We start from the raw sequence: 177,709 nt of genomic DNA on the forward strand, positions 1-177,709 counted from the left end.
ATCAATTTTATATAATGGATAATGACGCATAACTTCCCTTTAATGACTGTTTTTAGTTAATATGGGGACAATAAAGACGTAAATCAACTAAATGATAATTAAGTGATTAATGAGCTCTTTGTAATACGCAATAACGGTTGGTCTATGCATCTAGCAGCAACATATAAAATGCCTGAAAGATTATATTTATTATCTTGCTATCGGCCTTATTCACTCCTATAGTCTGCAAATTATCACTCCTTAATTTTGAATTACTTTGTCTATTAAATCCCGCGTTCCTGTCAGTCAGTTTGGTGAATTATTAGGTTATGCGCCTGGTAATGTTGCTGTTTATTCGTCTGATTACGATACAGCTGACGAAACAATTTATCCTAACCGTAGCGCCTATCGTAGTTACCTCGATGGTATTTACATGGGCTATAAATGGCAATGTGTTGAATTTGCGCGACGCTGGATGTATCTCAATCATGGCTATATTTTTGATGATGTTGCAATGGCTTACGATATTTTTGAGCTACGCTCAGTGCGTGACATAAACAATCAAACCAGGTTGCCTTTACAAGCATTTCGTAATGGTGCAAAACACCACCCAGTGGTAGGAAGTTTACTCATTTGGGAAGAAGGCGGTGAATTTGAAGAAACTGGCCATGTTGCGGTGGTGGTTGAAGTACATCAGGATAAAATTCGTCTTGCTGAACAAAACGTGGCCCATCAGCTATGGCCGCAAGATCAACAGTGGTGTCGCGAACTCAAAGCGAAAGTCACAAAAGAAGGTGACTACTGGATTGAGTGCTCTTACAGTGACGCCACTATTTTAGGCTGGATGACACAAACTGAGTACAGCGAATTTAGTGAACCTACGCCTGAAATAAACACTGATCTGTTTGCCATAAAAGCCCAATATGCAACTGATTATGGGCAAGCCACTAAGTCATGGCTTAACATTGCCAATGACGATGAAGCAGCCTACGTAGAAATGATGCAAGGGCATAAATTGACTTCAGTTAATGCTGATCAACATCATTATTTTACAATTTCAAAAACCGCTCAACAAACTATTGAACATGCTACCAATGAATTACATGGCTTGTTTATGCATGCAACAGACTATGTACTGCAGCATCCTGAGCTATTAAAAAAGTTTAATTTACCCGATGCGGTGCTCAATAAGATTCGCCAATCATGGGATAATCGCTTAAATCAACTGATCACCAGTCGATTTGATTTTGCATTAACTCCCGCAGGCTTGAAAGTCTATGAATACAACTGCGATTCAGCATCGTGCTATATGGAAAGTGGCAAAGTACAAGGTAAATGGGCCAAACACTTTGGTGTTAAAACGGGTATTGATGCCGGCCATGATTTATTTAAAGATTTAGTAAGGGCATGGCGAAAAAGTGAAGTAAACGGCCTTGTCCATATATTGCAAGATGATGAGCCAGAAGAACATTACCATGCATTGTTTATGAAAGAAGCTATTGAAGCCGCTGGTTTTGAGTGCAAAGTAATCATTGGTTTGACTGATTTACACTGGGACGCAGCGGGTAATATTGTTGACGCTGATGGCGAAAAACTCAGTTACGTTTGGAAAACATGGTCATGGGAAACCGCTCTTGATCAAATAAGACTAGAGTGTGAGGCTGATCAATCCCAAAGCGATGATTTTGAGCCGCACTGGCAATCTGGTAAAACCCCACGTTTGGTCGATGTATTACTTCGTAAAAATGTGATGGTTTTTGAGCCGCTGTGGACATTAATACCCAGTAATAAAGCAATTTTGCCAGTACTGTGGAGTTTATTTCCAAATCATCCGTTTTTACTCAATACTGCATTTGATTTAAATGATGAACTATTGCAAACAGGCTATGTCGTTAAACCGATTGTTGGTCGATGCGGTGCAAATATTCAACTCGTTGATGAACAACAACACGTAATAGAAAAAACAACGGGTCATTTTGCCTCTCAAGAGCAAATATACCAGCAGTTATTTGCCCTTCCTAAAGTAGCTGATTACTTTGTGCAAATATGTAGTTTTACCGCAGCAGGTAAATACGCTGGTGCTGGCGTACGCGTTGATAAAAGCATGATTATAAACGGCCACAGCGATTGTATGGCACTGCGTATCAGCGATGATAGTTACTTTTAATTAAACGTGCTTTAACCTCAATTTTGAGCGCATATCAAACCCAACAAGTAGCCTGTTTACTGCTACTTGTTGGGTAAATAAAGTGACATAAACCACCAAGCAAGGACTCAGCATAAAATTAAAAGTGGCATCGCACCGTTGGCGCTAGCATTTACGCCCGCTCATCTTTTGGTGAGTCCATCACTACATGCGAAGTGATCGTTCGTACCTGTGGGATTGATCCTAAAACATCAGCATGGAATGCTTTATAAGACTTAATATCAGCGGTTTCTACTCTAAGTAAATATTCAAATGCTCCTGTGACATTATGGCACTCTTTAACTTCATCAATAAACTCAAGTGCTTGTTCAAAAGCTCGTTGTGATTTCGTAGAGTGCTCATTTAAACCCACCCCCACATACGCGACAAAACCAAGTCCAAACGCTTGATTATTAATAACTGCTCGGTAGCCTTTGATCACACCTGCTTTTTCTAACTCTTGTACACGGCGCAAGCATGCTGATGGGGATAAACCAACCAAATCAGCAAGTTCAGCGTTGGCAATTCGACCACTGCGCTTTAATTCTTGCAATATCCTGTCGTTAATTCGATCTTTTTTCATATTAAGTTGCTAAAGTAAATTTATAATAGATTAATAAGCGCAAAAATTGCGAGCCATACAAAATATAATTGCACAATCATTATCAACTGAGCAACTATAAATGAATATTGAATTGGTATCAGCATTAGCATTATTTGCACTTGTATCTTCCATCACCCCAGGTCCTAACAACCTGATGTTAATGAACTCAGGCGCTAACTTTGGTTTTAAACGTTCATTGCCACATTTACTCGGCGTAACAATTGGCTTTGTGATCATGCTCGTATTGGTTGGTTTAGGTGTCATGCAATTGTTTGACTTTTTTCCATGGAGTTACCAGCTATTAAAAGTGCTTTGCATGGCTTATTTGCTTTATCTTGCTTATAAAATTGCCAGTAATAAAACTCCTATCGGTGCTAAAAATAGCGATACTAGACCTTTTTCTTTTATACAAGCATCTTTATTTCAATGGGTTAACCCGAAAGCCTGGACTATGGCATTAAGTGCAGTAAGTGTTTATGCCCCATCCAAAGGAATTGGCGCAGTGGTACTTGTAGGCCTTATTTTCGGTATAATTAATTTACCCTGTGTCTGCTCATGGACGTTAGTCGGACAAAGGCTACAAGTATGGCTAAAAGATCGCAAGCGCCTACGAGCATTCAATATTTTTATGGCTGTATTGTTAGTCGCCTCGGTACTTTTTAGCATGCTGTGAGTAATAAAACAAATAAACGCCTTAATAATGGCAACTTGGTTAAGTTGCCATTGTTAACCTCAATTTCGGATAACAAATCAATTTCCAGCAGCTAACTTATAAACCCCTCGCGAACTAAAACTTTGATCTACTGCAACATGACTATGCTTGCCTCGTGCAATTATGGAGAGACTTGCAAACAGTACTGACACTTATCTATATTCATGAAAAGGGATGGCTAATGACGAATAAAGCAATAGCGAAGTTTAATATTTCTGCAACCGCAGCAAGTAATTTCCAACATGAAGCTGACGCAACGGCTGATTTTTGGAGCAATAAACCACTTAATACCTTGCCCCCTCATGATTTTATTGCTCCTTATGCACGTCATAAAACGCTGCCTACACCCGGTATAGAAAAACGTAATGCTTGGATCATTGGTGGAGGTATTGGTGGCCTAGCAGCGGCATTTTATCTTATTCGTGATGGCCATATGAGCGCTGAAAATATTACCATTTTGGAAGCAATGGATATTGAAGGCGGTTCAATGGATGGCGCGGGTAACCCTGATGACGGCTATATTATTCGTGGTGGCCGTGAAATGAACTGGAATTACGACACCTTGTGGGATCTGTTTCAAGACGTTCCCGCTGTTGAACTGCCCGAAGGCTATTCTGTGCTTGATGAGTACCGTTTAATTAATGATAACGACGCTAATTACTCACAAGCCCGTTTAATAAATAAATGCGGTGAGATACTCGATGCAAGTGACTTTGGCCTGAATAAAGCCCAGCAATGGGAGCTGATCCGTTTAATGCTCAAGCGCAAAGAAGAGCTTGACGATCTCAGCATTGAAGACTATTTCAGCAAAGGTTTTTTACAAAGCAATTTTTGGTTTTTATTTCGTACTATGTTTGCCTTTAAAAATTGTCATAGCTTGTTAGAAACTAAACTGTATTTGCATCGCTTTCTTGATTCTATCGATGGCTTTGCCGACATGTCTGTTTTACTTTTTCCTAAATATAATCAATACGATACCTTTATTAAACCGCTTGCTAATTTATTACGAGACAAAGGCGTAAATTTTCAATTTGCAAGCCGTGTAAACGATCTGGATATAACATTTACTGGTAATAAAAAAACCGTAACGGGGATCCATGCCACTGTAAAAGGTGAAGCACAGCATATTAACGTTGCTTCAGACGATTTAGTTTATGCACTAACGGGTTCAATGACAGAGCATACAGCTTATGGCGACATGCAAAATGTACCCGAACTGAACTGTGAAAAACATGATCCCTGCGAAAATAGCGGGTGGAATTTATGGAAAAACCTCGCGAAGAAATCAGCTGTTTTTGGTAAACCCGAAAAATTTTATGGCGATATTGATAAGTCTATGTGGGAGTCAGCCACACTGACTTGCAAGCCATCCCCACTTATAGATAAGCTAAAGACATTATCAGTAAACGATCCTTACTCTGGTCGCACGGTAACTGGCGGCATTATTACTTTTACAGACTCTAACTGGCTATTGAGTGTAACGTGTAACCGCCAACCTCATTTTCCAGATCAACCCGATGATACGTTAGTACTTTGGGTCTATGGTTTATTAATGGACAAACAAGGTAATCGTATCGTTAAAACAATGCCACAATGTAGCGGTGAAGAAATAATTACGGAGCTTTGCTACCATTTGGGCATTGAACAGCAGCTTGATGAAATCATTGCCAATACCAAGATACGTACAGCGCTAATGCCTTATATCACAGCTCAATTTATGACTCGTGCAGCTGGTGACAGACCCACCTCAGTTCCTGAAGGTTGTACAAACTTAGGTTTGATTGGTCAATTTGTTGAAACCCACAACGATATTATATTCACGATGGAAGCCTCTATTCGTACAGCACGTATTGGGGTATATAAGTTACTTAATATCCCTAAACAAGTGCCCGACATTAGCCCAACCCAATATGATATTCGTAACCTAATTAAAGGAGCTAGAGCGCTCAACAGCGGCAAGCCCTTTATTGGCGAGCGGTTATTACACCGCCTGCTTGATAAAACCTACTTTGCTCATATTTTACCGCCATTACCAGAGCCAAGTAGTAAAGAACAAACCCATTTTGAAGCAGAAATGCATGAGCTACTGGGCAAAGGCAACTCGGCGATACATAAATTTTCAAACTGGGTTGGTACACTAAGGGATAATTTTTCGCATAAAGATAAATAATCTGAGCTTCGGAGAGTAAATATATCTCCAGTGGCTATAAATCTAAACCAGCTGATGACCAAGCTAAAAACTATTCCTATACAAAAAACCAAAGCCTTGATCTTGATAAAGTGCAATAAGAAAAAATAAGGCTAGAATGATTAATAATATGAGCTCTGGATAATCCATCTATCTCCAGTAGCTATTTTAGTAAACCTTTTAACCAAAGTTCTAGTTAGTGATTTCACGGGAGCCAAAATGAGCCAAACAGTTGCAGATTTAATGACATCAGATCCATTTGCCGTAAGTGCAGAAAACACCCTACACGACGCACATAATCTAATGAAGGAAAAAAATATCCGCCATATTCCGGTAATTGATAACAATGGCGAACTAGTGGGTATGTTGACACAAAAAATCATGATTGCCCAAGTGATGAATATTATGGCTAATTACAGTCCTAGCGCACTTGAACGAAAGGAAAAACAAACGAAAATACACACTATTATGGCAACCGATTTTGCCACTGTACTAGCAACCCAACCACTGCAAGATGTTGCTCGGTTTTTTGTTGATAACCGCCATGGTTGCATGCCTGTGATCACTGAAAAAAATAAACTCGTGGGTATACTTACCTCGTCCGACTTTGTGCGCCTAGCGGCCGCTTTATTATCTTAATGCAAGGTGATAATAAGACCGCTATCCGTATAAAATGAATATAAACTCGTATAATAGTGTATGCCAAGTAGTCATTGGCACACACTACAGCCAGCCTTTGTGTTTAAAAAATAAATAAGGGGCAAAGCCCGATAGCAACATAATGCCAATTGCAAATGGGTAACCCCATTCCCATTGCAGCTCAGGCATTATATTAAAGTTCATCCCATATACACTGGCTACTACGGTAGGTGGTAAAAAAACCACCGAAGCAATAGAGAAGGTTTTGATAATTTGATTTTGTTCAATGTTAATAAAACCTTGTGTTGAATCCATCAAAAAGTTCACCTTATCAAACAAAAAGGTACAGTGAGACATTAGCGTATCTATATCAAGTACAATTTCTCGTAGTGATTCGCGATCCTCATTTTGTACACCTAAACGACGTATTAAAAACGAAATATTGCGCCGCGTATCCATTAAACACAAACGCACTTTCCCATTCGCATCCTCTAAACGCGCGATACGACTAACCGCTTCTTCTAGATCAGAGTCATCTTCTTCTAGTACATATGCACTGAGCTTCTCTAACTGATGATGCATATCCTCGAGCATATCAGCATGGTTTTCGACTTTTTGATCGAATAATGTAACCAATAACTGTTTTGGCGTATCACACATTACTTGACCTTTACGTGCTCTTAAGCGTAACAATCGAAAGTCAGCCAGCTCGTCATCGCGAATGGTCAGCAAACAGTTATCCTGTAGTAAACAGGCAACTGTTACCGTATTAAAACGTCCTTCATTGGGCGACATAAACAATGCATGCACATGCAAGCCTTCATTGTCGATAAAACATCGCGATGAAGCTTCAATCTCTTGCACATCCCCTGACTCAGGAAAAGTTATATTGAGCGTTTTTGCAAGCGTATTTCGCTCATCTTCCGTTGGGTTGATTGTGTCAATCCAGTGTGCATTTCTGATTGATACTTCAAGAGAGGTATCGGATGAAGGCTCTAACTCTTTGATCACCCCCTGCTCGATAGAAAAAAATCTCAACATGCACTTCTCCTTTAATAACAAGATGAGTTGAGTATATGTAAGTGATGATTAATCAACAATGACAATACACTCCTGCATCTCAGTTATTATTAATAGTAAGCAATTCGCTAACACGTAACAGCACCTTTTGTTTTGCAGATTTTACAAAAAAGTGCATATTTTTCATGGCATATCAAAGAAAGCTTTCATCCCCCTCCTTTGAAAAAAATACAAAACATTAAATATCAGCAACTTAAAAAATAATTTTTATCGGCACAACCATTGCTTTATATAAACTAACGCATGTTCATAGACTTTATTAGACGCTGTGAACATTCCTTATAAATCAGGAGGAATAATGAGTAACAATAACGAAACAAACAAAATCGCTGAATTTACTGCCCCAGGTATGAATGAAGAATCTGCAAAAAATACCATTGCTACACTTGATAACCGCATGGTCGCACTGATCGATTTACAATTGACTCTAAAACATATTCATTGGAATGTAGTTGGCCCAAATTTTATTGGCGTGCATGAAATGCTCGACCCTCAGGTTGAAGTGATCAGAGCAATGACCGACACCATCGCCGAGCGAATCGCTACGTTGGGCGGAGTTCCAGTTGGTACTCCAAAATCGATAGTTGATCGTCGTTCATGGCAAGATTACGCAATTGGTAAGGGCTTGGTAAAAGATCACTTAGTTGCGCTTGATAAAGTATATAATGGGATTAATGGCGATCACCGAAGTGCGATTGGCAAGCTATCAGAGCTCGATCCGGTATCTGAGGATATGCTAATTAGCCAACTTGCCGATTTAGAACAGTTTCAATGGTTTGTGCGTGCACACTTAGAGTCGTCAACGGGCAAACTCAGCAGCTAATCTAGCGGTTTTGTGTTCAGTTTAAACTGACTAATTTATATTTAAAGTCAAAGATCGGGCTATTTAAAGCCTGATCTTTATTTATTACTGATCAACAATAATATCGCCACTTTTTGTTTATATTAGATCTTAAACTGACCTACTAAATTGCCTAAACTCTCCCCTCGACCAGCTAAGTGATGACTAACTGATGAGGTTGTTTTAATTGAACGTGTTAGCTCATTAACGATTTCTTGAATCGCAAAAACGTTACGGTTAATTTCCTCAGTTACACTACTTTGCTCTGTGGCAGCTGTAGCTATTTGCGTGCTCATATCGTTAATTGTGGTAACCGAGCTGGTTACCGCCCCTAAACTTTCAGAAATTGCGCGAGATGACTCAACTGAGCGATTGCAGCTTTGCTGGCTTGCCAACATTGCCTTTACCGCTGCTGTGACTAGCGTATGTAACTCATTAAGCATTTCATTAATCTCTAACGTGCTCTCTTGTGTACGACTGGCTAAACTTCTCACTTCATCAGCTACAACCGCAAAACCACGGCCTTGCTCGCCAGCCCTTGCAGCTTCAATAGCCGCATTAAGGGCCAATAAGTTAGTTTGCTCAGCAATGCCACCGATAACACTTAATACACTGTTAATTTTTTTAGATTGTTCACTTAATGAATTAACCTGTTCAGCAGCTTGATTAATCTCACTCATTAAATTTGAAACTTCTTCTAAAGAAACATCTACACATTTTTGAGCATTGGCAACATCTTGCGTGGCTGACTGGGTTGATACCGCCACTTGTGTGGTATTTTGCGCGACTTCCTGAGATGTTGCTGACATTTCGGTGATCGCCGTTGCTACCAGCTCAGTTTCATGATTATGGTTTACTAACTGATTTTCAATTAACTGTGTTTGTGTATTGATATCATTTGATGAATCTTTTACATCACGAGTTACATCTGCCACATTGGTGATAATGCTATGTAGTTTACTAACAAACACATTAAATGAATTACCCAATTGACCAATTTCATCATTACTATGCACTTCTAAGCGCTTAGTCAGATCACCTTCGCCTTTTGCTATATCATCTAAGTTTTGCACCATATTTTGGATAGGCTTTACCATATTGTTTGCCGCAATTAAGGCAAAAAACACCGTCAACATCACCCAAAATAATGCAATTAATAACAGGGTCGTTACTTTTTCATTCATATGAGCTTGTATTGTTGCTTGGTACTTTGTTAGCTCAGCTTCAATATCATCCATATAAGCGCCCGTTCCTAGCATCCAATCTGTACCAGGAACCATCGCTGCATAACCCATTTTTTCAACTAACCCCGTTGTATTAGGCTTTTGAAAATCATAATAAAAAGCACCGCCACCTTGTCTTGCTTGCTCAAGTAATCCAACAATTATTTTTTTACCATTGGGATCGGTCATGGCTATTTTATTTTGCCCTTCAATTGCATCACCCAATAGAGCATGGAAAATACTAACGCCTTTTGTATCATAGATAAAAAAGTAACCATCTTTGCCAAAAGTGAGATCTCGCAATGCATTTTTTGCATCTTCTTTAGTCCCCTTGGCTAGTTCGTAATTAATTATTTGGCGGCCTATCTCAACCTCAGTTGCTAATAAACTTTCTTTGTCAGCAATTAATTTTGTTTTAAACGATACAAAATTTTGCTGCTGATTTTGATACTCTAAATAATATGAGCTGGCCATTAAACTAATTAAAAGCAGCGTGAGCGGCAAAATAGCTAATAGCAACAGCTTGTTTTTCAGACTTAGATTACTCATTTTTCCTCACGTGTAACAATGTAAAGCTCCATGGTATTGATACATCGAGAGCTTATAAAAACTGTAATTATACTGCCAATTACAATTAAGTGTTTATTTGAAATCAGAAGCTATTAAAATACCATATTCACATATATATAGATTCTGGATATAAGACAAACGTATAGTAGCTGCAAGTTACCATAATAAATTTTTACTAGTACAGTAAACGTAAAAATTGCAAGCCAACAAAAACACAATTGCACAATAATTACACAACAAGCAACTATAAATGAATATTGAACTGATTTTGGCCTCGCCATTAGTTTGATGAACTGACGTTTAATATTTTTAATGGCTATGTTATTTGTGATCTCCATGCTATCTATCAATATTAAGCTTTTCATCCACCACGTTTTCACATAGTCTGAAAGCAGACTCAATGTAAAACAATACAAATTATAACAAGGTAGTTTTATGAGCAATCAATTAAATGTATTAGGTACGCGCTTGCATTTGTGCTGCGGGAATACAGGCTACACTCGAGAAGGGTTTTGCTATGTCCCTGCATCTGATTTTGGTAACCACAGTGTATGTGCCATCATGACTGAAGAATTCTTACAGTTTTCAAAAGCACAAGGCAATGACTTGATAACGCCTAATCCAATGTACGATTTTGCAGGCCTAAAGGCTGGTGATAAATGGTGTTTATGTGCCGTGCGCTGGCACCATGCGGTTGCTGAAAACGTAGCTCCGCCGGTTATACTTGAGGCCACCCATGAAAAATCGTTACAAGTAGTCTCTCTTGAAGTATTAAAGGCTCACCAATACTCTGCACGTTAAAAGTTTCCAATAGGCATTTACACACTCTAAGATAAAGCCATTGCGCTGGTTTTATCTTATTCACCATCTAGTATGATATTAGCAATGTGATAACACCAACCAGCTAATATCGCTCAACCTTAAACTTTTTCATCAGACTTAACACTCAATCAAAAGCAGTCCTAAGCCTAAGTATCTGCTATTTATTAAAAAAATCCTCACCCCTGAGCTATACTTGTTAATATATTAAATTTACTATCCAAGTGTGCTTACGATTAAATAAGGAAACTTTAGTGCTGTCGCGTTTGTATGATTTTATGCCGGGTTTAAACACTTTACTTCATTATGAACGAAAGTGGTTTGCTGATGATGTGAGGGCTGCATTATCCGTTGCCGCCGTTGCTCTACCTGTTGCTATCGCGTATGCACAACTTACCGGGGTTAACGCCGCTGTTGGGCTATATTCATGCATATTACCCATGATTTTATATGCCTTGTTTGGTACTTCCAAACAATTGATTGTCGGACCCGATGCTGCAACATGTGCGGTTATTGCTGCGGTGGTGACACCACTTGCAGCTGGAGACAGTGTTAAACACTGGCAACTCGTTGTAACTATGACCGCGATGACCGGCTTTTGGTGCTTTATTGCTAGCCGATTTAAATTAGGGGTATTAGCAGACTTCTTATCTAAGCCTATTTTAATGGGCTTATTAAACGGTGTTGCAATTACGATTATTGTCAGCCAATTTTCTAAAGTATTCGGTTTTACCTTCGATGACAGATATTTACTTGAACGATTAGGAGGTGTGCCTACTTATTTATCACAAACCCACATCCCTACTCTATTAATGGCCCTGTTTACCCTCGGTGTTTTTTTTGCCATGAAGCGACTAAAACCGACTTGGCCAGCATCTATGTTTGCTATCGCATTTGGTGCCCTATTAGTGTGGGTTTTTAATTTAAAGCAGTTAGATATCAACACAATTGGCACTGTAACCGGTGGCCTTCCAGTGTTTAACACCCCTATTTATGATATTGGTATTATTCGTGAACTTGTCGTGCCTGCACTTAACTTAGCAATAGTTAGCTTTGTCAGTATGATGCTAACCGCTCGCAGTTTTGCAGCTAAAAATGGTTACGACATAGATGCTGACAAAGAGTTTAGAGCGTTAGGTATTGCGAACATTGGATCTGCTTTATCACAAGGTTTTGCTGTCAGTGGTGCAGACTCTCGTACAGCTGTTAACGATGATTCCGGTGGTAAAACGCAATTAGTGTCGATTATCTCAGCGGGAATTATTGCTGTTATCGCCCTATTTTTAACCGCTCCCCTAGAATTTATTCCCAGTGCAGCATTAGGTGTTGTGCTTATTATTGCTTCAATCCATTTATTAGACTTAAAAGCCATTTGGCTATTAAAGCGTAAAGACAAACAAGCATTTTACCTTGCGCTAGCCACCTTATTCGCAGTGTTATTTATTGGCGTAATACCAGGCATCACTCTCGCTGTACTATTGGGGTTATTCCAGTTTATTCGCACCGTAATGCGCCCTACCGACAATATATTAGGTGTTGATATTAAGGGCGTTGTTAGGAGCCTTGATGCCACAGATAAAGCAAAGTCAGTACAAGGAGTCTTTATTTATCGTTTTAATTCTCCTTTAACTTACTTTAATGCCGGTTACTTTAAACGGCGTTTGCTAGAACAATATGCGCGGCAAAAAGACGACACGCAATGCGTTATTATCGACGCAGTCCCCTGCTTCACCCATTTAGATTTAAGTGTCATGGCCATGCTCGCAGATTTAGACGTGATATTTAAAAAACGTGGTATTCGATTAGAACTAGCTGGCAGAAAGCGGCAATTACTATCATGGTTTGAAATTGCTGGTATGACATCCGGTAAAGACGGCATCTACGTGCATTCAGATCTCTATATTGCCTTACAAAAAAACAGCGTCAGCCAACCAAGTGCACAAGTGAATTTATTTACAACACATCCAAATGAGGGTACTGCAGAACAGTTATAAACATGCGTATGTAATTATGATTGTTGCAAGCAACTAAGGCGATAGTCCTTGCTTCCCCTAATTTAGTAAGGACTTTATACAAACCACGTTTTTTCGTAAATCACTCAGTGCAAAACCTGTTCAGGCTTTTTTAACAAATTTAGCAGTCACTATCATTTCGCCTACGCCATCGACCTTACAATCGAGCTGATGATCTTTAGCATCTTTTATCCAGCGTATAACCGCTTTACTGCCAATTTTTATCACTTGTGAGCTACCTTTGATTTTTAAATCTTTTACTACAGCCACTTTATCGCCTTCGCACAAAAGCGTGCCATTGGCATCTTTTACGCTAATCACATCATTTAACAGTATCGCATCTGGATCCCACTCATAAGCGCACTCAGGGCAGATCAACAAGGTTTGATCTTGGTATACAAAGTCAGATTGGCATTTAGGACAGGAAGGTAAAGACATAAATTAGCGTGCGTAAGTAAATTTATAACAATGGTAATGGCTAATAATGATTTTGTCTATTTGTGGAGTTATTACGATATAAAGTTAATAAATGCATTGCTAAAGCATACCAATGAAGACTTTAAACTACTTGGAAAACATCCCTAGTTATTCTAGTATCTATTGGTCAAAGCTTATTATTTGCATTTAAATGAAATCATTTCCGTCACTATATTTTGCTAATCTATTTTTAATTATTGGCACCGGTTTACTCACCACCTATTTAGCCCTCTATTTAGGGAAAAATGGCATCTCGACCTTTTGGATTGGGTTAATGACCTCGTGTTATTACATGGGTTTGTTGCTTGGCTCAAAGCTTGGTTATCACCTTATTAAATCGGTCGGCCATATTAGAACCTTTGCAGCCAGTACCGCCGCTGTTTTAGCGTGCGTTGCAGCACATGGCGTTAGCGATAATATTTATTTATGGTTAGCCCTGCGGCTATTTGTAGGCCTTGGTATGATGTGTAATTACATGGTGCTCGAAAGCTGGCTCAACGAACAAGCTGCACCAGAGTCTCGCGGGCGAGTGTTTTCGTTTTATATGATCACCTCTTATCTGGGTATGATTTTAGGTCAATTTGCATTAGCCGAATTCCCAGAGCTTGGCTATGCACCACTATTTTTAGTGTGCATGGCGCTGGCAATTGGCATTATTCCTATTTCAATCACTCGTAGGATTCACCCCAAGCCATTAAAACCAATTCAAGTCAGTCTGTTTGACTACTTTAAAAAAGTACCGCAATCACTTACAGCTGTTCACTTTGCGGGTATTATAAATGGCAGCTTTTACGGCCTTGCACCAACATTTGCCAAGTCATCTGGGTTTAATTCGTCAGAAATTGCCATTTTTATGTCTGCCACTATTTTTGCAGGTCTGATCGCGCAATGGCCAATGGGGATATTGTCGGATAAAATACGTCGTAGCGTGTTGATCCGCACCAATGCGGTTGCGATTGGTGTAGTTAGCTTGGCTTTATTTTTGCTACCTATTACGCAAACACTCGCCTTTGCACTCACTTTTATGTTTGGGTTGTTCGCCTTTACTTTATATCCATTATCCTCAGCCTTAGCTAATTCACGCGTTGAAGATGAAGAGCGCGTTGGCGTGTCATCTGCGTTATTAGTTGTTTTTGGAGCCGGTGCAGCACTTGGATCAACTGCCAATGCACAAGTTATGACCTATTTTGGTCACCAAGCCCTTTATGCCTCCATCGCATTATTAACGGTGATAATGTACTTATTACTCACTTACATTAATTCGAAACAAAAAGTAGAACAACCGGAGTCGAGTGATTACGTTGTAGGCACATCAGACGTTACCAACTCGCCTCTGGCTGCGACCATGGATCCACGAATAGAAGAAACGACTGCCCACGAGCAAATGTTGGTGGTCGATGAAATTGATGATGAATATGAAGAAAACAATGCAGTCTTTGATACCGATGATCCGCAGGGTGACCTGTTTAAAGACTTTCAAACGCAAGACGAAACCGCAGAACTAAAAAAATAGCGATTCATTTTCGATATAATAAAAGCAGGTAACAGCCTCTATTTAGCTGCTTTTATTTAGCTTTATAGAGCAGCTATCGTCATCTACGTAAGCTTTAGACTCGGTACTTAGTTACGAGTCTATTGCGTAGCAAAAACCTTCCATGTACCCTTATCAAACGTCCCAAATCAGTAAACCACTATGTATAAGCGCAAACTTTTTTATTTTGGCCTGACAACTGCTTTTATTTTATTTTTGGCACTACTGAGCACCGCAATTTCCGCTCATTTAACTCGCGAAAACCTGCTACAAAGTAATATTGCTCAGTCATTATTAGTTGAGCATGAAAAGCTATCGAGTATCTCTTACCGACTTTTTAAACAGCTAACCGATGAAATCATTTTTGGTCAAAATGCCAACCAAGCCTATGTACGAAAAAAACAAAACCTGATCCAGCAATCAATTAACCAAATCAAAAAACTGGAGATTGAGCAACGCAATGCATTAGGCCTATCCTTCACTAAAGGCAGCGTTGAAGACACCGATGAACTTGTAAGGCTCATTGATGAAATAACTGTTGAATTTAGAGCCGTAGTAAGCAGTGATAACAAAGCGCCTTTAAATCAGCAAGCACAGCTAAAACGCTTACTTGAAGTAACCATAGACGATCAATTTAGAGAGGCAATCAACTCGGCAGTAGCGCGTCAGGCACGTGTTGTGGCGGCGATCAATGCAAAAATTGAGATGCTTAATACCACTATTTTATGGTTTGCGATTGGCCTAGGTGCCCTCTCAATTCCGCTAATATTATATGGCTGCTATTGGCTGTTTAATCAACTTTATCAACCACTGATATTAATCGCTAATGCAACTAACTCGATTGCGTTAGGACACTATCAAAAGCCAATCTCAGTAAAACTAGATGATGAGTTTGAAGAGCTTGCAACATCGATAAACCAGCTTGCACTGCGCCTGCAAGAACACGAAAAAAACGCAATAAAATCAAGAAAACAATTAGAACTTGAAGTAAAACAGCGCACCAGTGAGCTCACTGAAGCCAACCTGCTGCTCACAAAAACTGACTCTCGGCGCCGCCAGTTTATCGCTGATGTATCACATGAACTGCGCACACCACTGACGATTATCAGAGGTGAAGCGCAAGTTACACTAAGAATGCAATCGGTATCGGTTGATGACTTTAACCAAACCCTCACATCAATACTTGAGCAAGCTGTAAGCCTAAGCCGCTTAGTTGATGATTTATTACTATTAACACGGGCAGAGATGAATCAAATAAATCTCGAAGTTATACCGACCAAAATCATGTCGTTGATCGCATCAGAAGTTGCTAAATGGCAAAAGCTCAATCCAAGTCGTGCTATAACCTTCGAAGCCAGCACAGAACTAAATGAGCAACTGGTCACCATAGATATACGACGGATCCAGCAAGTACTGGCTATTTTATGCGATAACGCGATCAAATATTCAAAGTCAGATCAACCTATTGATATTAGCCTACATAGAACAGATTTATTGATCACTATTGCTATAAAAGATTATGGCGAAGGGATCTCAGCAGCTGAAGTCGATAATATTTTTGAGCGCTTTGTGCGCTTTAGTAAACACAGTGAAGGGCTTGGGCTTGGGTTGCCAATTGCAAAAGCCATTATCGAAGCTCATGACGGCAGTATTAGCGTTACCTCAACCCAAGGGCAAGGATCTATATTTTCAATCTCTTTACCGGTAGGACACAAATGATGAATATTCTTCTCGCAGATGACGAACTACCACTGTTAAACTTTCTATCACGGGGATTACGCAGTGAAGGCTATGAATGTACAAGCATCAATGAATTACATGAAGTCCTGCCGTTTATTAAAAAAAACTCACCGCAAATAGTGATACTCGATAGATTATTTGGTTCACAAGATAGTTTATCAATATTGGAAGCGGTCAAAGCCCTCCCCAACCCACCTATGGTGCTAATGCTAACTGCCTTAGACGAAGTCCCTGAACGCGTCAAAGGATTAGAAATGGGAGCGGATGATTATCTATGCAAACCTTTTGATTTTGACGAACTATTAGCCCGTGTATTAGCATTAAAACGCCGTATGACGGCACCGCAACAGCAAGACCAAACAACGCTTAATATTGGCTCATTAGCATTACTCATTCAGCAACGTATTGCATTACTAAATGGTGAAGAATTAGTACTGACAAAAATTGAATTTGAGTTACTGCTGTACTTTGTAGAAAATCAAGACAAGGTGCTGTCTCGTGAGCGGATACTTAGCCGTGTATGGCAAACTTACAGCGAACCCAATACTAATATTATTGACGTGTATGTCAGCCGATTAAGAAAAAAAATAGAAACAGAGCCTAATTTAACTATTCAAACGTTGCGCGGAAATGGTTATAGGATGAATCTAAAATAGTGCGAGTTGACTACTCGCACTTTAAATACAGGATTAAATCACTGAGAAATAGGTGATAACAACTTAGGGTTTTGCACTAAATTACGCACCCCATGGGCATGATCTTCGTTAAATACATTCTCATCACACCACTTACCAACGCTGTTGATATCGACTACGGCAACGTGTGGTCTAACACTCCAACTAACTTGTAATGGCGATGCTTTTTCATTATATGCAGGGCCCGTTGTTGAGCCTAAATACTCAATAGGGATGCCGGTATTAGTAGGAATATTAGGTGCTTGGTAATAACCATTAACTTGCTCAACATTTGCAAGCTGTGCAAAATTAATAGCATCTTTGTCATTGGCTAGCACGATTACTTGTCCTTCAACTCTAAGAGCTGGATTCATTGTGCTTTGAGCTAAACAAGCACCCAATGTCGGGCCAGGTGTAACTTGTGCTGATGAATAAACAAAGTGTACTTCTAGAGTATCACCCACCTTTAACGACTCACCTTTTGCCGCACAAATTTTACTTTTTACAGGCTGTAATTGAGCAGCTGATAATTTGCGCTCAGAAAGGTAACCTGTATGATGACCTTTGCCATCTCCATTGCCAGCATAAGTGGTAAACTCCCCGCCTTTATGCTCCGCATTTTTATGAAAATGAATGTTGCATAAATTAAGCTCACTACGGCTTGGCGCCATCCCAAAGCTACGTAAGTTAGTACCATAATTTTGGTCTATATCGCGAGGTGATTGTGGCCCAAAACCTTTACCCTGAGTGTTTTTATCAAGTGCTTCACGTTGCTCGGCCACAATACTATCACTAACATTCTTTGCGCTCACAACCGCACTAGTAACTGCCAATGTAGACAAACCAATGACACATGCACATTTTACAAAAACTGCTGCTTTAATCATTTTCACTTTTATTTATGCCCTTTATAAAGTTAATAAGGCCATGTTATTGAAAGTATCTAAAAAAGACTTAACTGGAACATTAAAATAAGATTAAAACCCAGCGAATAATAATCAATGTATTTGAAGAGCCTAAAGCCTTCCCTTTAAATATATACTAGCTGCTTATTTTATTGCTCGACAAACAAACAATTAAAGTTAAAAATAAGTCTTTCATAAGAGGGACTTTATGTATGGTAAACCGTGTTTTATACCTTTTTTTGCTTATTTTTATCTCATGCGGTGTATACGCAAAGACTGAGAGCCTTCAATCACCTAATGTTAATATCAAGACCGCTAATGTTAATTTAACTCAATTTCCTATGGGTTACTTTATTGATACAAGTCTAGAAATGCCTTTCGAACAAATACAACAGCAACAATTCACCCCAAGTAAAAGTGAAGTAACCTTAGGGCCAAACGCAAAAATAACCTGGTCTAAAATAATCATTAACAATGAGTCTCCACAACAACTGCGGCTATTTTTGCATAACTCAGATGCGTATCACCTACAAGACGTTGATTTTTATGAGACAAAAAATGGAGAGCTATTAAAACAAATCAACATTCAATTAGATAAGCCAGGACCACATCCCAATATATTTGGCGGTAGTGCCATATTTTCATTTCATCTTGCAGCAGGTGAAAATAAGACAATTTTTGTTAGAAGCGTCACTTTTTCTCACCAGTGGTATGCCCTCGCTCTTTTCGATGAGGAGTACTCAAAACGCGCATTAGTTGGCAGTAGTAGCTACATTGCTTTGCTTGTGGGAATGATGCTGGCATTAATGCTTTATAACTTTTTCTTATATTTATCGGCAAGAAAAATTGAAAACATTGTTTATGCCTTTTATTTAATTTCCGGCATCATTTGGGTATCACTTTCCTATGGTTTAGGCGCTAACTTTTTTGGGATTTTTAGTGCCGACCTTCTGCAATTTAACTCGACTTTGTATAGCATGCCTAGTTTTTTAATCCTATTTATGATGCTTATATTTGAAACCAAAAAGCGCTACCCCAAAGAGCATATTGCACTGTGTATTATTTTAACTATATTAGTAGCCGAATTTTTTTATAGTCTATTCGACTTGGTTAGCGCATTAAAACCTGCGAGCAGTTTAGCTGCACTAATGATGACTGTGACTTTAGGAGTATCGATATCTTTATGGCGAAAGCGAGACCCCCTCGCTAAGTACTTCTTTTTGGGTCATGCAATGTTTATTATTTTTAATATGTTGGCGGTGCTTTATTACAAAGGCATAACCGAATCAAATCAAATTAATAGTCATGGCGTGGGTATAGGTATTGTACTTGAAGCGCTAATGATGGCATTTATTTTGTCATACCGGATCAGAACATTAGAAAAAATAAAATCAGCACAATCTGAATTAAAGCGCCTCGCAGATACCGACCCTTTAACCAAACTATATAACCGCCGCTACTTTGACAAAGCCTGTTCGCAATTGCTAGCAAAAAGCAAAACTGCAAAAAAAGAGCTGTCGATAGTTATTGCCGATCTCGACTTTTTTAAAGGCATAAATGACACTTACGGCCACGATATTGGCGATCGCGTTATTATCGAGTTTGCAAATATTTTAACAAAGCAACAAAAAGTAGATGATATTGCATGTCGATTTGGTGGCGAAGAATTTATATTATTACTGAACTGTGATGCTGACAATGCCAAGATTATCGCACAACGTATTCGCAGTACCGCTGAAAAGTGTATTGTGAAAACAGAAAATAACCAAGAAGTTCGCTTTACTGTCAGTATTGGTATCAATCAGGTATCGCAAACGGCTAACAATATAAAAGAAAGTATATCATTGGCCGATCAAGCTCTTTATAAAGCAAAAAAACAAGGCCGAAATTGTGTTGTTGTCATTAAAGAGTAAGTCTATTAATAACTTTTACCACAAAAGGTTACGGCTGATTTTCAATTGCCTTTGCAAGATTAATGTAACTTTTTAGGCCCACTACGAACAAGCTCTTTACCGTTTTCAAACACATCTTGTGTTACCCAGCGACCTAACAACAACTTGTGGTTATCATCAAGTACTGCTACAAACGGGCGACCATTGGTATTATTGGTCGCCAGTGCCACACCGGCTACATTTTTTAAGCCCAATCCACCGTTATCAATCAATAACAAAAAAGCCTCTAGCTCTGCGAGGGTGTCAATTACATCGTTATCATTAATCATGCTGTTTACTCAATTACAACTTAATAAGTGAAGGATAGCAGTTTATGAAAATAGGCTCTAGAGGCTGATTAAAAGTTAAAGATGAGAGTTAAAGCCCTAATCAACGTATTTATTTGCGCTTACTCGCTCTAAATCAGATAGTAGCCTTTGCATTCAAACTATTAAAACAGCTTATATAGGAAAACCATGATCAAACGACTTTTAGCCGCGAGCTTAATCCTCTCTTCCGGCTCTGTTTTTAGTGCTAACCCAACAGTTGAAGAGCTACGTATTAAGCAAGCCACAACCGCTATGCCACAAGTTTTAGATATCTTTTCTGAGGATATAGCGCTATTTGAACAAAGCTGGAAAAGCCTAAGAAACTTTAAACAGGCAACTGACTTACTACATGATTACTCAACCCAACTCTGGCTCAACGCCAAACAACACATTACCGTCACTAAAAGCTACGATGACAGAGCACTTTACTGGGCTCGCCTACTTTCAAGTAAAATAATCCGTACAACAAAACCTGAATTTGCATTAACAACTGCCGAGCAAAGCACATTGTTAACAATGCTAGAAAATGGCAGTCGCGGTCGCACCGACCTTGCCTACTCTAAAAACACCACCAAAAAGATTTTACTAACAGGCTTTGACCCATTTTTGTTGGATAGTAACATCAATCAAAGTAATCCATCCGGTGTGGCCGCATTATTACTCGACGGCCAAGTAATTACTTATCAAGGCATCAGCGCTGAAATAAATACTGTAATGGTGCCTGTTCGCTATGAAGACTTTGATCAAGGTATTATTGAAGAATTACTCGCCCCCTATTACGCACTGAACAACGTAGATATGATAGTTACCGTTAGCATGGGTAGTAAAGACTTTGACCTTGAACGCTTTCCAGGTAAGCGGCGCAGCGTAACCGCCCCCGACAACGCAAATATTGTCTATGGCGGCACAGCAAAAGCGCCACTTATTCCAAACCTAAACGATCGTCCATTGCCTGGCAGCGAATTTGTGCAGTTTAGTTTGCCCATTACGCAAATGCAGCAAGCCAAAGGGCCCTTTCCGATAAATGACAATCACAAAGTTGTTACACTGGAAAAAGCCTTTGAGCCTAAAATTTTAGCTGAACTAAAAGGTGCGATTGCAGTAAAAGGCGGCGGTGGCGGTTACCTGTCTAACGAAATTTCGTACCGCAGTATTCGCCTGCGTGATCAACTCAATTCAGATATTCCTACTGGGCATATCCATACACCGCGCATAGCGCAGTTTGAACCAGAAACAGAAGCTAAAATAGTCAAACAAATTCAAGCAATGTTAGAGCAAAGCTTAGTGGCTTTATAAACCAATTTATAAGAAGATATGACTTCAGGCTTCCTCCTCTAAAGAGGGAAGTCTGAAGTGGGTGGACTATGTCACGCCTGTTACAAGTGGTAATACTCTAAACTAATTACTTATTTCATTTAGCCGCAGCACTTTTACACATTGAATTAAACAAATCAATGATATCACTCCATGTTCGTTTGTTCCCTATAAAGGCGAAAATACCTATAAAAACAAACTGATTTAAACTATCCTTCGTATAGATAATACAATCATCAAAAGTTGAGTAGCATGGAACGTATTTTTCAAAACAGTCGGTTTTTAGTTATAATCGCCGTCATCACCGCAGCAATATCATCATTACTTGTTTACGTTTCATGTATCAACATCGTTATTCATATAGTAAAAAGCACTATTATGAGCCTCCCTGATTCAGCAAAGGATGGCAAAGAATTAATAGTGGAACTTTTAAAAATTCTTGACTTACTGCTAATTGGCATCACGCTACAAGTAATTGCTATTAGTTTATATCGTCTATTTATCTCGACCACAAAACCTAATGAGAGCCAGTTCTTAGCTGCATTTAACATAGAAGATTTTCATGATTTAAAAATAACTTTAGTACAAGTTACCTCAGTTGTATTAGTGATTTTATTTTTAGAACATGCTGTGGAATTTGGCGGAACTATAGAAACGCTTTACTTAGGTATTGCAATTGCTATCGTCATTGCAGCATCAACATTTGCTTGGCGATCGATGAAGTGACGATGCTAAATAAATATGTTTATTGCACCTAATTAACCTGTTCTTCGGGAATAAATCTATCTCCAGCGGGTATTTTCAACGCTAACCATGTTAAATTTACTGACAATAAACTCGATATTAACACCTCAACTCGCCTTGTGATCCCTGTAAACATCTTAACCAAAGCTCAAACTGATAAAAGTAAGTGTAATGGGCTGTTAGAGTAAATAATTTTCTAAATAGTATAAACACGTCCTAGCGAGTAACCAGCTAAGCCTTGCCTTTATAGTTTGTTATTTAGTTATTCTACTGTGTATATTACCGGCTAGCACTTATCAAAAAGCAAAGTAATTTTCCGTAAACATATCGCTTGGGATTAGCTAATTTCAATCTTGATAAACCTATTATTGGCAAAAATGAAGAACCTTATCAAAACGCGAATTTAATAACCATGGCTGCAATACTTGATTGAATTATTATTAATGAATAAAAATGTTAATAAGGTGTTTATTTTGTGTATTAATTGATATATTGTTGTATCTGAAAAACAAACAAACATAAGGACGAAAAAATGAAAAAGGTATTAACAATAGCAACTTTACTAGCCGCTAGCGTATTTTCTGTTCAAGCAAGTGCAAGTTCAATGGAATGCTATGTAGACACTCAAGCATATGATCAATACACACCAAATAGATGTATGGCACTCATCTATGGTCAAAATAAGGCAACAGCAGTATTTCGTGTTATCGGCAATGGGTCTGCTATCGATAGTGTAATTTGGTCCAATGCAGCCCAATCTTGTGGCACCTCAGGTACTTCTTGCTCATTTGAAATAAGGTCTTTTAAACCTTATAAAGCGGAAGCAACAATCCTTTATACAAATGGCAGCTGGAGCAAAGTTTCTGCAATTGCATCATTTGAAGATGGTCGCTAAAAGTTGATAAGTAATTATTAATCATGTGAATTTAGGGCTTTTTAACACCATTTAATAAAGCCCTATAAGATGCAAAAAAACTCATATTTAACCCTTTCACACTATCAAACCTCGCGCTTTACAATTACCTAAAAATCAAGCTTACTTTAACAAGCAATCAAATCATCAAACATAGCAGCTCAGTCTATGTCACTGTTGACGTTGTCACTCATAACGACAGCCTATAAATTATCGTTTTTGGGTAAAAAGCGTTGAACTGATAAAAAAATGGCAAACTAACTAAGCAAAGCCTATTCCCTGATTGATGTCTGATCTAGAGGTTTTATTTATCAAAAAAAAACATAAACCACTGATTATAAATAACAAAGTAAAAACTTATAATTAAACAGATTATTTTACTTATTCAGCTCTCGACATTGCAAAAAAAACAACGTCATACTATCACCTAATGAAACACATGAATTTACACTCATTCAGACACAATAAAACACTATTAAAATATTTAATGGTGCTTTTACTGCTGATCAGTGTTTTTTCACAGTGGCACTCAACTGTTCACGCAGTACAAAGCAGCACAGAGTGCCAACTCTGCATAAGTTCGTTTGATTTTGACGATTTAATATCCCCTACCACCAGCATATTTGAACCTGAAAGTAACCGCTACGGCGCTGTTTTAGCTTTACACTCCCCGCAATTTAGCGCAACCGTTGCGTTTTCAGGTAACCGTGATCCACCGAATACTCTTTAAAGTTCACTGCTAAAAAACCGTTTTATAAAGACTGTTTACCATTGGGTAAGCAGCCAGTTTTAGTGCAAATTTTAGAGATTAAACAATGAAAATTAAGTATTCACCATTAGTTTTGGCGGTATTAACTGCTATCAGTACACACGCAATGGCAGCAGAGAAACAAATACAAAAAGATGAAAGCGATTTAGAAAAAATTGTTATTACAGCTTCACCACTTAAACGTACCGTACTTGAATCAAGTACACCTGTATCTATTTTGAGTGGCGAAGAGCTTGATCAGCACCAAGCAGCAACCCTTGGCGAAACCTTAAAAAATGTGCCGGGTGTACACAGCTCTTATTTTGGACCCGTTGCCAGTAGTCCAATTATCCGAGGATTAGATGGACCTCGAATCAAAGTTGTACAAAACGGATTAGGCGCATCTGATGCATCACGCGTTGGCCCCGATCACCAAGTATCAACCGAAACCTCTACGGCCACACAAATTGAAGTATTACGCGGCCCTGCTACTTTGCTTTATGGTAGTGGTGCAATTGGCGGCGTTGTTAATGTGGTTGATAACCGCCTTCCCATTGAAAGACAACAAGGTATTACTGGAGAAGTATTTGCTCAGTACGATAACGTAGCAGATTCAAAAACAACATCTACTGATTTAAATGCCGGAACGGGCGACTTTGCTGTTCATATTGATGCTTACAACCGTAATACCGGTGACTATAAAATACCTGTTCCCGCTGATATTAATGAACATGGTGGCAGTACTAAACTCTCAAACTCAGCAATCGATGCACACGGTTATAACTTAGGAGCTGGCTGGATCACTGACGATACTCGGGTTGCTTTTGCCTATGGCTCAATGGACTCAGAATATGGTTTACCGGGTGAAGATGGTGTATTTATTAAGTTAAAACAAGACCGCTATCAAGGTGTTGTTGATTGGAATAATCTTGACGGTTTTATAAAATCGGTGCATTGGCAAAATGCATATACTGATTACCTACACTCAGAAATTGAAGGGACTGAAATAGGCACTACTTTTAAAAATAAAAGTATCGAGTCTAGACTATGGGCAGAGCACAGCGCGGTTTATGGTTGGCACGGCATAATGGGCTTACATTATAACAAAAGTGATTTTGAAGCGATTGGCGAAGAAGCATTCACACCACCAACAAAAACCGATAGTTTAGCCGCATTTTTAATGGAAGAAAAACAAACAGGTGCTTTATTGTGGCAGCTTGGTACACGCGTGGAGCAACTAACCCATAAAGTGAATAACCAATTTTTTGATGAGCTATCAACCGATAATAGTATCTCATTTGCAGATGAAGATTACACGGCGGTTTCAGGCTCTGCAGGAGTAGTTTGGAGCATTAACGACAAGCACTCATTAGCATTTAATTATGCATATTCAGAACGCGCCCCCTCTTCATCTGAAATTTTTGCATACGGCCCACACATTGGCTCTGGCACTTACGAAGTAGGTGGTGGTTTTAATCTTACTAACGATAACGGTAATTATTCGGTGGTGCAAAACGGCCAAAGCATGAATAAAGAAGTGTCTAATAATATAGATGCAACCTATCGTTATAATACTGACAACTGGAATGCAAGCTTAAGCCTGTTCCAAAACCAAGTGAATGATTACATATACGAAGACGTTAGTAACCTTGTTCTCAGTGATGGTGAGTTTATTACGGCGCAAGATTACCAACAACTACAAAGTAGCGGCGCAGGATCAGAGGAAGAAACCGATGGTTTACCTGTTGTACTCTTTGCCCAGCAAGATGCACAGCTGTATGGTTTTGAAGCACAAGTTGACTGGCACTTAAACGAACAATGGCGTCTGGATGTGTTTTCGGATTATACCCGCGCTAAACTAGATAAAGGCGGTAACGTTCCAAGGATCCCACCATTACGTGTTGGTTCTTCAATACATTATGAATACGGTAATTGGCACACTGAAGTAGAAGTCACTCGCAACAGTAAGCAAGATAAAATTGCTGCAAACGAAACCACCACCGACGGCTATACCATGCTATCAGCCGCTGCTAACTACTACCTTGATTTAGGTAACGTTGACATGACATTGTATTTAAAAGCCGACAATCTAACCGATCAAGAAGCGCGCGTGCACTCATCTTACTTAAAAGACGAAGCACCACTTCCTGGCCGCTCAGTTAGCCTTGGCGTAAGAGCGCGTTTTTAAAAAAGACGCCTAGCCACAAATTAAATTAACAACACAAAATCCCCCAGCATGTAAATGTATGCGGGGGATTTTTTAATAAGTAATGTGATTGTTTAGTAGAACAACTCAAGTATGAAAGCAGGATGCTGCTTCATACGATCTGGTCTCTCAATTTCATCCCACCAGCAGAGTAAGTAAAGTGACCAAGAAACATTTAAAATGCAATTTAATCTGATATTTAATTTAAGTCACTGCCAAAGTTGTTACCCATCTACAAGCTCGGTTATAATCGGTTTTTATGGCTACATTTTTAGCCTCTAATTGGATTAAAACGATGAAAAAACTCTCTGCGGTGCAAATAAAACAACAAGCACTGGTACTTAAAGTTGCTGATGCAATTGAAGAGCAAGGCCGTAATGAACTCTCTGGCATGCTGCAATGCTGGTTTGACGTGGAATATCACTTATTTCCGGGCTCTTTACTAATGTGTTTTCAGTTTGAGAATCAGCAGGCGTTAACAGCAGCAGAGCCTGATTTATTGAAGTGGCAGAAACGTTTAAGTGGTGCAATGCTTAAAAAAGGCGTTATTTTAAAAGATATGCGCAAGCATTTAGTTTTCACCCTGAAAGGGCCTGATGATTAAGTCAGATATTAGCCATCAATCAAGCCGTTTTTATTATGATGCGGCCTTTTTGGGTCAGAATTTATTCCATCAAAAGCTAATTATCAATATCGCATCATTTTAAGCTAAAGCCTGACCTACATTTAAAAGTTTCCACACTAGCATCGTGAGCTCCTTCAATATCTCGTTGATTTACATACTTAATCAATTCCGGGAAAAACGCTAAGAATATGGCATCTAATTCAGTGTAATGAAGGGCTATATCCGCAGCAGCGTCAGAAAAAGAATTAGTAAAGCGAATGCGCTTGGCAATATTATCAAGTGCAACCCCGACCCCTTCGACGGTTTCGTATTCTTTAAACCAATCATTCTGCGTCATATGTTTTACAACACTTTGCATTCTTGGCGGCATAACTGCAATACGGTTATTCAAAAGCTGATAGCTGGCTTGCTTAAAGTCACTTAGAGGTTGGTCGTTAAATCGTTGCCAATGCTGAATTAAAAAATGATCGAACACTACATCAATAGCTACAGCCGCAAAGCGCTTACGCTGAGACGAAAAATATTGTTTAGCTTCCTTTACTAGAGGGTGAGCATCTGTAAATTTGTCGACTAAATAGTGGTTCTCTAGTGCATTTTTTACCGTGATTGGCAATTGCTCTACATGCCTATTACCGCCAAAATCACCAAGCAAGTTGCCAAAGTGTGAATCTGCTGTAGGCTGCGCCAAATAAAGATGAGCTAAGTAGTTCACACTGTTCTCGGTTATTGTTATTACAATGCAGATAATACTCTAAGTTTGACTAAATTACTCATTCACTATAGCTATCTAATATTCTTGATTAACTATAAAAACAAACCTATAACTCGCTAATCAACAAGCTCCCGTATACCTTCATTATAGTAGTCACCGTTTTGTTTTCGATATTCATTAGGAATGTCACCCACAATACTTTTAAACACCCGGTTAAAAGTCGCAAGAGAAGAAAAGCCACTCTCAAGTGCTATGCTTAAAATACTCCACTCTTTGGCCTGATCGCATATCAATAACTTTTTTGCATACTTAACGCGGTATTGGTTAATAAATAAATTAAAGTTAGCTACTTTATAGTGATAGCGAATGGCTCGGCTAACTTTGTACTCAGGCACCGTTAGCGCTTGTGCAAAATCTGAAATTTTGAGGCTGGCTTGTAAGTAAAGCTGCTGCTCATTGATAAGCTTTGTAATGCTAACTATCAATTCAGGCTCTACATCTTGATTGCCGCTTTCATTTAGATGACTCGTGTCATTGTTAATAGTGCCAATATCATCTTCTTGCTTTAGCGCTCGGTCATTTTTCACTCTTGCTTGAAGGGCCATGACTGCTTGCATCGCTAATACAATTAAAAGCGCAGATGAAGTAATAATTATGGGATTGTAAAGCTCAATTTCAGCCGCACTAAATATGAACTTTGGCAGAATGCTGGCATTAAACACAGCTAAAAAGAATGCACTAGCAAAGAGTATTGATTGCAGTTGTTGTGATTGTGTTTTACCGCTGTAGCCCCTTATCGCTTCCCAAAAAGACAGCGCAAGGATACTTGATGAAAGCAATATGGTGACCTCATTCACCCCTTGCTTTAAGCGCCACATTATATCGCTAGTAGGTAAAGGCTGAGGATCAAGGCTCACTAAGTAATGCCATGTTTGATTAAACATGATCAAGCCAGCAATGGTTACTGCAAAAGCCACATGCCTGCGGGAAATTGGCGAGTGCTCACGAAATAACGTTCTTGCAATCAGCCATGAAACATTACATGTTGCGCAAGTAAACAACCCAATTAGATATTGATACGCGCCAACACTTTGCGCACTGAGCTTTTGTGCTGCCACCATACAAAGCGAGCCACAAAATATCACAAATAAATAATGAACCAGCTGCTTATCTTTTTTCAACGCATTTAAAAACATTAACCCCAAACAAAAAGAAGAAGATAATAAGGGGAATAATTTTGCATAATAGCGTGCTCTTAAAGTGACGTTTAAACCAACAACGTTGTCTAAATCACATAGTACAAAGTAACGCTCATATTAGCAAAAAGACTTTGTTAGAGAATGTGTCTATAACTAATTAGCTAAAGCGCAAAAATTATCAATATATCGTTGCTCAAGTTTCGAATTTGATAAGCATTTGCCATGTAAGTCTTTATATTTGGGTTATTGAAAGGTTTGATGGAAAAATATATGTTGATGCAAAAAATGAAAATAACCCCCAAAAAGCTCCTCGATAACAGTAAAAAATTGTGGTTTATTTGCTTGCTCATAGCACAAGGCTGCTTTGTAACTTACCTTATATTGGGATATGGCCTGACCAGTGTCACCACAGGTTTGTCAGGGTGGAGTCGTCTTAACAATACAGCATATGCTGCGAGTGACCCCACCGGTAATATACTGTATGCGACGCATGTGTTACTGGCCATAGTGATGATAATTGGCGGTAGTTTACAGCTAATACCCGCATTAAGAACGAAGTATAACAAATTCCACCGCTACAACGGACGCGTATTCGTTTTGTTAGCATGTACTATCTCAATGGCTGGCATGTATCTCATTATTGTTAGAGGAACAGTGGGTAACACATTAATGCATAGCCTTACTATATTTGCTGGTTGCGTGGTCATTTTATCGAGTATATTAGCAGTACAAGCCGCCAGAGGGCGTAATATCAATACTCATCAAATATGGGCGATCCGTTTATACCTTGCAGCAAATGGTGTGTTATTTTTTAGGCTGATGATTTTTGCCTGGTTTTTAACATTCGGCTCACTTGGAATTGATACCGCAACGTTCACAGGCCCAACGGTATTAACTATTAGCATATGTTCTTATGTGATGCCGCTGCTCATAGCTGAGCTAGTAAGGTACGCAGGTAGAACAACGAATAAAGTGATAACAACCGTCACAGCAGGCTTGATGGTGTTGATATCCTTTGTATTTTTAGTAGGCTTATTTGGTGTAGTGTTAGCAAATTGGTACCCGGCGATAATTGGCTAATAGCCACATAATTAGTTAGCAGTAATACCTGCAGAGTGAAAATATAACGCAGCTGGGTCGGTCAACAACCCAGCTTTATTTATATCAATGAAGTGAGCTTCGCCTTGGTAACTTTTTATTGCTCAAGTAGAACAGAGTGCTCTTACTTAGTTATCGTGTATTGCTGAATGGCGCCTTGCTAAAACGGTTTTCCTCATCTTGCCTTTAAAAATTTAAGGCCTAAGCAACCGTCTATTTCAGGGAGATGTAGGCTATTTTTCGGTAGTTTCTAAATTAACATTTGGGTTAGTAATGCGGGCAAAAATGAGTCCAAGCTTCTCTAGTGGAAATCGATTGCTGAGTTGTTGATAAGGGCCAGGGATCAACTGCTGATCTTTTTGCTGTGCAACCACAAATGAAAATACATAATAACCTTCAAGACCCATTCTTAAATCACTCATAATTACTTGCTCATCTTGTTGATAAACACCATAAAGGCCTTTAGTAAATGCTTGCAGTAGCTTGATCTGTTTGGCATCTTTAAGCTGTGTTAGCAGCGCATTTTCGGTTGGGTAAAATTGCATATCAACGTTTTCAACATCATCAAACACCGACGTATAAACCTCATAATGGCCCTGCTCAGTAACGACTACCGCCCGCCACAGCAAAGTATTAAAAGGAGTTGGCGTACTTTCAAAGTCTGTAAATGTGATATTTTGCGTATTCAACGCCTTATAAACCTTATCATTAATGTGCCATTTAGCCGCTAAACCCCACGTTAAATATAGCGAACTGATAATTAATGCACTAGTAATAATACGCTGTGCATAAGGGCGCATGCTTACAAATAAAAGCACTATACAAGAGAGCAACAATGGCAAAGTATACGCAGGATCAATAATAAATATGCTCGATATACCAAAGGGGTAAGTCGTCAGTGGCCACAGCAACTGTGTACCATAGACGGTAAAACTATCGAGCAATGAATGGGTACTCAAAATTAAAAACATGGCAACCGACCAACGCGTCAGGGACACACCCTTAGCCCAATTCATTTTAAGTAAAAGCCACGCAAACAAAGGGCTCACTAGCAGCTGTATAAGCAAAGAATGACTAAAACTGCGGTGATAGACAAAGTTTTCGACATCGCCACCAAAATTAATTAGCACATCTAAATCAGGTAACGTGCCAAACCCCGCGCCGACCAATAGCGATTTTCGGCCAAGCTTATTGCCTAAGACTGAATAAGCAACTGCGCTACCAAGTACAACTTGTGTCAGTGAATCCAATGAAACCCCCTTTATAACTATGTAAGTACTGACCATATGATACGGCCTTATCACGACAGTCGATCGCTATAAGTATTTAACTTAAAAAATTAGCAAAGCTAAACCAGCAACTTAACAACAAGCCAAGTTTACCTGTTCAATTACAATTGTATTTTGTTAATTCAGTAACCAGTCAGCCCTATTTTGTTATCACTATTAGCATGTTTTTTCGGTACTGCATGAACCATAAAACGTTTTGCTTAACCTATTGCTCAATTTAATTGTAACTAGCTTATAGAGGCCCCCATCACATTATGACCACGAATTTTCTAAGTAAACCACAACAAGTCGCACTGCAACAAGCGCTTATCAAGAGCAAGCTGCTAAATGGTTACACAATAAATAGTGATAACACGCCCTCTGCTGAGCAGCAAATATATAGCCATATCGCCGTCACACTTTACCGCTTTAATTTACAAAAAATAAAATGGTCATCTTTTTTCAAAACAGCAATCAGCATAGCAAGTAATGAATGCCAATGGTTATCGAGCGAACTTGCCAGATGCCAACAAGACTACAAAACCCAGCCTAATGACAGCGTAATACTAGAACAAAGTGCATTTTTTAGTGGTATTTTTAGCGAAGAACTCTCCTACATTGATGCTTTACTTGGGACAGCAGCGCAAGCTGAATAAAGGACCTAGGTTTTAGGTGCTGGAGTGATTTGCAGTATGGTAGTTGTGTCGTTTGTGAGTGTTTTAATTTGCACAGAAAGGGTAAGAGTCACTGCGCTACATCGAGGGGAAAAGCTCAATGACCATGCTGTTTTGAAATATGGGCGTCCTTAGGGTTTAGCTGATTGGATGTTGCCTAACGTTAAAAATTAATACGGTTATTGCCCTAAATAAAGCCTTAGGCAGTAATAGTATTTCTACCACTTCTTTTTGCTGCATATAAATTAATATCAGCACGTTTTGCAGCTTGTTCAGGCGTTTCATCTGGTGCAACTTCCACAACTCCCATACTCACCGTAGCCTTAATGTTTTTTGCTGTATGAGTTTGTTGCTCAATAGAGCTTCTAATTCTTTCTGCGACTTCTAAAGCATGTTGCAGTGATTGTTGCTCAAGTACAATTAAAAACTCTTCTCCGCCAACCCGACCAACGTTATCTGACGAGCGTACTCCTTGTGAAAGTGTATTAACCACTGACTTTATCAGTTCGTCACCAATATCGTGTCCGTACTGATCATTAACCGCTTTAAAGTGATCAATATCAATCGATATAAGTGAGTTAGCAGTGCCTGTACTTTTGCTCTTACTAATTGCCCTTTTCTTCATGTCTAAAATAGCCCGGCGATTGGCAACACCGGTTAACTCATCTTTTAATGCCAATACTTTATAATGTTGCTTATGTTGAACTTGCTTATAGGCATACACAGCCAACATTAAAAGCATCACACAAGCAAAGGCTAAAGTCAGTCGCTGCCAAAACGCCTTATCTACAGCTACAGCCAGTAACTTTTCTTTAATATCAGCAACTTCTTCGAGCCGAGCTATTTCTCGGTTTTGCTGATTTAAATTAAACATTAACCGTTCAGAAAGTAACGCCCTATCAGCCACATTATTCACTTGGGTATTTGCAATTGTTAGCAACTGCTTTTGTACAGCTGCTTGTGTTTGGTAATCACCTTGTCGCATAGCTAAAGCAGCATAAAACTGCAAATATCGCTCTGTAAAACTTGCAGGCCAATTTTGTTGGTCTAATTGAGCTAGCACATTATTTTCACGTACTGCATTGGATATCTGATCTGTTGCTAAAAACCACTGAGCAAGTGCCATTGTATGCAATTGCTTTATCCAATCACTCGTAATATCAAGCGTTTGTACTTGACTAAAATATTGCTGTGCTTTTTCAAACTCATTCAACTGAGTATAAAGCTGGGCAACTTTTATTACCAAGTACCCAAAACCATCATCATTTTCATATTGACGCACCGCAGCAAAGATCGATAAATATAGCTCAAGAGCTTTGCTAACTTCACCCTTTAGTTCATACACGTAAGCAATTTCGTCAGTCACTTTATAATGTTCTTGCACATTAAATGTTGCTAACTCAGACTTTGCACGAAGTAACTGTTCAATCGCTAAATCATAGTTAAAAAGAGCTAAATGTATAGCTGCTATTTCTCTAAGAGTTAAAGCTCGTTCGTAATAGTTTTCAGCCAGTTCGTAAGCTTGGTAAGATTTTTGTGCAGTATCGAAAGCCAACTTATATTGGCCTTTCGCTAAATAAACGCGGTTCAAGACAAAATTAGCAAAACCAATAGCAGAGGTTTGTGATTTATCATCAAGCTCGGGATTTAAAGCAACTTCAGCGATTGGCTGCAAAATCATTTTTGCGCGTTCATATAAACCTTGGCTATAAAGGTGGAAGGCCTCACAGACACTAAGATCTTGCGAAAGCACTGCATCCCCTGAAGAGCTTGTAACCTGCTTAGCCTCAGCTAAAAACACTTTAAATGCTTGGCGCTTATCTAGCGTATCGGTATCAAGAAAAAGGCACTTAAACGCCATAACCCTAGCATCGTCTAAGTTATCACTGTATGGCATACCAGCTTCAAGGGAAGCTAATAAAGCCATAGATTCAGGCGTGGTGGTATACCCTTGATAAACGCGATCGATACTGTTTTTTACATCACTGGCAAAAAGACTGGTTGAAAAGAAAAAAAGTAACAACATCCTGTACATACTCTACAATCCCTTGGTCCACAGCGCGATATTTATTATTTTTGTTATCGCCATTAAAATCCAAACGATTATTGCACTAAATTGAATTTGATAACAGATTGAAATAACAAATTTAATCAACCAGTCCTTCGAATAACCATTTACCTCAACGGCACCTTTATTAATCATTACTTATATATGGTTATTTCAGCTAACTAGTTGGTCGCTGTTTACTGAATGATTAGTACATTATTACCCATTCGCATGTAAAAATACGGAAGGTGTTGTGCCATGACAAAACTACAGTCATACATTTAACACTATTATCCCGTTATCTCGTCCTGAAATAAGCAATAGATGAGTAATTCTTTTCAAGAAGGGTTTTGTTCGCGACAAACTCTAAATACCTAAACCCATGAAGGTAATGACTTTACCAGAAGTAAAAAGTACAGCTTTAAACGAGAGGCCATGGCGCGATGCACCTATGTGTTCTCCGTGGTGACATTCATTTTCTCGCTCTAAAGCTAGATCTATAAGTGAAATCAAAATCCACTGGGGTTCGTTAAACTATTCCCAACCTACAAATTCAGTAATTATTTTAAAATACTCAACCCTTTAGACTTGCATTTACCTAATAAGTAAACTTAATTTGAAGAAGTAATGGAACTCCAATTAAAAGGAATTTGCAATGGCTAAATTAATAATCATCGTTAGTTTACTTTTTTGTTTGCACGCTTACGCGACAAATATTTTTCAGCTTAACTCTGAAGCTAACAATATAAATTTAACCGATACTCAACCCAACCATCAACCATGGAATGCCGACTCTGTCTATGTAGTCGGTGATGTCGTCACTCATAACGATAGTTTATTTATCGCCGCTTTTTGGGTAAAGGGCGTCGAACCAATAGAAAATAAACCCCATTGGGATGGTTGGATTTGGCTGCAAAATACCGTGATAGAAAAGTGGCAAACAAACAAAGTGTATCAAGCCGGCAGCCTTGTAAAACACGGACCCGACTACTACCTTGCCCGCTACTGGAATGAGAATAACGAACCCGCCCCCCACAGTAGTTGGCAAAAAATTAAAGATTTATTTTATCTAACCCCAGATTTACCGCTTGAACACCCTGACGACTATAAAACGCTGGACGGTGTTGATCAAAATGACAACGGTATCCGCGACGATTATGAGCGCTATGTGTATGAAAAGTTTGATTCTCCACAGCTCATCACCTTTAGTTTAGGTGCAGCTTCAACATTACAACTGGTTATTGATATTGAGCAAGGGCGCATACCAAATTTAGATGCTGAGATTGGTAAGCAGATTATTTTGGATATGATCAACATAAGCTACTGTGTTCGATATTTACAAAATTCACACCCACACTTTAAAGAACCCGAAGTTTTATACTTTAATACGATAGATAGAGCTTACGCTAACCGGAAAAGCCAAAATAAAATTAGTGACTATATTGCTTGGGATGACGACTTTCATTACGGCGCTGATAGAGACTGCAAAATCCTTAAGTTGTAAGAAATACTTAGGCTCAGGTCCTGAGAGAGCCTCATGGTTTGCCGTCATTACTAGGTGCGTATGTAGTGGTCAATAAAATTGAGTTTAAAAAATAAGAATACTTGGTTTTTTGAATTAAAAGTTCAAGCACAGCTGCCTGCTTGACCGGAACTTTCTAATGGGTGACCACTTTGCTCTACATCGCTAGACGCTTAATTTTTAATTAATAAGGCAAATCAGCAATAAAAAAGGGCTCTGTGAGCCCTTTAAATCAGTTTTATGGATATAAATTATTGCGGGATATATTGATATATGGCTTTACCATAATAATTGGTATAAGCGCCACCAACCGACAGCAGAGTATTACCATAGGCAACCGTTTTAAAATCACGTAAATAATAGCTAGTCGTATCTTGCACCTCAACCGCAAACGGATTAGCGGTAAGCGTTTTCCATTGCATTAAATCAAAATCAAATTGCACAAAGTTTTTTGCACTTAACAGGTATAACGTATTACCTGTAAGTGTAGTGTCATAATAAACACCGGCTGCAAAATCAGGAATTAACTCTGAATTTAAAACACTTTGTGTTGCAACATCAAATTGACTTAACAGTAATTGCTCGTATTGACGTTGGATAACAAAAAGCGCATCACCTTTGCTAAAACAATGCTGTATTTCATTCAAACTCTCAGGTAATTCTGTTGCTTGCCAGCTGTTGTCCACTGTATTTAAACGATTAAGGCGTTGCTGTTGACCATTTTTAGAAAACGCAATGACCTCACCATTAAATGAACAACTCGCTTGTAGTGGATTAATAAACGGCGCAAAGATCGGTGCTGCAAACGCCTGCCAGGTTTTTTCTTGTGTATCATACACTTCCATATTAGCTTGTGCATTTGCCTCACTTGAACATGCCTCGGTGCCACCAAAGAGATAAAGCTTTTTATCAACAAGCTCTGATTGATAATAATAACGACTCGATTGCGGTGAGCTCAGTTTTTGCCAGCTATTTTGTGCAATATCCCAATGTGACAACCTCGGAGCGCTCGGTTCGGCACTTGCACATATAGAAGCAGCAGCAATCGCAAAGTTATGTGTCACTGCATACAGATCATCACTGGTTGACTGGACATTTAAATGCGCACCTTCAAAACCCGGTAAATCACCGAGTTTAGCCCAAGATACTGCAATCACTTCAATATCAAATGCAGGTAAAGCAGCTTCAAATTCACCATCTGAGACACGAATAACAATACCACTGGTTGTACCTGCATGCTGATTTGAAGGCATACCACTTAATACTCCCGTTACGGTATCAAACGTCGCCCAATCAGGTTTATTGTCAATACTAAAACTCAATTGCTGCGAATCAATATCTGAAGCAGCGGAAGCAAAATGATACGTTTCATTCGCTTGCACAGCAGCAGCTGGAGTTCCTGTAATTACTGGCGCATCGTTAACAGCCGCAAGGGTAATATTAACTTTTACCGTACTACTTTCTTTAGTGCCTTTTTTTAGTTTAAAGCTAAAGGTATCGTCACCAAATTGGTCTGCCACCGGCACATAGCTTAAATTTGGGTATGTGCCCGCTATTTCACCAAGCGTAGGTTGATCTACTAATTCTAAAACTATGGCCTCAGCGCCATCAGGGACTTTATTGGCATTAATGACTATAGCTGATGGGCTATCTTCCTTGCCCGTAACCGTCATTAATGGCTGGATCTCAAACACACTTTGGACTTCGGTCGGTGTGCTTTTTTTATCAGAACCCCCACAGCCGGTTAACAATACAGCCGATATAGCTAAACTTAAAATTTTGATCTTCATAATATAAAACCACTTCCGATGTGAAAAGTAATCTAATGGGCCTTCCGTTCCTCATCTTTGCCATACCATTGACGAGCAATGAGCAACAAAAGGATAGAACTTCATTAAATACTAAAGTTTTTTTAGGTACAAGAATTCATGTCAATTCATTGTAAATAAATGTATAAAAAAACTGCAAAAATCACGAAAACCAAATGGGTGACTCCTTGGGTTTCTTGGTTTTTTGAATAAAAAGATCAAGAAAACACAGCTGCCTGCTTGACCGGAAATTTCTAGTGGGTGACCCTGACGAATCTTTGTACTTGTGTTTTTTAATCTACACACCCTAATTATAGCCAATTAAGTATTTGGTGTAATAATGTGTAATAGATATCCCAGATCAAACAACCTAACATTTTATAAACAACACATTTTATGTTGTTTAATCATGAAATAGTTATTAACAATGGAGAAATAAATTATGAGTACCGATACTAATTTTAATATTGATGTTAATCAGCTGATTTCTAGTGTTTTTGGTAGCAATAAAGATCGTAACGATTTGGCTGTGGGTGTAAGGAATGCAACAAAATCAACAATAAGTGTAGATTATTATATTGATCATGGTAGTTTACGAGATGTTGATGGTGGCAACAAAATTAGCCCGGGAGATCTTTGGGAAGCAGGAGTTCATGCTAAAGGTGCTGGTTCAAATATTACTATAAGCATTGAAATTTCTGATAATCAATCAGGTTGGGCAATTATGTCCGCAACACCAGCAAATAAAGAGAATTACTTTAAAGTACAGCATAGTAGAACTCCTTATAGTAGCTCTAAAGATGCATATAAAGCGGCTGATAAAACAAAAAAGCACTACTCTGATGATGGCATTTACGATGAGAGTCATAACGGTTATACGGCAGTGATAAGTATGACTGGTGAAAGTCCTGCAGCCTGTACTATTGTTATCGAAGATAGCTAATTTTAAATCTCCTTTTTGAAACCTATCGAGCGGTAGGTTTTTTATTTATATTAAAGATTTAGAATGAACGAAATGACGAAGAGTCAAATCTTAACTTCAGATATCAAACCATCTCGAAGTTTTTCGTATTGTAATTTAACCTTTTTATCTTCAACCATTAATGTATTCAACCTACCGACAGCTTTCGATATCGCCGAATAAACCCAAGGAAACCCACAAGGAAACCCAAAGGGGTCAAATCTTGACTTCAGACATCAAACAATCTCGAAGTTTTTCATATTATAATTTAACCTTTTTATCTTCAACCATTAATGTATTCAACCTACCCACCGTTTTAGATATTGCAGAATAATGCTGAACATTATAAATATCTGCTAATACCTGCAAATTTAACCCCGATAAGTCTTGCCATAATTTAATAGCAAACCAACGTGGTAAGTTTTTCTCTTTTCGCCCCTTTTTAACCGTTATAATCTCATCAACTTCAACATTAAAATGTTGAACTAAGTAAGCAATTACATCATCTGCTGAGTGCTTTTTTGCTACAAGCTTTCTTTCGCTATCTGACTTGGCAATATAGTCTTTTATGTTTTCAATAAAGTCCTCACAACCCAAAACCGACAATAACTTTTTAGCACTATAAAAAGCGCTTATTTCTTTATTATTTTCAAATTCAACAAACTGTTTATAAGCAGCATATTTACGCTTTTTGCTTTGCAGCGAAAATATAAAATCTCGAACGAGCCATTTAGGCGTCGCTACCCTTCTAATGAAGGTTGAATAGCTAGACCACTTATATTTAACAAGTTCTTCTACCAACGGTGTACTCGTTTCAATTGGGTTACGATGAATATATCGACTAACATGCAATAAGTAGTTATCAGCATCCACAAGCACAGCTTTGTACCGCCCCCTAAACAGCGCACCATCTGTATTATGCGCTCTATTAAAGTATTGAGTATAAAGGCCATTAATATGCTTCATGGCTCGACCTAAATTTGCATCTGGGGTTTTGATTAGCAGGTGGTAATGATTGGCCATTAAACAATATGAATGCACTTCAATATTAAAGCGAAGGCTTGCTTGCTCAATGCAATGTAAAAAATACTCAAAGTCGTTATCATTTAAAAAGATATTTTCGCGCCCTCTTCCACGATTCATTACATGATAAAACGCATTTTCATACTCTATTCGCAGCGGCCTAGACATAGTAATTCACTCAATGAGTAGTAAACTATAAATCTAAACCTTTGATGTCTGAAGTCAAGATTTGACCCCTTTCGTTTCTTGGTTTTTGAATAAAAGATCAAGTAAATAAAGCTGTCTTCTTGACTGGAACTTACTAATGAGTGATCCCTTTGGTTTTCACCTCATCCTTACATGGGTATAGGTTTTTCTGATTCATTAGCTTGATTAAATAGTATCTGCCTCGCATGCTCAGCTAGAATCCAAGTCATTGGGTGCAGATCTTTATCAACCTGATGAGTATCAAAGCCAGTCAAATGATCTTTTTTAACTTGTAACTTTTTTGTACACAACGCAAGCAATATTTCAGGTAGCCCTTTAGATTCCTCAGCTTCCGGTAATTTGAGCATCCTTTCAATCAAAGAGCCAACAATTCTACTCTTATCATCTGCTGCACTATAATCAAGCTCTCTTGATTTTGCAGTCCTTAGAATACTTGCTTGGATAATCCCTTCATTGAACCTATCAAATAGTAAAGGATCAAGTTGTCGAATTATGTACCCCTTACCTAATGGAACTGCTCCACTATCTTTTGCTACAGTTCTTAACCGTTGCAAAACAGAAGATATAGTGAAATATACTGTGGCCTGGTGTTTAAAGTAGTGGTCATTGTCACCTTTATTCCAAAAAGCAAATGTCGGCCCCAACACTAGTGGTTGATTTTGAGGCGACTTAAGAAATAGCTCTTCTCCTAACCCTTGATTATGAAAAGATGCAGCACTTCTTAATAGCTTGTCCCTTGCATTAAGCTCACTCAATAAATTCCCATCGCTCGAATGTTTGGCTTTAAGCAGCTTCAAAAGCTCTAGTTCTTTTTCCCAGCTATTTTCTTTATGTTCATTTATTGGTAAAAGCATCTTTTCAATAACATGAAACTGGTGAAAACCACATGGACCTTCAGAAAACTTTAAGTCCATTTGAAGTTTTTTAAACTCAGGTTCACTATTATATTTTGCGAATCCGACAATATAAGTAATAGGTAACTCATTATATTTACGCAGAGCCCTACTAATGTTAAGTAGAGATTTTCCTGACTCTAACGAACCAGCTACAACCACAATGCCTTTGCTTGGAGTTACTGTTTCTGGGATTTCACCATCGTAAACATTAACGTCTAAATGTAACTCTGATACATTGCTTTTAATAAGCTCTGCTAACTCTTTTGCACCTTCATCTTTACAATGGATTACGCAATCAGTGTTTAAGGGAAAGAAACGATGGATATTATTTTTAACTTTTGCCTTAAATTTATCTTGTTCAATAACCTTACTAACGTCGATAAAATATTCTGGCGTAGGTGTTTTGGTACCGTTTACACCATCATATAGACACCTAAATGCATCAAGGTCTTTATATTGATGAATAAGCTCCCGTAGATCTTTGTCTGAATCAACAGCCAAAGGTAAATAACTCTCTGTATGTGGTGCTTCAAAGACAAATCGACTTTTATTAAGTGCAATAGGAATAGAATGCTCCTTTAAACACATCGGGCATTCATTTTCATCATAAGATTCAAAATGTTGAAAGTAAGATTTACAGAACTTATTTTTATATTGCTCAAACTCCACAAGAACTTTTTGTTCACCATCATTAACCTGTGTCATGATTACCGAAACCAGCGAAGCTTGTTCTAATGAGATATTTTTCTTCAATTTTTCAAATAAGTTATTGCTGGTAGAAGCTGAAATTAAAACTAGCGTGTTTGCATCTGAGCTAAATTCGTATCCATCAATACCACCATAACTCCCAAAAGAATCTATCAATATGGTGTCCGTAGTATTTTTAAAAGCTCTAATGATGTTGCCTAACTCATATGCTAGCGGAAAAATACCAGAGGTATCCACATAAATTTTATTGATATTAGCAGGTATCATTTTTAATAAACTAACAGCAATAAAGGTAATTTCAGCTGAAGATTCCAGTAAATTTTTTACATCAATAAATTTATTTGTATGCTTTCCGGAAGGCTTAATGAAGTGAATATTTGAATGAGCTTCAATTATCAAATTACGGCTAATAATAATGTTATACATACCAAATTCTATCAAGCGTTCAATATTGGCATTAGATAATGGCGGCTTGGTTTCATTAAAAATAGATATATCACAGCTACCATCGCGCTTTATAAAGCAGGTATGAAAATTTAATTCTTGAAAGCTATTGATTCTCTCTTTTAGTATTGATTGAGCATCATCATTTAACAACTGACTAGAAACATCTAGTTTATTAAACTCAGGTGCAATAAAAACAATATCTCGTGTAAAAATTGATGATTTAAATTGAGTTACCATTTCATCGCAAAATGCTTCGAAATTGAATGCTCCTCCCGCATAAAAACAAACCATAACATTGGGCTTATTTGAACTAAGATCCGTTTTGTAAAAATAAAAGTTTTTCATCGTAGAGGCACCAAGATACTGCAAGCTAAACCTTCAACTGAAGCAAGCTTATAAAAGTTGTTTTCTGATTTGTTGTTTTCGTCAAATAGCGAAAGAGGCTCTGACTCAGCTTCTCTCAAAGGCTGCAAATTAAAGTCACGGTAAACGCCAATTCGGCCAGTCCGAAATGAAATAAAACCATGTCTTTGTGCCAATACATTCTTCACGTTATTTAAACCACGCCCAACTCCACGAGAGTCAGATTTGGACGTAATACCTTTAGCAAAAGACTTTTTAACCACACCGACTTCATCTTCAACACTAACGTTTTCATTATTCGTTGATTGAAGGGTTTTAAAAATTCCTTCTCCGCTGTCAAAGACTGATATCTCTAACATATGTACAGTTCTATCATCCGTTCTAATGCCCTCTAAGTAATCTGTAATCGCAGTGTTCTCTCCGCCAATACTTTCTGAAGGTTGTTCTTTGGTAATAAGCTTGTAATCAATGATCAGGCCTCTAACTGATTTGCTCACCTTACCTGTATTAATCTCTAGCTTTCCGTGCTGTTCTGTGTTTTCTATTAGTTCATAAATAGCGTGTCCCAAATCACTAAGTTGACGTTCAGTCACATTAGACTTTATTGGGCTAAGCTCAACAATACGCTCAAGCAATTTCGTATAGAACTCGCTTTGCTTTAAAGAGTTGCTCCCTACAGATGAATAAAAACAACTTGGAAAAGCGTATTTTTTTATCGAGTGATCAACGGCAAATAGTTGAACTCTTTGCCCTGTTCTATATATGGATTCATTTAACCGAGCTTGTAAATCAGCATTAATTCTAGATTTAAGTTCTACTGGATTTTTTTGTTCATTTAAAACAATATCTTTTTCATACACCTCATCAGACATTAACGTCGAAGTTAAACAATGAGGCGAACTTAGTAAATCAGCGACTGCACTTTCTTTTGATGATTCAAATTGAAAAAACTTAACTTTTTTATTTGGGTTGTGTTTAAGTGCCGTAATAAATAGCTGACAAATTCGAGGTAATAAACCTAAACGCAACGTTTTAAATTGCTGAGGAAGGTTTATTACATCATCGCCAATTTTTTCATACAGCTGTTCTATTTCATCATTTGTAATTATTGATGGTACCTTCATCAATTCACTCCATTCAATGCTTTTTTACCATAGCTTCAGTGGGTAGCAATCCATAGGGTTTAGCCGTGAATTTTATCAAGACCGATATCAGTCTAACACCACTATCACGTCATCACACCCTCAGAATAAGCAATTGTTGAGTAATTCATTCATGGATGAAATGAAAGCCATGCTTGCACATGGATGTGCTTTCATGGCGTTTACGTTCTCATCAATTGTGGTTTGAAGGAAATAGCGTGATGCTCAGGTGGCGCTGGGAGAGTCCAGAGAGGGGTCAGCGACAGCCCCTCTTTGGCTGCCGTCGTCAGCGCGACAAAACCTTGAATAAGGTTTCTATTCTCTAAAAAAACCAAACGTATTAATTTTATCTGTAATAGTAATCTCAAATATCTATTCGATCTTGCGCCCGCACGTCTGCAAGCTTAACGCCTACAATAAATAACACATACTCTTGGTTTTTTAGCGAATAAGTATATTTGTGATTTGTTGGGTTTCGTTTCACCCAATCCAATCTACGCTTATACAATTAACGTTAATCAACACGCATAAAAAAGCCGTTGCATTGCTGCAACGGCTTTTATAGCTTTGATGTCACTTTCGAATTAAGTTTGAAACTAAAAACACTGATTTTAAAGGGGTTTATCACAACCTGAAATTTAAAACAAAACGTTTAAAGTTATACTTTTGACCGTTACGCAATCAATAAAGTTTGAAACTCATATTTGCAGATAAGTTCTAATTAATTTCAACCTAATAACGCTGAATTCAGGAGAGCTAATAATGACTTTTAGTTAAGTGCCAACCAGCACCATATTTGCACTTATAAACCCTTAAATTTATCCCTTGCTCATTAAATATAATATTTGCTCTGGTATTCGCTTCTTTCTTTGTTCGATAAGTATCCTTATAACTACCATCCCCGGCAGTACACCTTTGGCATTTTTCGCTAGGAGTAACCCTAAATTTAGGTGATAAATGCCAAAAATCACATTTATTACACTTATAAGGAGATAACTCATTATTATAGATTTCTTTTGAATATTCAGCAGCGCTTTGTGCCTCCTCTTCATCAAAATATACACTCAATGGTTCACCAGACATCTTTCCAAAACAAGTATCGCTTTTCATTATGCCGCTCCTTCATTTTCAACGATTGATATTCCTTCAACGGGAAAGTACCTTGCAATGAAAACAGCATGATTGAAGTTAATTTGTTCTAACGCTTTGCCAGCCCCTACGTCATTAATGCATTCACTATATTTATAACCAGAACCACCTGATGAGTTTTGGTAAAACCGACCTTTCGGGTCAATCATAAGGTATGACTCAGTCATTGCTGAATTAGACTCAGCATAAACAGGTAAGTCACGACCAAGATGTTTATCAACGAAACTATTAAACTGCCCATTTGAGATAAGAAGATCATCATCACCATATGGCATTACATGCAATACCTTCCACTTATATGGCTTTATTTCTGAGATTAGGCTAGAGAAATCTTCTTGCCAATTATACTGATTCACTACGGTATTAATTTTGGTTTTAATACCTTTTTGTGTTTTTTCTATTTTTGATAATGCAAGCTTCAGTTCGTCGGAGCTTAAAGAATTACCTTTTCTATCTACACGCCCAATTCTCTGCCTAATATCATAATCCTGACTATCAAAACTTATTCCCACCATGTCTAACGTATTTTTCGGTATATCGAATTTTTCATTTAGTAAATAGCTACCGTTCGTAATAATTGAAGTCTGGAAACCCTTTTGTTTTGCTAGCATTAATACGATTGAAAATGTACTTCCTAGCATCATTGGTTCTCCACCAGCAATATTGAGACGAACACTTTCATAACCCAATTTTTCTTTAAAGGATGAGCTACCTTTAATAAAGTGAGAGGCCAGTTCATCTAGCAACTTTTCGATACTCTCAAGTGACCGATGCAGCTCATTTGGTTTCCCCCACTTTGCAAAACAATATGTGCAGTTGTAATTGCACGCCTCTGTAATGTGCCAATTAATTACTAGTTCATTTATGTAAGGTTTATTGGTAGTATCATTTTTCATTTTTTAGCTCCTCTGTTAAAGGCTGCTAGTATCAAAATTATCAATAATTTAAAAAATGAAAAGAGATGTCCCCCCCCTAAAGAATTTAATAAATTCATTTAAATCACGTCCATTTAAAAGGAATTACAATGGCTGCTTTTCCAACGTTCGAATCAGTATTAATTAAAATATCAAATGCTGTAGGAGCTTCAAAAAAGCTGACTTCAAAATCAAAAACCAAATTCAAGAATACTGAAATGAACATTGATAATATGTTCGACACATGGAAAAAAGTATTAGATAGTATTTTTGATGCATTAGAACTGGATAAAGCTGAACGAGATGATCTCGTAGCTAATATTGAACATGATTACTATATTCATAAAGCAATTGAAACAAATGTGTTCACTTTTAAAGCATCCTCCCAGAAAATCATTTGGCAGTATTTAGCCAGAGTTCTTATCCCTGCTTTAGCAAGACATACTGTATTCTGGCAGATTGAATCTAAAATTGATGAAGGCATGCCTGGAGGTCGATTCTGGTATTTACCATTTTTAAACCCCGAGAAACAATCTGAACAAATAGAGCTACCTCTTCAACAAGTTTTGAACTGGTTACTAGACCTAATTGAGGAACCCAAAAGTAATATTGCAAATAATTTAGAGTCTGAACTTCGCATTTATGAAGAAACAGGCACTATTTTGAAAAACTTATATAACTGGCAATCAGGTAAAGTTACACCTGAAATATCGAGTATTAAAACAACGTTCCCAGATGATGTATTAATTAAGTTTAAGGGTTGTTTTCAGCCAAGCGAGAATAGTTGCGCATTTGAACAGTCTTTAACCTTCATAAATAATAAAGGCCATAATGCTCATACTTTACAACATGAAATCAACATTAGTTATCAAGACTTAGTGACGATATTAAGTGGAAACTGTAGCCAGAAACAGAAAATAGAATTTGTTAATAAAATAGATGAGCGATACCAGCAACCTAGTACGAAGACAATTCGACAACGGCTTATTGTTGCAAGAGCCATCCAAGACGGATATGAGCAATTAGTAAAGTTTTTAACTCCTAATACTGAAAAATTTTGTACCGACTTAAAGCAAAATAAAGTAATGCAACTGGTAAGGATTTATGAGGCTACATATAACCATACAATGCAAGCTCATCTAGCGTGTTCAAAAATCAGTGAGTTAACTAGAGATAGAAAACTTCGTGAACAACATGAAAATAAACTATTTACCGAAAGCCTCCCTCCCTTCCTAAGATTCGACCTATTACTTTGTGTAGCTACAGAAAAATTTAATACTGTTGATATGGTTGCGCCTCGCTTAACTGATATATTTTCAGAAGCTGAAAGAGAAACTTTTCTTGATGATATATTTCCTATTAACAAAGAAAGTATGGAACAAATTAGCAAAAACTTTATTAATTATATTCAGTACACTCAAACCTTAAATGAAAACATTGAAAGTTACGGCACAAAGCTAAAGCAGAATAAAGCCCCGTTTAAGCTATTAAAATGCATTAATGATTTTAAATTAGTCTACGAGTTAGCTAAAGGTGACTACCCTAACCCCAAGGTCACTCAACTAGTTTTTGCAAGATTGAAAGAGTTAGCAAAATCAAATGATGACAAAATTAAAAGTGCAATACTCGAACTAAACTGGTTATTAAACCAAGATAAATTTGATAGAAAAACAGAAACACAAATAGAAGAACTTTTAAAGCTAGCTTGGAGTAACCCTGAACATCAATATTGGTTGCCATTACTACTTAAATTAAACGCTTATCATTGCATAGGTCAAAACAAGCTAAAGGAAGCTGAAAAGCTACTAAAAAAGGCTATAGATGAGTGTAAGGTTCGTAGCTTTGGAGCTTTACGTGGAAAGTTAGCTCGTGATGCTTTTGCATTAGCTATTTCTAATCAAAAACTAATACCTACCAATCATGAAACTTACTTTAGAGATATTATGTTTTTTGGTGGTTGGGAGCCTAAAGGCGACTTTAGTTCTACAAATATCTTCGATGTGTCCCGCCAACTTCACGAGTACTTTTGGACCCGTCTATATAAAGAATACCCTGCTTATGAGCCCCTATATTCAGCATCTAAAAAAGATTTTGAGGCATTCATAAAGGACTTTATGCCTTGCATACAAAACAATGAATCAATTAAACATGTGCTTAATAAACACAATAACTTAAAAAATAAGCAACTAAAGTCACCGCAGTCCGATAGCATTATCTTATTATTACTCAAAATTTCATATGAGATGTTAACAAAAAGTTCAGTATTGAATGGCTCACCATATTACTCAGAGTCAATTAAAGAAATGAAGTCTATATGGCATAATCAACTTTCAAGGTTAAGGGAAGTCATTTTTGAGTGGCCAAAAATTGTTGACCTTTCTGACTTCAAGCAGCAAACACCACTAATGATAGCTGTACATAACAAAGATTATGAGACGGCTGAAGCGCTATTAAAATCTGGTGCTAATCCTAACTTACAAGATATTAAAGGCAGAACAGCACTGCACTCAGCCTGTGCTAGTCGCACATTAGAGTGTGTAAAATTACTTATTAGATACAAAATTGATGAGCGTATTACTTCCATTGAGGGCGCTACAGCGCTTCATACTGCTGTAAGAATGGGGGAAATAAAAATAGCTGAGTTACTTATGAATAACTTCCCGCATTTACTAGATGAAAAAGAATTTAACTATAGAACTCCATTAATGCTTGCGGAAGAACTAGCTAACAATGATGATCGTTACATTTTTTTATCTATGCAGTTGCAAGCTGAGCAAAGGCAGGTAGTTAGTCATGATAACTATAAAAGATTATTTGCGCATTTACTTACTAATTCACAAGTAAATGGGCATGAATTAAGTTAGAGCTCAAGGTAGCTAGGCACGTAGAACTAAAGTGGCCAAAATTAGTTGACCACTACATAGCCATTTCTATTGACAAAATAGCAAAGGAGTTAGTTTCAGAAAGCTTTAAGTCAGCTGCGGAAGTAGCTATTACTGAGAAATCGAGAGAGATACTAAAGCTAGCACTTGAGGACTCAGGTGAAGATATAAGGATAATGCTCAGCTTTGTTTCTGATGATGAAGCTAATTCAAAAGAAAATCAAATAAAAGCAATTGAATCAAAAATAGAAAAAGTTGAAGCCCTCAAATCTATTTGCGATATGTTTATAGAAAAATACCAATACGATATTACTCAAATAGATAAAAAACCCAAATGGGGTCAAATCTTGACTTCAGACATCAAACCATCTCGAAGTTTTTCGTATTGTAATTTAACCTTTTTATCTTCAACCATTAATGTATTCAACCTACCCACCGTTTTAGATATTGCAGAATAATGCTGAACATTAAAAATATCAGCAAACCCAAAGGGGTCAAAATGCAGAGGGTCAGGTCTTGCTTCTTGCCAAGACCAAACACCAATCTCACGTTTAACACCCCTCCCCCGTCATCACGCCCTGAAAATAAGCAATTGATGAGTAATTCATTTCATGGATGAAATGAAAGCCGTGACTTCGCCATGGATGGCGATTACACGGCGCTTACGTTCACATCAATTAATTATTTGAGGGAAATAGCGTGATGCTCGGGTGGAAAACATTCGCGGCTAAAGCCAGCTCCTACAGAGTGTCCAGAGAGGGGTCAGCGGCAGCCCCTCTTTGGCTGCCGTCGCCAGCGCGACAAAACCTTGAATAAGGTTTCTAATGTAGGTCGCGGATTTATCCCGACACATTCAAATAAAATACTTTAAGGCTAAAGCCTGACCTAAAAAAAACATTATGCGAGAAAAAATTTTACGCTTAAATAGATTCCAGTACAGTTAACTTTTTCTCGAAAACTCTTTCATTCATTAGTTTTGGGTAGTTCTTTAACAAGAATTGAGTGATTTCTGCTTGGTTATCAATAACATTATTTTCAGCGCTGATACTCATAAACCCATAGTCTATGATAGTTTTTAAATCACCAATGTAAGTAACAGTATCTTCTTTGACTTCAAAGCCTTCATTTTTGTCTAATAGGAAGTAATGGTTACCAAATATAATTTTCCACCATTTATAGTGACCAACAGGAAGTTTGAATATATTATGATCGCCATTTTTATCAGGTGTAAACTCTACCTTTTTTGAAATACCTGCATCATTATTTTCTCCTTGGTAAACCGCTATATATTTTAAATGAGGAACAAATATATTACCAACTTCATCTGTATTTGAAATTAAATTTGTAACAATTATTCCTTCAGAATTACTTATGCTCTGTCCATCTACATGTTTTTCTTGAATCATAGAGCACGCCGATAAAAGAAGCATAGTAATAACAAATGTTGTACTTTTTAGAAATCCCATAATATTTTACATTTTTAATTATTTGTAAGTTAATTGTACCCAATACACAACATCAATAAAATATTTAAATTAAGAATTGCATAGCTACTTTCATAGGTTGGATCTTAAGAAAACTTGAATTTGAAATCTGTTAATGATCAAATAGTTATGCCAATAAAAACATGACCAAAAACAGAGTTCACATGCAGATTAACCAAGTTTCAAATCAATTAAAAGCCCTTATCTCAGAAAAACACCTCATTGAGCTTGCAAAAGCCTCTGGATTTCAAGTTCGACACCGTTGCCTGTCGATCGCTTCTCTACTCAAAGCTCTATTCAAAAGCCTATCCTGCCTGCAAGACGCTAACTTGTCAGATATCCATCAGAACCTGCGAACCGAGGCTAATTGCACAATCAGTTATAAACCTTTTCATAATCAAATCCGAAAACCAGCCTTGACTGAGCTCGTCCGCGAGCTCGTTATTCAAGCGATGTCTAAATTGACTGAAAACACGCTGGATAAAACCTTTTTTACCCAGCGAGGAATACAGCGAGTGTTATTGCAAGATGGCTCTTCATTTGCTCTACATGATGAATTAGCGCAGGTTTTTGCTGGTCGCTTTACTGCTATAAGTCCTGCCGCAATTGAGTTGCATGTTACCTATGACCTATTTAATGAGCAGCCCTGCGAAATAGATATTCGTCCTGACGTTGAAACTGAGCGAGCCTTTTTACCAGGTAGTCACACACTTGAAGATACGTTATTACTCGCTGATGCTGGGTATTTTGATTTAGATTACTTTGAGCAAGTGCCTGAAGATGGCGGCTATTTTTTGGTCAGAGCAAATAAAGAAATGCTGAGGGTCAGGTCTTGTTTCTTGCCAAGACCAAACACCAATCTCACGTTTAACACCCTCCCCCGTCATCACGCCCTGAAAATAAGCAATTGATGAGTAATATCTCGCATAGCATGATTTTGTTCCCAACAAATCCTAAGTACCTACATCCATGTTGGCAGTGCGCGATAAGACGAAACTTGGCCATGGATGAAAAGCATAACTTTGAACGAGAGGCCATGGATGGCTGAACTGAGGGAGCGTGAAAGTCTGGACTATCTTCGCGTTTGCGTTAACTGCTTATAAACAGAAAGCCCCATAGCCTTAAAGAATTGTTCGTTTACATTACAAAAAAAAAGTGAGAATATCGACTTTCAGCACAGGTCAAAAAAGGAACAAGGAAAGTTATGAGCTCATCAAAAGAAATGAGTGTTGTGAAAAAAGCAGGTATTGCCGGTAGAATCGCTTCAGTAGGCCATTTCGTATATCGCCAGTTCATCGGTAATCATAAAGATGCAAATGAAGCATATACTAGAGTTTACCCTACCATAAAACTTACGATTCAAACTTATGGCCGCAGCTCAAATGAATCTACCAATTTATTAAAAATACTAGCAAACCTTGCGCCAGCAGGCGCGATAAGAAGAAACTTTACTAAACGATACATAGATGACAGTGAAGGTTGGTCAAAGCTACCAAAAAATCCGAACGATATACCTTATGGTTATTGGTATTGATACTATGAAAAGCAATATATTTTGGTACTTGTTTCTCCTATTGCTTTTACTTACCACAGGCTATGACATCTATAACTCCTTTTTCAATATAAGTTTGCAAACAATTCATCCAGTATGGCTGAGTTATCTTACATTTACGTTTGATACTCTTACTATCGGCGCATGTTTAGGTATTATATATAAACGTTATATTTTACATCATATCATTTGGTTACTCATTATATACGCTCAAATAACAGCTGTTCTTTTGACGCTTTATTATGAGTTTGCTGCTGGAGGTTATACTACAAGTGAAATGTTGTTATTTTCTAACATCATTTTTTTTGTTGCTTTAATCTTCTTATATCCACTTATTAAATATTATCAATTAGTTAAAAAACACTCAAAACAATGTAATTCTTAATTAGGTGCATAAAGGCAGTGTGCATTTCTATGACTGGAAACCGCGGGGCTAGGTCTTGCATATTGCCAAGACCAAAAACCAATCTGGCGTTTAACACCCTTCCCCCGTCATCACGCCCTGAAAATAAGCAATTGATGAGTAATATCTCGCATAGCATGATTTTGTTCCCAACAAATCCTAAGTACCTACATCCATGTTGGCAGTGCGCGATAAGGCGAAACTAGACCATGGGTGAAAAAAAGCGCAGCTTTGAACGAGAGGCCATGGATGGCCGAACTGGGGAGCGTACAGGAATGTGAAAGTTGGCCTATCTTTGGCGTTTACGTTCACATTAATTATGGTTTGCAGGAAATAGCGAGATTGCTCGGATGGAAAAAATTCGCGGCTAAAGCCAGCTCCTACAGAGAGTCCAGAAAGGGGTCAGCGGCAGCCCCTCTTTGGCTACGGTCGCCAGCGCGACAATATATGCAAAGATTACACACGCGTCAGCAAGCTCAACGCCTACGGTGATTAACTCTGTCACTAGTGTTAAATCATTCGTGGCTGAAGCCATCTCCTACAAAAATACTTAACCTATATGTAGCGAAGCGCATTTGAGTTCTCGGTGGTGAAATTCACTTATCGCCCTAAGAACGACCCCACACCAGAAGGGTTTCGTTGCACTCAATCCAACCTACGCCACTTGCGTTGTAAGGCGAAAGTTAAGTGCTTTTATCACTTGGAAAAAAGTTTCGCAACGAGTTTTGGTTTTACCATTCACCGCCTTATACGAGCCTTCACGATTTAATCCTGCTGCCTTAGCAATATCACTCACGCCATTTTTCACCAAAGATCTGAAAGGGGTCACCCATAAGAAGCTTCCGATCATGCTGACGACTGTGTTTTCTTGATCTCTGTATTCAAAAACCAAGTATTGCTACTTTTCAAACTCATTAATGATTTTGAAATATTTAATCCTCCCACCTTGCATTTACCTAAAAAGTGAACTTAATTAAAAAAGTAATGGAACTTCATCAAAAGGAATTTGCAATGACTAAACTCATCATTATTGCTTGGTTACTTTTTTGTTCGCATGCTTACGCGACAAATATTTTTAAGCTTAACTCACAATCTAAAAATACAGATTTAGCTGATATTCAACCAAACCACCCACAATGGAATGCCAGCTCAATTTATGTAGCCGGTGATGTTGTTACTCACAAAGACAGCTTATTTATAGCCGCTTTTTGGGTTAAAGGTATTGAACCAATAGAAAACCAGCCCCATTGGGATGGCTGGATTTGGCTGCAAGATACCGTGATAGAAAAGTGGCAAGCAAACAAAGTGTATCAAGGAGGTAACCTTGTAAAACATGGACCCGACTATTACCTTGCCCGCTACTGGAATGAGAATAACGAACCTAAACCTCACAGTAGCTGGCAACGCATTAAAGATTTATTTTACCTAACCCCAGAGCTACCACCTGAACACCCTGATGACTATAAAACGTTGGACGGGGTTGATCAAAATGACAACGGTATCCGCGACGATTATGAGCGCTATGTGTATGAAAAGTTTGATTCTCCACAGCTCATCACCTTTAGTTTAGGTGCCGCTTCAACATTACAACTGGTTATTGATATTGAGCAAGGGCGCATACCAAATTTAGATACTGAGATTGGTAAACAGATTATTTTAGATTTTATAAATATTAGTATGTGTACAAGACAACTTCAAACTAAGCACCCACACTTTAGAAACCCAAAACTTATGTACTTCAATACAATAGACAGAGCCTACGCAAACCGTAAAAGCCAAAATAAAATTAGTGACTATATTGCTTGGGATGACGATTTTCATTATGCAGCAGATAAAGACTGTAACCCCTTAGAAGGAGCAATCAAATGACTAAATATCTAATAGTATTTGCTTTCATTCTCACAAATTATGCTTCTGCAAGTTATCAACCTCTAGATAGATACTGTACCAAACAAATTGATCAACTAAGATTATTTTATATAAATGGTATGTTTACAACAGAAGATGATTTTCGTGAAAATTTGTTTTGGTTAGATAATTTTCAAGATACTAAATTAGGTAACTACCTTAAAGGTAGAAAGCCAACGGGCAGCTATAACAAAGATGAAGACCTTCATATGCAAATATATGAAGTGGCAAAACAAAAATATGGCGATTTATCCCCTTTTTCAAATAAGTACCACCTCATAACTGCAATACTCGGTGGTACCGTCGACTCTCTTTCTCAGGAAAATATAGCCCATGTTGAATCTGTAATTGAAGAAGTATTTTCAAATGTAACTTATTCAAAGTTAAACGATACTGATTATAGAAATGCCTATCAAAAGCTGCTGTTTCAAATGCACTCTTGCAACCGTATTATTCTTATTGGTCACTCACAAGGTAATTTCTATACTAATGCACTTTTTGAAGACATTATTTCGAATTATCAATACACTGATGGCTATTACGCGTCAGATTACTCCTTAGTTGGTTTAGCTTCTATAGCAACACCAACCAGCTCTCTAGGCGGTAATTTAGGAGAAGAGTACGCACACCTGATATCACACCTCACATTAGATCAAGATGAAATAATGCGAGCTGTAAGAGTTTTATTCGGGAGCTTACCATCAAACTTTTCAATGTCTTCTTTATTTGATAATACAGGACATGGTTTGATCGATTCTTATATACGCAATGATAATGTGGCAACAAAGATCGGCGAAGGGATTGAGGAGTCAGTCCAAAACCAAACCCCTTTCCCCTTATTTGAACAGCACCCTGTAAATTCAGATGCTTTTTCGCATATAGGCTATTCAACAATCAATAAAGTCCTTGATCTGAAATTTGAATCAGGAAGCGTTTATCGTTATTACAATATCCCAATTTTAGTATGGGATGAGTTGTATTACTCAACATCAATGGGGAAGTTTTTTAATGATAATATTCGAGGTCAATACCCTTTTGATAAATTGGACATAGAAAGTATGACTTACCTAAAAATGACAACACTCGAGCCAGTAGCAAAACATTGAAGTGAGCTTAAAACGGATACTACTTCTGCAAATAAGTATGAAAGTTAGCAGCATAAATCCAAACTAGACAACTTTTGTCCAAAGCCCGACCTACTTGCTAATATAAACAGTTATAGCCGCAGTACTAAGAAACTGCGGCTATATGGACGTTCTAGAATAAATTAAAAACTATATTTCAAGCTCAGCTTATAATTTACCGGCTCACCGGGTTGAGTCCAAATTGCAGAGTAAGAGTTTGAGTAATAGGTTTTATCCAGTACGTTATTAACGTTCAACTGGATACTCACATCATCATTAACATTGTAATTTGCGAACAAATTCACCAACGTATACGAAAGTAAATAATACGTAGGATCAATGGTTTCACCTAAACGCTCACCTTCATATTGAACAGCTATCCCAATGCTCGCATTTAAATTGAATAAGTCATTTAAATCTCTTTTAAGGCGCGCATTTGCACTGTGCTTAGGAATGCCTAGTAATGGGCTACCTTTTGGCAGCTTTACCCACCAATCTGTATTAACGGTGTCGTTTGCCGTTTTGGCATCAGTGTAGGTATATGCAAAATCAAACGAAGTAGTGTCAGTAATATTACCATGTAAATCAAACTCAACCCCTTCGCTAGTTACTTCACCTAACGCAGTCGACACACCTGCTTGCAGGTCTGTGGTTAGCATATTACTTTTTTCCGCGCTAAATATGGTAAAGCTGCCACTAACAGCATCTGTACTAAATTTAATACCCGCCTCAAAAGAGGTTGTTGCTTCCGGCTCAAATGCATCACCATTTATATCGTAGCCGCTGTTAGGCCTAAAACCTTCCGAATAACTGGTGTAATATTGTATGTCGTCTGAGTAGGCGTACACTAAACCAACCCGAGGGCTAAATGTACTTTGGTCACTCTTAGACTGGCTTTGATTGATGTGGTTATCTATTTGCTGATCAAACCAATCATAGCGACCACCCACTTGTACTTTCCATTGCTCAGTGATGTCTATTTGATCTTGAATATAAACTCCGTAACTATGCTGTACTTCTGTGCTGTTATATAAAAGAGTGCCCTCTGGTGCTGTTTGCCCATACACAGGGTTATACATATTGATTGCATAGCGCGTATCTTCAAGGGTAGGGCGGTATCTGTACCAGAGTTTATCAAAATCAAACTTGCTGGCGTCGGCACCAATTAATAAGTGGTGGGTAAACCCAGCGGCTATTACGCTACCACTAAGCTCTGTACGCGCAGAGATATTTTTAGTTTGAAAATCACGCTCGTTATGTTGCCGACTCAATGTTTCACCATCAGTAAAATAAACTTGCCTGCTAGGTGCTAGTTCTGCATCGCTCGATTCACTTATAAATTTAGAATCACTATAACTAAAACCATTTAAAAGCGACCATTGCCCAATTTGATGTTCAAAAGTTAATTGATGAGAAATCGCATCAACTTCTGTTGGTTTATCATTTGGTTCACCTAAAAAAGTCTCAATAGGTAATGCATCTATATCCCCATTGTACCACTACAATCCTCGATTCATTAATTCCGGACTGATATTGGAACTAAACGGTGAGACCGAGGCGAAAGCCAAGGGCCTTAATTATCAATAAGCTTAACTGCCTAAAATTCATATGGCACTCTTTATCCAAACCAAGGTGCATATTCACACCAAACGACATCATTTCTGGGTGTATAGCCATATTTAAATTGAGTTTAAAAAGTAACAACACTTAGTTTTTTATCATAGGTTGGATCTTAAGAAAACTTGAAGTTGAACTCTGTTAATGATCAAATAGTTACGCCAATAAAAACATGACCAAAAACAGAGTTCACATGCAGATTAACCAAGTTTCAAATCAATTAAAAGCCCTTATCTCAGAAAAACACCTCATTGAGCTTGCAAAAACCTCCGGATTTCAAGTTCGACACCGTTGCCTGTCGATCGTTTCTCTGCTCAAAGCTGTGTTCAAAAGCTTATCTTGCCTGCAAGACGCTAACTTGTCAGATATCCATCAGAACCTGCGAACGCAGGCCAATTGCACGATAAGTTATAAACCTTTTCATAATCAAATTCGAAAACCTGCATTGACTGAGCTAGTCCGTGAACTCGTTATTCAAGCGATGTCTAAATTGACTGTAAACACGCTGGATAAAACCTTTTTTACCCAGCGAGGAATATTGCGAGTGTTATTGCAAGATGGCTCTTCATTTGCTCTACATGATGAATTAGCGCAGGTTTTTGCTGGTCGCTTTACTGCGATAAGTCCTGCCGCAATTGAGTTACATCTTACTTATGACCTATTTAACGAACAGCCTTGTGAAATAGATATCCGTCCTGATGTTGAAACTGAGCGAGCCTTTTTACCGGGTAGTCACACACTTGAAGATACGTTATTACTTGCTGATGCAGGGTATTTTGACTTAGATTACTTTGAGCAAGTATCTCAAGGTGGCGGCTACTTTTTGGTCAGAGCGAATAAAGAAATGCTGAGGGTCAGGTCTTGCTTCTTGCCAAGACCAAACACCAATCTCACGGTTAACACCCTCCCCCGTCATCACGCCCTGAAAATAAGCAATTGATGAGTAATATCGCGCATGGATGCGCGGTAAGGCGAAACTCGGTCATGGACGACCTATCTTCGCCGTTTACGTTCACATCAATTAATTATTTGAAGGATTAAGCGTGATGCTCGGGGCGCCGTGGGGTTCCAAGGGGCGGTCGGCGGCAGCCGCCCCTTGGTTGCCGCCAGCAATCTGGCAAAAAACCTTGAACAAGGTTTTTAATGTAGGTCGCGGATTTATCCCGACAAAAGTTAGCAGTAAGAACCATCAGCCAAGGTGATACAAATTTTTGGGCTAAAGCCCAACCTACAAACCACTCGCGCCAGCAAGCTCAGCGCCTACGGTGGTTAACTCTATCATTGGTGTTAAACCATTCGCAGCTAAAGCCGACTCCTACAACAATATTTAACCTCGGTGCAGCGAAGCGCCTCTGTGATCTCTGTGGTGAAGTTTTTTTTCTCGCTTTTTTCGCCTTAAAGGACGACCTACAAACAATCTATATTTATACACTGGGAGCTGGTAATAATAATGGAGAATCGTTGGGTTTCGTTTCACTCAACCCCAACCTACCCCACTTGTGTTGTAAGGCGAAAATTAAGTGCTTTCATCACTTTAAAAACAGTTTCCCAACGAGGTTTGGTTTTACCATTCACCGCCTTATACAAGCTTTCACGGTTTAACCCTGTCGCTTTAGCAATGTCACTCACACCATGCTTTTTAATCAATAAGCCGAGTGCTTCAATAAACGTGTTGGGATCATCATCAGCCAAACATTCTTCAAGGAAAGTATTAATTTCTTGTTGGGTTTCCATATAATCAAATGGGTTAAAATCTGATGTGTGTAAGGTCATAATAGTTACTCCAATTCACTTAAAAGGGCTTTAGCTTTGCTAATGTCTTTACTCTGTGTGCCTTTATGTCCGCCATTAAGTAGTAAAATAATCTCATTACCTTTAATTATGTAATAAACACGATAGCCTTTACCTACGAAAATACGCATTTCAGATATACCACCACCAACGGGTTCGCTATCGCCAAAATTACCATTAATGGCACGTGTAATACGTTTAGCTATTGCCATAAAAGCTTGACGATCTTTGAGCTTCTTAAGCCATTTATCGAACTCGTCGGTTTTCTTAATACGATATTTCATAAAACAAGTGTAGCCCAAAGGCTACAAACGCGCAATATTATTTAAATGACAGATGAGTTAATACCAATAGTTAATCTCTGTGTAGCGCGAAGCGCCTCTTTGCCATCTGTGGTTAACTCTGTCACTAGTGTTAAACCATTCGTGGCTAAAGCCGACTCCTACAACAATATTTAACCTCGGTGCAGCGCGAAGCTGCCTCAGTGTTCTCGCTGGTGAAATTCACTTATCTGCTTAAAGCCGATCAATCACACGCACCAGCTAACTTAACGCCTAAGGTGGTTAACTCTATCATTGGTGTTAAATAATTCGTGGCTAAAGCCATCTCCTATAACCCTGCCCTCACAAAAACTATGCACCTGGAATTAAATCACCACACACAAAAAAGCCGCTACATTGCTGCAACGGCTTTTTTAATTATTTGAGTTTAATCAAAAAATTAATCTCTGTATGTCTCTACCGCTGGGCATGAACACACTAGATTACGGTCGCCGTATACGTCATCGATACGCGTTACTGTAGGCCAGAATTTGTTTTTAGCCACTGCTGGTACTGGGAACGCAGCGTAGAAGCGGTCGTATGCTCTGTCCCACTCGTTACCAAGTACGTCGCCTTGTGTATGCGGTGCAAACACAAGTGGGTTGTTTTCGATAGACCATTCGCCAGAGATCACTTTGTCGATTTCGCCTTTGATTGACACCATAGCTTCGATGAAGCGGTCGATCTCAACTTTAGACTCAGACTCAGTAGGCTCAATCATCAAGGTGCCCGCTACTGGGAACGACATAGTTGGTGAATGGAAGCCGTAATCTTGTAAGCGCTTAGCCACGTCCATTTCAGTGATGCCTGAAAGCTCTTTAAGTGGGCGTAAGTCAACAATACATTCGTGAGCAACACGGTTGTTGCGACCACGGTATAAAATTGGGAAGTGCTGGCTTAACTCGTGAGTTAAGTAGTTTGCACTTACAATTGCCATTTCAGTGGCTTGTTTAAGGCCTTCGCTACCCATCATGGTGATGTAAGCCCATGAGATAGGTAAAATAGCTGCTGAGCCGTATGGCGCTGCTGATACTGCTCCGTTGCCGATACTCGTACCAGGTACGTTAATTACGCTGTGGTTAGGCATAAATGGCGCTAGGTGTGATTTAACACCGATTGGGCCAACACCTGGGCCACCGCCGCCATGTGGGATACAGAACGTTTTATGCAAGTTTAAGTGCGATACGTCTGAACCGATAAAGCCTGGGCTTGTTACACCTACTTGTGCATTCATGTTCGCGCCGTCCATGTAAACTTGGCCGCCGTGTTGATGAATGATGTCACAAATTTCACGAATTGTTTCTTCGTATACACCGTGCGTAGACGGGTATGTGATCATGATACACGATAGGTTTTCTGCGACTTCTTCAGCTTTCGCTTTAAGGTCTGCCATATCTACATTACCGTTTTTGTCACAATCAACAACTACAATTTTCATGCTCGCCATTTGTGCAGACGCTGGGTTAGTACCGTGCGCTGAACTTGGGATCAAACAAATATTACGGTGCGCATCGCCACGAGACTCGTGGTATTTACGAATCGCGATTAAGCCTGCGTATTCACCTTGTGCGCCAGAGTTTGGCTGTAATGAAACGGCGTCGTAACCGGTGATGTTAACTAACCAATCATGTAGTTCGCCCATCATGATTTGGTAACCTTCTGCTTGGTCTAGCGGGCAGAATGGGTGAAGATTAGCAAACTCAGGCCAAGTGATTGGGATCATCTCTGCGGTCGCGTTTAGTTTCATAGTACATGAACCTAACGAGATCATTGAGTGGTTAAGTGCTAAATCTTTGTTTTCAAGACGTTTGATATAACGCAGCATTTCAGTTTCGCTGTGATACGAATTGAAGTTAGGGTGCGTTAAGATTTCATCATCGCGTTCAAGGTTTGCAGGGATTGAATCGCTACCGTTTGCTTCGATGTCTGCTGCGATTGCATCAACACTTAAGCCGTGGTCTTCGCCAAGAATGATATCGAACAACTGTGCTACGTCTGCGCGCGTTGTGGTCTCAGATACTGAGATTGAGTATTCGCCATCATGGTTAGTAGCAAAGTTTACGCCGTTTGCTACAGCACGTGCTGTTACGTCTTCTTTGTTATCGCTAACAACTGTTAGGGTATCAAACCAGGTGCTGTGCTTAAGGTTTACACCTTTAGCTTTAAGGCCTGCGGCTAAAATATCAGCAAAGCGATGAATACGCTGTGCAATAGTTTTTAAGCCTTGTGGGCCATGGTACACCGCATAAAACGCAGCCATGTTAGCTAGCAATACTTGCGCTGTACAAATGTTTGAGTTGGCTTTGTCGCGGCGAATGTGTTGCTCGCGGGTTTGCATTGCCATACGTAGTGCATCGTTACCCAAACGGTCTTTAGACACACCAATGATACGACCTGGTAATGAACGTTTGTATGCATCACGTGTTGCGAAAAATGCAGCGTGAGGACCGCCGTAACCCATTGGTACACCAAAACGCTGGGCAGAACCAAGTACTACGTCTGCGCCAAGTTTACCTGGTGCTTTTAATAATAATAAGCTCATGATGTCAGCAGCAACACAGGCAATCGCTTTTTTGCTTTGTACGCCAGCGATTAAATCTGTGATATCGACTACTTCACCTGATGTTGATGGGTATTGAAATAACGCACCAAAAATTTCGTGATTTACAGCATCAGCAGCAGGACCTACAACAACTTCAAAACCAAATTGGTCGGCACGGGTTGCCACAACGTCAATAGTTTGTGTGTGTACGTCATCAGCGATGAAGAAGATGTTGGCTTTTTTAGCTTTAGATACACGCTTTGCAAGGCCCATGGCCTCGGCAGCCGCAGTTGATTCATCAAGTAATGATGCACTTGCTAAATCAAGACCGGTAAGGTCTAAGGTCATAGTTTGGAAATTAAGTAATGACTCTAAACGCCCCTGAGCAATCTCTGGTTGGTATGGAGTGTACGCTGTATACCAGCCTGGGTTCTCAAGCACGTTACGTAAAATCACGTGTGGTACATGAGTTGGGTGGTAGCCTTGACCGATGTAAGATTTAAACACTTTATTTTTGCTTGCTACTGATTTTAAGTAGCTTAGTGTTTCAACTTCAGTGCGGCTTTCGCCCACTGTTAGGCCTTGCTCTAAGCGGATGCTTGCAGGTACAGTTTGACCGATCAGCTCTTCAACACTCGATACTCCAAGAGCACTTAGCATATCGCTTACTTGTGCTGGGCTTGGCCCAATATGGCGGCGAATAAAATCTTGCGTTTGCTCTAATTGTTCAAGAGATTTGGCGTTTGACATTTGTCCAGATTCCTATGATCCAAAAAATAAATGGTTATTACTAATGGGTAACCAGTAATAACTTAAAAGCTTTTGATTTAATGACTTACAATGTATGGAAAGTAAGCAGTAAAATCATAAAAGCCCCAATTATGTTAGGTATAATGGGGCTTTTAGTACGGCGATAAACTAATTGTTAGTCTTCGTCGATGGTGTTTGCATAGCCTTCAGCGTCAAGCAAGTTTTCTAGCTCAGACTCGTCAGATGCTTTAATGCGGAATAACCAACCGTCGCCGTAAGCGTCGTTGTTAACTGTTTCAGGTGCATCTTCAAGGTCTTCGTTGATTGCAACGATTTCACCGCTGATTGGTGCATAGATGTCTGATGCCGCTTTTACTGACTCCGCTACTGCACAGTCTTCGCCTGCATCTACTTCATCGCCTACTTCTGGTAATTCAACAAATACCATGTCGCCAAGTAGTTCTTGTGCGTGCTCAGAAATACCTACAGTGAAAGTACCGTCACCTTCGTTGCGAACCCACTCGTGTGAAGAGGCATACTTTAACTCGCTAGGGATATTGCTCATTTTATTCATCCTTTGGTTTATATTGGGTGATAACACCAAATCTTTTAATTGATACTTAAAGTACAGACTTACCGTTACGTACAAAGCTTGGTTTAACTACTTTTACGTTAACTAATTTTTTACGCATTTCTACTTGAGCAGTTTCGCCAGTTGAACGTGGTACACGTGCAAGGGCAACACTAAAACCAAGTGTAGGTGAGAAAGTACCAGAGGTAATGACGCCTTCGCCACCATCAACAATTACTTTAGAACCACTACGCAATACGCCTTTTTCTTCCAGTACTAGGCCAACAAGTTTATCAGTGCTTTTGTCAGCGCGTTGCTGTACTAGTACGTCACGACCGATAAAGTCACGATCTTCAGGTTCCCATGCAATGGTCCACGCCATGTTAGCAGCAAGTGGTGATACGCTCTCGTCCATATCTAGGCCGTAAAGGTTCATACCCGCTTCTAAACGTAGTGTGTCACGTGCGCCAAGGCCCGCAGGCGCAACACCAGCATCTAGCAGTTGTTGCCAAAGATCCGCAGCTTGCTCGTTCGGTACAACAATTTCGTAACCGTCTTCGCCAGTATAGCCTGTTGTAGCAATAAATAAATCACCAGTTTGCACACCAAAAAACGGCTTCATATCTGCAACAGCTGCTTGTTGATCAGCCGTTAAGATAGTAGCAGTTTTTGCTTTAGCATTAGGGCCTTGTACTGCAATCATGGCAAACTCTGGGCGCTCTGTTACTGCAACGGCAAAATCAGCTGAAACTTTAGCCATGTGCGCTAAATCTTTTTCACGAGTTGCAGAATTAACCACTAAGCGATAATCAGTATTTGAGAAGAAGTAAATGATAAGGTCGTCAATTACGCCACCTTGCTCATTCAGCATGCCAGTGTAAAGCGCTTTACCAGGAACGGTTAATTTAGCAACATCGTTAGCGACTAGTTTACGAAGGAATGCTTGTGCTTGCTCGCCTTTGACATCAACAATAGTCATGTGTGAAACGTCAAACATGCCTGCATCGGTGCGCACTGCGTTGTGCTCTTCGATTTGCGAACCATAGTTGATTGGCATTTCCCAGCCATGAAAATCAACCATTTTTGCTTTTGATTCTAGGTGTTTTGCATGTAAAACTGTTTTAGAAGTCATAATATTCCTTCACTTTATAATTAACCCAAGATTGGGCGTGGCCTCAATTTAATGAGGGGGAATAACATGGGCGGCGATTATACATAAGTTGTAATGCACCTAACACCCAAATTGCGATTTGTTCTTACAAATAAATTACAAAAAGCTGGCAACTAAAAAATACGCTAGCCAGCTTATCTATTTATGTTCAAGCAACGTCTGGTAGTGACATATCAAAACCGCGTTGCTGTAAATATATTTGCCATTTAGTCAGCTCTGGCGCTTTGGCCACCAGCTGAAAATACTGTATTGATTGTTTATCAATAGCGGTAATAAATACCTCACCACTTTGCGTACCATAACAGCAGTTAGTGTCTGACAAGCGCAGTCCAGGGGTGAGTTTAAATGCTTCGACTAAGGCGTCAAATGCTTGCTCACCAGATAAAGTTAAGGTCGCTAAATCAGTGCGTGTAACAAACTCAATATCGTAGCGCAGTTGCTGTTCACTGATCAGTGCTTGTAATTGAGCCGCTGCATCTGTGAGCAACACGAATCTAAACGCTGTTGCACTAAAGTAATATAACGCAAAGCTATAATTGCTATTTAGGTCGCCATCTAAGGTGCCTTTCACACCTAAACCACTGGCGGTTAGTTTGTTTAAATCTAACCCTAATATAGTGGTTAAAAACGGGATTGCTTCAGTACCGCTAAAATCGATCACTACGGTGTTTGTATTGACCTGTAGCATATTGCTATTAGCTGCTTCAATCTGGCTATGACGAGCAAACATTATCGGGCTAAAAGTCATTATCGACACCTATCAATCTTTAATGGCAAAAGTATATTGTGCAAGTCTAGCAACAACAAATTGTAATTATTAATCAATTGATAAATAATACTTATCAATCTACCCCCATAAATTGTAATTTTTAATATGAAAAATATCTCAACAGACAGCTTACGCACGTTAGTTACTGTGGTTGAAGTAGCAGGTTTTGCTAAAGCAGGTGATTTACTTGGCTTATCGCAACCCGCTGTAAGTTTACAAATAAAGCGGTTAGAAGAAATGCTCGGCCATAAGCTATTTAAAAAACAAGGTCAGCGCCAAGTGCTCAATCAATACGGTGAACTGCTGCTGCCGATGGCAAAGCAAATGCTGCTGCAAAACGACACCATTTTGCAATTATTTACTAAAGAGAATGTGACCGGTAAGGTGCGTTTGGGAATACCCAGCGAATTTGCAGCTCGGATCTTACCCGCTATTATCGGTGACTTTGTGGCACTTTACCCTGAAGTGTCGTTAGAGGTTAAATCGCGTTTAAGTAAGCATTTATTGTCGGTTTCACGAGAAGACCAGTTTGATTTAGTACTGGCGTTAAATGAAGATTTAAACTCTGAAAAATTCCCTGTTTTTATGCAAGACCAACTGGTCTGGGTTGGTGATTTATCAATAGCACAAAATGACGTTGTTACGCTTGTGACTGCACCGGAAGGTTGTATTTATCGACGCCGCGCCATCGAGGCATTGCAACTTGCGGGTATTAAGTACCGCATAAGTTATAGTAACGCTGATTTAACAGGCCTTACTGCGGCTTTAAAAGAAGGATTAGGGATCACCGTTTTGGCTAGAAGCACAGTACCTAATGAACTTAATTATGAGTTAAACACCGCTATTTTACCGAGCCTAGGTAAAATAGGTATTAGCTTAACAAAGCATGCAGAACAAGCCGAGCATGCGGTAGATAAACTTGCCGAGTTTATTGCATTACGCTTGACCTAATAGCTAACAAAAATCCGCCTTTAGTTACCTTTTGATAATTTAAATTAACGCAATTAATATAGTAATACAATATTAATAAAGTTGGATTTTCATTTTTGTATTCAAAAATTTACTTAACGATCGAGATTGTTACAAATAGGATTGATTCGTATTATTTTACATGTTTAAATTGCGCCAGTTTAAATTAGACATATACAGGATCAACAATGACCCCTAAGTTTATTGTTTCAACACTTTCGATGGCTGTTGCTTTATCACTAAGCGCTAATGCTGTTGCAAAGGATGCAACAAATAAAGAAAAGAACTTTGAGCAAATTACCGTAATTGGCTCGCAAGCTGCTATTAACGATATTCCGGGCTCTGCTACATTTATCTCAGACGAACAATTACAAAAATTCGAATTTACCGATATTTCTCGTGTTTTAGCATCTGTACCAGGTGTTTACGTGCAAGAAGAAGATGGTTATGGCCTGCGCCCTAACATTGGTATGCGCGGAACAGGCACTGGCCGTAACGATAAAATATCTGTAATGGAAGATGGCGTTCTCGTAGCACCCGCTCCTTACTCAGCGCCATCGGCTTACTACTTCCCTACTATGGGCCGTATGGAGTCTATTGAAGTATTAAAAGGCGCAGCCTCTGTTAAGTATGGCCCACGCACTACCGGTGGTGTTTTAAACTTACTTTCGCGCAGCTTACCGACCGAAGGTTCAACGGGTTTAGTAAACGCCGAACTCGGTAGCGATGGTTTTTATAAGGGCCATGCTTACTTCGGTAAAGAAAAAAACAACGCAGCCGGCCTTATTGAAGTTTTCAGCTATGGCGCAGATGGCTTTAAAGAATTACCTGTAGGTAGCGACAACACAGGCTTTGAAAAGAACGACGTTCTACTTAAATTTGGTTATAAGTTTGGTGAAAACAACGCGCATAACCTAGAGATGAAAATTAAGTACTCTGATGAACAATCTGATGAAACTTACATGGGTTTAACAGAAGAAGATTATAAAGCGTCACCAAACCGTCGTTATGCCGCATCACAAAAAGACCAAATGAACACGCAACATAATGCATACCAATTAAATTATGCTTATCGTTTTGGTGATGGTTATGAGTTATTAGCGACAGCTTACCTCAATGATTTTCATCGTAATTGGTACAAAGCGAGCAAAGTAAGTGAAAGCTATTTAGCACAGTACAGTGAATTTGAAGCGGCACCAACAGCTGAAGGTATTGAAGGCATTGGTATTAAAGCAAATAACCGCGACTACCAAGCCAAAGGAGTGCAATCAGAGTTGCACATTCCTGCGGGAGATCACTATGTGACTGTTGGCGTGCGCTACCACGAAGACGAAATGGATCGTTTTCAGTGGGAAGACAAATACACACTTAATCAAGATTTAAGTATGACCTTAACGTCTCAGGGCGTTCCGGGTTCTGACAGCAATCGTGTAGATAGTGCAAAAGCAACAACGTTATTCATTCAAGACCAGTGGTCAATCGATGCATTAGTGATTAATGCAGGCCTTCGTTATGAAGACATCACAATTACCCGCGTAGAGTGGTCAAAGTCTGATCCTAAACGTGAAAATGGCTTAACTAAAGACGTTTCAAACGATACACAAATCTTAGTGCCATCACTGGGTGCAACTTACACCGTAAGCGACAGCCTAACGCTACTTGCAGGTATTCAGCAAGGTTACGCTCCTGCTGCACCAGGTAATGCTGACCAAGAAGAAGAGGAAAGCGTAAACATTGAGTTTGGTGGCCGTTATAACGTTGCTGGTTTTAATGGTGAAATCATTGCATTCTTCTCTGATTACAGCAATATGCATGGAAATTGTACTGCATCTGTAGGCTGTAGTGATGAGAACATTGGCGACCAATACAACTACGGCGAAGTAGAAGTATCGGGCTTTGAGTTCTCTGCAGGTCGTATTTTCGAAACTAATAGCGCAACATTCCCTGTACGCTTAACTTACACTTATACGGATTCACAGTTTAAAAATGATTTTGCATCTGATATCTGGGGGCAAGTAAATAAAGGCGATGCAATGCCTTACGTTCCAGAGAATCAAATCGCTCTTTCATTTGGTGCCGTGCTTTCAAGCTTTGCATTTGATACGCAAGTGCGTTATGTATCTGACGCACATGCTGATTTAAGTGCTGACGGCTTGAATGCAATCGACAGCCGTGTTGTGTGGGATTTAGCCGCTAAATATTTAATTGATGACAATCAAAAAGTATATCTAACGGTTGATAACTTGTTTGATAACACTTACATCGCTAACCGCGCAAACGGTAGTATTCAACCAGGTAACCCAGGCACAATTCAAATGGGTTACAGCTACGCCTTTTAAGCTAAAGGCTAAAGGCTAAAAGCTAAAGGCTAAGGGCTAAAATTATAAAAGTCGTGTTTGTTAAATCAAGCACGGCTTTTTGCTTTGTATTCATTACAGTTCAATTAATACTAGTATTCACACATCAATTTAATTTCAAAATCTAATAGCAAACAACTACCAACTACCAACTACCAGAAATGGGACGATAAATGGCAGCCTGGTAGGCATGCAATTAAAATAAAAGAAAATAAAAAACGTGCTAATGAATACAGAAAAGCTTATGAAAGGGCTGTAAAACACAGGGAAGTAAAAAAATAAATATCAAAACCAAAGAGAAAAAGAAAAGTCGCAATGTAAAGGTTCAGGTAGAGGAATCGCAAAAGTAATAACAGGCATCGTCTGTAGAATAAAATAACTATATTTTCATGAGCTGCATATTGCAGCTCATTTTCTAGGAGTAGATTTGATGGAAACTGAATTAGACCTTGAGGCTTTATGGGATGAATGCATCACCATGCCCGACGCTTCACCTGACGTAAAGTATGCCAAACAAGACTTTTTTAATCGTACGGAGCAACAGATATTCGTAACGTTTGATATGAGTGTTATTGAGAGCGCCAGTGAGCTAAGGAAAATCACTCCACCACTTTTTAATCTTTATTTTCCATACTTTCAAAATTATATTTTAAAATGTAAACACAATGCTATGGAGGCGAATGATATAGCAAGCTGTTACATTCGTCTTTTAGTAGAGAAGCTGCAGCAAGGAATAGTGAGTAATAAAGAGATTATTGAGAAAGCAGTGCTTGTTAATAAACACTTTAGAGAAAACCTCTGCTTTTACAACGACTGTCCAGAAGTATATGGCGACTTGAAGCTTAAATTAGATGAAGTCGATAAGTTGTTGGCTCAGTATGAAATTAAATAAACACTGATTAAAAAAGAAAAAGCGCGATGTGTTATAAATCGCGCTTTTGCTCACTTACAAACTTTCTTAACGAGCTAACTTTACTCTCGCCAACTTTAATCTACTTCCAACTTCTCATTTTATGGCCTTTAAGCGCATAGAATAAGATGAATAAGTAACTTGGGATCATCAAGGCGTAAGCACCTTGCGCACCTAAGCCTGCTACGTTACCTAAACCAATCAGTAATGGGCCTAATGCACCACCTGCAATACCCATAATAAGTAAACCGGATGCAGTGCCAGTTAAACGACCTAAGCCAGTTAATGCTAACGGCCATATTGCCGGCCACACCATGGCATTGGCAAAACCAAGTAGGGCAATACATAACAATGGATCTGGCAGCTCAGGGCCACCAAATGGTACTAATAATATGTTAGCAAGAATAAATGAGTCGTTACTTCCCATTATTACTGCAAGTACAGTTACAATACCTGCAAGCCCAGACATAACGAGCGCATTTTGCTGCGACATAAAACGGGGAATAAGTGCAATACCAATGGCATAACCAACCAACATGCACGCCATGGTGTATGAGGTCATCACTGAGTAATCGGCAATCCCAATCTGTAATGCGTAAGAGCCAATGGTATCTGCGGCAATCACTTCAACAGCAACATATAAGGCAATACCAATTACACCCAGCACTAGGTGAGGATGTTTTAGTGCTTCTTTTACTTCGCCTTTACCATTACCTTCAGACTCTTCAAAAACCAAATCAGGTAGCGATGAAAATTTAGCAAATGCTGCAAACGCAAAGATCAAACCTGCAATTGCCATATAAGGTAAAATAAGACTATTCGCCATCGCATCTTTTTGCTGTTGTGATAATTGCTCACCATCAGCGACTACACCGCTGACAACAACGGCAGCAAAAATAACAGGCACGATAACCCCAGCAAATTTATTCAGTAAGCCCATAATACATACACGAACTGCCGCTGATTTTTCAGATCCCATTTTAACAACATACGGATTTACCGCTGTTTGTAGGATTGTTTGCCCAACACCTATCATTAGCTGTGCGAATAAAAATATTTCAATCATCTGCATTTTAGCGGCAGGAATATACATCAAGGCTGACGCAGCCATTACTGCACAGCCAATTGCCATACCATTTTTGTAACCTACACGCTTAATAAGCATTGCAGATGGGATGCCAGCGACTGTTACGGCAATATAAAATGAGGAAATAATAAACGAGGCTTGCAGTGGCGATAACACCAACATTTGCTGTAAAAACGGTGTAATAGCGCCATTTAGCCAGGTTATACAACCTAGAATGAAAAACATTGATCCTGCCAATGTCATTGGCAGCCAAATACTATGTTTAGTGTTTGCTTCACACTCGACAGTTGCTTCCATAAATTTATCTCAACAGTTTATTTTAATTAATTATTTTAGCATTACGCCGTGAAAGCTCTATAAACCAAGGCGCTGCAATCCTAAAATCATTTTTATTACATTAAATTAATCATACACCAACAAAAATGACAGCGCTATCATTTTTAAAAAGCAAAAAATCGACCCTGTTTGTTATAAGGCTTTATAATAAGCAACGCTTAAAAGGCTTTTATTTCACCGCCAATGATCGCCCTTTACGGATACCTCTTTGAGAAAGCGTACGAACTTGCTTTACATTAGTGGCTTTATTTTCATCATCATAAATGAGCCAATTGCCAAGACTATTTTGATATTCGATGACAATCCCCGGATACAAAGTAAATGCATCTAAGCCTTCACTTTGTTGTTGTGCAGCTACGCTAGGTAAACGATAAAAACGCCCTGCTTGCTCTAGCTTTGCAAATTCTTTAAAGCCAACTAACGCCGCAAAACGCTGCCAATCAGCTGCTTTTTGTTGCTTAAGCGTTGTATTAAAATGGCCTGTATTTTGATCATACTTAGCGCCTTGCCCGTTATAATCTAATTCCCATGGCGCTTTATGCCAAGCTCGCTCTGCAAGCGCTAATAACCGCGGATATAACATGTACTCAGCTTGCCTGTCACTGCGAATGAGCTCTGACCATAAATGCCCTTGCAAACCAATAAAAGGTTTTGTGCGCATCGTTTTACGATCATCAGCACTGTAATGATGATTGTTTACCGAACGCCAAATTTCAGCATGCGCAGGCAAATTATCCGGCATAAACTCAAACACTTTTTTACTGTCAATCGCGCGACTCGCCCAGTGATTCCCCGGCTCTTGCGGATGCGACTGATATGGGAAGTCAAAATAAGTTACATCCGGGCTTGATAACACCACATCCCAGCCTTGGTTAGCATGACGATGCGCAACCTCATGCCCACCATCGCTCAGCGTTGCCCACGCATTTGACTGCACATTTGCTGGCATGCTCTTTAGCGTAACGTCGTTCATACCGTCGCTCCATCCGGCCACTTTAAAGCCTTTTTTAGCGACCATGGCACTGACTTTTTCAATAAAATAGCCATTAAATGAATGCAGCGCCGGTTGTTGGTTTTGCAAACGCCGACAGCTTGGAGAGTCAACCCACGCACCAGCCGTCTCATCGGCGCCAATATGGTAAGTTTTAAGAGGCACACCGGCTTGCACATGTAATGCGTTTACTTCATCGAGCACTTTATCGATAAATTGATAAGTCGATTCTAAACAAACATTTAAGGTGTTATCTTGATAATGCTGGATTGAACTGTACTGAGTTTTATCAGCGGGTTCGACTAAACGATACTGAAGCGCCTGTTCGCTTTTGCCTTGGCCTATTAAACGGTTAAACCTTGCCTCCATTGCAACAATTGCCGCGCGCGAATGCCCTGGCATATCAAGTGATGGGATCACTTCAATAAAGTGCGCTTGAGCATATTTTAATATTTCAATATAGTCATTCTGGCTGTAGTAACCATTTACCGCTGATTGACTATCAAGTCCTGCGCCTAGCTGTGGTAACAAACAACGCTGTTCGGTTAAATCTAAGCAACGCTTGGCACCGACTTCCGTAAGCTCTGGTAAGTCGTTAATAGCCAATCGCCAGCCTTCATCATCCGCTAAATGTAAGTGTAATTTATTAAGCTTATAGGCGGCCATTTGCTCTATGGTATTTAAAATAAATGTTTTTGAACGAAAATTGCGTGCTACATCAATGTGCATGCCTCTAAATTCATAACGCGGCGCATCAGTAATATTAAGTGCTGGGATAGTTAAATTATCAAGGCTGACTAACCCTGCGATGCTCTGCAACGCATAAAATATCCCTGCAGAACTCGTTGCGCTAATCGTTATTTGCTCATGTTGAATTTTTAACGTGTAAGCCTCTGGGTTATCAGCTGCTAAATCTAAATTGAGCGTGGTTTTAATCCCTTGGCTATGCTGCTTAATACCAAAACGTGCTAAGCGTGCTATTGCCGCTGTAAGTTGTACTTGATCAATATCATTCGCTAGCTGTAGATTTAGGCCTTGGCTTAAATCTACAGCCTCACCTGATAATAAAGTTAAAGCGACCGGCTTTGGGATCAAGCTCAGCGGTGGCGTATTTAATATAGGCCGAGACTCACTTTCATATAAATACTCCGCATCCATCCATGGTGTCGCATCGTCGTTACTCGTTTGTAGTTGTTCATAGGTTAAAAATGGTGCTAAATATGGTTGTAACTCTAGCTTAGTGTCAGGATCAATCGCGGTTTTAGTACTGTTAATAACCCGGCTTGTTAAACCCGCACTTGCCAATATGTAATTAGGCATAAACTCAGCGCGAGTAATTTGCGATTCTTGACTATAAAACTCTATACTTATCGGCGTATTTTGTTTAAATCCGGCAAATGCCGAGGAGGGCTTTATTTGGTGTAAATCGCCATTGATATGCGTAATGGTAAACTGCGACGAGTCAGTGCTATAAATTGGCATTAGCTGACTAAAATAAATTGACCACTGTTGACTGTTTGCATCAAAAGGTGTGCTGAACGTCAAACGCGATAAGTAACACTGCTTTTGATGAGGTGCAGGGCAAGTATCGGGCTTTGCCGAAAGTAACTCATATTTTACCAATAACTGCTGCGCGAGGGTATCTAACTCAGTCTGCGATGGTGCTTTAGCAAAAACTGCAGCCGAACATATGGCAAGCACCAATAATATAATTCTACGCATAGCTAGCTCCCAACGATTGCTCATAAGCCATGTCGTTTATAAATAACGCATGGCTGCCAAATAATGGAGCATCGTCGCCAAGCTCACTAATACGAATATCTAACGACTGCAAAATAACTGGGTTAACTAACTTAGCTAACTGAATATGCAAACTAGGTAAAAAGCACGCTGATGATTGTGCAACAGAGCCACCTAGTACAATAACGTCAGGGTCAAACGCGAGTATCACATGGTTTATTGCATGAGCGAGATGCTTGCCAAACTCATCAAATAAACGTTGTGCGTGTGCGTCATTTGCCAATGCCTCTTGGTAAGCTTGCTTGCCCGTTGTACCTTGATTAATAAAAAACTGCCCAGAGGTAAAGTGCTCAATAATCCCTTGTAAATAACTAAAACTGCCAAACTCTCCTGCGGCTGAGTGCTTACCCGTATATAATCGACCATTAAGCACCAGCCCGGCGCCAAGTCCAGTGCCTAGGCAAATGCCAATTAAATTCGTATCTGATTTAAAATTACCTTGAGTAAATTCTCCCATAGCAAAACAATTTGCATCATTATGCACCCGTACGGGCAGTTTAAAATGTGTGCTTAATAGCTGCTTTAACTGCACATTTTTCCAATTGGGGATATTAACCGTTTCGATCACTTCGCCAGTTTCCATCAGCACCATGCTAGGTACACCTACGACGATACCAATGCAAGTATTATCAACCACTTGCTTGATGATTCGACATAAAAAGTCGTTTGTTTGCTGCTTACTTGCTGAGCCGTCCACATCAAAATAGCGTTTTTCTATTACACCTGTTGCGGTTACTTTTGCGACCAGCGCTTTGGTGCCACCAAGGTCAACACATAATAAAGTTTGTGACATTACAACCTCTTTTGTCATTAGTTACTTTCAGCAAGCTTTGCTGTCTGTGGATTACTTTTAAGCGTGTGATTAGCAACCAGTGGGTTAGCCCAAATACCGACACTAAAAATATAACCAAGCGGCATTAACAGCAGTAATAGTGATATTTGTAAGCTACCTGTAAGCTCACTCACCGCACCAATAATAGGCGAGGCAAATGCACCGCCGACAATCCCTGTGCATAAAATACCAGATACAGTGCCATGCCCTTTTGCAACTGAGTTTAATGCCAACGAAAATATCACCGACCACATAATTGATAAGAAAAACCCAACCGCAGGAAACGCCCATAATGCCAGCTCAGTATGTGCAAATAATGCGGTAAATAGACTAACCGCCGCACCAACACTAAAAGTAAGTAACACATGTTTAGCATCAAAGAGTTTTAACAGCACGATGCCCAATAAGCAGCCTAATGTCAGTGATAGCCAAAACTGACTCACTATCTGTGCTCCGCCTGTATTTGGGTCAAGTTGGTGATAGGTTTGTAAAAATACTGAAATTGAATTAGCCACTCCTTGCTCAAGCGCCACATAAGCCACGATGGCAAAAAAGAACTTGATCACGGTGGGGTCTTTAAATAATTGTAAGCTTTGTTTGATACTGCCTTGTTGCGGATTTTCTGCTTGGGTGTTGTGTTTTATCGGTAACACGCTAATAACCACCAACATCACTGTGCATAACAGTGCAAATAATAAGTACATACTTAGCCAAGTCATATCGGCGGGTACTAATTGCAATAACCAGTTTTGGCTCTGTGCTTGTGAATCTGCTTTAACAAGCGCGCTATATACCAGCGGTGATAAGGTCGCTGCACCACCAAACATTAACTGGGCTGCGACCGAAAAAACCGCAAAATGTTTAGAGCCACCACTGGCTCTAAGTAACGGATTAATTGCCACTTGCAATAGAGCCATGGCGGTACCGATCAAAAATAATGCTGACATTGCAACAGCAAAAATCGGCAAGCTAACAAATAACACACTGCCAAATAATGCCAGTGAGAATGCTATGAGCATGACCTTTTTTTCACCTAAGCTTTGCACTAACAACCCTGCGGGGATCGACATCACTCCATACGCGATAAAAAATGCAAATGGGAAAAAACCAGCAAGGGTTAAACCTATATTATAGCTTTGGATCAGAGCCGGAAATATCGGCGCTAATAAGTTCGTTATAAATGAAATAACAAAAAAGGTAACCAGTACTAGTAGCACTATCAAATAATTTCTTTTCATAATTGTTCTACCTGAAAGTCTCATTCTAAAAATAAATAGAGTGGTGATAGCCATCTGTTCGTGGGCATACAAACAAAATGATTCAAGGGAATAATTAATCACCACTCTTAATTAGCTAAGTCTGCCATCATAAAATGAGTTATGCGGCACTACTCTACGGCTTGTTGATACTTTTCAACTCACTTTATGCAGTCTTCATTGCACGTAGTTGCTCTGCATGTGGTTTACAGTGCTTATTACACAGTTCATGCAAATACATTTTTGCGCCATTACAAATTGCAGCGCAAGCGGGTTCAAATGACTGCTGGCACCGCGAGCTTTGGTAGTCCATGCCACCAAGTAAGCAATACCAACTAGGTCTAAAATAAACTTGCTGTTGGGTAAGCTTTGACAAATACGCATCAAAATCATCGCCATTAAGCCATGCTTTTAGTAAAGACTTTAAAGCACTAGAGCTGTGATTCAGTTGCTTGGCTGTAAGCCAGTATTCACTGTCGGTGCGTAAGCTAGTTGCATAATGCGCAACCACATAATCTTTAATGCCATACACTAATTGATGGAGTTGTTGATTGACGTGTTCAGCTACTTTTAATGACTGCTCGTTGTTTTTTAGCTTTGTTAAGGCTTGGCTAAATAACTTAATACTATGTTGAGTAACCATCAAAGATGTCGCTTCGATGGGCTCAATAAAGCTCTGCGCCAACCCTATAGCCATGACATTGCTTTGCCATGCAGACTGCATACAGCCGACTTTCATTTTTAAATGCCGAAACGCGCTATTTTGTGGATTTATGTTTAATTGCAGGGCAAGCTCATACTGGGCTTGCTCATCAGTGATATGTTTTGAGCTATATACATAGCCGTTACCAATACGGCTAGTGAGCGGAATTTGCCAACACCAACCGGCACTTAACGCCGTAGATTGAGTGGCACATGGCATCACAGCATCGCTAGAAATTGGCGTCGCCACGGCTACAGCACGGTCGTTAAGTAGTTCATCAGCAAATGAATTAAAAGGTGTACCCAGTGTTTGCTCAATTAACAGTGCATTAAAACCACTGGCATCGATAAACATGTCGCCATTAATTTGTCGTCCATCAAACAGCGTAATATCAGCTATATTGCCATTGTTGTTTATATGCGCGTGGCTAAACTCACCATCAATGTGTTCAACCCCATTCTCTTGTGCATAGGCTTTTAGCACACCCGCTAATTTTATGGCATCAAAATGATAACCATAAGTTTGCTCTTTGAGCATAGGTGTATGCACTTTTGGACTTAAATTTTGTTTTGCGATATGGCCTGTTAAAAAATACTCATCTGGGGCTTGCCAATCGCCATTACCGCGCCTTCGGGCATTAGCGTTTACAAAATAAACTTCGGCAGTTTTTTCATCCATGTCGCTATAAAATGGATGGAAATAACAACGTTCATCGCCATTCCAATTATTAAAGTAAATGCCTGCTTTGTAGCTTGCATCGCACTTGGGCATCCATTGTTGTTCACTAATACCGAGTGAATCCATAAAGTTTTTTAAGTGTGGTGTTGAACCTTCACCAACGCCAATACTGCCAATTTTACTCGATTCAATAACACTAATAGCTAATTCAGGATGCTGCTTTGATAAATACGCAGCGCACATCCAACCCGCACTACCACCGCCTAAAATTACTAATTTATTTATGATAGCCATAACTAAAAAAGGCCGCCAAGTGGCGGCCTATCTCCATTAGAATTTATAACTTACACCAAGGTAATAACGTGAACCAAACTCGATAGTATTTTGCGTTAAAGCAAAGTTAGTATCGTACGATTGCACCACTTCGTTGGTTAAGTTAACGCCTTCAAGGCTAACATCTAAGTTTTCCATGGCATGCCAGATGATTGACGCATCAATTTGTTGATAGTTATCGTTTTTAACTGCTTGGGCTGCACCAACACCAATCCATTCACTGCGCCAGTTATATGCTAAACGAGTGCTGATAATATCGTTCTCAAAGAACACTGATGCATTAAAACTGTTTTCAGAAACACCTGGTACCATTTCTTTTGAGCCATCTGGCGTGGTTGTTTCACTGTCTACGTACGTATAGTTAGTCACCACCCCAAAACCGTTAGCAAAGCTATGCTGTAGTTGCAGTTCAATACCATTTACAGAGCCTTCGCCGTTACTACGAGGACGAGTAACACGGCATTGCTCATATAGATCTGGACTGGCGCCACAGCCATCTACAAATTCAACCGCTTCAGTCGAAAAAACAACGTTATCAATTTGTTTGCTGAAAAATCCTGCTGATGCCATAGAAGCGCTTGTAAAGTAATACTCTATAGCAATATCGCCCTGGTTAGCTTCATAGGGTTTTAGATCAGGATTTCCCCCTGTGGCGCTACCAAAATTGGCATTAATTGCTAAGCCGGGTTTTAAATCACTGTAGTTTGCGCGAGACATAACTTGTGATGCTGCCGCGCGAATAATAATGTCATCCGATAAATCATAAGCAAAGTTTACGCTAGGGAGTAAGTTATTATAATCGACCGTCTCTTTGAAAACCGCGCCGTCGGCGTAGCCGCTCGATGTTTGCTCAGTCTCAACGTAACGTAAACCAATATTACCTCGGTAGTTTTCGCCACTAAAATCAGCCTTCGCGTAAATGGCGATCATATCTTCATCCACTGAAAAAGTATTACCTAAGTTAGCGACTTCGGTCAGTTCGCCAGCTGCATATTTACCGCTAATGAAATCCCACCATTTATCTGTATCAAGTGAGGCATATGCATCAAGCGTATGACCAGAGCTTTGTGAATGCAGCCCAGTTAATACGCCATCACTCCAATTTGATAAATTACCATCGGGAACAAAACCAAGTACTTCGTCTGGATTACGGTTAAATGCAATGCGCGAAAATTCGCTACTATTAAATTTAATGCCGGTCTTGATTGCAGTAAAGAAATTACCATCTAACTCAAATTTAACATCAGCTTGAGCATAACTCACATCATGCTCTTGCACTGTGGTATCAAAATTTGCTTCTTGCGCATGTTTAAATTGCGTTGCATCGGTAGCATCTAGCGAAGTTAGCCAAACTTGATAAGGACCAGTAGCATCATAAGTAAAACCACCATCAGTGCTGTTTTGTCCATTAGGAAATGCAGGATCACCTATTTTACCTCCTTCATCTGAGGCTGGGATCCACCATGAAGATGCGCCAAATTGCGTGCCGCCATCTGATGTTGATTTTCCAATTACACCACTGAGTTCAAAGCCATCACCTTGAAACTTACCAGTTAGGTTTAGTACATCAGCTTTCATATTAACGGCATTACGCACTACTGGATTATAAATAATAGAAGCATATGCAGGTAATATAGTTGCTTGCTCGGTACCGCCTAATGCATTGTTGGTTACATTAGTAGAACCCGCACCACGGGCGCCAACCGTCAGAAAGTTATGGTTTACATGCGGGTTATCAAATTCAAAACGAAAATAATCAAGCACAAACTCCATATTATCGGTTGGTGCAAACTGCGCGGTTAATTGCGCGCTGGTCCGCTCACGCTCAGACTTAAATGCTTGCGAACCTAAACTCCATGCACCGACTGTCGATTCTTGTCCTGTTGCTTGGTTTTCTGCAAAGTACTCATAGTAGCCGCCAATAGACTCAAGTACATGGCGCCCTGAAGTTAATTGTTCATAAGAGTACGCAGCTAAAATACCAAATTTTTCATCTTCATTTTTCCAACTAGCAAGAATTGATGCACCAGGATCCGTCTCATCATACAATGAACTTTGTGCCAACTCTGCAGAGAGCAGTAACGTATTTGCATCTAACTCCAGAGGTTTACGAGTCGTTAAGTTAACGGTTCCTCCCAGTGCTCCTTCTTCGATATCTGCCTCCGGTGTTTTATACACTTGCACACCCGACACTTGCTCTGCTGATAACAATTCCATATTAAAAGTACGTGTCGCTGGGCCTAAATCGTACCATGAGGTGCTTGCTACTGTTTGACCATTGAGTAATATTCTTGATTGCTCTGGTGCAGTACCACGAATAGTTACGCCATTTACCTCACCATATTGGCGGTCAACCGTCACTCCTGAAATACGTTGTAGTGCATCACCAATGTTTTTATCCGGAAATTTACCAATATCTTCTGCGGTAATGGCATCTACCACTCCATCTGCAAAACGCTTAGTGTTCATTGACGCTTCTAAAGAGCGACGAATGCCACGCACTTCAATGGTTTCTATATCACTGTCAGCTTGAGTTTGAGCTGCAGCTAATGCCATTGGACTGACGTATAGTGCTGAGATACATATCGCCAATGTCGATAGTTTAAGCGATGCTTTGTTGATGTTTTTCATTCCTAGTCCCCTATTTATTGTTATTGAAAGCGTTACTAGGGTATCGCGCCGCATTCGTGTTAAGCAGTACAATTGACACTTTATCCGGTACTTTCCTATCAAAGGAATGTTAATTTTGATGGCAAAATGTTCAATGTCCTGTTAGCAAAGAATCGCGTGCAATAGATTAATACTAAAAGTGAATTGAAAAGTATTACTTAGACTGCTAAAAATTGTTCAATATAGGGACTAAAATAAATAAGGAGGTCGTCATGCGGGCAATGTGTGAAAAAGTCATTCCTAATACCAATTCATCGTGGCGCTATTGTAAATATACGCTTGATTACATTCCATTTAATTGGCATTACCATCCAGACTTTGAGATTTGCCTTACTTTAAACAGTCAAGGGGTATGCCATATTGGCGATTACATTGCTCCTTATGGCGAACTTGATCTAGTGATCCTTGGTGCTGATTTGCCCCATACTTGGCAATCGTCACCGAATATAGATAACAGTGTACAAGTTGTTCACGTTGCACAAATTCCAAAAAAATGGCTTAGTCAGCAAATTACTAGTCACCCTGAATTTGCCATACTTGAAGAGTTATTAATCGCTGCGCGACAAGGCCTTAAATTCTCGACTAAAACAGCGATGATAGCGAAATCATATTTTGAAAAAATCGAGGTCAGTAACCCTTTTGAGCAATATTTAGGTTTATTTAAATTACTGTATTTAATGAGCCAAGAAGCAGTCCCTCAGCAGCTTTCTAGCGCGAGTTTTTGCTACACTAATAAAACTGATCCCGCAAAAGATAAATTTGATAAAGTGATTGATTATATTTATCGCCATTACACTGAGGGCTTAAGCGCAGAACAATTAGCTAACATGGCGCATATGAGCACTAACCACTTTCACCGCTTTTTTAAAAAGCGCATGGAACGCACTTTAACAGAATTTATTAACCAGTTAAGAATTGGTCAAGCTTGTAAGCTATTGATCAATACTAACCGCGCTATTACGGCTATCAGCGATCAATGTGGGTTTAAAAATACCTCTAACTTTAATCGCCGCTTTTTAACACTAAAAGGGACAACACCAAGCCAATTTAGAAAGCGCTTAAAACAAAAATCATTAGTGTGAAAGAGTAAAAAGGTAGGGCTACCTACCTTTTATAAATACCGTTATTTTTCAAGTAACCACAATGCAGGCGTGTTTGAAGGCTGCCAATTACTTTGGGAATAATGTGCTTGTAACACAGAATAAATTTTATCTTGATAACTTACAAAATTAGTAGCTTCGTATTGCCTGTTTTGTTGCCATTGAGGCGCATAATTATCAAGTGTATCAAATCGATAACCTTCTGCTCTTGCGTGCTCAACAAAGCTTTTAATTTTGGGCAAGTTAATCGTCGCACCTAGCCCGCGCGGACCATCTTCAAACAAAAAGTCATGGGTGAGTATCACTACTTTATTCGCTGCTAATCCATCGCTGCAATCTAAGTTTTGCGTGCGGCTATTGACAGGGTCCATTGTTTTGCCAGGGCAAGTATTGACGATTTGATTAATGCTTTCGACCATTTGAATACCATCTGCCATTGTTTCTGCAGGGTAATCAACGCCCCAGTTCACTGGGCCCCAATCAAAATCCCAACCATAAACCTTATAGTCTTCGCTTGCTAATTTATCAGATATTTTTACTGCGACTTGTGAGCTATTGGTAGAAACCTGTGGATCACAAGAAAAAGCTGGATCCCAAGGTGGTAAATTATCAGATGTTGCGCATAAACCATCACCTTTAAAAGTTTTCGTAACACGCCACGCATTTGTATACGGCAAGCGTGCCATTGTTCTCATTTTAAAGTTTGGGAAGCTTTCTGCATTAGGTAATAACGCCAAGACCTTTTGAGTATTAAGCTCAAAGTAATCATAATCGATACTTACATCTTGGTAGGATTTAACTGGCCATAAACCAACTTCGTTACAATAAACAGCACCAGAGCGCTCTCCATCCGTGCAATTATGCAACATATGGTCATAACTATGGTTAGCTAAAAGGTGACCGCTATTTAAAAGCTTAGCTAATGCTAATTGTGAGTGTTGTTCATTTTCATCGCCTTCACCATACATGTGAAAAGCATTGATAAAAAATGTCGCTTTTATTTGTGCCTCATCTAAAGCATCAATTAGCCCTGAGGTGGCATTAATCGGGCCATCATCAAACGTTAAATAGATAACCTTGTCGTCATCTGCAAAGCTGTAAGTTGAGCATAAACTTGCACACAATAGCGTTACTGCCGTTTTATTTTTCATTTTGTTCTCCATTAATTAACACCTAATTAATATTGCATGCTATTTAGCCATCGACTGATACGAAGCAATGCAATTTAGGTATTAATCAAACAAAATGAATCTCTGCTACTTCCCTATCGCTTGCTTGGCAAACAGGTGCTTAATTGGGCCTAAGTTATCAACCAAGCTTAAACCCACACCACGTACCAGTTTTTTAAGTGGGTTAGCGCCTGCAAATAATTCTTTTAAGCCTTGCATCATGGCAATATGCTTTTGTGCATCAAGCTTGCGGGTACGCTCGTAATCACGCAATAGTCGATTACTGGCAAACTCTTTATTGTCAGCAGTTAACAGCTCAATAAGGTAAGCGGCATCTTTAAGGCCTAAGTTCATACCAAGTCCTGCTAACGGATGAATGGTATGTGCGGCATCGCCCATTAATACCACTTTACCTGTCACCCATTGCTGCGCGTAACGCATTTTCAAAGGGAACGCTGTGCGCGCACTTTGTACCTCACATAAACCGCATTGGCCATCAAGGGCTGCCATAACTGCTTTATTAAAATCGCTATCATCCATGGCTAGTAACGTTTGGCAATGCGCAGGACTGGTTGACCATACAATTGAGTGCGTATTGGCATCTGGCAGCGGTAAAAACGCCAGTGGTCCAGTAGGTAAAAATACTTGGCGCGCAGTATTATTATGTGGCTCAGTGGTTCTTACCGTCGCAACGATGGCGTTATGATCATAATCTTTAAACGTAATGGGCAAATTAAACTGTTTCCGAATCGCTGAATTTGCGCCATCGGCTGCCACTAATAACTTGGCTATAACTGGCTCACCAGAGTCTAAGGTTATAAAGACGTCATTGTCACTTTGGTGTATTTGTTGATAGCGTGTATCAAACATAAGCGTTGCTTGGCTGTATTGTTCTAATTCATTGATCAGTGCATAACGAATGATGTCGTTTTCAACAATATGACCTAAATGAGGAAGGTCCAGTTCATCGCTGTTAAAAGCAATTTTGCCAAAGCTATCTTGGTCGCGCACATCCATATGGGTATAGGCGCGTGCTCTTTGAGCAATGATCTCAGGCCACACTTGCAAAGATTCAAACAAGTGTTGGCTGGCAAGGCTCAGTGCACTTACGCGCAAAGCGTATTCATCGCCTGGCAATACTTGTTTTGCTGCAGCATCAATTACTACTACACTGATATTGGCTTTAACAAGCCCCAGCGCGAGGGTTAAGCCAACACAGCCGCCCCCCACAACACATACTTGTGTCTGTTTCATAGTCGTTTACCTTGTTTAACCTGACCCATTAATTGCTTAGCTAAAGGTGTTTTTAAAGAAGCACACAAATCCATGGAGAATAGACCACAGCTGCGACCAAATGCGAGTATTCGTGATGAGTTTGAAAATAACCGCACTAAAGAATCTGTTAACGTCATTACAGTGGTTATATCTTGGTTACGTTGTTTGGCATATTCACGGGTAAATAGGTAACTGCCAATTGCCAATTCGCTATTTACTAATTCACATAGAAGTTGCACATCGCGCAGGCCTAAATTAAAGCCCTGCCCTGCAATAGGATGAATCGCATGCCCTGCATTGCCAATTAGTACCGTACGGTGAGCACTTAATGACTCTGCACGACCATACACCAGTGGATACTTTGCACGCATGCCGACTTTAGTAAATTGCCCGCCACGATAACCAAATGCAGTTTGCAAAGCACTTACAAAAGCGCTGTCGTCAAGCTGCATATGCGCGTCAATATCGGCTTTATCCATACACCATACTAACGAGTAACGGTTATTACTCATCGGGAGTAATGCCATTGGTCCATGCTCAGTAAAGCGCTCAAAAGCATGGTTATGATGACCACCTGCCACTTCAATATTGGCAATGATCGCCCCTTGTGAATAAGGCTCAGGAGTAAAATTGATCTTTGCCAGCTGGCGAGTAGCCGATTGCGCACCGTCGGCAATCACCACTAATTGGCCATTAAGTTGAGCACCAGACTGCAAAGTAATACTTGCAAAGTCATGATGATAGGTAATATCTGCAACACTGTCAGGGCAATACATGACCACTTGGGTAGCTGCAAGTTGTTGATGTAAAGCACGACCAAACGGATTTACCTCAACAACATAACCTAGAGCTGACTGTGAAAACTGCGCACAATCGATCTGCGTTTTACCAAAGTGACCGCGATCCGACACGGTCACTTTTTTAATTGCCGCAGCAAATGAGGCATCAATATCAAAGGCATTAATGGTCTGTAAAAATTGCACCGATTGTTGTGCTAAGGCGATACTTCGGTCGTCAAAACTAGGATGGTGTTCAGTGCTTGGTTGATTTGCTTCAACCACCGCAATCGTTAATTGCGGCGCATGTTTCGCAAGACTCAGCGCACAACTGGCACCCGCTAAGCCACCACCGATAATAACAACATCAAACTGCTCTGCCACGTTATGCTCCTAGCGGTTAATTGCTTGCTTTTGCATTAACGCTTCAATCTCGCTGATACTTTTTGGCACACTCAAGGTAAGATTTTCGTGGCCTTGCTCGGTCACTAACAGGTTATCTTCAATACGAATACCAATGCCCTTATATTGCTCAGGTGCTTGCGCATCTAGGCTAACATACAAGCCAGGTTCAATAGTGAGTACCATACCAGCTTCAAATGGGCGTTCTTTTTCGTCTTTTTTATAGTCGCCTACATCATGCACATCAAGGCCAAGCCAATGACCAAGGCCGTGCATATAAAATGCTTTACATGCTTGGTTATCAAGTAACTCTTGTAACTCACCTTGCAAAATACCTAAATCAACTAAGCCTTGGGTGAGCACTGTCATCGCTAATTTATTAGCCTTTGATAAGCTACCACCGGGCTTTACTTCAGTAAACGCTGCTGCTTGCGCCGCTAGAACAATGTTATAAAGCTCAGCTTGAGGTTGACTAAATTGCCCATTAATAGGGAAAGTACGCGTAATATCTGCCGCGTAACCTTGCAGTTCAGCGCCAGAATCAATCAGCACTAAATCACCGTCGGTCAGCACATCACTGTTAGCAGTGTAATGCAATATATTGGCGTTATCGCCACCGCCGACAATGGTGCCATAGGCGGGATGACGCGCACCATGCATAGCGTAATGATGATGAAGCTCGGCTTCTAGCTGATATTCGGTAGCGCCTGGCTTTGCAAACTGCATAGCACGAATATGTCCTTGGGCACTTATTTCACACGCTTGGCGCATAATATTCACCTCAGCAGGTGATTTAAATAAACGCATTTCGTGCACTAAACCACGAATATCTTTAATCGTATGTGGCGCTTTATAACCTTTTTTAGGCGCGCCACGCAGCGTATTTAATAACGCCCACACTTTATCGTCAAACTGTGGATAAGTACCTTGTGCATAAAATAAAATCTGCTGGCCGTTCACCAAATTCAATAATTGTTCAGTTAGTTCACTCAGTGCACATGTTTGGTCGAATAAATAATCTTTTTTAGCTTTTTCAAAACCAATACGACGACCATGCCAAATTTCCGCCAGCTTATCTTTGTTCAAACAAAACAGCGTACTCGGTGTATCGCTGCTTGGGCAAAGCACTAACACTGCATCGGGTTCATTAAAGCCAGTTAGGTAGAAGAAGTCGCTATCTTGGCGAAACGCATATTCAGTATCACGGCTGCGGGTTACTTCACTTGCCGCTGGAATGATAGCCACACTGTTTGGTTCCATCATGGCAAGTAAACGATCTCTGCGTGCTTTAAACTCTGCTTTTTCTATTTTAACTGTTGGCATTATAAACCCTGTTTATACTGTTAATTTTAACTTAGTGAAGTGTTTTTTTAGTGCTTTTTGGCGCTTGCTCTTGACCAAGTTCAGCAAAACACAACAGCGCAGAAACTCGCACATATTCAATTACTTCGTGCAATGCTTGGCTGTCTTCTTCGGTTTCATCAAACATGGTATCTAAACGCGTAATTTCACTAAAATCACTGATCACTTCTTTTACATCAGCTGATAACTTGCCATAATCTTTTTGCTTTAAGCCAAAACCAAGCATAAACCCAGCAACCCATGACACTAAACCATTCGCTTGATCTACTAAGGTTTCGTCATCACTTGGTAAAAATAAATCAAATTGAAACTCTTCGTTGTTAAAGCTTTCTACAACTTGCTTATAAATAATGGCAAAAAATTCTTTCAGATCATGGCTAAATGCTTGGCCATCATTAAATACATCGCTTAATAAGCCTAAGTATTCTTTGGCTTCAATACTCAAGCCGCAGGCTAATAATCCACTGATCACGCCGTGTGCTTCTGAAGGAGTGACAAATATTTCGTTTTTTTCCAATAGTAATTGGGCTTGTTGGTAATCTGGTAATTCGTTCATGCTGAGATCTTCGCTTGGCTAATTAAGTCAATGCTACCACTCGATAAATAGCAACTCCAATGAAAAGTATGATTGAGGTCAAAAAGCAATCCGAAAAGTAAATAGCCAGTTACCAGTGCTGGAAAATCACCCGAACAGTATAATTATTTTGAATTTGGGGTGTAAGGATTGGCTTATGTCTTATATACTGAATTTGTTCCCTAGGGTGTTGGAGCTTGGTTAAGTCCCTGAGCCGATAAATTTTATGTTAGGGTTTCTGTTCGTCTGCTATTGTGCAAGCTCGGCATGTACCGAGAAGCCTACGGCAAACCGCAGATTCCCGCCCTGAGACCTTATGGTTTCAGGACTGACACCGAGTGCCGCATACTTGGGGAACACCTTTCTTACCTTCTTTTATACTATCTGCTGTTGTGCTTTAAACCATTGATAATAATATGAGCCAAATGTATTTAATAGCGTCGCAAATGTTAGTAGTTCTTCAAGTTAGATCATCTATCTTAAAAGAATCAGTTACTGTTAATTTTTAACTCTCAGCGCACCCAATACAATACAGACAACACCACCGACCATTCCAGCCCATGCCTCGATGGGTGTATCACCACTAAAAGTTCGCGTAATTTGCGCACTTGCAGAGTCATAAACGTCATAACCCCAAAAAGCCAGTGCAGCTCCAATACAGATCAGCACAATACCAATTACTTTATTCATTTTAATTCCTATTAAAGCTAAGAGAGGTAATCTCTAAAAATACGCTAAGATATTGATTTAAGCAAAAACTAAAAATAATCTTCACACCGCTATTTAAAAATTACTCATGGTATTTACGGATCACCGCAATCTTACCGTTTTCAATTTCCAGAACATCCATTAACGTTTGGGTGTATTCAATCAGTTGCTTGTTTTGCGGGTGCACACCTTTCGCGTGTTGCGTGTAACGAATCGCAATCGCGGTATTATTAAATATGAAAGTATCAAGTAACTTTGCTTCATATTCAGTGTGGGCACCTAGATAAAAAGTCATACCTTTGCGCATCATGGCCTTACCGTCAGGTGAACGAGAATCATCGCTTTGATAAGGTAGGTGTTGATTAGCAACATCGTCAGTGAGTAACGCTAAAAAAGCTTCTAGTTCTTTACTGCTAGCTTTAGGCGCCTGAGTTGCCGTCATGGTGGAAAAATATTGCTGGGCGAGTCCTTCTAGTTCGTTATTTTCGTCTTTTGCATGTAAGTTAAAAGTTGCGATAACAGCTAACAATAAAAAAGTAACGTATTTCATTATGCTCTCTTGCATTGTGTTTAATTATCACTCTATCAAAACAGCAACAAACTAAAATGTATAGTCTTTTTATAATAAATCACGCTTCGCCGGATGGTTTTATAAAATACTCTTATAAAATATCATCTAAAAGGCTGGCTTGTTCTGGACAATCTCAGTAAGCATGTAGCGAATCTTCTACAACTTAAGACCCATACCTTTTTAATTAAATTATTTTAATGTTCACCGGCACTTTCAATGCATAATAAAATTAACACACTCAATAACTTATTTAAATAAAAAGTCATTAGACTAACAACCAGCCTATAATTTACTTTAAAATAAATATAAAACTTAATGACCATTTAATATAAAAAAGTGATTGATTTAGGGAGAGGATAAATAATAGGGGTATTACGACTGCTAAGCAGCCGTAATAGAAATGCGTTGAAATAGATAGTAACGAGTTATAGGTGTGAAGAACTACCTGCTGATTCATTGAATGATAAACCTGATACAATGCCTTTAGCATTAAAACGGATTGTTACATTCTTTGTCTCATTTTGAGAACCACCGACATGGCCTGCGTATGGAATAAAGCCTACACCACCGCCTTGACCTTCGCTGTAGCTGTATGTCCATACAACTTCGTCATTACCTATATCATTAACGCCCATAGGGTCGCCAATCGCTTCTTTGACTTGCTCTTGAGTTGTTTCGCCTTTTTTGAAGCCTTTTACAACTTCCATATCAAAATCACGGCCTTGTGAGGTGCTATTACATGCGGCCAAAACAAACGCCATTGCAATTGTTAATAATATCTTTTTCATGTCATTCCTTAATAATTATCTTTTAAATTCCATTTCAACGCGATTAAGCGCGTTAATTATGAACAAAAAAAATAAAATATCAACCCCAAATGGAAACATATTAAAGATAAAAAATTAATCAGTAAAAATGTATAATAAAATAAAAAACAAATACTATAATTATAAATATTTCAATCCCACTTATGATTAGATATTACTTTCCAACCCACTATAGCAACCATTTTATACCATGATTTCATTTGGATAACTTACTCACTAGTAGAGCACAACAATCCACAACTAAAGTAAATTAATGCAACATCAGCAACAATAAATGTCATTATCATTATTTTATTTTTGTAAACTCCAATTTTTAATAATTATTTTATATTTTTTATTTCGTTAAAAAATACAGCTGTAGTAATAATAGGTTAATTCACTGGATAAAATAACCAATCACTTGCCATTGCTCAGCAGATTTTTTTAATGTCACGGTTTCAATCGACTGTGCTTTATTTTCAAAATCAGTTTGAAACTCTAAAATCACATAATCACCGTCGGGCAGTTGCGGTATTGAGGTTAACACTTGACGACTGATACCTTCGCGAGATGTAACAGCACCTAGCGGCGTACGAACTTGCTCTAACTTAGATACCCAAAGCGCTTGCGGTACATTTTTTTGAAAAAACGCCCCAGCCTGCTGCCAACTGTTTGCGTATTTACCACTATCAACAACTTCTAACCAGCTAGTCGCAGGGGCGATTTCTGTTGATACATCAACAACCCTTAGCGTCTGAGACCACGTTAATGTGCTTATAAATAAACATAAAACAACAATTATATTTTTCATGGTGAGTCCTTTTTTCTATCAAGTTATTTTGCCTCAAGCACAAAATCACTGTTCAACTTTGCCATAAATGATTTTCAAAAAACAATCTGCACTGTCGAAGCATCGCTCACTATGTTCTGCTTAAAGCTGGCTTTTATTACAATATGTTGCCTTTTCAAAGTCACTGACATTCATTGCAATATTGTCGATATGTGGGAACATCTGAGTAAGTTTAGTCACTATCGCTTTTGATAATTCAGCTTTTTGCTCAGTCGTTCGCCCCTCCATTATATATCCAAAAACATGAATAAATTCGTGCTGTTTATTACCCACTAAATAACGATTATACGGGTTTACTCTGACTTTAATTTCATGCTCAGCGAACAAATCCGATGCGTTTGCAGTGTGATGAATTTGTTCATTAATGGTATCTTCATCATGATGAGTCAAGATACTCTGCGAGCAATCTATAATAAAGTGTGGCATTAAATAACTCCTTATTTATGCAGTCAATAAGTATTTAACTTACCTTTTTTTAAACTATAAAACACTGCTTAATAGTCAATTTTACTCTTGCTAACTTTGTCCTTGCTAACTCCTTCACATCTTACTTTTAACTTTACTCGTAGCCGCACTGGTGGCGGGGTTATCAGGCCAAAAGTGTTTTGGATAACGACCTTTCATTTCTTTTTGCACCTCCCGATAGCTGGTTTGCCAAAAGCCAGCAAGATCTTGTGTTAGTTGTAAAGGTCGTCTTGCTGGTGAGAGTAGTTCCATTAATAAGGGTAACTTGCCTTGCGCTAATATTGGCGTACTGGTCATGCCGTACACTTCTTGCATACGAACACTGAGTTTTGCAGGGCCGTCGAGTTGATATTCAATACGAATATTTGAGCCACTTGGAACTGACACTCTCAGCGGGAATAAATCATTTAACGCATTTTGTTGTTGCCAATTAAAACAACTTTGCAAGGCATTAAAGTAGTTAAACTTTTTCAATTGTTCGAGGGTTTTTATATCTTCCAGAAAAGTACCTAACCAAAGCTGTGCGTCATCGATTAAGCTTTGTTTAGTGACGACAGGAAATTGCTCCGGCACTAAATTACTGGCTAAACACATACGAATAAGTAACTGCTCACTGTCGCTTTGCTCATTAAATAATTCAAAGCCTTGTTTTTGAAATAAAGCTAACCACGCTTTCGCCCGCTCACTTTTATCAAGCGGATGTTTACTCGGTTGGCTAGTAACTGTAATTGCCCCTAGTTTGACTTCATCTTGATGAATAAAGCGCCCTGTTTTTTCGTCAAATTCACAGCGCGTTTGTGCAGTAAATAAATGTGTCAGTTCATCCTCAATCTCTGCAGGAGTAAACGCAACAGCTGCAAAAATACGACTGCCTTTTTGGCCTCCCATTGAAGCAATTGCAAGGTAGTCCTCGTTATGCCAATGCTCGTTGTTTAGCTCAGCACCTGCGCCATTGGCAAGCAAGTAACCATTGCCACGCTTTTTAGCTAATCGATCAGGAAAAGCAAACGCCACCAGCAAAGCCAAATAAGTGGTTTGTAGTTCGCGTACTTCAGTTAGCTTTAATCGCTTTAACCAAAATTTCAGTTGCTGTTTAAATACCGGATGTGGCCGAGCATGTTGGCTGTGTAATGCTAAGCTTAAATCTGCGGCATGGCTAATCCGACTCTCTAATAACGCAATTAAATACGCCGCTAATGTATAAATACCTGGCATCTGAGGTTCGAGTTGCTGCGCTTTAATTAGCATGTGCGCTAGGCGAATATCCGCGCCAAAACTTAGCATACGTGTACCGAGGGGGGTCAATTTATTGTTATTATCGAGCGCCTCTAACATTTGCAGTAATTTTGTTGCTTGCTGTATTTGTTGTGCTGTTGGACTATCTAACAAGCTTAGATCAGTTAACTCCGCGCCCCAGAATTTTGCCTCCAATAATAATTGGCTAATATCAGCACTTAAAATTTCTGGCGCATCATGGCTATTACGCCGCTCAAAGGTTTGTTTTGAACCAAGCCTATAAACTACACCGGGCTCAATACGCCCAGCCCGCCCAGCTCGTTGAATTGCCGATGAGCGAGAAATACTTTGTGTGGTGAGTTCAGTAACGCCAGTTTTTAAATTAAAACTAGCAGCGCGGCGCTTGCCACTATCAACCACAATACGAATACCTTCAATGGTTAAGCTAGTTTCGGCAACATTGGTGGTCAGCACCACTTTACGAGTACCTTTGGCCGCAGGGGCAATTGCAGCTTGTTGAGATGCTTTATCTTGTTCACCAAACAGAGTAACTACATGGCAATTTGCAGGCAAATCTGACAGCGCTTGTTGTACGCGGTTGATCTCATATTGACCGGGCAAAAAAACTAACGCACTGCCTGTTTGTTCAACTAAAGCTTGTTTGATAATACTGGCCATAGCGTCAAGCCAGTGGCTTTCATCTTTAATGGGTATGTAAATTTCATCGATGGGAAAGCTACGCCCGTGGGAACTAATAATTGAACAATCAAAAAACTGCTGATAGCGTTCGCTATCAAGGGTTGCCGACATCAATAAAATCGTTAAATCATCACGCAGTGCAGCTTGAGATTCTAATGCAAACGCTAATGCGGTATCGGCCGCAATAGAGCGCTCATGAAATTCATCAAATATCAGTAGGTCAACGCCACTGAGCTCTGGGTCGTTTTGTAGCATACGCGTGAGCATGCCCTCAGTAACAATTTCAAGGCGGGTATTAACACTGACTTTGGTTTCCTGCCTGATACGTAAACCAACGCTTTGCCCTACGGTTTCGTTTTGGCACTGTGCTAAATAGTTGGCAATATTACGTGCAGCTAAGCGACGCGGCTCAAGCATGACAATGTGCTTAAAGTGCCCGTCGCGCATCAACTGCAATGGTAACCATGTTGACTTACCCGCACCCGGCGGCGCTTGCAGTAAGGTAATCGGATCACTTTGTAATGTAGTAACGAGTTGTTGATATATGTCTTGAACCGGCAGCACAGCTATTTATCCTAAATTGCTTTGTTAGCATTGTAACAAAAAACAATTGTGTGGCAGCGATTGATACTATTAATATTTAATACACATCGGCGTTTTGTGTTATCAAATTAAATATTATTGAAACAGTAAACCGACTGAGCGCAACTACCTTTATTTATGAAAGACTTAAAAAAACTTACAACAACATTTCAAAAAATAGAGCCGCGAGCTCATGCCTGCCAGTTACATCAGCCTTTTTATAAATAGCAGACGATTGATTACTAATGGTTTTTTCTGATTTATTTCGAATGCTAGCAATCTCTGATGTTGATAATCCCTTTACTAAAAATAGTGCAATCTCTTTTTCAGCAGCCGTTAATCCCCACTTTTGGAACTGCCCTTCAATTTCATTAAAAAATGCGACTTTAGAGTCTTCTAATTGCTGATTAAGAAGCCTTATATTTTCTTTCGAGACCTTTAACTGCGCCAAGTTTAACTTTTCATTAATAGTGCGCTTATGAATATCAATCACTAAATAAACGAACAATGCTAACGATAAAGCAATTAGCGTGATTTCTTGCCAAATATGCTTAGGTTCTATATTGCTTGAAATATCAGTTGATAAATCAATCAACTTAAAAATAACGATCATAATCAATGTGAATGAAATTAACTTATCTTTATGCATCATTTTTACCTAGCCATAAAAAAAGCCACAATAATGTGGCTTTATTTATTGTAATACGTTTCTTTACTTTAGCTCAGCTTCAGAAACAAGGATATATTTATTTTCCACCCATTGACCTTCAACTTCAATGGTACGACCCACGGCTAATGCCTCCATAAAAGTTATCAAATTTACATCTCGATCATTTAGCTCTAATTCTGCATTTTCCGATAACTGCACTTCGTAACCATTTAGCATAAAGCTCTTATTTGTTAAAAGCTGAGTAATGGTTCCTTCTAATTCAACATAGCCGACATGCTTATCATCGTTGCCATTGTCATCATCACCATCGTCACCTCGGTCTGCATCGCCTCCATCATCGTCGCTGCCATCATTATCATTGCGGCCAAGTTCAACCTTACCAAGAATAAATAAGTTATTAGTGTCGTATTGCCCTTCGACTTCAACACGATCTCCAACAATTAGTTGACTTAAAAACGTTGTAAAAGAAACTAATGCATCATCTATGATGTATTTTGCATCAGTAACTAACACTATTTCAGCACCGTTAACCGTAATTATATTGTTTGAAATTGCAGTTACTTGCCCTTTCATTTCCCATTCTTGTTGATATTCGTGTTGATCTTCTTTTTCAATTTTTAAAACACTAGGCAGTGGTGATGTTTGCAGGTAGGCAATTTCAACATAATCATTAATATTTAAAGTGGCAAAACTAAAGTACTGCTCATCATCATCTTCAAAACGGCTAAATTCATTAATTACATATACCACAGCATTAACGGTGATAGTTTTGTTTTCACGGTCTATATCTTCTATAACGCCTTTTACTTTACCGTCTGATGAATAAGAAGACTGTTTAAATTCGATAGAAGTGACTAAATTGTTATTAACATAAACCTCAACAAACATACCCACAGTTAAATCATTCAGTGCAGCCCCTTCAATCTCAACATCATTTGCATAGTCAAATATTTGCCCATTAACCCCAATAGATGTTGCGCTTACTTGGGTAATTAACCCCTCTATTTGGTAACGTAATACGCTATCATCATCAATATCAAGTGACTCTTTAACGGTTCTAGCATCAACCTTATTGGCAACCATTACCCCGTCAACTAAATTGCCTTCAACTTTAACATAGGTATTGTTTGCTAATACGCCATCAATTACAGCCGAGCTATAATCAATAACAACGCCATTAATAGTAAACTGTAATGTTGCCTCGTCTAAATTAGATACAATCCCAGCAGTATATTCATGCCCATCATTACTTTCATCGGTGTCGGCTTTAATGTATGACGCTAAAAAAGTACCGTCTGCTTGCGGGTAGCCGCTTATCTCGACCCTTTGCCCAACACCAATCAGTGTCTCTGAAGTATCAATAAAGTGCGTTAAATCATTATAAAAAACAACTGTATTCGCAATCAGTATTTGACTATTGTTACGATCAATACTTTGAATTACACCTTCAACTTCAGTGTCGTATGCCACGTCTTGCGCAACCCATTCGTCTGAGTCATTTTGTTGCGCTGAAAAACTAATTTTCATACCAACACTAAGCGCGCTTAATTGAGTGTTTAAGCCATTTTTCCTAATATTACTCGTATCAGTATTATATTTAATACCATCAACATAAATACTCCCAAAGCCAGTGATCGTACCTTGTGTTACAACAAGCTTAGGAGAAATTGAAACGGGAGGGGTTATCGGATTAACAACTATAGAGTCTGGTTGTTCACTTTGATTAGAGCCACCGCAAGCGGTCAATATGGTAAGTGCGCTTAAAGTGAATATATGTTTACTCATTTTTTTCATACTAATAATCCTAGGGTTAATTGTATTTACTGAATACATACTTCAACAACACTATTGACCTAGCTATTGCTTTAGTAAATAGGTAATTTTACCTACGTTTTTAACATACTGTTTTTTATAAAAGAAAAAGCAAGCTAGGGGTATTAGGATTAAGGTAACCACAATAATGAATAAAAACATCTGCTGTTATGTAATTAACAAAAAACTGAAAACATCGAGTTATGCATAGCAACTATTTAGAAAAAGGGAAGCCAAACTCAAAGTTCGAATAGGTTACTAATTATTCTCAGGCAACTTACATAAGTAATAATATGTAATAGACAACAATATTTGCCACCGGTAGCATTGGTATGTAGAATCAACTCAACGTTAACAAAATTGGTAGAGTCAAATGAAAATCGCATTAATGAACGAATTCAGTCAAGCGGCAAAAAACCCTACAGTACTTGAACAGCTTAACACTGTGGCTAATGCCCAAAATCACCAAGTATTTAATGTAGGTATGGATGGCGATAACGATCATCGATTAACCTATATTCACCTTGGGATCATTGCAAGCCTACTGCTCAACTCAAAAGCGGTAGACTTTGTAGTTACCGGTTGTGGTACTGGCCAAGGCGCGTTAATGGCGAGCAATGCATTTCCTGGTGTAACATGTGGCTACTGCATTGACCCATCTGATGCCTACCTGTTTGCGCAAATAAACAATGGCAATGCACTCGCTTTACCCTATGCCAAAGGCTTTGGCTGGGGCGCTGAGCTTAATATTAAATACATATTCGAAAAAGCATTTACCGGCGAAAAAGGCCAAGGGTATCCTGCAGAGCGTAAAGAATCTCAAGTAACAAATGCAGGTATTTTAAATCAACTAAAAGCAGATGTAGCTAAAGATTACTTAAGCGCACTTGAAGCCATTGATCCTGAGCTGATTAAACAAGCCATTGGCGGCCCACGTTTTCAAGAGTGTTTTTTCACACATTGCCAAGACGACGCAATTGCTGCATTTGTTAAAGCGCGTATTTAAATATATCCAGTATTCGTACTGACTCTAATTAATACGCACACGCCAATGTAATATATAAATTTCATTGGCTTTTTTATATGAAATAGTTAAAGGAAAATTCTAAAAAGTGAATTTCCCACACAAATATTAATAATCAATCCCTACTTTTCAAGGTCGTAATAATTACACACATTAACGTAATAATTAAACACACAATCTAATAGCTACCGAGAGAATAGATCGTAAAGCAATGATTTAAAATGAAATAAAATAAATATCTAGCATGGTATAGAGTTTGCTCTTTAATAACTGAACACGACAAGAAAATCACTTATCTATACAAGGAGTAAATTATGAATAGCGATCGTATTGAAGGTAATTGGAAAGAACTTAAAGGTAAAGCGCAACGTAAATGGGGCGACCTTACCAACGATGATTTAGATAAAATTGAAGGTAGTCGTAAAGAGCTTGTTGGTAAAATTCAACAAGCATACGGTAAATCGAAAGAGGAAGCTGAGCGCGAAGTTGATGAGTTTGAGAAAGGCCATTAACCTAAAGCATAGCAACTGCTTTTATGAAAAAACCGCCACTTGGCGGTTTTTTATCTATAGTAAGTTATTTACTATAAATTTGTCGGCGTCTACCAAGAAGAGAAAACGATAGCAATGCAATTAGATAATAGATGCCACCACCTGAGCTTGAACTAGACTCAGATGAAGGCGCACCTTGCTTACCTTCAACATTCACGGTGACAGTTTGAGTCGCAGAGCTAGCAAACTTATCTTTAGCGATATAGCTAAAAGTAATCGTATGACTTTCTTCTTCTGTTGGAGTTAATTTAAACAACCCAGTATCAGCTTCAAAGCTAAAACTCCCTGAATTAGGCTCAGTAACTAGCTCATATTCAATCGTATCATCGTCATTATCTAGTGCTGAAAAACGGCCATTTACTTCGCTATTATAAGACGTTTTATAGGTTAAATTTTGAGCTTGTGGAGTCGTATTTTTAAACTCGATAACTACATTATGTATTTTAGTTTCTATTAAAGAATCTCTGACTGTATAGCTTACTGACACTGGCTCAAGTGACTCCCCACTTGGCGAAAATGTAACACTCCCAGATGCAGCATCGATTAACTGAATCTGCCCATGCGCAGGCGTATTTTTAATATCAAATACCAGATTTTCTTCATCTTCATCTAGCCCCTCAAGGTTAAAATTAAGTGGCGTATTCCAATGTGTTTGCAGTGTCATGTTATTTGCAACCGGAGCCGTATTTGTCAAATCTAATGTTAAACTTGCTACAGCCGAACGCGCACGCCCTTTAACGGTGTAGTAGTTAAGCACATCAGTACCGGTTGTAACTCCAGAAGGAACATAAGTCAACAATCCCGCTTTCCTATCACTGAACTCTACTTTGCCTAAGGTTGGTCTTTGATCCAATACAACATAATCAATATCATCAGCAACAGGTAAATCTATTTGAATACTTGATAACACGTGACCTGAATAGCTAATATTATCTGGTTTAGTTAAAGGTACAGCCGTTTGGTTAGAAAACACTTCTAATGACTTACCTGACAACAGTGTATAGTCAACATTATTGAACGTCGTACTTGCTAACCAACTAGCTTCGTTAGCTCTGTCGATCCTATATGAAATCGTATTATTATCTAAATCGTACTCACCAAATTGATCTGAACACGAATATTGCACAAATCCCGCTCTTACTGATACCAAGTTATTTAAAGTGCCTTGGCACACTTCAGCGATTAATGTTTCTTGACCGTTTAAAGCTACCTTATACAGCGACCCACTAGAGCTAGACGCTACTAAAGATTGTTCTCCGTTAGCAATAACATTAACTAAACCGTTAAAGCTTTGGCTTAGGGTAACCTTCATAATGGTATTGTTAGAATAATCATAACCAACTAGAGAACCATCCACTAAACTAACAATGTCGATATTGTCATTGTTAATAAAGCTTCCAGTTACTATTGAGCTCATTCCACGCCAAGAAAAACCCAAACTAGGCGATATTTTTAACACTTCCCCTGTTTGTCCATTTAAGACCTTGAAAAAATTCCCTTCACTGCCGGTATGTTCAGCACCATTGCCTACAATTATTTCTAGCTTGCCATCATTGTTGATATCAAACGCAGTTAACGCACTGACATAATCACCGCTACCAAGCTTTGTTTGAAATATCTCCTCACCACTATCAGGAGAAAAAACCTGAACATTTGCATCATATATTGCAGAACTACCAGAAATTATATAATTCTTACCGTCATTGAATAAATCAGCGGTAGTAATCAAAGTATTACTATCCCAGTCATTTTTCAGCTCAATATTTGTAAGAATTCTAGTTTTTGTTTTTGTATCAACAACATATAGAGAATTACTATCAGTTAGTGTGTAAAGTACATCTAAACTTCCATTATTATTGATATCAGCAAGCGCTAAAGATTTATTAGAATATTGCTTAATTTTTTTAGACCATTGCTTAGTTTTATCATCCACATTATGGATCTGAAACTCATCTTCACCTGAAGATGAATAACCCGCTCCCCAAGCAATATCCTGTTTGCCGTCACCGTTAAAATCGTCAACGACAATACCTGACACACCATGTCCAGGATTTTTTATACTCCAAAACTCAATACCAGTTGTAAGTGAAAGCGCGTACAACTGACCCCACTGGCCGTCACCGTAAACTAAATCATCGATGCCGTCTTTATTGATGTCTGCAACAATAACTTTATCAATATCTTGGCCACTCTGAGCTGTCCACAAAACTTTTTCTGTACTTGGGCTCAACATCTCTATGCTTTTCCAACTCTGCCCATTAATTACTTCGTCTAAGCCATCGTTATTTATATCCACTGCTATCAGGTGTTCGCCACTAGCATTTAAATTAAGTTGTTTATGCAGCACAAACGTATCATTTTCAAACCGAAAAACCGCACCATCACTAAATAGGATTTCTTTAACGTTAGCTTGAGTAAATGATCCCAGAACAAATTTTTGCTGTGCATTTTTAAGTGCTGCTAACTCAGACAGATCAAGAGCATTGAGCACTAACAGCTCATTGTTTCTATAAACAATAATCTCATCTTTGCCATCATTATTTATATCAAAAGCATCGACTGAATCAGCATTATAATAATCAAAAGTTAGCTCCGTGCTTAGTTCAACCTTTTGAGTGACTAAATTAACCTTTTTTAAAAATTTGCCTTCTAATACATATAAATAATAGGTATCAGTCACATTATCCTTTAACAGTGCTGTATCTTGAATACTGCTGTCAAAATCATAACGAGCTGTTACCTGATACTCATCCTTCGTATATTCAATGATATTAAAGCTGCTCTGTTGGGCAGATATAATATGCATACTATTCAACCCTGTTAGCGCTGTAACATATAAGCCTTTTTGACCCATAGAGTTGTCTAATGAGAAATCACGAAATACACTTGTAAGTTCAATATTTTGGTTGTTAGTAGCAGTTTGAAAAGATGTATTATTTTTTGAAGGTGTAGATAATTTAGCTTTTGTAGTTAAGCTATCGAAGTGTGACTTATCAAAATTTATTTTTTGACCGTTAACTAAAACAGCATCACCATAGGTATTTTCTTGAGTATTTTGTAAGTGTTCTGCATCAGTAGCATTTACTGAATAAGCACTCATCATGAGTAAAGTAAAGCAAGATAATTTAATCAATTCCCTAATCCTTTGTATTTTATTTTTAATTATAATGATCCATTAGCACCAGCATTATATAATCAAACATTTAAAAATAAAGAACCTATTAACAAAATTTAACAAAGGTTAACAAAGTTAAAAAGTGGCTAGCACCGAGTAATGCATAACCATAACTTCGCAAATTTAAAACCAAACTCAATGGCCAATAGGTAACGAACTATTCATATGTATCTTAAATCAACTAAAAGCAGATGTAGCTAAAGATTACTTAAGCGCACTTGAAGCCATTGACCCTGAGCTGATTAAACAAGCCATTGGCGGTGCTCGTTTTCAAGAGTGTTTTTTCACACATTGCCAAGACGATGCAATTGCGGCATTTGTTAAAGCGCGTATTTAATAAAATAGCGCCCTATATTTAAGGGAAGCACACTCCCCTTTTTTGCATCTAAGATAATTAACTTTTAACTTCCAGTGTTTATAATATCCTGAGACAAAATACGCTTATCGTCTTTGTATACTTCAAGCCAACCTGGTGGCGAGGTATCACAGCCGATCACTGTAACTTGTAATACATAGCTGTAACGGCCATTGTTAAATGTGTAGCTATGGTTACCACCGCTACCGTCAAACTTTATATCGCCATTAACTAAAACAATATCTGGTTTATCACTGAGTTTTTTATCAATACTCCACGATACATAGCGGAAGTTTCCATCCCCTAAGTCATCGATACGAATACGGAATTTAGCAGTTTGCCAATCTAAAATAGGCTCTGCAAAAGTATTAACACTTGGGGGCAGCGCTTGTTTATCAGCTGCTATTAAACGTTTCGCTAGCAACTGCTCTTTGGCTGTTTGGTAATTTATACCGATAATTTTACCGTTGCTATCAACCCAAACGATGCCACTATTTAGCATAATGCCGCGCCAGCCCACCTTATCCCAGTCAGTATCGATATTTGAATTGGCAATCTGTGCAGTCAGCTGCGGATCAAATACCTGCTCGAAACGTTCGACTAACTCAGCTTGATTATTAATAGCAGGCACTGGATAGCTGCGCTTTAACGGATAACTAACCAGCGCAGCAACCGCCGCTTTATCATCATCTTTAAACGCGGCAATAATAGATGAAATATTTTGATGATACTGCTGCTCAAGCGCAAACGTATTTGATGCGAAAAGTAGAGATAAGCACAGTAAAGTGAGATTTAGAAACTTCATGTGTAGCCCTTTAGTTAAAATATTGATTAATAAGGAGACGTAAAGAAACTAGGCGTTAGGTAAAAGTCAAAAACAATCCCCTTATACCTACAGTTATAATTACAGTTTTTAAGTCGTTGCGAATCATTATAAGTTTACGCCTAGATAAACTCATAATGCTATTTTGGTGACTTATCCCCTACCAACATGACTTAAATTGCATCATTGAATAACTCCACCAAACAAAGGTAATAAATCACCAGCTTATACAATTATTATTCATAAAAAAACGAGCCTAATTTGACTCGTTTTTACTTATCACTTACCGCTTAAAGCTGCCCTATTCCGGCTCATACCCCAAATTAGGCGACAGCCACCTTTCGGCCTCTTCCAGCGTCATGTTGGTACGTTTAGCGTAGTCTTCAACCTGATCCTTTTGTACTGCCGCTACGGCGTAGTATTTAGCCTCAGGGTGAGAGAAGTACCAGCCTGATACCGCAGCACCGGGCCACATGGCGTATGAGCTGGTGAGCTGCATGCCAATGCGCTTTTCAGTGTCGAGTAGTTGCCAGATTTTCTTCTTCTCAGTGTGCTCTGGACACGCTGGGTAACCGGGTGCTGGGCGAATACCTTGATAGTTTTCACGAATAAGATCTTCATTCGCAAGGTTTTCGTCTGGGGCAAAACCCCAATATTCTTTACGCACTTGTTCGTGTAAGTACTCAGCAAAGGCTTCGGCGAGTCTATCTGCCACCGCTTTTACCATTATTTTGTTGTAGTCATCTTGCTGTGCATCGAACGCATCAGCTAAGTCGTCTTCTTCAAGACCGCCTGTTACCGCAAATGCACCAAAGTAATCAGGCGTGCCTTTCGGGGCGATATAATCAGCTAAGCAGTAGTTAGCAAAGTCGGTTTTTTCTGTTTGCTGACGTAAATGGCACGATGTGGTTAATAGTTCAGCGCGAGTTTCGTCTGTGTATATTTCAATATCGTCACCCACGCGATTAGCTGGGAATAAACCAATTACGCCAAGCGGTTGCAAACTGCCAGACTTTTCAAGATCGTCTAACATGTCGTTAGCGTCTTTAAATAAGCTTTGCGCCTGCTCGCCAACCACTTCATCGGTCATGATACGTGGGTATTTACCAGCGATTGACCAGGTCATAAAGTACGGCGTCCAGTCTATGTATTGTCGTAAAGTGGCTATCGAGACATTTTTAAACTCTGTCACGCCCAGCTTTTTCGGCACCGGTGGAGTGTAATTATCCCAATCAAGCTTGGCGGCGTTGTCGCGGGCACGTTGAATAGTAACCGGTTTTGAACGTGGTTTTTTGCGTGCTTGCTGCTCGCGTACTTTGACATATTCAGCGCTGGTTTTTGCTAAAAATTCAGCTTTATGCTCTTTCGACAATAAGTTAGAAACCACGCCTACAGCGCGACTGGCGTTATTTACATACACCACGCCTTTGTCATATTGTGGCTCGATTTTAACGGCAGTATGCGCTTTTGAGGTAGTCGCGCCACCAATCAATAGCGGTAGTTCAAAACCACGGCGCTTCATTTCTTTGGCAACATGCACCATTTCATCAAGCGATGGTGTAATCAGCCCTGATAAACCAATAATATCGGCTTTTTCATCAATCGCGGTTTGCAGTATTTTATCTGCAGGCACCATTACGCCTAAATCGATAACTTCATAGTTATTACATTGCAGTACTACGCCAACAATATTTTTACCAATATCATGTACGTCACCTTTAACGGTGGCCATCACGATTTTACCGTTAGTAGCCCCTTCTTCTTTTTCTGCTTCAATGTAAGGGTCTAGGTAGGCCACTGCGCGCTTCATCACTCGCGCTGATTTAACGACTTGCGGTAAGAACATTTTACCTGCGCCAAATAAATCGCCTACCACATTCATGCCGTCCATTAACGGCCCTTCAATCACATGAATAGGTTTATCGGCAGCAGCACGGCATTCTTCGGTGTCTTCATCTATAAAGGTAGTAATGCCTTTAACAAGAGCATGTTCAAGGCGCTTTTCGACCGGCCAAGTACGCCATTCTAAATCCTCTACGCGTTCGGCTTGTGCCATGCCTGAGTATTTAGGTGCCAACTCAACTAAACGTTCACCTGCACCTGGATCGGTATTTAAAATAACGTCTTCAACGGCTTTTCGCAGCTCCGCTGGAATATCATCATACACAGCGAGTTGCCCTGCATTAACAATTCCCATATCCATACCCGCTTGAATTGCGTGATATAAAAATACTGAGTGAATAGCCTCTCGCACGGGGTTATTCCCACGAAACGAGAACGATACATTCGACACCCCACCCGACACTTTACAGTGTGGCAAGTTTTGCTTAATGCGACGTGTACCTTCAATAAATTCAACTGCGTAGTTGTCGTGCTCTTCAATACCGGTTGCTACCGCAAAGATGTTGGGATCGAAAATAATATCTTCTGGCGCAAAGCCAATTTCATCCACCAAAATGCGGTAACTACGCTGACAAATTTCAAACTTGCGATCGGCTGTATCTGCTTGGCCGTCGGTATCAAACGCCATAACCACTGCAGCGGCGCCAAAACGTTTAATAATTTTAGCTTGGCGAATAAATGGCTCTTCACCTTCTTTTAGCGAGATTGAGTTTACAATTGCCTTGCCTTGAATACACTTTAAGCCCGCTTCAATGACTTCCCATTTAGAAGAGTCAACCATAATTGGCACGCGAGAAATATCAGGCTCGGAGGCAATCAAATTTAAAAATTTCACCATGGCGGCTTTTGAGTCCAGCATGGCTTCATCCATGTTGATATCAATAACCTGTGCGCCGTTTTCTACTTGCTCGCGGGCAACATTAAGCGCGGTCTCGTAATCTTCTTCCATGATCAAACGTTTGAACATGGCTGAGCCGGTCACATTGGTACGTTCGCCAACGTTGGTAAATACTGCTATTTTTTGTGTCATCTCGGCTACCTTAGTTTAAATTACACGCTTCAAGGCCTGATAAGCGCATACGCACTTCAAGCTCTGGCAATAGGCGAGGTTTAACACCTTCAAGCCCTTTCGCAAATGCCCTGATGTGTGCAGGTGTGGTACCACAACAACCGCCAACAATATTGATAAAGCCAGACTTGCCCCAATCGATAATTTCTTGAGCCATTTCAGGTGCTTCTAAATCATATTCCCCAAACTCGTTCGGTAAACCAGCATTGGGGTGAACAGAGACAAAGGTTTCGCAAACACGCGATAGTTCTTCTACATATTGGCGCAATAAATCTGGACCTAGCGCGCAGTTCAAGCCAATTGAAATTGGCTTTATATGACGAATAGAATTATAAAATGCTTCGGTGGTTTGCCCTGACAGCGTACGGCCCGAGGCATCGGTTATGGTGCCAGAGATCATCACAGGCAACTTGCGCCCTGCTTGTTCAAACGCTTCTTCAACCGCGAATGAAGCCGCTTTTGCATTAAGCGTATCAAAAATTGTTTCTATCAAAATTAAATCAACACCACCTTCCATTAAAGCAAGGGTTGATTCAACATACGCGGTGACTAACTTATCAAACGTGACATTGCGATAACCGGGGTCGTTCACATCCGGTGAGATTGAACAGGTTTTTGAGGTTGGCCCTAAAACACCCGCTACATAGCGTGGTTTTGCTGGATTTTTAGCAGTAAACTCATCACAAATACTGCGTGCTAATTTAGCTGACTCTAAGTTTACTTCACGGCTGATGCTGGCCATATCGTAATCTTCCATCGAAATTGTAGTCGAATTAAAGGTGTTGGTTTCGATAATATCGGCACCTGCACTTAAAAAGCCACGATGAATATCAGCAATAATTTTTGGTTGTGTAATGCTTAATAAATCATTATTACCTTTAATTAGCACATGCCAGTCTTTAAAGCGCTCGCCACGGTAATCGTGTTCTTCTAATTTGTGTTCTTGGATCATGGTACCCATAGCACCATCAAGAATTAAAATACGCTGTTTTAACGCTTCAATTAACTCGGCGCTTTTGTTTTCTAAATTATTCGGCATAGTTGTTAGTCCTTACGGCTTGGCTAACTAAATTAATATCATAGGGTGTGGTTTGGTACACATAATAATTTAACCAATTCGAAAACAGTAAAAAGGCATGGCTTTGCCAAGTTTTCGACGGTTCGTTATCTGGGTTGTTCTCTGGAAAGTAATTTTCAGGCAATGGCGCATCAGGGCCTTTTTCTAAATCGCGCTGATATTCGCCTTTTAAAGTGTCTGCATCATACTCAGGATGCCCGGTAATATACACTTGGCTGCCGGATTTATTTTTTATTAAGTAAGCGCCCACTTGCTCTGAACCTGCCAGCACAACTAAGTCATCACAAGCGTTAATTTTTTCAATATCAATATGACCATAACGCGAGTGCGGCACTACAAAGGTATCGTCAAAACCACGCGTTAAGGCTCCATGTTCAAAGTAACACTTATGGGTAAACACGCCACAGAGCTTATTTTCTTTTAGTTCACGCTTTAGATTATAATGATGAAATAAACCCGCGTGAGCCGCCCAACACGAAAATAATGTTGAGGTTACATGCTGCTCCGCCCAATCTAAAATTACTTTTAGTTCATCCCAGTAGGCTACATCGTCATATTCTAAATGTGCCAATGGTGCGCCGGTAATGAGTAATGCATCGTAATTGTTGTCTTTCACTTCAGAGAAATAACGATAAAAAGTGTCTAAATGCTGCTCTGAATTGCTACTGCTGCGATGAGTGTCTAAACGTAGAAGCTCTACATTCACTTGTAAGGGTGAATTAGCGAGCAAACGAATAAATTGCACCTCGGTTTCTACCTTATTAGGCATTAAGTTTAAAATCGCCAAGCGCATCGGACGGATCTCTTGGGTTTTAGCGCGGCTTTTTGGCATTACGAATACGTTTTCTTGACGTAACTTCGCAATTGCGGGCAATTCATCTTTAACGGTAATAGGCATACTCATCTCCAAGGCATAATTAACCAATGGCTAATTATGAACGGATAGCTGGAAATTTCAACCTCTAGATGTTTAGATGTCCAAATGAATTTATTTTAGCTATTCTTTTGCATTCTAAAAACCGCTCGCCATAATGCGCCTGTTGATTTTATTTTAAGGTGGTAAACGTGATTGATTGGCTAGGCTTAGGAGAACTTTTTGCTATATTAGCAGCTATTGTTTGGGCGCTTTCGACCATTTTATATAAAGGTTTTAGCCATCACTTAACGCCTATGCAGCTAAACATCAGTAAAGGCGTGTTAGCAAGTGCCATGATGTTAGCGACTATTGCGATTACTCAAGACGCTGCACTACCACATCATCTGACAAGCTGGCTTTGGCTAATTGCTGGCGGGGTGATTGGGATTGCGATTGGCGATAGCGCCTATTTTACTGCGCTGCGAAATATTGGCCCTGCTCGCACGTTAGTTATTGAGTCCCTTGCTCCAGCCCTTGTGGGGGTTTTTAATATCCTGCTATTAAATCATTATTTATCGCCATTTGCATGGTGCGGTATTGTACTTACAACCATTGGCGTAGTAATAGCAATCAAGCCTGAAAAAACATTGCCACAGGTTGATCATCAACATTATCGCAAAGGTGTTTTATGTGCCCTTGCAGCTGCTATCTGCCAAGCGCTCGGTATGGTGATGTCTAAAGGCGCACTCAATAATGAGCATATGAGTAGCTTATGGGCGGCATTAATTAGATTAGCAGCAGGTACGATGACTGTGGCCTTAGTTGTTGCAGTATTTAAAAGCAGTGAATTTAAACAAGCACTAACTCTGAGGGGAATTAGCGGCAAACAATGGTTTTTTGCGGCTGTGTTTTTAGGCACTTTCCTTGGTTTATGGCTTCAACTTGGCGCAGTTAAATATACCGATCCAGCCATTGCACAAACGATTTTCGCAACCGCGCCATTAATTGTAATGAGCATTGGTTTTATAAAGCGCGAGCCCGTTACCAATAAAATGTTAATAGGCGGCTTGCTTGCTTTAATCGGTGTAGGAGTATTGCTCGCGAATTAGCACATTGTTATTTGGTTGATTCGTTGACTGTTTCACCTGTGAGCCACTACAATACAACATTGAAATTTTTATTATTATTTGAAGGCTCCTTCCATGGTTTTACCTGATAAGTTTATTTTCTCGATGAGTCGAGTATCTAAGGTTGTGCCACCTAAGCGCACTATCTTAAAAGATATTTCTTTGCATTTTTTCCCGGGCGCAAAAATTGGTGTACTTGGTTTAAACGGTTCTGGTAAATCAACGTTGCTACGTATTATGGCCGGCCTTGATCAAGAGTTTGAAGGTGAGGCATATCCTCAACCGGGCACTAAAATTGGTTACTTACCGCAAGAGCCTATTCTAGATGAAAGCAAAACGGTTCGTGAAACTGTGGAAGAAGCAGTCAGCGAAGTTAAAAACGCGCTTAACCGTCTTGATGAAGTATATAACGAATACGCGATGGAAGATGCTGACTTTGACGCACTAGCCAAAGAGCAAGGTGAGCTTGAAGCAATTATTCAAGCCCACGATGGTCATAACATCGACAACGTATTAGAGCGCGCCGCAGATGCCCTGCGCTTACCTGAGTGGGATGCTAAAATTGAATTCTTGTCAGGTGGTGAGCGTCGCCGAGTGGCTATCTGCCGCTTATTGCTTGAAAAACCAGATATGCTTATCCTCGATGAGCCGACTAACCACTTAGATGCAGAATCTGTAGCATGGCTTGAGCGCTTCTTGCATGATTACGAAGGCACTGTTGTGGCGGTAACCCATGACCGTTACTTCCTCGATAATGTAGCTGGCTGGATCTTAGAGCTTGACCGTGGTGAAGGTATTCCATGGGAAGGTAATTATTCTTCTTGGCTTGAGCAAAAAGATGCGCGCCTGCAGCAAGAGCAAAAGTCTGAAAAAGCCCGTCAAAAATCAATTGCACAAGAACTTGAGTGGGTACGTTCAAACCAAAAAGGTCGTCAAGCTAAGTCAAAAGCGCGTATGTCGCAATTTACTGAAATGCAGCAGTCTGATTACCAAAAACGTAATGAAACCAACGAGCTATTTATTCCACCTGGACCACGTTTAGGTGATCAAGTTATTGAAGTTAAAAACTTGAAGAAAAGCTTTGGCGATCGCGTGTTAATTGATGATCTAAGCTTTACTGTGCCTAAAGGCGCAATTGTTGGCATTATCGGTGCCAATGGCGCAGGTAAATCAACGCTGTTTAAAATGCTCAGCGGTGAAGACAAACAAGACAGCGGTGAAATTAACCTAGGTGAAACGGTTGAACTGGCAACCGTTGATCAGTTCCGTGGCAATATGGATGACAGCAATACTGTTTTCCAAGAAATTTCAAACGGCCAAGACGTACTAAAAATTGGTAACTTTGAATTCCAAAGCCGTGCCTATGTTAGTCGCTTTAACTTCAAAGGTAACGATCAGCAAAAATTTGTTAAGGACTTGTCAGGTGGTGAACGCAACCGCTTACACTTAGCTAAGTTATTAAAAGCCGGTGGCAACGTTATCCTGCTGGATGAGCCAACCAATGATTTGGACGTTGAAACATTACGTGCCCTTGAGAACGCTATTTTAGAATTCCCAGGCTGCGTTATGTGTATCTCGCATGACCGTTGGTTCTTAGACCGTATTGCAACACATATTCTTGATTACCGTGACGAAGGCCAAATTAACTTCTTCGATGGTAACTACACTGAATATGAAGAATGGCTTAAAAAGACCTTAGGCACTGCGGCTACGCAACCTAAGCGTATTAAGTACAAAAAGATAGGTTAAGTTCTAGGTTCTAAACATTTTTTAAGCCCCATATTTATGTGGGGCTTTTTTTATTAACCTGGAATATAGATCAGAGATTCACGATCCAGAGTTCAGCTTATACCAATCGTGTTAAGTTACTGACCATTTATAGCGACAGATAAATGGAGTGATAACAAGACATAAATTTTGACATGTAGTTGTTCTACATGAAAAATTTATAACGCAGTTAGCGCTTTATTTAGCTCGCTAGAATGGTTAAATATTTAAGTCGATTGGTATTAATTACACATGCTGACTAAAAAACAGGCTACACTTAATCCTAATACTCCTAAAAGGAATAATGATGGAAAACCGCCGACATTACACGCGCATTTTATTTTCAACTCCCGCGCATTTAACCAATAATACCCATAGTTACCCCTGCCAGTTGCTCGATATATCATTAAATGGCGCTCTAGTTAGTCGCAATAATGACTTTAACTTTACAAAAAACAGTAGTGCTATTCTTGCCTTTAAACTCCCGCAAAGTGAAGTAATCATCGCGATGACTGTCACTATTTGCCATATCGAACAACAACATATAGGTTTAAAATGTACCCATATTGATATAGATAGTATTACCCATTTAAAGCGTTTAATTGAGTTAAACCTCGCTGACGATACACTACTGCACCGTGAACTTGAGAGTTTGATCCACAGTGCGTAAAGCAAGTAACTGGATTGAAATTGCCCTGTAGGTTACCCTAGAGAAAATTCGCAACGCAATCTGACTATGGCTCTTAATCAACACTTACCGCTGGTTTATCACCCTAACTATTCGTTTAACTTTGATCCTAACCATCGTTTTGTAATGAGTAAATTTGCCCATTTATACCAACAAGTAAAAGCACTTGGTTTGGCGAATAGCAACCTAATCACACCTCAACTTGGCAGCCCTGAGGCGCTTGAATTGGTACATTGTGATAATTACATTCAAGATTTATGGCATAACCGCTTAGATGATAAAGCGATGCGTCGTATTGGGCTACCTTGGTCTGAACAATTAATGGCACGAACTTTTACCGCACCTCAAGGCACGTTGCAAACTGCGCGCTTAGCTCTTGAGCACGGCATTGCATGCCATTTAGCCGGCGGTACACACCACGCTCACAGCGATTTTGGCTCTGGCTATTGTATGGTCAACGACTTAGCCTTTACTGCTCAAACGCTGATTCAATCAGCTGAAGTGACCAATGTATTGATTTTTGACTTAGATGTACACCAAGGCGATGGCACCGCAGCCATATTACAACACCAACCTTATGCATATACCTGCTCGATTCATTGTGAAAAGAATTTTCCATTTCGCAAATCCGCCAGCGATCTCGACATTGGTTTAGCTAATAATATGCAAGATGATGAATATTTAGGGGTTGTTGATGATACCTTGCGCTTTTTACTCAGAGAACTTAACCCTGATTTAGTGCTGTATGATGCCGGAGTTGATATTTGGCAACAAGATGGCTTAGGTAAGCTTGATGTTAGCTGGCAAGGCATTGAAAAACGTGATCACTTAGTGTTTAAGCGCTGTATTGAGCACAATACGCCAGTGGCAAGCGTGATTGGCGGAGGTTATGACAGAGATCACTTGCGCCTTGCAAAACGCCACGCAATTGTTATAGAGCAAGCTGCGCTGTTTTAAAAGCAGAGTATAAAACTGCTAAAACAGTATTTTTGACTACACTTTAAATTCATACCTTTATTGAGATCATTATGCGACTGTTGTTTATTTTGTTACTTGCATTTATGTCGAGTATTGCTAACGCCGAAGAAGAAGCTGTAAAAGAAGAGCTTCCGCCGATTAACCCAGCTTACAATGCAGAGCATGCTATGGTGCTCGTTAATCAAGGCTCGCGTATTTTTGCAGTTAGCCTACCGACTTATAAATTACCTCACGATGTGCAAGTTGTTTATCAAATTGAAAACCCAGATGTCGCTTTTTTAAGCCTGGTACGTGATGCAGAGCTTATTACTATCAAACCACAACCATTTAATATTCAACGGCTAATGCGTGGCGAAGAACTAACAATTACGGCAGATGTGTATGCCGGACACTACCAGCGCGATGGCAGTTTGGTTTATCAACATAGACCTATTGTAATGAGTAAATTACTTTATGCGCGGGAATTAACTGATTTGAACGAATCATCGCAGTGGCAAGAATACGACATGATCACCCTCAAAAATAATGAGCGAATTTATATCCATAAAATAACCCAAGCACCGAGTTTTAATCACCTTATTTTTGCAGATTTAACTAATGCCTGTCTGCAAAAATTTCGCACATCAAAACGCGTCCCAAATGCTAGCGAATTAACCTATAAATTTGCCAACTGTGGCACCTTAAAGCCGCTCTATTTTGATGTTGAAGGTTTGCAGTCAAAGTGACTAAAAACTCAACGAGATATGTGAAATGTTGTTAATAACATTGAAAAACATGTTTGCTTGTTCATCAGGCATCACTTGCTCTCCCCAGTAGTAAACATAAGAGCGTCCATCACTGCCATGAAATTGTATCCAATGGTTATCCCGTTGAAGGTTTTGCATTATCTACTTCAACACCTTCACAACGCCAATAATCATCAGTTCATTGCTACTGAACTAGCAGCACTGAAAAAAAACACATAACAAGAAAATACTAATTTTAAACATATTAAACTCCCAACAACGTTATTTTAAATTTTTAATATAAAGCTTTAATCGCAATAAAAGATAAAAAAAGGAAATATCTGTCTCTATTTATTCTTTTAGGTAACCACTACCGATTATTAATTTTGTATTATCTTTTGATGGGTAAAAACTGTGCCAGTCATAATTTTCGAATAAAACAACTTGTCTGTTTTTTTTATCAACATAAATATAGCGAACTTTGGGTTTACTTGAAATTTCTAAAGTGACAGCTAAGTTCTGCCAGTTATCTATAAAGTCCGCACTACATATAGGTAATTTATAAAGGCCATCGATTAAATTAAGCAGCTTATTGAAGTGACTACCTTCATGTTCAACTGATGGTGTTTTATCTATACTATAACTAATATCATAACGTTCACTTCGGTAATTATGTACTTCAAAAGTACGTGCTCCAATATTAATCTTTTCCTTGCTAATAAACTCCCCTTTGGCCGTTAATATGTCACGCTCAAATAAAACTTTTGATTCCGTTTCAATCTGAAACTGTTTGAACGGTACTTTTAAACCAGTAACATAATTAAGCTCTATAAGTTTTATTGCCTCTATTGTTTTTTCACATGAAAAAGCCACTGATGAAATACTTATCATTAGTAATATCAATAATCTTACCAACATCTCATTGTATCCCCGCATTTTGATGCAACGTCCCTTATATAAGACTTTTCAATTTCATTTATTGAATGCATGAACGATTGCGATTTCTCATAATACTGATCCGCCGTTAAAGTTGCGCTCCAAACTCCCCTGCTTGGCGCGCGGAAGGCCCGACAGAGGTTGCGGTAGTACCTAATAGATCCCCAGTTAGGGTCATACCACCTTCAAATATACTCGTCGCATATGGCATAGCTTCTTCCACTGCGGCACTATTAAGGCCATCAAACATTGCTCTCCTATACAAGAACCAGCTGAGTCAGGTCTTGCATATTGCCTTTTAAAAGAAAGACCTGAACCTACTCTCCCTGCACGTTAACCGCTCATATTTTAAATGTTGGATATCCCCAATGTCTGAGCCATAAAGGGTTGGTTATGTGAAAACATAAACCACGGATTTGTTATAGCGCAGGGCATAAGCACTGCCAAAAACTGGACTGACATTGGCACTAAAAGATAACTGAGGCGAAAGCCAAGGACCTTAATTTGTATGGCGTTCTTTATTCAAGCCACAGTGCATATTCACACCAATCGACGTCATTACTGGATGTATAGCCATATTTAAATTGAGTTTAAAAAGTAAGAAAACTTGGTTTTTTGAATAAAAAGATCAAGAAAACACAGCTGCCTGCTTAACCGGAACTTTCTAATGGGTGACTCTACGCTCCCTAAATGCCATGAAATTGTACCCAATGGTTATCCCACTGAAGATATACATTTTCCACTTCAACACCTTTACCACGCCAATGATCATCAGTTCATTGCTACTGAACTAGCAGCACTGAAAAAACACATAATTAGAAAATACTAATTTTAAACATATTAAACTCTCAACAAAGTTATTTTAAATTTTTAATATAAAGCTTTAGTCGCAATAAAATAAAAAGGCAAAAATAAAGACCTGGCACTATTTATTTTTCTCTCCTTTTTTATTCTTCAAAAAAAAATAAAATTAAATTCCATACAGCTATCAACAATTTTATTTTCAGCGACTATACTTTTATTATTTTTACTGATTCCCTGCTGTAGGGGTGCTTCAAATAACTATACTTATCAATAAGCTCTATTTCCCCTTTCGAATTTATAAAAACAAATAAATTCAACTTCGCTGCTTTAAAATCATTATGAGAGAATACACTTGAGTTAAGGGCCGTTACTTTTATAGAATCAAACAGTTCACTACCACAAAAGTTATAATCAACTCTAATAGAGCAGCCTTTAAAAGAGAGAGCACAATTAGGATCTGTAGCATATACCTCAAACATAAATATTAAGCTAAACATATAAAAAATAAGGCGTTTAATTTTCATACTTCACTCTCAGGGTAACTTTTTCCAACTTCGATAAATATCTTCACCGTTTGTAACAGTCCAATTTTCATTTGGCGATGGGGCGTTTGCAAAATTTGATAAAAAAACGGTTGTATGGCCAATTTCATGAGCTAAAAGGGTATCAATAGACTGCATCATTGTAATTTTTCTTGCATTAAAGATATCAACATCTCCGTAATACACATAATTATCACTTGCCTGAAAAGCGGATTCTTCAGGGTCAAAGGGTCAGGTCTTGCATCTTGCCTTTTATTATAAAAGTCAAAAAGAAAGACCTGACCCTATTTATTCTTTTTCACACTCAACTCAAAAATTAGGTTTTCATTTCCTTCTATTAGGTAAGAAATTTTAACAACTCGTCCCTCTTGGATTGTATCTGAATCATGCTTTCTATTCGCAAAAAAGATGCTTTCTGTTCCGTAATCATTATACTTAAAGCGTACTCCACCAACTGTAAAAGTCTCTTCTCTACTATTTCTTTCAACAATTTGAATATCTTCAATAATTCCTTCAACTGTAGAATAACTTCCAGAGTCTATGTCATTAGATTTTGATACTAGGCCATAAAATGAAAGTGACTGCATTACAAAAAAGCCAAATACAAATAAGAAACCAAGCCAGAAGTTAACTTTCTTTTTAAATTGTAGTTTCTTCTCGTACCAGTATTTTATTTTCGGGCAGCACAATAATAGTAGAACAGAACAAACAAGTGTTAAGTAAAAACTAAATTTGGTGCCCATAAAATCGGACTGATAATAGATTTCAAACATAAACTAAATCTCCTCCGATTAATCTATTGGCGCGTCGTTGTCATATGTACCATATTAGCTCCGCTTCCCCAGCCAATATCAAAACCGAAAGACGTATTAGATACCACACCCGGCCCATAAGTTATAGCAACATCCAACCCAAAGGGACTAAATGTGAGCAGTCAAAGGGTCAGGTCTTGCATCTTGCCTTTTATTATAAAAGTCAAAAAGAAAGACCTGACCCTACTAATTCTATATTAAACTCTCAACAACGTTATTTTAACTATTACTACAAAACTGTAATCGCAAATAAAATACAAAGGAAAATAGAAAGACCTGACCCCACCATTTCTATTTAAATTTATTTATTTATTTCCTTTTCAAAAACCCCACCAATTAAGATCCGATCATTATACTTGGTCTTAATTATAAAGCTCGCATCTTTCCAGTCGCCTTCGTGATACCAAACAATTACATTTTCAGTTTTAGACGAAAAAACCTCAATATATTTTGACCCTGAATGTACAATAAGTGAAGTAAGAGCCAAATAATTTGCGATTTTTTTAGGCTTACAGGACAAGGTATTATCTTTTCTAAAATCATTAATAATGGAAATCAAAACATCAAAGTAATTATTATTAACAAGGTTTATAGTTGGTAGCGCGTTAACTACCATCTCTGTAAAATGAAGTTCGTAGTTATCATTTTCATATATATTCACAACTAGAGGTCGCTCGTCCGTGCCTATATTTTCACTATAATAGCTAGAGTCTTTAGGTATACCCACTTCCAAACCCTCAGAACTCTCTAGATTAAAATGTTTCAAAGATTCAATGGGACTTTTATCAATAAAACGATAAATTTTCATAACTTCAACATCAGATGCAGACAAGTTACACCCCGCATAACAAATATTAGAAAATAAACCTAAGAGAATAGTTTGGAGTATTCTTTTTAACATCTGAATGCACTTCCACAATTTTCTGCATAATATTTCAACGAGCGGCTATCTAGTTTGTTGAGAGTCATTTTAAAACTGTCTGAACGGCTATAATAATTATTTGCCGCCGATGCCGCCGCCCATAGCCCCATGGCCCCGTCAGCTTGAGCCATCACGCCAATATTAGGTAGAGAGACTCCAACAGCTTGTTTAATTGTTTGCTCGGGATCTCCTATTAATGTCATGCCGCCACTGGCAATCGACATAGCTGAAGGTAACAACTCATTAAATGCATCCACACTTAGGTCGTTTATCATAAAAGTCCGAATTCGTCTAGCAACAAGACTAGACCTCACAATATTCGCTCCATTACCTTTTGTATAGCCGCCCCTGATAGCCCATCCAGCTATCTTAGCTCGATCTCCTATATCTCTATAGTTTAATTTAGCTAAATGTTCACGAACCGCTCGTGCATGTTCTTTAATCTGCTGCTTTTTGGCTTCAACAGCCCCTGCTCCTTCAGCATTATACCACCATTGCATTGCTGAGGTGACGGCGCCATTGGCAAACTTTCCACCCGTAAGTTTAGACACGGTGCCGCCCACAACCCCTGCAATCGCGGTACGACTATATGCATTACCAAATTCAGTGGTTTTTGGATTCATAAATCCTTTCATACTGGCGGTGACTAAGGAGCTGACAAAGCCATGACCAAATTTACCACCTTGCAAGACTGCAGAAACGCCTCCTACCATCGCATGCGATGCCACATTTTGAACAGCAGTCCACCCACCAACATCAAAATCTAAGTTAGCACCAATGTGTTGAGAAATATCTATTGTAACCGACGAAATTACGTAAGCCTTTAAAGCTGCACCAAAACTACCGGTAACCGCATAGGTTTTTAAGCCTTGATATAACGGTAATGCATAAGGTGCCCAAATCCCTATTGCTATACTTACAGCCGCATCGAGTATCGGAATACTGGCAATGGCTTTGAGTATTGATGTAAGCCCCGTTATTTTCATTAGCTTTTTCAAGAAATAACCGCTGGGGTCGTTATAGGTCAGCGGGTTATTTAACACATAACTACAGCGGTTATGACTTTGCGTTAAATTAGGGAACTGGACAAAGGGATCCGCTTGTAAAAAACGACCAATGTTGGCATCGTAGATGCGGCCATTCATGTGGATGACTTCCAGCTCATCCATTTGTTCATGGTCGGTGAAGCTGCGCATTTGCGACAATAACATCGCATTACTTGTGAGTGCTTGGCTTGTATAAACTTGTTGCTGCTTGCCCCACGGATCATAAATGTATTGGCCAATGCCTTTACCTTGTTGATCTGTAATAAGCACCGTAGAGCCAAGCATATCTGTATGGGCTACTTGTACTTTTTGTACTTGTCCTTCAATTTGGCTTAGTTCAGAAGAAAAGGGACAGCCATATATTTTTGATTTCCCATAATAGCTATCTGTCGTTAAAGTTACACTCCCACCCGATTAAGCTACTCACTTAACCAAACCATCCAGCTTGTCTCAAATTATCATTTAAAGCGTTATTATAAACCGAGCTAAATAATATAATTACCATTTTAAATTAATATGAAAATCTAATTTCCCCCACTCCAATTCTTAACTAACTTCTCAAATGGAATATCTACCGAAAGCACGCACACTTCTCCATTACCACTTTCATTTGAGCGATATTCAAAATTAGCTATTAATTCAGAATATAAATTAGAATCAAACCAAATTGCAGAGACAACGAATTTATTATTTTCTTTATACTCTTCAATTTTAGAGTATAAAGATAATCGACTATCTTTTTTATTAAGTAAAAACATTACACTTTCAATCTTCAAGCCTGAAAATTCTTTAGGATAAAAAACATACAGCTGCGTTGCATCGTTGAAAATAGTTTCTGACTTATAAACATGTTCAATCAAATTTTCTTTTTTTGGACAACCATTCTGCGCTTTATTAATAAAGACTTCATTTGAGGTAATTGCTGCCATCATTACAAAAATTACATTAATCATTTTTTACACTCGACCTATACTCTTTGAAATTACAGATTCAGGTTTATTGCTTCATAACACTACTTATATGCCAGCATCGAAAAACCGTCACTGAGGAATTATGACAAGCTATTATGAAGCAAGTGAGCTGAACCCTATTTGTTCGTGGTTTTTGTGCAGTCAATTTCTTCTTCGTAAAGTTTGTCGCTGTAATACGTGGTGTCATTGGCGTTCACTTACATAAAACGCTGATGTTGCGGGCCACAAGTAAAGTTGAGGGTTTGCACATCTTTTAATATTTACGTGGGTTTACCCATAGCGTTATAGCTCGCGCTGGTGAAGCCGTCACCTCACGTCATGTTTCCACGGAAGTTTTAGCTAAAGGTGCGCCAACTACCGCTACGTACAGGTATTTACTCTAATTCAAGTTCAAATAAGTTGACAGGCAAAAAGAAAGACCTGACACGATTTATTTTTCTTCTAATCAACAATTTCTAAAAAAATTAAAATTCTAAATGCAATTGCAAATACTAAAAGTGATAAACCTAAATAAAAAGCAATTCTAAGTGGCAAAAATACGTCATCTTCATACTTACGTTTTCTATAAAAAATAAAAAAAGTGTATTTATAATGAAAAGTAGAAGATAAATATAAAAATGACTCTTTAGCGTCATCAATAAAACCACTAATTGGATTATAAGAAAAAACCACGTTAAAGCTATTATAATCATCCCCCCTTAATTTTTTATTCACGATAAAGCAGGTTTATTTATTAGTTTATTCGAATTGGTTTAAATCCACTGAAGTAATTGATGTTGCTAAGATGGACTGGTTCCTTAAAATAGCATCAAGCAAGTACTCAATTTGAACACTAAATCTCATTGTAAATTTAAGTCCCCCCCAATTCAATTTATGCAACTCAACTGTAAGCTGTCTTACTTGTTGTCCATAGCCCCTACTCCCACCACATGTTAGCTCAGTTTTTAATCACATTCTTATATGATTAACCGACTGATTAATAAAATATTTAAAGTTATATATAGATCCAGATTATGAAAAATTAATAACTAAAGCCATAACAAAAGTAATAGCAATAAAGTTATCTATGATTAACTTTCTACTATATTATTTTCGTACACTGGCATACAACTCCTGCATTACAAGCTGTAAACCTTGCTGCATGTTCTCACTCGATTGTCCTGCAAAACCAAGCCGAGCATAGCTATAGTTTATGGGTTTTAAGCTACGTACTGAGTTGGTAAAGTAAAACTCGGCTTGGGTTTGTAAATATATACCTTGCTTTGCTAACTGCGCTTTTAAGTGCTGAGTGTCTTTATTAAAGTTGACCCACATCGCCATGCCGCCGTCGGGCTTTTTATATTCTATAGGATGCCCAAGTGCTTGTAGCTCTATTAAATAGGCATCCATCGCTTCATAGCGCTGTTTATACAGTTTGGTCATACGCTTTAAATGGCGTTCAAAGCCACCTTCTTTCATCCAGTGCGCCACAGCTAATTGCATGATCACATCGTTCTTATGGTTCATCAGCTGCTTCCACGCAGTTAATTGCGCTAATACTTCAGGCGCTGCGCAGATATAACCGATACGTGCAGCTGAAAACATAATCTTTGAAAACGTCGATAGGTAAATAACTATGCCCGCGGGATCATCGGCGGCCATGGGTTGTAATGGCTGACAGCGATAATGAAATTCATGGTCGTAGTCATCTTCGATGATCATAACGTTATGGGCATAACACAGTTGATAAATTTGCAAGCGCCGCGTTGGCGATAAGGTCACGGTAGTTGGGTATTGGTGCAACGGCGTTAAGTACAGCATTTTAATTGGATAACATTCCAGCTGGGCTTTTAAATCATCAACACATAAGCCTTCATCGTCTTGTTTTATATCAACCAATTGCGCGCCACAAGCTGCAAATGCTTGCCTTGCTGGCGGATAACCTAACGTTTCTACTGCGACAAAATCATCTTTTTTTATAAACGCTTTTGCGATTAAAAACAGTGCTTCTTGCGAGCCATTGCAGATCAATACATCGCTTACGTTTAAATTACGCGCTTTGTATAAGTAATCACAAATATGAGCTTTTAATTGCTCGTTACCACTGACCTGCCCATAATGCAGTTGATTGATATCTAAGTGATTACACACATGGCTGACGGAGCGTTTAAATTCTTTTTGTGGGAAACTGGCAAGATCAGGCAAGCCACCAGCAAAGTTATATCTATACGCAGTTAAATCCATTCCAGCAGCAGGCACAGCCAATGTTTTAGCAAATTGATAAGGTTTTGCTTTCAGTATTGGAGTACTTGAGGTACTAACACTACTTTGAATGGGCAATGAGTTGGTGATCCGATAACCTGAGCGCTGCTGAGATTCAAGCCAGCCTTCCGCTACTAATAATTGCAATGCATTCATCACTGTATGGCGATTGAGCTGATAAGTGTTTGCCATGACACGCGCCGAGCTGAGTTTTACCCCTGGCGCAAGCTTGCCTTGCATTATGGCACTGCGTATCGCGCTGGCCAGTTGCAAATATTTGGCAGGCTCGGACTCATCAAATTCAATAACTAACGGCTGCATTACGACTCCAAAAACACTCTAAACTGGTCTAGTTAAAAAGCTAAAACTGGTTGTTTATTACTGACCAAAGTAGCGTACCTTTGTTATTCATAAATAGCAAAATATGGGGCTTATCATGTTTACAAAACACATTCATCAAACCAATAAGCTGGCTTTAGAGCCACTGACACAAAACCACCTAGAGGGGCTATATCAAGCAGGCCAAGATCCACAAATATGGCGTTGGGTTTTAATGAATTACACCCAAACCCGTGCAACTCTCGATGATTGGTTTATCAATACAGCGCAGTTTAATGCCGAACAACAAATAGTCTACGCCATAGTTGATAAAGTAAGTAAGCAGGTGCTTGGTACTACACGTTTATTTAGGTTAGATAAAAAAAATTACAGCGCCGAGATTGGCCACACATTTATTGCTAAAAAGTGGCAACGTAGTTTTGTAAATACCCACGCTAAATACTTGCTACTGCAATATGCGTTCGAAGAATTAGGCTTAGTGCGTATTGCTTTTAATACCCATGAACAAAACCAAAAATCGCGTAATGCTATAGCACGCCTTGGCGCGCGCTTTGAAGGCATTAGTTATAAAGACAGGTTACTTGCTGATGGCTCATACCGAAACACCGCTCAGTTCAGTATTATAGACGAGCAATGGCCGACAATAAAATCTCAGTTAGAAGGAAAACTATAATGTACCCAGCAGCCCATTTTCAACAACATGATAGCAAGCAATTACAACAGTTAGTAAATAGCTATCCACTGGCGACCATTTTAATGCCTAATACACAAAACCAACTCAATGATATATGCCGCGTGCCATTATTATATGACCCAGCTCGCGAGGTTTTTATCGGCCATGTGGCCAAATATAATCCCCTGTCATCATTTGATGGTCAATCAGTGAAGCTATTGTTTAGTGGCGATGATTGCTATTTATCGCCCGCTTACGCACACAATAAAACCCTACCTAGTTGGCTTTATTCGAGTGTTTATGTGACAGCTAAAGTGCGTATTGTTAAAGACCAACAGCACAAAGAACAGATCATGCAACGACTAACAGATCATCTTGAGCAACACTTTACTGAGCATGCTACAGATAAATGGCAAATTAATGAGGTACCCGTACAGCATCGCCATGTAATGTACCAACAATTAAGCTTTATTGAATTTATTCCTAGTCACTGGTGTGGCAATTTTAAACTTAGTCAAAACAAGCCTGCTGAAATACGTGCAGCCATAAAACAAAGCTTAATGTTAGCGGGGAAACTCAGTATTGCTGAGTTAATCAATTAGCGGTGCTATAAAAATGAAAAAAGGCTCCTCGGAGATCTTAGAGCCTTTGGTTAACTTTGAAATAAACTCGGTTTAGTAATTAGTTAAAAGCAAACAGATGCGGGGCAATATTTTGGTAATCAACTGCCATGGCGATACTCAGTGCAGTGATATTCACAATTGAAAACGCAAATACTTGGCGTGCCCAACCACTAATATCAATATTACGACGATAACCTCGCAGCGCCATTAATAACCACCAAAAACTAGTAGTGCAAGCAACAGCTAAAAAAGCCATACCGGTATAACCGCCAATGGTTAATAACATTACCACTAACGCATATACCGCGATATACAACACAATATGATGTTTAGCTTTATCAATACCTTGCGCTACCGGTAATACCGGAATACGCGCAGCTTGGTAGTCTTTATAGCGAAAAATAGCAATCGCATAAGAGTGCGGCATTTGCCACAAACTAAACATTACTAATAAGATCAACGCGCCAACATCAAACTGTGCTGAAACAGCGCAGTACCCTACCACTGGTGGTACTGCTCCTGATAAACTACCGATAAACGTGCCATACACTGAGCGACGCTTCATATATAAGCTGTAAACACCCACGTATATGACATAACCAAACACAGCAAAAAATACCGCAATCCAGTTAGTAAAAACCATTAGTAAAGCAAAGCCTAGTAAGCCAAGTACTGTGCCATGCAGCAAAGCCGTGGTTGCAGACATTTCACCGGTAACGGTTACCCGTGTTCGCGTGCGCGCCATGCGAATATCAATATCACGGTCGATCACATTATTGATCACGCAACCTGAGGCTACCACCAGCGATAAGCCAACTAATGTAGCAAGCATTAGCCAGCCATCAATATCACCACGCGAGGCGAGTAAAAACCCACCCGCAACCGAGATCAAATTACCCATGATAATACCGGGCTTAGTGACCTTTAAATAACGACGAAACATCTGCAGTTCCCCTATTCTTTGCTTTACGAAAACGTACTAGCTGGGGCTAGTACATCATCATGGCGTTCGATTCGTAGATGATCCATACAGACAGGCCAACCACCATGACGATGATCAGCGCACTGAAGATGAACGATAACGAACTGGCTTTACCGTCTTCGGTGGTAAAGTTCAGGTGCAAGAAGTATTTTAAATGCACCCAAATTTGCACAATGGCCATTACGACAACACAGGCAAATGTGGTTGGTTTTGACAATGTACCGCTCATCACCGCCCAAAATGGAATGGCCGTTAGAATGATTGATAAAACAAAACCTATTAAATAGTCTTTAACACTGCCATGTGAAGCATCACTATGGCTTTGTGTATGTAGCTCATTAAATACATGTGATTCACTGTGGCTCATTACATCACTCCCATTAAGTAAACAACGGTAAATACGCAGATCCATACCACATCTAAAAAGTGCCAAAACAAACTTAAGCAACTTAAACGTGTAACGGTTGCTGGGTTTAAACCACGACGTGACACTTCGAACATCATCGTCGCCATCCAAATCAGACCAGCGGTTACGTGCATACCGTGTAAGCCTACTAAAGAGAAGAACGAGGTTAAAAATGCGCTGCGCTGCGGGCCATTACCATGGGCAATTAAATGATGAAATTCATAAATTTCCATACCAATAAACACAGCACCAAAAGCAAAAGTAATTGCCAGCCACGTTAATGTAGCAGCCTTCTTTTGCGCATGAGCTGAGATCATCGCAAAACCAAAAGTGATACTACTTAGTAGCAATGCAGCAGTTTCAACCGCTACAAAGTCCAGTTCAAAAATATCTTTGCCAGATACGCCACCCGCTGTATTCATATAAAGCACAGCGTAGGTGGCAAAAAATGAGGCAAACAATAAGCAGTCGGTCATTAAGTAAAGCCAAAAACCAAATACCGTATCGCCACCAGTATCATGATGCTCGTGAGCATGGGCATCATGATTGATGATATTTATATCTGCAGAGGTAGCACTCATGCGCTGAACTCCTTACCTTGGTTAAATGTTGTTGCACTTTTATTATGTGCACTTTCAATTTCAAGAATTTCTTCTGGTTGCACGTAGTAATCAACATCACTGGTGTAACAGCGCTTAAAGAATACCGTGATGCCAGCAATAACACCGACAATTGCCAACCACCAAATATGCCAAATCATGGCAAAACAGAATGTGGTAAAACACGCACTCATCATCACCCCTGCCGAAGTATTTTTTGGCATATGAATAGGCGCATAGCTTGCTTGTTGTTGATACGCTTGGCCTTTTTCTTTCATATCAGTCCAAGTATCGATATCGTGTACATGCGTTATAGTAGCGAAGTTATAGTATTGTGGTGGTGACGATGTTGACCACTCAAGTGTGTGTCCATTCCACGGATCGCCGGTTGTATCTTTTAATGCTTCGCGATTTTTAAAGCTCACAATAAGCTGTACAACTTGGAACAATATACCAAACATAATGATCACCGCACCGACAAAGGCAATGTACAACCAGATATTCCAATCTGGGTTATTGGTGTGGTTTAAGCGACGTGTCATACCTAAGAAACCAAGTACGTATAACGGCATAAATGCAACAAAGAAACCAATTAACCAACACCAGAAAGACGCCTTGCCCCAACCTTCGTGAAGTTTAAAGCCCATTGCTTTCGGGAACCAAAATGCGAAACCAGCCAAGTATCCAAATACCGCACCGCCGATGATGGTGTTATGAAAATGTGCAATCAGGAATAGGCTGTTGTGCAATACATAATCAGCACCTGGGATTGCTAGTAGTACCCCTGTCATCCCGCCGATGGTAAAGGTCACCATAAAGCCAAGTGTCCAAAGTACAGGAACTGTGATGCGTAAACGACCACGATAAATAGTAAATAACCAGTTAAACAGTTTCACTCCGGTGGGCACCGCAATGACCATGGTCATTACGCCAAAGAATGCATTAACATTAGCACTGGACCCCATAGTGAAGAAATGGTGTAACCAAACAATAAAACCTAAGATAGAAATTGCACCGCTGGCATAAACCATAGATTTATAACCAAATAAACGTTTACCGGTAAAGGTCGAGATAACTTCAGAGAAAATACCAAACGCAGGTAAAATCAAGATATACACTTCAGGATGACCCCAAGCCCAGAACAGGTTGATGTACATCATGGCGTTACCGCCAGCTTCATTAGTAAAGAAGTGGAAATCTAAATAACGGTCTAGCGTTAACATAGTCAACACCGCAGTTAAGATTGGGAATGACGCAGCAATTAAGATATTTGCCCATGTACATGTCCAGGTAAAAATTGGCATTTGCATTAAACGCATACCAGGGGCACGCATTTTAAACACTGTTACTAAAAAGTTTACTGCCGTTAATAGTGTACCAATACCTGATATTTGCAGTGCCCAAATATAATAATCGACCCCGACTCCAGGGCTAAAAGACATCTCCGATAGCGGCGGATAAGCCACCCAACCGGTTTTTGCAAATTCACCACAGAACAATGAAATATTAATTAATATTGCACCACCGGCAGTAAGCCAAAAACTTAAATTATTTAAAAACGGAAATGCTACATCGCGCGCACCAATTTGCAGTGGCAATACAATGTTCATTAGACCAATCATAAATGGCATCGCCATAAAGATGATCATGATCACCCCATGCGCGGTGAAGATTTGGTCATAATGCTCTGGCGGCAAATAACCCGTTGCGCCTCCTGTAGCAAGCGCCAATTGTGCCCGCATCATAATGGCATCTGAGAAACCACGAAACAGCATGATCAAGGCAAGGATAATGTACATCACACCTAAGCGTTTATGATCGATTGAGGTGATCCAGTCGTGCCATAGCACACCCCATTTTTTATATTTTGTGACTAAAGCTGCAATCAATGCCCCTGCAATCACTACTACCGCCATTGTCACCATCAAAATAGGTTCATGGAACGGAATGGCATCTAACGATAATTTTCCAAATAACGACATAATTATTCCTCGCCCTCGCTGTGCATTGTGTGATTTTCATGACCGCTGTGCTCAGGCATTGCACTGTGCATTTTGTTCATATCACCATGTGCTTGCATATATTTCATAATGATGGTGTGGAACAAGCCATCATCAACATCAGCAAAATAAGTCACCGGGTTGTTTTCACTCGGTAATGCCAGTGCATCATAATTCGCTTTAGTGAGCGTATTAGCTTGGCTTTTCACCTTGTTTACCCACGTATCAAAGTCAGCTTGCGTTGGCGTAGCTATGGCATTAAATTTCATACCAGTAAAACCTGCGCCGCTGTAGTTAGCAGAAAAGCCTTTAAACGTACCCGGTTCATTAGCAATCAAATGCAACTTAGTTTCCATGCCCGCCATCGAGTAGATTTGGCTACCTAGTTGTGGGATGAAAAATGAGTTCATGGTACTTTCTGAGGTGATTTTATATTCCACCGGTACATTGGCTGGAAATACCAATTCATTAACCGTAGCAATACCTTGCTCAGGATAAATAAACAGCCATTTCCAATTCAGTGATACCACTTCAACTGTTAAGTGTTTGCCTTTACCTTCAAGCGGTTTATAAGGGTCAAGCTGTTGCGTTGATTGCCAAGTAATGACACCCAGTACAATCACTATCACAATAGGAATGGCCCAGACTGCGGCTTCAATTTTTCCTGAGTGTGCCCATTTTGGCGCATAAATTTGCTGCTCTTGGCCATCACGATATTTCCACGCAAAGTACAAGGTCATCACAATCACAGGAATAACCACAATTAACATCAGCACAGTGGCAATGATGATCAGATTTTTTTCATCTATCCCAACTTGCCCTTTTGGATCAAGCACCCCGCCTTTACAGCCAGTCAGTGCGAGCACAGTTGTGCCCAGAGCAATATTACAGAGGTTTCGAATTAACAAAGGACTATCCTACAACCTAAAATTTGATATGTGCTGCCCCTACAACTCTAAATAAAAGCGTAAAAACAACGGTTTGAATATTCCTCAGGTAACTTTTTAGCGCCATAAAAAATACTAAGCATCAAAAAAGCAATAAAGGAATTTGAGGGTGTTGGTTGAATCGCAGGTACACTGCGGCTAAGCGTTATTACAGCGGACAGAATCAGCAGATTAGTTAAAAAGCCAAACTATCTATAACGAGTAGCGTTCAACCATTAACAAGAGGTGGAGCACGACAACCATGAGCGCTGTGTACTACTAAAGATGTTTTTGTTTGACGAAAAGCAAAGGCTGCTTTGCGTAAAATAACCCCAGCACGACGCGCTGGGAAAAAGTGAAAAATCAACCAACATAAACCAATGAGTAACTGGCACGACACAACTGGATATGCCAAAAAGCCCAATACATTAATTAAAGATGACTCATATACAGCCCCTTCAGTTAATAAGCTTTTTAGCTCTGTCGCATCTTCAATACTACCATTTACCAGCATGGCTGAATTAATTAATAAAATAACTAATACAGAAAATAGCTCTCGTCCGGCAAAAAGTGCACGCGCACGCAACTGCCATCTACTAAGCGTAGAGTGCGTTTTTGTTGGCGGACAATTTTGCGAATTCAAACGTATATGGCCTTATTGGTTATATATTACGAAGTAAAGAGATTGGCTTTACGCTATTTTCCACTTCGTTGTTATGATCTTCATCAATAAAGTTTCAGTAATTACTGAAATTTCCGGATGATTATAACAAAGTCAACACAAGCTACAAGTATAAAACAACATAGCGGGCTAACTTTTTATTAATATATTGAATTACAGCTATAAAAAAAGCGCCATACTGGCGCTTTAAAAATAACTTAAATGATAATTGGCGGCTTTTATAAAATAAAAAGCAACTCAAGCTAAGTTATCCCCTAACTTGAGTCGTCTTTTTGACAACATCTTCACACACAATTATAAAGATTCGTTTAATAGCGTATTCGCGATTGAATTTGGTATTGGCTGCTTCGCCATCTAACTGCGTATCGGTTAAAATAAAAAGCAACTCAAGCCAAGTTATCCCCTAACTTGAGTCGTCTTTTTGACAACATCTTCACACACAATTATAAAGATTCGTTTAATAGCGTATTCGCTATTGAATTTGGTATTGGCTGCTTCGCCATCTAACTGCATGTCGGTTAAAATAAAAAGCAACTCAAGCCAAGTTATCCCCTAACTTGAGTCGTCTTTTTGACAACATCTTCACACACAATTATAAAGATTCGGTTCTAATATTTTTCAATACGTATTGTAGATTCACTGATGAACAATAAGTTCATTTAATCGCGTGGCAGTAAATAAAAGCAGTTCAAGCTCAGGTTAACTAAACTTGAACTGTCTTTTTGACAACATCTTCACACACAATTATAAAGATTCAGTTTTAGCGTTGTTCAATAAACACTGTAATTCAGTGACAAACTTTCAGTTCGTCCAATCATGTGGCAGTAAAATAAAAACAGTTCAAGCCCAGTTTGTACTAAACTTGAACCGCCTTTGACAGCATCTTCACACACAATTATAAAGATTCTTTGTAAGCGGCTTGTTCATTTCGCTTCCTTGAAACTAAATTTAGTGTAATAGCTCAAAGCTTACAACTGATAAAAATAAATCTGATAGATGAAAAAAATTAACTCATAGACTTTAGTCTAAATTTTAGCCCTAAAATCAACTTAAATGTTCACAAAAAACTTTATCAAAAGATATTATTTTATAATAAACAATCAATTGAAAATAAAGCCCGCTAAGCATCATATATATGGAAAATGATTTCACTTAAAGTGAAGATAATTTTGGACCGATCCAGCTTAATATTATATTCTCAACAAATTTCAGAATAAGAATAACAGGATATTAATATGATTCGCAAAACCATACTAGTTGGCTTACTTAGTTACTCATTTAGCTTAACTGCCGCACCAATCGCAATGCACCAAATTAAAGGATTAAACAAAGCAGCGATTACACACGCTGATCTTGCTCCTTTACTAGATACGCTAGCTACTCACCCCAGCATAGAGCGAAAAAATTTAGGTAAATCAATTGATGCATTTTATATTGGCTCGGGGCCAATCAAAGTTATGATGTGGAGCCAAATGCATGGTGATGAAAATACGGCAAGTGCCGCATTAACGGATTTTTTAAGCTATGCAATCGAAACAAAAAATGATGCATAGCGAGAAAATTGGCAAAACAAACTATCACTGATGATCATTCCTATGGTCAATCCCGATGGGGCACAGCTGCAAACCCGTTTTAATGCGCAAGTAATAGATTTAAACCGCGATGCTAAAGCGTGGAGCTAAAGCATACTTTTTACTACGCAACGATAAACACATCGAATACGCCGTATTAGGTAGTCAACTTATAAAACTTTAAATTTAAGTACGTTAGCCCTGTTCTCAGGGCTTGTTATTTTTTGCGATCTTTTTTGGCTGTATTTTTACGTAGATAATAACGATACCAACCTAGCCAAGCCAACCCTAAACTTGCCAACGAGGCGATGATCCATAGTACTTTAAGGCTTAGCCCACCTACACTGCCATTATGCAGTGGATGTAGCCAGTTTTTGATTTGGTTACTTATTCCTTGCTGCCTAAGATCGAAGACCTTCACTACCTCACCTGAGCGCGGATTAATATCAATATAACTGTTTGGAAAACGTGTCGATTTATCATCACTTACCTGCATGCGCAGTCGATAATAGCCTTGGTTTACGCTGGGAGTTTCTATCCATGCAAGTCGCGCTTTAGGCAGTTGTGTTTGTGCTATTTTCACAGCCTGAGTAACACTAATTTGCGGGTTTGAAAAAGTTAACTGTGGTGCTGGTCTTGCGGCACTTTCGACTTCACCCAGTGCCCAGCCAAGCAAGCCATTGGTCTCTTTGGGCAAGGCTAGCATCGCACCGGTACTAGTAAGAATAAACAAGGGTAACAACATCACTAAACCGATTGTTTTATGCCAATCGTACATGTGTCCTAATAAAGCAGCGCGGCGCTTAAAACGCAATTGCCTCAACCAAAAACCTGACTTAGGCCACCACGCAACTAAACCTGTGAGTAATAAGAGCGCGCTGCCAATTCCAAGGTAACCGACAATAATTGTCCCTGTACTGCCAAGTAGTAAAGTAAAGTGCAAGTTATACAGCCAAGTTACTAGGTAATCGCCCCAAAATGACTGTCTGAGCAAGGTGCTGCCATCAGCTGACAACCACACCATCATAGGTGCAAAATCCTGCCCTTGAGTCTCTTGAGGGTTATAATAGCGCGCCGGAATGAATTGTTGTTCAGGGGTCACTTCAAAACGCCACGGTCCCAGCTTATCTGGATACTGCATGCGTAATGTTTTTAATGCAGTGTTGTAATCACACGGTTGCTGCGCTGCATTTACTAATTCCGGATGCAACCAGGTATCTATTTGCGGATAATAAACAAGTGCAGCTCCTGACAAGCAAAGGATCACAAAAAACATGCCAAGGCTTAACCCCAACCATAGATGGAGTCGCCTTGCCAACTTGCGCCACGCGAGTAACTGCTTACTCATTAATACTTAAACTTAATTGCAACAGATATAGCACGACCTTGTGCTGGGCTATGCAGAGTTTACAAGTCATTCCACTATACATATTCATAATACTCATCAGTTAAATTATCAACTTGCGTGCTTAACATCAGTGCCGAATTAACGTCATAAGTTGCTTTAAGACTAAGTTGTGTAAAGTCACCATATCGTCCTTGGCTATTACTTAGTGCTAATTCGTAATCAGAAAGCGCACGCAGTTTCGCAGCCAAGTTTAATTGCGTTGTTAATTAAGTTGTTAATTGATAATCAATGCCTGCAGTGAATAAACGATTAGGAATACATCATATTATACAGTCCATACGAGCTTCACTGGGTGTGACATATTGTCGCAGTGGTCGATTACTTGCCACATTTTAGCCGTAAGTGGGCATTAAAAAAGCGCCTGTTATTAAAGAGGCGCTTTTTAATGTATATTTGCTAGCTATCACGAGCTTATAATATTTGGTTTTCTTTCCAAACTTGCTCTTTTGCCATACGCTTTTTGCGTTTGTCGCATGGGTCATCACAATCACAGGCTTTATCAATGCCTACAGAGCCTAAACCACCACAGCTGCTGGCCATAGATTTCTTTTGCACTATCATGCCCACAGCCATCGCTGCGACAATTAAAAGCAGTAAACCAAACGTAAGAAGAAAAAGTGACATTGCTTAGCCCCTATTGATCAGCAATAAAATAATGCTTGATGATAATCACCAAGCTGTTGCTATTATAAACTGATTTAAACCGCGCTACAAATAGGGTTTAAATGCAGGGCTCGAATAAGTCACTAAGCCATCTTTTGATTTGCCGATCAGATAAACCGGTAAATCATTTTTTTCAGCATAGGCTTTGGCTTTATCCATCCCCATCACAGTCAGTGCTGTTGCAAGGCCGTCAGCTGTCATCGCTGATGGATGCAATACAGTAACCGATACTAGATCATGGCGACTTGGCATACCGGTTGCCGGATCAATTAAATGGCTATAGGTAATACCATCCATCTCATAGTAAATGCGATAATCACCCGATGTCGCAATGCCGTTATTACCCGGCGCTAATACACGGTGCACTTTACGCACACCAGGCTCAGCATCCGGTTGCTCAATAGCGATACGCCAATCTTGATCATTCGGTTTTTTACCTGATACACGTAACTCACCACCAATCTCAACCATATAATCAGTTAAGTCATGGCTTTCTAATAATTCAGCTACTTTATCTATCCCATAACCCTTTGCAGTAGAAGAAAATGATAATTCCAAACCCGCTACTGTTTTCGCTAGGCCTTGCTCAGTCAGTATTAGTTTATCAACCCCAATTTGTGCAACCATGGCTGCGAGTTCTTCATCTGTTGGACGTTTTGTTGGTTTTTTATCAGGACCAAAACCCCATAAATCAATCAGTGGTCCCATGGTCACATCAAGAGTCTGAGTAGACTCACCTAAGCGGATGGACTCGCTTACAACTGCTCTAAAATCACGGCTAATAGGCATAACTTGACCTGCGGGAAGACGATTAAAAGTGTTGATTTCAGAATCATCAATATAAGTCGACATTGATTGATTTATATCTTTGAGCAACAGAGTTACTTCTGGTAATAAATTTAATGAATCCAGCTTTTGTTGCTTGGCGAAGACCTTAATATGGTAAGTAGTACCCATAGTTTTACCTTCAAGGTATAACTCTTGGGGCTCATCATTTTGGCCACAGCCACTAATGAGTAAAGTGAGGGTAAGAAAAAAGATGGCAATCATGCCTTGTCGGTGAAAAACTCTATTCATAGCAGCCTACTTAAGTAATGGAAATAAAAAAGCCCCGTAACATATATTGCTACGAGGCTGATATTCTAACCAAAACTAAACTGTTTTGATACGGGTGTTAGCCACCGAAATCATCTAGTAAGATATTTTCGTCTTCAACACCTAAGTCTTTCAACATAGTGATAACAGCGGCGTTCATCATTGGAGGACCACACATGTAGAACTCACAATCTTCTGGCGCTTCGTGATCTTTAAGATAGTTCTCAAATAACACGTTATGGATAAAGCCAGTATAGCCTTCCCAGTTATCTTCTGGTTGTGGATCTGAAAGCGCGGTATGCCATACGAAGTTATCATTTTCAGCCGCTAGGCCGTCAAAATCTTCAACATAGAACATTTCACGCTTAGAACGTGCACCATACCAGAAACTCATCTTACGCTTAGAGTTCAAACGCTTAAGTTGGTCAAAGATGTGTGAACGCATAGGTGCCATACCAGCACCACCACCTACAAATACCATTTCAGCATCAGTATCTTTTGCAAAGAACTCACCAAATGGACCAGAGATAGTTACTTTATCACCTTCTTTAAGTGACCAAATGTACGATGACATTTTACCACAAGGTAAGCTTAAATCTCTTGGCGGCGGCGCAGCGATACGCACGTTAAGCATGATGATGCCTTCTTCTTCTGGGTAGTTAGCCATTGAGTAAGCACGAATTGTTTCTTCGTCTACTTTTGACTCCAGCTTGAAGAAACCAAAATGGTTCCAATCGCCACGATACTCTTCTGGTACATCGAAATCAGCATATTTAACGTGATGCGCAGGGGCTTCAATCTGAATATAACCACCGGCACGAAACGGTACTGACTCGCCATCAGGGATCTGTAGTTTAAGCTCTTTAATGAAAGTTGCTTTGTTATCGTTAGAAATAACTTCACAATCCCATTTTTTAACACCGAAAATTGACTCTTCAAGTTCAATTTCCATGTCATTTTTAACATTTACCTGACACGCTAAACGACAGCCTTCACGGGCTTCACCTTTAGAGATGTGATCAAGTTCAGTTGGTAAGATATCGCCGCCACCAGAATGAATGTGTACACGACACTGACCACAAGAGCCACCGCCACCACATGCAGATGATACGAAAATACCTGACTCAGATAACGCGCCTAAAAGCTTGGTACCTGCAGATGTTGTAATGGCTTTGTCTGGATCGCCATTTACGCCAATGATGATGTCACCGCTTGCAACTAGCTGAGATTTAGCACCAATGATGACTAAAACTAGCAGTACAACGATAGCGATGAAAACACCAACGCCTAAGAAAATCTCATAACTCATGATTTATCCTCGCTACCTATTAAAGTGAAATGCCAGAGAATGACATAAAGCCAAGACCCATCAAGCCAACAGTGATAAAGGTAATACCTAAACCACGTAAGCCGTCTGGCACGTCTGAATATTTCATTTTCTCACGGATACCAGCAAGCAAAGTAATTGCTAGCGCCCAACCCACACCAGAACCGATACCATAAACCACTGATTCAGTGAAGTTATAGTTACGTTCAACCATGAAAGATACCGCACCAAATATTGCACAGTTAACTGTGATCAATGGTAGGAAGATACCTAACGCGTTATAAAGTGCTGGGAAGAACTTATCTAATGCCATTTCAAGAATTTGTACAAGTGCCGCAATAACACCGATAAACGTCAAGAAACGTAAAAAGCTAAGATCCGCGTCAGGATAACCAAGCCACTCAAGTGCACCAGGTGCAAGAACCGCATGATAAACCAAGTTGTTAACTGGTACTGAGATACCCAATACCACGATAACTGCCACACCTAGACCGATAGACGTTGTAACTTTCTTTGATACTGCAAGGAAAGTACACATACCTAGGAAGAAGGCCAAAGCTAAGTTTTCAATGAAAACTGCTTTTACGAATAAACTAATATAATGTTCCACAGTCTGCCCCTTACCCTTTCGCTTCTACTTGGTCTTTCTTATAAGTACGAAGTACCCAAATGAATAAACCAATGATGAAGAATGCACTAGGCGGTAAAATCAATAGACCCATAGGTTGATACCAACCACCATCTTGTACAAGAGGGATGATTTCAACACCAAATAATGACCCTTTACCAAATAGTTCACGAATAAAGCCAACAGTCAGTAACACTACTGAGTAACCTAAGCCATTACCGATACCATCAAGGAACGACATTACTGGCGGCGACTTCATTGCGTATGCTTCTGCACGACCCATTACGATACAGTTAGTAATGATTAGACCAACGAATACAGACAACTCTTTCGCCGTAGCATAAGAGAAGGCTTGTAATACTTGGTCAACAACGATTACCAATGATGCAATAATGGTCATTTGCACGATAATACGTACAGATGACGGGATCTGGTTACGAATAATTGAGATAAAGAAGCTTGAGAACGCTGTTACCAAGGTCAATGCGATTGACATGATTAAAGCATTTTTTAAGCTCGACGTTACCGCAAGCGCAGAACAAATACCAAGTACTTGTAATGCGATTGGGTTGTTTGCCAGTACCGGACCAAATAGGACCGACTTCATTTCTTTAGTATCAGCCATTATTTCAACGCTCCTTCACGTACTCTCGCAAGGAAAGGACCAAAGCCGTTTTCGCCAGTCCAAAAGTCAACTGTGTGATCAACACCATTTGAAGTTAAAGTTGCACCAGATAAACCATCAATTTGATGATCATTTTTAGCGCCGCTTTTTACTACATCAATAGGTAGCTCTTTGCCACCCCATTTAGCAGTCCATTGTGGATTTTGAATTTCCCCACCTAGACCTGGTGTTTCACCGTGCTTATAGAAGTTAATATCTTTAATTGTCTCGCCATCGCTTTCAAGCGCTAAGAAACCATACATAATACCCCAAAGGCCATAACCTTGGATTGGTAAAATGATAGCATCTGTAGAACCGTCTGCTTTTTTCGAGATATATGCAGGAGACTCATGAGTCATACGCTGAATACCAGCGATATCCTTAATGCCCTCTGCTTTTAATGCAAAGCTAATTTTTTGATCAAACTTGCTTTTTTCAAAATCGAAAGCGTCGATTTTAGCCTGAACTGCTTCGCCAGTTTGAGACTCACCTGTTTCCATATTAACTAGGCGAGTTTCGATCTTAGCTTTAAAAGTTTCTGATACAGAACCAGACACATCAATGCCCGCAGCTGCCAAGATATTTTTTTGAATATCTTGCGTTTTGTTAGCTTGCTGTAAAGGGCGAAGCTGAACTGAAGCAAACGATACGATGATTGCACACACTAAACATAGTGCTACAACAACGCTTAGCGTTTTGCCGATTGATTCGTTATTACTAGACATTACGTGCCAACCTCCGCTTGATATTAGCTTGCACTACGAAGTGATCGAACAATGGTGCAAATAAGTTAGCAAATAAGATTGCTAGCATCATACCCTCAGGGAATGCAGGGTTAATTACACGGATCATTACTACCATCACACCAATTAGTGCGCCATATGCGAACTTTGCTTTGTCAGTAAATGCTGCAGACACAGGGTCTGTCGCCATAAAGAACATACCAAAAGCAAAACCACCAAGTACAAAGTGCCAATGCCAAGGCATTGCAAATACTGGGTTAGTATCAGAACCAACAGCGTTTAATAAGAATGCTGTTGCCACCATACCCAAGAACACACCTAGCACGATGCGCCATGAAGCAATACGTACGTAAATGAGGAATAAGCCACCAACTAGCAATGCAAGTGTAGATGTCTCACCTACTGAACCTTGAATGAAACCATAAAACGCATCCCACCAAAGAGCCATGTTGCTGTAATCAAGTGAACCAACAAACGCTTGACCTAGCATAGTTGCACCAGAGAATGAATCTACTGCTGTCCATACTGTGTCACCTGAAATTTGTGCAGGGTATGCGAAGAATAAAAACGCACGACCCGCTAATGCAGGGTTTAAGAAGTTACGACCAGTACCACCAAAGATTTCTTTAGCGATTACTACACCGAATGTAATACCTAGTGCAACTTGCCATAAAGGAATGGTTGCAGGTAGGATAAGCGCGAATAACACAGACGTTACGAAGAAACCTTCGTTAATTTCATGCTTACGCACTGAAGCAAATATAACTTCCCAGAAACCACCTACAGCAAATGTAACTGCGTAAATAGGTAGGAAGAAACATGCGCCATAAAACATTTTAGCGCCCCAGCCGGATTCAGCAGTTAATTCACCACCAAATATCTGGAACAGGCCAACTTGCCAAGAATTTGCTAGTTCAAAACCTTGTGCTAATGCACCAGCGGCCTGATGACCGATATTGAACATACCAAAAAACATTGCAGGGAACGTCGCCATCCACACTAAAATCATCATGCGTTTTAGGTCGATGTTATCACGAACGTGTGTCGCGCCTTTATTTACGTGACCAGGGGTATAAAAAATAGTTGCAGCTGCTTCATACAGCGCATAAAACTTTTCATGTTTACCACCGGCTTCAAAATGCGGCTCGATATCTTCTAGAAATTTCTTTAAACCCATCTCTCTAGCCTTCCTTCTCGATCGTAGTCAAGCAATCGCGTAGGATTGAACCATACTCGTATTTGCCTGGACAAACGAAGGTACATAACGCTAAATCTTCTTCATCAAGTTCAAGCGCCCCTAATGAAATTGCACTATCCAAATCACGGGCAATTAAGTCACGTAATAAAGGCGTTGGCAAAATATCTAAAGGCATAACACGCTCATAGCTACCAAGTGGTACCATGGCACGTTTTGAACCACCTGTTGACGTTGTCATTTTAAATAAACGACTCGGTGTTAGGTGTGATAAGAAAGTACGTGTTACAGAGAATTTATCTGTGCCTGGAGCAATCCAACCAAACAACTCTTTTTCGCGACCTTCAAGTAATACCGATACTTGAATGTGGTAACGACCTAAGAATGCTTGAGGACCTTGTGAAGTAGCGCCCGCTAAAACAGAGCCAGAGATAACACGGTTATCGCCGTCTTCTAATTCGCCTGCAACTAAATCATCTAAAGCAGCACCCAGTTGAGTTTTCACTAAACGTGGGTTTTTAACACGCGGACCAGCAAGAGAAATCACACGGTCTGTGCTAATTTCACCAGTTAGGAATAAGTGACCAAAGGCAATAACGTCTTGGTAACCGATATGCCAAACTTGCTTGCTTACCGATACTGGATCTAAGTGATGGATATGTGTGCCAACAAGGCCAGCCGGATGTACGCCACCAAACTCATGTACTTCTACTTGAGGAATTGATGAGCTAGGTACTTGGCTACCTGCTTGTTTACAAACAAATACCTTACCATCGGTCAGACGTGATACCACAGCTAAACCTGCTTCAAATGCTTGTACATTTTCAGCAATAATCACTGCAGGATCTGCAGCAAGAGGGTTAGTGTCGATAGCCGTCACAAAGATCGAACTAGGATTTGCATCCACAGCTGCTACTTTGCTGAATGGGCGAGCACGTAATGCTGTCCATTGACCTGACTGGATCAGTACTTCTTTGGCTTTTTCACGATCGAGACTCGAAAGTTGCTCAGTCGAGAAAGCGTCAAAGGTGATTTGCTCACTGCCGTTTATTTCAATAACGACAGATTGCAGCACACGTTTTGCACCACGATTAATTTCTTTTACTGTACCAGCAGCTGGAGCAGTAAATAATACACCTGGGTTCTTTTTGTCTTCAAAAAGTACCTGGCCTTTTTTAACTTGGTCATCCACACGAACATGCATGGTTGGACGCATACCAATAAACTCTTCACCTAGCACAGCTACACGTTTGACGGTAGAACCATCATGAATAACTTGCTGAGGCGCGCCCTCTATGGGTAAGTCCAGACCTTTTTTTATGTTGATCATACGCACTTGCACTACATTAACGGAAAGAAACTGAAAAATCGTACCGACCACGTCGCTTTTCTTGATAACCCTAAGCCAAATTCAAGATAACGAAGAACCGCCTGTTTAAATTACAAAACAAGCAACGCAGTAAAATTCCTCACATATATTGCCCGAATTTTAACATCAATCAGGGTCACTATGCGAGTGTAATTATGAAATTTATACGACAGGAGCAGTTATTTAACCTATTAGCCGCATTTGAATAAAATTCAATATAGACCAAAGTGCTATTGCTTGCGAGGTGGGATGGAAATTAATCCGCTAAATAACGATAAAGTAAAATTTATCAATAAAAAAAGTCGCCATAGCGACTTTTCAAATAAACATGGCTGAATTAATCAATCATGTTAGCTATAGCGGCAACTGGATCGACATCTTGTTCATAATCAACAGCATCAATACCAAACCCAAATAAACGTAAAAACTCATTGTGGTAACCCACGTAATCAGTTAATTCGTCTATTGTTTCTGTGGTTACGCTGTCCCACACAGTTTGAATACGCGCTTGTACATCATCTTCCAGCTCTTTGTAGTTTTGGAATAAATGACCGCCGTCATCAAAGCGTGGTGAGTCTCCATAAAGGTTCTCAGTAAATAACGCGTGAATTTGCTCGATCGTGCCTTCATAGGTCCCATCCGCTTTCATTACTTTAAATAGCGCTGAAATATAAAGCGGCATAATAGGAATTGCAGAACTTGCTTGGGTGACCACTGCATTTAATGATGATACATAAGCTTCACCGTTTAATGCTTTAGTTGATTCTTTGATTGCTACGGTTGCGCGATCTAAATCTTCTTTCGCTTTACCAATAGTCGCGTGACCGTAAATTGGCCATGTTAGTTCTTTACCGATATAAGTATAAGCACTGGTTTTAAAGTTATCAGCTAGTACATCAGCCTCTTTTAATGCATCAATCCACATTTCCCAGTCTTCGCCGCCCATCACCTTAATAGTGTTATCAATATCATCTTGGTTTGCAGCTTCTACAGTAATAGCATCAATTTCACGTTTTGAGGTGTTTAAGTTTTTAGTCGTAACTGAGTTACCAATTGGCTTAAGCGTTGATGAGTAAACTTCGCCGGTATTTGGATCAGTTCGACGCGGCGATGCAAGGCTGTATATAACTAGGTCTACTTTGCCTAAATCCGCTTTAATTGTATCAATCGCTTTTTGTTTGATTTCGTTAGAGAACGCATCGCCATTAATATTTTTTGACCATAAACCTTCAGCGTCTGCGGCCGCTTGAAATGCAGCAGTATTATACCAACCTGCAGAACCGGTTTTACGCTCAGTACCTTCTTTTTCGAAGAAAATACCTAAAGTTTTAGCACCGCCACCAAATGCAGCAGTAATACGAGATGCAAGGCCATAGCCAGTTGAAGCACCGATAACTAATACATTTTTAGGGGCATTTTTTAATGCGCCTTGTTGTTTTACATAGTTAATTTGTTCTTGTACGTGCTCTGCACAACCTACTGGGTGGGCGTTAGTACAAATGAAACCGCGAATTTTAGGCTTAATGACCATTGATCATCCTATATTTATCTCAATAAAAATTAGCGCTAGTTTAAAGGCTAATTGTAAAAATACAGGTCTGATGAGTTTTGTGTACTCTCAGACCTTGCCGTTAATCTAATTTAGAGCCACCTAAACAAGTCGGTGAGTCAGCAACCTGACCACTTTGCTCTGTAAATTCATCAGGCGTAAAAGTATGGATAGCCAATGCATGAATATGATTCGCTAACTCATCTTTTAGCACTTCATTAATTTGACGATGGCGTTGCAATAAACGTTTACCGCTAAACTCTTCACTTACTACAATGACTTTAAAGTGTGAATCGCTACCACGACTATGCATATGGCTTTCGTTCACCACATTAAGGTGCTTACACGCAATCGCATCAGCTAACTTGCTTTCAATCTGTTGTTGCATTGACATAAAACACTCATATTTTACTGGTTATTTATGTGCTTACTATATCAAGGCCACTACTATAAAGGCCAACAAATATTCATTTTTGAAAAATTGTTCGAAAAGTTAAGTTGATTCGAGGGTGTGCCAAACGTGTTTGTTTAGGAAGCGCATGTAGATATTGTTGCTGGCTAAGTCCATTCATAACCAAGCAACTCCCGCTGTGTAACGTAAGCGAAGTGACTTCCTTGGTTACTTTATGTTTTATTTTAAATACTCGTTCAGCCCCTAATGAAAGCGATACAATAATAGGCTCATGGCCAAGTTCTGCTTCATCATCGGCGTGCCAGCCCATGCAATCATTCCCATCACGGTATAAGTTAACTAATAAGGCATTAAATCCAACATCAAATTGTTTATTTAATCGTAGTCGCATGGCATCTAATACATCAGGCCATGGTTCAACATTTAATGTCGAACCAGAATAACCGTAACGTACACCAGCATCAGCAATAAAACATTGCATACGTGGAATGGGGTTCGTTTTCCCAAACACGGTCGTTTTTGGTTGCTGCCAAGTCAGTGAGTCGCGTAAATAGTAGAATAAATCGAGACTTTTTTGCGCACTTAACGCTTTTGCTTGGTAGTAAAAGCCATTTGGTAACATATGGGGGTTGGCCTTTTGCCGTTGCATGTTAGAATTTACCTATCATTTGATTACTGATCACTAACTATTATGACCACGCAAGCACAGTTCGGCGATAAAACATTTACTCTTGAACGTTTTCCATTGGATCAAAAAAACCGTAGCTTACAAGCTTGGGATTCAGCAGACGAGTACCTAATTGACTATGTTACTGAACATTATCCTGATTGTCGCTCTTTGCTGATTTTAAATGATAGTTTTGGAGCCTTGTCTTGTTATTTTAGTAAACAACAATTAACGGTTTGTTCAGTAAACGATTCTTATATTAGCCACCAAGCGGCGGCTTACAACTTAGCAGAAAATAAAATACCAACCACCGCATTTAGCCAGCTAGATAGCTTATCGGCTTTGCCTGAACACGTTGATTTAGTTATTTTAAAAGTGCCACGCACATTGGGCTTCTTGCAATATCAATTATCTGAGCTCAGCGAAGTACTTGCACCTGGCACTCCGGTTATTGGCGCAGCAAAAACCAAAGATGTACATAATTCAACAATTAAAGCTTTCGAGCAATTTATTGGTGAAACTAAAACTAGTTTAGCAGTGAAAAAATCTCGCCTAATTATTAGCCAAGCAGAAGGTGGTTATAAAGCTGCTGATTTTCCTGTTAATTGGCCTCTTGAAGGCACTGATTTTACCATTAGTAATCACGCCAATGTGTTCTCGCGGGATTCTCTGGACATTGGTGCACGGTTCTTTTTTGACTTTTTACCACAAACCAATAAAGCAAAAAGTATTATTGATCTAGGTTGCGGTAATGGTGTGGTGGGTTTGATGACACTCGCACGCTGCCCTAACGCTGAAGTTACCTTTGTGGACGAATCATATATGGCGGTTGAATCAGCACGATTAACTGTAGAGCTCAATATGGAAGATAAGTTTGAGCAATGCCGCTTTATTGAAAATGATTGCTTAACGGGCTTTGAACGTGAAAGTGTCGATGTAGTGTTATGTAATCCGCCTTTTCACCAAGCACAAGCCGTGACAGATCACATTGCATGGCAAATGTTTAAACAAGCCAAAGACACATTAAAAAATGGCGGAGAATTACGTATTATTGGTAACCGCCACCTGGACTACCATGACAAACTAAAACGTATGTTTGGCAATTGTGAATTACTTGGTTCAAATAAAAAGTTTGTAGTATTAAGTGCCACTAAAAATAATGGAATGCTATAGCTATGATGAAATATGTTTTACCTTGTTGTGCTTTATTATCACTGTCGGCTTGCAGTAGTCAGCCTAATCAATTGATCTTAAATCCGCTCTATCAAGGTGGCAAATTAAGCTCAATTAATCAAAGTTTAAGTACCAGTGTTATTGATCTTAGAGGTGACCCAGCAACATTAAAATTAATAACCTCAGACAAAACCCAAACAATTGCCAGCCAAGGCCTTACTGAATCAATTAAAAGTGCCCTTGATAGCGCTCTTAGCCGAAACGGTGCAAGCATTTCAAATCTTGCGACTACTCGTTTTGAAGTTGATATTCATACACTGCAAGCCGTAGTAACTGAAAAAATGATGTCGCATACCAGCAATGCAAAGATTGAATTAGGTGTGCGTGTTATTCGCAGCGACAGTAACTTCAGTAAAATTTACCGTGGTAATGCAAGCCTTGAAGGACCACTAGGTCACGATAGAGCAAAAATTGAAGGACAACTCAATAAGTTGACTGAGCAGTTAATTACCCGCATGGTATCAGACCCTGAATTACTCGCATTTTTAGAAGGTTAACCATGAAACGTCTATTTTTATTATTTATATTAGTGCAACTTAGCCAAACCGCAATGGCAGCGACCGAAGGACGCTTTGTGCAAAAAAACAATATGTTCCCACGAGTTGAAATAACTACCACAATGGGGAAAATCATAGTCGAGATGGATCGCTCAAAAGCCCCTATCACCGTCAATAATTTTTTAACTTATGTGATGGATGGCAGCTATAAAGGCACCGTATTTCATCGTGTTGAACGTGATGTAGAAAACGACCGAGACTTTGTCATTCAAGGCGGTGGCTACGATAAAGAATATGACGGCGTTTATGAAGGCGATCCAATCTTTAATGAAAGCGGTAACGGTTCAAAAAACGATATGTACAGTATTGCCATGGCCTATCAAGATCGTCAACCTCATTCTGGTACTCGTCAGTTTTTCTTTAACATGGACAATAACGACCACCTAAACCCAGGTAAAGACTGGGGCTTTGCCGTGTTCGGTATGGTAATGGAAGGCTACGAAACGCTTGATAAAATCATGCAAGTTGAAACGGGATTTAATGAAAAAATTGGTTATGACTTTGTACCAAAAACCCCGGTTGTTATTTTAAATATAACTGTATTAGAGCCAACCCCACTATAACAATAAAAATAGCGGCCAAACCGCTATTGCCAATGAAGGCGTTATGACTAAAAGCTTGTCGGTATCAGAATATTTTTCGTACTTTAAAGATAAACGACTTATAAATGTGTTTATTTTTGGTATGAGCAGCGGTTTTCCTTGGGTCCTCATAGGCTCCGTGATGTCTGCGTGGCTAAAAGATGAAGGCCTCAGTCGCAGCATGATTGGCTTATTTGGCATTGTATTTGGTGCTTACAGCATTAATTTTTTATGGTCCCCCTTAGTCGATAGAATAAAACTGCCGTTGCTATATAACTGGCTAGGCCAGCGCCGAAGTTGGATACTATTTTGCCAATGCTTTATTTTGCTAGGAGTTATTTTACTGGCAGGATTAGATATCACCGCGCATTTAGCCATCGCAGCTGCGTTGTGCTTATTAATTGCTATCGCCTCAGCGACTCAAGATATTGCTATTGATGCTTTTCGTATCGATACCCTCAGTGAAAACGAAAGCCATAAAGCAACCGCAGCAGCAGCAATGGCTACTTCTGGTTGGTGGAGCGGTTATGCTCTGCTAGGTGCTATTCCGTTTTATATGGCAGATATGCCAAGCATTGACTGGCCACAAGTGTATTACTTTTTAGCTATTGTGATGTTATTACTTATGAGTTGTGTATTTTGGGCAAAAGAACCTGAATCTAACCGCGAAGTTGTACATGCAGAGCTAGAACGTATTTATCGGCAAAAGCTGGCGCTTGGTAAGCAAACACAATTAACTAAAGTTGCAGCATGGTTGGCTGTTACTGTACTTGATCCTTTTAAAACATTCTTCGCGCGTAATGGCGTGAAGACTGCACTTGCGCTGCTCGCTTTTATCTTTTTATTTAAAATTGGTGAAGCATTTCTGGCCCGTATGTCGATTGTGTTTTATAAAGAAGTCGGCTTTTCAAACACTCAAATAGCAAACTATTCAAAGCTCGGCACGGGGCTTATCACCATTGTGTTCGCATTTTTAGGCAGTATTTTTAATCACAAGTACGGCATCGTTAAAGGTTTGTTTATTAGCGGTGTGGCAATGGCTGCTTCTAACTTAATGTTTTCTTGGATCGCTCTCGCAGGCCCGCAAGAACACTTGTACGCAATGGCAATTGTCGTCGATGGCTTTACTCAAGCATGGTCATTAGTTGCTATGGTAGCATTTATATCTATGCTATGTGATCGCGCTTTTAGCGCAACACATTATGCTTTATTAGCGTCATTGGGAAATTTAGGACGAACCTTACTTTCAAGTTATAGCGGTGTGGTGATTGATGATTGGTTAGGTGGAAATTGGTCGTTATTTTTTATTTTGACTGCCCTGATGGTAATACCATCACTCATATTCTTATATCTTATTCGGCATAAATTGTATGAATTAGAAAATAGTTATCACGGTAGGAATTAATAAGGGAAAGAAATCATTTCACATCAATGAGAGCGCTTCCCTGCGCTTACAAAAAGAAACTAAATATTAGTCTTCTTTTAATAAGCCTAAACCTTCATACGGGTCGACTTCTAATGCATCACAATAACGTAAAAATTCAATTACGTCTAAACGGCGCTCTTGGTTTTCAATTTTGCCAATAAATGAATGTGGTGTACCAAGTACATGAGCAAGGCTTCGCATTGTGTGACCTTTCTCGTGACGCTTAGTTTTAAGCCACTTGGTTAGTTTTGAGTTTTCTTCAGAAGAAACTGTTTTACCCATCATAAAAAACATCTCCTACTAGATGATTTAAAGTTAATTAATTAAGAGTGAAATTTGCCCGTCTCACTCTTGGATACATTATATACTATTCAGACTCATGTGAAATAACTAATTTCAGCTGAGTCCCCATTTAAGGAATCAGCTATTATAGATGAGCAGCTTTATTGTCAAAGTCACAACAAAACGCGCGTTCTATAATTAGTTCCTTTTTAATGTAACAAATAATTAATTTAAATAAACCTTTTTTATGATTAATTATTTTTGACTTATAAATTAAATAGTTACATTATTAACTGTCCCTTTATTGTTAGGAGCAAGCGTTTATGTTCAGATTATTGTTTTTACTACCCATTATCCTCTGCTTAGTTTGGTATTTTTTTCTTAAAGCAAATGGCGTTCCGATCAAACAAGGTAAGAAAGGCTTTATATATATTTTAGCGTTTTCTGCAATAGTGTTAGGTTTTTTTATTCTAATGCTCCAAGTCACTCACCCTACATAAATGAGTGACTTAGCCTAAAGCAAGCCAATTTGACGTTCAATTAGCATCTATAAACAAGAAATAACGGCTAAAGCCACATAAGGTACAAAGCTCAGGCCACCAGCAACAGCATCTATTAATGACAATAATCTAGAAGTATTAACTCTGAATAATTGTATGAACTCACGTAAGTATTTTAATCTTGCTACGCGGATCTAGACCTTGTTTTTAAGGAGGATTATTGAGTGGGGAATACTTCAGTAAGCTGTTCAGCTACTTTTTGCCCGCGTTAAAAATCATTACGAAATCGGTTTCATTTAATGAAATAATAGCTACGCAGTAATTTTAGATAATAAGATGTCTTAGGTAATAAAAAAGCCGCTAGCTGCGGCTTTAATCAATTGCTTTAAACGCTGAAACTAGCGCCACACCCGCAGGTGGTAGTTGCATTGGGATTGGAAACAAAAAAGCGTGCGCCTTCAAGTCCTTCGGTGTAATCCACCTCACCATCAACTAAATATTGAATACTCATTGGGTCAACCACTAAGGTTACGCCATTTTTTACAATTTCTAAATCGCCTGGGTTTGCTTTTTCATCAAAAGTAAAACCATATTGGAAACCTGAACAACCTCCGCCTGTTACATAAACACGCAGTTTTAGATCTGGATTTTCTTCTTCGTCGATTAACTGTTTAACGCGAACAGCAGCTGCATCGCTGAACTTAATGGGTAATTCTTCTGACATACCATAACCCTCTATACCTACATTGTTTTGATTATCTAATACCCGAGTGTTTTAATCAAGTATTGCGTTTACTTACTAAGCTTTGACGCTATATGCACATTTAAAATCTCATACCAATTAAGCCTGACAACAGAATAATGGCAACGAGCACAATCAGCAGAAAAAGCGCGGTTTTAATTTACTACTTTAATACTTTTTTGGTATCAAAATGGGTAGCTATAGATGGCATAGCCCCATACGGTAGTAAATATACTTAACGATATAAATACTGCTGCTGAGCCAAGGTCTTTCGCTCGACCAATGAGTATATTGTGATCTAGCGTAACTGCATCAGCAAGCGCTTCAACAGCCGAGTTGATTATTTCGGCAAATAAAATGAACACTAAGCTACTGATCAATAAAAATAAATGACTTATCGAAGATGACAAGATGATAGCAAATGGTAGTAATATTATAGCCATTACAAACTCCTGCCTAAATGCTGATTCATATTGCCATGCAGCTATAAACCCCTTATAAGAGCAATGTGTGGCTTTAATAATTCGATTGATCCCTTTACCATTAGGCTTATTTACACTACTGATTACGTTTTTCATCGTTATTCCTAATTATAGTTAAAATGAATTTAAAGACTTTGTTTTACTTGCACCCGCCACTGCCAACTATCAACATTAGGGCCCATCGTAAGAGGTTTAATAATATCCATATGAACAACATTGCCTTCACTTGAATGAGATGAAAACAACCTTGCACCAATACCGATACTCTGTAAGGTTGTATCATTACTATTAATTGCTGGTGTTTGCCCCCACGCCTTACCGCTATCGACAAATGCTGCCCATGCAACATTAACCAACTGATATAACTCCCAATGGGGGTTATAACGCAGCTCGGCGCTTGCTGACCATAAATGCTCACCATGTTGATATTGCTCTGCATAACCACGAACTCCGGTGTCTCCACCTAAAGCAAGCGGTATATCAAGATATTGATTTTTTTCTGCTTGCCATTGCGCTTTAAAGTAACCGGCCCAACGAGGTGTTAGGTATTGATACAATTCAAACTCTGCTGCTACTTGTTGGTGATCAGGTTGCTCCCTCTGCCAATAAGCTTTGTAATTTGTAGAAAACAGCATTAGCGTGTTTTGCCATTGCATACCTTTGGATAAAATATTTTCAAGGTGAACACCTTGGCTTTCATCAGTATTTAATGAGCTAATATCTACACCTATTTTGCTTATTAACTGCCAGCCTAAATTAATATCCTCACGATGATCGATAAAGCGAATGTTAGAGAAAATCTGATAATCTGCTTGGCTATATTCCAAACCTATCCAAGGGAAGGTGAACCTTCTATCTGAAGGTAATTCGGCTAATATCGCGCTATCCAAACTTGTAAAACGATGTAACTCTTTGTTGATCCCAAAATGCATTCGCACCGCTCCTAATCGATGCTGAGTTATTAAATGCCCGAAAGCTAAAGTAGACTGCTCAACTTCATGAGAGAATTGCCATGCAAGCTCACCATTTTGATAAATACTGTCACGACGATTTTCTTTGAGTATTGACACCAAATGTTGCTGCTTAGATGATTGCTGATAAAAGGGCTTTGAATAAGCAAGGTAGGTTTTTTGTCCATCATCATTATCAGCAAATTCAAGTTCAACAGTTGATTGTTTAGGAAAACTAAGCGGCATACTAAAAGCAACTTGATAGCCTGATCGCAGGTGGTCTTTTTTATATTGCACGCCTGCATGAACCCCTAAGCCTAAGAAATTATCTTCTTTAAAACCAAAAGCATATTTATTATTGCCGGCACGACGACCAAAACTAATATAAGGTACTAGTGACCAAGTATCCCACGTTTCAACTTTAAGCTCATTTTCTTGCTGACTCTCGCAATCCTCAATCAAGCTAACTCGACTTTTACGCAAAAACGAATACTGATTAAGTATGCGCTCAGTCTCAGCAAACTGCGATCTAGAAATAACGTCAGCCTGAGCAAAAGGAAGTAGCTTTTCCACAACATGCTGTTGGGTATTAATATGTAACCAGTTAGCTAAACTGTGCAGATATAAGCTGTCTGGTTGACTCTCATCAAATACAGGATGGCTAATAAGTGTGAGCTTATCTATCGTAACAAACTCTTCACTATCAGCTTTTGACGCGCACTCAACTTCCTGACCACTTACAGTAAAGCTATTAATAAAAAACGCTATAAAGCTGGCTTTAATTCCTTGATTGATTAGCTTTTTAAATCGAGAGCTTAGCTCACTACCTATATTAAACTCACTATGGTGCAACTGTTGAGACAATTTTATAGTGTTCATTTATCGTCCCCCTTCGGCTTTAGATAAAAAAGAGGCGGGGTTACTTTAAACTCATCAGCAATGTTGGTATTAACTTCAAAAAAGGTCAGTAGAGTATTCGCAATGGTGTCATGTGAATAAGCGTCATCCTGATGTGCTTTAGTTTTTTCAATATCAATATAAGGAGCTGAAAACCAAGAAATAATAGGGATATGTGTTTGTGCATCGGGCGCAAAAGCATAAGGCATACCATGTAAATAAAGCCCGTTTTCACCAAGTGACTCACCATGATCACTGACATACAGCATAGCGGTGTTATATTGCACAGAATTGGCTTGCAGAAGCTTGATCACTTCAGCCAAAAAATAATCTGTATAGCGGATTGCATTGTCATATGCATTAATTATTTCGTGCTGACTGCACTCTGATAACTCTGCTGATTGGCAAGCAGGTGTAAAAAACTCAAACTCGTTCGGGTAACGTTTAAAATAAGCAGGCCCGTGATTACCCATTTGGTGTAAAACAATAACGGTGTCTTGGGTGTGTTGATCAACGTATTGCTGTAAATTAACCAACATGCCAACGTCACGGCATTCCACATCACATACTGTATTAACCTCTGAACTGCGATAGCTTTGATACATCAGCCTATCGGCAACACCCTTTGAGCTAGAGTTGTTGTCACGCCAGCTTACTCTCACTGAACTTGCAGCGAGTACATCAAGAACGTTTTGAGTATACTTAGCTTTGCTCACAGTAAAATCATCACGACCAAAAAATGAAAACATACAAGGTACAGACACTGCTGTTGACGTACCGCAGGAACTCACTTGGCTAAAATTAATGAGTCCCGCTTGCTTTGACATATTTGGCGTAGTGTCGCGTGAATAACCATTTAAACTGAGGTGGTCAGCCCTTACTGCTTCACCGACCACTAAAATCATTAATTTAGGTTTTCGCGTGCTGCTACTTTTAGTTATCTGTGTCGTGAGGTTGATAAACTGTTTCGAGTTTAGTGATGCGGTTTGTTCTGCTAAATAATCGAATACCGAGTAAATTGGATATAAAGGATTAGTGTAATAACGCAGCTCTTTATGTAGACGAAAAAAACTGGTGTATTGCGCACTAAACGGCGCGATAAGTATGGGGATCAACACCATAATCATGGTAATACTGATAGCCTGTTGACGCAGTCGTTGTAACCAAGTGATATTTTTCACTTGTATAAATAACAATAAAGCCGCGGGTAAAATAGCCATAAATATAACTCGACTGAACAATCCTAAATTAATTATTTCTTGTGCTTCAGCGAGGTTGGTTTCAGCAACATTTTGGATCATCGTTTTGTCAATCAGCACCCCTAATACAACGCCATAATAATCAACCATTGCAGCAATCAATAGCATCACAAACACCACGACTTTGGTGGGTAGTAAAATATTAAGAACAAACATCACGAAAAGAATAAGACTCAAAAGCAACAGACTTAACGAGATAATAAAACTCAAGTTTTCTTGCCAAGCATATAAAGCGTTGAGTTTGTCAAAGAACACTGTATTTGCCATTAAAACGATAAATACTGAGCAGCTGAGTAATAAAGTAAAAGGGGAGATAATACGTTGCTCTTTAGCTTTCCCCATGGTTTCATTTAGTGAATAAAACTTTGATAATAAATAAGTAAATGTAATTTTTTGCATCTTGTTTTTAGCCCATTCCATTGTTAGGAAATAGCTTAACCTGATGAAAAAATCAGAGCTGTATGTAGATGTTGTAACATGTACGGATGTGCGTTCAAAACTTTTAGAATGTAGCTTTATGTACAAATTTGTTGCGGTAATTTATGAGGAATAATTAACTTTGATTACGACACTCTGATACAACATCTTCTTTGCAAAGTATGCCAAAATGATGAAACTTTAAGAAGGGAAACGCCATATGTGAATTAAATAACCTGAACTTTGGTTAAGATACTTGCTAATAAATTGATTTAAAATGAATATTTTTATTCTTCAGCCGGAAGTTCTCAGGGAGAACAAGGCGAATTTACGCGTAAATAGCTCGCCTATTGTAAGTAAATTCAACGCAGTTAGCGTTGAAAATAGCTGCTGATGATAGATTTATTATCCGAAGCTCAGGTTCAGTACTTAGCAGCGATGAGTTTTTAAGTCTAATCAGTGTGATGCTCGCTTAAAAACCACCTTAAACTTAGCTCCACCTAACACTTCTGATTGACTAATAGACACTTTGCCACCATGCCATGCGGCAACTCTAACAACAATAGCTAACCCCATTCCATAACCTTGTTGAACGGTGTCGCTTTCACCTCTGGTAAACGGTTTAAATACGTGTTCGCGCATTTCTTTTGAAATGCCTGGGCCATCGTCTTCAATACACATGCTCACACTATTACATGTTTGCTGTGTTGTTATCCGCACGTACTTAGCTGCATATTGTTGTGCATTTGAAAGTAGATTATTAATTAACATTGCTAAATAATTCTCATCACCATCAATGATTATATTTTCCTTGGCTAATTTGGCTATATCCATTGCAACCGAACAAGCATCACTTGAAGTAAGGTTACACACAGCTGATTTTATCAAAGCATTTAAGTTTAGAGGCATGCGTTTAACTTTAATCATTTTCTGCTCTAAACTGGCGTAATTAAGTAAAACGGCAACGAGATTTTCCATTTCTTGAATATCTCGACTCAAATGACGGACATACTTTTCTTTGTTTTTTGGGTTATTCGTCTCGCCAAGGGCTTCAATACCAAAGCGTAATCGAGCTAATGGAGTTCGTAAATCATGTGACACCGCGTTACTTAATAATTTGTTATCCTTAATTAGAGTATTTATCTGCTCCGCCATAAAATTAAACTCATTTTCAATATCAATTATATAAGACGAATTTGAAATATTAATACGAGCAGAGAAATCACCTTCACCAAAGCGTTTTGCCGTATTTCTTAGTAGCTGTAATCGTTTAATTAAAGGGCCAAGCCAAATAAAGGCACACAGTAAAACCCCCAAATAAAATATGGTTGTTAAAATAATTTGTAGCGCGAGATTATCTTGTTGCTTGCCTTGCTGTGGGATACTGAGCGTCAATACTTGTTGCTGAGTTTGTAATAGCTTATTTACGGTGATCAACTCAGCAGATTCAAGAACCAGAGGATGGCCCTGACTGAAACTATCTCGCAAACTAATAGGTAAAGGAAATTCAGATATGGGCGTTAGTGTTAGTTGTTGCTGGTTTTGCTGTTGCCAAGCGCTTACAAATTGTGCAAGATTACCCGTTTCTTCAAGCGTATTTGCTAATGAGTTAATTATTTGCCTATAAGGGCTAAATTCATCCGTGTTTTTTTTATGCTGATACTCGTTAAAAAAACTATCTAAACCCCAGCCTAAAAATATAATTGCAGAGAGTATTACAACGACTAATGAGACGATCAGCTTCTTCACATTAGGACCAAGCGTCTGCTACAAATAAATACCCTTTACCCCACACAGTTTTGATCCTGCATGGGTTATTAGCATCATCACCAAGCTTTTTTCTTAATCTAGATACAATAATATCAACACGGCGATCAAACCCGTCATAATCAATACCACTGAGTTGATTAAACAGCTCCGCACGGCTAACAACTTGACCTGCAGATTGCGCTAGATACCAAAGTAAATCAAATTCGTTAGATGAAATTGCAACAGGCTGATCGTGTAGCCTAGTAGCACGAGAATTAGCATCAATACTCAACTGACCAATTTGTATATGATTTTCGGTTAGATTTGCAGTGTTATGATGGGTTTTTAAGCGTCGTAACAAAGCTTTAATTCGAGATAGCAATACCCGTGGTTTCACCGGTTTTGTTACATAATCATCAGCCCCTAATTCTAACCCCAAAACTTCGTCCATTTCATCATCACGGGCAGTCATCATTAAAATAGGCCCATGATAAAAGTTACGTACTTCTTTGCATACATCAAAACCATCTTTTACAGGCAACATAATATCTAACACAACAAGTTCTGGAATATCGCTTTTGATTAATTCAACCGCCATATCCCCCCGATTAACTAAAGTAACCAAATAACCATGTTCAGTTAAGTAATCACTAAACCATTCGGCCAAAGACATATCGTCTTCAACTAACATTATATGCTGAGGATTTATCTGTTCGATCAAAATAACTTCCACCTTGATTTAGGCCGTTTAGAGGATTCAAATACCCATGACACTGTAATAATAACCGTAGCGATATTGTTATTCTGTTTACTTTTTCGAAGCGCGTAGTGACGAGTTGAATCTGATTGAAAATCAAAACTGAATTCAGCATTGTTGACTTGCGTCCAACATTCTACGTTACGCAACTCAGACAGCTCGACTAAGCAATAATCGCCAAGCTCTTCTTGATGCCATTTAAAAGTAACCTGCTGATAACACGTTTGCCCTTTTCGCAGTGCAACACAACGCTTAGGTGTAACAAGTAATTCGTTTTCTTTGCGCGAATGGTTCGCTGCGTATGCACTACTCATTGCCAACTGAAACAGAAAAAATAAGCCCAAGTAAATAATAAGTTTACTCTGTAAGCTTGTTTGATTAGTTAGCGTCATTGTTTATCCACTTAAAATACATAACTAATGCTTGAACTTATACCAGTATAAAAGTCTTGTTGCTTACTAAATAGCGGGCTTTCGTTGTAACCGAATTCCGAACCAAAGAAAACTTCTGCACGCAGCAATACGTTTTCTGAAATAGGATAAGTTAAGCCTATTGATGAATCAAAATTGAGGGAGGATTTGCCGTCATATGCTGCAAAATTCGTCCTTGCAGCTTCTTCTTCTGAAACGCCATAATAATAGTCATTAAGCTTGGCTTGGCGAAACGACAGCGCGAAAATGCTATGAAAGTTCAAATTTCTTATTTGCCAGTTGCGACCAATGAGAGCTGAGGCTACAGCACCGCCATTTCTGCTCGTTAAACCTTGCTTAAGAGTCAATTGCACAACATTTTCACCAATGTAGCCCGTTAATCGACCTCCGATCATAGTGTTCACATCCCGCTCTTCTATACCTTCAAAATTAACTTGGTTTTCTTTTTTTCTTAACCCTGAGCCTGGTCCTGTTAAAATAACATCGAATGACCAGTTTTCTCTATTGTATGCGGTGTAGCCAAAAACAAGTGAATCAGGCGCTTGGTTGGCAAAATCGACAAAAAAGTTATGCCAATTATAACTTCCGATGAGTGTGATACCGATATCAAGATCTTCTTTATCATCAACATTAATAATTGAACGATTAAAAGCATTTAGTCCTAAACCGACTTCAAAAAAATTTTCAGGCTCACTGCTTTTATCGATATTTAAACCAATCTCTCTTGTTAAGTCTGCGGCATAACTAAAAGACGAAAAACAAAATAATAAAATAACGACTAGTAGGTGTTTGAGCGGTGAATACATTTACGCCGACTTCCTTATTGATTAATCACCCATCCATTATATTCTTTGATACCTAAAAAAACGTATCAAGATGCTGAGTATGTAACAAAATGTAGACTCTAAGATTACATTAGCTAAAATAAAAGTACCTAAATAATAAACAACCTAGTTAATCTAATCAATTTAAAAAATTGCTTAAGTACAATTGATAAACCTAAATTAAGCTAATAAGAAGTTTTGCTAGGAAGATGGCGGTGCAGCTATAACTGATCGATAGAGCTGCGACCTAACTTTTACTTTTAATATGACCTGTAAAATATTTTCTTTCATTACTAATATCGGGCCTCTAGTCATCACTCGGCCCACTAATTTAACCAAGAGTAAATCCTTGGTTATGTGTAGATAATTCTAAAATCAAAAGGACTTACTGTCACACTTTTGATAAACTGCCCGCTGAAATAGGTGGCGAGGAAATATGCATGTGGCTTGAAACGCTTAGGCGTCGCTTGGCAAAGCCAAAAACATCGGTGCAATTGTGCTTACTCGGCGTAAGTGCTGGACTCATTGCGGCGTTTTTGATCATTCTATTTCGCTTAACTATTCTATTTTTCCAAGGTTTGTTCCTTGAAAATCCTGACGATTTTACTACCTTACCGCCTCTTGAGCGGGTTTTAATGCCTATTATTGCTGCCTTTTTAATTGCGCTATTTGCTGCTTTGACTGGTTTTAAACATTATCGATTAGGTATTCCCTTTGTTATTCACCGTATTAAACGCCATTACGGGCAAATGCCGTTATACAACACGGTAAATCAATTTGTCGGTGGTGCACTGGCATTGATCAGTGGTTTCTCGGTTGGCCGTGAAGGGCCATCTGTACATATGGGCGCAACCGGTGCAAGTTTGCTGGCCGATAAATTACATTTGCCTCATAACGCCATGCGGACACTCAGCGGTTGCGGGGTTGCAGCTGGTATTGCCGCATCATTTAATACACCACTTGCAGCTGTTATTTTTGTGATGGAAGTGGTGCTTAGGGAATACAAAGTACATATATTTGTGCCAATAATGCTCGCTGCAGTCACTGGTGCACTGGCGACGCAGTTTGTATTTGGTGACGCATCAGAATTAGCACTGATCACAGTGACGGCATTAAGTGGCTGGCACTATCCATTTTTAATCCTGTTTGGTATGGCTTTGGGCGCGGTTGCTTATGCTTTTAACCAAAATCTAATGTTGATCATTCGTACCTTCAAACCCTTGAGTATGTTTCCACGTTTATTGCTGGCAGGTCTGATTGCTGGCGGCATTGCTTATATGGTGCCACAAGCGATGGGTTCTGGTATGAGTGCAATAACTTTGGCCGTAGAAAGCCCTGATGATGTGCAACTATTAACCACTATTTTAATTGCTAAATTACTGGCGACATTATTTGCCATTGGCTTGGGTATTCCCGGCGGGATCATTGGCCCAGTGATTGGTTTAGGCGTACTGATGGGCACTTTAATGGCCTTTTTTGCACAATTTATTAGTCCCGGCGTTGATATCTCTGGTACTTATAGCGTCTTAGGCATGGCAGGCTTATTAGCTGCCACCTTACATGCTCCACTGGCTGCTTTAACTACGGTAATGGAGTTAACCTCAAGTCCTGAAATAATCGTGCCGGCCATGTTAGTTATCTCAGCGGCATACGTCACCGCATTACAAGTATTTGGCAATCGGTCGATATTTTTACAGCAGCTCGACTTTCAAGGTTTAGCCTATCATGTCTCCCCTGCCACCGAAGCACTGCAAAAAGTCGGGGTAATGGACGAGATGGATGAAAACTTCAAACTACTCTATTCAGATGATAAAGAACAAATAGAAAGCACCTTAAATGCTGTTGATAGCCAAACCCCGTTAATTGTTTATGATCCTGAAAATGGTTATCGCCTTGCAGAATATGATTTAAGTTTAATGTCAGATCAAAATATTTCGATCAACTACATCAGCTTGCAAGGGATCAGCAGTCAAGCTACTTTGGCCGATGTGTTTGATGTATTAAAAGATAAGCGCAGCGGAGCTGTGTATATTTATAACTTACTCGATAATCAACAAATTATGGGAATAATGCGCTGGGATCAGATCCGCCACATTCTTACCATACGTAATAGCTTACTGTAACTAACAATAAGAGAACATTATGAGCGCGCTACTGATCTATAAAGCCTTACATGTATTTTTTATGATTGCCTGGTTTGCTGGCATATTTTACTTACCCCGCCTCTTTGTTTATCACGCTATGAGCGAAGAAAAGTCCTGTAACTCCATGCTCAAAGTGATGGAGCGACGGTTACTGTATTTTGTGACGCCATTTGCAGTACTAACGGCGGTGTTTGGCGTGCTGACAATTGTTGAATATGGCCGCGACTGGTTTAAATACAGCATGTGGATGCACTACAAATTAGTATTAGTGATCGTGCTATACATTTACCATGGCTATTGTTTTAAATTACTGGCGGATTTTAAACACGACCGTAATACTCGCAGCCACCGCTTTTATCGTATTTTTAACGAACTACCGGTATTAGTGCTATTAGTCATCGTATTTTTAGCTATAACTAAACCCAGCTTGTAAAATTTGCTATATACCCAAACCACTTCAAGATGCAGAAACTCGCTTCTTGAGGTGGTTTGGGTATAATATTGCGCGATTGCGTGCCCATCGAAGATGGTTAATCGCGCCCCTTTTGAATGTGATAGGAACAGCCCCCATGTTAAGTTTCCAAGGTGAAAATATTCTTTCTGTCAATCAGCTCGATCGCGACTGTATTGAACGTATTTTTGCAGTAGCCAAAAAAATGGAGCCGTATGCTAAAAAGCAAAAACGCACCAATGTATTAGAAGGCGCAATCTTAGCAAACTTATTCTTTGAGCCAAGTACCCGTACCCGCGTAAGCTTTGGTACAGCCTTTAATTTATTAGGTGGTTTGGTTCGTGAAACAACGGGGATGCAAAGCTCTGCATTAGCCAAAGGCGAGTCTTTATACGATACCGCGCGCGTTATTTCAGCTTACGCCGATGCGGTCGCTATGCGCCATCCTGATGCAGGCTCAGTGGCTGAATTTGCTACTGGCTGCTCAGTGCCGGTGATCAATGGTGGCGATGGCCCTAACGAGCACCCAACTCAAGCATTACTTGATTTATTGACAATTGAGCGTGAACTACATCGCTTCGATCAAAAAATAGATGGTATGCATATCGCCCTTGTTGGTGATTTAAAATACGGTCGTACCGTGCATTCATTATCAAAATTATTATGTCATTATAAAGATATAAAATTTTCGATGGTGGCACCTGATGGCTTACAAATGCCTAGCTATATTCTTGATGCCGTCGATAATGCGGGCCATAAAATTGAAATCGTCGATAAAATGGAAGGTAACTTAGCCGCCGATATCGTCTATCAAACCCGTATCCAAGAAGAACGCTTCCCATCGCAAGAAGAAGCCAATAAATACCGTGGTGGTTTTAGAATTAGCCAATCAATTTATAACACCCACTGCAAACCAAACTCCGTGTTAATGCACCCATTACCACGCGATAGTCGTATAGAAGCCAATGAGCTTGATAACGATTTAAACCTTAATGACAATTTAGCTATTTTCCGCCAAGTACAAAATGGCGTGTTAATTCGCATGGCGCTGTTTGCATTGACACTCGATGTTGCCGATAAAGTAGAGCAATACGAAGTTGCTGTGCCTTGGTTTAGCCGTAAACGCGATAGTTAATTTTAACGTGACAACTAATAGGATTTTTTATGACAATTAGCCAAGATTTATTTGCCCGCGCACAACAATCAATTCCCGGTGGCGTTAACTCTCCAGTACGTGCATTTAATGGCGTTGGCGGCACACCGCTATTTATTACCAAAGCCCAAGGCCCATTTACATTTGATGCTGACGGCAACCGTTATATTGATTATGTTGGCTCATGGGGCCCGATGATCATGGGTCATAATCACCCAGCTATCAAACAAGCAGTGCTTGATGCGGTAGAAAATGGCCTAAGTTACGGTGCGCCAACAGAAGCTGAAATTCTAATGGCTGAAAAAGTAAAAGAGCTAGTACCATCAATCGAAAAAGTTCGTATGGTAAGTTCTGGCACAGAAGCGACCATGAGTGCAATTCGCCTTGCTCGCGGCTTTACTGGCCGCGATAAAATTTTAAAGTTTGAAGGCTGTTACCACGGACATGCTGATTCATTATTAGTGAAAGCGGGTTCTGGCGCATTGACTATGGGCGTACCAAACTCGCCAGGTATCCCTGAAGATTTTGCCAAGCATACATTAACTGTTTCGTTTAATAACCTTGATGAAGTAAAAGCTATTTTTGCCAAATACGCTGACGAAATCGCCTGTATTATCGTAGAGCCAGTTGCTGGTAACATGAACTGTATTCCACCAGTACCAGGCTTTTTAGAAGGCCTGCGTGCAGTATGTGATGAATATAAATCAGTGCTTATTTTTGATGAAGTAATGACCGGCTTTCGCGTAGCCCTAGGTGGTGCACAAGCCTATTACAACATCATTCCAGACTTAACCTGTTTAGGTAAAGTGATTGGCGGCGGCATGCCAGTAGGCGCGTTCGGCGGTAAAACTGAGATCATGGATTACATCGCTCCTGTTGGCCCAGTTTACCAAGCAGGCACTTTATCAGGTAACCCAATTGCTATGGCTGCAGGTCTAAAATCGCTAGAGTTACTGTGCGTTGAAGGACTACATGCTGATCTTGAAGCAAAAAGTAAAGCAATCTGTGAAGGTTTTGAAGCCGCAGCAAAAGCTGCAGGCATCGCCCTAACAACTAACTATGCCGGTGGTATGTATGGCTTCTTCTTTACTGAACAAGAGAAAGTAACCACTTACCAACAAGCAACTCAGTGCGATTTAGAACGCTTTAAAAAGTTCTTTCACTTGATGCTTGAAGAAGGCGTGTATTTAGCACCATCAGCATTTGAAGCTGGTTTTGTTTGCTCTGAACACTCTGAGCAAGAAATTGCCGATACAATTGCAGCAGCAAAAAGAGCTTTTGCTAAGCTTTAAACTATTAAACATAAAAAAGCCCGCAAGGGCTTTTTTTATGTCTAAAATAAATACCTGCTCCAGTAATTACTTTACTGACAGCTAGGCCTTGGCTCAAATTCACTGGCTCTAAGTGGCAGTTGAATTACTTTACCGCAGCCCGGTGGCGCTTGCTTACCCGTTAATTCATTAATAAAAGCCCAGCGAATTGAAGGCGGACGAGTATCTGCTATTGCCTCAGGGTTGAGCGGCTTAAGATAACGAATATACGTTTCTAATGCACCAATACTGCCCGTTAAGCCTGTACTTTTATTATCATCACGACCAAGCCAAGCAACGGTTACTGTATTTTGATCAAACCCTGCATACCAACTATCACGTAGATCATTACTGGTGCCCGTTTTACCAGCCAGCTGAATTGATGGGAAATGGGCATTTAAACGTTTAGCAGTGCCATCTTTGGTGACTCGCTTCATCGCGTATTTAGTCATATAAACAGCGGCTTTATCAAAACGCGGTTCAGAACTAACTTGATGCTGATAAAGCACACGCCCAACAGAGTCGGTTAATGCCGAAATAGATGTTAATTGACGGTATTCGCCATCAGCCGCCAACGTGGTATAAAGCTGTGCGACTTCAAAGCTCGACATTTCAACGGCACCAAGCAGTAATGATGGATAATGTGATATTTGCTCTTTAGCGCCGAGTTTATTGAGTGTGTTCGCTACTTTATCAACCCCGACATCAAGTCCCAAGTTGACCGCAGGAATATTGATACTTTGACTAAACGCTTTATATAGTGGCAGCATACCGCGATATTGATGATCAAAATTCTCTGGTTGCCATACTTTGCCTTGCTCATTAGTCACTTGTACTGGCGAGTCATCTAACAAAGTAGCTAAGTTATAGTGCGGTAAACCCAAAGCTGTTAAATACACAGCCGGTTTAACTAACGAGCCTATGTTGCGCTTAGTATCAAGTACGCGGTTAAAACCTAAAAAGCGCGGATCGCGTCCCGCAACTAAAGCAGATATACCGCCTTTCTCTACATTCACTGAGATCATCGCCGCTTCAAGCTGCTCTGTCGTGGCGCGTTTTTCAAGGTAAGGTAGGCTTTTTTCAATTGCCTCTTCCATTGCCGCTTGTTTTTGGAGATCAAAATAAGTGAATACACGCACGCCCGCATCGAGTACTTCTTGGTCCGGTAGTAATTTTTTCAGCTCACGATCCACCAGCTCTAAATAACCGGGATACGATTTAGGCAAGCTGTCTTTCATAGGTGCAATATCAATTGGCCGCTTTAATGCAGCACGGTATTCGCGGGTATCAATTAATTTATTATCAACCATCAAACGTAGCACTAAATCACGACGCTCCATAGTGCGTTCAGGATAACGGCGTGGATTATAATATGAAGGGCCTTTCACCATCGCAACGAGTAGTGCAATTTGATCGAATTCAAGCTCATCAACAGGCTTAGAGAAGTAAAACTCAGAAGCTAAGCCCATGCCATGCACACCTTGGTTATACGATTGACCAAGGTATACTTCGTTTAGATAAGCTTCTAAAATTTGATCTTTTGAATAGCGATAATCTAAAATTAACGCGATCAACGCTTCGTTAAATTTACGGACCAGCGTACGATCACGGGTTAAATAAATATTTTTTGCCAGCTGCTGGGTTAACGTACTACCGCCTTGAACTGTACGCCCTGCTTTAATATTGCTGTATAAAGCCCGCATAATCGAAAACACGGATACACCGTGGTGCTGATAAAAGTTCTGATCTTCAACCACTAATAATGTATCTGTAAGCATCGGCGGGAATTTATCCAACGGCACAAACTCTCGATCTTGTTTTGAATCATTGCCTATGCGCGCAATTTGTACTGGCTCTAATCGAGCATTGTTTAAACGCCTGCCAAACTTATCTTTAATACTCGCGAGTTTTTGTCCTGCAAAGCGTAACTCAATAACCTGTGCTTGCTCTAAGCCATCATAAAATTCAAATTCACGACGGAAGATTTTAATACTATCGCCCGCTTTTACATACTGACCAGTTCGACTTAACTGATTGACCGATGAATAGTTTAGCCTATCAAGCTCCCACACCACTTCTTGGCTAGATAAGAATTGTCCTGGGTAAAAACCCATTGCTCGTGCATAAACTTGTGCTGGTAATTGCCATTTATTACCTTCAAATTGACGCGTAATTTTGGCATCTAGATAAATTAAATATAAGCCCATCGCAACAATACCAGCTAAGCTTAGTTTCCAAAAAATAGACCAGACTTTGCGACCAATTCCACGTTTTTTTATATTCGCTGCAGACGTATTTTTAGTCGAAGTTTTTTTCACCGACTTAGACGCTGTGCTTGGTGCTTTCTTTGCCGGGCGTTTTGATGGAGTTTTAGTGGAGCGGGAGTCTTTTTTATCAGCCATTGACGTTGCTATTTATTTCCAGAGTTAAATTTACAGGTGCGAGCTTAGCATATAGCCTAACACCTGCAAAATTAACCTTGACTGAAACTACTTGCCCCGAACTTTGGGCATTAAATCTTTTAACCTCAGTTGCGGTGGCTTAATTTTAGCGTGTACACAACCACAATGAGTGGATCATTGCCGGTATAAAAAATATAAAGCACAAGACAATATTAATAATCAAATCTTTACCCACACCCGCTTTCAAAAACACAGCAACAGGTGGTAAGAATATAGACAAAATAATCAGTAATAGTTTGTTATCCATGCTTAACCTTATTTGTAGTTGGACTAATTTTAAGCATAGTTACTTATTGTGATTTTTGCTGTTTTAATAAACTTTAATTAAAAAAATTTAGCCTCTGCGTAAGTACAAAAAAAGCCCTAATCTAAATTAGGGCTTTGTATTGAACACACAATGATTTTAAAACTTTTTACTTTTAATTAGTTACTACGTACCGAAACAAACTCAGGGTAAGCATCAATGCCACAATCGTGTTGATCCATACCGTTTAGTTCTTCTTCCTCTGTTACCCGGATACCCATGGTTTTCTTAAGTATTGTCCACACAATAAGTGAAGCAATAAATACAAAACCTAAGATACATACTAAGCCAATTAACTGGTTCACTAGGGTTGCATCAGTATTTGATACTGGCACTAAGAGAATACCCAAGATACCGCACACACCGTGCACTGAAATAGCACCTACAGGGTCATCAATTTTAACTTTGTCTAGTGCTACAATGCTAAACACCACTAATGAACCACCTAAAATACCCAGTAAGCAAGCAAGTAAAGGTGACGGTGATAATGGATCAGCAGTGATAACAACCAAGCCAGCAAGCGCACCATTAAGTACCATAGTTAAATCTGCTTTACCCCACAACACTTTACAAACAAACAGTGAAGCAATGGCACCGGTTGCCGCAGCAGCGTTAGTATTTAACAATATTTTACCTACTGCAGTCGCGTTTTCAGCATCAGAGATAAGTAATTGTGAACCACCATTAAAGCCGAACCAACCCATCCATAAAATAAATGTACCTAATGTAGCCAATGGTAAGTTAGAGCCTGGAATTGGATAAATTTCACCATTTTTACCATATTTTCCTTTGCGAGCGCCGAGCATTAATACACCGGCAAGTGCTGCAGCAGCGCCTGTGCCGTGAACAATGGCAGAGCCTGCAAAATCAACAAAACCCATTTCAGATAAGAAACCGCCGCCCCATGTCCAGTAACCTTCAACTGGGTAGATAAAACCAGTTAACACTACGGCAAAGGCTAGAAAAGCCCACAACTTCATGCGTTCAGCAACCGCACCCGATACAATCGACATAGCGGTTGCAACAAATACGACTTGAAAGAAAAAGTCAGATTCTAAAGAATGATTTGCATCAGCGGCTTGGGTGCCAATAAGCCCACCTAGAGATGGAATTAAGCCTCCTTCAGCGTTGTCTACATACATAATGTTGTAGCCAACTAGTAAGAACATGGTACATGCGATGGCATAGAGCGCCACGTTCTTAGTTAAAATTTCAGTGGTATTTTTTGAACGCACTAAGCCCGCTTCGAGCATGGCAAAACCTGCTGCCATCCACATTACTAAAATACCCGACATTAAAAAATAAAATGTATCTAACGAAAACTTGAGTTCTACGATCGTGTTTTCCATAAAGCCCCCTTAAATTGCTTCTTCATCTAATTCACCCGTACGGATACGGACAATTTGATCTAAGTCGTAAACGAAAATTTTGCCGTCGCCAATTTTGCCTGTTGATGCAATTTTGGTAATGGTCTCAACGACCCGTTGACAATTTTCGGTACGAGTAGCAATTTCCAGTTTAATTTTAGGAATAAAATCAACCTGATATTCAGCTCCGCGATACAACTCTGTATGACCTCGTTGACGACCAAAACCTTTGACGTCAACAACTGTCATCCCCTCAATGCCTAAATCAGCTAGCGCTTCTCGCACATCATCTAATTTAAATGGCTTTATTATTGCACTAATCATTTTCATAGTGGCCCCCTTCGGACGCTTATTGTTATCCTGTTTGCTAAGACAATCCAACCTTTGTGCCACTATTTTTAACGTTTTAAAAACAACAAATTACATAATAAAAACAAATTAACCGCATAAAAAATGCACCATACAGGTGCATTTTTTTAACATATTAGCTGAACTGGTGCAGCAGCCTAGCTTTGTCTGACGACACAGTCTCTACTTTGTTCTTTAGCTTGATACAAAGCCTTATCAGCTAGGCGCATGGCACTTGTTAACGTAACATTTTGAAATTTTGTTAAACCTATACTTACCGTAATTGCAAATACATCACCATTGATCACAAAATCATACTCAGACAACCGCACTCTAAACGCTTCAAGTAAAGAATACGCTTGTTCCAAATCTAAATTAGTTAATACAACCGCAAACTCTTCACCACCGACACGGGCAACGGTAAAATCTTTAAACGAACTACGTAATAAAGACGCTACTTGCTTTAAAGCCTGATCCCCAGCTTCATGGCCAAATTTATCATTGATCGCTTTGAAAAAATCAATATCGAGTAATGCTAAACTATTGTTAGACGATGTTTCTTTTAGCAGTTTTTCGGCAAATTGATAAAAATAGCGGCGATTATAAAGATTAGTTAAATCATCGCGAAAGGCACTTTCTTTAATATCTGCTATCAGTGACAGCTGCTCCATAGTCTGTAATACACGACAATGGAACTCTTCATTCATAAAGGGTTTGGTTAAAAAATCATTCGCGCCAAATTTAATAAACCGTGCAGATAAACCATGCTTACCCGCACCTGACAAACCAATAATAGCTAAATCATCACGACCACGAAAATTTCGCACCGCCTTAACAAGCTCAAAGCCATCCATTGTCGGCATCGCATAATCAGTTAGTAACAATTTAATCTCGGGATCATTTTTCAGTATTTTTAGAGCTTGCTCACCATCATGCGCATCTTGCACATCAAACAGCTGCTTTTGGAGCATTTGCTTCATTAATGAACGACTTAAAACTGAATCATCGGCGATTAAGGCTTTGCAACCTTGATTACGTAATAGCTGCGCCACTAATTTAACCGCATAATGATATGAATCACGATTATCTTTAATTACATAATCAACGACCCCAAGCTCTAATATTTGCTGGCGCTTATATTCATCGATGGTAGATGTTAGTACCACTGTAGGGATAGCTTGCGCCAAGGTATATTTAACAACTTCGCCATTCATCGCATCAGGCAGGGTTAAATCGACCAAAGCAAGTGTGTACTGATGCTTCGCAATGAATTCTTTGGTCTCGGCAAGTGACCAGGCAAAATCGACAGCAACATCAAGATAATGAGCTGATAAGTGTCGCAACACCTGCTGGACCACTTTACTATCTTCAACAACTAAAACTCTTTGCATATATCTTCTCTACACTTCAGGTGGACATTGCGAGGGTAAACTTTTTACGAATAAAAAAACTAAAAGTCATAACAGGCGGTAATATACTTTATTATTAGCTTGAGCAAAATATATTGCTGAAAATATACGCATAAAAGCATAGCCTTTGCATTACTGATAATATTTATGTCTAGTGCTCACCGATTAATATCGTCGTCTAGTCTCATTCCCTTTGTTATTTGCTTAAAAATTATCTTTAATAGGTTAACTATTGTTTAAAGGATCCACCATGAAGCTTATTAGTATCATTAGTGTCTCTGTGGCCATACTTACTTTGAGTGTAAGCACAGTCAGTTATGCAGAAAATCAACGTCGTATCGATGTCGATAGTAAAGTTGTCACTGAACATAAAGCGCGCATCAATGGCGAGCGTTTTTCATATACCGCAACCACAGGCACACAACCGGTATGGGATGACAAAGGCGATGCCGTTGCAACATTGCAATACACTTATTATGAACGCGATAAAGTTGACGATCGCACTAAACGCCCATTGTTAATTTCGTTTAATGGCGGACCTGGCTCTGCATCTGTATGGATGCACTTAGCCTATACTGGACCACGGGTATTAAAAATTGATGACGAAGGCTACCCTATTCAACCGTATGGCGTGAAAGACAACCCATACTCAGTGCTTGATGTTGCTGATATCGTTTACGTTAACCCAGTAAACACTGGCTACTCGCGTATTCTTGAAAACGATAAAGGTGAATTACCAAGTAAAGAGGCGCAAAAAAGCATGTTTTTTGGTGTCAATGCCGACATTAAATACCTAGCAGAATGGTTAAACACCTTTGTAAATCGCACAGAGCGCTGGCGCTCACCTAAATTTTTAATTGGTGAGAGCTACGGCACAACCCGCGTATCAGGCCTTGCCCATGAATTACAAAACAGTCAATGGATGTATATCAATGGTGTTGTGCTGGTTTCACCAACAGACATTGGTATTAAACGCGACGGTCCGATAAAAGCAGCTAACCGTCTACCTTACTTTGCTGCAACGGCGTGGTATCACAAAGCTTTAAGCCCAGCATTGCAAGCTAAAGATTTAGATGAATTACTACCAGAAGTTGAAGACTTTACCGTTAACAAGCTAATTCCTGCACTTGCTAAAGGTGGCTTTATTAATGATGAAGAAAAACGCGCTATCATTAAACAAATGGCACTGTATGCCGGTGTATCTGAAAAGTTTGTTGCGCAAAACAACCTTGATATTCCTACCAACTTCTTTTGGAAAGAACTACTACGTGAGCGCGGTCAAACGTTAGGCCGTCTAGATTCGCGTTATTTAGGCATGGACAAGCGTGACGCTGGCGAATCTCCAGACTACTGGGCTGAGCTAACATCATGGTTGCATTCATTTACACCAGCCATCAATCACTACTTACGTGAAGAGCTTAACTATAAAACTGACGTAAAATATAACCTGTTTGGTAATGTACACCCGTGGGATCGCAGCAATAATAACACTGGTGAAAATCTGCGTTTAGCAATGGCGCAAAACCCATACCTCAATGTGATGATCCAATCAGGCTACTATGATGGTGCCACTAACTACTTTGATGCTAAATACACTTTATGGCAACTAGATCCAAGTAGTAAAATGCGTGATCGCCTAAGCTTTAAAGGCTACCGCAGTGGCCACATGATGTATTTACGCCATGCAGATTTAGAAACATCAAATAACGATTTACGTGATTTTATTTTACAGTCACTACCAAAAGAAGGTGAAGCTGCAAAGTATTAAACAGCGCTTAAAACCACTGGATTAAAAAAGCCCGTTTTTACGGGCTTTTGTTTATCGATAATTCGGATATACTCAAACTATTGATTTTACGTTTTTGGAAAACACAGATGACTGAAAACTTCCGTGTTATGTATGCAGGTCTAGCTCAAGATATTGAGCAATCGAATGCAATTAAACAACTGGCTGTAAAGCTCAAAGCCCCTGAAAGTAAAGTAGCTGCATTTTTTGAAAACAAACCCCTATTTGCGCCTTGTGAAAAAGAAAAAGCACTCAAGCAAGCAAAGCTACTTGCCAGCGTAGGCATCAAAAGTAAACTGCAACCAATAACCAACAACACACCAGCGGTAAGTAGCAGCGATACAACCAACCAGCGAGATGAGCGTATTTTTAACGCCCTTGATTACATCACCAGTAGTTTAATTCGCATCGAAGAAAAACTCGACGACCTAGAGCAACGCTTACCAGCCACAACCCAACAACCAGATCCTGATGAAGGCGACGAGTGGCAAACTGACGACCTATTGCTAGATGAAGAGCTGACAACGCCGATCAAAAAACGCAGTAACATGCTGCTGTATTCACTTATAGCTATGGTTGTTGTCTTGCTTGTAGTACTAGGATTGTCGTTTGCATTCCCTGATTTATTCAGTTTTATGGATAATTAACAGATAAAGCAAAAATAAATATGAGCGAAAAAAGAGCACTGATCCGCCAACAAATCCGTAAAGCACGTAACTCACTGTCAAAATTCGAGCAAAAAATTGCCGCAGAATCGCTTAAAGTGAATTTTACTCAACACTTAAAACAGCAAAAAACTATTGAAAATGCCCATATTGGCATTTATTTTAGCAATGACGCAGAACTAGATACCTCATTGTTAATAAAAGATCTTTGGACTAAAAACCACGCCCTTTACCTACCTGTAATCCACCCATTTAACGGCACTACTTTATACTTCCAGCGCTATGAAGAAAATTCACCCATGAGGGCAAATCGCTATGGTATCTTGGAGCCTAAGTTAAATTGTAGTCAGATATGCCCACTAGCGGAGCTTGATTATCTGCTAATGCCATTAGTTGCATTTGATGATAACGGTAACCGGTTAGGGATGGGGGGTGGCTTTTATGATAAAACTTTGGCGCGCTACGAAAAAGAAAACTGGCAAAAACCACAACTGATTGGCCTTGCACATCAATGCCAACATGTTCCAAGTTTACCGGTTGAATCGTGGGATGTACCATTAAATTACATAATCACACCACAGAAAATCTACCATTGGTAAGCAATTTATTTATATACTAATGGCAATCCCTCTCACCTATTGAGCACATAATCATGACACAAGATGAATTAAAAAAAGCAGCTGCTTGGGCTGCACTCGAATTTGTAAAAAAAGACACCATTGTGGGTGTTGGCACAGGCTCAACTGTAAACCATTTTATTGATGCATTAGGCTCAGTAAAAGACACCATACGCGGTGTGGTATCAAGTTCTGACGCTTCAACCGAAAAACTAAAAGCACTCGGTCTTGAAGTATTTGAACTCAATGATGTTGATGCCCTTGACGTGTACGTTGATGGCGCAGATGAAATAAATGCGCTGAACGAAATGATCAAAGGCGGTGGCGCAGCACTAACCCGCGAAAAAATAGTCGCAGCTGTAGCAAAACAATTTGTATGTATTGTTGATGAAACAAAAATAGTGGACACCTTGGGTGAATTTCCACTGCCGGTAGAAGTTATTCCAATGGCACGCAGTTATGTTGCTCGTGAATTGCTTAAACTAGGCGGCGATCCAGTTTATCGCCATGGCGTGGTAACAGATAATGGTAACGTTATTTTAGACGTACATAACTTGTCGATCAGCCAAGCAAAAGATTTAGAGCTGACAATTAATCAAATTGTTGGCGTAGTAACCAACGGCTTATTTGCCCACCGTGGCGCAGATAAAGTGATTATCGGTACCAAAAATGGGCCGCAAATTAGATAAATAGGATGAGGATATGAGTAAGGTATCGTTAGCAAAAGACAAAATTAAAATTCTTTTGCTTGAAGGTGTACATCAAAGCGCTGTAGAAACGCTAAAACGTAACGGCTACAGCAATATTGATTATGTAAAAACCTCATTGCCTGAGGACGAACTAATTGAGCGCATTAAAGATGTGCATTTTGTAGGCCTTCGTTCTCGTACTCATATTTCTGAAGCTGTACTTGAAGCGGCAGAAAAACTGGTTGCCGTTGGTTGTTTTTGTATCGGCACTAACCAGGTTGATTTAAGTGCCGCACGCAAGCGCGGTATTGCAGTATTCAACGCACCGTTTTCTAATACCCGCTCTGTTGCTGAGTTAGTACTTGGTGAAATTTTACTATTGTTCCGTGGTATTCCAGAGCGTAATGCCATTGCCCACCGTGGCGGCTGGTTAAAAACCGCCAATGGCTCATTTGAAGCCCGTGGTAAAACTCTAGGTATTATTGGTTATGGCCACATTGGTACGCAGCTAGGTATCATGGCTGAAAATATCGGTATGAACGTTGAATTTTACGATATTGAAGACAAGCTAACCCTAGGTAATGCCACACAAGTACATAACCTAACGCAGCTACTGCAACGCGCTGATGTTATTAGCTTACACGTACCTGAAACACCGCAGACTAAAAACCTGATTGGTAGCGCGGAAATTTCAGTGATGAAGCAAGGTTCAATTTTGATCAACGCCTCACGCGGCACTGTAGTTGATATTGACGCCCTAGCAGAAGCACTTCGTGATAAAAAAATCAGCGGCGCTGCCATCGACGTATTCCCAGTTGAGCCAAAATCAAACGATGAAGAATTTGTATCGCCACTACGCGAATTCGACAACGTAATTTTAACACCACACATTGGTGGTTCAACTCAAGAAGCGCAAGAAAACATTGGTATTGAAGTAGCGGGTAAACTAGCAAAATACTCAGATAACGGCTCAACTATTACTGCTGTTAATTTCCCTGAAGTATCACTGCCAGAGCTTGCTAACCGTAGCCGTTTATTACACGTACACCACAACCGCCCAGGTGTGTTAACCCAAATTAACCAAGCGTTTGCCCAGCACGGCATCAACATCGCCGCGCAATACTTGCAAACAGACGAAGCGATTGGTTACGTAGTAATAGACGTAGATACCGACCACTCTGAAATTGCACTAAAAGAACTAAGTGCAGTAGAAGGCACGATCAGAGCACGTATTCTTCACTAACAGCTGTCAGCTGGTCAAAAAATAAAAGCCGTGCTTGTTAAATCAAGCACGGCTTTTATTTGGATGAAGAATAATACTTTTTTCAACCTTAGCCGATGAAATATTGCCAGTTTTATTGTCTGTATTAAACAAGTTTCACTTAAGTTACATCTTACTGTATTTGCTATAACGGCTCGCTTTTAAGAATATTTTCACAACTCGGTCAAAGATTTCTCTATTACTAAATTCCTCAATAGAGGCGTTAGCGAGGGTTTTCCTCTACCAAAACCTTATTGAGAAACGACGCAAGTACGCTGCGCATTTCGTCTACCCAAGGGTGAAATAGCCAAAAGGTGTGCGGTGTATAGGGTATGGTATACACTTGTTGATGGACGTTGTTTTTAATTAGCTGCGCTACAAAAGCATCTCTGCCAACATGAAAACGGTCATGGGAAGAGTTAATAAATAATGTTGCTGGAGTATGTTTACTTAAATATTCTACCGGCGAAACCGCATGCCAACGTTTTGGCTCTTGTGCATAACGCCCACCTAACCAAAGCGCTGCATAAGAAATCTTTCCAGGTTTATCTTCAAACATCCTCGCCGCTGTTGAGGTTAAATCAGCCACGCCGTCAATGTTCACGATTGCTTGCACTGCTTCGTAAGGCGATTTTGTATCGTGATTGGTACTCATGGCCCCGAATAACGTGGCCATATGAGCACCAGAAGACGCCCCTAACACCGCGATTTTTTTGGTATCTATCATATATAATTTATGATGTTGTTTTAGCCACTTAATCGCATCGTTGATATCTGCCATTGCAGCTGGATAGAGCGCCATTTTAGAGGTTCTATATTCGACACTTACCGCCACAAAACCTTGGCCAGCTAACCAGCGTGCCGTTGGCGTTTGATGAGACTTGTTACCAGTCCTCCATCCGCCGCCATGGATCATTACGACCAACGGTTTAGCCTGCTCTGCTTTATTAGGATAAAATAAGTCAAGGTGCAGCGTTGAGCCATCCACCGTTTTGTAAGCTAAGTTGTAATGTTCGCTGATGGACTGTGCTGTTTGCTCGATATTTTCCGGTTTGTTTATCGGACTAATAAAAGGAAACTGTTTCTTGTTTTTTCGATACTCACTTTCAATGGTGTACTCAGCCATTTCACCACTGAGTGAACTGACAACCTCACGCGTCGATACCTGCTGTATTGCTTGTTGAATACGGGGAGATTGATACCATTTACCCAAGATATTTTCCCAAGTAAAAGATGCTGCTTTACTCTCATTTAGCTGTCTTCTATTCGTTGTTATAAATGCCCCAGGACCGGAAGAATTGTACTCAAAAAAACGAGCATCTTCTGCACGAAACACCTTTTTACCACCGGCTCTAGCTGTTCCTTCCATTGGATGCCAAGCTTCTTGTTGAATATGCGCTCCCATCCAAGTATCTATAAATACTGTTTGTCCTATTGCATTAGGATCTGCATACCTTCCATCAGGGAATGTAGCTGTAGGATGCCAAGGTCTTCCTAACCCCATACTATTGTCTTGCACCCCTTCCTCTGCGCTAAGTGCACAATCAATAAAAACCAGACCAAATGCTTGCTCAATATTAGTACTTGGTGCAGTAATAAAACCTATGGGTAACTGTTTGTTAGGTCTAGCCCGAGTCACTATGTTCGACTTATAAAAAACGGCGGCTCCGCCCCCAAAAATAAAGTCAACATGACCACTTATGGTATTATTGATAAATAAAGATCTCCCTGCTTTCGTGTAAAGAGTATCTTGATATCCACTGATTTTTACATGATTAAACAATGCTTTATCACTACCATAGTCGGTCAATACAGCCACTGCTTGTAGACCTGATACACGTTTTGGATCCTCGTTACTCAGCGCATCGTAATACGCAAAGTCAAAGGTGTTCTCAATATGCAAGTTTTCAACACTAAAATTGGGTGATTTAATAGTTAACGTGGCTGAGTTTGATGTTCCTAGGTTGCCACCATTTACTGTTGCTTTTCCTGAATAGTCATCAAAATATAATCGAGTAGTATCAGCCCCTGCACCTGATAACGTAATAAAAGGTTTGTTAATAACGAGTTTTTCATAATAGTCACCAGAGGCTATTTTAATAATATAGGGCTGAGATAAATTATTAGGTGCTTGCTCAATAGCTTGTGCAATGGTGGCAAAAGCGTGTTCATTGTTTTTATCAACAATTGCATCAACTCGTGGTGATACGAGTTCATTCGCAGATAAGCTTTGACATATAAGTCCAAAGAAAAATAATAAGCCCTGAATAGTACCGCTTATTGTTTTTAACCGACCATGTAACTGCATGTGAAGTTTTCCTTACATAGTAAAAATAGCATGTTTAAAGTAGGCCTGTGGCGAGTAAGTAAGATCATTTTTTACTAACTATATTTGGCTGCCAGCCACGCATCACGTTTTTAATGGTGTAGTCTTGCGCTTCGACTTGACTCAGTTGATGCGCCCAAGCCACTCGCTTAATACTATTAGTCCCCTGCCCTGAGTTATTAAACTCAGCATAAAAAACGGTTTCCTGTTTACTAACATCCCCCCAATTTTGCCAACCTTCAGGAGCAATATGCAGACCTAAGTCAGAGTTAATGAACACAGTTTTAGCGTGGTGTCTCCAAGGACGGCCAAGATAAACTTTATCAACAGCAGCACTGGCAGTTAGCTTCACACGATTAAACACAAATCCAAACGCCTGATTTTTAGGGGTAGAAGCAGCTGTAATATAAGAGTTACTGAGTGACTTAACTTCACAGTCTTCGAACATTGCTGTGCCTTCACCAAAAATAAAGTCTGTGGTGCCTTCGATATAACAATCTTTGAAATACGAGCGAAACCCTTCGCCAGCTAGGTACAAGGAATCTTGATGGCCTTTGATAGCTACGTTATTTATGCTTACTCGATCAGCCTCGATATGCAAAGCAACAGCCTGCCCAACCGCGCCTGCACTATTAATAATAGTCAAATTTTGGGCGCTAAAGTCATTCCCTCGCACCATTAATGTATATGTGTGAAAGGTACTATTTCGACCTAAATTTATCTTATTAAAATGGTCGCCATAGGTAATAATTGTATTTTCTTTACTTTCACCTATTAGTTTTATTCGTGTATTCCATGAGTAAACTTCTACCTTTTCTGCATAAACGCCATTTTTAACGAAAATACTTATGTCATGCCAAGGGTAAGTTTTACTTGCATTGATTGCTGCCTGAATGGAAGTAAAATCGCCCGTACCATCTTTGGAGACTACCATCTTTGTGGCGTACTCTTGAGCCACTACCGATCGCGCCCCAAATGATACAAGAAACAATGTAATTAAAAGCGCTAAAGGACTTGTTCTTTTGTTTTGTGTAATCACTGTCGTAACCACCCTTTTATTATTGATATCACAATCGCTCTCATCTTATGGGGACAGCAACTGAACACCTGTAGCCATAACTTCTACATAGCAGTCACAGTTTGCAACATAGCTGATTATCTGTGAACGAAGTTAGCATGTAACGCAATTCCAACTAATTGGACTGGTATTTATCCAAAAAATCTTCTTCAATACTTATTTCTAACAAATTATGCTACCGGTGGCAAATTTATTTAAATATCATTCCCTAAAAAAATCAGCGTGTTATTTTTTACAAAAATAAAGCTCGCAGATCTAACGATACAAATCATACATTATATTAACAAACAACTTGACACCAAACTGCCACCGGTGGCAATCTGATAAAAATAAATTTTATTAGTGGTAACTTATGTAAACAAAGTAACAGCATCTCTACTTTTAATTTAACGCGCTACCTTGTCAAATAGTGCGCAATTTAATCTCTCTTTGTTCCAAGGAAGCAATAATGAAACTAACACACACATTTATGAAAAGCTTAATTGCTACTAACGTGCTTGCCGCCCTTACCGTAAGTTCATTCTTTAGTAACGCTCAAGAATCTCAACCAGCAGCATCTGAGGATGTTGAGGTCATTGAAGTAAAAGGCTTTCGTGGTTCTTTAATTAAAGCCTTAGAAGCCAAACGAGATGCAGCTAATACTCGTGAGTCAATTATGGCTGAAGATATTGGTAAGTTTCCAGACTTGAATGTGGCAGAAGCCATTCAGCGAGTTCCTGGAGTGGCAATATCGCGCGAAGGTGGTGAAGGTCGTAATATTGTTCTACGAGGTTTTAGCCCGGGTTTTACCCGAACCACGCTTAACGGTATGGAAGTACCCGCAGGAAGTGATGGTCTCGATTCTGGCGGCGTAACTGTTAACAATAGTCGAGCCTTTGACTTCCATGTATTTGCATCAGAGCTTTTCAACCGTATAGATATTCAAAAAACGCAAACAGCCTCGATTGAAGAAGGTGGTATTGCTGGTACAGTCGATATGTACTCTGCACGCCCTTTTGATAACCCCGGCTTCAATTCGACCCTGTCACTTAAAGGTGGCTATAATGATTTAACCAGTGAAGTTGACCCTAGGTTTGCTTTCTTAGCCAGTAATACATTTGCTGATAATACCTTTGGTGCACTTTTTTCGGTTGCAGTATCAGATAGAAGTGTACGTCAAGAAGGCTTTGGCAGCGTGCGCTGGGAGCCAACAAATCGAATTGGTAATGGCACATGGGGTGACACTTCTGGGCTATCGACCATCAACGGAACGCCTAGTAATTACTGTGGTGCTGAAGAAGCTATATCCTGTTTATGGGTACCTCGGTTACCGCGGGCTGATTTTTTCGGGAATGAGCAAAAACGTATTGGGGTTACCGGTTCTTTGCAATATAAGCCTAATGACGACATGTTATTCACATTGGATATATTGCATTCTGAGTTAGAAAATGATCGCAGAAACTACAACTCTATGGAGTGGCTAGTTAATCGTGGTGCTCCGGGTGATTTCCAAGGTCAAAGCCCCGTTTCGTTTACAGTCGATGAGTCGGGTAAAGTCCTTGTTGCTGGTAGTTTTGAAAATGTCACCTCATGGTACGAAAGCCGATACCAGGTGTCAGATTCGATATTTGACCAGTATGTATTATCTGGCGATATTCAACTTAATGATCGCTGGTCGCTTGACCTTATGGCTGGTATGGCTAAAAACGACGCTGACAGAGAGGAAATTCGTTATTACTACCGATCGGTTCCCCACTTCTACTCCTATGATTACAGCAGTGGAAATGCAGCGACAGTAGATTATGGCGATTACGATACGACCGATCCTAATAACTACCTTGATGCAGTCAATGCCTCTAATCGTAGTGACGATGTTAAAAAATCAAATACCACAGTGAAACTGGATCTCGCTTATGCCGGAGATAGCTTTGATATAAAAACCGGACTTGCCTTTAATGACAGAGAAGTAGAATATCGAACGGCAGATGGTGACTTTACTCCCTTTGATCCTTCAAAATATACAACCCCATTTCCGTATTCGGATTTTGGTAAAGGCTTAGATGGCGCTACTTTGGCTCCTTTTCTTGTTGCTGACTTTGATAAGCTAGAGGCCGACGGTATTCTTACTCATAATTATACCAATAATGCAGCTCAAGGCTGGGTGGTAGGTGAGAAAACACAAGCCCTTTACCTTGAATTAAACAGTGATCATGAAATTGGTGATATGTATCTTCGTACTAACTTTGGCGTGCGCTATGTCAACACTGAGGTCACTTCTGAAGCCATTATAAACAATAGTCCTTTGTCGGTTACGCGCGATTACAATAACTTCTTACCATCGATGAATTTAGCACTTGAAGTCACCGATGATATAGTGACTCGTTTTGCTTATGCTCGCAGCATGACTCGCCCAAGTCTAGGTAGTTTAAATATTGCTTCACCGCAGTTTGGGTATACGACTTTTACTGTAGGTAACTTAGGTAATCCTGGACTGAACCCTTATGAATCAAATGATGTTGACCTGAGTGTTGAATGGTATTTCGCAGAAGAAGCTGTTGTTGCTTTTAATGTTTTTAATAAAGACATAGTGACCTCTCTTGATACTGAAGAAGTAGAAAAACTGGTAGACGAAGAGTTTTGGCCATCTATTTACGCTGATCCTCAGTATATAGCCACAGCCCCCCTAGGTGACCCCGCATCGCAAACCTATACACACCGCATACCAGTCAATAATAACGACGGCTATAGCGTGACTGGTTATGAGCTGATGTATCAACAACCCTTTATCTTTTTAGACGGTTGGCTGTCTAACTTTGGTGTGGTTGCTAACTTCACACATGTAAGCGCACAAGACTCTACAGGCTTGTCACCCAATTCTTATAATGCAACATTGTATTATGATGAAGAAAACTATGGCGCTCGTATATCATTAAACAAACGCGATGATTACCTACTTCAAGAGCCAGCCGGAAACGGCCATGCTCAAGAGCGTAAGTTTGGTCCGACTCATGTAGACGTATCTGCATTTTATAATGTGAATGAAAACATTTCGCTTTCACTGGAAATTATTAATTTAACAGACGAAGTTGAACGCATATATGGTACCGGAGACGGAGATCTCAACTTAACGAGAGAATACAGCCATACCGGTACACAATACTTTATCGGCGCAAGTTATACATTTTAGTAAACTGCAACGAATCAGTGTCTATTTGAACTGATAAAAAAGCCCGCAGATACATAAAATATGCGGGCTTTTTTGTATCTAGCTTTTATGTAATGTTTGTAAAAACCCATTAAAGATATGCAAAAAAGTAGGCTGCAATGAGATTGCAATAATCGATTACTGAGTAACGCACCTTATATGTATTTGCCTAAGCTACTTGCTTAACAGCCACATCGACAAACGAAGTAAATGAATTTGTTTATTGATTTAGAATTGACCGTCACTGAATAAAAACGCTCAAAGAAAATACTAGTGCCTATTGACCGAGTTAAGGCTCATATGTGTTAAGTTGCACCCACTCAGCAAGTTGCAGCATTTTGTGCACAAGTTTTCTTTATACCTAACTCTTCGTGAAAATGCGTTGTGACACTAAAAGTTAATACAAAAATAATAAAACCCAACAACCAGCAATTACACTCTTTTAGTTTAAATTTACCACGCCAAAAAGCTGTTATGAAAATGACGAAATTTCTAAAAGTGAAGATAAATGTGATAAGTAGGAACACAAAAATGATAATTCCAGCTGTACTCATAATTTTCCAGTGCAAATAACGAGCCTGTAGAATAACTCGTTTTTAATTTATTTTTATTGATGCATTAACCATAGCCGAGTTCCTATTTTGATTCAATCGACAACTGACTTTTACGTAAAATATAAAAAGAGGACTAGGTGTTGTTTTAATGGGCGTTTTGGAAGGTATGACAGGTGTTTAAGTGGCTTATTTGGAGAGGTAGCAGCTTACCTTTATTAATGCATCGTGTTTTGCAGCTTTTCTATATTATGAACTAAGCAATACAGTTGCCGCAGTATGAAGTGAAAGCATTCACTTTCATTTGACTGCGTAAGGGCAATTTATTCAGCGAAATTGATTGGAATGAATTTATTTTGGCAAGATAAGTCAGGCTTGACTCCTTACCTAATGAAAGAGCCATAACAATTTACAGTGGGTGAATAATATCTATTAGCTCACAGTAACCAACTCGATTCAAGGTTAAAAAACAATCAAGTCAATTGTGTAGAACCAGTTCCTAAAAAGAGTAATCCTACAACCTCAACGCCCGCTTAAGCGGAAAAACATAGTTGGTTAAAATGTTGAACGGAGTGAAAACAACCAACTGTATTTTTCCGTTTGAGGCGTTTGTTATGCATTACTTACGACTGACTGTTCAGTTTTAGGCCATTTCCACGCGTACAAGATTATTGCTATTGATACCAGAATTTCTATAGCAGTAAAAAACAAATAATAAGCCCATGTCTCTTCTAGGTTGACGCTAATAAGGAGAACTATATAGCACATAGCTAATATTATATTTAACCAACGGTTGACTCTAGGCTTTAGAGCTAACGTAAAAAATATCATAACACTGGGGATCGCCATGAGTAATGCAACAGCAAAAAGTTCTAGTTGAGTATCAGCTGCCACGACTTTTAATTCCATCGTTTGAGCTAATACACCTGGAACATGAAGCTGTATATAATCACCATATACATAGCAAAACATAACAACTACCCAAAGAGCAGAAATTTTCAGCTTTACGTTTATTTGGAAATCTTGAAAGACACCTGCTGTACTTGTAACTGAACTCATTTAAAACTCCGTTTTATCGGTAATGTATAGACATAATGACTCCCACACGGTGTTAGCCTCCGCTTTTCGTGGGTTAGCTTAATTCAAAGCCAAAGCCATAATTAGTTTGTCTATTAACTAAACAGCAGAGGCTAACATGAATAAACATAGCATACTTTTTATCGGACTTGATACACATAAAGAATTCAATGAAGTCGCCTATATTGAAGAACATAGAGGTGCACAACCTGTTCACCTTGGTCGATTTTCTTCTTCCAAAGTTGCCGTTCAAAAGCTTGTTCGTCAGTTTGAATCTAAATACCCTGACGCAACGCTACACTTTGTTTATGAAGCAGGCCCTTGTGGTTATTATTCGTATCGTCCCTGATACTCACTAAAGCCCGCTACGCGGTTCAAATTTATTCCCTATAAATTTGTGGATTTACAGATTAATCACAAGCCTTGGCCATTGCTGCTATGTGGTTGCCCCGTCTCTTATTCCTAAAAAACCCGGTGAGAAGATTAAAACCGATAAACGTGATGCCCTTAAGCTCGCTAAATTACTTAAATCTGAAGATTTAACACCTATCTATGTTCCCGAGCCTGAAGATGAAGCTGTACGTGATTTATCTCGCGCACGCGAAGTAGCCATGAAAGATTTAAAAGATGCTAAATATCAATTAAAAGCACTGCTGCTTCGTAATAATATTAATTACAAAGGCACTGCAAATTGGTCACAAAAACATTTACGTTGGCTCACTGAGCTTGTGCTTCCACACCCAGCACAGCACATCGTCTTACAAGAGTTTTTACAAACAATTACCGAGCGAATAAGCCGACTTGAACGATTAGATAATGAACTTACACATCACGTCCATCAATAGCGTTATTATCCCGTTGTTAAAGCAATACAAGCAATGCGAGGTGTTCGTTTGTTGGTCGCCACCGGTGTTGTTGCTGAGCTTGGCGATTTAACGCGCTTCGATCATCCCCGTAAATTAATGAGTTATCTCGGTCTTGTACCCAGTGAACACTCGAGTGGTGGCAAACGCCATATTGGCGCGATCACAAAATGCGGAAATGGCCGAGCAAGACGCCTACTAATTGAAGGCGCGCACACTTATCGCTATGCAGCAAATATATCGACAGATATGCAAAAACGACAAGAAGGTTTACCAAAGGATATTATTGATATTGCGTGGAAAGCACAACTTAGGCTCTGCAAGCGCTATAAAAAAATGATAGCCAAAGGGAAACACTACAACCTGGTTGTCACCGCAATTGCCCGAGAAATGATTGCGTACATATGGGCCATTGCAAAAGAAGTGGTGCTTACGCCAGTGAATACAAAACTTAGATTGGCAAGAGTACCCGCATGATAAACGAATTAGAGTTAATGCATGGGATCAAGCATCGGGTGTGGCACAACCACCGACGGCGTTGCCTACATGGATGTCATAGGTAAGATCTTAAGAAATTGAGTTGAAGCTCAATTCATGATCAAATGGTTGTTACCACACAAACCACAGAATCAAGAAAAGAGCTTCAAATGAATGCTAACATTTTTATTAATAAG

The 177,709-nt window shown here is 39.5% G+C and carries 154 protein-coding genes, 1 other RNA gene and 1 pseudogene (1 of these 156 running past the window's edge); 59 read left to right on the top strand and 97 right to left on the bottom strand.

The genetic code is table 11. The features are described from left to right. Nucleotides 1-30: the start of a hypothetical protein gene (locus tag H5182_RS03380; RefSeq protein ID WP_182735717.1), read on the bottom strand. The gene continues 945 nt to the left of window position 1, outside the view; the window shows 30 of its 975 coding nt (coding positions 1-30); the start codon lies at nt 28-30; its stop codon lies off the left edge, out of view. 232 nt (nt 31-262) lie between these two features. Between H5182_RS03380 and gss the strand changes: the two genes are divergently transcribed. Then, nucleotides 263-2,146, top strand: coding sequence for a bifunctional glutathionylspermidine amidase/synthase (gene gss / locus H5182_RS03385; protein ID WP_145240941.1), 1,884 nt, complete (start codon nt 263-265; stop codon nt 2,144-2,146). A gap of 151 nt (nt 2,147-2,297) precedes the next feature. Here the strand turns inward: gss and H5182_RS03390 are convergent, their stop codons facing one another. Next, nucleotides 2,298-2,747, bottom strand: a complete 450-nt coding sequence (locus H5182_RS03390; RefSeq protein WP_149981764.1) for an Lrp/AsnC family transcriptional regulator — start codon at nt 2,745-2,747, stop codon at nt 2,298-2,300. Nucleotides 2,748-2,847: 100 nt separating this feature from the next. Between H5182_RS03390 and H5182_RS03395 the strand changes: the two genes are divergently transcribed. From H5182_RS03395 to H5182_RS03405, 3 genes are all read left to right on the top strand, one after another. Then, on the top strand, nt 2,848-3,441 hold the full coding sequence (locus tag H5182_RS03395; RefSeq protein ID WP_182759523.1) for a LysE family translocator: 594 nt from the start codon (nt 2,848-2,850) through the stop codon (nt 3,439-3,441). Between the two features lie 220 nt (nt 3,442-3,661). Further along, nucleotides 3,662-5,650, top strand: coding sequence for an oleate hydratase (locus H5182_RS03400; protein ID WP_182759524.1), 1,989 nt, complete (start codon nt 3,662-3,664; stop codon nt 5,648-5,650). A gap of 237 nt (nt 5,651-5,887) precedes the next feature. Beyond that, a complete protein-coding gene (locus H5182_RS03405; RefSeq protein WP_145240773.1) occupies nt 5,888-6,307 on the top strand; it encodes an HPP family protein in 420 nt (139 codons plus the stop codon). A gap of 84 nt (nt 6,308-6,391) precedes the next feature. On the opposite strand, the gene corA is transcribed toward H5182_RS03405, so the two are convergent. After that, complete coding sequence (corA, locus tag H5182_RS03410; RefSeq protein WP_145241796.1) at nt 6,392-7,348, bottom strand: magnesium/cobalt transporter CorA; 957 nt, start codon at nt 7,346-7,348, stop codon at nt 6,392-6,394. A 337-nt stretch (nt 7,349-7,685) separates the two neighbouring features. On the opposite strand from corA, the gene dps reads away from it, so the two are divergent. After that, entirely contained in the window at nt 7,686-8,210 is a 525-nt protein-coding gene (gene dps, locus H5182_RS03415) for a DNA starvation/stationary phase protection protein Dps (protein ID WP_182759525.1), read from the top strand. A 122-nt stretch (nt 8,211-8,332) separates the two neighbouring features. On the opposite strand, the gene H5182_RS03420 is transcribed toward dps, so the two are convergent. Further along, on the bottom strand, nt 8,333-10,000 hold the full coding sequence (locus H5182_RS03420; RefSeq protein ID WP_182731128.1) for a methyl-accepting chemotaxis protein: 1,668 nt from the start codon (nt 9,998-10,000) through the stop codon (nt 8,333-8,335). A 456-nt stretch (nt 10,001-10,456) separates the two neighbouring features. Here H5182_RS03420 and H5182_RS03425 point away from each other — a divergent pair, with 456 nt between their 5' ends. Both H5182_RS03425 and H5182_RS03430 read left to right on the top strand, forming a co-directional pair. Beyond that, nucleotides 10,457-10,822 (top strand): DUF2237 family protein, encoded by a 366-nt coding sequence (locus H5182_RS03425; protein WP_145241802.1) that lies wholly within the window; start codon nt 10,457-10,459, stop codon nt 10,820-10,822. Nucleotides 10,823-11,094: 272 nt separating this feature from the next. Then, entirely contained in the window at nt 11,095-12,834 is a 1,740-nt protein-coding gene (locus tag H5182_RS03430) for a SulP family inorganic anion transporter (RefSeq protein WP_182759526.1), read from the top strand. Nucleotides 12,835-12,954: 120 nt separating this feature from the next. Here the strand turns inward: H5182_RS03430 and H5182_RS03435 are convergent, their stop codons facing one another. Further along, complete coding sequence (locus H5182_RS03435; RefSeq protein WP_182759527.1) at nt 12,955-13,290, bottom strand: zinc ribbon domain-containing protein YjdM; 336 nt, start codon at nt 13,288-13,290, stop codon at nt 12,955-12,957. A gap of 190 nt (nt 13,291-13,480) precedes the next feature. Between H5182_RS03435 and H5182_RS03440 the strand changes: the two genes are divergently transcribed. From H5182_RS03440 to H5182_RS03450, 3 genes are all read left to right on the top strand, one after another. Continuing rightward, nucleotides 13,481-14,842: an MFS transporter gene (locus H5182_RS03440; protein ID WP_145241808.1), complete on the top strand. Its 1,362-nt coding sequence runs from the start codon at nt 13,481-13,483 to the stop codon at nt 14,840-14,842. Between the two features lie 180 nt (nt 14,843-15,022). Beyond that, a complete protein-coding gene (locus H5182_RS03445; RefSeq protein ID WP_145241810.1) occupies nt 15,023-16,579 on the top strand; it encodes a sensor histidine kinase in 1,557 nt (518 codons plus the stop codon). Next, nucleotides 16,579-17,256 (top strand): response regulator transcription factor, encoded by a 678-nt coding sequence (locus tag H5182_RS03450; RefSeq protein ID WP_182759585.1) that lies wholly within the window; start codon nt 16,579-16,581, stop codon nt 17,254-17,256. Before H5182_RS03445 ends, H5182_RS03450 begins: the two co-directional genes overlap by 1 nt. 38 nt (nt 17,257-17,294) lie before the next feature. Here the strand turns inward: H5182_RS03450 and H5182_RS03455 are convergent, their stop codons facing one another. Then, on the bottom strand, nt 17,295-18,161 hold the full coding sequence (locus tag H5182_RS03455) for a delta-class carbonic anhydrase (protein ID WP_182759528.1): 867 nt from the start codon (nt 18,159-18,161) through the stop codon (nt 17,295-17,297). Between the two features lie 230 nt (nt 18,162-18,391). Between H5182_RS03455 and H5182_RS03460 the strand changes: the two genes are divergently transcribed. After that, nucleotides 18,392-20,092, top strand: a complete 1,701-nt coding sequence (locus tag H5182_RS03460) for a diguanylate cyclase (RefSeq protein ID WP_182757957.1) — start codon at nt 18,392-18,394, stop codon at nt 20,090-20,092. Nucleotides 20,093-20,151: 59 nt separating this feature from the next. Here the strand turns inward: H5182_RS03460 and H5182_RS03465 are convergent, their stop codons facing one another. Next, nucleotides 20,152-20,400, bottom strand: coding sequence for a hypothetical protein (locus tag H5182_RS03465; protein ID WP_145241816.1), 249 nt, complete (start codon nt 20,398-20,400; stop codon nt 20,152-20,154). Between the two features lie 186 nt (nt 20,401-20,586). On the opposite strand from H5182_RS03465, the gene H5182_RS03470 reads away from it, so the two are divergent. The 6 genes from H5182_RS03470 (at nt 20,587) to H5182_RS03495 (ending at nt 26,968) form a co-directional block, all read left to right on the top strand. Then, nucleotides 20,587-21,735 (top strand): hypothetical protein, encoded by a 1,149-nt coding sequence (locus tag H5182_RS03470; protein WP_182759529.1) that lies wholly within the window; start codon nt 20,587-20,589, stop codon nt 21,733-21,735. A 270-nt stretch (nt 21,736-22,005) separates the two neighbouring features. Beyond that, nucleotides 22,006-22,479 carry a YqhA family protein gene (locus tag H5182_RS03475; RefSeq protein ID WP_145241820.1) on the top strand — a complete coding sequence of 158 codons (474 nt, stop codon included), beginning with the start codon at nt 22,006-22,008 and terminating at the stop codon, nt 22,477-22,479. 550 nt (nt 22,480-23,029) lie between these two features. Then, nucleotides 23,030-23,392, top strand: coding sequence for a hypothetical protein (locus tag H5182_RS03480; protein ID WP_145241822.1), 363 nt, complete (start codon nt 23,030-23,032; stop codon nt 23,390-23,392). Nucleotides 23,393-23,849: 457 nt separating this feature from the next. After that, nucleotides 23,850-24,140: a hypothetical protein gene (locus tag H5182_RS03485; RefSeq protein ID WP_145241823.1), complete on the top strand. Its 291-nt coding sequence runs from the start codon at nt 23,850-23,852 to the stop codon at nt 24,138-24,140. An 85-nt stretch (nt 24,141-24,225) separates the two neighbouring features. Continuing rightward, on the top strand, nt 24,226-26,346 hold the full coding sequence (locus H5182_RS03490) for a TonB-dependent receptor (RefSeq protein WP_182759530.1): 2,121 nt from the start codon (nt 24,226-24,228) through the stop codon (nt 26,344-26,346). 313 nt (nt 26,347-26,659) lie between these two features. Further along, nucleotides 26,660-26,968: a hypothetical protein gene (locus tag H5182_RS03495; RefSeq protein WP_145241827.1), complete on the top strand. Its 309-nt coding sequence runs from the start codon at nt 26,660-26,662 to the stop codon at nt 26,966-26,968. A gap of 94 nt (nt 26,969-27,062) precedes the next feature. Here the strand turns inward: H5182_RS03495 and H5182_RS03500 are convergent, their stop codons facing one another. Further along, the gene (locus H5182_RS03500) at nt 27,063-27,701 is read right to left on the bottom strand and encodes an ACP phosphodiesterase (RefSeq protein WP_182735726.1); all 639 of its coding nucleotides are present in this window, start codon (nt 27,699-27,701) and stop codon (nt 27,063-27,065) included. A 116-nt stretch (nt 27,702-27,817) separates the two neighbouring features. After that, nucleotides 27,818-28,897, bottom strand: coding sequence for an AraC family transcriptional regulator (locus H5182_RS03505; protein WP_259398231.1), 1,080 nt, complete (start codon nt 28,895-28,897; stop codon nt 27,818-27,820). 273 nt (nt 28,898-29,170) lie between these two features. On the opposite strand from H5182_RS03505, the gene H5182_RS03510 reads away from it, so the two are divergent. Then, nucleotides 29,171-29,980: a DUF2306 domain-containing protein gene (locus tag H5182_RS03510; RefSeq protein WP_182735727.1), complete on the top strand. Its 810-nt coding sequence runs from the start codon at nt 29,171-29,173 to the stop codon at nt 29,978-29,980. 251 nt (nt 29,981-30,231) lie between these two features. Here the strand turns inward: H5182_RS03510 and H5182_RS03515 are convergent, their stop codons facing one another. Then, entirely contained in the window at nt 30,232-31,248 is a 1,017-nt protein-coding gene (locus H5182_RS03515) for a metal-dependent hydrolase (RefSeq protein WP_182757949.1), read from the bottom strand. A 293-nt stretch (nt 31,249-31,541) separates the two neighbouring features. Here H5182_RS03515 and H5182_RS03520 point away from each other — a divergent pair, with 293 nt between their 5' ends. Next, entirely contained in the window at nt 31,542-31,922 is a 381-nt protein-coding gene (locus H5182_RS03520) for a hypothetical protein (protein WP_182731117.1), read from the top strand. A 217-nt stretch (nt 31,923-32,139) separates the two neighbouring features. Here the strand turns inward: H5182_RS03520 and H5182_RS03525 are convergent, their stop codons facing one another. Next, nucleotides 32,140-33,966, bottom strand: coding sequence for a GGDEF domain-containing protein (locus tag H5182_RS03525; protein ID WP_182759532.1), 1,827 nt, complete (start codon nt 33,964-33,966; stop codon nt 32,140-32,142). Nucleotides 33,967-34,642: 676 nt separating this feature from the next. Between H5182_RS03525 and H5182_RS03530 the strand changes: the two genes are divergently transcribed. Further along, entirely contained in the window at nt 34,643-35,491 is an 849-nt protein-coding gene (locus H5182_RS03530) for a chitodextrinase (protein WP_182735730.1), read from the top strand. Nucleotides 35,492-35,760: 269 nt separating this feature from the next. Here H5182_RS03530 and H5182_RS03535 read toward each other — a convergent pair whose 3' ends face one another. Further along, a complete protein-coding gene (locus tag H5182_RS03535) occupies nt 35,761-37,299 on the bottom strand; it encodes an Ig-like domain-containing protein (protein WP_182759533.1) in 1,539 nt (512 codons plus the stop codon). A gap of 460 nt (nt 37,300-37,759) precedes the next feature. Between H5182_RS03535 and H5182_RS03540 the strand changes: the two genes are divergently transcribed. After that, nucleotides 37,760-38,260 (top strand): hypothetical protein, encoded by a 501-nt coding sequence (locus H5182_RS03540; RefSeq protein WP_182735732.1) that lies wholly within the window; start codon nt 37,760-37,762, stop codon nt 38,258-38,260. A 279-nt stretch (nt 38,261-38,539) separates the two neighbouring features. Here H5182_RS03540 and H5182_RS03545 read toward each other — a convergent pair whose 3' ends face one another. The 5 genes from H5182_RS03545 to H5182_RS03565 form a co-directional block, all read right to left on the bottom strand. Further along, on the bottom strand, nt 38,540-39,469 hold the full coding sequence (locus H5182_RS03545; RefSeq protein ID WP_182759534.1) for a transposase: 930 nt from the start codon (nt 39,467-39,469) through the stop codon (nt 38,540-38,542). A gap of 167 nt (nt 39,470-39,636) precedes the next feature. After that, nucleotides 39,637-41,904 (bottom strand): hypothetical protein, encoded by a 2,268-nt coding sequence (locus tag H5182_RS03550; protein WP_182759535.1) that lies wholly within the window; start codon nt 41,902-41,904, stop codon nt 39,637-39,639. Then, on the bottom strand, nt 41,901-43,046 hold the full coding sequence (locus tag H5182_RS03555; protein WP_182759536.1) for a hypothetical protein: 1,146 nt from the start codon (nt 43,044-43,046) through the stop codon (nt 41,901-41,903). Before H5182_RS03555 ends, H5182_RS03550 begins: the two co-directional genes overlap by 4 nt. 774 nt (nt 43,047-43,820) lie before the next feature. Next, the gene (locus tag H5182_RS03560) at nt 43,821-44,174 is read right to left on the bottom strand and encodes a hypothetical protein (protein WP_182759537.1); all 354 of its coding nucleotides are present in this window, start codon (nt 44,172-44,174) and stop codon (nt 43,821-43,823) included. Then, the gene (locus tag H5182_RS03565) at nt 44,174-45,109 is read right to left on the bottom strand and encodes a viperin family antiviral radical SAM protein (RefSeq protein ID WP_182759538.1); all 936 of its coding nucleotides are present in this window, start codon (nt 45,107-45,109) and stop codon (nt 44,174-44,176) included. The genes H5182_RS03560 and H5182_RS03565 overlap by 1 nt, the downstream gene beginning before the upstream one ends. Nucleotides 45,110-45,237: 128 nt before the next feature. Here H5182_RS03565 and H5182_RS03570 point away from each other — a divergent pair, with 128 nt between their 5' ends. Together H5182_RS03570 and H5182_RS03575 are read left to right on the top strand one after the other, a co-directional pair. Further along, nucleotides 45,238-47,991, top strand: coding sequence for an ankyrin repeat domain-containing protein (locus tag H5182_RS03570; protein WP_182759539.1), 2,754 nt, complete (start codon nt 45,238-45,240; stop codon nt 47,989-47,991). A 194-nt stretch (nt 47,992-48,185) separates the two neighbouring features. Then, nucleotides 48,186-48,467 (top strand): hypothetical protein, encoded by a 282-nt coding sequence (locus H5182_RS03575; protein ID WP_182759540.1) that lies wholly within the window; start codon nt 48,186-48,188, stop codon nt 48,465-48,467. A 462-nt stretch (nt 48,468-48,929) separates the two neighbouring features. Here the strand turns inward: H5182_RS03575 and H5182_RS03580 are convergent, their stop codons facing one another. Then, complete coding sequence (locus H5182_RS03580) at nt 48,930-49,415, bottom strand: hypothetical protein (RefSeq protein WP_182759541.1); 486 nt, start codon at nt 49,413-49,415, stop codon at nt 48,930-48,932. A 242-nt stretch (nt 49,416-49,657) separates the two neighbouring features. Between H5182_RS03580 and H5182_RS03585 the strand changes: the two genes are divergently transcribed. Beyond that, a complete protein-coding gene (locus H5182_RS03585; RefSeq protein ID WP_182759542.1) occupies nt 49,658-50,404 on the top strand; it encodes an IS4 family transposase in 747 nt (248 codons plus the stop codon). Nucleotides 50,405-50,697: 293 nt separating this feature from the next. Beyond that, nucleotides 50,698-51,027 (top strand): hypothetical protein, encoded by a 330-nt coding sequence (locus H5182_RS03590; protein ID WP_182732628.1) that lies wholly within the window; start codon nt 50,698-50,700, stop codon nt 51,025-51,027. A 1,076-nt stretch (nt 51,028-52,103) separates the two neighbouring features. On the opposite strand, the gene H5182_RS22615 is transcribed toward H5182_RS03590, so the two are convergent. After that, complete coding sequence (locus tag H5182_RS22615) at nt 52,104-52,298, bottom strand: DNA-binding protein (protein ID WP_404936211.1); 195 nt, start codon at nt 52,296-52,298, stop codon at nt 52,104-52,106. Between the two features lie 161 nt (nt 52,299-52,459). On the opposite strand from H5182_RS22615, the gene H5182_RS03595 reads away from it, so the two are divergent. After that, entirely contained in the window at nt 52,460-53,317 is an 858-nt protein-coding gene (locus tag H5182_RS03595) for a chitodextrinase (protein WP_182759543.1), read from the top strand. Continuing rightward, nucleotides 53,314-54,462, top strand: a complete 1,149-nt coding sequence (locus H5182_RS03600) for a KTSC domain-containing protein (RefSeq protein WP_182759544.1) — start codon at nt 53,314-53,316, stop codon at nt 54,460-54,462. The genes H5182_RS03595 and H5182_RS03600 overlap by 4 nt, the downstream gene beginning before the upstream one ends. A gap of 161 nt (nt 54,463-54,623) precedes the next feature. Here the strand turns inward: H5182_RS03600 and H5182_RS03605 are convergent, their stop codons facing one another. Continuing rightward, complete coding sequence (locus H5182_RS03605) at nt 54,624-55,964, bottom strand: TonB-dependent receptor (RefSeq protein WP_310741263.1); 1,341 nt, start codon at nt 55,962-55,964, stop codon at nt 54,624-54,626. A gap of 326 nt (nt 55,965-56,290) precedes the next feature. Here H5182_RS03605 and H5182_RS03610 point away from each other — a divergent pair, with 326 nt between their 5' ends. Then, a complete protein-coding gene (locus H5182_RS03610; RefSeq protein ID WP_182759545.1) occupies nt 56,291-57,037 on the top strand; it encodes an IS4 family transposase in 747 nt (248 codons plus the stop codon). A 548-nt stretch (nt 57,038-57,585) separates the two neighbouring features. Here H5182_RS03610 and H5182_RS03615 read toward each other — a convergent pair. From H5182_RS03615 to H5182_RS03640, 6 genes are all read right to left on the bottom strand, one after another. Continuing rightward, nucleotides 57,586-57,870, bottom strand: coding sequence for an addiction module antidote protein (locus tag H5182_RS03615; RefSeq protein ID WP_182759546.1), 285 nt, complete (start codon nt 57,868-57,870; stop codon nt 57,586-57,588). A gap of 5 nt (nt 57,871-57,875) precedes the next feature. Beyond that, entirely contained in the window at nt 57,876-58,172 is a 297-nt protein-coding gene (locus H5182_RS03620; RefSeq protein ID WP_182759547.1) for a type II toxin-antitoxin system RelE/ParE family toxin, read from the bottom strand. 436 nt (nt 58,173-58,608) lie between these two features. Next, the gene (gene gcvP / locus H5182_RS03625) at nt 58,609-61,500 is read right to left on the bottom strand and encodes an aminomethyl-transferring glycine dehydrogenase (RefSeq protein WP_182759548.1); all 2,892 of its coding nucleotides are present in this window, start codon (nt 61,498-61,500) and stop codon (nt 58,609-58,611) included. Between the two features lie 175 nt (nt 61,501-61,675). Further along, nucleotides 61,676-62,065: a glycine cleavage system protein GcvH gene (gene gcvH, locus H5182_RS03630; protein WP_145241859.1), complete on the bottom strand. Its 390-nt coding sequence runs from the start codon at nt 62,063-62,065 to the stop codon at nt 61,676-61,678. A gap of 55 nt (nt 62,066-62,120) precedes the next feature. Beyond that, the gene (gene gcvT, locus H5182_RS03635) at nt 62,121-63,203 is read right to left on the bottom strand and encodes a glycine cleavage system aminomethyltransferase GcvT (protein ID WP_145241861.1); all 1,083 of its coding nucleotides are present in this window, start codon (nt 63,201-63,203) and stop codon (nt 62,121-62,123) included. Nucleotides 63,204-63,390: 187 nt separating this feature from the next. Continuing rightward, nucleotides 63,391-63,990, bottom strand: a complete 600-nt coding sequence (locus H5182_RS03640; RefSeq protein ID WP_182759549.1) for a hypothetical protein — start codon at nt 63,988-63,990, stop codon at nt 63,391-63,393. Between the two features lie 126 nt (nt 63,991-64,116). Here H5182_RS03640 and H5182_RS03645 point away from each other — a divergent pair, with 126 nt between their 5' ends. The 3 genes from H5182_RS03645 to H5182_RS03655 all read left to right on the top strand — a co-directional run bounded on the left by H5182_RS03645 (nt 64,117) and on the right by H5182_RS03655 (nt 68,229). Continuing rightward, on the top strand, nt 64,117-64,962 hold the full coding sequence (locus H5182_RS03645; protein ID WP_145241866.1) for a LysR family transcriptional regulator: 846 nt from the start codon (nt 64,117-64,119) through the stop codon (nt 64,960-64,962). Nucleotides 64,963-65,168: 206 nt separating this feature from the next. Next, nucleotides 65,169-67,319, top strand: coding sequence for a TonB-dependent receptor domain-containing protein (locus tag H5182_RS03650; protein WP_182759550.1), 2,151 nt, complete (start codon nt 65,169-65,171; stop codon nt 67,317-67,319). Between the two features lie 448 nt (nt 67,320-67,767). Continuing rightward, nucleotides 67,768-68,229, top strand: a complete 462-nt coding sequence (locus tag H5182_RS03655) for a hypothetical protein (RefSeq protein WP_182759551.1) — start codon at nt 67,768-67,770, stop codon at nt 68,227-68,229. 100 nt (nt 68,230-68,329) lie between these two features. Here the strand turns inward: H5182_RS03655 and nagP are convergent, their stop codons facing one another. The 6 genes from nagP to H5182_RS03685 form a co-directional block, all read right to left on the bottom strand. Next, nucleotides 68,330-69,631: an N-acetylglucosamine MFS transporter NagP gene (gene nagP, locus H5182_RS03660; protein ID WP_145241873.1), complete on the bottom strand. Its 1,302-nt coding sequence runs from the start codon at nt 69,629-69,631 to the stop codon at nt 68,330-68,332. A 208-nt stretch (nt 69,632-69,839) separates the two neighbouring features. Further along, nucleotides 69,840-72,383, bottom strand: a complete 2,544-nt coding sequence (locus H5182_RS03665; protein WP_182759552.1) for a family 20 glycosylhydrolase — start codon at nt 72,381-72,383, stop codon at nt 69,840-69,842. Further along, nucleotides 72,376-73,254, bottom strand: coding sequence for an ROK family protein (locus tag H5182_RS03670; protein WP_145241877.1), 879 nt, complete (start codon nt 73,252-73,254; stop codon nt 72,376-72,378). The genes H5182_RS03665 and H5182_RS03670 overlap by 8 nt, the downstream gene beginning before the upstream one ends. A gap of 17 nt (nt 73,255-73,271) precedes the next feature. Beyond that, the gene (locus H5182_RS03675) at nt 73,272-74,531 is read right to left on the bottom strand and encodes an MFS transporter (protein ID WP_182758429.1); all 1,260 of its coding nucleotides are present in this window, start codon (nt 74,529-74,531) and stop codon (nt 73,272-73,274) included. Nucleotides 74,532-74,715: 184 nt separating this feature from the next. After that, nucleotides 74,716-76,224, bottom strand: a complete 1,509-nt coding sequence (locus H5182_RS03680) for a tryptophan halogenase family protein (RefSeq protein ID WP_182759553.1) — start codon at nt 76,222-76,224, stop codon at nt 74,716-74,718. A 36-nt stretch (nt 76,225-76,260) separates the two neighbouring features. Next, entirely contained in the window at nt 76,261-78,894 is a 2,634-nt protein-coding gene (locus H5182_RS03685; protein WP_220494549.1) for a TonB-dependent receptor, read from the bottom strand. A 251-nt stretch (nt 78,895-79,145) separates the two neighbouring features. On the opposite strand from H5182_RS03685, the gene H5182_RS03690 reads away from it, so the two are divergent. Then, complete coding sequence (locus H5182_RS03690) at nt 79,146-80,015, top strand: AraC family transcriptional regulator (protein WP_145241883.1); 870 nt, start codon at nt 79,146-79,148, stop codon at nt 80,013-80,015. 41 nt (nt 80,016-80,056) lie between these two features. Here H5182_RS03690 and H5182_RS03695 read toward each other — a convergent pair whose 3' ends face one another. From H5182_RS03695 to H5182_RS03715, 5 genes are all read right to left on the bottom strand, one after another. After that, nucleotides 80,057-81,184, bottom strand: coding sequence for a polysaccharide deacetylase family protein (locus H5182_RS03695; protein WP_259398232.1), 1,128 nt, complete (start codon nt 81,182-81,184; stop codon nt 80,057-80,059). A gap of 105 nt (nt 81,185-81,289) precedes the next feature. Then, the gene (locus H5182_RS03700; RefSeq protein ID WP_182719172.1) at nt 81,290-82,456 is read right to left on the bottom strand and encodes an FAD-dependent monooxygenase; all 1,167 of its coding nucleotides are present in this window, start codon (nt 82,454-82,456) and stop codon (nt 81,290-81,292) included. Continuing rightward, nucleotides 82,453-83,637, bottom strand: coding sequence for a 2-octaprenyl-6-methoxyphenyl hydroxylase (gene ubiH / locus H5182_RS03705; RefSeq protein ID WP_182759554.1), 1,185 nt, complete (start codon nt 83,635-83,637; stop codon nt 82,453-82,455). The genes H5182_RS03700 and ubiH overlap by 4 nt, the downstream gene beginning before the upstream one ends. A 9-nt stretch (nt 83,638-83,646) precedes the next feature. Then, nucleotides 83,647-84,978: a Xaa-Pro aminopeptidase gene (gene pepP / locus H5182_RS03710; protein WP_145241892.1), complete on the bottom strand. Its 1,332-nt coding sequence runs from the start codon at nt 84,976-84,978 to the stop codon at nt 83,647-83,649. 31 nt (nt 84,979-85,009) lie between these two features. After that, the gene (locus H5182_RS03715) at nt 85,010-85,573 is read right to left on the bottom strand and encodes a UPF0149 family protein (RefSeq protein ID WP_145241895.1); all 564 of its coding nucleotides are present in this window, start codon (nt 85,571-85,573) and stop codon (nt 85,010-85,012) included. A gap of 194 nt (nt 85,574-85,767) precedes the next feature. Between H5182_RS03715 and ssrS the strand changes: the two genes are divergently transcribed. Continuing rightward, nucleotides 85,768-85,951, top strand: a non-coding RNA gene (gene ssrS, locus H5182_RS03720) — 6S RNA. 138 nt (nt 85,952-86,089) lie between these two features. Here ssrS and H5182_RS03725 read toward each other — a convergent pair. From H5182_RS03725 to H5182_RS03760, 8 genes are all read right to left on the bottom strand, one after another. Further along, nucleotides 86,090-86,281, bottom strand: a complete 192-nt coding sequence (locus H5182_RS03725) for a DUF3185 family protein (protein WP_182734656.1) — start codon at nt 86,279-86,281, stop codon at nt 86,090-86,092. 100 nt (nt 86,282-86,381) lie between these two features. Continuing rightward, nucleotides 86,382-86,849: a nuclear transport factor 2 family protein gene (locus tag H5182_RS03730; protein WP_145241905.1), complete on the bottom strand. Its 468-nt coding sequence runs from the start codon at nt 86,847-86,849 to the stop codon at nt 86,382-86,384. Nucleotides 86,850-87,295: 446 nt separating this feature from the next. Continuing rightward, entirely contained in the window at nt 87,296-87,658 is a 363-nt protein-coding gene (bamE, locus tag H5182_RS03735) for an outer membrane protein assembly factor BamE (protein ID WP_145241390.1), read from the bottom strand. A gap of 415 nt (nt 87,659-88,073) precedes the next feature. Beyond that, nucleotides 88,074-88,487, bottom strand: a complete 414-nt coding sequence (locus tag H5182_RS03740) for a DUF4019 domain-containing protein (RefSeq protein WP_145241388.1) — start codon at nt 88,485-88,487, stop codon at nt 88,074-88,076. A 120-nt stretch (nt 88,488-88,607) separates the two neighbouring features. Continuing rightward, complete coding sequence (locus tag H5182_RS03745) at nt 88,608-88,952, bottom strand: 5-carboxymethyl-2-hydroxymuconate Delta-isomerase (RefSeq protein ID WP_182731460.1); 345 nt, start codon at nt 88,950-88,952, stop codon at nt 88,608-88,610. Nucleotides 88,953-89,066: 114 nt separating this feature from the next. Then, nucleotides 89,067-91,490, bottom strand: a complete 2,424-nt coding sequence (hrpB, locus tag H5182_RS03750; protein ID WP_182759555.1) for an ATP-dependent helicase HrpB — start codon at nt 91,488-91,490, stop codon at nt 89,067-89,069. 175 nt (nt 91,491-91,665) lie between these two features. Then, nucleotides 91,666-92,160, bottom strand: a complete 495-nt coding sequence (locus H5182_RS03755; protein WP_257324018.1) for a LuxR C-terminal-related transcriptional regulator — start codon at nt 92,158-92,160, stop codon at nt 91,666-91,668. Between the two features lie 60 nt (nt 92,161-92,220). Further along, nucleotides 92,221-93,972, bottom strand: coding sequence for a DUF5666 domain-containing protein (locus H5182_RS03760; RefSeq protein WP_182759556.1), 1,752 nt, complete (start codon nt 93,970-93,972; stop codon nt 92,221-92,223). A gap of 391 nt (nt 93,973-94,363) precedes the next feature. Here H5182_RS03760 and H5182_RS03765 point away from each other — a divergent pair, with 391 nt between their 5' ends. Then, entirely contained in the window at nt 94,364-94,996 is a 633-nt protein-coding gene (locus tag H5182_RS03765) for an RpiB/LacA/LacB family sugar-phosphate isomerase (protein ID WP_182731463.1), read from the top strand. A gap of 332 nt (nt 94,997-95,328) precedes the next feature. Beyond that, a complete protein-coding gene (locus H5182_RS03770; RefSeq protein WP_145241378.1) occupies nt 95,329-95,526 on the top strand; it encodes a CsbD family protein in 198 nt (65 codons plus the stop codon). Nucleotides 95,527-95,590: 64 nt separating this feature from the next. Here H5182_RS03770 and H5182_RS03775 read toward each other — a convergent pair whose 3' ends face one another. Then, nucleotides 95,591-98,698, bottom strand: a complete 3,108-nt coding sequence (locus tag H5182_RS03775; RefSeq protein WP_182759557.1) for a VCBS repeat-containing protein — start codon at nt 98,696-98,698, stop codon at nt 95,591-95,593. A 211-nt stretch (nt 98,699-98,909) separates the two neighbouring features. On the opposite strand from H5182_RS03775, the gene H5182_RS03780 reads away from it, so the two are divergent. Continuing rightward, nucleotides 98,910-99,077: a hypothetical protein gene (locus tag H5182_RS03780; RefSeq protein ID WP_310736440.1), complete on the top strand. Its 168-nt coding sequence runs from the start codon at nt 98,910-98,912 to the stop codon at nt 99,075-99,077. Between the two features lie 64 nt (nt 99,078-99,141). Here the strand turns inward: H5182_RS03780 and H5182_RS03785 are convergent, their stop codons facing one another. From H5182_RS03785 to metA, 4 genes are all read right to left on the bottom strand, one after another. Further along, nucleotides 99,142-99,900 carry a hypothetical protein gene (locus H5182_RS03785; RefSeq protein WP_182759558.1) on the bottom strand — a complete coding sequence of 253 codons (759 nt, stop codon included), beginning with the start codon at nt 99,898-99,900 and terminating at the stop codon, nt 99,142-99,144. A 319-nt stretch (nt 99,901-100,219) separates the two neighbouring features. Continuing rightward, nucleotides 100,220-102,850 (bottom strand): methionine synthase, encoded by a 2,631-nt coding sequence (gene metH, locus H5182_RS03790; protein ID WP_182734662.1) that lies wholly within the window; start codon nt 102,848-102,850, stop codon nt 100,220-100,222. 10 nt (nt 102,851-102,860) lie between these two features. After that, nucleotides 102,861-103,928, bottom strand: a complete 1,068-nt coding sequence (locus tag H5182_RS03795; protein ID WP_182734663.1) for a homocysteine S-methyltransferase family protein — start codon at nt 103,926-103,928, stop codon at nt 102,861-102,863. After that, complete coding sequence (gene metA / locus H5182_RS03800) at nt 103,918-104,865, bottom strand: homoserine O-succinyltransferase (RefSeq protein ID WP_149982020.1); 948 nt, start codon at nt 104,863-104,865, stop codon at nt 103,918-103,920. Before metA ends, H5182_RS03795 begins: the two co-directional genes overlap by 11 nt. A gap of 167 nt (nt 104,866-105,032) precedes the next feature. On the opposite strand from metA, the gene H5182_RS22520 reads away from it, so the two are divergent. The 5 genes from H5182_RS22520 to H5182_RS03825 all read left to right on the top strand — a co-directional run bounded on the left by H5182_RS22520 (nt 105,033) and on the right by H5182_RS03825 (nt 110,108). Continuing rightward, entirely contained in the window at nt 105,033-105,932 is a 900-nt protein-coding gene (locus H5182_RS22520; RefSeq protein ID WP_182759559.1) for a DMT family transporter, read from the top strand. Between the two features lie 93 nt (nt 105,933-106,025). Continuing rightward, nucleotides 106,026-107,699, top strand: coding sequence for an energy-dependent translational throttle protein EttA (gene ettA / locus H5182_RS03810; protein ID WP_145241364.1), 1,674 nt, complete (start codon nt 106,026-106,028; stop codon nt 107,697-107,699). A gap of 325 nt (nt 107,700-108,024) precedes the next feature. After that, nucleotides 108,025-108,387 (top strand): PilZ domain-containing protein, encoded by a 363-nt coding sequence (locus H5182_RS03815; RefSeq protein ID WP_182734665.1) that lies wholly within the window; start codon nt 108,025-108,027, stop codon nt 108,385-108,387. 66 nt (nt 108,388-108,453) lie between these two features. After that, on the top strand, nt 108,454-109,362 hold the full coding sequence (locus H5182_RS03820; protein ID WP_182731469.1) for a histone deacetylase: 909 nt from the start codon (nt 108,454-108,456) through the stop codon (nt 109,360-109,362). Nucleotides 109,363-109,433: 71 nt separating this feature from the next. Next, nucleotides 109,434-110,108, top strand: a complete 675-nt coding sequence (locus H5182_RS03825) for a hypothetical protein (protein WP_182734668.1) — start codon at nt 109,434-109,436, stop codon at nt 110,106-110,108. Here the strand turns inward: H5182_RS03825 and H5182_RS03830 are convergent, their stop codons facing one another. The 11 genes from H5182_RS03830 to H5182_RS03875 form a co-directional block, all read right to left on the bottom strand. Continuing rightward, nucleotides 110,109-110,267 carry a hypothetical protein gene (locus H5182_RS03830; RefSeq protein ID WP_182731471.1) on the bottom strand — a complete coding sequence of 53 codons (159 nt, stop codon included), beginning with the start codon at nt 110,265-110,267 and terminating at the stop codon, nt 110,109-110,111. 192 nt (nt 110,268-110,459) lie between these two features. Beyond that, nucleotides 110,460-110,999 carry a hypothetical protein gene (locus H5182_RS03835; protein ID WP_182759560.1) on the bottom strand — a complete coding sequence of 180 codons (540 nt, stop codon included), beginning with the start codon at nt 110,997-110,999 and terminating at the stop codon, nt 110,460-110,462. 133 nt (nt 111,000-111,132) lie between these two features. After that, the gene (locus H5182_RS03840; RefSeq protein WP_182759561.1) at nt 111,133-111,294 is read right to left on the bottom strand and encodes a hypothetical protein; all 162 of its coding nucleotides are present in this window, start codon (nt 111,292-111,294) and stop codon (nt 111,133-111,135) included. A gap of 760 nt (nt 111,295-112,054) precedes the next feature. Beyond that, the gene (locus H5182_RS03845) at nt 112,055-112,372 is read right to left on the bottom strand and encodes a hypothetical protein (RefSeq protein WP_182759562.1); all 318 of its coding nucleotides are present in this window, start codon (nt 112,370-112,372) and stop codon (nt 112,055-112,057) included. Nucleotides 112,373-112,381: 9 nt separating this feature from the next. Then, nucleotides 112,382-112,531, bottom strand: coding sequence for a hypothetical protein (locus H5182_RS22160; protein ID WP_220497067.1), 150 nt, complete (start codon nt 112,529-112,531; stop codon nt 112,382-112,384). 143 nt (nt 112,532-112,674) lie between these two features. After that, nucleotides 112,675-113,163: a hypothetical protein gene (locus H5182_RS03850; RefSeq protein WP_182731475.1), complete on the bottom strand. Its 489-nt coding sequence runs from the start codon at nt 113,161-113,163 to the stop codon at nt 112,675-112,677. A 340-nt stretch (nt 113,164-113,503) separates the two neighbouring features. Then, nucleotides 113,504-114,034, bottom strand: a complete 531-nt coding sequence (locus tag H5182_RS03855; protein ID WP_182759563.1) for a hypothetical protein — start codon at nt 114,032-114,034, stop codon at nt 113,504-113,506. A gap of 62 nt (nt 114,035-114,096) precedes the next feature. Beyond that, nucleotides 114,097-115,455 carry an RHS repeat domain-containing protein gene (locus H5182_RS03860; RefSeq protein ID WP_182759564.1) on the bottom strand — a complete coding sequence of 453 codons (1,359 nt, stop codon included), beginning with the start codon at nt 115,453-115,455 and terminating at the stop codon, nt 114,097-114,099. 239 nt (nt 115,456-115,694) lie between these two features. Then, entirely contained in the window at nt 115,695-116,123 is a 429-nt protein-coding gene (locus H5182_RS03865; protein ID WP_182759565.1) for a hypothetical protein, read from the bottom strand. Between the two features lie 459 nt (nt 116,124-116,582). Beyond that, on the bottom strand, nt 116,583-116,855 hold the full coding sequence (locus H5182_RS03870; protein WP_182731479.1) for a hypothetical protein: 273 nt from the start codon (nt 116,853-116,855) through the stop codon (nt 116,583-116,585). Between the two features lie 372 nt (nt 116,856-117,227). After that, nucleotides 117,228-118,703 carry a PLP-dependent aminotransferase family protein gene (locus tag H5182_RS03875; protein ID WP_182759566.1) on the bottom strand — a complete coding sequence of 492 codons (1,476 nt, stop codon included), beginning with the start codon at nt 118,701-118,703 and terminating at the stop codon, nt 117,228-117,230. Nucleotides 118,704-118,818: 115 nt separating this feature from the next. On the opposite strand from H5182_RS03875, the gene H5182_RS03880 reads away from it, so the two are divergent. Both H5182_RS03880 and H5182_RS03885 read left to right on the top strand, forming a co-directional pair. Beyond that, nucleotides 118,819-119,394, top strand: coding sequence for a GNAT family N-acetyltransferase (locus tag H5182_RS03880; protein WP_182759567.1), 576 nt, complete (start codon nt 118,819-118,821; stop codon nt 119,392-119,394). Beyond that, nucleotides 119,394-119,996: an FMN-binding negative transcriptional regulator gene (locus tag H5182_RS03885; RefSeq protein WP_182734674.1), complete on the top strand. Its 603-nt coding sequence runs from the start codon at nt 119,394-119,396 to the stop codon at nt 119,994-119,996. The genes H5182_RS03880 and H5182_RS03885 overlap by 1 nt, the downstream gene beginning before the upstream one ends. A 79-nt stretch (nt 119,997-120,075) precedes the next feature. Here H5182_RS03885 and cyoE read toward each other — a convergent pair whose 3' ends face one another. The 6 genes from cyoE to H5182_RS03915 all read right to left on the bottom strand — a co-directional run bounded on the left by cyoE (nt 120,076) and on the right by H5182_RS03915 (nt 125,573). Continuing rightward, a complete protein-coding gene (gene cyoE / locus H5182_RS03890; RefSeq protein WP_145241352.1) occupies nt 120,076-120,960 on the bottom strand; it encodes a heme o synthase in 885 nt (294 codons plus the stop codon). A 46-nt stretch (nt 120,961-121,006) separates the two neighbouring features. Then, nucleotides 121,007-121,366: a cytochrome o ubiquinol oxidase subunit IV gene (gene cyoD / locus H5182_RS03895; RefSeq protein ID WP_145241350.1), complete on the bottom strand. Its 360-nt coding sequence runs from the start codon at nt 121,364-121,366 to the stop codon at nt 121,007-121,009. Further along, nucleotides 121,366-121,986 carry a cytochrome o ubiquinol oxidase subunit III gene (gene cyoC / locus H5182_RS03900; RefSeq protein ID WP_145241348.1) on the bottom strand — a complete coding sequence of 207 codons (621 nt, stop codon included), beginning with the start codon at nt 121,984-121,986 and terminating at the stop codon, nt 121,366-121,368. The genes cyoD and cyoC overlap by 1 nt, the downstream gene beginning before the upstream one ends. Further along, complete coding sequence (cyoB, locus tag H5182_RS03905) at nt 121,983-123,986, bottom strand: cytochrome o ubiquinol oxidase subunit I (RefSeq protein ID WP_182759568.1); 2,004 nt, start codon at nt 123,984-123,986, stop codon at nt 121,983-121,985. Before cyoB ends, cyoC begins: the two co-directional genes overlap by 4 nt. A 2-nt stretch (nt 123,987-123,988) precedes the next feature. Beyond that, nucleotides 123,989-124,912: a ubiquinol oxidase subunit II gene (gene cyoA / locus H5182_RS03910; protein ID WP_145241343.1), complete on the bottom strand. Its 924-nt coding sequence runs from the start codon at nt 124,910-124,912 to the stop codon at nt 123,989-123,991. Nucleotides 124,913-125,159: 247 nt separating this feature from the next. Further along, on the bottom strand, nt 125,160-125,573 hold the full coding sequence (locus H5182_RS03915; protein WP_182759569.1) for a hypothetical protein: 414 nt from the start codon (nt 125,571-125,573) through the stop codon (nt 125,160-125,162). A 1,274-nt stretch (nt 125,574-126,847) separates the two neighbouring features. Here H5182_RS03915 and H5182_RS03920 point away from each other — a divergent pair. Further along, nucleotides 126,848-127,165: a hypothetical protein gene (locus tag H5182_RS03920; protein ID WP_182759570.1), complete on the top strand. Its 318-nt coding sequence runs from the start codon at nt 126,848-126,850 to the stop codon at nt 127,163-127,165. 235 nt (nt 127,166-127,400) lie between these two features. Here the strand turns inward: H5182_RS03920 and H5182_RS03925 are convergent, their stop codons facing one another. The 13 genes from H5182_RS03925 to H5182_RS03985 all read right to left on the bottom strand — a co-directional run bounded on the left by H5182_RS03925 (nt 127,401) and on the right by H5182_RS03985 (nt 138,885). Next, nucleotides 127,401-128,531 carry a PepSY domain-containing protein gene (locus tag H5182_RS03925; RefSeq protein WP_182759571.1) on the bottom strand — a complete coding sequence of 377 codons (1,131 nt, stop codon included), beginning with the start codon at nt 128,529-128,531 and terminating at the stop codon, nt 127,401-127,403. A gap of 74 nt (nt 128,532-128,605) precedes the next feature. Beyond that, nucleotides 128,606-128,779, bottom strand: coding sequence for a TonB-dependent receptor (locus tag H5182_RS03930; protein ID WP_182759572.1), 174 nt, complete (start codon nt 128,777-128,779; stop codon nt 128,606-128,608). 223 nt (nt 128,780-129,002) lie between these two features. Continuing rightward, on the bottom strand, nt 129,003-129,215 hold the full coding sequence (nqrM, locus tag H5182_RS03935; RefSeq protein ID WP_149982042.1) for a (Na+)-NQR maturation NqrM: 213 nt from the start codon (nt 129,213-129,215) through the stop codon (nt 129,003-129,005). A gap of 84 nt (nt 129,216-129,299) precedes the next feature. Further along, nucleotides 129,300-130,331 carry an FAD:protein FMN transferase gene (locus H5182_RS03940; protein ID WP_145241331.1) on the bottom strand — a complete coding sequence of 344 codons (1,032 nt, stop codon included), beginning with the start codon at nt 130,329-130,331 and terminating at the stop codon, nt 129,300-129,302. Nucleotides 130,332-130,428: 97 nt separating this feature from the next. Then, nucleotides 130,429-131,658, bottom strand: coding sequence for an NADH:ubiquinone reductase (Na(+)-transporting) subunit F (gene nqrF, locus H5182_RS03945; RefSeq protein WP_145241329.1), 1,230 nt, complete (start codon nt 131,656-131,658; stop codon nt 130,429-130,431). A gap of 19 nt (nt 131,659-131,677) precedes the next feature. Continuing rightward, entirely contained in the window at nt 131,678-132,286 is a 609-nt protein-coding gene (gene nqrE / locus H5182_RS03950) for an NADH:ubiquinone reductase (Na(+)-transporting) subunit E (protein ID WP_145241327.1), read from the bottom strand. Between the two features lie 10 nt (nt 132,287-132,296). Next, complete coding sequence (locus H5182_RS03955) at nt 132,297-132,929, bottom strand: NADH:ubiquinone reductase (Na(+)-transporting) subunit D (RefSeq protein ID WP_145241325.1); 633 nt, start codon at nt 132,927-132,929, stop codon at nt 132,297-132,299. Continuing rightward, a complete protein-coding gene (locus H5182_RS03960; protein ID WP_145241323.1) occupies nt 132,929-133,693 on the bottom strand; it encodes a Na(+)-translocating NADH-quinone reductase subunit C in 765 nt (254 codons plus the stop codon). Before H5182_RS03960 ends, H5182_RS03955 begins: the two co-directional genes overlap by 1 nt. After that, nucleotides 133,686-134,888 (bottom strand): NADH:ubiquinone reductase (Na(+)-transporting) subunit B, encoded by a 1,203-nt coding sequence (locus H5182_RS03965; RefSeq protein ID WP_145241321.1) that lies wholly within the window; start codon nt 134,886-134,888, stop codon nt 133,686-133,688. Before H5182_RS03965 ends, H5182_RS03960 begins: the two co-directional genes overlap by 8 nt. Before the next feature lie 4 nt (nt 134,889-134,892). Next, nucleotides 134,893-136,236, bottom strand: coding sequence for a Na(+)-translocating NADH-quinone reductase subunit A (locus H5182_RS03970; RefSeq protein ID WP_145241319.1), 1,344 nt, complete (start codon nt 136,234-136,236; stop codon nt 134,893-134,895). Nucleotides 136,237-136,612: 376 nt separating this feature from the next. Continuing rightward, nucleotides 136,613-137,806, bottom strand: a complete 1,194-nt coding sequence (gene fabV / locus H5182_RS03975) for an enoyl-ACP reductase FabV (protein ID WP_145241317.1) — start codon at nt 137,804-137,806, stop codon at nt 136,613-136,615. A gap of 100 nt (nt 137,807-137,906) precedes the next feature. Beyond that, entirely contained in the window at nt 137,907-138,218 is a 312-nt protein-coding gene (locus H5182_RS03980; protein ID WP_145241315.1) for a BolA family transcriptional regulator, read from the bottom strand. A 73-nt stretch (nt 138,219-138,291) separates the two neighbouring features. Then, nucleotides 138,292-138,885 carry an alpha-ketoglutarate-dependent dioxygenase AlkB gene (locus tag H5182_RS03985; RefSeq protein ID WP_182759573.1) on the bottom strand — a complete coding sequence of 198 codons (594 nt, stop codon included), beginning with the start codon at nt 138,883-138,885 and terminating at the stop codon, nt 138,292-138,294. Between the two features lie 42 nt (nt 138,886-138,927). Here H5182_RS03985 and H5182_RS03990 point away from each other — a divergent pair, with 42 nt between their 5' ends. The 4 genes from H5182_RS03990 to H5182_RS04005 are packed head-to-tail and all read left to right on the top strand — an operon-like array spanning nt 138,928 to nt 142,679. Further along, nucleotides 138,928-140,076 carry a methyltransferase gene (locus H5182_RS03990; RefSeq protein ID WP_145241311.1) on the top strand — a complete coding sequence of 383 codons (1,149 nt, stop codon included), beginning with the start codon at nt 138,928-138,930 and terminating at the stop codon, nt 140,074-140,076. Nucleotides 140,077-140,078: 2 nt separating this feature from the next. Then, a complete protein-coding gene (locus tag H5182_RS03995) occupies nt 140,079-140,633 on the top strand; it encodes a YajG family lipoprotein (RefSeq protein WP_182731490.1) in 555 nt (184 codons plus the stop codon). A gap of 2 nt (nt 140,634-140,635) precedes the next feature. Beyond that, nucleotides 140,636-141,256 (top strand): peptidylprolyl isomerase, encoded by a 621-nt coding sequence (locus tag H5182_RS04000; protein WP_182759574.1) that lies wholly within the window; start codon nt 140,636-140,638, stop codon nt 141,254-141,256. Nucleotides 141,257-141,299: 43 nt separating this feature from the next. Next, nucleotides 141,300-142,679, top strand: a complete 1,380-nt coding sequence (locus tag H5182_RS04005) for an AmpG family muropeptide MFS transporter (RefSeq protein ID WP_145241306.1) — start codon at nt 141,300-141,302, stop codon at nt 142,677-142,679. Between the two features lie 66 nt (nt 142,680-142,745). On the opposite strand, the gene H5182_RS04010 is transcribed toward H5182_RS04005, so the two are convergent. The 9 genes from H5182_RS04010 to H5182_RS04050 all read right to left on the bottom strand — a co-directional run bounded on the left by H5182_RS04010 (nt 142,746) and on the right by H5182_RS04050 (nt 151,972). Continuing rightward, complete coding sequence (locus tag H5182_RS04010; RefSeq protein WP_182759575.1) at nt 142,746-142,985, bottom strand: helix-turn-helix domain-containing protein; 240 nt, start codon at nt 142,983-142,985, stop codon at nt 142,746-142,748. Nucleotides 142,986-143,867: 882 nt separating this feature from the next. Beyond that, nucleotides 143,868-144,206: an iron-sulfur cluster insertion protein ErpA gene (gene erpA / locus H5182_RS04015; RefSeq protein ID WP_058560150.1), complete on the bottom strand. Its 339-nt coding sequence runs from the start codon at nt 144,204-144,206 to the stop codon at nt 143,868-143,870. Nucleotides 144,207-144,409: 203 nt separating this feature from the next. Continuing rightward, the gene (locus H5182_RS04020) at nt 144,410-144,802 is read right to left on the bottom strand and encodes a diacylglycerol kinase (protein ID WP_145241304.1); all 393 of its coding nucleotides are present in this window, start codon (nt 144,800-144,802) and stop codon (nt 144,410-144,412) included. 29 nt (nt 144,803-144,831) lie between these two features. Then, entirely contained in the window at nt 144,832-146,535 is a 1,704-nt protein-coding gene (locus tag H5182_RS04025; protein ID WP_182759576.1) for a ShlB/FhaC/HecB family hemolysin secretion/activation protein, read from the bottom strand. Then, nucleotides 146,532-148,211: a phosphoethanolamine transferase gene (locus H5182_RS04030; protein ID WP_182759577.1), complete on the bottom strand. Its 1,680-nt coding sequence runs from the start codon at nt 148,209-148,211 to the stop codon at nt 146,532-146,534. Before H5182_RS04030 ends, H5182_RS04025 begins: the two co-directional genes overlap by 4 nt. Nucleotides 148,212-148,685: 474 nt before the next feature. Next, on the bottom strand, nt 148,686-149,978 hold the full coding sequence (locus H5182_RS04035; protein WP_182759578.1) for an ATP-binding protein: 1,293 nt from the start codon (nt 149,976-149,978) through the stop codon (nt 148,686-148,688). A 1-nt stretch (nt 149,979) separates the two neighbouring features. After that, on the bottom strand, nt 149,980-150,669 hold the full coding sequence (locus H5182_RS04040) for a winged helix-turn-helix domain-containing protein (RefSeq protein ID WP_182731507.1): 690 nt from the start codon (nt 150,667-150,669) through the stop codon (nt 149,980-149,982). Between the two features lie 26 nt (nt 150,670-150,695). Continuing rightward, entirely contained in the window at nt 150,696-151,127 is a 432-nt protein-coding gene (locus H5182_RS04045) for a DUF3019 domain-containing protein (protein ID WP_259398234.1), read from the bottom strand. Between the two features lie 11 nt (nt 151,128-151,138). Further along, nucleotides 151,139-151,972: a MipA/OmpV family protein gene (locus tag H5182_RS04050; protein ID WP_145241294.1), complete on the bottom strand. Its 834-nt coding sequence runs from the start codon at nt 151,970-151,972 to the stop codon at nt 151,139-151,141. Between the two features lie 458 nt (nt 151,973-152,430). On the opposite strand from H5182_RS04050, the gene H5182_RS04055 reads away from it, so the two are divergent. From H5182_RS04055 to hemL, 4 genes are all read left to right on the top strand, one after another. Next, nucleotides 152,431-154,113, top strand: a complete 1,683-nt coding sequence (locus H5182_RS04055) for a chloride channel protein (protein ID WP_145241292.1) — start codon at nt 152,431-152,433, stop codon at nt 154,111-154,113. Between the two features lie 19 nt (nt 154,114-154,132). Then, the gene (locus H5182_RS04060; protein ID WP_145241290.1) at nt 154,133-154,567 is read left to right on the top strand and encodes a CopD family protein; all 435 of its coding nucleotides are present in this window, start codon (nt 154,133-154,135) and stop codon (nt 154,565-154,567) included. Nucleotides 154,568-154,703: 136 nt separating this feature from the next. Then, nucleotides 154,704-155,720: an aspartate carbamoyltransferase gene (locus H5182_RS04065; RefSeq protein ID WP_145241288.1), complete on the top strand. Its 1,017-nt coding sequence runs from the start codon at nt 154,704-154,706 to the stop codon at nt 155,718-155,720. A 29-nt stretch (nt 155,721-155,749) separates the two neighbouring features. Continuing rightward, entirely contained in the window at nt 155,750-157,030 is a 1,281-nt protein-coding gene (gene hemL / locus H5182_RS04070; RefSeq protein ID WP_149982051.1) for a glutamate-1-semialdehyde 2,1-aminomutase, read from the top strand. Between the two features lie 71 nt (nt 157,031-157,101). Here the strand turns inward: hemL and mrcB are convergent, their stop codons facing one another. The 5 genes from mrcB to H5182_RS04095 all read right to left on the bottom strand — a co-directional run bounded on the left by mrcB (nt 157,102) and on the right by H5182_RS04095 (nt 162,920). Beyond that, nucleotides 157,102-159,450, bottom strand: a complete 2,349-nt coding sequence (gene mrcB, locus H5182_RS04075) for a penicillin-binding protein 1B (protein ID WP_182759579.1) — start codon at nt 159,448-159,450, stop codon at nt 157,102-157,104. A 145-nt stretch (nt 159,451-159,595) separates the two neighbouring features. Next, nucleotides 159,596-159,757: a YqaE/Pmp3 family membrane protein gene (locus H5182_RS04080; RefSeq protein ID WP_145241282.1), complete on the bottom strand. Its 162-nt coding sequence runs from the start codon at nt 159,755-159,757 to the stop codon at nt 159,596-159,598. A gap of 176 nt (nt 159,758-159,933) precedes the next feature. Continuing rightward, entirely contained in the window at nt 159,934-161,163 is a 1,230-nt protein-coding gene (locus H5182_RS04085) for an ammonium transporter (RefSeq protein WP_145241280.1), read from the bottom strand. 9 nt (nt 161,164-161,172) lie between these two features. After that, nucleotides 161,173-161,511, bottom strand: coding sequence for a P-II family nitrogen regulator (locus H5182_RS04090; protein WP_016708666.1), 339 nt, complete (start codon nt 161,509-161,511; stop codon nt 161,173-161,175). A gap of 176 nt (nt 161,512-161,687) precedes the next feature. Beyond that, nucleotides 161,688-162,920 (bottom strand): diguanylate cyclase, encoded by a 1,233-nt coding sequence (locus H5182_RS04095; RefSeq protein ID WP_182759580.1) that lies wholly within the window; start codon nt 162,918-162,920, stop codon nt 161,688-161,690. 268 nt (nt 162,921-163,188) lie between these two features. Here H5182_RS04095 and H5182_RS04100 point away from each other — a divergent pair, with 268 nt between their 5' ends. The 5 genes from H5182_RS04100 (at nt 163,189) to serA (ending at nt 167,938) form a co-directional block, all read left to right on the top strand. Next, nucleotides 163,189-164,706: a S10 family peptidase gene (locus H5182_RS04100; protein WP_145241276.1), complete on the top strand. Its 1,518-nt coding sequence runs from the start codon at nt 163,189-163,191 to the stop codon at nt 164,704-164,706. Nucleotides 164,707-164,813: 107 nt separating this feature from the next. Then, entirely contained in the window at nt 164,814-165,371 is a 558-nt protein-coding gene (locus H5182_RS04105; protein WP_145241274.1) for a hypothetical protein, read from the top strand. Nucleotides 165,372-165,391: 20 nt separating this feature from the next. Next, the gene (locus tag H5182_RS04110; protein WP_182734688.1) at nt 165,392-165,988 is read left to right on the top strand and encodes a 5-formyltetrahydrofolate cyclo-ligase; all 597 of its coding nucleotides are present in this window, start codon (nt 165,392-165,394) and stop codon (nt 165,986-165,988) included. Between the two features lie 53 nt (nt 165,989-166,041). Further along, entirely contained in the window at nt 166,042-166,695 is a 654-nt protein-coding gene (gene rpiA, locus H5182_RS04115) for a ribose-5-phosphate isomerase RpiA (RefSeq protein ID WP_145241270.1), read from the top strand. 13 nt (nt 166,696-166,708) lie between these two features. After that, the gene (serA, locus tag H5182_RS04120) at nt 166,709-167,938 is read left to right on the top strand and encodes a phosphoglycerate dehydrogenase (protein WP_145241268.1); all 1,230 of its coding nucleotides are present in this window, start codon (nt 166,709-166,711) and stop codon (nt 167,936-167,938) included. A 241-nt stretch (nt 167,939-168,179) separates the two neighbouring features. Here serA and H5182_RS04125 read toward each other — a convergent pair whose 3' ends face one another. Both H5182_RS04125 and H5182_RS04130 read right to left on the bottom strand, forming a co-directional pair. Next, nucleotides 168,180-170,264, bottom strand: coding sequence for a pectinesterase family protein (locus tag H5182_RS04125; RefSeq protein ID WP_182759581.1), 2,085 nt, complete (start codon nt 170,262-170,264; stop codon nt 168,180-168,182). Nucleotides 170,265-170,328: 64 nt separating this feature from the next. Then, nucleotides 170,329-171,240 carry a pectinesterase family protein gene (locus H5182_RS04130; protein ID WP_274803939.1) on the bottom strand — a complete coding sequence of 304 codons (912 nt, stop codon included), beginning with the start codon at nt 171,238-171,240 and terminating at the stop codon, nt 170,329-170,331. Between the two features lie 568 nt (nt 171,241-171,808). Between H5182_RS04130 and H5182_RS04135 the strand changes: the two genes are divergently transcribed. Beyond that, complete coding sequence (locus H5182_RS04135; protein WP_182734690.1) at nt 171,809-174,526, top strand: TonB-dependent receptor; 2,718 nt, start codon at nt 171,809-171,811, stop codon at nt 174,524-174,526. 1,181 nt (nt 174,527-175,707) lie between these two features. On the opposite strand, the gene H5182_RS04140 is transcribed toward H5182_RS04135, so the two are convergent. Beyond that, nucleotides 175,708-176,154: a DUF6326 family protein gene (locus tag H5182_RS04140; protein ID WP_182759582.1), complete on the bottom strand. Its 447-nt coding sequence runs from the start codon at nt 176,152-176,154 to the stop codon at nt 175,708-175,710. Between the two features lie 136 nt (nt 176,155-176,290). On the opposite strand from H5182_RS04140, the pseudogene H5182_RS04145 reads away from it, so the two are divergent. Then, nucleotides 176,291-177,512, top strand: a pseudogene (locus tag H5182_RS04145) (IS110 family transposase). Nucleotides 177,513-177,709 lie beyond the last annotated feature (197 nt).

The sequence above is a fragment of the Pseudoalteromonas sp. SG44-17 genome (genome assembly GCF_014164235.1).
In the GTDB taxonomy this organism is placed as follows: Bacteria; Pseudomonadota; Gammaproteobacteria; order Enterobacterales; family Alteromonadaceae; genus Pseudoalteromonas; species Pseudoalteromonas rhizosphaerae.

Excerpts from the sequence above, each read along its gene's own strand:
- H5182_RS03390 (WP_149981764.1), bottom strand. The coding sequence starts at position 2,747 with ATGAAAAAAGATCGAATTAACGACAGGATATTGCAAGAATTAAAGCGC.
- H5182_RS03395 (WP_182759523.1), top strand. The coding sequence starts at position 2,848 with ATGAATATTGAATTGGTATCAGCATTAGCATTATTTGCACTTGTATCT.
- H5182_RS03400 (WP_182759524.1), top strand. The coding sequence starts at position 3,662 with ATGACGAATAAAGCAATAGCGAAGTTTAATATTTCTGCAACCGCAGCA.
- H5182_RS03405 (WP_145240773.1), top strand. The coding sequence starts at position 5,888 with ATGAGCCAAACAGTTGCAGATTTAATGACATCAGATCCATTTGCCGTA.
- corA (WP_145241796.1), bottom strand. The coding sequence starts at position 7,348 with ATGTTGAGATTTTTTTCTATCGAGCAGGGGGTGATCAAAGAGTTAGAG.
- dps (WP_182759525.1), top strand. The coding sequence starts at position 7,686 with ATGAGTAACAATAACGAAACAAACAAAATCGCTGAATTTACTGCCCCA.
- H5182_RS03420 (WP_182731128.1), bottom strand. The coding sequence starts at position 10,000 with ATGAGTAATCTAAGTCTGAAAAACAAGCTGTTGCTATTAGCTATTTTG.
- H5182_RS03425 (WP_145241802.1), top strand. The coding sequence starts at position 10,457 with ATGAGCAATCAATTAAATGTATTAGGTACGCGCTTGCATTTGTGCTGC.
- H5182_RS03435 (WP_182759527.1), bottom strand. The coding sequence starts at position 13,290 with ATGTCTTTACCTTCCTGTCCTAAATGCCAATCTGACTTTGTATACCAA.
- H5182_RS03440 (WP_145241808.1), top strand. The coding sequence starts at position 13,481 with ATGAAATCATTTCCGTCACTATATTTTGCTAATCTATTTTTAATTATT.
- H5182_RS03445 (WP_145241810.1), top strand. The coding sequence starts at position 15,023 with ATGTATAAGCGCAAACTTTTTTATTTTGGCCTGACAACTGCTTTTATT.
- H5182_RS03450 (WP_182759585.1), top strand. The coding sequence starts at position 16,579 with ATGAATATTCTTCTCGCAGATGACGAACTACCACTGTTAAACTTTCTA.
- H5182_RS03455 (WP_182759528.1), bottom strand. The coding sequence starts at position 18,161 with ATGATTAAAGCAGCAGTTTTTGTAAAATGTGCATGTGTCATTGGTTTG.
- H5182_RS03460 (WP_182757957.1), top strand. The coding sequence starts at position 18,392 with ATGGTAAACCGTGTTTTATACCTTTTTTTGCTTATTTTTATCTCATGC.
- H5182_RS03465 (WP_145241816.1), bottom strand. The coding sequence starts at position 20,400 with ATGATTAATGATAACGATGTAATTGACACCCTCGCAGAGCTAGAGGCT.
- H5182_RS03470 (WP_182759529.1), top strand. The coding sequence starts at position 20,587 with ATGATCAAACGACTTTTAGCCGCGAGCTTAATCCTCTCTTCCGGCTCT.
- H5182_RS03475 (WP_145241820.1), top strand. The coding sequence starts at position 22,006 with ATGGAACGTATTTTTCAAAACAGTCGGTTTTTAGTTATAATCGCCGTC.
- H5182_RS03480 (WP_145241822.1), top strand. The coding sequence starts at position 23,030 with ATGAAAAAGGTATTAACAATAGCAACTTTACTAGCCGCTAGCGTATTT.
- H5182_RS03485 (WP_145241823.1), top strand. The coding sequence starts at position 23,850 with ATGAATTTACACTCATTCAGACACAATAAAACACTATTAAAATATTTA.
- H5182_RS03490 (WP_182759530.1), top strand. The coding sequence starts at position 24,226 with ATGAAAATTAAGTATTCACCATTAGTTTTGGCGGTATTAACTGCTATC.
- H5182_RS03495 (WP_145241827.1), top strand. The coding sequence starts at position 26,660 with ATGAAAAAACTCTCTGCGGTGCAAATAAAACAACAAGCACTGGTACTT.
- H5182_RS03505 (WP_259398231.1), bottom strand. The coding sequence starts at position 28,897 with ATGTTTTTAAATGCGTTGAAAAAAGATAAGCAGCTGGTTCATTATTTA.
- H5182_RS03510 (WP_182735727.1), top strand. The coding sequence starts at position 29,171 with ATGTTGATGCAAAAAATGAAAATAACCCCCAAAAAGCTCCTCGATAAC.
- H5182_RS03520 (WP_182731117.1), top strand. The coding sequence starts at position 31,542 with ATGACCACGAATTTTCTAAGTAAACCACAACAAGTCGCACTGCAACAA.
- H5182_RS03525 (WP_182759532.1), bottom strand. The coding sequence starts at position 33,966 with ATGTTGTTACTTTTTTTCTTTTCAACCAGTCTTTTTGCCAGTGATGTA.
- H5182_RS03530 (WP_182735730.1), top strand. The coding sequence starts at position 34,643 with ATGGCTAAATTAATAATCATCGTTAGTTTACTTTTTTGTTTGCACGCT.
- H5182_RS03535 (WP_182759533.1), bottom strand. The coding sequence starts at position 37,299 with ATGAAGATCAAAATTTTAAGTTTAGCTATATCGGCTGTATTGTTAACC.
- H5182_RS03540 (WP_182735732.1), top strand. The coding sequence starts at position 37,760 with ATGAGTACCGATACTAATTTTAATATTGATGTTAATCAGCTGATTTCT.
- H5182_RS03545 (WP_182759534.1), bottom strand. The coding sequence starts at position 39,469 with ATGTCTAGGCCGCTGCGAATAGAGTATGAAAATGCGTTTTATCATGTA.
- H5182_RS03550 (WP_182759535.1), bottom strand. The coding sequence starts at position 41,904 with ATGAAAAACTTTTATTTTTACAAAACGGATCTTAGTTCAAATAAGCCC.
- H5182_RS03555 (WP_182759536.1), bottom strand. The coding sequence starts at position 43,046 with ATGAAGGTACCATCAATAATTACAAATGATGAAATAGAACAGCTGTAT.
- H5182_RS03560 (WP_182759537.1), bottom strand. The coding sequence starts at position 44,174 with ATGAAAAGCGATACTTGTTTTGGAAAGATGTCTGGTGAACCATTGAGT.
- H5182_RS03565 (WP_182759538.1), bottom strand. The coding sequence starts at position 45,109 with ATGAAAAATGATACTACCAATAAACCTTACATAAATGAACTAGTAATT.
- H5182_RS03570 (WP_182759539.1), top strand. The coding sequence starts at position 45,238 with ATGGCTGCTTTTCCAACGTTCGAATCAGTATTAATTAAAATATCAAAT.
- H5182_RS03575 (WP_182759540.1), top strand. The coding sequence starts at position 48,186 with ATGCTCAGCTTTGTTTCTGATGATGAAGCTAATTCAAAAGAAAATCAA.
- H5182_RS03580 (WP_182759541.1), bottom strand. The coding sequence starts at position 49,415 with ATGATTCAAGAAAAACATGTAGATGGACAGAGCATAAGTAATTCTGAA.
- H5182_RS03585 (WP_182759542.1), top strand. The coding sequence starts at position 49,658 with ATGCAGATTAACCAAGTTTCAAATCAATTAAAAGCCCTTATCTCAGAA.
- H5182_RS03590 (WP_182732628.1), top strand. The coding sequence starts at position 50,698 with ATGAGCTCATCAAAAGAAATGAGTGTTGTGAAAAAAGCAGGTATTGCC.
- H5182_RS22615 (WP_404936211.1), bottom strand. The coding sequence starts at position 52,298 with ATGATCGGAAGCTTCTTATGGGTGACCCCTTTCAGATCTTTGGTGAAA.
- H5182_RS03595 (WP_182759543.1), top strand. The coding sequence starts at position 52,460 with ATGACTAAACTCATCATTATTGCTTGGTTACTTTTTTGTTCGCATGCT.
- H5182_RS03600 (WP_182759544.1), top strand. The coding sequence starts at position 53,314 with ATGACTAAATATCTAATAGTATTTGCTTTCATTCTCACAAATTATGCT.
- H5182_RS03610 (WP_182759545.1), top strand. The coding sequence starts at position 56,291 with ATGCAGATTAACCAAGTTTCAAATCAATTAAAAGCCCTTATCTCAGAA.
- H5182_RS03615 (WP_182759546.1), bottom strand. The coding sequence starts at position 57,870 with ATGACCTTACACACATCAGATTTTAACCCATTTGATTATATGGAAACC.
- H5182_RS03620 (WP_182759547.1), bottom strand. The coding sequence starts at position 58,172 with ATGAAATATCGTATTAAGAAAACCGACGAGTTCGATAAATGGCTTAAG.
- gcvP (WP_182759548.1), bottom strand. The coding sequence starts at position 61,500 with ATGTCAAACGCCAAATCTCTTGAACAATTAGAGCAAACGCAAGATTTT.
- gcvH (WP_145241859.1), bottom strand. The coding sequence starts at position 62,065 with ATGAGCAATATCCCTAGCGAGTTAAAGTATGCCTCTTCACACGAGTGG.
- gcvT (WP_145241861.1), bottom strand. The coding sequence starts at position 63,203 with ATGACTTCTAAAACAGTTTTACATGCAAAACACCTAGAATCAAAAGCA.
- H5182_RS03640 (WP_182759549.1), bottom strand. The coding sequence starts at position 63,990 with ATGACTTTTAGCCCGATAATGTTTGCTCGTCATAGCCAGATTGAAGCA.
- H5182_RS03645 (WP_145241866.1), top strand. The coding sequence starts at position 64,117 with ATGAAAAATATCTCAACAGACAGCTTACGCACGTTAGTTACTGTGGTT.
- H5182_RS03650 (WP_182759550.1), top strand. The coding sequence starts at position 65,169 with ATGACCCCTAAGTTTATTGTTTCAACACTTTCGATGGCTGTTGCTTTA.
- H5182_RS03655 (WP_182759551.1), top strand. The coding sequence starts at position 67,768 with ATGGAAACTGAATTAGACCTTGAGGCTTTATGGGATGAATGCATCACC.
- nagP (WP_145241873.1), bottom strand. The coding sequence starts at position 69,631 with ATGGAAGCAACTGTCGAGTGTGAAGCAAACACTAAACATAGTATTTGG.
- H5182_RS03665 (WP_182759552.1), bottom strand. The coding sequence starts at position 72,383 with ATGCGTAGAATTATATTATTGGTGCTTGCCATATGTTCGGCTGCAGTT.
- H5182_RS03670 (WP_145241877.1), bottom strand. The coding sequence starts at position 73,254 with ATGTCACAAACTTTATTATGTGTTGACCTTGGTGGCACCAAAGCGCTG.
- H5182_RS03675 (WP_182758429.1), bottom strand. The coding sequence starts at position 74,531 with ATGAAAAGAAATTATTTGATAGTGCTACTAGTACTGGTTACCTTTTTT.
- H5182_RS03680 (WP_182759553.1), bottom strand. The coding sequence starts at position 76,224 with ATGGCTATCATAAATAAATTAGTAATTTTAGGCGGTGGTAGTGCGGGT.
- H5182_RS03685 (WP_220494549.1), bottom strand. The coding sequence starts at position 78,894 with ATGAAAAACATCAACAAAGCATCGCTTAAACTATCGACATTGGCGATA.
- H5182_RS03690 (WP_145241883.1), top strand. The coding sequence starts at position 79,146 with ATGCGGGCAATGTGTGAAAAAGTCATTCCTAATACCAATTCATCGTGG.
- H5182_RS03695 (WP_259398232.1), bottom strand. The coding sequence starts at position 81,184 with ATGAAAAATAAAACGGCAGTAACGCTATTGTGTGCAAGTTTATGCTCA.
- H5182_RS03700 (WP_182719172.1), bottom strand. The coding sequence starts at position 82,456 with ATGAAACAGACACAAGTATGTGTTGTGGGGGGCGGCTGTGTTGGCTTA.
- pepP (WP_145241892.1), bottom strand. The coding sequence starts at position 84,978 with ATGCCAACAGTTAAAATAGAAAAAGCAGAGTTTAAAGCACGCAGAGAT.
- H5182_RS03715 (WP_145241895.1), bottom strand. The coding sequence starts at position 85,573 with ATGAACGAATTACCAGATTACCAACAAGCCCAATTACTATTGGAAAAA.
- H5182_RS03725 (WP_182734656.1), bottom strand. The coding sequence starts at position 86,281 with ATGAATAAAGTAATTGGTATTGTGCTGATCTGTATTGGAGCTGCACTG.
- H5182_RS03730 (WP_145241905.1), bottom strand. The coding sequence starts at position 86,849 with ATGAAATACGTTACTTTTTTATTGTTAGCTGTTATCGCAACTTTTAAC.
- bamE (WP_145241390.1), bottom strand. The coding sequence starts at position 87,658 with ATGAAAAAGATATTATTAACAATTGCAATGGCGTTTGTTTTGGCCGCA.
- H5182_RS03740 (WP_145241388.1), bottom strand. The coding sequence starts at position 88,487 with ATGAAAAATATAATTGTTGTTTTATGTTTATTTATAAGCACATTAACG.
- H5182_RS03745 (WP_182731460.1), bottom strand. The coding sequence starts at position 88,952 with ATGCCACACTTTATTATAGATTGCTCGCAGAGTATCTTGACTCATCAT.
- H5182_RS03755 (WP_257324018.1), bottom strand. The coding sequence starts at position 92,160 with ATGATGCATAAAGATAAGTTAATTTCATTCACATTGATTATGATCGTT.
- H5182_RS03760 (WP_182759556.1), bottom strand. The coding sequence starts at position 93,972 with ATGAAAAAAATGAGTAAACATATATTCACTTTAAGCGCACTTACCATA.
- H5182_RS03765 (WP_182731463.1), top strand. The coding sequence starts at position 94,364 with ATGAAAATCGCATTAATGAACGAATTCAGTCAAGCGGCAAAAAACCCT.
- H5182_RS03770 (WP_145241378.1), top strand. The coding sequence starts at position 95,329 with ATGAATAGCGATCGTATTGAAGGTAATTGGAAAGAACTTAAAGGTAAA.
- H5182_RS03785 (WP_182759558.1), bottom strand. The coding sequence starts at position 99,900 with ATGAAGTTTCTAAATCTCACTTTACTGTGCTTATCTCTACTTTTCGCA.
- metH (WP_182734662.1), bottom strand. The coding sequence starts at position 102,850 with ATGACACAAAAAATAGCAGTATTTACCAACGTTGGCGAACGTACCAAT.
- H5182_RS03795 (WP_182734663.1), bottom strand. The coding sequence starts at position 103,928 with ATGCCGAATAATTTAGAAAACAAAAGCGCCGAGTTAATTGAAGCGTTA.
- metA (WP_149982020.1), bottom strand. The coding sequence starts at position 104,865 with ATGCCTATTACCGTTAAAGATGAATTGCCCGCAATTGCGAAGTTACGT.
- ettA (WP_145241364.1), top strand. The coding sequence starts at position 106,026 with ATGGTTTTACCTGATAAGTTTATTTTCTCGATGAGTCGAGTATCTAAG.
- H5182_RS03815 (WP_182734665.1), top strand. The coding sequence starts at position 108,025 with ATGGAAAACCGCCGACATTACACGCGCATTTTATTTTCAACTCCCGCG.
- H5182_RS03820 (WP_182731469.1), top strand. The coding sequence starts at position 108,454 with ATGGCTCTTAATCAACACTTACCGCTGGTTTATCACCCTAACTATTCG.
- H5182_RS03825 (WP_182734668.1), top strand. The coding sequence starts at position 109,434 with ATGCGACTGTTGTTTATTTTGTTACTTGCATTTATGTCGAGTATTGCT.
- H5182_RS03830 (WP_182731471.1), bottom strand. The coding sequence starts at position 110,267 with ATGCAAAACCTTCAACGGGATAACCATTGGATACAATTTCATGGCAGT.
- H5182_RS03835 (WP_182759560.1), bottom strand. The coding sequence starts at position 110,999 with ATGATAAGTATTTCATCAGTGGCTTTTTCATGTGAAAAAACAATAGAG.
- H5182_RS03840 (WP_182759561.1), bottom strand. The coding sequence starts at position 111,294 with ATGTTTGATGGCCTTAATAGTGCCGCAGTGGAAGAAGCTATGCCATAT.
- H5182_RS03845 (WP_182759562.1), bottom strand. The coding sequence starts at position 112,372 with ATGAAAATTAAACGCCTTATTTTTTATATGTTTAGCTTAATATTTATG.
- H5182_RS22160 (WP_220497067.1), bottom strand. The coding sequence starts at position 112,531 with ATGATGCAGTCTATTGATACCCTTTTAGCTCATGAAATTGGCCATACA.
- H5182_RS03850 (WP_182731475.1), bottom strand. The coding sequence starts at position 113,163 with ATGTTTGAAATCTATTATCAGTCCGATTTTATGGGCACCAAATTTAGT.
- H5182_RS03860 (WP_182759564.1), bottom strand. The coding sequence starts at position 115,455 with ATGCTTGGCTCTACGGTGCTTATTACAGATCAACAAGGTAAAGGCATT.
- H5182_RS03865 (WP_182759565.1), bottom strand. The coding sequence starts at position 116,123 with ATGATTAATGTAATTTTTGTAATGATGGCAGCAATTACCTCAAATGAA.
- H5182_RS03875 (WP_182759566.1), bottom strand. The coding sequence starts at position 118,703 with ATGCAGCCGTTAGTTATTGAATTTGATGAGTCCGAGCCTGCCAAATAT.
- H5182_RS03880 (WP_182759567.1), top strand. The coding sequence starts at position 118,819 with ATGTTTACAAAACACATTCATCAAACCAATAAGCTGGCTTTAGAGCCA.
- H5182_RS03885 (WP_182734674.1), top strand. The coding sequence starts at position 119,394 with ATGTACCCAGCAGCCCATTTTCAACAACATGATAGCAAGCAATTACAA.
- cyoE (WP_145241352.1), bottom strand. The coding sequence starts at position 120,960 with ATGTTTCGTCGTTATTTAAAGGTCACTAAGCCCGGTATTATCATGGGT.
- cyoD (WP_145241350.1), bottom strand. The coding sequence starts at position 121,366 with ATGAGCCACAGTGAATCACATGTATTTAATGAGCTACATACACAAAGC.
- cyoC (WP_145241348.1), bottom strand. The coding sequence starts at position 121,986 with ATGAGTGCTACCTCTGCAGATATAAATATCATCAATCATGATGCCCAT.
- cyoB (WP_182759568.1), bottom strand. The coding sequence starts at position 123,986 with ATGTCGTTATTTGGAAAATTATCGTTAGATGCCATTCCGTTCCATGAA.
- H5182_RS03920 (WP_182759570.1), top strand. The coding sequence starts at position 126,848 with ATGATTCGCAAAACCATACTAGTTGGCTTACTTAGTTACTCATTTAGC.
- H5182_RS03925 (WP_182759571.1), bottom strand. The coding sequence starts at position 128,531 with ATGAGTAAGCAGTTACTCGCGTGGCGCAAGTTGGCAAGGCGACTCCAT.
- nqrM (WP_149982042.1), bottom strand. The coding sequence starts at position 129,215 with ATGTCACTTTTTCTTCTTACGTTTGGTTTACTGCTTTTAATTGTCGCA.
- H5182_RS03940 (WP_145241331.1), bottom strand. The coding sequence starts at position 130,331 with ATGAATAGAGTTTTTCACCGACAAGGCATGATTGCCATCTTTTTTCTT.
- nqrF (WP_145241329.1), bottom strand. The coding sequence starts at position 131,658 with ATGAGTTATGAGATTTTCTTAGGCGTTGGTGTTTTCATCGCTATCGTT.
- H5182_RS03955 (WP_145241325.1), bottom strand. The coding sequence starts at position 132,929 with ATGGCTGATACTAAAGAAATGAAGTCGGTCCTATTTGGTCCGGTACTG.
- H5182_RS03960 (WP_145241323.1), bottom strand. The coding sequence starts at position 133,693 with ATGTCTAGTAATAACGAATCAATCGGCAAAACGCTAAGCGTTGTTGTA.
- H5182_RS03965 (WP_145241321.1), bottom strand. The coding sequence starts at position 134,888 with ATGGGTTTAAAGAAATTTCTAGAAGATATCGAGCCGCATTTTGAAGCC.
- H5182_RS03970 (WP_145241319.1), bottom strand. The coding sequence starts at position 136,236 with ATGATCAACATAAAAAAAGGTCTGGACTTACCCATAGAGGGCGCGCCT.
- fabV (WP_145241317.1), bottom strand. The coding sequence starts at position 137,806 with ATGGTCATTAAGCCTAAAATTCGCGGTTTCATTTGTACTAACGCCCAC.
- H5182_RS03980 (WP_145241315.1), bottom strand. The coding sequence starts at position 138,218 with ATGTCAATGCAACAACAGATTGAAAGCAAGTTAGCTGATGCGATTGCG.
- H5182_RS03985 (WP_182759573.1), bottom strand. The coding sequence starts at position 138,885 with ATGCAACGGCAAAAGGCCAACCCCCATATGTTACCAAATGGCTTTTAC.
- H5182_RS03990 (WP_145241311.1), top strand. The coding sequence starts at position 138,928 with ATGACCACGCAAGCACAGTTCGGCGATAAAACATTTACTCTTGAACGT.
- H5182_RS03995 (WP_182731490.1), top strand. The coding sequence starts at position 140,079 with ATGATGAAATATGTTTTACCTTGTTGTGCTTTATTATCACTGTCGGCT.
- H5182_RS04000 (WP_182759574.1), top strand. The coding sequence starts at position 140,636 with ATGAAACGTCTATTTTTATTATTTATATTAGTGCAACTTAGCCAAACC.
- H5182_RS04005 (WP_145241306.1), top strand. The coding sequence starts at position 141,300 with ATGACTAAAAGCTTGTCGGTATCAGAATATTTTTCGTACTTTAAAGAT.
- H5182_RS04010 (WP_182759575.1), bottom strand. The coding sequence starts at position 142,985 with ATGATGGGTAAAACAGTTTCTTCTGAAGAAAACTCAAAACTAACCAAG.
- erpA (WP_058560150.1), bottom strand. The coding sequence starts at position 144,206 with ATGTCAGAAGAATTACCCATTAAGTTCAGCGATGCAGCTGCTGTTCGC.
- H5182_RS04020 (WP_145241304.1), bottom strand. The coding sequence starts at position 144,802 with ATGAAAAACGTAATCAGTAGTGTAAATAAGCCTAATGGTAAAGGGATC.
- H5182_RS04025 (WP_182759576.1), bottom strand. The coding sequence starts at position 146,535 with ATGAACACTATAAAATTGTCTCAACAGTTGCACCATAGTGAGTTTAAT.
- H5182_RS04030 (WP_182759577.1), bottom strand. The coding sequence starts at position 148,211 with ATGCAAAAAATTACATTTACTTATTTATTATCAAAGTTTTATTCACTA.
- H5182_RS04040 (WP_182731507.1), bottom strand. The coding sequence starts at position 150,669 with ATGTTAGTTGAAGACGATATGTCTTTGGCCGAATGGTTTAGTGATTAC.
- H5182_RS04045 (WP_259398234.1), bottom strand. The coding sequence starts at position 151,127 with ATGACGCTAACTAATCAAACAAGCTTACAGAGTAAACTTATTATTTAC.
- H5182_RS04050 (WP_145241294.1), bottom strand. The coding sequence starts at position 151,972 with ATGTATTCACCGCTCAAACACCTACTAGTCGTTATTTTATTATTTTGT.
- H5182_RS04055 (WP_145241292.1), top strand. The coding sequence starts at position 152,431 with ATGTGGCTTGAAACGCTTAGGCGTCGCTTGGCAAAGCCAAAAACATCG.
- H5182_RS04060 (WP_145241290.1), top strand. The coding sequence starts at position 154,133 with ATGAGCGCGCTACTGATCTATAAAGCCTTACATGTATTTTTTATGATT.
- H5182_RS04065 (WP_145241288.1), top strand. The coding sequence starts at position 154,704 with ATGTTAAGTTTCCAAGGTGAAAATATTCTTTCTGTCAATCAGCTCGAT.
- hemL (WP_149982051.1), top strand. The coding sequence starts at position 155,750 with ATGACAATTAGCCAAGATTTATTTGCCCGCGCACAACAATCAATTCCC.
- mrcB (WP_182759579.1), bottom strand. The coding sequence starts at position 159,450 with ATGGCTGATAAAAAAGACTCCCGCTCCACTAAAACTCCATCAAAACGC.
- H5182_RS04080 (WP_145241282.1), bottom strand. The coding sequence starts at position 159,757 with ATGGATAACAAACTATTACTGATTATTTTGTCTATATTCTTACCACCT.
- H5182_RS04085 (WP_145241280.1), bottom strand. The coding sequence starts at position 161,163 with ATGGAAAACACGATCGTAGAACTCAAGTTTTCGTTAGATACATTTTAT.
- H5182_RS04090 (WP_016708666.1), bottom strand. The coding sequence starts at position 161,511 with ATGAAAATGATTAGTGCAATAATAAAGCCATTTAAATTAGATGATGTG.
- H5182_RS04095 (WP_182759580.1), bottom strand. The coding sequence starts at position 162,920 with ATGCAAAGAGTTTTAGTTGTTGAAGATAGTAAAGTGGTCCAGCAGGTG.
- H5182_RS04100 (WP_145241276.1), top strand. The coding sequence starts at position 163,189 with ATGAAGCTTATTAGTATCATTAGTGTCTCTGTGGCCATACTTACTTTG.
- H5182_RS04105 (WP_145241274.1), top strand. The coding sequence starts at position 164,814 with ATGACTGAAAACTTCCGTGTTATGTATGCAGGTCTAGCTCAAGATATT.
- H5182_RS04110 (WP_182734688.1), top strand. The coding sequence starts at position 165,392 with ATGAGCGAAAAAAGAGCACTGATCCGCCAACAAATCCGTAAAGCACGT.
- rpiA (WP_145241270.1), top strand. The coding sequence starts at position 166,042 with ATGACACAAGATGAATTAAAAAAAGCAGCTGCTTGGGCTGCACTCGAA.
- serA (WP_145241268.1), top strand. The coding sequence starts at position 166,709 with ATGAGTAAGGTATCGTTAGCAAAAGACAAAATTAAAATTCTTTTGCTT.
- H5182_RS04125 (WP_182759581.1), bottom strand. The coding sequence starts at position 170,264 with ATGCAGTTACATGGTCGGTTAAAAACAATAAGCGGTACTATTCAGGGC.
- H5182_RS04135 (WP_182734690.1), top strand. The coding sequence starts at position 171,809 with ATGAAACTAACACACACATTTATGAAAAGCTTAATTGCTACTAACGTG.
- H5182_RS04140 (WP_182759582.1), bottom strand. The coding sequence starts at position 176,154 with ATGAGTTCAGTTACAAGTACAGCAGGTGTCTTTCAAGATTTCCAAATA.